The organism is Nostoc sp. UHCC 0302 (assembly GCF_038096175.1).
GTDB lineage: Bacteria > Cyanobacteriota > Cyanobacteriia > Cyanobacteriales > Nostocaceae > UHCC-0302.
Genome location: NZ_CP151099.1, coordinates 5483015 through 5713700, shown reverse-complemented (window position 1 = coordinate 5713700; position 230686 = coordinate 5483015). Strand labels below are relative to the sequence as shown.

Genomic DNA, 230686 nt, shown 5'->3' with positions numbered 1-230686 from the left:
AACACGCCTTTATATGTACGTACTGGCACAAACCAGTCAATATTTGCCAGAAAACATTTCTATGACTTACTGGTTTGTTCAATCTCAAGGCAAACCGCAAAATATTAAATTTAGCTATAGTACTGCTCAGCATCAGCAGACGGGTAAAAAACTTAATCAACTATTAAGCCTGTTAACTTATTGGCTGGAACGTTACCAAAACAACGAGCAATTTCCTCAAGTGGTGGAAAGTAGCCAATTCTGCGAGTATTGTCAGTTTGCCACGCGGTGCGATCGCACACAAATCTTAGAGGAATCTGCGGTTAACTCGTTACCAAATATGGACGACATTCAAGAAGTGTCTCTTTGATTGGATGCACAGGATTATAGTACTAAAACAGAACCCTTGTACCTGTGGACTCTGTTACAAGTTTAAAAAGTAACACAAAGTGCTTTTTTGAGATTTTGAAGTAATCACAACTTCTACAATTTATGAAAAACTTTGATGAAATTGAAGCAACTTATGTACGCGAATTAGGAATTGATGATATTGCTCCCGTTTATCACTTGGGAGAAGAATTATTTACCAGTGATTTATATCCTTATTTATACCGCACCTGGGATGAATGGGAAGTAATTGGACTTTACAATACAGATCCAGAATACTGCCTCGTTGCTGAAACAGACGGGGAACTAGCAGGATTTATTTTAGGAACCATTATTACAAAAGCATCTTGGACTTACGGATATATTTTGTGGCTGGGAGTTAATCCCAAGTTTCAGCGTCGGGGAGTAGCAGATAAGTTAGTGGATAAAGTCGTTGCCCGCATGATTGAAGATGGGGCGAGGTTCATGTTGGCAGATACTGACCCGACGAATGTTCCAGCATTAAAGTTTTTTAATCGCAAAGGGTTTGGTAATGTTCGGCAGCATATTTTCTTGTCCATGAATTTAAGCAAGCATGAATACTATGGCAGACTAATTGATTATGAACATCAAAAAGCAGAAAGAGCTGGTTATAAGCGATCGCGTCCTGCAATTCGCGCCCGCAAAACCGAGGGAGTAGCTAATGAAGTAGTCCTTAATCCCTTAGTCAGTGAACCTCAAACAGATTTAATAAACAATGACGAATGATTAAGGTTGGGCATCGGGTATGGGGCGCTGAGAGTGCTGAGTACTGTTAGCGGTAGCGGGCGTGCTGAGTCCTGAGTACTGACTGCTGAGTCCTGAGTCAAGAGTAAGTTATTTCTCCCCCTGCTCCCCTGCCCCCTGCCTATTAACCCAGCCCCCAATCCCCAGTACCCAATCCCCAATCCCTAATACAATGCAGTGGATTTTGACAGCAACTGAACAACCCCCGGAATGGTTCATCCAAGCAGTGAAACAGCATACACCTATATCAAGTGGAATGTATGCAGCACAATTATTGTGGCAACGGGGAATCAAAGACAATCAACAGTTAGCAGCTTTTATTAACCATAAGGCTTATCAACCAGCCAGCCCCTTTGAATTTGGGCAAGAAATGCATCTGGCAGTAGAAAGGTTGCAACAGGCACGCAAGAATCATGAAAAAATTGCTATCTGGGGAGACTTCGATGCTGATGGTATCACTGCTACCGCTGTACTATGGGATGGTTTGGGAGAGTTTTTTATTCAAAATATAGAATTAATTTATTACATTCCCAATCGACTCACAGAATCTCACGGACTCAACAATCAAGGAATCGAGAACTTAGAAAAACAAGGTTGCAAATTAATTGTTACTTGTGACACAGGCAGCACAAATATTAATGAAATTGCCTATGCCAAACAGCTAGGTATAGATGTGATAGTTACAGACCATCACACTTTACCCGCAGAACGTCCCCCAGTCGCAGCGATTATCAATCCTCGTTACTTGCCAAGCGAACATCAACTGTTTAATCTTTCTGGGGTAGCGGTGGCTTATAAGTTAGTAGAAGCCTTATATCAAACTTTGCCGAATGTACCTCAACATCCATTAGAAGATTTATTAGATTTAGTAGCGGTAGGATTAATTGCCGACTTAGTGCAGCTTAGTGGAGATTGCCGTTATTTAGCACAATTAGGAATTCAACAACTACAAGCAGATTTTCAACAGCCACCAACAGCGCGACGCCGCCCAGGGGTAGGAAGATTATTAGAATTGTGCCAGAAAAGTGGCGATCGCCCCACAGATATTTCCTTCGGCTTAGGGCCGCGCATCAATGCCGTTAGCCGCATCCAAGGTGATGCCAGCTTCTGCGTCGAACTATTAACTAGTCGGGATGCTAAACGTTGTAACGAACTAGCTGAAGTTACAGAACTCGCCAACGCCCGTCGCAAGTCTTTACAGAAAGATGTACAAGCGCAAGTAGCTCAAAAACTTACTCAACTAGACTTATCAACCACCAGCGTCATTGTTTTAGAAGACGCACAATGGCCCGCAGGCGTGTTGGGCTTAGTCGCTGGACAAGTAGCACAAGAAACAGGACGCCCGACGATTTTATTAAGTACAGAGGGATTAGAGACTGGGGAAGACTCTTCCAAATCCTCAATCCCTAATACTTCGGCTGCGCTCAGTACAAGTCCCCAATCCCTAGCACGTGGTTCCGCCCGTTCGGTGAATTCCGTTGATTTATATCAGTTAGTAAAAGAGCAAGCACATTTGTTGCATCGCTTTGGCGGACATCCTTTCGCCGCAGGTTTGAGTTTACCAGTTGAGAACATTCCTTTATTTACAGCAGCGATTAACCAGCAGTTGCGGCAAACTTTAGGCAGTACTAATTTGATGCCAACAGTACAAGCAGATTTAGCAGTTACGGTTGCAGACTTGGGCAAAGAGTTATTTTTAGAACTCAAACTGCTAGAACCTTGCGGAATGGGTAACCCTGTTCCAAAATTGCTAATTCAAAACTGTTGGTTTGAAAATAGTTGGCATCGCAACCAACAAGATTGGCAAGGTAAAAAGGTACAGTACATCAAAACAGAGTTTGATATTCGGGATGATTCCAGTAGAATTGCCTTTCCTGGTATCTGGTGGGGACACTACAAAGATGAATTGCCCATAGGAAGATGTGATTGCATAGCCGAACTGGACTACAACACATTCAAAAAACGCTATGAAATTAGATTAATTGCCGTGCGTCCTGCTGCTAACTCTTGTACAGACGCGATTAATCGCGTCTCTCAGCACTCACCACTGATAGTAGACTGGCGCAACGAGGAATACTCAGAACGGGCTAAACGCCCCGCTACCGCTAACAGTATTCACAATGGCCTAAACGCCCCGCTACCGCTAACAGCACTGATTCTTGAAGAGTGTCCCGCAAATTGGGAAGATTTACGTGCGTGGCTGAAGCGATGTCTAGCTACAAGCCTCTCTGCGTCTACGCTTGACAATCCACAACTAGCGATCGCATGGTCTAAACCCAAACTCCAACCACCCAAACAAATTTGGGTAACTCTTGTCGGAATCGCTAAATATCTCAGTCGCACAAATCAACTAGTTACCCGTGTAGAACTTTTAGAAAAACTTGGGATAAGCGATCAAAGCTTACTTTTGGGAATCAAAGCTTTAAAATACTTAGGATTTACAGTCAAACGACAAGACCGTGATTTGCAAATTAGTTGGGACGCAAATAATAACTTAGAAAACTATGCTGATGCAGCTATTTCTAAATTTTTAGCTGCCATACAAGAAGAACAATTTCAGCGACAATATTTTGCCGAAGTTCCTCTATCTACTATTGTGTCAATGATTAATAGTCAGTAATGAAAATTTGCGGTGTCCATCTCCCTGAATTATTAAAGAAGTCACGGATCTAACGGACTGCTATGTATGATCAAAGTATTAGATGAATGGCAATCAGATCATGCTACAGTACGATCCGCTCGACTGCTTACCCTCCGCCGAGGATTTGCCGGACTCTGACGATACCCCTGTGGATAACGAATTACAAAATTTGATTTCTGGTTTACTCAATGGCATTACAGGTAGTTTCTCAGAAACGGCGCGGAGAATATACCACTAAAAAAGAATTTTATGCACAGTTAGAAGTTTTATATTATGTCGTTTATAACCCCCAGCGGCGGAGAAAACCAACTTTAGAAGTGTATCGCTTAGTAAATGGCAAGTATCAATTACAGCGAGGAAATCCCATTTGGCTACCAGAAATCAGTTTAGGAATTGGTAGCGATCGCGGAACATATCAAGGAATTACACGTGAGTGGCTTTACTGGTATAACGAGCAAGGTAAGCGTTTATTAGCACCAGAAGAACGGGTTCAAATCCTAGCAGAACGTCTCAGAGCGCTTGGTGTAGACCCAGATTCTTTGGTTTAGAATGTGCTTCGGGGTGAATTATGGCGATCGCAATCTCCGACAACCAAGCCACAAGTCTAAAAAACTGCTGAACGAGTATCAAAGACTCGTCAACGGAGTTCAAAGATAGATGAACGAGTATCAAAGGTGGATGAATCTAGTTCAAAGACTTTGGCTTTATACTCCTGATACTACTTGCGGATTTGTTCAGTAATGGCGATCGCTCCCCCAACGATACCAACAAGAGTCGCAACTGTTGCTACTACTCCCTCTCTTTCCGGTGCATCTGAACTAACTTTGTAGTTACCAGATATACCGGGAATAGCCAAAAGCGCCTCTGTTGCAGCGATCGCATCTTCACCCTCAATCGCCAACTTAATTTCTGTCATATTACTAAATCTGCAAGTAACTTCAGGCTTATTTTAAATAATCCTACATAGCGATCGTATTTATTAGTAGTTAGTCATCTCTCCTACTCCCCCACTCCCCCCTGATGTTCGCACTTCAAATCTCGATGCTGCGAAACTGACATATCTACTTCTGCAAGTTTTGTCACACTTGAGCATTGCGGTTGAATAACTTGACTTAAAACCGCCCATAATAAGCTGCGTGTTAAATCTAGTCCAGTTTTGAGCCAAGATTCACGATTCCCAGGAATACCTTGCTCGTGAACAATCTCTGGCTCTACCCAAATGCCATGAGCGCCAAACAGAATCTGTGCCATCCATTTAGCTCTTGGTAAGTGAGTTGGAGAGGTGACTAATTTTACCTTATGCACTCCCCAGCGCTGCAAAATTGGAATTCCATAATAAAAATTACCAAAAGTAGAATTCGCACACCTTTCTAACCAAACGTTGTGCAAATCTGCGGCTTCTTTGTGAAAAATTAGCAACAGACATGATTCAGGGGAACCCTGAGAAATTAAAATTGGGGTTTGTGGGTATTGTTGTGCTTGTTGTGCCATATATATTTCTCGACGAATACTGCCACCAAGCACAAAAAATGCATCCACTGGCTCCGAAGAAGCAGAAACTAAGGTTATAGTAGTAAAAATCAGCCAACTGCCCAGAACAAGACACAATACCCCAGATATTTTTTGTAACAATTGCCACAGGTTACTGAATTTACCCTTAATAAAAATTGCCGATTTAATGGTAAATTTGCATTTCATGACTTAGATAATAAAAGCTTGTTTTGCAACTCTCAGACAGTACCGCAATTAAGCAACCGAAGTGCTATCTTATAAAAGTAATCTAGGCTGCAAAGATGACGCTGATTAAAGTGTCACAAAGTCAGTATAGCCTTCCGGAAAAGGCTAGGAAACTGAGAAATGTTTGTTAACAACTAATGTCGGATTTTCAGCATCATTGCCAAAGGAAAAATGATAAATAACATCTGAGTTTGGGGTATAAAAACTTAAAAATTCCTGGAAAGCCTGATTGCTAAACTGTCAACAATACAATTATTCCAGCTAATATACATGAACCAATCTGCGAAAAGTTACTCGCCGCTCCAAGTAGCCTTGATTGGTGGAGCGATCGCCACTACTGCTGCTATCTCTGTGTTTGGCCCTGCTTGGACTCGCTGTGTTCGCGCCGCCCTAGCTCTGCAAGATAGCCCAAAAGGGATAGTTGACGAAGCCTGGCAACTGGTGAATCGTGAATATGTTGATGGAAAATTTAATCAACAAGATTGGCAAGCAACTAGAGTAAGCCTGTTAAGCAAAGACTATTCTTCTCGTGAAGAGGCTTATACTGCTATCCGCGAAGCTCTACAAAAGTTGGGAGATCCTTACACTCGGTTCATGGATCCCAAACAGTATGAAGCCTTGACTAGCCAAACATCAGGGGAAGTCTCTGGGATTGGCATTCGCATGGAAGTAAACGAGAAAAGTAAGCGGCTCACCGTTGTCGAAGCAATAGAGAATTCTCCAGCGCTGAGAGCTGGGATCAAAGCAGGCGATGAAATTTTGGCAATTGACGGCAAAGCCACTCTCAGAATGAAAGTCGACGACGCCTCTAAGCTGATTCGTGGTAAAGCGGGTACTCCCATAACGTTGCGGTTAGGCCGGACAGGACAAAGCGCTTTTGATCTGAAATTGACAAGGGCAAATATTGAAGTGCCAACAGTACGTTATACCCTCAGACAAGAAGGGAATCGGCGTGTTGGCTACATTCGTTTGCGGGAATTTAGCGCCCACGCCGCAGATCAAATGCAACGAGCCATCCGCGATTTAGACAATAAGAAAGTCGATGCTTATGTGTTGGACTTGCGGGGAAATCCTGGCGGTTTGTTGCAGGCGAGTATTGAAATTGCCCGGATGTGGTACGACAAAGGTGGAATTGTCAAGACAGTAGACCGAGTAGGAGCAAGTGAGGAAACTAAAGCTAATAACACAGCTTTGACAAATCGTCCCTTAGCAGTCCTTGTAGATGGTAATTCAGCTAGCGCTAGCGAGATTCTCACAGGCGCACTCAAGGATAATAAGCGGGCGGTAGTTGTTGGTGGTCAAACTTTTGGTAAAGCTTTAGTGCAATCGGTTCATCAACTTGCAGATGGTTCAGGGTTGGCAGTTACTATTGCTCACTATTACACCCCACTAGGAACAGATATTAACCATAAGGGAATTGCGCCAGATATTAAAGTAGACTTGACAGAACCACAAGAGCGTCAGCTGGCTTCTAATCCAAATTTAGTCGGAACTAAGAGCGATCCCCAATATGCCAGAGCGATCGCAGTTCTATCTAGAAGTAACTTTGCTCAACAAAGAGCAAATAGTACTTACACTTCCCAACCGACGAGCATTCGCGGGGCTAGTGGCTTGAAGTAATTAAATTTACGTCAGTGTATATCAGCGATTTATCAAATATTTGAGCGGTAAAAGCTGCCGCTCAAACTGCTCACTAAGTGCTAAGTTTTCGAACTACAAATTAGTATTCATTTGGGCTTAGGGATTTTGGATTGGGAATACTATTTAGTAATTCCAGATCCAAAGTCTCAGATTTTATGAATGATCAGCCAGTTGATGCAACGACCGCCTACAGCTTCTTGCCACAGGTGTCGGTAGTTGTGCCTATTTATAATGGTGAGATAGATTTACCTGATTTACTCAGTTGTCTATTGTCTCAAACTTATCCGAAAGAGCGGGTAGAGTATTTGCTAGTAGATAATAACAGTAGCGATCGCACTCTCTCCATCTTAAAAGCAGCTGCCGAAAATTCCCTAATTGCAATACATCCGTTGAGCGAAAACCAAATTCAAAGCTCCTACGCTGCGCGTAACACTGGAATTCGCGCTGCAACTGGTGAAATTGTGGTTTTTACTGATGCTGATTGTCGTCCACAACCACAATGGCTAGAAGCATTAATTCAACCTTTTGTCAATGCAGAAGTGGTAATTGTTGCTGGTGAAATTGTGGCACTTCCAGGCAAAACTCTGCTGGAACAACACGCAGACCGTGAAGCAACCCTGTCGCAAAAGCACACTCTTGGCAATTCCTTTCGTCCCTATGGTCAAACCGCTAATTTAGCGATTCGCCGCATCGCCTTAGAAAAAGCTGGTTTATTTCGTCCGTATCTTACCAGTGGCGGCGATGCAGATATTTGCTGGCGGATTTTAGGGGAAAATATTGGGCGTTTAGAATTTGCTCCAGAAGCGATTGTCCAACACCGTCACCGCACTACATTTAAGGAACTTCAAAAACAATGGCGGCGCTATGGATGCTCAAATCGCTATCTAAACGAATTGTATGGTGTCGAGTTGATGCGAGAGATTACAGTTAAAGAATGCGGTTATCGCTTGGCACGTTGGTTATTGAAGGAAGTTCCAAAGGATATTAAGCAGGCGATCGCCGGGGAAGCTACCCTTGTAGATATCTTAAATACTCCCATTGGTTTGTTCAATGTCAGAGCGCGTACCGCTGGACAACGAGAAGCCAAGCTGCCAGAGAATGCCAAAATAATTGAGTGGCTGTAAGGATTTAAGTAGTTAAATAATTCCTTTTCTCCTGATGCGGTGCGTTCCAATTTAGTATCGGGGTTAGCTCGACATAGTAAGTAAAACTGCTCAGAAGTTAGATGAATTAATGGTTCTAGGGTCAGGGTAATAGCTGTCATCTTCCAACTTCTCCCATCTTGACTTTCGCTATATTTTTACACTACACACTAAACATAGTGATATTTTCCCCAACTTTCCTTCTTTATCTGTTGTCCAATGCTTGTCAACTTTCGTTAAATTGGAAAAAGGTAGACTTAAGGAAATTTTAAATGTCAGCACAACTGTTACTGGTAGATGATGAACCGGGATTACGGGAAGCCGTAAAAGACTATTTGCAAGAAAGCGGTTTCACCGTACAAGTCGCCAGTAACGCCCGTGACGGCTGGGATTTGATGCAGCAGAATACACCTGACCTAGTGATTTCCGATGTGATGATGCCCCAGGTGGATGGCTATCAGTTCCTCAAGCAATTGCGAGAAGACCCCCGCTTCCAAGGCTTACCAGTAGTATTTTTAACTGCTAAAGGGATGACAGGCGATCGCATTCAAGGCTATCAAGCCGGTGTTGATGCCTATTTGCCCAAACCCTTCGATCCAGATGAGCTAGTGGCAATAGTTGAAAACTTGCTGGCTCGCCACACTGCTAAACCCGCAACGACCACAGAAGAGTCTGAAACCCCTGATATTGCTGAACTAGCCAATCAGATTGCCCAAATTAAAGCCTTGTTAACTCAAAGAAGTGCGATCGCTCAATCCCCAGCCCCTTTTAAAATTGATTTGACTCCCAGAGAACAAAGTGTTTTAAACTTGGTGGCTGAAGGGTTAATGAACAAAGAAATTGCCCGTCGCTTAGAAACCAGTGTTCGCAATGTAGAAAAGTACGTCAGTCGTTTGTTTAGTAAAACTGGTACTAATAGCCGTACAGAATTAGTTCGCTTTGCTCTAGAACATGGTCTTGCTAAATAGCCAGGCGATAAAGTTGTCTTTTGATTTTGGGTAAGTAGGTAATAGATAATTAGTAACAAGTTGCTAATTATTTATTACCAGTAATAAACAAAACATAAATATTCCAGTAAATCAGGCACTAAGTTAAAGCAAAAAACTAAAAGAAAGGTTATCTATTTTTACTTGACTCTTTTAGGTTTTCATTTGATTCGCGCCTGTTAGGTAGCGCTTCATCTGTAAATACACAGAGTTCTGCTTTTCTCACTATGCTTTTATAGAAACTCGGTAAAATGCACCCGACTGAATTCGCTTACAGATTTTACTAGTAACCTTTGCAACTAAGTTTCCCTGGTTGGAAACCGCTCCTTGGAATTAGTGCTGCTAAATAAACTTTCAAAAAGCAGAAATCATGGGATGTTCCTAATTCCATTTGCTGCGTAGTTCCTTTTTCAGCGGGGGTATGGGAGCCACAGCAAAGCTGCAAACAAGTTACACCGCACACGCTGGAATTCATCAACTTCGACAAAAATAGCTCAAGACATGAGCCATTAATACTTGTCTAAAATATTTAATTTGTCAGATATTTAACAGAATTGGTTACTCGTCAATACTTCTTTAAATCTAAGTAAGCTGTTGTGCCTTTAATTTGCATATACTAATTGCCAAGATTTGTATCACCAAAAAGTCTTACCATTGGGAATTTTGAATTGCTTACCACCCTGGTTTGAACAATTCCTCTAGGAAACCTTAACCCATCCTGCAAGTAAGGTATGACTACATTACAAAGCACCCATGTATATGCCTAGTGCAAAAGTTAAGACTAATCTAGAAACTCTTTTAGCTTTCCTAAAATTAGCTCCAGGATAGTCGTGGGACAAGATTATACAAGCCAACCCACAATGTAAACATATAGGCAAATAGACAAACCCAGCATCAATTCAATATTGAATGCCTAATTCACAATTTGCCAATACTCAAAATTACACTTTAACCTTGTGTATTGTCGGCAGCATTACGCAAGCGCATTAGCTGGCGTCGCATTTGAGGTGAGGCTTTGAACTCAGATACTTCCTGCGCTTTAACAGATGCTTGTAGCGTTTCCAGAAAGTCGTCAGAACCTTCGGTCAAAGCATCGAGTAGCACCTGTAAGAGTTGCTCGCGATCGCCTAGTAGGCTCTTTTCCTCAATCAACCGGAATTTGAGATGTATTTCGCACTCATAAACACCTACTTCAAGATTATTTATCTGGCGTGGTAATGCTTTGGAGTTCATGGTTTTTAGGATTCCTTTACTTGGTGGTCATGAGGGAGAGGAGGTGTTTCTCCAGCAGAAATTCTTTATATTTTTTTTGAATCCAAAGTGTTTGAATTAGAAATTTTTCCTCATCCATCACATTTGTATTCCATTTCACTCTCCTCTGTCTTTTTTCAAGCTAGACTTCCACTGTCTATGTTTTGCTGTTCCCGTGCCAGATGTAGCTCAGGTAAGCCATAACTATTATTCAGTTTTTAAGATTCTATACAATAAAGTTTCTGTAAGAAGTTGTTCGTGCTTTTTAAAGGTTTTTACATCAACTTTATCTTGACGTCAATAACAGTTTGAGTTGTTACTGTATTTTTGGTATTTATACGTAAGTAAAAACCCTGATTTTTTTCCATTTCATTAGAGCTAGAGGTCGGTGTAGGATAACTACGTAAATTTACTTGATGTGCGTTTTTTTCATCAGCAAATTTAGGAGAGGTTTATGAACCAAGTTATGAGAATAAAATTTTTTTCTGGAGGACAACATATACACTGAGAAAATTATTCCAGTTAAGTATCTTATCCTACTGTCTTCTGAGATTAATGGACACAAAATCTTGATAACTAAGCTTTGGTAAGCCGAGAATCATTAGGATTTGTTTGTGATTTTTCCCAAAAAAACAACTCATAATTATGGCAGAAGAATTATTAGGATATTTTGAGTGCTAACAGTAAGCACTGCTTTAACTTCTAGCAGAAGTTAGAACAGCGATCGCAGTAGGCAATATTTTAACTTATGCCCGTTTAATATCCCTTTGATAAATGAGACTCTGCTTAAGGCTGGTGAGATGAGAGCATTTAAGCCCAAGCATACCGTCTACAATGATTTCAGTGTAATTCACCCAAATCTTACACCCTATATTATGGATAACCCGACGCTGCTCAAGTCCACAACCCGACATATCCGCATTTTCGCTGCTGAAATAGACCGGGATGGCGAACTCCTTCCCAGTAATCAGGTCTTAACGCTAGATGTCGATCCAGACAACGAATTTAACTGGAATGAAGATGCACTGCAAAAGATTTATCGGAAGTTTGATGAACTGGTAGAAGCATCTAGTGGCGCTGACTTAACAGACTATAACTTACGTCGTATCGGGTCAGACTTGGAGCATTATCTGCGATCGCTTCTGCAACTAGGCGAAGTCAGCTATAATCTCTCTGCCCGTGTCACCAACTACAGCATGGGAGTCCCGCGAGTAGCTGTTGACGACGATCAATAAAGTTAATAGCGAACAAATGTGAGTTATAACTTTTGTAACTCTTGACCTATAGGGGCATGGTTCGTCCATGTCCCTATTAACTCTTAGATGGTACTTTTCCATCAAACTCACCAGCATCATTAAACTGCTTAAACAGTTTATTTTTAACTATGTCTGTTCTATTTACAAAATGTTGAGCATTTAATCTCATGACAATTTGCAGAGGTTTTCACCGATAAAACAGCTAAACTCTAGTGATAACTGTCCACAAATACTAGCATGAAAATTTCAGATTTTAAATAGTTTGCCGCTAGCAGTTAAATTTTATGAAATTTTTTAAATTATGATTTGCTAATTAGATGATTTAGCGAATACTAGGTTTAGTAAAATTTGGAAAGTCTTGCACTCCCAATTCATGACACCAAGTTTGGTGCGAAATTAGCAGAGGCATTGATGGCTAAACGGATACATAATTACAGATTCATTCATAGCATAGACACAGTTTTTTCCTACAAGCGTAAGAAAAATAGCGAGCAATTGGTTAAGTTAGCAGTCTTAAACGACAATCAATTTATAACAATTAAACTCTAACAATAATAAAGTCCTGCCAATAACCAAGTCTGGAAGAAACCTACTTGATACAAATACATCTACCAAACTTAAAAGCAAAATGCAGATAAACAGATTTTCCTTAGTCAGGAATGGGTAGTATATTTGTGCAAAATCTATGGTTGAAAAGAACTTGACACAAATGGTAGTATTAATAGTACATTTGCGTTTTAGTGATGATCATCGCCAGCAGATCGTTGATTAACAACAAAACTAGCTTAATAGATTGATGTGCTTGCGGCGTACACTACTAACCCTTAATTCATTGGCTGGTAACTCAAAACCCTAGCTTTAGCCGATGCCTAACAAAAAGACGGTTGTCGATGATTGACAGCCAAGTTAATCTCGCGCCTTGTCAATTTGGATAACAGCAAATTACATTAAAAATTTATAATCCATATTTAACATTGTTTAGAGTTCTATTACCGTAATATATTAGCTAACTTAATTCTTAATTAAACTTTCTCAATGCTGTCCTACTTATACACATAAATGGATACTATCATTATCTGCTTGTTGATAATGGGGTAATTCAGTAAAGACAAATAGCATCGATAGACTAGAGTGATGTTTTGGTGACAGGGTTGGAGTTAGTTGCCTTGGCAATGAAGAGTCAAGAGAGCAATAGAAGCTATGATGGGCTGTAAGGTTGACTTAGGAGTGTATTCTTTGGATAAGTAGATAAATAAGTATTAGCACCTGCTGGTATCTGCCAGCTAAAATCATAATCCAAAATTTGGATATGTAAAGTTCAATAAATATGAGCGGTCTAGGTTGCCGCTGCCAATGCTGTTGAAGAAATTGCCAATCGCTGATCGGTGCGAAAACTATGGAAAATGAAGCGGCAACGCTCTACTGCCCAAATGAAAATTGTCAGGCTGCCAACCCCCTGACCCACAAGTTTTGCCAGCGATGCTCTACACCCCTACCCAAAAATTATCTCTGGGCTGTAGTGGAAGGTTCGAGTGTGGGTAGCCCTGGAGAAGTATTAGCCGATCGCTATTTAGTCATCAGTCAATCTGTTGTATTAGATACCAAGCCAGGCTTATTACCCCAAACCCCAGAACTAGATAATGTCCTCTTAGCCAGAGCTTATCTGAAACTAATTCCCTACCGCTTAAACGTGCCGCAGGTATATGGAGTACTGCCCTTACTAGGCGGGCCATCCTATAAAGAAATATTGCTATTAGAAAAACCACCAGTGTTGGCAGATGAAGCAACCCAACAAGTGAATCTGTACAGTGAATTGACTACAGCTTGGGGTAATGCTACCTCAATGCGGCAACTCAATTGGCTATGGCAGTTAGCTCAGCTTTGGCAACCTCTATTGACTGAAGGCGTCGCTTCTAGCTTACTTGACCCTTTTGTCTTACGGGTAGAAGGGCCATTGGTGCGTTTGTTAGAGTTGCGTTTTGATCCAGTAACAGCACCAACATTACCACAATTAGGTGAATTCTGGCAGCAATTGCTGAGCGAGTCGAAACCAGTCATAGCTGAATTTGTCAACCAAATTAGTAATTCTTTGATTCAGGGAGAGATTAACTCATCTGAGCAATTAATCACAGTTTTAGATCGGGGGCTGGCAGAATTAGGGCGATCACAAACACCCACAATTACCATTGGTACTCAAACCGATACTGGCCCCAGCCGCCAACGTAACGAAGATGCCTGCTATCCTCCCAGTGGCACAGTTCTAAGTAAACCACCTCAACCTACAGCCTTAGCGATCGTCTGTGATGGCATTGGGGGACACGAAGGAGGCAATGTCGCATCAAATTTAGCAATTGAAACGATCCAGCAACAGGTACAGCAACTGACGAAAGTTCCCTACGACCACATCGAGCCTTCACTACTGCTTGCTGACCTAGAATCGGCAGTGGCAGTTGCTAATGACAAAATTAGTCAGCGTAATGACGGTGAACATCGCCAAGGACGTCAACGCATGGGAACAACGTTAGTAATGGCGTTGCCTGTAGCTCACGAAATGTATATTACCCATGTTGGCGATAGTCGTGCTTACTGGATTACACGCCAGGGTTGTTATCAAGTTACCCTTGATGATGATGTCGCTTCTCGCGAGGTGCGGCTAGGCTATGCCGTTTACCGCGAGGCTGTGCAGCAGAGTGCTTCTGGTTCCCTAGTGCAGGCCTTGGGAATGAGTCCTAGCACCTCATTACATCCCACCTCCCAACGGTTTATTCTCGACGAAGATGCTGTTTTTCTACTCACATCCGATGGATTGAGTGATTTTGATCGTGTAGAAGAATACTGGGAAACAGAAGTTTTACCGATTCTCACAGGCGAAGTAGATGTAGCAACTGCTGCCAATAGATTAGTAGAAATTGCTAATACTAAGAATGGACATGATAATGTGACGATCGCTTTAGTACATTATCAAGTTCAATACTGGGAACCAGAAATCACCATCAAAGCAGTCATTCCAGACAGTTCTGCAATTAAAACTGCTAATGTAGCGCCCAGAGCCGCAGGTGGGACAGTCTTAGGCAACCCCAATCAAAAAACTCAGGTAATTCCAGAAAACCAGCCAAGCAAAACCCGCCAATTCCCGCTAGGGCTTATAGTCCTGCTCATAGTGGTAGTAGCAGCAGGTTCTGTAGGATTATTGTGGGGAAGGCTATCGCGATCGTTGTCACTCCCGTTTATCACTCGCTCAGCTCCAAATCCAAGCCAACCGCCATCTGAAGCTACAAAATATGCTGATTTAGTACAAGGCTCAGAAATTAGCAGCGATCAAAAAATACCCTTAAGTAAGACTGCACAAATCTCAAAGGAAGCAAACTTAGTTTACGCCCCAGTCGGTGCTATTTTGCAAGTTCTTGAGAAAAAGCCGATTTCACCACAAGATTATTGGCTACGTATGCGGATATGCCCAAGTGGAGAGACAGTAAATCCTACGAACACTCAACCATCATTAAGAACATCATCTAATTCTCAATCCGCTCCCACGGTCAAACAACCTTTGCTCAAGCAGGGGCAAGATGGCTGGATTCAGCTCTCCCAAATTAAATCACTCAATCCAACTATTTCCAAAGCAGGCAATTCCACTCAATGTCCACCACTGGGGAATACATTACCTACTCCTGTTTCGCCGCAACAAATCAACCCAGCGTCACCCCCTCAAAAAAATGAAACCAGTTAAATTGGGAGTGGCACTGAGTCAAATACTCGATAAACTAGTAAAAACCTGAAATAATACAGGTAATAACCAGACTCAGAAACTTACAAGGTAGAAAAAGTAGAAATTTTTCATCTTGGAAAATTGCTATTGGAAATTATTTGTTTTTAGCTTTTAGTTTAATGAATCCATGCCATCCCTGAATCTGGCGATCGCCCGTCTCACAAACACTGGCACTGACAACTTCGCCATTTGGGTGGTCAAAGCTCCCTATCCCAGTGGTTATGTTCTACGTGACTGTGTATGGCCTGATGAACTCACTCAATTCTGGCAAGAATGGCAGCAGATGTTTGCTGGTCATAGCCGTTTAGATATTTTCTCCCCTTCAACATCTGGACGGGCAAACCCATTGCCCATTGATTTTAGTTCCCCTACTTCAGGTCAGACAACAGGCCCTTACAGTAGTCGTCTGATGCAACACTTGGGAATGAATTTATGGCGTTGGGTATTCGACGGCGCAATTCTCGGTAGTTTAGAGCGCAGTCGCGGCATGGCAATGGGTCAGCATACACGTTTACGGCTGCGGTTGGAAATCCGTGACCCGGATCTGATCGCTTTACCTTGGGAAATTATGCAGCGTGAGCCTGGGCAGTCGGCGATGTCACTCTCCCAAGATTTGTTATTTAGTCGCACTAGTCACGAAGTTGACCCCCTGCCGTATTTGCGAACTGATCAAGCTTTAAATATTCTGTTGGTTTTAGGTCATGACGAAAAACTACAACTAGAACAAGAAGCCGCTATTCTACAGGAAACTCTGGCGGATGTCGCTCCTGTGGGTAGTAATTCCCAGAGATATGCACCCTGCATGGTAAAGACGCTTCTGCAACCAACGCCGCAGCAGTTGATTCAAGAGTTAGAAACCAGAGCATATAATGTTTTCTTTTACGCAGGTCATGGTCTGCCTGGCCCAGATGGGGGCTTACTGTTTTTACGACCAGAAATGACCCTGAATGGAATTGAATTAGCCCAAGTATTGACCCGTACAAGTGTAAAATTGGCGGTTTTCAACGCCTGTTGGGGCGCACAACCAGCTGCTATTAACCGCCAAGCTATAACTGCTAGCAGCTTAGCAGAAGTACTCATCCGTCATGGTGTGCCTGCCGTTTTGGGGATGCGCGACGTAATTGCTGACCACGAAAGCCACAGTTTTATTCAAGTCTTCACCGAAGCTTTGCGATCGCGTAAACCAATTGATGAAGCTGTAGCACAGGCTAGACAAGAATTATTAACTCTATATAAATTCAATCAACCAGCTTGGACTTTACCCGTTCTCTATCTACATCCAGATTTTAATGGCGAACTCATTAAAAGTTTTGATGAAGGGATTACCGAACTACCAGATACTGCTATCCCTGATATAACTTCTCCATTTCCCACCGCCTTTTTGCGATCGCTTTCCTCTAGTGGTCAAACTTGGTTTTTGCGTTCTGGAGTCACCCGCATCGGTCGTATGCAAGATAAAGATAACCATATCGTCATTCCAGAACGGTCAATTTCCAAACACCACGCGGAAATCTTATGCCGGAATAATTTCATTGATGCCACCCCGGTACAAGCTTATTACTTACGAGATTCCTCCAGATACGGAACTTGGATTACCAATTCTAATGGTTGGCAACATATCCTCCATGAGGAAGTACCCTTAAAATCAGGAATGCAGTTAAAGTTTGGTAGTGCTAGAGGTGAAGTCTGGGAGTTTATTATTGAAGACTCCTAGTTAAGGTACTGCAAAAATCAGGTTTTAATAATTAATTTCAGCCTTTACAATCTGCACTCAATATAGAGAAAAACAAGTTTAATTTTGCGGAAATCTGATTTTTGCAGTTGTAGCAGTCAGTACTGCCAATTAATTAACCGTGAGGCTACAAATGACTAACAAAATTAATAGCTCAGATACTTTTAACTCTTTGACGTCTCAAGTGGAATTAGAATTATTAGAAGCACTACTCGAACCAGATGATGGTACTTATCCCTGGAATCCAGCTGATGAGGAATCAGAAGCTTATTTTCATGATCTAGAGCAGCAGTTCGGGATGCAGGAATTGCTAGAGGATGAACTGACAACACGATCGCAAGATTTTTACAGCCATCTTGACACGCTTTGGTCTCGTATTTCAAATACTGTATACTACACAGATAATACAGAGCAAGCAATTGTGCTTAATCTTCAAGAAACTTTACACTGTAATTTTGCCAACTGCGTTCCGCAAGTGTGGCTCAATGCTATAGCCCAGAAAGCTGCTGAGATTTTTGCCTCCCGCCAATCAATGGGTGAGCAGCTAGTTGAGTGCGTTCAGAGCGTACTACCAACTTGGGGATCTGACGACCTTTTAGTCTTAGCTCGTCCTTTTGCCTACGCTATGCGAAGTAGTGAAGTGCAAAATGTTACATCTATTCTAAATAATGCTGATAATCGTGAGTGGACAGCTTTATCAGAAGTAGAGCAAGCAAAAGTTAGTTTAGCGATCGCTTACTATGCATTCAATCAACTAAACAATAGCTTTGAGTCTGAAGCGTAAATTCCGTAAGTTCCGTCTAAATATTCCTCTTTTATCCCTTTACTTTGATTCAATACAAGGGGCAACCATATTTGTTTGCCACTGGAGTGACGCTTGTCCAGTCAGTTTTAGAGTCTTATTTTTTATCCTTCAGGCATATACCCTCCAGAGTATTTTAACCATAAGGTTGTTACAAAAATAGCGCCATCTACACTAAGGCATAAAAAGAAATTTGAGTTTAACAAATCAGCAAGAGTAGAGACGCGATTATACTCTTACGAGAAGCCGCGCTCCCTGCGTCTACGCGTCTCTACAAGAGTTAAGAGTTATTATTGTCTCCCTTGTCTCCACTGTTCATTTCGGGCCAAGAAAGCGGGTAGCAAAATTTTGCGATCGCGTCGGTGATAACGCCCGTGCCTTGAGGATTGCGGCCATCAAAAACGCATAAGACAAAACTCCAACAACTACCAATAGCAAGGCGTTAATAGAGCCTGTAGCATTCCATAAAGCATGGAGTGCAGCAGCACTCAGATAGCCAACTGCGAGAATCTGCCAACTTCTACTGGGCTTGAGGACAGCTAAACCAATAAAATATCCCAGATAGCCACTGTAAGCCATATGTCCTGCTACAGAGCCTAAAATGCGAGGAATTAGTAGTTGCAAACCCACCAGTTGACCAGCTGCACCTATACCTACCTGTTGAGTGACATTACGAGTAACTTCTGGCACGTACTGCCCCAGAGTTTCTAGCAAGGTAAAACCCACAGCAGAAGCAGTTCCCAAAAGAATGCCATCCAAAGGTTCCCAAACACCGATGCGTTCTCGCCAAGGTGAAGACAATAATCTTCCGAAGAAAAACGCTCCTAGTACAGGCAAGGCTTTGAGTAATTCCTCCATCAACCCTGCACCAAAAAACATCCGGATAAGCAGCTCTGTGAAGGTGGTAGATTCTTGAGATGAGGGTAAGTTGCCAGGTAAGATGCCGCGAAACACGAAGATAAATAAAGTTAACAGGGGGCTGAGCAAAATCAGCGTTGTACTCAATGCTGTACCTACTAACACCCACCAAGGCTTTTGTTTACCACAGAGTTGGTAAACAAAATAGTAAGCAGCAGAAGCTATGTAAAATGCTACTATCACCTGATTGGCTTGTGGGTGACCTACCGTAGTAAACATCAGCACTACAAATACTACGGTTAGTATTCCCGGTACAAGATAAGCTTTACGAGTTAAATCTTTACCAGTAGAGATAATCGGAAACAGTTGAGTAAAGCTAACTGAATCCGGCTGCTTTAAATGCGTATGGTTTTGGTAGTTTGTTGCTGGCGGCAGTGGTCTAGCTTGATTAGCTGTCATCACCGTAGCTTGAGATATGGTGTCGTACTCAAAAACGAATTGCGGCCCATCAGCGCCTAAAGAAATGCGATCGCCTGGGTGCAATTCTTGACACCCATACAAACGCTGTCCATTTAAATAAGTGCCATTAGCGCTATTCAAATCACAAAGTAACCAGCTGAATGTGCTATCTGGGGATGAAGAGAGGGGACGAACCACTGCATGACGACGAGATACCATTCTGTGCATCATGGCATCCAAGACAACTTGGCAGCTAGGGTCGCGTCCAATTACCATCTCTTTACTGGGGGGCAACGAGTAGCGAGATTCTGACCCTAAAGCTGCCCCATTACCAGACACGAGCCGCAGAAATGCATTTTGTCTTGCGTTTTTGCCTGTCATCGAGTTGAGTGCGTTTCTAAAATTATTCTTAAAATACTTTGGCAGTGGGACTTAACCTTAGTCACACCAACAGCAGCATTGCTAAATACACTATAGCTTCACTTACTGCTAAGAAATTCAAATTCACCAAAGTATTTGATTAGCCTAAGCCGCTGCTAAAACTTATCTTAAAATTTCCATTTTAAAATTGCTTGATAAATGTTAATAAGCGTTTTAGCTTCTAAGAGTTTGTGCTGCCTAAGCCTGAGCTATCAGGTCTATTAATTCAGAATACATACGTTATCTAATTTTGACACGCCACTCAAAAATAATTGCACAGCAATTTATCAACTAATAGTAGTTTTTAGCACATTTACTTACATTTAAAAAATGTAATATTATCGGTTATCTGTTATTAGTTGTTTTCTGCCCTTAACAATTGACTACTGAATAGTGAAGATTACCATACTTATTTCACTTGAGTAATCCAAGTATAAATTAACTTTTGCAAAAAACTAATTGATTGTAGCCAAGTCTGGATGTTCAACCTTAGTTCCTAACACTTTGAGGAATTCTTCCAACCATCGGGGATGAGCAGGCCAAGCGGGTGCTGTTACTAGATTGCCATCAACTATTGCTTCATCTACTGGAATATTGACATAAATCCCACCAGCACTATGGACATCTGGGCTACAAGCAGGATAAGCAGTACATCTTTTCCCTTGCAGTACATCAGCAGCAGCTAATAGCTGCAAACCATGACAGATGGCAGCAATAGGCTTATTCGCTTGAGCAAAGTGTCGAGTAATTTCTAGCACTTGTTGATTAAGACGGATATATTCAGGAGCGCGTCCTCCAGGGACGACTAAAGCATCGTAGTTTTCGGCTTCTACTTCTGCAAATGTGGCATTTAACGTGAAGTTATGACCGGGTTTTTCGCTATAAGTCTGGTCTCCTTCAAAATCGTGAATTGCCGTCCGCACTTTGTCGCCAGCTTTCTTGTTGGGGCAAACTGCATGGACGGTATGCCCCACCATTTGCAACGCCTGAAAGGGAACCATTACCTCATAATCTTCTACGTAGTCCCCGACGAGCATTAAAATTTTCTTTACAGCCATATTTTGGTATCCTGATTTACTACTGAATAGTCAATAGTTTAAAGCTAATAGTAAATAGACCTTTATTAAGTAAATATTAATTTAAACTACATATCTTAAGTATTGTATTGTCCAATTAGTGAATTTCAATATGTTCCAGCACTTTCTGTGCCGTAACGCACAAATTAGAAGCGGTACATTAACAAAGTGCAGCCGAACTTTATTTACTGGTAATTTTACTTAATGTTTTAGTGCCTTACTAGTTAATAAAATTTATTTTTGAAAGACAAAGGCAGAATGGAAAGTTAATTAGAGTAGATTAAATTCTGCTATTGCTCTAGGGAAGTTTTTGTTTTCGTGTCCTGAACGGCTAAGTTTAATTAGGACAAAACGCTGTAATGGAGTTAAATTTGCCCACTGAGAGGGTGTGATGGTTAGACCTATTTCTTGAGCTTTTTCTTGAACACTCGCGGTTACAGTGCTAGAATCCATCCACGCAGGATGAGGCTCTATAGGTAATTGAGTAGGTGGAATGCCTGTACGTTCTAAAATCAAATGCTGGAGATACTTTTGGTAAGATTGAATTTCCGTTTCTGTGGTGCAAGCTAATTCAACTAAAGTTTGACGTTCAGCTTGAGTCATCTGGTTCCAATCAGATAATTTTAGCTTAATACCACAAGTATCTAATTTGTAGCGCACCTGCATAGGGATGCAACGCAAGGAATTAACAAAATCAGCTTCGAATTTAAAGAAATCTGTCATTAAATAAATAATTTTAATTTTGCTTATTCAAAAGTCTTAGGTCTATTTAAAGCAGCTACTTGGAATTACTTAAACGAATTATTAAGTAACTAATTGATAGAGCTAGTATAGCTATTCCTAAACCTATGATATCAATACCTGTTACTTTCCCCAAGTCAAGGATAATAATTTTTCTCGCTACAGCGATTAAAGAAGTTACAATAACTAATTCAACCTGAAAAACGTGTTTACGCAAATAAGCTGTAATATTTTCTAAAATTTCTAAAGCAATTAAAATATTTAAAAATAAACCGAAAATTTTAAATAATATTGTGTTAAACGTACCATAAGGTACTGTAAATAGTTCTTTAAAAATGTAGGTTGCTAAATCTGCGATCGCTACCAAAATTACCACTACCATGAAAACAGATAAAACCTTCGAAACGAGTACTTCTATATTTTCAATGAAGTGCATGAAGTTTTCATCTTTGGTAGCCGCTAACATTTGCCTAAATAACTTCTTCATCTGCGATGCCCCGTTTTTAAATAAAAAGCAAAAATACCAAATAAAAATCCTCTAGATTTATCTATAGGATTAAATAAAGAATTTTTTACCGATGTATTGTAAGTTTTTTGCCAGCTTTTTCTTTTAATAGCTAAAGCTAGTGCAGAAAAAATCCATTTTTACCGGATATTTTGCCTTTTTGTATATGTCAATGTATCAGAAATAATAGGTAATAGTCAAAAGTAAACAGTCAAAAAATATAATAATAATTATTGACTATTGACTATGAACGATTAACTAAATTACTGAGTATGAATTTTGTATTTAGGGATATACTTAGCAGCTTACCATTGTGAGGATTGAAGTTGATAATTTTTGACTTTGACTTCCAGAGAAATTGGTATTAGCTGTACAGCACAGGCTTTTAATTCTGGTTGTAGAGAATCGGGGCAAGATTCGGGATGCGTAAGGGCGTTGGCTTCGGCGTTGTTTGCCCATAGCGCACCCCAATGCATCGGGACAAACACTGTCCCAGGCGCGATCGCTTTTGTCACTTTTGCCGGAAACTTAGCTTTTCCGCGACGCGATCGCACTTCCACCAACTGATGATCTGCAATACCTAACTTAGCAGCATCACGGGGATGAATTTCGATAAACGGTTCGGGATGCATTTGGCGAATTTTATCAATTCGACCAGTGCGTGTCTGAGTATGCCAGTGACCGTAAAGTCGCCCAGTAGTCAACACAAAAGGATAATTGGGATCTGGTGGTTCTGCCAATCCCCGCGAGTAATATGCTCCAAATCGAGCGCGTCCATCAGGAGTATGAAAACGCAAATCTGTGTAAAGTCTTTTGGAGGGAGTAGGGAGTAGGGAATGGGGAGTAGGGGAAGAGGATGTTTCATTGCTACTCCCTACTTCCGATTGCTCACTCCCTATTTTCGGGTAAGGCCATTGAGTCGGGCCTTTTGCTTGTAATTGCTCATGACTAATACCCGTCATATCGCAGGGACGGTTACGAGTCAATTTGACAAACTCAGCATAAACTTCGGCAGAGTTAGCAAAGGCAAATTCTTTTACAAAACCCAACCTACGGCCAACCTCCGCAAAAATTTCCCAATCTGCTTTCGCTTCTCTTGGCGGTTGGCGGAATGCTTGACAAAGAGTTACCCGCCGTTCCGAATTTGTCATTATGCCAGTTTTCTCACCCCACTGGGCAGCTGGTAGCAAAACGTGAGCATAAGCAGTGGTTTCTGTAGGGTAGTAGGCATCTTGGTAAATTGTAAAAGGCGATCGCAACAATGCCTTTTTAGTCCGTTCTAAATCTGGCATACTCACAGCTGGATTAGTAGCAGCAATCCAGAGTAACTCTACAGTGCCATTTTCTAGCCCAGTAATCATATCCCAAGCAGTTAGTCCGGGATTCGGCGAAATCTGTCCTGGCTTCAGTTTCCAAAAATCTTCAACTTCTGCACGGTGCTGAGGATTTTTGACCAACCGATAACCAGGTAACAAATGCGCCAAACCCCCAGCTTCTCGTCCTCCCATCGCGTTCGGCTGACCTGTAAGCGAAAAAGGGCCTGCACCTGGTTTACCAATTTGTCCTGTCATCAAGTGCAGATTAATAATAGTTCTGACTTTAGCTGTACCCTCTGAAGATTGATTTACACCCATTGACCACAGCGACAATACCCGCTGTGATTCACCCCAGTATCGGGCTGCTGTTTCTAAATCTTCGATGCTAATTCCACATTCACGAGCCACAACTTCTGGTGGATAATGCCGAATTACCTCAGCATACTCAGAAAAGTTACTCGTGCAATCGTCGATGAACATCGTATCAATGTAGTTCCAGCGCATCAATAAATGAGCGATGCCATTTAACAAATCAATATCCGTTCCAGGACGAATCGCTAAATGTAAATCAGCTGCTTCTGCGGTCGGTGTGCGACGAGGATCGACCACAATCATTTTGACTTTGCGGTTCTTTTTGTGATATTTCTCTAATCTGTTGAAAACAATTGGATGACATTCAGCTGTATTCGTGCCAATTAAAAATGCACAGTCGGTTAATTCCAAATCTTCGTAACAGCAGGGTGGGCCATCTGAGCCAAAGCTTTGAATGTATCCAGATACAGCGCTAGACATACATAAGCGAGAGTTAGCATCAAAATTATTGCTGCCCAGACAGCCTTTCATCAGTTTCTGAGCTATGTAGTAATCTTCGGTTTGAAACTGGCCAGAACCGTACATACATAAGGCTTCTGGCCCTTGGGTAAAGCGTACTGTTTGAATCCGCTTGGTGATGAGATCAAAAGCCTCGTCCCAACTAACGCGGCGAAACTCCTGATCTAGAGAGTCTCGCACCATTGGGTAATGTAGTCTATTTTTATCTAAAGATTCAGCGATCGTTGCGCCTTTGACACAAACCATTCCCTGGCTAGATGGATGCGCTTTATCTCCCCGCACCCGCCAAGTGGGATTTCCTTGGGTATCTCGATTAGTTGCTTTACCAAGTTGTGCTGGAGGCGTAACTTCCAGTCCACAACCAACACCACAGTAAGGACAAAGGGTTTTAGTAACTTCAGTCATGGTAGTTGCACCGTGTTCACTGATTTTTTAACTGTTGAAAGCTAAGGTTTGTAGAGATGCAATTACAGTGAATTGCTGTAGTTTTCAACTTTGAATATTTAAGTATTGGCATAAGTAAATATTGGAGATGCTCATTCAAAAAAGCTGATAATATGAGTTAAGAAAAAGCTTAACAATTCAGTTTATTTTAAATACAAAAACTAGCTGAAAGTATTTTTACTCATTAAACAATAAGTGAAATTATGAAAATGTTCTTCATGATACTTTTTATCAAAAATAAGCATCTTTATCTATAAAAAATATTTAAGATGGCAATAAAATAAATCTTGTAATCTATGGCTAAATCATAAACTAATATCTTTCAAAATTTTCTAACGTAATCATTGAAAAACCTGATTTATAGCATCAAGCCTACTAGACAACTTAGTAGGCTTGATATTTTCAATTTTTAATCCATTGTTAATCTTATTCTTCCACCAGCAACTTAGATTTTATAGCCGCCGATTCTGCTAATTCACCCTCATATGCGCCAGCAAAAGAACCTTTTGGTTCTTTGAGGAAGAAGGCACACATAAAAGCACAGATGATAGCACCTAAACCCATCGTACTAAATAGTGTGCGTGCATCAGTTAAACTGAAAATTGTCAGATAAACTACGCCACCAAAATTACCGTAAGCTCCAACATTTCCAGCAATTTGTCCAGTGGCTTCCTTTTTAATTAGGGGTACTATACCGTAAGTTGCACCACAGCCAGCTTGAGCAAAGTAGGCTGCAATCATAGTGACTGCGATCGCTAAAGGAATCGGCCAGCTACTATTAATAAAATGTGCTACCAAATAGCTAACACCGATGCCAACACTAATAGCAGTCATTGTCCATTTGCGAGAGCCAAACTTATCAGAAATTAAGCCACCACTAGGACGAGAAATTAAGTTAAGGAAGGGATAGGTAGCGGCAATCATTGCAGCAACCACGTGTTCTAAACTAAAGGTTTTTTCAAAAAAGGCAGGCAGCATCGAAACGACTGCTAACTCGCTGCCAAAATTTGTAACATAGGTGAATTCGAGTAAAGCTATTTGACCAAACTGAAAGCGTTCTGAGGCAGGATAAGTTCTCTTACCAATTAAAAGTTCACGGTTTACCTGCCAAGCTTTGTAAGTTTGGTAAGCAAATAATGCTGCTAATAGCACCCAAACCAGATACATTTGACTGAGAGTTAAAAAGTGAATATTTTTTTGTTCCAAACGCCAAGCTAATAAACCCAGGGCGAAAATTAAACCAAAATTGGAGATAATCATTGCCCAAAAGCTTTTGACACTTGTCACTTCCAAAGAACCATTTTTCTTAGGTTTTTTGTAGGTTTTACCAGTAGGTGTATCTTGGACGCTGTTGTAATAGATAATGCCGTAAATAGCAGCAATGATTCCTGTGAAAGCGATCGCTAAACGCCAGTTAGAAGCACCACCAGCCAAAAAGCTAGTAGAAACTGCAATTATCGGTAAACCAAACTCTGCCCCAAAAGCACCAAAATTTCCCCAACCGCCATAAATACCTTGAGCAATTCCCATCTCCTTGGGAGGGAACCATTCCGACACCATGCGGATACCAACCACAAATCCAGATCCCACAATTCCCATCAGCAAGCGACTGACTACTAGTTGGTTAAAATCTTGCGCCAGCGCCGTAGCTAAACAGGGAACAGCAGCAAAAATCAGCAGCATCGAGTAAGTTATTCTGGGGCCAAAACGATCCAAAAGCATCCCAATGATGATCCGCGCTGGAATCGTCAGAGCAAGGTTACAGATAGCCAAAGTTTTAATTTGTTCAGGCGCTAAGTGTAGCTGCTTGCCAATCGTTGTTGCAAAAGGAGCGAAATTAAACCAGCAGACAAAGGTGAGAAAAAAAGCAAACCAAGTCCTATGTAAGATGTTGTAGCGTCCAGTAAATGAAAATAATCCTTTTAGCATTCAGCCGTTCCTTTTTAAAAAACCGAAAAATTGCATAGAGAAACCTGTGGGCAATAGTGCGATTGCCCGGATTAGGTATTGGGAATTGGGTATTAGGGACTGGGGATTAGGGATTGGGAATTGAGTATGAGATATTAGGAATTACTGATTAGTATTGGGAAAAATCTATTATTATCTCTTTCCCAGTACCCAGTCCCCAGTCCCTAGCCCCCAATCACCATTCAGACTGTTACTGCTTCTCGCAAACGTGCGCCAAATTGTTCAATCAATAGTTCTCGCATGACTGACTGCAAGTCTTCGCATGGTATGCCTTTAGTGACACAAGTCCCTAGATGAGCATCTTTGCCAACTTTGCCACCCATATAGATGTCAACCGCTTCTACGGTTTTGCCATTTTTACGAGTTTTAGTACCCATTAAGCCGATATCTGCAACTTGCGGCTGTCCACAAGAGTTAGGGCAACCTGTCCAGTGAATTCGCACTGGTTGAGTGAGTATTAACTCTGCTTCTAATGCTTTGATCATTGTCAGAGCGCGGTTTTTGGTTTCAATCAGGGCGAAGTTGCAAAATTGTGCGCCTGTGCAAGAAACTAGCGATCGCGTCAATAAACCAGGATTAATTGAAAACCTTTCTAGCAGTGGTTCTGTTAAAAATGTTGCTAATCGCGAGTCAGAAATATTGGGGATCACTATATTTTGCTCAACGGTCAAACGGATTTCGCTACTGCCGTAAACTTCTGCCAGACGGGCGATTTCAAACATATCTTCGGCATACAGCCGACCAACAGGAATGTGCAAGCCTGCGTAGTTTAATCCTGGTTGTTTTTGTTTGTATACCCCGATGTGGTCGCGTTTTTCCCAATCAATTTCATCTTTGGCTGCTGCGGGTAGCAATGATTTACCCAGACGTTTCTCCACTTCCAAGCGAAACTTTTCTAAACCCCATTCATCAATTAGCCACATCAAACGGGATTTTTGCCGATTAGCGCGTGGGCCATTATCCCGAAAGACTTCCAAAACAGCTTTACATACAGCCACCACATCTTCTGGAGACACCCAAGCATTCAGAGGAATCGCCGCTTCACAACGTTTAGCAGAGAAAAAGCCACCCACGAGGATGTTGAAGCCGAATATTGGTGACTGGGGATTAGCGATTGGGGATTGGGAAAATTCTTGCCCAGTACCCAGTCCCCAGTCACCAATCCCTTCTTTAAAGGCTGGAACAAAAGCTAAATCATTGATTTCCGCGTGAACTGAATTGTCTCGTCCACCAGCGATCGCAATATTAAACTTACGTGGTAGGTTGCTAAACTCTGCGTTTCCTTCGCCTTTGTTGGTGAGCATATCTTGAATTTGCTGCACCAACTCACGCGTATCATACAGTTCATCTGCATCCAACCCCGCCACAGGATCACCTGTGATATTGCGGATATTGTCCATCCCTGACTGGACGCTGGTTAATCCAACTGCGTGAAATCTATTAAAAATATCTGGTAAGTCTTCAATTCTGATACCCCGCAGTTGAATATTCTGCCTTGTAGTAATATCAGCGTTGCCGTCATCTCCGTATCGCTGCACTACTGCCGCTAAAACACGCATTTGGCTGCTCGTCAGAATACCATTAGGCAACCGCAGGCGCATCATAAACTTACCTGGAGTAACTGGGCGAAAAAATACACCCACCCACTTTAGTCGATGATCACGGTCTGTTTCGTCCATTGCCTCCCAGCCGAGGGCAGCAAATTTCTCTATCTCACCCTTGACGGCGAGTCCGTCTTTTTCTGCTTTGAATTTCTCAAATTTGTTGAGGCTAGTTGTAGTAGTAGTTACAGTGTCTGTCATAAGCTGACTCTCATTGCAAATTGGTGATGCTGGTGATAACTTGTGGAGGTATATTGCCTAATATCAATCAACCCGTAGTTTCATTAGTTGTGCTGTATCTACGAGAGTTAGTAATAAAAAACTTTTATTCTGTTACGGGTTATTATCTGTACTCAAGAACGTTCAAACGTCAAACCTATGACAGGTAAGAGGCCTGTCCTAAAATCCGTAATTATTTAGGAAGAATTTGTCGTTATTTACATCTTGGGAATTTGTCAAGCAGATTTGGTTACTGTTCATGTAACAATTTCGATACTCTTAAGTTAAGCTCGAATTTCTGTTAAAATCGTATAAATTGTTACGATTTTTTAGTAAGATTGCTCAAAATGCATTAATAATATGCGTTTATTGCATTAAAGCTAATCAATAAGTGGTGTAAAACGCTTACTGACAAGTATTTGAAATGATTACTCTTAGCTAAAACTTAAATATTTTTTCTATGAAACGTCGTGATTTTATTAATTGGGTAGGTTTGGGCTGGATTGCAACTTCTCTACCTGTAGCGATCGCTGCCTGTTCTTCCGAGTCAACTACACCAAAAACTTCAGCATCTGGAGATTGGCAAACGGTTGGTACTTCGGCAGAATTAGATAAGGCTGGTCAATTACTTGCAAAGAATTCACCCGTCGGGCCTGTGTTGGTAGTTGGCACATCTAAAACCGCAATGACTGCTGTTGATCCTACTTGTACTCACAAAGGTTGTACGGTGGTATGGCAAGCACAGACAAAAAAATTCGCCTGTCCCTGTCATCATTCAGAATTTGGGATTGATGGTAAGGTACAAAAAGGCCCAGCCACAGAACCACTAAAAACTTATGCTGCCAAGATTGAAAGGAATTCAGTTGTAGTTAAGCCAGTTTAGTGTAAAAAGGCAGAAGGCAGAAGATTGAGAATTCGAGCAGGGTGTAGTGGATAATAATATCAAGCAGCTTTTGGTGCAAGCGCAGGCGGCGCATGATGCAGCTGATTGGTCATTGCTGATTCAATATCTGCAACAGTTAATTTTGCAGGTTGACTCTAGGCAATCAGATATAGTTAACAATCAAGAATATCTCCTGGAATTAGCACTGGCAACTTTAGAGATGGGAGATTTTCAGCAACGCTGGGAAATTGCTAATGTATTGACTAGTCTGGGAAATATTGCAATCGAACCACTTGTAGAAATATTAGAAGATGAAGAGGCAGAAGAAGAATTGCGGTGGTATGCAGCAAAGACTTTAGGCGAATTTCAGCACCCAGATGTCATAGCGCCTCTAGTAGAATTGTTGAAAACTGGTGAGGATGAAGAACTCAAAGCGATCGCAGCTACAGCATTGGGGCAAATGGGTACTCTGGCAATTCCCGCACTCTCTAAACTTTTAATAGAGGAAGATACAAGGCTTTTAGCAGTGCGATCGCTTTCTTGCATTCGCCAAACAGAAACCATCACAGCTTTGTTGAGTGTAGTACAAGATTCACAAGCCGCAGTCCGCAGTGCTGCAATTGAAGCCCTCAGCAGCTTTCATGACGAACGTGTACCACCAATACTGTTGAATGCATTGGATGATCTAGCCGCTCCAGTCAGACGTGCAGCAGTACTGGGTTTAGGTTTTCGTCCCGACTTATGTGAAACATTCAATTTGGTGACGAAACTGCAATCTAAGCTTTATGACTTTAATCTTGAAGTTTGTTGTGCCGCAGCAACTGCCCTTTCCAGGATGAATTCTCAGGATGCTGCTAAGGAATTATTTCAGGTGTTGATATCACCACAAACACCAATAAAGCTACAGATTGAAACCATCCGCGCTTTGAGTTGGATGGAGACACAATCGAGTTTAAAATATTTACAACAAGCATTTAATCAAAGCCAATCAGAGACAGTTTGGCTGGAAGTTGTGACAGTTTTGGGGCAAATCCAAAAGTCGCAGCAATTAACTACAGATATTTTGCTAGACATACTGCAATCAAAGCATCCAAGCATAGAAATTTCTAGCATCAAAAGTGCGATCGCTTTGTCTTTAGGACAGTTAGGCAATATACAGGCAATTGAACCCTTGATTTTGCTACTAGCAGATGCAAATGCATCAGTGAGACTCCATGCGATCGCTGCATTGAAAAATCTGGACAGGGAAGCCGCTTATCAAAAATTGCAGGAATTAGTAAATGATGGCGCACTCACAGCAGAGTTGCGAAAAGGAGTAGCGATCGCGCTGGCGGAGTGGTAACTTTTTTTTCAAAAGATGAAATAAATTCTCTATCCTCAATAGTAATATGCAAGCTTAACAAAAGAAAACTAACAATTATGTTTTATCCAGTTTCCCCCTTTGTCTTGAAGTAATTCTAGCGAAATAAATAACTCACCGTAATTCAAGTATTTGCTCCGAAAAAGTTTTTTCACAATATCTGGTAAGTCATCCATAGCTATATCATTTGGTTTAAATACCTTGCTATTAATTCGGATATTGATATCTGCTATATTAGCAATATCTTTAAATAATATTGCATTTTGAAGATAATAACCTTGGTCGCATAAAATATACTTTACTTTGTCATAAGTTCTGTAAACTACACCCCGTTTAATAACGTCTACTGTTACATACAGACAATTTTCTAAAGATATAGTTTTGGTATCTTGCCATATCTCTTCAAATCTTTCGTTAATAAATGCACTTACAGCAGAATCTACTGGGAGTTTTAACTGCTTGCTCATTGTCGTCATTCCAGAACGGAAGAAGGTGACAAACAAATTTGGATCACACATATAAATAGCTAGTGATGGACTAGTATTGTATAATTTGACTTTTAATTTGTCTTGTTTTCCTTTTTCTTCCAGCTTTTTAATTATTTTCTGTATCTCTCGAAAATTTATATAAATTCTTTCTGCGATATTATTAAATTCACTAGATACAGCTTGTAATTCTAAACAACGAGCTTCTACTAAATCTTTATTCTCAGGATTAAGCAATAAAATCTCAATCTCACTATCATTAGTTTCAATATACCTTAAAATAGCTTGAGCGAATTTTTCTTTGTAAACACTATCCCTCAATAATTCTGTCCAAACTTCCAGTATTCTGATAGGAACAACAGGATTAGGAGAAAATCTATTTAAAGTTTTTGCTTCCATGATTGTATTAATAAAATCGTATTTATCAAAGCAATCCAATTTCACTCCTTGCTGATCATCTAATTCTTTAAGACGATAAAAAACAATATCAAAAGCTACAAAAGCACATACTGCACCTAACAAATTAAAACCCATATTTTGCCAAACATTAAACCAATCGAAGTCTTTTGTACTTAATAAAGGTGAGAAAATTAACAATATTGACATTATAGAAAGAGCAGAACCAACTTTGACAAATGGAGTACGAAGTAGATTTTTAATTTTTGGTATATTCAAAGAAAGTCTTTGCTTTCTTAATTGTCTCTTTTGATTTTGTAATGTAAGTTTGATTAGATTCATTTCCATTGTAATTCTCCTTTATTTACAAGTGAATTTCTATCTGAAAATTATTCTCATCACTAACCTGCAATGACTTAATTACCTCGAAAACTGAAATTATATATTTCGAGATAAACTAAGTTATTGCAATCATATATTTAGCTCGAATTCCAATAGTAGCAATTTGAAATTCGGGCTTTTTTGATTATTAAGTTACTAAATCAGTACTACGGGAAACTTTCAAAAAGCAACAAACCAAAAAATTCTGAATAGAACACCATCTGTAAAAATGATGTTTGTTCAGTCTCCTCTCAATGCCGACGAAGTTAGCTGACGGGCTAGGACTGAAAGGTGTCCATACTGGAGAAATCACAGCATTAGCCCCACAATAATTTGGTTCCTCCGTTGCGTATTACCCTATGCAACTAAAGACATAAGGCAAAACAGCATTAGGCAGATATGTTTTTGAAGTATTTATAGTTGTTGTATTACATTAATGTAGCAGAGAACATTTATTTTTACAATTATTAAAATATTTATTTTTATAATTATCTTATGTAATTATTTATTTTATATAACTATATAAGTTATATAAGATTTTAGTCACTACTCATAAACCATGAAAAAAAATACGAAAGCAGAGGAGACAGGTAATCAACAGAAAAAAATGGTTAGAAGCTTATCTATTACCCAGAACGCTTGGGATGCTATCAAAGACAAGGCAGCAAGGGAAGGGATATCTGCTTCCGAGTTCCTTGAACGGATTGGACGTGATGCATCGGTACTAGAAACCCCAATTAATTCCCGGCTCAAAGCATTCTTGGAAGCCCCTATTTCTATCTGGTGGTGCTGGTCTGAGGCTACAAGGCGCTACGCATTACAGTTAGGGCTGGTGGAGAGTCACAAGCAAGAAAGCGAACAAGGGCTCAAAGATTACATAGCTGACGAACGGCTCAAGCAACAAAAAGAAATAGTTGGAGATTGTCTTTGGCGGGCCATACTCACGCTTGCCGTTATAAACTATGGTATTCCCGAACTTGGTGTGAATAGCATGACACCTCTTCTGCGTTGGATGAGCTTCAAAATGCTACAACACAAGGCAGAACAAAAAGAAAGTATTTCGTTGCAAACAACTGATGAGCCTACATTTACCATTACAGACAAGCAAATCGAAAATGATTTAGTTGAAATTCAAGCTGCGCTAGACTTATTGCAACAATTTTCACCATCTTATTACGAAGTTGTGGATATGGTGATGAACGGCAGGATGAGTTATGCCCAAATCGCTAAATACAAACGTCTTAATACCCAAAAAAATGTGACAGATGCAGAAGCCCGACGGGAAGCAAAAGAAGCAGTGTATCAGCTTCGAACATACCTCCACAATCAAGTGACAAAGAATGTTAAAAAACAGTCTCTAAAGAATTCTTATCAATCTGAAAAAATTTTAGAAGTAAAAAAGAAAGAGTATTATCAACTATGTTCCTTATCTTTTTTAAAAGATAAAGATAGACAAAAGCTTGAAGAGACATTTCTTCGTCCTGCACTAGAAGATCCAGAACTGGAATTTTGGATCAAAGAAATTGACCATCTTGCAGGACATCACCTAACTGGATTTGAGTCTATTCATCTTGATTCTAAACATAAAGACTTTCATTATCTGTTAAGAGAAGAACTAGAAAAAAAGCTGAAAGATGAGAATACAGAAGAAAAAGATAATCTTCGTAATTTACTAATTCAAATGGACAAAAAATTGATGTTTTGTAAATCGTTTAAGGATATACGGGAGACGGTGGGGCAGTTTGTTACTGATATATCACAAGGAAGCTTGCAAATTGACACTATTCCCTTTCCTAAAAATTTCCTAGAGCGAAAACAATAGGAACTTATCCTTTAAACCATAATTGCAAGTGGATTAATATTCAAGAAGAATGGAGAATTTAAAATTCAGCAATCTTTTAGTGGGGGATGAGCGCGGAAAGTCTGAGCAAAGAGTTCTCTTCATGAGCGATTGTATCAAGCCGTTAGCGAGTCTTCGCCCTTGGCGTGAGACGCCAAAGGCGTAGCTTGCTTCCCCCTAGGGGTACGAGCATCAGGGCAAGCGCAGCGAAAGGTCGCGACTTGGGCGGGTTTCCCGACTTGTGGCAACTGGCATCGGAGCGGCGGCTTCCCAAAGGGTAGCAACTGCCTTCAGAATTCAAACGCAAAATAGGCTTTATACTTGGCTTTAATATCTAATTTGGATACTTCATCAACTAGAAATCTGCTGTATAGAATACTCATACCTTCGGATGATTTGACAGCTTATTCGGCTTTATTATTGTTAAGCCTGCGGCAAAATGTCATGAAATGTAAACAAAGTTATATCTTGAAATTTTTATATTGCTAAAAAAAATAATCAATACTATTGCCAGAGATATTTAGCTAAAAATACGCGGCAAAGATTATAATTGGCGATTAACATTGGAAAAATCAAGCCTAAAAAATTTATATCAAAATCTTTTAGGAAAAAGACCTGTAACAAACTCTACTAAATTGTGAATAGAAAATCGCTAAGTTAATGAAACCCATAAATGTAATTCAGGCTACATAAAAATGCGACTAGAGCAGTTGCAAGCTTTTCTGGCGATCGCCCAAACCGGCAGCTTTCAACAAGCAGCGCGGAAATGTAGTGTCACTCAATCAACCATCAGTCGCCAAATTCAAGCACTAGAAGCAGATTTGGGAATAGAACTGTTTCACAGAACAAATCATGCCAAGCTAACGCTAGGAGGCGAACGCTTGCTACCCCGTGCGCGGAAAATTTGTCAAGAATGGCAGACAGCTACAGAAGAATTAGCAGATTTAATTGCCGGAAAGCAGCCAGAACTTTGCATTGCAGCAATTCATTCGCTGTGCAGTTCTTATCTACCACCAGTGTTGCAAAAATTTTGTCATGATTATCCAGACGTGCAATTGCGAGTGACATCATTAGGTAGCGATCGCGCCTTAAAAGTCCTTAAAGATGGATTGGTGGATCTGGCAATTGTGATGAATAATCGCTTTTTAACGACTGGTAGAGAAATGGTGGTAGAAGTACTTTATGATGAACCGATAGAAGTCCTAACCGCAGCCAATCATCCTCTAGCCCAATATGAATATATCCCTTGGTCGGAGTTAATTCGTTATCCGCAAGTGGTTTTTAAAGATGGCTACGGAATGCAACGTCTGATACAAGATAGATTTGAGCGACTAGAAGCCAAACTTCAGGCAGTTTTAGAGGTAAACACCCTAGATGCCTTCCGGGGAGTGGTGCGCCAAGGAGAACTAATAGCTTTGCTGCCTCACTCAGCATTAATTGAAGCAGGTTGCGACCCTACCCTTGCAGTCCGTCCCCTAGCTAGCAATAATACTATTTTGCCTGAAAGTTCTAGTTTGACACGTCGGGTAGTTATGGTAACAACTCAAGACCGTTTGCAAATTCCTCCTATCAAGCACTTTTGGGAACTAGTACGGGAAAATATACCACTACAATTTGACCAAGAGCGCTCGGCTTCTTAAATGTCATTAGTCATTAGTCATTAGTGATTGCTCAAAAGACAAATGACAAAGCGCAAAGTCTGAGCGCCATCTTACGGCGATCAGAACTTTGTAAGAGAGAACAAAGGACAAAAGACAAATGAGCAACATATTTAGGCAATTCCTGCAAAAGGTAGGGAGTGGAAATCATACAGGCGAGAATTTAACTCGTGCTGACGCCGCCGCCGCTACTAAAATGATGTTGCTAGGTGAAGCAACACCAGCCCAAATTGGAGCATTTTTGATTGCCCACCGGATTAAGCGTCCTACCGGGGAAGAGTTAGCCGGAATGTTGGATGCCTATGATGAACTGGGGCCAAAACTGCAACCAATTGCCTCTGCACGACCTGCGATCGCTCTTGGTATCCCTTATGATGGCAGAACGCGCACTGCACCAATCAGCCACGTAACGGCTTTACTACTCGCTGCCGCAGGACAACCAGTAGTGATGCACGGTGGCGATCGCTTTCCAACTAAGTATGGCTTACCGTTGATAGAAATTTGGCAGGGGTTAGGTGTTGATTGGACTCCCTTACCATTGGCAAAAACCCAGCAGGTATTTGAGCAAACGGGAATCGGTTTTGTTTATACGCCTAAGCATTTTCCCTTAACTAACACTATTTGGGATTACCGTGACCAACTCGGTAAGCGTCCGCCCTTCGCGACAATGGAACTAATTTGGTGTCCTTATGCTGGGGATGTGCAGATGATTGCTGGGTTTGTTCATCCTCCAACAGAAACGATGTTTCAGGTAGCATTAGGGCTGCGGGGAGTAACGAAGTTTGCATTTGTCAAGGGATTAGAAGGTAGTTGCGATTTACCACGCGATCGCACCGCCATCATCGGTTTATCATCAACATCGCAGGAATTAGAAAGATTGCATTTAGTGCCGCGTGAATACGGCTTTACTACCAAAAATGTACCCCTCGGCACTACTGAAGAACTACTTGCCGAAATGCAGTCAGTTTTAGCTGGTAAACCTGGGGAATTGATGCAAACAGCCTTGTGGAATGGCGGGTTTTACCTATGGCGGAGTGGTATTTCTCCAGATATGCGATCGGGTATAGCCAAGGCAGCAGAATTATTAACCAGTGGCGCAGTAGCGGCAAAACTTGAACAACTCAGTCAGACAGTCAATTCTGTATCAACAGTATTTCAGCCAGCCTAATACTTGCCTGGGTAGAGGCATAGCAGCCTGTGGTCAAACAGCACTTTTTAATTCTGATACCAAATTATCTAAGTATGTATTGTTTTAGTATAGGAATCATATTTGATTTTTGAAATTCTCTGCGTAGGCAGGGAGTGGGGATTAGGGAGTAGGGAATCAGGGTTTTCGAGTTGAGGGCGAGTTTTTTCAAAAATCAAATCATAGCCCTATAGCAGGGTAATGCATAGAAAAGCTTTTCTAGCAAGCTTTGTAAAGTAGCTTTTAATTACGAACTTGTACTGAGTTTCGACTACGCTCAACTACCGCGTAGCCGTAAAGCCTGCGGCATAGCTACGCTTAGGGCGCAGCCTCTCGTAGAGAAGTATTACGAATTATTACACTACAGGTAATATTAAACCTTCGCTAGCTAGTAGAGTTTTAGGAAAGACACATTGAACCTCGCTTTGAACTTGGTCAAGAAAATCATCGTGGTCATCTGGGTGGTGGTGAGAAATCACTAGCCGTTGCACCTCAGCACTATCAGCGACATTCACCGCAGTTTGCCAGAGTAAATCAGGCGAGTCGTGGTTGTGAGCTGTTGGCGGGATGTAAGTAGCATTAGCAATCAGCAAATCGACGCCTTTAATTAACTCTAAAATCCTCTCCCGCTCTACTTCATCTGGGCTTGGGTACAAATCCGTGATGTAGGCAAGACTATATTGTTGCCAAGTAACTCGGTAACCGATTGACCGCTGAGTATTATTGATTAATGAAGTTGTAATGATGACATCATCTAGTTTCACTTCCTTGTCTGGAGTCAGATTGTAAAACTGCAATTCCGATTGCATTACCTGTAAAGGATAAGGAAAGTGTGGTTGGAGCATCTGGTCATACAAACATTGTTTGATTGAGGCTCCATTTGAGGCAGCTGTGCCGTAAATGTGGAAAGAATTATCTGCAATAAATGCAGGGGCGAAAAAGGGAAAGCCTTGAATACGGTTTGATTGGCAGTTTGTAAAAAATAAATGGGCTTCTAGTGGCTGTTGCAGTTGCTGCCAAGTTTTACCCAGTATGCGTAAGCCAGTACCACCATCAAAAATCAAGTTTTTCCCAGCCACACGTATTTCTACACAAGGGGTGTTTCCACCATAGCGGCTGGTATTCTTGCTTGGGGTGGCAATCAAACCCCGTACTCCCCAAAATTGGACTTGAAATTCACCTGCTAGGCTACTTTGCAGGTTAGTTGACTTTTCAGTTATGTAGTTCTGGGAACCCGACATCTCAAAGTTTGACATTTTGCTTGAAATTAGACGTTACTGAGCAGGTCATCGTAACGCCGCACTTCTAATAGTCGGTTTTTTTCGTCCACAATGACTACTGTAGGAGAGTAATTTTTTAACTCTTCTGGAGTGAACTGCCCGTAAGTCATTATAATCAAGCGATCGCCAATAATGCCTAGACGTGCCGCAGCACCATTTAACTCAATGATTCCTGAATTAGCTGGAGCCGGGATCGCATAAGTAATAAAGCGTTGCCCATTGGCATTATTGACTACTTGTACCTGCTCATAAGGTAAGATGCCAGCTTTGTCTAACAGGATTTGATCAATGCTGATACTGCCAACGTAGTGAAGATTCGCCCCCGTAAGGGTGCAGTTATGAATTTTTCCTAAAAGGAGAGTGCGCTGCATTTCGGTTAGGGGTAATCGATAGTTAGGAGTTATGAGTTAGAAGTTAAGAATCAAAAATATATAACTTGTAACTTATAACTCCTAACTTTTTTATTATCCCTTAAAAGCTCTAACGGACTTTTCTACTAGAGGTTTTACTTGGTCAACATCTTGCCAACCGAGAATTTCAGTTACCTTTTTTTCCAAATTTTTATAACTACGGAAAAACTCAGCAATTTCATCCAAGCGGTGTGGTGCTATGTCGTTAAGAGATTTTACTTGAGCGTAGCGGGGATCTTTGTCCGGTACAGCAAGGATTTTTTCATCGCGATCGCCACCGTCAATCATCTCCAAGAAGCCAATCGGTCGTGCTGCAATCACGCAGCCTGGAAAGGTTGGCTCGTCGATAATTACCATACCATCTAATGGATCGCCATCTTCAGCCAAAGTATTAGGTACAAAGCCGTAGTCATATGGATACTGTACTGAGGAATAAAGTACCCGGTCTAGAGCAAAAGCTTCTAAGTCTTTGTCGAATTCGTATTTATTTTTGCTCCCGCCTGCAATTTCAATCAGAATGTTAATTACACCTGGTTTAGGTTGGGCAGGAATCCGAGATAAATTCACCATAATTCACCACTAAAGGTTAATCTTAGGAGCATTCAGCTTCGCTCCCCGTGTAGAATTTTAGGACAATATGGTGCATTGGGCATGGCGCAGAAGGCAGAAGGCAGGACGCACTCGGTGGTCGCACCTCGACTGCGCTCGGCGACCACCGAGTGCAGCCGAGGTGAGTCAGGAGTAAACAATTAGTATTTGTCCTCCATGTCTTCCTTGTCTCCCTGATCCCCAGCCCCTAAAATTGGTCAAACAATAGAAAAAGCGCTGCAAAGTTTTTATGCAGCGCTTTTTCCAAGATACTGGTTAAATTTCCCTCATCCTTGATTGCCGTTAGAGGGATTCGTATCTATGTTCAGTTAAATTTACTGAATCTGGTGTTCTACAATACGGATTAAGTTTATTTCATAGAAATAAATCTTAAGACATTAGTCTAAAAATCCGTTTTCTGCTTTTTCAAGCTTTATTTAGTAGTGAAATATTGCTCTTAAGTTTTGTTTAATCTTCACTTTTTTGTATGTTGTAGGTCATAGCTGGTCGGTTATTCTGAACATCTCTTGTAGAATAATGAGCTATGACAAATACGGGTAAGGTTAGAGTTAATAATGCGATCGCAGTTCCCACAATGTCTGCCAAACGATGGGAATATGTGTCGGCAGAATTGGTAGACTGGCTATTTGAATTCATACAAGATTTCAGTTCGTCGTATAACTGATAGGGTTGGTCATTGAGCGAGAGTCTTGATGCTATTTTAGATATTGTTTAACTGTAAGCTGTTTAGCTGTCTACAAGTTAAACCACTTTAGCAAGTGTCAGAATATCCTTTTTATAGATAAACTATTTGAAACTAAATTTCTCGCTATCCAATCATGTTTGGTTTTTTGTATAGTGTAATCAATAGTTTAGGCATACCTTTCGGTAACAGCGTTAGGAAATACCTTTTTCTTCTGTTCGAAGATTAATTAGTCAAACGTATTTGTCTAATACTTCATTATTATAACATCTTGCAAAGCTTTTGCTAGGGTCATTTTGCTGGACTTGCTTATTTGTTATACAGGATACAATTTTGGAATAATACTGTATACAACGTAGTGTTTCTAATTATTCAGTAGTAGTTATACATAAACATACTTGAGACTAGAGAAAAGTCGGTCAATGATAATCTTTACTATGTACTAATGCCTACCGCATAATTACAGATATATTAACAATGCTGTGCAACCTTTATTGAGTATTCTCACTAAACCAATATTTCTTAATTTCAATTGCTATCTGTCTTTAATATCAACATAATTTTGTCAATCTATATATAGATAGATTTAGGCAGAGAAAAATGCTTTGAATGTAATTAATTGGCTGTATTAGACCAATATTGAATCCCAAATACTAAAACTGTATAACTATCAACAGTAGTTTTCAGTAAAACTAAATGCAATATGAAAAATATAATAAAAAATTAACAAATCAAAAAAACCGCCACTGGAGTAGGGCGGTCTGGTTAAGCAATCGGAGGGTATTTACAAATTACTCTGCTAATTTTTAAATTGTTGTAACAGAGTTTGCACTTGTTGCTAATTTGTCATTTGTTGTGGGGCATGGTGGGCATTGATTATTAGTTATTCCCTTATCTCTGTTGTCCCTAGTCCCCAGTCCCTTTGTTAAGGTTTACTATAAGCGCTGATTGGTTCTTTGATAAAACGAGTGTAAAGATGCTTAAAGGTAGACTTAATGACGCGAGGCATACCAAAGTCGATAGGCATCAATTTATCTGGTAGTTGCCAGTCATCTATTTTTAATGAGTCTGGATGTAGGTGCGGAAACTCTATGGCAGCAAGTTCTGGACAAACTCCTAGCCTTTGGGAAGCTGCAACGGTGGGTACTTGTTCGGGTGGGACATTGAGGATTTCCAAGATTGCCCGATCTAAAGCAAATACATTTCCTGCGGCTGCTAAAATACCTAGTTGACGAGGTTCACCGTTACTTGGGCCGTTACCTTCATGACCAATAATGCCATCTAAGATGGTTAAATTTGGGTTGATTGCTTTGGCAGTTTCTACTAACATTTCACCAAATCGGTTCGCGTCTTTCCCAGCTTCCATGTGCCACCAAGCTTTCATTTTGCCAGGGACGCAACCAAAGAGGTTTTTTACTCCTAACGTTATTGTCAGCTGCATATGTGATTTGACTTTGGGTAGGTTAATCACTACATCAGCTTCCATTGCCTCTTTGCTTAGCAGTAGGTGGTTAAAATTTTCGCTGATACTTTGATAACGCTTGCCATGAAAGTCAATAATTGGCAGATTCAGTTCTTCTAAAATCGGTTGATAGCCATTTGCTATTGCTACTCCCTTAGCACTGCCAAAAGCCGGACTATCCCCTAAAAATGGCTTACCACCAGCCTCAATTACCATCTGAGCAACTTCGTGAACCAGTTCGGCGCGGGTGGTACACTCTTTAGTAGGACGCGCTCCTGTAAGCAAATTGGGTTTGAGTAAAACGCGATCGCCTTTTTTTACAAAAGCTGCTATTCCCCCTAAAGGTTCTAGCAATGTGGTTAAAGATTCCCGTAAGGCTTCTCGTTCGTAGGAATTAGCCCGGATGAGGCTGACAGATGGTTTTTGAGTCTGCATGAATATAAATTACGAGTAGTAAAGATAGGGCAATGAATAGGGGATAGGGAACAGTAACTTATTCTCTGTAACCTGTAACCCATACCCTATAACCTATAACCTATCTTCCTACTTTGTTTGTAATTCACTTCTCCCTATTCTGACTTGAGGGGTAAAATCTCACTCATTTGTTCTAAATTTAACACTGTGGCTAGTTCGGCTTCACTCATGAATCCTTGTTCTAAGACAATCTGCCGTAAAGATTTACCAGTTTCTAAAGATTCTTTGGCTACTTCAGCTGCTTTCAGATAACCGATGTGGGTATTCAATGCGGTGACTAAAGCTAAACTCCCTTCAGCGTATGCCAAACAACGTTCCTGGTTGGCAGTAATTCCTTCGATGCAACGTTGGGTGAGTGCAGCGATGGTATTGCCGAGAATTTCAATGCTGTGAATCAAGTTATAAGCAATCAGTGGCATCATCACATTCAGTTCTAATTGTCCTGCTTGTGCTGCTAAAGCAATCGCACTGTCGTAACCCATTACCTGAAAACATACCATCGATGTCATCTCTGCCATCACCGGATTGTACTTGCCTGGCATAATCGAAGAACCCGGTTGTACAGGGGGTAGCTGAATTTCTTTCAAGCCAGTTTTTGGGCCAGAATCCATCAGCCGTAAGTCGTGAGATATTTTGACTAAATCCTGCGCCAAGTTGCGTAAAGCACCAGAAACATTCACAAATGGGGCCATACTCTGCATCGCTGCCATGAGATGAGGTGCAGGTTCTAGGGGAGAATTTAGCAATTCAGAGAGAACTTCAACTACACGGGCGCGATACAGAGGATGAGTATTCAACCCTGTACCAGCAGCACTACCTCCCAAACCTAGCACCATCAAATCTCCAGAGGCAGTGTAAATTCGGTTTTGGTGTTCTGTGAGAATTTGCGCCCAAGCCCGAAAGTTTTCACCCAAACGCACAGGTACAGCATCTTGCATATGGGTTCTGCCGGATTTAACGACATTTTGAAATTCTACAGCTTTATTTTCCAAGGCTGCGATCGCTCCTTCCAAAGCTGGGTGCAGTGTCTTAGACAACGCTAATAAGCCACCAATCCGAATAGCAGTCGGAATCACATCATTGGTAGACTGCCCGTAGTTTACATGGTCATTAGGATTAACGCGCTTGTAATTGCCTTTTTCTTCACCGAGGATTTCTAGGGCGCGATTTGCTAAAACTTCGTTGACGTTCATGTGGTGCGAAGTTCCAGCACCGGCTTGATAGACATCCACTACAAACTGATCTCGCAACTTACCAGCTAGGATTTCATCAGTAGCTTGCACAATTGCCTGACTAATATCTTGGGGTATGCAACTCAGTTCACCATTGACAATTGCTGTAGCTTTTTTGATGAACAAGCAAGCATCTACGTAAGTAGATAAAGGTTTAATGCCGCTAATTGGGAAGTTTTCGATTGCACGTAAGGTTTGAATGCCGTAATAAACGTTACTAGCAATTTGGCGATCGCCCATTGAATCGCGTTCAATGCGGAATTGGGAATCTGGTTGTTCAGTCATAAGATTGTTTGGAGGATCTCAAATAACAGATCATCCCATGCAGGCACACTCACATAAGCTGATCTTGATAGAATCTGCACAATTACAGCAGAATTCAGAAGTCAGAGGTAAACAAGGCTTGATATCTAGCTTTTTAATTCAGATACTGTAATTGATTTATTTGCAAACTGCTGTATTTAATTGCTTATTGGGTTAAACTCTTTTTAATTTTTAATTTTTAATTTTTAATTCCTCATGACGCTGCCAAATTGGATTACTTTTTCTCGCCTATTAGGTGTACCATTTCTACTTTACGGATTGTACAATCCCACACCACAAGCTCGGTGGATATGTTTGACAATTTTTTTAATTGCTGCATTAACTGATTGGTTAGACGGCTATTTAGCACGGAAACTTAATCAAGTTAGCGATTTAGGAAAGTTTCTTGATCCCTTGGTAGATAAATTTTTAGTACTTGCACCATTGATGGTTTTGATTGAGCTAGGGAAAGTTCCAGCTTGGGGAGTGTTTTTAATTTTAGCGCGGGAATTAGCGATCGCTGGTTGGCGAGTGAATCAAACAACGATTACAGGAGCAAATATTTGGGGTAAGCTCAAAACCATCAGTCAAATAGTAGCGATCGCATTTCTAATTGCACCCTTATCACAAGAGTGGCAAATTCTATCTATGATTGCCTTCTGGATTTCTGTCACATTAACGTTAATATCTGGTGCAATTTATCTTTTGCCACAACAAAAGTTACAGCAGATTTCAAGTTGATGAAGTATACAACATAGGTCTCATGGTTACTGAGCGTACTTGTACTGAGCGCAGCCGAAGTAGTCGAAGTAAAGTCAAGTATAAAGCCTGTTTTACTTCTGTTAGGATAGCGTGGCGTAGCCCATTCTGAATTCTGCTGTAACTATCATTCAACCTTCAGATAAAAACTATCCCCAGAAAACAAAAGCTTAATCTGGGAAAGTTAAAGTTTCGTTTTTGAAGATGTTTAGAAGTTGTTTTCTAAACGTCCTAAAAAACTTTCCGCAGTCTTAGAAGAGGAGCCTGCAACAATGAAAAATACAACGCCTTTGGTAGCTATACACCTGACTGTGCCACTATATCCTCCATTTTCTCCATAGACTCCTGTTTCTAGAGTGTAAAAATTCTGAGAAAAACCTGAATTTCTCATTGCTAGTTCAGCTCTGTTTAAACATTGTTGTTGGGTTAGTCTGGTTGGTTGCCAAGAAGTCCATATCAAGCAACTGGCTTGAACTACTGATGGAATGAAAGACATTAATAATATAGGAAGCAGTGTTAAACCTTTTTGGGTTACTGCTTTCTCACCCATTACGTTGAAGAACTTCTTTAATTGAACTTTGTCTATGCTTTGAGTAACTTTAATCATCACAAAAGGTAAACACTTTATAGTCAAGAGGTTATTCGAATCCTAAATAAATTAGAAGTTTACTTATCTGGTTATTATTTTTCGAATGTATTTTATAATATCCATGATAAATTAAGCCTTTAATAAGGCTTTCATAACTTAATAAGATTGCTACATCTATTTTCTGATGATTAACTACGATTAAATTTGTTATGTAAATTATTCTTAATAAATCCTGATTGAGCTTGAAATTGATTATTGTTTATATAAAAATTTTTATAAAAAGTAACGCTCTTCCATCACCATATCAAAGGAAACTAAAAAATCCTGAGATTTCCAGGTGTCTGGAACAGCGTCTTGCTTTCGATTCACCAAAGCAATTAGTGTTGAAAATCGAAACGTTAACATTGCATTTGTCAACCGCGATTTCCAATTGCCAAGTACTTGTTCTAAATTTAATTAGCAGGTGGGTAGTTTTAAACCCAAAATAGTATTAGGTTGCCTGATCAATTCGTTGAACTTCTTGATCAGATAGTTTGACATTGATAGCTTTTGCTGAGTCTTCAATGCTAGAAATCTTGCTAGCACCAGGAATTGGCAAAATAGCAGGCGACTTGGAACGCAGCCACGCTAAGACAATAGCATAGACCGACACGCCTTTTTCTTTAGCTAACTGAGCGATCGCAGAAATATCTTGTAACCCCTGATGGCGACGACTACCGCCAAAAGGACTCCAAGGCAAAAAGGCTAATCCTTCCTTTTCACAATACTTCAACACGCCATCAGTTTCTGGCTGACGTTCCCAAGGGCTGTATTGATTTTGCACCGAAACAATATCTACAACATCCCGCGCCCGCTGAATTTGTTCAACGGAAAAGTTAGAAACTCCCACAAATCGAATCAAGCCTGCTTCTACTGCTTCTTTGGCTGGCGCAAGAGATTCTTCAATAGTGTAATTTGGATCGGGGGCATGGTATTGCCAAATATCGATAGGTTTATTACCACCAAAAGCTTCAAAGCTGACTCGAATTGTTTGGCGCAAATGTTCTGGGTTACCGTTGCGTGTCCAGCTTCCATTAGGACGCATCAAACCACCTTTAGTGGCGACAATTACTTGACTGACATCGCCTTGATAACTAGAAAGTGCTTTGTGAATTAATCGCTCGTTGTGGTGTTTATCTGACTCATCTTTGCAGTAAGAGTCGGCAGTGTCAATAAATGTAATGCCCAAATCTAAGGCGCGATGAATAACTTCTATTGATTGCGATTCCGGAGGGCGATTAGAGAGTGACATCGGCATCCCACCCAAACCGATCGCACTTACTAAAATACCAGTTTTTCCTAGTTCTTTGGTTTCCATATTTGTAGTCGAATTTTTTGCCCCAACCATATACTAGCTACTCAAATATTGTTTAATAATTCATCTATCCCAGGTTTATAACTTAATGTAATTTTGCTACTAATATTTATTCCTTGACTTAGAAGACGCTGCGCTAACGGAGATTATTCCGTTATTTAGACTTGACAATAAATGAATAGGCTAGGAGGGGAATACTCTACTTAGGAGTTAACTATTCCATACAGAACAGAGGCGCTGATGAAAATTGTAGAGGAAACTCGTACCAGATTGGTACTAAAGCATCGACCACTCAGATATTGGTTTATCGGCTGGTGCATTTTTACTGTCTCTTTGAGTTTTTTGATTTACTGCACAGTTGTTGATACTGCTTCAGCCAGTCTAAGTTGCAACCGCTCTTCACCCAATCAAATTAACTGCGAATTGAGGCAGTATAATTTGCTGGGAAGTATGAATAAAGTAAAACTTTTTGATCCACAGGAAGCATACATCCTGACAAAGAGGGGTAGTAAAGGTGGAACAACTTATCAAGTTATAATTGTGACTCCGTTTAAAGACTTTCCCCTGCTATTACATATTAGCTATCAAGAAAATCAAGAACTTGTCTTTAAAATTAATAATTTTATTAATACTGGGCAAACATCCCTATTCGTACAGCAAAATCAGCGTAACTATCTGTTTTTCTTAAACTTATTTATATTAATCGTAATGGCGATCGCTACTTTTTTCGCCACATCACCTGTAACCAGCTGTACTTTATACAAGAGTCTGAATAAGGTATTTATAGAGCGCAAAAGCTTGCGTGGCAACCACATAATAGAGCAGCCATTAGAAACAATTCTAAATTTTGATATCCAAGAAAAACAATTTAAATACTCTAAGCTTTATCGCATTGTAATCGTATTTAAATCTGGCAAAAAGATTCCTCTTAATCCACAATATACTAATGAAAACAGTATTCGATATGTATTTTCTAGAATACACTCATTCTTAAAATCAGTAACCAGTGATTAGTTATCAGTTATCAGCCTCTTCACTGTTCCCTGATTACTATCCACTGATTACTGTTAATCGAATTTAAGCTTTTTTCAACCAGCTGAACATGGCACGTAAATCTTTGCCAACTTCTTCAATTTTGTGTTCAGCTTCTTTACGACGCAAGGCGGTAAATCCAGGTTTACCAGCTTGGTTTTCTAAAACGAATTCTCGTGCAAATTGCCCAGATTGAATTTCGCTGAGAATCTTCTGCATTTCAGCTTTAGTTTCTGCGGTCACTATTCGAGGGCCACGAGTATAATCGCCATATTCTGCGGTGTTGGAAATGCTGTCACGCATTTTAGCTAAACCGCCTTCTACAACCAAGTCAACAATTAGCTTGACTTCGTGGAGACATTCAAAATAAGCCAACTCTGGTTGATAACCAGCTTCTACCAAAGTTTCAAATCCAGCTTTAATTAAGGCACTCAAACCACCGCATAATACGGCTTGTTCGCCAAACAAATCTGTTTCGGTTTCTTCACGGAAAGTAGTTTCGAGAATGCCAGCGCGGCTACCACCAATACCTTTAGCGTATGCCATCGCGCGATCGCGTGCTTGACCACTGGCATCTTGATAAACTGCAAATAGAGCTGGCACGCCTTCCCCATGTTCATAAGTCCGTCGCACTAAATGCCCTGGGCCTTTTGGTGCTACCATCACCACATCGACATTAGCAGGCGGTACAACTTGCCCAAAATGAATATTGAAGCCGTGGGCAAAGGCTAAGACATTTCCTTCTTCGAGATTTGGTTCAATCTCGTTTTTGTAAACTGTTTTTTGCACTTCATCAGGCAACAAAATCATGATGAAGTCAGCAGCATTAGCAGCATCTGCAACATTTTTTACAGTTAATCCAGCTGCTTGAGCTTTTTCTGCTGACTTACTACCCGGATATAGCCCCACAATGACATCCAAGCCACTATCTTTCAAATTCAAGGCGTGAGCATGACCTTGGGAACCATAACCAATAATGGCAATGGTTTTTCCAGCTAAAAGGTCTAAATTGGCATCTTCGTCGTAGTACATCCGGGCCATAGAAGCATCTCCTGTCAGCAAGCATCGTCAATTATTGGCAGACTTATGATTTTACCTCAAATTGGTATTTAGTGAGTGGTCAGAAAGTAGAGACGCGATTCATCGCATCTGTACAAGAGTCAAGAGTAGAGACGCGATTCATCGCGTCTGTAAAGAATTAGTATTTGTCCTCCATGTCTCTCCAGTCTCCAATCCCCAGTCCCCAATCCCCATTAACTGTACTTTCGATTACTTTTATCAATTCTGTAAATGTTCAAATAAACACAGAAACACGGCTGACAAATTAGATACAATTTGTTAAGAATAATTACAACAGTATTAATTCTGCAAAATAATTCTTATGGTAAATTTACTTGACAAAAAGCCACTACATGAAGTTGTTATCATTGGTGGTGGCTTTGGGGGACTTTATGCAGCAAAAACACTCGCTAAAGCAGCAGTAAACATTACTCTTATCGATAAACGCAATTTTCATCTATTTCAACCCCTCTTATACCAAGTCGCGACAGGTGCGCTATCTCCCGCTGATATATCTTCGCCATTACGTTCTGTACTCAGCAAGAGCAAGAATACAAAGGTGTTGCTGGGAGAAGTGAATGATATTGATTCAGCAGCCCAAAAAGTCATTGTCGGTGGTGAAGCAATACATTACGATACGTTGATTGTGGCTACAGGTGCGAAGCATTCCTATTTCGGTAAAGATAACTGGGAAGAATTTGCTCCTGGTTTAAAAACCGTAGAAGACGCTATAGAAATGCGCCGCCGGATATTTACAGCATTTGAAGCCGCAGAAAAAGAAACCGATCCAGTAAAACGCCGTGCTTGGTTAACTTTTGTGATTGTTGGTGGTGGCCCTACAGGTGTAGAATTAGCGGGTGCGATCGCAGAACTCGCAAACCAAACCCTTAAAGAAGATTTCCGCAACATCGACACTTCCGAAGCTCAGATTTTACTATTGGAAGGTTTGGATCGCATTTTGCCACCCTTTGCACCAGAGTTATCACAAGAAGCTGAAGCATCGCTGTCGCGCTTGGGGGTAGTTGTCCAGACAAAAACATTAGTAACCAATATTGAAAATGATATTGTCACCCTTAAACAAGAGGATGGCGTTAAAGAGATTGCCTCAAAAACGGTATTATGGGCAGCAGGTGTAAAAGCTTCAGCAATGGGAAAAGTTTTAGCAGAACGCACAGGTGCTGAATGCGATCGGGCTGGACGAGTTGTAGTTGAACCTGACTTGAGTATTAAGGGACAACCGAATATTTTTGTAATTGGCGATTTAGCAAACTTTTCGCATCAAAATGGTAAACCCTTACCTGGTGTTGCACCTGTGGCGAAGCAGGAAGGAGAATACGTAGCAACACTGGTTCAGCAGCGGCTTAAAGGTAATATTTTGCCACCCTTTTCTTATGTTGATCGGGGTAGTCTAGCAATGATTGGGCAAAATTCTGCCGTTGTAGATTTAGGTTTTATCAAACTGAAAGGTTTCTTCGCATGGCTTTTCTGGCTGGTAATTCACATCTACTTCTTAATTGAGTTTGATAACAAAATCGTAGTAACTATCCAGTGGGCGTGGAACTATTTCACCCGTAATCGCGGTGCAAGATTAATTACAGGTCAAGAGTCACTCACCCAATTAGGAATTGATGATAGTAGTACTTATTACGCATCAGCGAATAATAAACAGCCGATAAAAGTCTAGTTGTACTTAATCAGTGGTCAATTGTTCATTCTTTACCACTGACTAAAGACTGATAAATTTAGCAGCCCAAAAAGTAACTCCACCCCGCTTGGGGTGATACCAAAATTCCCTCCACGCTTATACCTAAAAGACGTAACGCACCTTGTGAGACTGCTTTCGGTGTCCTACGCTCTCGTTTTAGCAAAGCCATACCCAAAGGACTATAGCAATCCTAAATTATTTATGAGTAATAAGAACCCCGATTTCTAAAAGAAACTGGGGTTTTGAGCTTTACTATTTTCACAAATCTGCGGTGGATTGCTATATACGCACTTTACTAAACAGAAGTTTTGCATTTTGTTTAATCCACGTTTTTTAAGGTTTTAGATGGGGTAACTTTATTATGGAGATTAGACAGATTTAATGTAAATCTAATGATTTGCCCCCTCAAGCTTAGCAACTTATTCAGCTTTGGAATTGACTCTTTAAATCCCTTTCCGGTTTTCAGATTCGGATTGCTATAAATATAGAGAAATCCTTCTTACAAAGCTAGGGCATATTATAGCTTTCAGTATTTGTTGATTTCCGTTGATGTGCAGTATTTCCAGAATTACTTAAAAAAGAGCTACTTTATGATTCGGAAAGATAACCAAGAGCAATGCCAAAATATTCTTTACCAGCTACAACGAGATATTAATAATATACTTAAAAAAGTAGAAAATAAAATTCTAGTACCAGAGTTAGATTTAAGAAACGAGTATATTCAGCAAGAACTTGCAAAACAAATTGCCTTGTTACAACGATTAGGGGAATACGTTTCAAGAATTCAGAAAAGCCGACGTAATAATATAGCTGATTGTTTGACTCTAGAATCGAAACTGAATGCGGTAAATTTAGCTGTATGTTTTCTGCTAATGGGAAAGACAGAAAACATAACTTTGGCTAAAAATATAAGATATGATATTGAGTATTTTTTGAATAGAAAAAAGTTTTTAGGTTTTTCAATCAATCTTTTCACGCGGTCTCTTCGAGAATTACCAACACCAACCAAAGTTCTTCTTGGACTTACGTGTGCGTTTCCAATCTATACAGTATCTCTCTTAGGTCTGGGGGTATTTGCAAACATAGCAACAGCTTGTGAGCAAAATCTTGCTCCCTGTCCTTTCCCGATACAAAGCTCTAATTCCGATTCCCCTTCCATTAAAGAAAACACAGCTCAGAAAGTACCTAAACCAGAAAGATGGGCTAATTATAAGCTAATAACTATGGTCGCCTTAGCTGGAGCATTTGGTAGTATAGTTAGCATCTTAATTCGGCTTCAAGACTACAAAGATAGAGACGAATACAGAGGCTCGGTTACGCCTATTATTGTTGGCTTTGCTAAGCCTTTAATTGGTACGGCGTTTGGCGTTTTTGTCTTTGCCGTTATTAACTCAAAAATTATAAGTTTTCCACTTATAGAAAGTTCTTTGAAAGAAAATGACCAAAAGTATTATTTCTTTTTTTCAATGGCATTTATAGTCGGTTTTAGCGAACGGTTGGATAATGATATTGTCGAACGAGTCGGAGGAGGATTTGGTCTGCAAAAAAGTGCAGAAAAAATACGTGAAGAGGTGCATCAATCTACAGAAGATATTCATCAAGCAACTGCTTATGTAAGAAGTACCGCGCCTGAGTTCAGAGAAATGGTACAGGATGCAAGACAAATTTTACCTGAAGTCAAGGAAGTAGTAGAAGATATTAAACATCCCACAACCAATGAGTCAGCGATCGCTCCTAGTGAATCTTCTCAAGAGCATAGCTCACAAACCGAACCAAGCGATCGCAAGCCAGCATAAAAGCCCCAAGTCATCCTTCAGGCAAGGATTCGCTCTTGAGTCTAGATTTGAACTACCCAGCACTCTGCATTTTTTTAGTCAATTTAACCAGTAAATTAGATGTAGGGCGTAAAAAATAAACTGAATGAAAGCGATTGCTTCTAGTCTTGCATCTATCGTCGGCGAAGAAAATGCTGTTTCCCTTTGGGAAAATATCGAACTCAGTCAGCAGAAACTTATCCAACAGGCGATGGCTTCCGCAACACCTCCCAGTTGTATTGTCTATCCCCGTACTCAAGAACAATTAGCGACAGTCATCGCAGAATGTTATCAGAATAACTGGCGTGTTCTCCCTTGCGGTAGTGGTAGTAAACTCACCTGGGGAGGTTTAGCTAAGAGTGTGGATGTCGTAGTTAGTACAGAACGCATCAACCAACTAATTGAACACGCCGTTGGCGATTTGACTGTCACGGTAGAAGCTGGGATGAAGTTCTCCAGCCTCCAGGCAATTTTGGCTAAGTCGCGGCAATTTCTTGCCCTTGACCCCACAACACCAGAGTTAGCAACCATTGGTGGAATTGTCGCCACAGGTGATACAGGTTCCTTGCGGCAACGTTATAACAGTGTGCGCGACCAGTTATTGGGCATTACCTTTGTGCGTGCTGATGGACAAATTGCCAAAGCTGGGGGACGAGTTGTCAAAAATGTTGCCGGATACGACTTGATGAAGTTGTTTACTGGCTCTTACGGCACGTTAGGAGTAATTAGTCAAGTAACTTTCCGTGTTTACCCAGTACAAGAAGCATCGGGGACGGTAGTACTAACTGGTACTGCGGAGGCTATATCCCAAGCTGCTGCTACCTTGCGAGGTTCAGCGTTAACGCCAACTCAGGCAGATTTGCTATCAACTAAATTGGTGTCGAGTTTAGGATTGGGTGAAGGATTGGGATTAATTGGTCGGTTTCAAAGTATTAGTGAAAGTGTTAAAGAACAATCAAACCGTCTTTTGGAAGTAGGACAAAAGTTGGGATTGGATGGGGCAATTTATATAGATGGAGATGAGGCTGATTTATGGCAGCGATTGCAAAAAAGTATGCATTGTCCTGCCACAGAATCTGCAATTAGTTGCAAAATAGGAGTATTACCTACTGCTGCGGTGGAAATTTTAACTCAGGTGGAGTTAGGTTTAATTCACATAGCTAGTGGTTTAGGTTTGTTACAATTAGAGGATAAAAATCAGGTTTTGAAAGTGCGCGATCGCCTTCAAGCTAATAGTGGTTTTTTAACAATTTTAGAAGCATCAGTAAAGGTTAAACAAGAAATAGATGTTTGGGGCTACACTGGCAATGCTTTGCCTTTAATGCGGGGAATTAAAGAGCAGTTTGATAGTAAGAATATTTTAAGTCCTGGTCGGTTTGTGGGTGGGATTTAATTTTAAGAAAACGTAGACGCGAAGCGGCTTGCCGCAGGCTACCGCCAAGGAAGCCAAGGACGCGAAGGAAGAGAGGAAAAGAATTAATTATGCAACTTTCAGAAAATTCTGTTAATAATACGGCTAGTTTAAAGAATTTGAAGGGGTTTGATCCAAATCATCCACCTGATCCGAAGTTGATTGATAGTTGTGTGCATTGTGGGTTTTGTCTCTCGACTTGTCCTAGTTATCGGGTGCTGGGTAAGGAGATGGATTCTCCTAGAGGACGCATCTATTTAATGGATGCAATTAATGAGGGTGAAATTGCGCTGAATACGGCAACTACAGAACATTTTGATTCTTGTTTGGGTTGTCTTGCTTGTGTGACAACTTGTCCTTCTGGTGTGCAGTATGACAAGTTAATTTCTGCAACTCGTCACCAAGTTGAACGTAATTATCCCCGCAGTTTGCCTGATACACTATATCGCAAACTCATATTTTCTCTGTTTCCTTATCCCAACCTTTTACGGGTTTTATTAGTCCCATTATTGGTTTATCAAAAGTTGGGTTTTGCTAAATTCTTTCGCGCCACGGGCTTACTTAATAAAATATCGCCTCGTTTGGCAGCAATGGAATCAATTCTGCCAGAAATTACGCTCAAATCTTTCCAAGATAATTTACCTACAGTTATTCGCGCCCAAGGTGAGAAACGCTACCGTGTTGGGGTGATTTTGGGATGTGTGCAACGGCTGTTTTTCTCACCAGTGAATGAAGCGACGGTGCGAGTTTTAACGGCGAATGGTTGTGAAGTTGTAATTCCCAAATCTCAAGGTTGTTGTGCAGCGCTTCCTGAACACCAAGGGCAAACAGAACAAGCGAAAGCTTTAGCTAGGCAGATGATTGATAGTTTTGCCAATACTAATGTAGATTTCGTGATTATCAATGCTGCTGGTTGTGGTCATACTTTAAAAGAATATGGTCACATCTTAGAAGATGATCCAGAGTATCGAGAAAAAGCTAAGAAATTTGCAGCTAATGTTAAAGATGCTCAAGAGTTTTTGGCAACTATTGGTATAACAGCAAAACTGTCGCCGCTGACTGATAAACCTTTGAATTTAGTTTATCAAGATGCTTGTCATTTATTGCATGGACAAAAGATTAGTGTGCAACCGCGTCAGGTATTGCGGCAAATTCCAGGAGTTAAGTTAAGAGAACCAATAGACGCAGCGTTGTGTTGTGGCAGTGCCGGGGTTTACAATATGCTGCAACCGGAAATAGCTGATGAATTGGGTCAGCAAAAAGTGCAGAATTTGTTGAATACTGGTGCTGAGTTAATTGCTTCTGCTAATCCTGGTTGTACGTTGCAGATTACTAAGCATTTAAAGTTGCAGGGTAAAGAAATTTCGGTAATTCATCCGATGGAGTTGTTGGATTATTCGATTCGCGGCGTGAAGTTGGAATTGTAGACATTACTGAGGTGCGTTACGTGTTTGCTAATGCACCTTAAAATTCTTAGTTATTATCTCTCAAATCCTCATCCAATATTGCTTCTATATCTCGTGCGCCATGAATGACTCGAAGAATTTCTATGCCTAGCTCAGTAACGCGGTAAAAGATAATATATTTTTTAAATCCTTTGATTGCATACTGTCGAATATCTCCCAGAGAAGGATGAGAAAATTGACAATTTTTTCCTATCCCAGGTATCTTTGCCAGTTGTTGGAAGGTTTTTTCTGCTACTGCTAAAAATGCTATGTAGGTTGCTAGTTCTATCAGGTCACGGATGACTTGCGGTCGTTTATTTACCTCAGACATTACTGCTAAATTGACCCTTGATGCTTGGTAATTCTTTCACGTACTGCTTGACGGATGTCTTCCCAATCTTTAGTGGTCATCTCAGTTGCAGTTCCAGAATTTAATCCTTCTAATAACATCGCTTCGAGATGTTCACTGGCTTTGCGCTTTTGATCATCACGCACTAACTCACGAAAATACTCGCTTACGCTACTGTACCCACCTTTAGCCACTTGTTCCTCTATATAAGTTCGCATAGAGTCAGGTAGAGAGATATTTATGCTTTTCATACTACTTTTTAAATTTAACTATAACTATCATGGCAATTTTTGCCATTTTATGCCAAACATTTTTGTTATCTCTTGGTAAAGCCACGAACAGAGTGGGAATCTCATCCGAAATAGGGGTTTTCTCCTCTGTATAATCACTGAAATGGGCAGTGGTATCAGGGCGATTTGTGATGAAACTTGATTTAGTAAAGTTTTTTCAGGCTTGCAACCCCAGCAAAACTTTGGTTGTGAGTAAACCGGAGGATAGGCAATATTATATTGATTTCTCTGAAGTACGTGGCTCCAAAATTATTGAGGAATTAGGGCGAACTATCAGCCGCCTTTCGCCTGAACAGCCCACTTGCCAATTATTTACAGGACATATAGGCTGTGGCAAATCCACTGAATTACTGCGGTTGAAAGCAGAGTTAGAACAGCAGGGATTTCATGTGGTTTATTTCGAGTCTAGCCAAAGCCTGGATATGGCAGATATTGATGTTACAGATATTTTACTTGCGATCGCCCGCGAAGTTAGTCAAAGTCTAGAAGCTATAAAAATTAACCTCAAACCAGGATACTTTCAAACTCTGTTTACAGAAATTGCTGATTTTTTACAAACGCCTGTAGAACTTGGGGGAGAGTTATCTGTCGGTATTGCCAAGATTACCGCGAAAACTAAAGATAGCCCCAAACTGCGCTCTCAGTTGCGGCAATATTTAGAGCCACGCACCAGTGGCATTTTAGAATCGATTAATAAAGAATTGCTCAAACCTGCGATAGAAAAACTCAAGCAGCAAGGTAAAAAAGGACTGGTAGTAATTGTAGATAATCTCGACCGAGTTGATAACTCGTTGAAGCCTTCCGGTTATTACCAACCTGAATATTTATTTGTCGAACGTGGTGAACAGTTAAACCAGCTAAATTGTCATGTCGTCTACACTATTCCCCTAGTGTTGATTTTCTCCAACGCTTTGGGAAGGTTAACAAATCGCTTTGGGGTAGACCCGAAGGTTTTACCTATGGTTCCTGTGCAGCTACAAGATAGTTCTCAATTTTCACAGGGAGTTACACTGCTACAACAGATGGTGATGGCGAGGGCTTTTCCTGGTGTAAGTTGGGAACAAAACCAGTATTTAATTACAGAAGTATTTGATAGCCCTGATACATTAGAGCGACTTTGCTTAGTTAGTGGCGGTCATTTACGGAATTTGCTGATGTTGTTGTTTCGCTGTCTTCAGCAAGAAGACCCACCCCTGTCGCGGGAGTGTATAGATAGAGTGATAAAACAACGCCGCAACGAGCTAACTTTAGCAATTACATCTGATGAATGGGAATTACTGCGTAAGGTGGCGCAAGAGAAAAGCTTGAGAGGTCATGAAAGATACGAACTTTTGCTCCGCAGTATGTTTGTATTTGAATACCGAAATGAGGATGGTTCGTGGTTTGATATCAATCCGATTTTGGCAGAAGCCAAGGAATTTAGGTTATGAATCAATGTAGAAACCTAGCTAGGTCTCTCCTGGTCGGAATTAGCCCGCGCAGGCGGGCTTTGTCTGTGTAGCCGCGACTTCCAGTCGCTTGCTACTTAGAAAACTCCTCTCCAAATCTCTCACCTGCAAGGCTACGGTGTACACACAAGTCGGCAGACCTCTCCCCATACCCCTCTCCGATGCGGAGAGGGGCTTTGAGGATTGGCTCCCCTTCCCTGCTAGGGAAGGGGCTGGGGGTTAGGTCTGGGAGCGCTTTGAGCAAAATAAGTAACGTGTACACTGTAGCCTGCAAGGAGAGAGGTTTATAAAACTCACGTTTGATTAAAGTCGTGATGGGAGCGGCCTTAGTCGCGACGGGAGCAGTTTCAGTCGTGACGTAAACCATTTCAGTAGGGTGTGTTATCGCCGAGAGTACGGCACCATCAATAATTAAAATGCGATCGCTTACGGCATAACACACACCACTTCCATGATGTAATTATACAAACAGCTAATATAAGGAAAATTATCTATGTTATGAGTAATCAGCACGGGCCAGAAAATTTAGCCGCTGACAATGAGCGTTCTTTGCAAACTCTGGTGCGAGCAATTACCCTTTCTCAGGGAGAATTTTCGCTGATTTTGCTGCGCTGTAATTATGCTGCTTTACGTCAGCGCATGGTAGAACGTCTGCACCAACTATCTCCTGTACAGATTCGCGAAATTACATTACCTGCATCAGTCAAAACGCTTTACACAAAAATATCTGAGCAACTGGGGGATGAACAGCCACCTGCATTAATGGTTTTTGGTTTGGAGTCGGTTAAAGATGTTGACACAGTTCTGACTTCGGCTAACCAAGTACGAGAAGAGTTTAGAAAGAACTTTCCTTTTCCGATATTGTTGTGGGTTAATGACCAAGTTCTACAAAAGTTTATTCGCTTAGCGACCGATTTGGAGAATTGGGCAACTATTATTGATTTTGAAAATCTTACTAACGAGTTAGTCAACTTCCTTCAGCTAAAAACTGATCAAATATTTGCTGGCGATGTCACGCCTAATGCACAAACTTGTTGGGAATTACGAACAGCTTTTCAGGATTTGCAAAATCGTGGGCAAGTTTTAGAAGCAGCAATTCAAGCTGGTTTAGAATTTGCGATTGGTTTACATGATTATCTACATGACCAGATAGATTCTGCTTTAGTACATTATCAACAAAGTTTAAATTTTTATCAACAAAGTAATTATTTAGAACGCCAAGGTATCTTACTAGTTAAGATTGCTTTAGCTTATGACCGCCAAGCCAAAAAGAATCAAGTAGAAAATATCAGGTATTGGCAAGCAGCCAGGAATTATCTTGAGCAAGCTATTGATATCTTTGAGCAAGCACAACGTTCAGATTTAGTCGCCAAACACATTACTAAACTGGGTGAAGTACTGCGGCATTTACAAGCATGGACTGATTTGCAAAGCCTTGTTGATAAATCTCTGCCGCTACATCAAACTTATGGTACTCCTTTGCAATTAGCTCAAGATTATGGTTTTTTGGCAGAGGTAACCTTAGATTTATCACGCTGGGATGAAGCCCAACAACTTGCAGGGCAAGCATTGCAAATATTAGCTGATATCCCTAATCTACTACCACATGAATTTGGATTATATCGATTTATTTTAGCTAAGTCGCATCATGGTTCAGGACAAGTTAAAGCAGCAATTGATAATTTAGAAACTGCAAAATCTGAAATTAATCATCAATATGAGCCACAACTATATATATCTATTTTAGAGAAGTTAAGTAAGCTCTACTTTGAGCAAAGTGAATATCGCAGAGCTTTTCAGATTAAGCAAGAACAACTGCAAATTGAACAGCAATATGGTTTACGTGCGTTTATTGGTGCATCTTATCTCAATCCCCAGCGACAGGCAATTAGTCTGACACAGTTGCAGGTAGAAAATCCTGAAACCATTGCTGAAGAAATTGCGGCTTCTGGTCGCGGACAAGATGTGAAGCGGTTGCGTGAAAGAATTAGCGGAACTGAGCATAAATTAATTGTGATTCATGGTCAGTCAGGAGTGGGAAAAAGTTCGATTTTGCAAGGTGGATTAATACCAGCGTTGCAACAGCAACCAATAGGTGAGCGAGATGCTTTACCTATTCTGTTGCGAGTGTATACAGATTGGGTAGCGATGTTGGGTGGGTGTTTGGCTAAGGCTTTTGAGGAAGTCAGAGGTCAGCAATTAGCTATTAATCTTGATTCTTCGGCAGCTATTTTAAGACAATTACAGAACAATGCCGACCGGAATCTGTTAACGATTTTAATATTTGACCAGTTTGAAGAGTTTTTCTTTGTTTATCCAGACCAAAGGCAAAGGCTAGCATTTTATGAGTTTTTACGAGTTTGTCTAGATATTCCCTTTCTCAAAGTGATTCTATCCTTACGGGAAGATTATTTACATTATTTATTAGAGTTAGACCGACTATTTGATTTAAGTGTCATTAATAATAATATTTTAGATAAAAAGATTCGCTATTATTTGGGTAATTTTTCGCCAGCAGATGCCAAGGCTGTTGTAGAGAGTTTAACGGAACGCTCTCACTTTTACCTAGAGCCTGCATTGATTGATGAATTAGTGCAGGATTTAGCAGGTGAAGTAGGGGAGGTACGCCCGATTGAGTTACAAATTGTGGGGACGCAATTACAAACTGATAAAATTACTACTTTAGAAAAGTATCGTCAGTTTGGCAATAAAGAAATACTGGTTGAGCGATTTTTAGAAGAAGTAATTACAGATTGTGGCGCGGAGAATGAACAGGTTGCCCGACTGGTTTTATATTTACTCACAGATGAAAACGGTACTCGTCCCCTGAAGACTCGTGCTGAGTTAGCAGCAGATTTGGCAACAGAAGTTGACAAACTAGATTTGGTTTTAGAGATTTTTGTGGCATCAAGGTTAGTATTGCTGTTACCAGAATCGCCGGCTGACCGTTATCAATTGGTGCATGATTATTTAGTATCTTTTATTCGCCAACAGCAGGGAAGTGAGTTATTAGCAGAATTGGAAAAAGTTAGGGAACAGCAGAAGCTAACAGAAGCGGAACTAAAGCGTGAACAAGAGGCAAGGCAGATATTAGCTGATGCTAAACGCAAAGCTGACCAGCAAATTCAAGAGGGACGCAAGCGATTGGCGGTAAGTTCTGGTTTAGCGGTGTGTCTATTATTATTGGCGGGTGTATCATCTTTATATGCGTGGGGTCAAATTCAAGTTGCTAAAGATGCTGGTAACAAAAAAGAACAGGCAGAAAAGAAATTTACAACGGCTGAAGTCAACTACAATCAAGTAACTCAACGCTTGCAAGCTACGCAAAAACAACAGCTAGAAATCCAGAAGAAAGCGCAAGCATTAGAAGCTAAAAAGAAAGATGCTGAGCAAAAGTTTCAAGCAGCGCAAAAAAATCAGCAAGCTGCACAAATAGAAGCTCAACAAGCTAACCAAAACCTGCAAAATGCTAAAGCACAATTAGTTCAGGTAAATCAACAAGCAGTAAAATTACAAGATAAAAGTAGCAAGGCAGAAGCAAGAATTGAAACAATTAGCCAACAGGTAAAAACTGCTGAAGCTAAATCACAACAAGCAAAAACACAACAACAAGAAGCAGAGGATAAAGCAAAACAGGCTCAAATTATTTTGAGTCAAGCACAAGCAGCTTTGACAAAAGCAGATAGAGATAGACGTGCAGCAGAAACAGCACAAAAAGAAGCACAAAAGGGAACAGAATTAGAACGGGCAGGTGTTAATGCTTTAAGACAGTTTGAGTATGCCGGCGAGTTAGAATCGCTGGCAGCAGTAATGCAGAGTGGGAAAGAGTTGAAAACTTTGGTAAAAGATGGTCGCCCTTTAGAAAAATATCCAGCTATCAGCCCGATTTATGCTTTGGATAGTATTCTCAATAAAATTAAAGAACGTAACCAGTTTCAAGGGCATCAAAACACTGTCAGAAGTGTGAGTTTCAGCCCGGACGGCAAAACCATCGCCACGGCATCAGATGACAACACAGCGCGGTTGTGGAACTTGCAAGGGCAGTTGCTCCAAGAATTCAAAGGGCATCAAAGCACAGTCTATAGTGTGAGTTTCAGCCCGGACGGCAAAACCATCGCCACGGCATCAAATGACAACACAGCGCGGTTGTGGAACTTGCAAGGGCAGTTGCTCCAAGAATTCAAAGGGCATCAAGGCGGTGTCTGGGGTGTGAGTTTCAGCCCAGACGGCAAAACCATCGCCACGGCATCATCTGACAACACAGCGCGGTTGTGGAACTTGCAAGGGCAGTTGCTCCAAGAATTCAAAGGGCATCAAGGCGGTGTCTGGGGTGTGAGTTTCAGCCCAGACGGCAAAACCATCGCCACGGCATCAGATGACAACACAGCGCGGTTGTGGAACTTGCAAGGGCAGTTGCTCCAAGAATTCAAAGGGCATCAAAGCACAGTCTATAGTGTGAGTTTCAGCCCGGACGGCAAAACCATCGCCACGGCATCAGATGACAAGACAGCGCGGTTGTGGAACTTGCAAGGGCAGTTGCTCCAAGAATTCAAAGGGCATCAAAGCACGGTCTTAAGTGTGAGTTTCAGCCGGGACGGCAAAACCATCGCCACGGCATCATCTGACAACACAGCGCGGTTGTGGAACTTGCAAGGGCAGTTGCTCCAAGAATTCAAAGGGCATCAAGGCAGTGTCTTAAGTGTGAGTTTCAGCCGGGACGGCAAAACCATCGCCACGGCATCAAATGACAAGACAGCGCGGTTGTGGAACTTGCAAGGGCAGTTGCTCCAAGAATTCAAAGGGCATCAAAGCACGGTCTTAAGTGTGAGTTTCAGCCGGGACGGCAAAACCATCGCCACGGCATCATCTGACAACACAGCGCGGTTGTGGAACTTGCAAGGGCAGTTGCTCCAAGAATTCAAAGGGCATCAAGGCGGTGTCTGGGGTGTGAGTTTCAGCCCAGACGGCAAAACCATCGCCACGGCATCATCTGACAACACAGCGCGGTTGTGGAACTTGCAAGGGCAGTTGCTCCAAGAATTCAAAGGGCATCAAGGCAGTGTCTATAGTGTGAGTTTCAGCCCGGACGGCAAAACCATCGCCACGGCATCATCTGACAACACAGCGCGGTTGTGGAACTTGCAAGGGCAACTGCTCCAAGAATTCAAAGGGCATCAAGGCTTTGTCTTAAGTGTGAGTTTCAGCCGGGACGGCAAAACCATCGCCACGGCATCAGATGACAACACAGCGCGGTTGTGGAACTTGCAAGGGCAACTGCTCCAAGAATTCAAAGGGTATCAAGGCGGTGTCTTAAGTGTGAGTTTCAGCCCGGACGGCAAAACCATCGCCACGGCATCAGCTGACAACACAGCACGGTTGTGGACGCTCAATGGGCAGTTGCTCCAAGAATTTAAAGGGCATCAGGGCAGTGTTTGGGGTGTGAGTTTCAGCCCGGACGGCAAAACCATTGCCACAGCATCATTAGACAACACAGCGCGGTTGTGGACGCTCAACGGGCAGTTGCTGCAAGAATTCAAAGGGCATCAAGGCGTTATCTATAGTGTGAGTTTCAGCCCGGACGGCAAAACCATCGCCACGGCATCAGCTGACAAGACAGCGCGGTTGTGGCCTGTGGAGAATTTAGACCAATTGTTGGTGCGGGGTTGCAATTGGCTGCATGATTATTTGCAGAATAACCCGAATTTGACCAATCGCGACAAGCATCTCTGCGATGATATCAAGTAAAAGCCAAGCGATTCTCCAGAGGAGACGCTGCGCGATCGCACTCTACTCAAATTCTCTCAGGCGATCGCTTTAAATTAACTGAGGCGATCGCTTGACGTTGGTCACCAATATCGTAATGTTGGTGACCAACATCGTAATGTTGATGACTAATATCGTAATGTTGGTGACCAACATCGTAATGTTGATGACCAATATTGTAATGTTGATGACCAATATTGTAATGTTGATGACCAATATTGTAATGTTGATGACCAATATCGTAATGTTGGTGACCAACAGCTGATTAACCAAGGTTTTACCCCACCCTAACCCTCCCCTTATAAAGGGGAGGGAACTAAATTTCCTGTTTCCCCCCTTTACAAGGGGGGATTAAGGGGGGTAATTCGTGGCTGGCAAAAGGCTGGCGATTCTCCAGAGGAGACACTACGCGATCGCACTCTACTCAAATTATCTCAGGCGATCGCCTGACGAGTTTTTCAGTTTTACTAAAGCGATCGCTTTTCATAGCACGATTATACAAATTTTAGATGTGTACAATAAAATTGATGTGCAAGATAAAGCAATAAATCATGCATCGACGAATCAACATCACTTTGCCAGAAGAGACGATTGAACTAATTGATCAAGTCATTGACAAAAGCGATTCTCCAGAGGAGACGCTAGGCGAACGCAGTCGATTCATTAACGAAGCTGTACAATATTATATTGCCGAGAAAGCTTTAGCAAAACTTAGAGAACAGTTAAAAGAGGGAGCTATCCAACGGGCGGAACGTGATTTGGGGTTGGTTGAAGAGTGGTTTGATCTGGAAGAAGAAGCGTGGCACAAAAACGAAAAGTAAACTACCCTAAACGCGGTGAAGTTTACTTAGTTAACTTCGATCCAACTATCGGTGCAGAAATAAAAAAGACACGTCCAGCTTTAATCTTGCAAAATGATATTTCTAACGAATATAGTCAGATTACTGTTGTAGCTGCTATCACCTCAAAGTTTACAGAACCTTTGTATCCTACCGAAGTGCTGATTAGAGTACCAGAAGGTGGTTTGCAAGTTGATTCAGTTATACTGCTCAATCAAATTCGTTCAATTGACAAACAAAGGCTGATCAAACGCTTAGGAATTCTGCACCAAGAAACAGTAGAACTGGTAGATAGAGCAATTCAAATCAGCCTTGGTCTGGTAAAACTTTGAAACTATAGCACTCTACTCAAATTCTCTCATGCGATCGCCTGACGAGTTTCTCAGTTTTGCTAAAGCGATCGCCAATTTTAATTACACCTCAACAGGCACTTTCACCTTTTGCCGCTGACTAGTTGCAATTAACCATTTACCGCCAGAAGGCGCTAACGTAATACCGCGACGTGTAGGTTTAACAGGATAATTATCAACTAATGCTAAATCCATCTGTGACAACACCGTCGCCAATACCAGTTTCATTTCAAATAAAGCAAACGCCATACCAAGACAGCGACGATTACTACCACCAAAGGGGAAATATTCATATTGAGAATATTGGCGTTCTAAAAAGCGTTCTGGCTTAAACTGTTTTGGTTCTGGATATAAATCAGGACGGTGATGAACTAAATATATACAAGGAGAAAGCACTGTCCCAGGCTCAAATTGATAACCCGTGATTTCTATTGGTGACTTAACTACACGCGGTAAGCCTAACATCGCGATGGGATAAATGCGTAATGTCTCTTGACAAACAGCTGTTAAATAAGGCAAACGAAAAACTTCATTCCAATCAGGATTTTCACCAATATTATCTAACTCTGCTAATAGCTTTTGGCGAACTTCTGGCAGATGGTGAATCCAGTATAAAGCCCATGTTAGCGCTGAAGCTGTAGTTTCGTGACCAGCGACTAACAGAGTCATCAACTCATCACGCAATTCAGGATCAGTCATCGGTTCACCATTTTCATCACGCGCCGACATCATCAATGAGAGAATATCGCTACGGGAAGAATCAGGATTATCTCTGCGTTCTTGAATCTCAGCATAGAGAAGTTGATTAATTTGCTGTATTTGCCGCAAGAATTTTCCCCAAGGACTCCACGCGCCTAAATCTACTTGCAGCGCGGGGAAAAATACCATAACAGAACGCAAGGGAGAACCAGATAAATCGAGGACAGAAGGTAAAAGTTTTTGCAATTGGTTAAAACGTTCTCCTTCATGCAAACCAAACACTGCTTGTAAAATCACTTTTAGGGAGATTTGTTGCATGGAGTCACGAACTGAAAAAGCTTCACCAATTTTCCAATTACTGATAGCTTGAGTGGTAATATTAGCAATAATTTGTCCGTAGGCTTTCATGCGATCGCCATGAAAAGGTGGAGTTAACAATCGCCGTTGGCGTTGGTGAGATGTGCCATCTAGCAATAATAAAGAGTTTTCTCCTAACAGAGGTTGTAAAAGCTGACTTGACCCTCTAGCGTCTATTTGCTCTTGTGGAGCTGTAAAAATTTCTTGTATTCCTTTAGGGTTGCTAATAAACACCAGTGGGCTATTGCCTGTTAGCCATAGTGTAAAACAGTCGCCGTGTTCTTTTGCAGAAGTTTCCATCAGTTGCAATGGGTTAAATACCCACTGAATCAACTGTATAAATTTAGGCATTTGTGGACTTTCTGGCAGTTTCATAACAAATACTTTTATAATCGCTATTTCCACTAACTTATAGCATAGAAAAGAAAGTGAAATATTTTAAGTAAATCTGCCTTTGGGTAATTTAGATACAAAAGTGATCGCAACTACACTTGACTAGCGAAACAAATATATTTTGAATCTAAATTGCTATGGTAGATATTTATATTATTGACCTATTGGTTATTGGTATACTTTTGCTCACAGTCACATTAGGGTCAGGCTGGATTTCTAGATTACCTCTTTCTTTTGCAATTATCTATCTAGTGGTTGGGATTTTATTAGGGCCTTATGGCTTTGGGCTGATTCAATTACGCCGAGATGAAGTATTTAATGCTCATTTGCTGGAGAAAGTCACAGAAATTGTAGTAATTATTTCTGTATTTGGCTGCGGTTTAAAAATTGTTCGTCCTTTAAGGTTAGAAGTCTGGGGAATTACAGCGCGACTCATCGGATTTTTAATGCCAATTTCAATTTTTGCACTCGCTGTTGTAGGTAAATTCTTTTTAGGAATGAATTGGGGTGAGGCGATATTATTAGGAGCAATCCTCGCCCCAACTGATCCAGTATTAGCTTCTGAAGTTCAATTGACAGATACAAAAGATAAAGATGAATTGCGCTTTGGTTTAACTTCTGAAGGTGGGTTAAATGATGCTTTAGCTTTTCCCTTCGTTTATTTTGGTATTTATGCCCTAAAAGATGATAACTGGGGTAATTGGTTTAAAGGTTGGGTTTTAGTTGATTTAATTTGGGCGATCGCTGCTGGGATTGTCATGGGATTTATTGTGGCTAAAGCAATAGTTTGGCTTGATCAGAAAGTTCAAAAACACCGTAAAGCTGATGAGGTGATGGAAGACTTTGTGGCGATCGCTACGATTTTGGTAACTTATTCTTTGACAGAAATTGTTAATGGCTATGGCTTTTTAGCAGTATTTGTTGCTGGGTTAGTGGTACAACGCAGTTACAGAAATCCTGATAAGCCACTGGGACAGTTAGAATTTATAGAGCGAATGGAAAAGCTATTAGAAATCGGCACAATTTTGTTATTGGGGTCGATATTATTAGTCAAGCCAATGCTCAACTATGCTCCTCAATCTCTGTTAGTGATAATTTTATTATTTTTAGTAATCCGACCTCTAGGAGTCTGGATTAGTACAATAGGAAAACGTCCTATATATTCTCACCGCCGTACCTTGAATCCAGGAACACGTTGGTTATTTGGTTGGTTTGGAATCCGCGGTGTTGGCTCTTTATATTATCTTGCCTATGCGTTTGGTAAAGGCTTAGAAGGCGAAACTGCCGAACAAATATCTTGGATAACTTACACTACTATTGTAGTTTCTGTAATTGTACATGGAATTAGTGCAACTCCTTTAATGAAGTGGTATGAGCGCAGCATTGCCAAATACAGCAAATCTCCTTCTCCTGCTACAATTGATGAGTTTGAGTAAATTTTAAGAACATAAAGGAGCCATAATTTAGAATTGAATTAGTTAGGAGTTTAAACTCCAATTCATTCTAAAATATGACTCCTAATACTATCTCAATTAATGATTGCAACACATCCTTGGGTAAAGAGGCGATTCATGGCGTCTCTACAGATGGTTTGTTTGTCGCAGTCTTTTTTCAAATTGGTATAACTTGGGAATTATTTCTTGTCTACTACTTACCTGTTACCTTCTCAACAGCTTTATCTATTAAATTAGGCTCAGAATTTCCTTCAGCCTTTAAATTTCTTTCGTAAGCCTTCTCTATAGTTCCAAGATTTTTAGAATCTTTTACCGCTTGTTCGTAAGCCTCTTGCCGATCTTCTTCTTGAATGCCGACACCCGGATCAAATTCGTTAGCCCGGTTAATTTTTTCTTCTGGAGTTGGTTTATAGTCTGGAGGTATTAGCTTTAGTTCTTCAAGGGTTGTTGCGTAACTTGGCTGCTGAATAAAAATGCCTAAACCTGATACGCTAATGAAAATCATTAAACCCAAAACCAAAATTTTAGAACGTAGTGCTTGCTTTAAATTTGATAAGATTCGTTGCATATAAATCCCCTCTTTAACTTCTGTTTGCAGTCTTAGCAATGTGTAGATAGAGTTAAGTACCTACGCAATCTAAGGTTCAGAGGTATCCTACGTTTTTAAGTGCAACTCTTCTTCTACCAAAGGGTATATTATTGTAATTCGTAATTAATAAGTATTAGATTAAATCTGAATTTAGCAGTTTTTATATAATCATTTTATAAATAAATATGCTTATACCAATTCTATTTAAACATGCACTTGATTCGACCCCCCTGTAGTTCCCCCTTATACCATTTAACTTTAAGAATGATACAAATACTTTGGTAGAGACACGGCATTGCCGTGTCCCTACGAGAAATGTATATCTATCAAGATTTTCGTGAATTGGTATTACCAAGGGGGGACACCGAAGGCGGGGGGTAAATATAATGCAGCTTCACAGATAAACGGTATTAGTGAATTGTAGTTACACTTTAGAGCTAAAGCGCAACTACAAACATTTTTATCGATATCTGTTCAATAATTACTACAGCCAATCCTGCTCAATTTTCATTCCCCGGCTTTGTATTGCTTGAATAAATAAATCTGTTGACAAAGCTTCTTCTACAGGCCAAACACCTGGTTTATTGAGTTTACCTTCTAGCAATAATTGGGCAATAGTACCAGTACCAATGCCAGAAGCGACTGCCGTATTTTCATAGACTACAGTTGAACAATAAATGGCAGTTTTACCATTTTTTATCCCTTCAACTTCAGAACGTACTGCTACTCCAATACCAGTAAAACCATTGGTGACATCTGTCATAAAATGGCTGACATGAGACAAAAATTCAATCATGTAGCGACGTTGCATTAACCACTTAGGAAAAACGTGTGCCGCAATCCAAGTTAAGTGATTGTAAAAATCAGGAATAGAGCCAAACTTGGTAATTACAGTTTTAACTGAGGGGAAAGCGTGGGGTAATGTAAAGGTTTCTGGCATATCAAACCAGTAAACTCCACTACGTCCATAGGGAGATGGGAAGTTAATGATCTCTCTATCAGAATAGGGATTTACTAACTGCCATTTCCCACGTATCCAAGCTTCAAAGGGATGCTGCAATCCTAAAAAAGTTGTCCGCATTACTGTGACACCAGCACCACCAGAACCAGAAACCAAATAACTTAAATGTATCTTTTCTGGTTTATCGAATTGCTCGACACCCTCACGTACCATGCTGTTAGAAATGCCAGGAAAAATGCCAGTGTTAATAATCGCTGTCACCCCAGCAGCAGAAGCTTTTTCATGACAATTGAGAGCCTTACTGGTATAAGAACGGTGATCACTGACATCTACATAGTTAACGCCTTGGGCAATACAAGTTTCGAGAACATTAGTGTCTCGGTAGTGAAATGGCCCAGCACAGTGGATGACTAGATCGGAGTTAGCGATCGCCTTTTCCAACTTATCAACTTCTGCTAAATCCAAAACTAAAAACTGTACTTGCTTTCCCAAAAACGAACTAGCGTCTTTTCCAGTATCTGGAGAACGCCCAGTGATCGTAATCTGTGCTTGCGTGTGGGTGGCTATATCTTGGGCAACACTGCTACCAATTCGCCCCCTTCCTCCAAGAATCAAAACTCGCTCTGTCATTACTCCAGCATCGGCAACACTAACCTTATTTGAGCAGGTTTTTGTTCTGTTTAACATCAGTTACAAGTATGACTTGCCTGAATAGAAAGGAGGAATTTTACAACTGGGTACTGGGTACTGGGTACTGGGGACTGGGGATTGGGAACTCTTAAGAACGGAGACGCAAAAGCCAACGCCGTAAACCAACCTACAAAAAAGCTAAAAATTTAATGCTGTGCATTTAGGAGTGTTTGTTGATTCACAAATAGCTCAACTGCATCATTCCACAGTGATGTAGTTATACCAATTTGAAAAAAGAATGTGACAAATAAACCATCTGTAGAGACGCGATTCATCGCGTCTTCACCCAAGGATGTGTTGCAATCATTAATTGAATTGGTATTACCACAGCTTAAGTTGACACCAGTCCCCAGTCCCCAATCCCTAGTACCCAGTCCCTTTTATTTAAAGACTGATGCCACAGTTGATTTAATCGTACCTCCAGCTTCCTTAATTTTTTGAGCGATCGGTTCCTCGTTATGCAAAAACACCCGCGCACAGTTGCGTCCTGGTAACCCAGAAATTGAACCACCCGGATGAGTTCCTGCACCTGTGAGATACAAATTCTCAATCGGTGTTTTATAATTAGCCAATTCTGGCAAAGGACGGAAACAGAGCATTTGTTCTAAAGTCATGTCGAGGTGATAGTAGTTTCCCTTGTAAGAACCTAAGCGTTCTCCTAATTCAACAGGGCTTTCTACATGACGGGCAATAATTGAATGTTTAACATTGGGCGAATACTGAGCTAATTTATCAATCACCCTGTCTGCTACCTTGTTTTTCAGTTCATCCGTCCAACCCGTACCCTTTAAGCCTGTGCCTTCTGCACCAGCAATTTGATAAGGAGCAAAAAACTCTATCCAAAGTGTATGCTTACCTGCTGGGGCCATTGAAGGGTCGAGTCCGGTAGGCATAACTACGTACATCGACGGATCTTCATCTGGTATTTTGCCTAAAGTAATCTTGCTATGAGCTTGTTCTACATGATTGACAGAATCTGCAATCAAAATAGAACCCATTAAGTAATCATCTTGGTGATTGTGATGTACAAAGCGCAGCGGTTCAGATAAAGCACAATCAATTTTCAAGATGGTTTCATTATTGTTAACGATACGACGGTCTAATCTTTCCCGCAAATTTGCATCGGCACTATCTACATCGCTACCATCCATTAATTGCAGGAATAGCCGTTTGGCATCGATACTTGAGATTACACCTTTATTAGCACGATATTCTTTGCCACCAGCAACCCGCACACCGACAGCTTTACCGTTATCAACTAAAACTTTTTCTACCTTTTGGTGGGTGAGAATAGTGCCACCTTCGCTTTGTACTAGCTTGACTAAAGCATCTGTTAATGCACCAGTACCGCCGCGTGGTCTTGCCATACCAGGATTATGACGCATAATCATCATCATCGCGCCGAAGGACATAGCTTTTTGCGAGGGAGGCGAACTTAGTTCTGCTGATAGTCGGGCGAGGGGTGCTTTGACGAATTCGGAATCAAAATACTCGTTGATATTATCTATCGGGCTGTTGAAGAGAGTACGAAGTAAATCGAGGGTTGTGTCAGCACCACCTAAAATTGAAAACAGGTCTTTTAGATTGTTGAGACCGTAATTGCCAGCAATGTCAACTATTGATTTAGGCGGTGCATTGAAGAAGGGAGTAATTGCTGTAATAAAGCGCTGCCAAAAATCGGCGTATTCAGCATATTTTTGAGCATCACGTTGGCTGTAACGGGCAATTTCTGCACAAGTCTTTTCTATAGATTTATGAGCTAAGAAATACTTGCCATCGGGATGAGGACAAAAAGCAACTGGATCACACTGAAGGTATTCTAAGCCGTATTTATGTAGTTCTAATTCTTGGATGACTGAACCAAAAAAAATAAATAGGTGATTAATCGCGCAGGGATTAAATTTAAACCCAGGCGCTTCTTGGGACATTAATTCTTCAGTTGTACAACCACCACCAGGAAGCGATCGCCCTTCCAATAACAACACACTATACCCAGCTTTCAGTAAGTAGCCAGCACAAACTAAACCATTGTGACCAGCACCAATAATTACAACATCATACGATTCCATAATTGCAACTTCGAGGATTAAAGTATATTCCCCGATATTAGAAAGTGCTTAAGATATCTAAATCTTTCGTGGGTTATATAATTAGGACTGAGGTATTTGTTGAATAAGCTTTTGTCAGTCATCAGTCACTAGGAGGATGCCAACCGCTGATTACCCATCGCTTGCGAGCAACACTGATCACTGGATTATTCATTCGCAGGCGTACAACTGTAGCTCGACCGATAGCAGTTAAACCTTCAACTTTTGTACCATCAGGACTCCAAGCAAAATGGTCAAACCATCTCTGTGCGCGAGGATTGAAAAGTGGTAGAGTTTCTCCTGTTAAGGGATCTACAGATGCGGTTGAGTCACCCTTGAATTCGTTACATGAACGGCAGGCTAAACAAACATTATCAAAAGTAGTATCTCCACCCTTAGAAATCGGCTGAATATGATCATGCGTCAGAGGAATTCCGCTATTTGCTTCAGATGTCAAGCAATAGCAACAACGTGCTTTGTCCCTAACCGCAATTTGATTTCTTAAACTCTCAGAAATGTATGTAGACACGATGAGCTAAGAGGCTGGTACATTATATCCCCGCCAGCGAAGTAATACTGCTGCTTGGGCTTTACGTAGCATGAAAAGGTCAGCCTCATACCGCAATTTCATCAACTCGAAGCGTTCCGCTTCAGTAAGTGTTCCACTAGAGTTACCTTCAAGTAGGATATTGTATCGCTCCATCTCGGCTACTGTTTTTCGATTATGGAGAATTTGCCAGAGAGTATTGTCATCTAGCTTGTCCAATGCGGCAAGGTCAGCTTGAAATTCCTCTGGTACATCATCCCATCCTGGGGGGCTGCCTACTTGTAAAGCATGAATCATCACTTCTTCTAAGGGACGCTGGGTAGCACGCGCTGTGTTAACTAGGCGCTGATAAAGGATTTCAGGAATTTGGAGAGTAACAGTTTCAGCAGGCATATTGATTTTATGGCAATACCAAATGTCTTCAGTTATTAATTTTCTGAATATTTTGCGAGAAGTCTTATTTTGATCATGCCATCTTACTTTAAAAGTCCTCCGTAAAAATGCAAAGACGCAGAGACTTTCTTAGCGCCTTTGCAACGGACACTTTGCTCAACGGGGGGAACCCCCGCAGGCAAGTGTCCTCGTCTTTGCGTGAAACTATTATTCGTTCAATGTGCAACGTCTAATTAATTTTGAACACCGACTCTACAGTTGACTTAATTGAATCCCGTGCATCTTTCAAAGTCTGAGCAATGGGATGCTTTGCTTGTAAAAATACACGCGCACAATTGCGTCCTGGCATTCCAGAAATAGAACCACCTGGATGAGTCCCCGCACCAGTAAGATATAAGTTATCAATGGGGGTTTTGTAGTTAGCTATTTCTGGCAAGGGACGGAAAAACACCATTTGATCCAAGGTCATATCAATGTGGTAGTAATTACCTTTATAAGCACCTAATCTTTCTCCCAGTTCTGCTGGACTTTCTACACGTCGGGCGATGGTTGCATTTTTCACATTTGGTGAATAGGTTGCCAACTTATCAACCACCCTGTCTGCAACTTTATTTTTCAATTCATCTGTCCAACCAGTACCTTTTAAACCTGTGCCTTCTGCACCCGCAATTTGATAGGGGGCAAAAAACTCAATCCATACGGTATGCTTGCCTGGAGGTGCTAATGAGGGGTCTAAGTGACTAGGCATCACCACATACATTGATGGGTCGGAATCGGGAATTTCTCCCAAGGTACATTTACTATGAGCCTGTTCTACGTGAGTAACAGAATCTGCAATCAAAATAGACCCAGTGAGATATTCATCTTTGTGGGCATGGTAAGGAAAGTGCAGGGGTTCGTCTAAAGCCAAATCTATTTTGAGGATGGTTTCGTTATTGTTAACGATACGGCGTTCTAATCTTTCCCATAACTCTGGTTGGGCTGCGTCAATATCGTTTTTATCAGTCATTTGCAAAAATAGGCGCTGGGCATCAATATTAGAAATAACCCCACATTTAGCGCGATATTCTTTGCCACCAGCAACCCGCACACCAACAGCTTTACCATCATCAATCAAAACTTTTTCAACGTGCTGATCTGTGAGAATCACGCCGCCTTTACTTTTGACTAAATTCACCAAAGCTTGCACAAGTGCGCCAGTCCCGCCGCGAGGTCTTGCCATACCTGGGTTGTGGCGCATTGCCATCATGATTGCACCAATGCCGATGGTTTTTTGTGATGGCGGCGCACCAAGTTCTGCTGCTAGTCTGGCTAGGGGCGCTTTCAGAAATTCTGAATCAAACCACTCGTTAAGTAAGTCTTCGGCGCTGGTCAACATATTGCGAATAAAGTCCAGCGTCTTATTAGGCGAGCCGATTACAGAGAATAAATCTTTGAGTTTGGTGATGTCGTAGTTGCCAGCAATATCGATAACTGACTTTGGCGGTGCATTAAAAATTGGAACCATTGCACCGATCGCTCGTTGCCAATAGTCTGTAAATTCTGCATATTTTTTGGCATCGCGATCGCTATAACGGGCAATCTCTGCACAAGTCTTTTCCACCGACTTGTGAGCTAAAAAATATTTTCCATCTGGATGCGGACAGAAAACAACTGGATCACATTGCAGATATTCTAAGCCATATTTTTCTAGTTCTAATTCTTCAACTACTGGCCCTAGATGAATAAATTCATGATCAATAGCGCACAAATTAAACTTAAATCCAGGAGCTTCCTGTGGTAAACATTCTTCTGTTGTTGCTGCACCACCAGGAACAGAACGCTTTTCAAGCAGTAGAACGCTGTAGCCTGCCTTAAGCAAATAAGCAGCACAAACTAGTCCGTTATGTCCTGCACCAATAATTACAACGTCATACTCTTGCATAACTGCTATTTTACATTATACCATCCGTTTAATCTTAAAAAAGATTGTCAGAAATTCCATCACCCGTTAGTTACAAAAATTTAAATTACTCAAGATTGTTTTTTATCATACTAAGGTGATAGTAAAGTGTCTGAAGAGGGTATTTGCTTTAACTTAGCTTCTACCAAAAGTGTCAAACTACCCTTTTCTACCTCTAAATATTTAATACAGAATACAGTATCTTCCCACTCATAATATGGTAAGTTTACCCATTCTTTGACCTTCTGCATAAGTGCCACAATTACTTCTAGTGAAATACCTCCTCCTTGAGTGCAGTTGAAACTCTCCAAGATTATAGGTTGCGAATGAGTGCGTGGGCGAACTCTTGCTGTAAAACCTAACGTACGGATATTTCCAGGTTCGTTTAATAGCACTTTTCCCTTAAATTCCATTTCACCTTTATGAGGTAAAAATACCTGAATTTCTTGTGACTCAAAACTTACAATTTTGCCATCTACTTTCAACTCGAAGTTTTGCGGCTTGCTCCGAACCAAGTCTGAGCTTAAAGCGCGGTTAATATCTGCTTCTGTGAGTACAACACGAGCAACTGCATTTACTGGCTCATTGAGTTCTATTTGACCAAAAAGAGCGCTTAAAGGATTGATGGAAATACTATCTGTTTGCAGTTTAATTTCCTGCACACGGATACCTTCTTGCATCACTAATCCTTGACCAGAAAACGAAACAGCATCCGCCTGTCCCTGGACAATTTTAAACAGATCAGTTCGTACATTTATATCTATTTGTTCTACTTCGTTTAGTTGGTCAGATACTATCTTTTCAGCTCCCTGTGATAAAAATTGCTCTTCCAACCGTGGTTCGTCAGGCATGAATTCTTTATCTCCGAATTGTCTATTACTGTTAACTGTAGATGTTGAATAGGTAAAAGTGTATCTACAAGACGATATATCCAAATTGGAGGAGAGAATAATTACGCAAAAAGCAATTTTTTAGCTTTTTACTTTTGCTTTTTCAGTGACAACCATCTGCACACCACCACGAGGGACAATGGTAATACCACGGCGTACTGGATGCACTGGACGATTATCAGTAAGAGCTAGTTGAAACTGCGATAATATTGTCGCTAACACTAATTTCATTTCATACATAGAAAATGCTGCACCAATGCAGCCGCGATAACCACCACCAAAGGGTAAGTATTCATAAGGTGAAAATTTCTGATTGAGAAATCTTTCTGGTTGAAACTTTTCTGGTTCGGGGTAAGTTTCAGCTCGCCGATGTGCTAAATAAATGCTGGGAACTAAAACTGTTCCTGGTTCAAATTTACTTCCCATAATTTCTACGCTATCTTTTACCATTCGTGGTGTGCAAATCAAAGCAATGGGGTAAATTCGTAGTGTTTCTTGGCAGACAGCAGTGAGATAAGGTAGTTGTGATATTGCTTCAGGAGTATAATCATCCAAAGAGCTTAATTCCTGCATTAATTGATTTTTAACCTCCAGATGAGAGTGAATCAAATAAAATGCCCAAGCTAATACGCCAGATGTGGTTTCGTAACCCAACAGCAACAGTGAAACTAATTGATCACGTAATTCTTCATCTGTCATCTGCTCTCCATTTTCATCATGCGCTGACATCAGTAGGCTGAGAATATCAGTACGTGTAACATCATTTTGTAAACGTCTTTCGTAAATTTCTGCATAGATGAGTTTGTCAATTTGCTCTCGTTTTTTGAGATAGTTTCCCCAAGGACTCCATGTGCCTAAATCTTGTTGTAGCCAGGGAACAAAAAACAAACTAGAATACCAAGGTTTGGTAACGTTTTCTAATAAAGAACTCAGTTTTTCTTGTAATTGTTGATAACGGACACCAGGACTAATCCCAAATACTACCTGTAAGATAATTTGTAAAGTGATATCGGACATCACTTTATGTATAGAATATGAGCTATTTTCTGTCCAGCTTTTTGTACATTCTTCTGTAATTTGACAAATAATTTTACCGTAAGATTTCATGCGATCGCCATGAAAAGCTGGTAGTAATAACTGGCGTTGTCGATAATGCGATCGCGCCTCTTGCAATACAATAGAATTCTCTCCAAATAATGGTTTGAATACATAAGTTGCTTTTTTAAAATCTAACTTATGTGCAGGTACAGCAAAACAATCACTAATTGCTTGAGGATGGCTAAAAAATACTACTGGCGGGGACTTTAATCCTAATACACGAACTGTAAAAGTATCGCCGTATTTAGTAGCGCAATCTTCTAAAAATTTTGTGGGTTGAGCAATTAATTGCAGCGTTTGTAATAAGGATGGTGTGCGGGATTTTTCAACTAATTTCATAACGCAGAGGGATACACAAAGTGCAGAGATATATTGAATTTATCTGCATTATGAAATATACACGGATTCAAAAAAAAGTTGTATCCTGCTACAGAGACTTGACTATTAATACACTATTGATATTTTCTGGAGTAAATATTAGTTCTGTAGGGTGCGTTACGCTGCGCTGATAACGCACCATTTTTATAAAATAATAGACTTGTGGCAAAAATATTTTTTGTTTCACGCAGAGGCGCAGAGAAAGAGTTTAAGATTAGGGATTTAATAAAAAGTATAATCTATGAATATTTAAGTTTTGGCTAATATATATTTCGTTTATTTATATTCACTATCACAAAATACTAATAAACTTTTACAACCAGAAAGATGTAAAATTTTTGTTAAATTAAACGAGCATCTACGGTTTCCTCTCATTATTATAAGGTACTCAGCATGACGGCAATCACCCCAAAGGCATCTTCAGCGCTTCCCAATTTTTCTGAAGGGATTCAATATTTTGGTGAAGCACTACCAGATTTTGAAACTTATGCTGCAAAACCTGCTATTGAATCGGGTAAGGTAGCGATCGCTGATCCTACAGATGATGCTGCTGTGTATCAAACTCTACTGGCTGCTGATGCTCTACGTTACCTGACACTACAAGTAACCGCTAGCAAAGCTTCTGGGCATCCAGGCGGATTCGCCAGCCAAGCGGAAGCTTATGCAGCTTTGGTCATGCTGGGACATAAAAATATTATCACGGAAGTTGGACACCACGCCCCCGGATTTTATAGTGCCATGTTCTTGGATCGTTCTTTGGAGGACATGGGAATTTTTACAGTCCAACAATTGCGCGATCGCTTTCGGGAAAAGCATGGACTTTTAGGACATCTTTCTGGTTACATCCCTGGTATTCTTGCACCTGCGGGGCCTTTGGGGCAAGGACAACACTTTGCTTTATCCGCTGCGCTACTCCACAAAGATAAATTATTCCCGTTTACAGTTGGTGATGGTGGACTGGGTGAGCCTTATATTGTAAGTGCGATCGCTCACTTCCATACTGCTTATCCTGCTGTCACAAACTTCTTACCTGTGTTGGTGTGGAATGGTTACAGCCAAGAACATCACAGCATGGTTTCTCTCAAAACCAATGAACAGATGAAAGCATACTGGCAAGGTAACGGTTTTGATGAAGTCGTGTTGGTGGATGCCAAGGATTTTGATGATCAAAACCAACCAGGGGATTATGTTGATAGTACCGCTTTTTCCTTTGAGCAACGGCTAGCATTTACTAAAGCAGTACTTTCGGGTGTAGATCAAGCAGCGCGATCGGCACTAGGCGGCAAGCTTACCGTCTTCATCATTAAACAACTTAAGGGCGCAGGAGTCCACGCTAGAGGTGCTAAATCTCACAACCTCTATCCTAAAGATACGCTGGATGCTCCTCATATTATTAGTGCATTGCAAGGACGTGCTTTATCACCAGAAGCTTGGCAATTAGTACGGACAAATGCTGAACGCGCTGGCGGTGGCCCCGCAGCGAAAACTGTAGTCACAGAATTTGAATTACCATTACCAGATTTAGGCGAATTACCTTTAGAAGAATATGCAGTTGGTGGTGAACCAAAGGTTTCCACAACCGCGATGGGACGATTGGTGGGAATAGTAGGACAAAAAGATAAAAATTTCCTTGTCACCAACGCCGATGGTAACGAAGCATCAGGAATTGCCAACATCAACCAAGCACTCAAGATTATCCACCCCACACCCGATGATTTATATAACCAAGCACCAAACGGACAAGTTTACGAACCTTTGAGTGAAGATGCTTGTGCAGGTTTAGCTGCTGGTTTATCGCTAATGGGTGCGAGAACTTTGTGGTGTTCCTACGAATCTTTTGCCATCAATGGATTACCAATTTGGCAAACTGTAACGCAAGCAATGGCAGAATTGCGCCGTCAAACTCCCTCGACTACTACTTTATTCACAGCAGGAGCATTAGAGCAAGGGCGTAACGGCTGGACTCACCAACGTCCAGAAATTGAAGCTTACTTTGCTTCGCTGATGCGAAATGGAAATGTTTTCCCATTATTTCCCCCCGATGCTAATAGTATCCAAGTTTGTTATGACTGGGCATTAAAAACTAAGAATAAAGGAATTGTGATTACTGCAAGTAAGTCGCCGTTACCAATTCGCACCACTTTAGAACAAACTCGTCAAGCATTACGTGATGGTGCTGTTGTGTTGCATGAAGTTGCGGGTGACAAGCAAGTTGTATTTGCTGTGATTGGCGATTTAACATTATTACCAGTTTTTGAAGCAGCTACTTTCTTAGAAAATGAAGGTATTGGCGTCAAGATAGTTTCTGTAATCAATCCTCGGCAATTGTATCGTTCGGATGATACTGCGTGGGAAACTTGTTCTGAACCCGAAGGCGGTTTCTTGGATGACGCACAATTTGCCAAATTATTTGATGGTGATGCGCTAATTGCTGTAACAGGTGGTGCTGCGGGGATGCTGGAACCAATTTTGCTGCGGAGTACAGCCAAGCGCGATACTTTTGCTTGGAAGCGTGGGGAAACTACAGCGAGTGCTGGTGAGTTGATGGCGTTTAATGGTTTGACTGCGGAGGCGTTGACAAAAAGAGCGATCGCGTTAGTGCATTAAAGCTACAATTTCCTCTACTTTTATCGCATTTATATGTGTATAAACGCTGAAATATGGCGTTTTTATGCGTATATTTGCGTTTTTTATTTAACAGGATTTTTCCAGCCTTGGAATTAGCAAACAATAGTAATCCAACGATATTTGATGAAAATTGTCGATAACAAAAGTATATTGAGCTTGAGAATAGACTTTTAGCTTCAAAACCTGATTCATGAGTTCTGAAGCTAATTTACGATTTCAAAACTTGATTTAGAAGTTTAAAACTTGATTTACGAGTTCAAAAATTGATTTAGAAGTTCAAAACTTGATTTACGATTTCAAAACTTGATTTATAAGTTGCAAAAGCTGATTTACAAGCCAGAAACTTGATTTACAAGATATAGGACTACTAAAGCGTTGAGGAAAAGAGCGATATATTATAAATAAGCTCTAAGGTAAAATACAATATAGCGATTTTCATTTAAATGAGGTACACAGGTAAGGGCGCATAAGTGTATGCCCCTACGAGTAAATGATTTTTTCTATACCTTATTCATGCGAAAACCGCTATAATATCGACTTCAATAGCTGGAAATGTTTTTTATGGAAAATACCCAATATACATCAGACCAACTTATAAGTAGCCTAACAGTAGAAGATTTAGAAGCTTTAATCGTCAAAATTGTTCAGAAGGTTATTAAACAAGAGAGACAGAAACTAGAACAAGAGAATTTGTTAATAAAACCAACAGATTCAAATCATCCCCCACAAGCTTTTTTAGAAACTTTCGGAACTTGGGAAGACACACGCACTGCTGAAGAAATTATCGATGAAATATATTCAAGTCGTACTGTAAACGATCGCGATTATACCTTGTGAATTATTTACTCGACACTGATACCTGTATATATTGGCTTAATGGTCGCCAGCCAGTTAGGGAAAAACTTTTAACAGTAGGATGGAGTAAGGTAAGTATTTGTGCCATCACTGCTGCTGAATTGTACTATGGTGCATACAATTCTAATCGAGTATCAGAAAACTTAGCTAATGCAGAGCAATTTATTCAGAACTTACCCGTTTTACCTTTAAGCGACCCTGCTCTCAAAAAGTTTGGTGAATTAAAGGCAGAACTTCGTAAAATAGGACAAACAATTGCTGAATTTGATTTACTAATCGCTAGTGTTGCATTAACAAGAAATTACATTTTAGTAACTAACAATACTCGTCACTACAGCCGTATTTCTAATTTACAGTTAGAGAACTGGATTTTACTTTAAAACAATATAATGCTGAAGTTTTGCTAAAAGCGATCGCACCATTGCCTGAGAGTAAATATATGCGATCGCATTGATTATTATTTGTAGTAGATTTTCAGTTGAGTCTTATAGTTAAGCATAGTGCGATCACTCTCTTGGACGTTATATTTATTTTAGGCACTCAACTAGAAAAAATTAATTTATTATGAGATTTCAAGTTATTTTTACCTTTGATTCAGAATATGAAGGCTATATTGCTGAAGTTCCTGAACTTCCAGGCTGTGTGAGTCAAGGCAAAACCCTAGATGAGGCAATTGAAAATATTAAAGATGCCATTACAGGATATCTCCATGTTCAAGCTAAACATGGCCAACCTTATATTATGAAGGAATCGCAAGTTTTTATCGGGGAAGTTGTAGTATAAATGGGACGTTTATCAAATATCTCCGGTAAAGAAGCTGTCAAGATTTTTGAAAAGTTTGGTTATATATTAGATCACCAAACTGGAAGTCACATGATACTTTGGTGTGAATCCAAACCAACTTTATCAATTCCTAATCATCGGGAATTAGCACCTGGATTACTTAGAAGTTTGATTAGACAGGTAGGAATTACAGTTGATGAATTCCTCGAAAACAGATGAACTAACAGAAAAGCATTGAGATGATCTGCATCAGTAATAATCAATGTTGACTAATTATATAATTTCTTGAAATATTCGTAGCTAGTTTACTTTAACCGCGACTTCAGTCGCCCCATTGTCTTAGAGTAAATATATGCGATCGCATTAACTAATTTATCACCCGTGATCGCTCTCTTGGACGTTATGATTATAGCTACAGCTTTACTAAGTGAATGCTCAATTATTTACTCGGAAGATATGCAGCATAATCAGCTAATAAATAATAAAGTAAAAATATTAAATCCTTTTATTTGATTTAATATGTGTTTCTGATATTAAAATCTAGTTTTACTTTATACAAATATTTTAAAAATGATTGCACAAGGAAAAACCCAACGAATTCAAATAAATTTAGATTTATCGCCAGAACTTTATGAGACACTCAACCATCTGGCGCAACAAATGAATGTAGATAATGCTGAGGTATTGCTAAAAGCGATCGCACTCTTAGAAATAGCAGTAGAAGCCAAGCAAAAAGGCAAGCATATCTGGATTGCAGACGAGAACCAAAATATTGAAACTGAAATTGTTGGCATCTAATAGCATGAAAGATAAAAAAGATTTATCGGAAATAATTGCTAAAAAAGGTGACAATCCACTAACCTTATCAATAGCAAACTTACAGCCTAAAGAAGACGTAGAACTTGAGCGAAAGCTGCGAGAACTCAAATTTAAACAAGAACTTAGAAAAGATTGGATTTTATTTATTGTCCGGGATGTAGTAATCTTTCCTGCTGCCATACTTTTCATTGTTGCTGTCAGCGGTTATTCTTTATTCACCCAAATTAATAGGTAACTCATTTAACGACACGTACCACAGTCTTAAATTATTGGTGAAGACTCAGCTTTCTCTGATCCTTCCTCTCTGCGCGAGATTAACCTCAGTAAACTTGCGTAATTGATTCTACAGACGACGAAGCCAACTTACTGAAATAAACTCATTTTTATATCTAGCAAACTTTTTCTAGATATAAAAACTATTTTGATTAGTAAATTTATAAAACAGTAATTTATTTAAATTGCTATAAAAATTTACCTTTCAAAGCAGTTTAAATTCTCCATCCACAAGTTAATGGATTGAAATTTATGAGTATTATCGGGCTTTTAATATTTTCTGTTGCTGTAGCTGCCATTGTTACTGTAATTATCATTAATAGCTACAACGATTTAGTCAAGTATCGCAACCGCTACAAGAATGCTTACTCTCAAATCGATGTTCAATTACAACGTCGTTATGACTTAATTCCTAACTTGGTAGAAACTGCCAAAGGGTACATGAAACACGAGCGCGAAACCCTAGAAGCGGTGATTGCCGCTCGTAACTCTGCAATTAATGCTAGCAGTCGTGCCGTACAAAATCCAGGTAATCCACAAGCGATGCAGCAATTGGGCAATGCAGAAGCAGCGTTGACAGGTGCATTAAGCCGCTTAATTGTACTTTCTGAATCTTACCCAGACTTAAAAGCCGATCGCGCCATGAGTCAAGTAATGGAAGAACTATCTTCTACTGAAAATCGGATTGCTTTTGCTCGTCAAGCTTTCAATGACGCCATAACACTTTACAACACCAAATCCGAATCTTTCCCCAGCAATCTTATAGCCAATAGTTTTAACTTTACTCTTGCAGAATTGCTACCAGAAGCTGCTCCCGAAGTGAAAAATGCCCCGCGCGTGTCTTTTTAGGTGTCTATGAATTTCTTTGAACATCAAGATAAAGCACGCCAAAACACGCAACAGTTAATTGGATTGTTTACCCTATCAATCGCAGTCATGATTCTTGCGATTTATATTGCTGCGTTATTTCTATTCCGCATGGCTCCTCGGATTTGGTGGCATCCAGGATTATTTCTCTACGTAGCTGGAATCACAATAATTGCGATCGCTCTGGCAAGTTTGTATAAAATCCTCTGTCTCCGAGAAGGGGGAAGCGTAATTGCCCAAGAGTTGGGAGGACGACTGCTGCTGCCAGAAACAGCAGATGAACAAGGGCGACAACTATTAAATATTGTTGAGGAAATGGCGATCGCTTCTGGTATTTCCGTGCCAGAAGTCTATCTCCTAGAGTCCGAAACGGGTATTAATGCTTTTGCTGCGGGGTTTACGCCCAACGATGCCGTAATTGGAGTTACCCGTGGAAGTTTGCAACACCTAAACCGCGATGAGTTACAAGGAGTTATCGGGCATGAATTCAGCCACATTCTTAATGGAGATATGCAGCTGAATTTACGTTTGGTAGGACTGCTACACGGTATTTTGTTCATCTACTTAACTGGAGAATTGCTGTTACGTTTTCGCAGCAGTTCCCGCGAAGATAAAGGTTTACCTCTATGGGCATTTGGCTTAGCACTAATGGCAATTGGCGGTATCGGATTACTCTGCGGACGTCTGATTAAAGCCGCAGTTTCTCGTCAACGCGAATTTCTTGCCGATGCTTCAGCAGTACAGTTCACTCGTAACCCTAATGGCATGACTGGAGTATTGCAAAAACTCCAACAAATGGATTCACGCTTGGTTTCGCCAAATGCAGAAGCCGCCAGCCATATGTTCTTTAGCAATGCCCTCAATCCCTCTTTCTGGGAAGATATATTTTCTACCCATCCACCTCTAACAGAACGTATCCGCCGCATTGGGGGTGTGAAGGTTCGCAATGTACCATCTTCTAACCGGAATCAGAGAACTTCTTCTTCCCCAGATTCTTTAGTAATGGGTTTTGCTAGTGCTACAAATGCTACAACACCAGAACAGGTAGTAAACCAAGTGGGAAGCGTTGCACCAGAGCATTTTGCCCATGCTCAAGCACTGTTGTCAAAGCTACCAGAATCTTTACGCTTGGGCGTGCGGGAGCAGCAAAGTGCAATGGCGATCGCTTTTGCGTTAGCCTTAGATACTGAAAATCTCCAAATCCAAGAACGCCAAATTACGTGGTTGCGTGAAGTGCAACCTGCTGAGGTGGTAGAAAAAACTCTAGAATTTAGTAGCGAAATTGCTCAGTTAGACCGTAATATTCGCTTGCCACTTGTAGATTTGACAATACCTACATTCCGTCAAAATTCAGCCAAAGATTGCCAAAGGCTGTACAAATGTCTACAGGGTTTAGTTGTAGCTACCGGAAGTTTATCACTATGGCATTTTGTGTTGCAGCTAATACTGTGGTATCGTCTCCAACCTTGTATAAATCCTACGTCCGTGACAACGGTAGAATTCACCTCCATAGAGCAGATTTGGTCAGATAGCATCCTAGTACTTTCAGCACTTGCACGCGTCGGACACTCTCAACCTGATGCAATTACTTATGCATTTCATTCTGGAGTTTTCAGACTTCCTGGAGCTGGACAACAAGAAAAAGTTGATACACCTGTAAACTGTAATTTGCCTGAAGTTAAAAAAAGCATCGACCGCCTGCGCCTTGCAACTCCCAAGCTTAAACAAGCTATTGTTGATGCCTGCGCTCACACAGTACTTTTAGATAATAAAGTTACTCCATCAGAGGCAGATTTACTAAGAGCGATCGCTATGACATTAGACTGTCCCATACCTCCATTTTTAAATCCTCAACGTGGTATTTCAAAACAAAAATCATCTTCTCTAAAGCAAAGTTAATTTCAACAATTGACAGTTGACAAATGCGGGAGGCTTTAAACCTTAAATTAATTAATTGTCAATTATCAATTGGTAAATAGTGAGACGGAATTATTTCTAACTATATAAACAAAGTCCGCCTCTGCGGACTTTTCAAGTTTAAAGTGTTTAACTTATAGTATTCGAGCATCAGCTTAGATTTTTCTAACTGCAAAACACTCCTCGTCTTGGAAGTAATTGGAGACGGCAACCGACGCTAATGCATTAAAGCCTTAATGTGAGTTCGATGAACCTCTCCCCAACCCGTCTTCGACGCAAAGAGGGGTTTTTAAAATCTGTCAAACTCACGTAAGCCTTAACACGATAAGCACTTTCGTTAACTTTAGAATTATCAGCTAATGTTAGCTAATTAAATTAAATATATGAAGTGTGTTTGTAGGCAACTGTAGAAAATAAAATTAGCCTGTAAAAGTAGATAAGTAAACAGCACCCTAATAGCAATTGTCCATATATTCTAGCGTTCTTCTGAATAGCTTCAAATACCAGTTTATATAGACAATAATTCTGCTTAATCTCCTCTATATTTACAGGCTAATAATTTCGTTTTCGTTCTCGCTACTCTTAAAGTATAACCAGTTATTTTTCTCAAAGAGTATCCTATTCTACCAAAAAACTATCTTTTGCATAGAAATATTAATTTGCTTGAAAATTTTTAGACAAAATACCCACTTGCTTAGCATTACAGAAATTTGATTGCTATATTATACTAAATAACTCTTCTGGCAAGGATTACAAAGCTGTGCGGGATGATTTACAGGGCTTGGAGGTTAGTCAAAAAGAACTGCAAAAGCTGACTAATTTACCTGTTAACGATGAACTTGTTATCATTATAAATCCTCTCCAAATATTGGGGAAAAAGTTGATAAAAAAAATCAAAGGTTCTGAGGGAGCAACTGTAATTTTTATTGGTTTCTCTACAGTGGTTCTTGGCTATTTAATATTTGACATATTAATCAAGCTATTTGCCACATGGATAACAACTCCATCATGGTTGTTGTTAATACTTTCGGGGCTTTGGATTGGTGGATTAATTCAAACAATCTTATATTTAATATGGAAAAAAAGAACTAAAGTTGTCAAAGCTAATATGACAAACTCTCTATTAATTCTCTTAAATGATGTTGATAGATATAATGCTGTTATTAAAGCAATAGATATCAATGATCAAATAGAAGAAGCTGGTAACCCAGAAGTGAGTATCAAGGAAAGAGAGAAAGTAATAGCAGCACTGAAACTGACAAAAACAGATTTAATTCGTGCTTTGAAGACAGAAAGGATTTTGAGAGAAAACAAAAGTTTTATTCTTACGAATACAGAACTGTTTGTCAATAATTTAGCAACTTTAACAGCTATGCAAGTGACTGAACAAGCTACTGAGCATGGAAGGTTACTCAATGAAGCATTAGAAATTGCTTTAGATGTACAGCATGAAATGAGAAGGTTGCAAAGTCAACGTTAAAATTAGTACTCCGAGCAAATCCGTGTGGAAGTAGTTCAGTTGGAGAGAAAATGGCTTATTCACGTTTAATTTCCTTAATCGCTTTTCTATAAGTCTCCCCATGACCACGATCGCCAGACTAACATAAAGAATATTCATGAAACGATCGCTCATCAGCATGGACTGGAAAGAAATTAGAGGTAACTGGGTAGTCATTCCCCGAAATCCTATCGGTATTATTCATTTTTTAGGAGGTGCATTCGTTGCTACAGCACCTCACATCACTTACCGATGGTTAATGGAACAATTGGCAGCTAAAGGATACGTTGTGATTGCCACGCCTTTCGTCAATACATTGGATCATACTGCGATCGCAAAATCAGTACTGTTAAACTTTGACCGTACTCTCGAACGCCTACAAGATACTGGAGCATTACGCAAGCTCTACCTTCCCATCTACGGCGTAGGACACAGTATGGGTTGTAAATTACACCTGCTGATTGGTAGCCTTTTTAGTGTAGAACGCGCAGGCAATATCTTAATATCCTTCAACAACTACGCCGCACGAGAAGCTATCCCCTTAGTAGAACAGTTCAATTCTACTTTTGCGATTGAGTTTACCCCCACACCCTTAGAAACCAACAAGCTTGTACAAGAAAAATACAATATTCGGCGCAATTTATTAATAAAATTTAGCAATGACACCATCGACCAATCGGCAGCTTTAACCAAAATCTTACAAGAACGCTTTCCTGAGATGGTAACAGCACAAACTTTACCAGGAACTCACACTACTCCTTTAGGACAAGACATCAAATGGCAAACAGGAACATCTTTTACCCCTTTTGACGCCCTTGGGCAATGGTTCAAGCAAGAAGCATACCGCGACTTAAACCAACTAAGGCGTACCATCCTCTTGTGGCTGAATCCTCTTTCACCTCCATAATATTTTATGGCTTTCCAAAGGTTATAAAGTCTATTAGTAATTGGAAATAGCTTAGTAGTATCTCTTGGGATATTGATACTACTAATTTATTAGTCATAATTATATTTTTATTTATACAGATAATTATTAATTCTTCCTACACTTAATTTTCTATGTTTCAAATACTAATAATTGATGATGACCATTCAATAAAAATACTCCTGAAAAGGATGTTAGAAAAACAGGGTTACAAAGTAATTGCTGCCAGTAGCGGAGAGGAAGGAATAGAAAAAGCTTTAGATTGCCGTCCGGCATTAATTATTTGTGATTGGATTATGCCAGGTTTAAATGGTTTAGAAGTCTGTCACCGCATCAAGACAGATCCAATATTATCTACTACATTCTTCATTTTGTTAACATCATTGGATTCAGTTGCCGATTGTGTCAAAGGGCTAGATGCTGGTGCAGATGATTTTATTTCCAAACCCATTGAGCAAAATGAATTGCAAGCAAGGGTAAGAGCAGGATTGCGTTTGCATCAACTAAGTCGGGATTTACAAACTCAAAAACTGCTCTTAGAAACAGAGATGGCAGAAGCAGCAGAATATGTGCGATCGCTTCTACCTTTCCCCATGAGTGAACCCTTCAATATAAATTTCCGGTTCATTCCCTCACGCCAACTTGGCGGCGATTGCTTTGATTACTACTGGCTCGATTCTGATTATCTGGCAATTTACTTATTAGATACTGCTGGACACGGGCTTAAAGCTACTCTTCCCTCTGTTTCAGTATTGAATCTCCTTCGTTCTCGTGCGCTTAAAAGTCTCAATTACTATCAACCAAGTGATGTCTTGAAGGCTTTAAATGATACCTTCCAAATGAATTATCAAAATGACAAATACTTTACTATCTGGTACGGTGTTTACAACCGAGTTAAGCGTCAGTTAACTTATGCTAGTGCAGGTCATCCACCAGCAATATTAGTATCTCATACATCTCCAAACATCTCTGAAGTTAAACACTTAAAAACTCCAGGAATGCCAGTTGGGATGTTTCCAGAGGCAAAATATGTAGATGGGTATTGCTATATTGAAAAATTCAGTACTCTTTATATTTTTAGTGATGGTGCTTATGAAATTACTAAATCAGATGGCACTCTTTGGAGTTTAGATGCTTTTATTCAGATGCTCAGTAACTTACAGCATCCTGTTAATTCTCAACTGGATAAGGTACTGAATTATCTAATTGATTTGAACTCCAAAGAGGCTTTTGATGATGATTTATCTATCCTACAGATTAAGTTTGATTAGTTAATTTTTAGAAAATAATACTTGGTTAAATGCTTCTTGATTAGGAAATATTTCAAATACTTTATCCATATTAGTCAATTCAAATAATATCCTGACTTGCTCATTAATTGAGCAGACAACCAGCTTGCTATCTGCTGCCCGCAATGTTTTGAAAGCTAGCACCAAAGCTCCCAAACCCGAACTATCCATAAACGTAACATCTTGAAAATCAACTAACACAACTTTCGCTCCATTCTCAATAACTTGAGTAATATTGTGCCGAAATTCTTGTGAAGTAGTGGCATTTAAATTCCCGCTAAGTTTAATAACTTTGACTTGCTCTCTCATGATATTTTATGCTAAATATGTGAACGCTGTTCTACTCTCGCTAGTATATCCCAATCATGAGAAACAGGGAAAGGTAGTGTAAACCGCCTGTATCATGTCTTTTTAAATGTCTCTTAATTAGGAATTACCAATTACGAATTAGTATTATAGGTAGATTAAAAAACTTTAATAAAAAGCCAAATAATTTAAATTTAGTTACCCCAAGCTCAAATCCATAGATTGAATCTTTTTGAAATATCAAGGTGGCAGTTACCCTTGGCGAAGAGGAATAGTAATTACAAACTCAGCCCCATTTCCAGGCTGAGAAACGCATTCCAAGGTACCTCCATGCTTTTGTGAGATAATTTGGTAGCTAATAGACAACCCCATCCCAGTGCCTTTACCAATAGGCTTGGTACTAAAGAAAGGGTCAAATAGACGCTGTTTCACTTCCTCTAGTATTCCCGCCCCGTTGTCAGCAATGCGAATTACGACTTGATTTGGCTTTAGTAATTGAGTACAAATGTGAATCTGTGGTTTAACTAAAAGTCTAGGGTTTTGGACTGTTGACTCTTCTAAAGCATCGATCGCATTTGTCAAAATATTCATAAATACTTGGTTGAGTTGACCAGCATAACATTCCACTAACGGCAACTCATTATATTCTTTAATCACCTGAATCGCAGGGCGATCAGATGTAGCCCGAATGCGATGTTCTAGAATCATCAGAGCGCTGTCGATTCCCTCATAGATATTTACCTCCTTCATCTCGGCTTCATCCATGCGAGAGAAGTTACGTAGGGATAAAACAATCTCCTGAATCCGCTTTGCTCCTACTTTCATCGAATTGAAGAGTTTGAGCAAGTCCTCAATTAAGAATTCTACCTCTATCTCTGCCGCTAATTCCTGAATTTCAGTTAGGGGCTGGGGATAGTGCTGCTGGTAGAGTTGTAACAGCCTCACTAAGTCTTGAATGTAATCGTTGGCGTGTGCTAGGTTGCCGTAAATGAAACTGACCGGGTTATTAATTTCATGAGCAATACCTGCTACCAGTTGCCCTAAACCTGACATCTTCTCGCTTTGAACTAGTTGCAATTGAGTTCGTTGAAGTTCTTGGAGGGCTGTTTCTAAATCTTCCGCCTGCTGCTTGATTTGAGTTTCTGCCCGTATGCGTTCAGTAATATTAAGTGTAGTTCCCACCAATCGATAGATTTTACCTTCACTATCTTTGAGTGGATTAATTGTAGTTAGCCACCAAGTTTTTTGACCTTCAAAAGTCAAGCACGACTCCTGGGTAATAGGCGTACCTGCTGTTAAGCATTTTATAAATCTCTGGCGTACTGCTGCACCTTCAACTGCACCATGCACATCCTCTGGTTTTTTACCAATGACGTTTATGTTACTTAACTTAGTGGCACGCTCTGTGGATGGATTCCAACCTGTATAGCAAACGTCCCCATCTTCTAGAATATCCACGACAAATATGCAATGTTCTGAGCCATCATAGACACTACGTAAAAATTGCTCTTTCTCTAGAAGCTGCGCTTCTGCCTGCTGTCGTTCTTTAATCTCAGTTTGTAACACCTCATTACTTTGTGCTAGTTGTTTTGTCCGTTCTTCTACTCGTTTTTCCAGTTCTGCATAAGCTTGCTGGAGTGCCTCTTCTATCTGTTTACGAGGAGTTATATCTATTACTAGGCCATCCCAGATAATCGACCCATCTGCTTGTAGTTCTGGGCGGGATACACCTTGTATCCATTTAAATTTTCCGTCAGGCAAAACGATTCGCCCTTGCCACTGCCAAGGTTGTAAGGTTTGGCCAGAAACAGCGATTGAATTGACAAATTCCTCACGTTCATCTGCATGGACAATTGCAATTATCAAGCTGGCATCGGCTTGAATCTCTTCTGGTGTTAACTCGTAAATCTCATAAGAACCAGAATTTACATAGGGAAAAGAGAATGAGCCATCGGGATGTAGCATAAATTGATACAACATTCCTGGCACATTCGCCGATAGCTTCTGAAATTTTGTCTCGCTTTGACGTAGAGCTTTCTCAGTTTGTTGCCGCTCTGTAATGTCTTCGTAAGTACCAAGGATACCGACTACATTGCCCTGAACATCGCGCAACGGTATTTTATTAGTATCTATCCAATGTTGCTTACCATCTGGCTTTTGTAAAGGTTCAATGATATGCAGTTCTGCTGTACCTGATGCCATTACTTGGCGATCGCATTTTCGATACCAATCAGCTTCTCCTTTTTGCCAAGGCAAATCATAGTCATTCAATCCGAGGAGAGTTTCTACTGAATCAATAGATGTATCACGGAGAAAATTTTGATTACAGCCTAGATACACTGAATTACGGTCTTTCCAAAAAATTCCTTGCGGGATGTTGTCTATCACCAGTTGTAATAGTTGTTTTGACTGGCGCAGGTCAGCTTCCACCTGCTTATATTGTGTTACGTCTCGAATACTAGCAATTACAAACTTGTTACCAGCATCATCCTCAAACAAACATTTTTTAGTAGATATAAAGCGCGTCTGTCCCTGATTATTAGTGAAAGATTCTTCATTTTCATTGGCAATGCCTGTCATCAAAACAAGTTCATCTTGTTCCCACATTACATCTGCTTCAGCTTTTGGTAATAAGTCATAATCTAGTTTGCCAATCAACTCTTCTCGACTACGCCTCAAGAAATTACAAAAGGCATCGTTGATCAGCACCCAGCGGTGTTGACGGTCTTTGACCAAAATGGGGTCTTCCGTACCGTTGATGATCTGAAGTAGAAAAGCAACAGAAAAATTTTCCTGTTGCTCTCTAAGTGAACAATTGTTAGTAACTTCCTCTGGTTGATGGAGGATATCGTCCTTTTGCATCCCCGAAATCCTTTTTGTAATGGTTTTAGCCTCCGCTCGCTGGAGGTTAAATACACCACCACTTTCTGAGGTTCTCCGAGGCTATTGTCTCTGCTGTTTTAGTATTCCCACGGTCTGTAAATTCTCAACAGGGATTGATAAAAGTTAGGGCTGGGGATTGGGATTGGGCATTAGTGGACAGTTGACAGTTGACAGTGGGGATTGGGGATTAGGAATTTTTTTCTGCCTGCTCTTCGACTCCCTATTCCCTATTCCCTATTCCCCCTAACAGGACTCACTCTAGCTCTGTAAAGCAGCTTTTCGCTTTGAAGATAGCCAGTGTAACGCACCTTGACTGTTTCCCCAGGTTGCGCGTCTCCATCCATCAATTGGTGCAATTGAGGATCATAAGGTATTTCGGCTCCTACAGGTGCGATCACTTCTACACCCCAAGCCTGTAATAGTTTCTCTAACGGCTTTTGTACCAATGGTACTATTTTGACTGCTGCTAACTCTGGATTCTCTTGTGCTTTCGCTGCTGCTGTCGGCCATTGTAATAACAAAGATTCCAGCAGTTGTAAGCTCGACTGCTGGAATTCTTGCTGCAATACTTCACGCTGTTGTTCTAGTGCTAGTTGCGATCGCTCATACTCTCTTTTTAAATCTACAATTTCTTTCTCAGTGGTGCTAAGTCCTGAGTCCTGAGCCTTGAACCCTGAGTCTTGAGTCTTGAGTGTTGAAAAAGTGGCTACTACTTCATTCAATGGTATTTGTAGCACTAACGACAGCTTGAGCAACACATCCAGCCGCATCTGCTCTAGCTTGCCCTGCCGCAACCGCAAAATTTGACGTTCTGAAACGTCAGCAGCACGACTTAGCGCTCTAAAACTGGAAATACCCACCCGTTGCATTAAATCTTGCAACTTCTGGGTGAAATTAGGATTGGGCATTGGGGATGGGGGATTGGGCATTGAGAGTTAGGAATTAGGAGTCAATAGTTATTCTCCCCTGCTCCCTGCCCCTCGGTCACTGAGCATAGTCGTAAAGCCTGCGGCATAGCTGCGCTTAGGGCGCAGCCTTTCGTAGAGAAGTGCTGCCCCTTTCCTTAGTCTTATTCTTCCAGTAAACTTCTCAACATCCAAGCTGTCTTTTCGTGAACTTGCATCCGCTGAGTCAATAAATCAACGGTGGGTTCGTCATTTACCTCTTCAACTACGGGGAAAATAGACCGCGCAGTTCTGGCTACGGCTTCTTGTCCTTCCACCAGTAAACCGATCATTTCTTTCGCTTTCGGAACTCCTGGGGTTTCTGCAATCGAACTCAGTTTGGCATATTCACTATAGGTTCCTGGTGCAGGATAGCCTAATGCTCTAATCCTCTCGGCAATCAAATCAACGGCTAAGGCTAATTCTGTATACTGTGTTTCAAACATCAGATGCAAAGTTTGGAACATTGGGCCTGTAACGTTCCAATGGAAATTATGAGTTTTCAGATACAGTGTGTACGTGTCAGCCAACAAGCGAGACAGCCCCTCGGCGATTTTAGCTCTACTTGCTTCGTCTATGCCGATATTCACATTTTTAACTGTTCCTAGAGATGACATAATTTTCTCCTAATTAAGTTATATGTAATTGGGTATTGGGCATCATTGATTGTCTGCTATTTTTTGCCATGCCCCAAGTTCTATGCTCCCATGCTCTATGCCCTATGACCCATACACTATGCCAAATGCATCTTTAAAACACTGCGAGGAGCTTTGCGGACTTTGGCTAGAATGGTTTCTTTACCCAAACGCTGACAAGCTTCATAACGATGGCAACCAGAAAAGCCATAATATTGTCCATCTACTTCTAAGACATCTATGGGTTCTTGCTGTCCAATTGCCGCAATCGATTCCATTAAGGCTTCTACTTTATTGGGATCGTTGGCACGGGGCAATGGCCGCTTGATTTGATTTAATGGAATTTCTTGAACTCTCACCATAGGAGTTTTTTCAACTAGTTCTGTTTGTATCTCTATATAAATCATAGTCATTATGACTTCGTATTGCAACTTATTTTAGAGGCAAAACTGGTAATGGTATCATTGGAGCGCTCATGCGACAAAAACACCGCGTTACGAAGCAACTGGAAAATCTGCCCCAGCACACAGAGGGGTACAATCGAATTTCCATGAAATTTTCGTTCTGGCGTTTTTCCTACACTGTACTCACAGCATTTTGTTTATTGGGATTGACTGCTGCATCTGGCCCTGCAAGTAAAACAAAAGATGTAGAACTGAGGATTGGGATTGTGCAGCGATTTGGAGACAAACCCAAAGCAAAGCTGCAACTAGAACCAACAAAAGGCGATCGCTTAAAGCTAAAATTTCAGGCAGGCAACAAGCAGCAAACCTTAGTTACCCAAAATCCCGTCAAACTGGAAACGGTGATGCAAGCCTTACCCCAGCCAGCAGTTGAGGAAGTGGTAGTTTTAGGTACTTATCGCACCTTTGAGAATGCTGAAGACAGCGCCCAAAATTGGCGTTCTCAGGGAATAGAGGTGGAAATAGCCCAGCCAGAACGCTGGCAAGTTTGGGCAAAACGGGATGTTTACAGTACTCCCCTACTGCGGCGCTTACTATTGCAAAGCATACAAAGTTCTGGTAATAAAATTGGAAAAATTGATACTAAAGTATTAAAACAAGTGCCACGAGTTAGTTGGGTAGTGGATGGCAAACGTTACAGCCCAACCAATGTAGAAATTAGCACAGAAAACAACTTAATTCGGGTGGATAAAGACGAAAAACCTGGAAATGCTCGTCTTTACGCTGGACGGCTAACTTTACAGCCGAATGCTTACGGTACATACACTCTAGTGAATGAAGTGCCATTAGAAACTTATTTGCGTGGGGTTGTACCTTATGAAATTGGTACAGATGCGCCAACAGCAGCACTAGAAGCCCAAACAATTCTTGCCCGAACTTATGCCTTGCGGAATTTAGATAGATTTGCCACAGATAACTACCAATTGTGTGCTGATACTCACTGCCAAGTTTATTATGGGCTGAATGGAGCGGCTAGTAAAACAGATAAAGCGATCGCCGCAACCAGGGGTATGGTACTAACTTATGAAAATCAGCTAGCGGATGCCCTTTATTCTTCTACTACAGGTGGCGTCACCGCTTCTTTTAGCGATGTCTGGAATGGAAAAGATCGCCCCTATCTGCGCCCAGTAGTGGATACTGCTAATAATTTTTGGAACTTGTCTAAGCAGAGTTTAGACAATGAAAAGAATTTTAAGCAGTTTATTAGTCTGCAAAAAGGATTTAATGAAAGTACCTGGGATATGTTTCGCTGGCGCAAAGAAACTCCTATAGAGGATATCACCAAGGACTTGCAGAAATTTTTGCAGGTGAAAAACAATCCTTATGCGAAATTTAAAAAAATTCAGGCTATGGCCGTAGTGAAGCGAAGCCAGAGTGGGCGCATTCTGGAACTCGCCGTTAAAACTGATATTGGCACTTTTATTCTACACAAAGATGAAGTTCGCAGTGCTTTTGCTGCTCCCAGAAGTACCCTTTTTTACCTGGAACCTTTGAACAAAGGTAAGCCGGATTTATGGGGATATGCTTTTATTGGTGGTGGCTTAGGACATGGAGTCGGGCTTAGCCAAACTGGCGCTCAAAATTTAGCCAAACTAGGTTGGTCGAGTCCAAAAATTTTGCAATTCTACTATCCCAACACTCAGATAAAAATGCTCAGCGATGAAATTAAGTTCTAAAATCTAACAACTGGAGAAGAAATATTTTCATCCCTTCGTTGTCTAATAAATGAAATGGGCTTTTAGTTAAAAACTCGACAACATCGTTAAACTATCGCTACTACTCAGTCTGTAGTAGCATCAATTGAGCAAACTAAAAAAATGTTAATTAAGCAGGAACACAAAATTTACTGTGTTCCTGCCTTACGTGAAATAAGACGTTTGCCAAATTAGCTTGAAGATGCACACAATTAGGGAATTTTTTCCTAAAATGTGCTGCTTCTATTTTTCTAACATCAGTAACTCTTGCAAGAGATTTATTATTGAGGCGCCTAACTCTTAGTAGAGCTCTTCTTCTTTGTGAGTTTCGATTGTCACGTTAGATGTTGGGTAGGCGACACAGGTCAGCACATATCCAGCTTCTATCTGATCGTCATCCAAGAATGACTGGTCAGACTGATCAACCGTACCTTCTTTAAGTTTACCTGCACAGGTAGAGCAAGCACCAGCGCGGCAAGAGTAAGGTAAGTCAAGACCTGCTTCTTCAGCAGCATCTAAAATATAAACATCATCATCAACGTCAATGGTTTGGTCTAGACCTTCGGCTTCGTTGATTAGTCTCACTTTGAAAGTTGGCATTGAGTAGTCCTCTCTTTTGCAAACGGCAGTATAAGTTATGCTAAAGCAAATAGTACGGCTTTTCTTATAGAAGTAGCCGTCGATTCAAATTTGCTTCAATTCTGATACTACGAGAAAAACTAATGTATGTAACTGGAAATTGACCGCGATTAGTAATGAAATTTAGTTAGTTAATACTGATAAGTTTTAATTATATTTCGAATATGTTAATGAGGCTGCTATTAGAAATAACTATGTTTGGGGGAAAAAACGTGAATTGGTAAATAAATCACGTGAAATACGGGTGGGATTGATAGTATTTATCATTAATTAAGCAGTTGCTAAAAAATAGTAAAAGCTGTATAGAAAAGCATCTATTGCTTGACAAATTAGACAGTAAGCCTGAAAATCCTCCAGTATTAAACTCCACATCAAGAATCCCACACCTTTTAACTGTTCGGTAGTGTCAAAAACGGAACTAGTGAGGATCATGTATAATTCAGAGACGGCTTTGGAAAAAGAAAAAGTGCGTGTGGGTTTAGTTGGTACTGGAAATGCAGCAAAGTTCCGGGCTGAGGCATTGCTAAATGATGAGCGTGCGCGATCGCATTTAGTTGGAATTGTTGGTCATAACGCCGAAAAAACACAAGAGTTTGCCACACAATACCAAACTGAGGCATTCGATTCTTGGCAACAGCTAGTAGAGCGTGAAGATGTGGATTTGATAGTGATATCCACTATTAATCGAGATCATGGTGTGATCGCCCGTGCAGCACTCACTCATGGTAAGCACGTCATTGTAGAGTATCCCCTTTCGTTGGACGTGGTAGAAGCTGAAGAACTCATCGCCTTAGCCAAAGCCAAACAAAAACTACTCCACGTTGAGCATATCGAACTCTTAGGCGGGCTGCATCAAGCTTTGAAGCAGCACATAGCAAAAGTTGGCAATGTGTTTTATGTTCGCTATAGCACAATCAATCCGCTGCATCCCGCACCGCGCAAGTGGACTTATAACCATGAGCTTTTTGGTTTTCCTTTGATTGGTGCGCTATCCCGATTACATCGTCTCACTGATTTGTTTGGTCAAGTATTAACTGTTAACTCTCATCAACGATATTGGGAAACCGAACCAGAATCAGAATACTATCAAACCTGTTTCTGCATTACTCAAGTGAACTTCAGTAGTGGACTTTTAGCACAAGTAATTTATGGCAAAGGTGAAACACTCTGGCAGCCAGAACGCAAATTTGAAGTTCATGGCGAAAAAGGAGGGTTAATTTTTGATGGCGATACCGGATTTTTTATTCAAGACGGAGAAACAACGCCCATAGAAGTTGGAACTCGCCGGGGTTTGTTTGCCAAAGATACGAATATGGTACTAGACCATCTTTTTGATGGCACTCCTTTGTACGTTACTCCAGAAGAGAGCTTGTATACTCTAAAAGTTGCTGATGCCGCTAAAAGAGCTGCACAGACGGGGTTAACGATATTTATGTAAAAATCCTCCAGATGAAATTTCATGAAAACTGAACTAATCACTGTTTTATCGCAACGAGAATTAGACAAAATGCGCCAGGCGGGACGTTTGGCTGCCAAACTTTTACAGCATCTTGAACCACTGGTGAAGCCAGGAGTAAGTACTCTCGAACTCAATGATGAAGCCGAACGTTGGACACAGGCACACGGGGCTAAAAGCGCACCTCTAGGCTACAAAGGTTATCCGAAATCAATTTGCACCAGTGTAAATGAGGTAATTTGTCACGGTATCCCCAATGCCAAGCAGATTCTTAAGGACGGTGACATTATCAACATCGATGTAACGCCGATTGTTGAAGGTTATCACGGCGATACATCCAAGACATTTTTAGTCGGTACTCCTTCTCCAAAGGCGAAAAAGCTAGTGGAGGTGACCGAAAAGTGTCTCTACTTAGGTATTGCTGAAGTCAAACCGGGGGCGCGGATTGGCGACATTGGTGCAGCGATTCAAGAGTATGCTGAAGCACAAGGCTTTTCTGTAGTGCGAGACTTCGTTGGACACGGCATTAGCAATATTTTCCACACTGCGCCTGATATTCCGCATTATGGTACGCGTGGCAAAGGCAAACGGATTAGACCTGGGATGGTGTTTACCATTGAGCCGATGATTAACGAAGGCACTTGGGAAGTGGAAGTTTTGAGTGATGGTTGGACTGCTGTAACTCGCGATCGCAAGCTTTCAGCCCAGTGTGAGCATACCTTAGCCGTCACAGAAGATGGAGTTGAAATCCTCACTTTATCTGATGGTGAGTAATAAACATTAATTAAAATAGGGCATTTTAGGTAAAACTTACAAATTTTCTCCCCTGCCCCCTGCTCCCCTGCCGTTTCAATGTCAATATTATCTTCCCAATAAATTAGGAATGCCCTCACAACCATCGGGAATAGTGCCTCTAGTTTGTTCCCCACCCCAAGCACAGCAGTAGTAACGTACTGACTCTGACATACGTTGCACGTTGGTGAAATCGGCATTTTCTACCACAGCGCCAGTGTGTTCGCCAGTATCATAGTCTGGTGGTTGCGTGCGACTGCGGGGTGATGCCGTTTCTACTATGCCATAGAATAATCTAGCCCCGTTCAGGTCAGCACCGCTGAGATTGGCATCGTATAAAATTGTGCGAGCGAGGTTGGCTTTTACCAAGTCACAACCACTGAGATTACCGCGGACAAGATTAGCTTCGCTAAGATCAGTCCAACGTAAATCAGTACCCGAAAGGTCTGCTGCGGCTAGCATTACACCCAAATCGATGACGCGCACACCTTCTAGGCGGTCTTCTTCATAACCGCCATTACCATTAAAAATAGCTCGACCTAATCGGCGATCGCGTTTTAGGGGTGTTAGTAACTTAGAACGTGAGAGAAAGCGGAGAATTTTCGCTTTGCCTGTTCTATCTACACTACTAAAAATTGCCGCAGTTCGTCCTTCAGCGATCGCTCTTTCTTGAGGCCAATCTTCTAATAATCCTTCTTCATCTAATACCAAATCTGAGACGCCTTGAAAATAAGAATCAATCGTCTGCTGTTGGGTGATAATATTTTGCTGGACTGTCAGCAGATTTTGCTGAATAGTCAAATCTTTGGAAATTACGTATTGTCGCCACGCTACGTAAACAGCGATGATGGCGATGAGAATTTGCCCCAAAGCACCAAACCATTCTGCTAAAGTTCCAGCAGCATCCCATTGTATTGTGCGTCCCCAAAGAAATAAGCGGTAGCCCAGACCAGAAAATTTTATAAAGCCAATTATGGCTACAATTAGTCCTACAAAAGCAACAAACAGTGTTCTATCTTGGGGTGAAAACCATTCTTTGACTACAAATTGCAACCAAGGCAATAGCATCGCTAGAGATAACACTAAAGTTATAAATGTTCCCAAGATGCCGATGATCCAGTTATCTAGGACAAATCCAATAAAAGTTATGGCGATCGCTATTAGAGTAATTAACAATGCCCTTGGTTTAACTGTGAATTGAATTGTACTGACTGGCTTGAAGCTGGAATGGGCTTGTTGTAGGGCAGTTGTATTTTGCGAAGATTGCAAAGACGAAATTGCAGCTAAGGCTTGTTGTGCAGCTAAAGCTTCTGAAGTTAGGTTTTTCTCACCTGTACCACCGTCAAAGTCATCTTGCTGTAAATCGCTTTCGGGGGAGGTTTCTGGGGTTGGTAGATTGGGGGGGTTAGGTTTAATTGTCATGCTTTCTATTTTGCCCCAGCAGATTCAGTTCTACAGCTGTTTTATGTTAACTGCTTACTATGAGAACTGACGCAACTGGCAGACATATCTTTTATAGGGGACAAGAATCAAGGGCCAAAAGTTAAGGGTTTTGGAGTGTTGATGCTGGACAACCTTTAGAAAAAAATATAACACTTGCTTAAGTCCTAACTCTTCTGCACATCAGTTTGTCCAGAATTGCAGGCTTTAAGCTATCGTTTTTAGAGTTTGCACATTTGTAGCTTTGGTAAAAACCGTCAAACTCTCTACCACTCTCCCCTCCTTCGCCAACATGATAAAATTAAATGCCTCACGGCTTAGTATTATGATGTCTTTGGTTTAGTTTGTTTCTGCTTGCTCAAACACATTATTTTTCTGTATTTTTGATGTACAGCCGAAAGTCATTGCTAGAGATTAGAAAATAATCTCTGAGCAAAGTAATTGCTTTATATGTATCTAATATGCTACGATGAGCAGTGCTTTATACTCCAACAAATTTATGCATAATTAGCAAAGTTTGCTGGCTAAATCCCAAAGAATAAATGTTAAAAATTACTGTGTTTAGACACAAATTTAACATTAGAACAGATTCTAGCATTACATTATAAGTTTTGTGGAACATGGTCTTTCTACGCTGCTTCGTTGCATCTAACTTAATTATTTTCTTCGCATTTGGATGTGGTGATGGGGCAAACTCCATAACAGAAAATACCAGACAAGTTGTACAAGAAAGTAATGTAGCCCAGCTTCTCATAGAAGCTAAAGCTAGCCAAAAGGCAGAAGCTTTCTTTCATCAAGGTAATAACTTGTTAGATACACAACGCTATGAAGATGCGATAAAAGCATACGATAAAGCGATCGCAATTAAAGCAGACAGTCCTGAATATTGGATTAATCGGGGTAATGCTTTAACTTCTATGCAACGCTACAACGATGCTGTTGCGTCTTATGATCGAGCGATCGCTATAAATTCTGGTAAAGATGAAGCTTGGTATAACCGTGGCAATTCTTTAACATCTTTGCAACGCTACAAAGATGCCATTGCATCCTACAATAAAGCGCTTGCTCTCAAACCCAATAAGTATGAAGCTTTGATTAATCGAGGTATTGCCCTCACGAAGTTGCAACGCTTCCAAGATGCTATTGCATCTTATGATCAAGCGATCGCTATCAAGCCAGATAAACACGAAGCATATTACAACAAAGCTTGCTCTTATGCTTTACAGAGCAATGTAGAGTTAGCAATTGAGAACTTAAATAAAGCAATCAAGCTTGTTCCTGATAAGTATAAGAAATTAGCAAAAACTGACCCAGATTTTAAGAAAGTACGTAGTGATAAGCAGTTTCAGGAATTACTACAATAAACGCCCATAGATTGATTCATAATTAAATAAATTCGTGTAATAGATTTAATATTTTCTAACTTATCTATGTCTTAAACAAGTTCTGACTAGAGATGAAAAAGTTATTAATTACTGGAGCCACTGGTTTTTTAGGATGGCACATTTGCCAGCTCGCAAAACAAGAATGGGAAATTTATGGGACTTATTTATCCCATTTTTTAGAAATTCCTGGCATTCAAATGTTAAAGGTGGATTTAACAGATTTTCAGGAATTAAAACGCATATTTAATGATGTGAAACCAGCAGCAGTTATTCATACCGCAGCACAATCACAACCAAATTTTTGTCAAACTCATCCAGCAGAATCACACCTGATTAATGTCATCGCATCATGCAATATTGCTGGACTTTGCGCTGATAATTCCATTCCTTGTGTTTTTACCTCCACCGACTTAGTTTTTGATGGCTTAAATGCTCCCTATCAGGAAACAGATTCTGTATCTCCTGTAAATATTTACGGTGAGCAAAAAGTTTTGGCTGAAGCAGGGATGCTAGAGCGATATTCCATGACCGCAGTGTGCCGGATGCCATTAATGTTTGGGGTGGAAACACCCACAGCTAAAAGCTTTATACAACCGTTTATCCAAACTTTAAAAGAGGGCAAAGAACTAAGTTTATTTATAGATGAATTCCGCACGCCAGTCAGTGGAACAACTGCGGCAAAAGGTTTGTTATTAGCCTTAGAAAAAGTTAACGGTATTATTCACTTAGGTGGTAGAGAGCGAATTTCGCGCTATGATTTTGGGCAATTATTAGTTGAGGTATTTCAACTCCCTGCTGTTGGGCTGAAATCTTGCCGACAACAAGATGTAAAAATGGCAGCACCTAGACCATCAGATGTTTCTTTGGATAGTTCCAAGGCATTTGCATTGGGGTATCAACCTCTATCTTTGAGAGAAGAATTACAGCAGTTAGTCAATAATCAATTATTAACTTGAAGATTATATTTGTTGTGTACCTAGCCAGTGGCGGAAGCTTGAATGATAGAGACTGTAATGAGTCTCTCCAGTAATTTGTTGTTGCTGTAAAAACTCAAGCCAATTTTCTAGTACTTCTTCAACATCGTATTCATCTGCATCAATTATTTCTGCGATGCCTGCGGCGGTCTGCGACAACGCATCTACTGATATTGCTTCATGTTGCTGTATTAACACCTTTAGCACAGCTTGGCTAATGTTCTCCCCTTGTTCGGGAGAAATCATCTTTTGCAAATGCTGCTGATAATATGCTACTAAACTTGGCGGGAGTTGATTGTAGTCTAACTGTTGAGCGTAAAAACCTGCTGCGTTAGCGAAGCTTACCGTTCGCGTAGCGTCTCGAAGAGAAGGTATCGCATTTATAATCTGGCTAACATACATAAAATTATTTTCGCTCAAATTGGTGAGGCGATCGCTAAACTCTTGCTCACTAACATTATGTTCACTTAGCCAAGATTTAAGATCCTCCTTAACCTCCCTTAACAACGGTAAAATATTGCCCCCCTTTTTAAGGGGGGTTGGGGGGATCTCTTCATGAGTTAAATAACTTTGAATATAAGCTTGAATATCTTGCCGATTTTCTGCTGGATAGTTTGCTAAATCAAGACTTTGCCACGGCGTTTCAATTAATAAACCAGACTTTTCTCTCAAAAAGGGTCGGCGGGTGAGGAGGAAATAAACTCCATCTGGGAGATAGCGGGGGAGATAAAAGAGATTTGTACCAGAAGGTTGGCTGTTGCGGTCAATGCAATTCAAGCCATCAATGGCAATTATCAGTTTTTGATTGGGTTGTAACTCCTCGCTGATTTCTTGCAACAGCAGAGACAAAAACCAACTCCCCTCTGTAGCGTTATCCGGTATGGTTTGTAGAGACGTTATATGCAACATCTCTACAAGTTGCGTACAAATATTTCTGAGAAACTTGTCAGCACGATTTTTTCCCTCAAGTTCAGCATTGTAATAAATAACTTGAGGATTATCTGTTGCATATTTAGCGAGAATGGCACTTTTCCCGCTACCGGGTGCGCCAATGATAGTGAAATAACCCTGGTTATAACGGTGGAAAAACTCATGAATAGCCGTAAAAACAAATTCACGACCGATAAAGTGTTGATTTTTTTCTTCAATAACTTGCTGAAATTCCGTTGGATGTCCTCTGGAATTGATTGCAGTGGGTGGTTTGGGTGGTGAATTCATAATTATGAGGAATAATTGAAAGATAAGGCAGCAGTGGAGGTAATTATAACTGTGCAGTTACTAAGACGAAAATTCACAGTTGAGCAATATCACAAAATGGTTGATTCGGGGATTCTCAGAGAGGATGACCGGGTGGAATTGATTCGGGGAGAGATTATTGATATGTCGCCTATTGGGACAAAACACGCTGCTTGTGTAAATCGACTTGTTAATTTGTTGGTGCAACTGTTGGGTATACGCGTTATACTTGCTGCTCAAAATCCGGTTGCGTTGAACGATAACTCAGAACCTCAGCCAGATGTGGCATTACTTAAACCCCGTGATGATTTCTACGCTACAGCACACCCCCAACCCCAGGATATTTTTTTATTAATTGAAGTGGCTGATGCGACTGTGATGTATGACCGAGAAGAGAAAATTCCTTTATATGAAGAGAAAATTCCTTTATATGCAGAAGCAAACATAATTGAAGTTTGGTTAGTAGATATTAACGAGGAAATTGTCGAAGTTTATCAACAACCAACACCCGCAAGATATCAGCTTATGCAAAAGTTCGCTAGCGGTCAAACTTTGTCAATTCAAGCTTTCCCTGATGTGAATATTACTGTTAATGAAATCTTTGGCAGATAAAATCATTTCTCCCCTCATTCCTCTATCATGTTTTCAAGACGCAAAAAATGCACCCTACCTGAACTATCCCCTGCCACAATTGTCATGCCGTCTGGCGCAACTGCACAGCAATAGACGGAACTATCCCCTGTGAAAGTGGCAATAACTTTTCTGGTTTCCAGATTCCAGACTTTGAGGGTATTGTCACGAGATGCAGAAATTACCTGTTGCTCATTGGGGATGACGGCTACGGCATTTACCGAGTAACTATGACCATTGAGGGTGAATAGTTCCTTTCCAGTTGCCAGATTCCAGACTTTGATGGTGCTGTCCCATGACGCAGAAATTACCTGTTGCCCATTGGGGGTGACGGCGACGGTATTTACCAAGTTACTATGACCCTTGAGGGTGAATATTTTTCTTCTGGTGATCCGATTCCTAATAAAAGTAAAAAATCCTTTTTTTCCTGTTGCCAGATTCCAGACTTTGAGGGTCTTGTCATCGGAAGCAGAAATCACCTGTTGTCCATTGGGGGTGATGGCGACGGCATTTACCGAGTAACTATGACCCTTGAGGGTGAATAGTTCTTCCCCAGTTGCCAGATTCCAGACTTTGAGGGTCTTGTCACGGGATGCAGAAATCACCTGTTGTCCATTGGGGGTGATGGCGACGGCATTTACCGAGTAACTATGACCCTTGAGGGTGAATAGTTCTTCCCCAGTTGCCAGATTCCAGACTTTGAGGGTCTTGTCATCGGAAGCAGAAATCACCTGTTGTCCATTGGGGGTGACGACGACGGCATTTACCGAGTAACTATGACCATTGAGGGTGAATAGTTCTTCCCCAGTTGCCAGATTCCAGACTTTGAGGGTATTGTCACGGGAAGCAGAAATCACCTGTTGCCCATTGGTGGTGACGGCGATGGCATTTACCGAGTTACTATGACCCTTGGGGGTAAATAGTTCTTCCCCAGTTGCCAGATTCCAGATTTTGATGGTGCTGTCCAATGACGCAGAAATCACCTGTTGTCCATTGAAGGTGACGGCGACGGCATTTACCGAGTCACTATGACCCTTGAGGGTGAATAGTTCTTCCCCAGTTGCCAAATTCCAGATTTTGAGGGTATTGTCACGGGATGCAGAAATTACCTGTTGCCCGTTGGGGGTGACGGCGACGGCATTTACCCAGTGACTATGACCCTTGAGGGTAAATAGTTCTTCCCCAGTTGCCAGATTCCAGACTTTGAGGGTATTGTCACGGGATGCAGAAATTACCTGTTGCCCGTTGGGGGTGACGGCGATGGCTTTTACCGAGTAACTACGACCAATGAGAGGGAATAGCTCCCTCCCAGTTGCCAGATTCCAGACTTTGAGGGTGTTGTCATTGGATGCAGAAATCACCTGTTGTCCATCGGGGGTGACGGCGACGGCATTTACTGAGTCACTATGACCAATAAGGGTGAATAGTTCTTTCCCAGTTGCTAGATTCCAGACTTTGAGGGTGTTGTCATTGGATGCAGAAATCACCTGTTGCCCATTGGGGGTGACGGCGACGGCATTTACCGAGTCACTATGACCAATAAGGGTGAATAGTTTCTTCCCAGTTGCCAGATTCCAGACTTCGAGGTTTTCGTCAGCGGAAGCAGAAATCACCTGTTGCCCATTGGGGGTGACGGCGACGGCATTTACCGAGTCAATATGACCTTTGAGGGTGAATAGTTCCTCCCCAGTTGCCAGATTCCAGACTTTGAGGTTCTCGTCATCGGAAGCAGAAATCACCTGTTGCCCATTGGGGGTGACGGCGACGGCATTTACCGAGTAACTATGACCATTGAAGGTGCGGATTAAACGTCCCCCTGGTGGGGTTAAGCTAGAGGTCAAGGGACACAGCCAAGGGGTAGTTTTCTCTTGCTTTATTTGTGCCAATAATGCCTGAATTTCCTCTGGCATTTTCTGATTTAGTAACCTTCCGTGCAATTGACTCGCTAATTGTTGCTTATCTACTACTAAAATATGCGCTGACAGTCTCAATGCACCTTGAACTAATTTTAGACTTTTGACTTTCTCTGAGTTGTATTCTGGATAATTTAATGTCTCTGCATCATCAATCAAATCATAATCTTCAATTAACGGCTGCACACCAAACTCAGGATGCTTAATCTTTGCCACCAGAAAATCAAAATCAGTCAGAGTTTGGTAATAATTCTGCAACTCTCCCGACTTCACAAAGCTTCGCGCTAAACTACCCAAGTAAGCACGTTGAAAAGCGAAACTTTGTGCCGCGAACTTGTCAGCAAATTCTCCCATCTCACGCCATCTTCCTTACAAGGTAGTTTGCAATGTGTTGATTAACTTCTTGAAATAGCTTTCGTTTGGAATCCAGAACCCGTTTTGCTTTCAAGAAGTCTAAAAAACTAGCGTGATAGATGCTATAGCAGATTTCTCCTTCTAAATCCTGCGGCTTCAAATACTCAACCCACTCATCTAAAACTGATTGCACATCAAATTCATCCTGTTTGGCAATCTCCGATATCATCTCACAGGGAATTGGTGTACCAATCTCCACTAAAATAAACAGAATAAATACCTTTACTTCCTGGGGCTTTTCCTCCATTCCCATGCGCTGCCAATGGACTTGATAATATTCTTGCAGACCATCAGGTAATTCCCTTAAACTCAGGTCATTATATTCACCTTTAGCAATTCCTGGCAAAACATAGCGCAGGTACATGAAATTATTTTCACTCTTAGTTGCTACCTGCTCAACAAAATCGTTATCAGAAATATTGCGGTCTTGAATCCATTGTCTAACTGCATTCTTATAGTCTTGATCAACATTCAAAAAGAACCGAATATATTCCTTAATATCTTCACGACTCAAATCAACATACTGACTTCCCCTTAAATCTAGCTCCTCAACTGGAACATCTGGTGCAGACAAGCGTTTTTTATCTCTGGTATAGGGTCGTCTAGTCAACAGAAAATAGATACGTTCAGGTAGCGCTGTTGGTAAATCTAAAAGATTCCCCCCTGCTTCTTGTTCCACTTCATCCAGCGCATCAACCACAATTACTAAATGTTCATTAGCAGGTAGTTTTTTGCTAACCTGTTCTAATAAATCTGCTAAATTAGCCTTCTGGTCATTCTGCAACTGGTAACGTTTAACTAATTGTTTGCGAATACTTTCCAGAAATAGCTCCGCTCGATTGCGACCATCAGAGCGAATATTAAAATAGCATGGTGATTTATTGTCCCAGACATATTTAGCAGCAATGGTACTCTTCCCCATCCCTGCATCACCCACCACTGTGAAGTAACCACTGCGATTTTTGTCGCAGAATTGTTTAAATGCATCAAAAACAAACTTACGACCGCAAAACGAGCGAATTTTTTCTCTAATTAACGACTTAAATTCCGCTGGATACTCGTCTAAATTCCATTCCGGGAAAGGTTCAAAGTCTTTAGATTTACTTTTTTTGGCAACTTTAATAAATATTTCGCCAAATTCTTCTAACTGCGATCGCAACTCAATCCTCAACAATCGGATATCATATTCTAAATCCTTCCCCTGCAAAAACTTTTCTACTTCTTTGTAGAAACCCAAGGGATTATTTGAAGTATAAGCACTCCAAAAAGCATTTTTAATTTCTCTTTCTCGGAAAAGATTCAGCAGTACTTCTGCCTTATCCACACCATACTCAATTAAAGAGTAAATATAGACACCATCAACATCTTTGGGTGGTTGTACTGGGTCAAAATTGAATTGTTTTAAGGTTCTAACTACAGTTTCATTGCGTTGAGCTTGATTAATAACTAGAGAAGCCGCAGGTTTAGCAATACTTTTAAGTACATTAACTACAGGGTCAAGACTCATTTTCGATATAGGTAGAGATAATTTTTACACCTGTAACTTATCCTAACGACAGGTAACAACATTTAGTCCAGCCACTGCCATCTTAGAGCGATCGCTCTCTTTTCTCTCTTCCTCTGTGTTCTCTGCGCCTCTGCGGTTCAATTTTCACACTCATTTGGCAAAGTACGTAGGCATAGGCCATCGTAGACATAGCTCTCCCATACTTAAAATAAAATGAAATATGGTGCGATCGTCTAGCCGTTTCGAGTTCCAAACCTCGACGTTGACCTTCTGAACCTCAACTTTGACCTTCTGAACCTCGACGTTGACCTTCTGAACCTCGACGTTGACCTTCTGAATCTCGACGTTGACCTTTTGAACCTCGACGTTGACCTTCTGAACCTCGACGTTGACCTTTTGAACCTCGACGTTGACCTTCTGAACCTCGACGTTGACCTTTTAAACCTCAACGTTGACCTTTTGAACTTCAATTATCAATATTTTTTGTCTCACGCAGAGGCGCAGAGACGCAGAGAGAGAGTTTATTGTAAAAAAATCCCCCCAACTTTCTGTACATGAGAGTTGGGGGGAGCAGGTTTTAACTAAACTGTATTGTTTTACGACGAATAAGCATCCATTGGCAGACAAGAACAAACAAAATTTCTGTCCCCAAAAGCTGAGTCAATGCGACCAACAGCTGGCCAGAACTTGTGTTCACGATTCCAAGGCGCAGGATAGGCTGCTTGTTCGCGAGAATAAGGATGCTGCCATTCTCCCGCGATAAGACTTTCGGCGGTGTGGGGTGCATTCTTCAAAACATTATCTTGAGTATCTACCTTACGTGATTCAATTTCAGCGATTTCTTGGCGAATCGAAATCAACGCATCACAAAAACGGTCTAATTCTTCCTTAGATTCGCTTTCTGTAGGTTCCACCATGATTGTACCTGCCACAGGCCAGGAGACAGTCGGCGCATGAAAGCCGTAATCTATCAGACGCTTGGCGATATCATCAATTTCGATGCTGGCGGATTTTTTGAGCGATCGCAAATCTAAAATACACTCATGGGCAACTAAATCATTTTTTCCCTTATACAAAACGGGATAGTAAGATTCAAGCCTCTTAGCAATGTAATTAGCATTGAGAATTGCCACTTTGGTTGCTTCGGTCAAACCATCTGCACCCATCATCACAATGTACATCCAGGAAATCACCAAGATACTAGCACTACCCCAAGGCGCAGCAGCAACAGCACCAATGTGTTGGGGACTGGGGATTAGGGACTGGGGACTGGGAATTGATTCTTCCCAACTCCTTACCATAACGTGTCCAGGTAAGAATGGTAGAAGATGGGAAGCAACGCCGATAGGTCCCATACCAGGGCCACCACCACCATGCGGAATACAGAAAGTTTTGTGCAAGTTCAAATGACAGACATCTGCGCCAATATCCCCGGGACGGCAAATACCTACTTGGGCATTCATATTCGCCCCATCCATGTAAACTTGGCCACCGTGGCTATGCACAACAGCACAAATTTCCTGAATTGCTTCCTCGAAAACACCGTGAGTCGAGGGATATGTCACCATCAAGGCGGCGAGTTCGTTGCTGTGTTTTTCTGCCTTCGCTTTCAGGTCGCTAACGTCAATATTACCGTCTAAATCACAGGCAACCGCCACCACCTTCATCCCACACATTACGGCACTTGCCGGGTTTGTCCCATGTGCCGAAGTCGGAATCAAACAAACATTGCGGTGTGCCTCCCCACGACTTTCATGATATTGATGAATTACTAAAAGTCCTGCATATTCACCTTGAGAACCAGCATTTGGTTGCAGAGAAACTCCAGCAAAACCAGTTATTTCAGCTAACCATGCCTCCAATTGTTGGAACAGAATTTGATAACCGCGTGTTTGCGACAGCGGGGCAAATGGATGAATCTTGCCAAATTCTTCCCACGTTACCGGAATCATCTCAGCTGTTGCATTCAACTTCATCGTGCATGACCCCAAAGGAATCATCGATGTAGTTAGTGATAAGTCTTTAGTTTCTAGCTTGTGCAGATAGCGCAGCAACTCAGTTTCTGAGTGATAGCGGTTAAAGACGGGGTGAGTTAAGTAACTTGTTTGGCGGGCGAGAGGGAAATGGGGAGAGGGAGAAGATAATTCTTCTGGGGTGAAAGGGAGGTCATCTGTAGCGGCAAAAATCTGCCAAAGGTCGATTAAATCTTCTGTTGTAGTAGTTTCATCTAATGAGATACCGACAGCAGTTGTGTCGAAAATCCGCAGATTAATATTCCTAGCTTGACAAGCTTGGAGAATTGCTTGAAGTTTGCTCGTTTCCAACTCTACCCGCAGCGTATCAAAGAAATCTTTAGAATTTATCTTATAACCTAGACGTTCTAAACCTGTTGCTAAGATTACAGTTAAATTATGAATGTTTTCAGCGATCGCCCTGAGTCCAGAAGCACCATGATAGACAGCATACATACTCGCCATCACTGCCAGTAGTACCTGTGCTGTACAAATATTACTAGTCGCTTTTTCACGCCGGATATGCTGTTCGCGAGTCTGTAAGGCGAGACGTAATGCAGGCTTACCTTGAGCATCTTTAGATACACCTACAATTCGTCCTGGAACTTGCCGCTTATACTCTTCTTTGGTAGCAAAGTATGCCGCATGAGGCCCCCCAAACCCCAAGGGAATACCAAAACGCTGGGTGCTACCCACAGCAATATCAGCACCGAATTCACCAGGGGGGGTCAACAAAGTTAAGCTTAAGGGATCTGCTGCTACCGTCACCAATGCACCCTCAGCATGGGCTTTTTCGATAAAAGCGCGGTAGTCGTAAATAGTGCCATCACTTGCAGGATATTGCAGAACTGCCCCAAAAATTGGTTGATCAAAATCAAATGTCTGATGATCACCAATAATGATGTTAATTCCTAAAGGTTTTGCTCGTGTTTGCAACACATCAATGGTTTGGGGATGACAATCACGAGAAACAAAATAGGCATTTGCTTTCTTTTTGCAAACACCATAACTCAGGCTCATCGCCTCTGCTGCGGCTGTAGCTTCATCGAGTAAGGAAGCATTGGCAATTTCCAAACCTGTGAGGTCAATAATCATAGTTTGAAAATTCAGCAGTGCTTCTAATCGCCCTTGAGCAATTTCTGGCTGATAAGGGGTGTAAGCAGTATACCAGCCAGGGTTTTCTAAAATATTACGCCCGATCACAGGCGGGGTAATGCAGTCATAATATCCTGTACCAATGTATGAGCGACAAACCTGATTTTTTGCAGCAATTTTTTTTAATTTTGCCAGGGCTGCGTACTCACTTTGCGCTTCTGGTAGATGTAGCGATTTATTCAGCCGGATTGCCTGTGGCACTGTTTGGTCAATCAGTGCATCTAGACTAGAAAACCCCAACACCTCAAGCATTTGCTGAATTTCATTGGAGTTAGGCCCAATGTGCCTTTGTGCAAAATTATTTAACTTTTGACTCCTTTCGTCCAGTATCGGGCGATCGCTAGATTTAGTAATAGGGGCGGTGGAAAGTACCACAAATTAAACTCCAGACGCAACTATTTCATATTTTGCAACAAATACTCTTAGATTGGGGGCTGGAGATTGGGGATTGGGGATTGGGCATTAGTTATTCTCCCCCATCTTTCCCACTCTCCTACTGCCCCACTCTTTATTCAGTACTCCCTATTCCCCTTCTACCTGGGCGCGATACTCATCCGCAGTCAAGCCATCCTCAATTTCACCAGGGTCATTAACGCGTACTTTCAAGAACCACCCCTCAGCATAGGGATCTTCTTCTGTGATTTGTTCGGGAGATTCAATCAAGACTTCATTGCGTTCTATGACTGTGCCAGTTACTGGTGATTTTAGGTCTTCAACCGCTTTGACTGATTCAATTGAGCCAAAAGTTTCTCCCTTCTCAATAGCATCGCCAATTTCTGGCAATTCCAAAAATACGATATCACCCAGCTGATCTATAGCAAATTCAGTAATGCCAATGGTGGCAATTTCGCCATCAAGTCGCACATATTCATGAGTATCCTGGTATCTAAAATCTTGAGGATATTCAAAAGACATTTCACTTACCCTTCCATATCAAAAAAATTATCGCTCCAACAGTAATGTTGGTCAGATTTGGTAATTAACCATACTGTAGATTGATTAGCTAACAACACATTATTCCTCAAAACCTCGATGCTTATCAGTTAGTAACACGATTTTTTGAGCGATAAAAGGGACGTTTAACCACAATGGCGGGGTAAGCTTTACCGCGAATTTCTACCTCTAGCTGTTGACCAACAGTCGCTAGCTGAGTAGGAACATAGGCTAAAGCAATAGGATAACCAAGTGTAGGCGACAGAGTGCCGCTGGTAATTTCTCCCACGATTTTACCGGCTGATAAAACTTGGTAGCCGTGGCGGGCAATGTTGCGTCCTTGAGTTTGCAAACCTACTAGTCGCCGCTGTACTCCAGCGGCTTTTTGCTGTTCCAAAACTGCCCGACCAATAAAATCACCTTTGGTATCTAGGTGAACTAGCCAACCCAAACCTGCTTCTAAGGGTGTGGTGGTGTCATCTATATCTTGTCCGTAAAGTGCCATTGCTGCTTCTAGCCGGAGGGTGTCTCTTGCACCAAGTCCTGCTGGAATAACACCAGCATTGTAGAGACTTTGCCACAATTCTATCCCCACATCTGGATCTACCATGACCTCAAATCCATCTTCTCCGGTGTAACCTGTACGGGCAATAAAGCCTGATTTACCCAATAAAGTTACTTCTAAATGACCAAATGCTTTGAGTGGTTTTAAGTCTTCTTGCACTAATGGCTGAAGATATTTAATAGCTTTTGGCCCTTGGACAGCGATTAAAACTTTGTTTGGCGAAATGTCTTGGAATTGCACCTCATCTGAATCAATGTGTTGTAATAGCCACGCTTTGTCTTTAGCAGTAGTTGCCGCATTAGCTATGATTAGTACCTGCTGTATACCACTAGTATCTTCACCCTGGTAATAGACAATAATGTCGTCAATAATTCCTGCTTGGGGATTTAACAATACCGTGTATTGCGCTTGACCGAGTTGTAGCCGACTCAAGTCGGAAGGCACTAAACGCTGGAGTTGGGAAATAACGTTTTTACCTTGGAGGGTAAATTTACCCATGTGGGAAATATCGAACATCCCGGCTGTTTTTCTGACAGCATCGTGTTCGCGGCTAATGCCACTAAATTGCACGGGCATTTCCCAACCACCAAAGCTGGTCAGCCGGGCTTTAAGTTCTACACCCAATTGATATAAAGGGGTTCGGGCCAGAGATAGGGCAATTTCTTCTTGATTAGCCACAGATTATTTATGCGATCGCACCTCAACATCTATCTATCCTAAGAGATGGTTTCTCATTTGAGAGTGTGAGGGAGCAAAGGAGCAGGGGACAAGGGGGAATAATTCAAAACTCCTGTCCTCTTCCCCCTAGTAAGGTTTAATAGTTAATGGTGAAGTGTTGAGATTTATTAAGAAGACATTATGAAATATTGGCGACTACTAGCTAGCTTTGTCTTAGCTACAGTACTTTTTTTGTTTCCCTTATCAGCGCAAGCTGCTAGTTCTTCTAGCATCACCCGTTCTGCTGGCGATGAATTTAAGGGCAAGGATTACTCTGGTCAAAGTTTAATTGGTACTGAGTTTACCAATGTCAATTTAGAGAATGCTAACTTTAGCAATGCTGACTTACGTGGTGGTGTGTTTAACGGTACTGTACTGGAGGGAGTAAATCTGCATGGTGTAGATTTTAGTAATGGGATAGCCTATCTGGTGAGGTTTAAGGGCGCTGATTTAAGTGATGCAGTTTTAACAGATGCAATGATGCTGCGTTCTACTTTCGATAATGTCGATATCACAAATGCTGATTTCACAAATGCGGTTTTAGATGGCACGCAAATAAAAAAACTTTGTGCTAAAGCAAGTGGTGTAAATTCTAAAACTGGTGTGGATACTCGCGAGTCTTTAGGATGTAGGTAAGATTTTACTCCCTCTTCGCTTCGCTGATGGAGAGGGGGCTATTAAGAATTTTAAACTACAAGTTTTTATCTTGCTAAAGCGATGGCTGCATTCTGACCACCAAAGCCAAAACTCAAACATAACACTCGCCCAATTTTACTTTTACTGGCTACCTTCACCAAATCCAAATCAAACGCTGGTTGCCTTAATCCTACACAAGGCGGTAAAATTTGATGCTTCAGTGCCATCAGAGAAAAAGCTACACCCAAGGCTCCTGATGCTCCTAAAGTATGACCTGTAGCTCCCTTCGTTGAACTAACTGCAACTCTTTGAGGGAACAAACGCTGGATTACCATGCTCTCCATGCGGTCATTTAACTGCGTAGCTGTACCATGAGCATGAATGTAATCGATATCACGTAGTGTCCGACAACTACGTTCTAGAGATTGTTTTATGGCTGCGATCGCACTTTTACCATCAGGTTCTGGTGAATTAGTATGATAGGCATCGTTTGTCAAGCCAAAACCCAGAATTTCACCATAAATCTTTGCTTGACGCTGCTTTGCCAAATCTGCTGATTCTAAGACAAACACAGCTGCGCCTTCGCCCAATACCAAACCTTCTCTGTGCAAATCAAAGGGATAAGCCCCTGTTTTTGCCAAAGCACCCATTTGCTGAAATCCTACCAAAGATAGGGGTGTAATTGGTGCTTCTACTGCTCCAGCTATCGCCCTTTGACATTGCCCAGATTGCACAAGTAAAGCTGCTTGAGCAAGCGCCCAAATTCCAGTGGCGCAAGCTGCCATTGGAGCTAAAACTATGCCAGATGCGCCGATTTGTCGTGCAGCTGCGATCGCACTCATGTGAGGCAGAGTATCTAGCCACTCCTCTTTAGAGAACTGGCAGAGAGGGGAATTTTTCCACTTTTCTTCCCCTATTCTTTCGTTTTCAATCTCCCGCGCCAGTATTTCCCAAGATGCTTGATGAGAGCGACTTGAACCAATTACTACAGCGCAATCAGCTAAAGGCGTAACCAAACCTGCATCTTGCACAGCAGATGCAACAACCTGGTGAGTCAGGCTTTTTAATCCAACTGGTTGTTGACCAATTAATCCCAAAGGCAGTGGTTCCAGTTCTGGAAATGGTTGATGTAATTTAATTCCAGATTGTCCTGCCAGCAATGTTTGCCAGCTATCCTCTAAACTTCCACCTAAAGCGGAAACTAAACCAATACCAGTAACAACAACCTTCACAAATTTGAGAGTCAAGAGTCAGAAGTACAGACGCGATTATACTCTTACGAGAAGCCGCTCTTCGAGCGTCTACGCGTCTGTACAAGAGTTAGGAGTCATTATTATTCTCCTGCTCCCCGGTTACTGAGCGCAGTCGAAGTATGCTCCCTGCTCCTCGGTCACTGAGCGGCTTGCCTTGAGCGTATCGCTAAAGCGAAGCTTCGCTAACGCCTTGGTCTCGCAGAGAAGCCGAAAGGAGCCGTAAAGCCTGCGGCATAGCTGCGCCCTAAGCGCAGCCTCTCGTAGAGAAGTGCTGCCCCTCTGCCCCTTCACCTCCTTGCTGCTACTGACCTGGGGTTTTCAGATTTTCCGCGCCTTGGGTAACCTTAGCGGAATCAATGCGATCGCCTTGTTGAATTTTGTTCACGACATCGAAGCCTTGAGTCACGTTACCAAACACGGCGTAGCTACCATCTAGAAATGGCAAATCCGCTAGGGCAAAGTAAAATTGCGAGGAAGCTGAGTCTGGTTGTTGCGATCGCGCCATTGCCACTGCACCCAGCTTGTGAGCCAACTCAACGGGTCGAGCAGTAGCATCAAATGGTTTATTGTACTCAGGTGTAGCTGCACCTTTTGGTTTAATTTCTAGAGGTATATAACGCTCTCTCCCGGTTTTGGGATCAGTATAACTACCCGTTCCTAATCTAGCCACCGGGAATTTTGGGTCTTTGCTTTGAGGATCGCCGCCTTGAACCACAAAAGGTTGAGGGTCACGCACAACGCGATGAAAAGCTAAACCATCGTAAACACCTTTTTGCACTAAATCTACAAAGTTGCCAGCAGTAATTGGCGCATTAGTACCGTCTACTTCGACAGTAATTGGTGAGCCTTTAACTGTGATCACCACAGTAGCTTTGCCTTCGAGCCGTGGTAAATCGGTCATTCCTGGTACACTCTCGTTAGTAGTTTCTGATACAGATGTTGCTTCAGTAGTCTGATTCGTACTTGTCTCGCTTGCTGGAGAAGTAGCTACCGAGGTTGGAGAAGAAGTAGAAGCGACTTGCCCAGTTGAACATCCTCCCAACATCAAAGTACTGATCATCAAAAAAGCAATCAAAAATTGTGAAAATTTTAACCGCATTGCCAGTCACTGATTCAACCAGAGTATCTTATCTTTTCAAGGGCTATTAAGGATTAGAGATTAGGTACTAAGAAAGAATTTTCATCCCCAATCCCCAATCCCTAAAGACCTTCCAGCGGTACTCCCAAAAAACGGGCTAATTCCGCACCTTGTACTTCCAATTCTGTTAAAGATAATGGTTGTCCGACCCGTGTTAAAGGTATGTCTCGCCGACCTTTAATGCGTAGGTAGAGTGCGCGAAGAGGATTGAGACCTTCTTTGATATTTATTCGTACAGCCTGCACGTCTTGTATGCGGCTATTAATCTCAATACGGCGGTTTTTGCCAGGAAATCCCCATCGAAAGATTTTAATTGTGCCAGTTTCCTGATTAAACTCGTTATAACCGCCGCCGACGTCCCATAAAATTACTAGCCAGAGGTATAGGGCTAAAAGCAAGCCAGCAGTCCCATATAACCCCATAACCAATCCTTGGGGGACAAATACTAGTTGAGTTGGATCGGTAACTATGAGTAAATTAACTTTTAGGTAACTGGATATCCCAGCCAGCAAAAAGCCTGTAGCTCCCAAGGTAACGATAGTTGCCCACCAGTAGTTACTGAACCGACGAGAACCGAGAACATTTTGATGCAGGAGGCGATCGCCTTTGTTAATCGTTGTTGATACCGTCATTGAACTACCTTCGCCCGTGAGATACTCCCTCTAAAAGTCTGCCATTGCAGCGGGATATCTTGCAAGTTTAGAGCTTGTACCGTTGCGCGAAATTAAAAATTAAATAAAAATTCTCAAATTCCTGTTTTATTTACCTTTTCAGCCCTAGAAATGGTTTCCCCAGTGTCGTCTACCTGCCCTAAAGTGTCAAGATTTCTGAGAAAAGTTGTGTCAGATTGTAAAATTTCTGATATTCATAGTATTTAATAGGTTCGTGTGAAATACCCGATTGGCTTCAGTGGATCGGGCAAAAACTCGGATAAATGTGATAAGTTAAGAATCATTAAGTTACCAAAAGCTAGATTACTAGCTAATGGTACGGGTAACGGCGTAACCCTGAGAAATGCCAACTTAACTAAGTGGTAAGTTCTCAGAATCTCAAATGCTTTAAGGCGAATGAGATTGTCAAAAAAACCTTAATTCCTCGCGGCAGCAGCTTAAAGTCGAGCCACTGCCTTATGGGAGAGCCTCCCGTTAAGTAATTGGCGTGGGAAACCCGCTGATAGCGCTGCCTAAAAAGCGTTGCAATTTTAGTAAAAAGAGGATTTTAGTTCGATGACCATCGCAGTAGGACGCGCCCCCAGTAGAGGGTGGTTTGACGTACTAGACGACTGGTTGAAGCGCGATCGCTTCGTATTCGTAGGTTGGTCAGGGATATTATTATTTCCCTGCGCTTACCTAGCATTAGGCGGTTGGCTGACCGGGACAACATTTGTCACATCGTGGTACACCCACGGATTAGCCTCATCTTACCTAGAAGGCTGTAACTTCCTGACAGTGGCAGTATCAACACCAGCAGACAGCATGGGACACTCCTTGCTGCTGTTGTGGGGGCCAGAAGCCCAAGGTGACCTGACACGCTGGTTCCAACTAGGTGGATTGTGGCCATTCGTAGCCCTGCACGGAGCCTTTGCTTTAATTGGCTTCATGTTAAGGCAATTTGAAATAGCACGGCTAGTAGGAATTCGTCCCTACAACGCGCTAGCATTCTCAGCCCCAATTGCGGTATTCGTCAGCGTCTTCTTGATGTACCCCTTGGGACAATCGTCTTGGTTCTTTGCACCCAGCTTTGGAGTAGCAGCAATCTTCCGATTCTTGCTGTTCCTGCAAGGGTTCCACAACTGGACACTCAACCCATTCCACATGATGGGAGTAGCAGGGGTACTAGGTGGAGCGCTATTGTGCGCGATTCATGGTGCGACAGTTGAAAACACCCTATTTGAAGACGGCGAAGGTGCAAACACCTTCCGGGCATTCAACCCCACCCAATCAGAAGAAACCTACTCAATGGTGACAGCAAACCGATTCTGGTCACAGATATTCGGGATTGCTTTCTCCAACAAGCGCTGGTTGCACTTCTTCATGTTGTTTGTGCCAGTCACAGGCTTGTGGATGAGTGCTGTGGGTATCGTTGGTCTGGCACTCAACCTGCGGGCTTACGACTTCGTTTCTCAAGAATTGCGGGCGGCAGAAGACCCGGAATTTGAAACTTTCTATACCAAAAACATTTTGTTGAACGAGGGTATCCGCGCTTGGATGGCTCCTCAAGATCAGCCTCACGAACAATTTATATTCCCTGAGGAGGTATTGCCTCGTGGTAACGCTCTCTAATAGACCTTCAGTCTTAGGTGGCGGACGCGACCAAGAATCATCCGGATTTGCCTGGTGGTCTGGTAACGCGCGTTTGATCAACCTATCTGGTAAACTACTGGGCGCTCACGTAGCCCATTCTGGCTTAATTGTATTCTGGGCTGGAGCGATGACTTTGTTTGAAGTCGCTCACTTCATCCCCGAAAAGCCCATGTACGAGCAAGGCTTAATCCTGCTACCTCACCTCGCCACTTTAGGATGGGGTGTTGGTGCTGGTGGTGAAGTCATCGACACCTTCCCCTACTTTGTTGTTGGTGTACTCCACTTGATTTCCTCAGCTGTACTAGGTTTTGGCGGTATCTATCATGCCGTCCGTGGCCCAGAAACCCTAGAAGAATACTCTTCCTTCTTTGGTTACGACTGGAAAGACAAGAACAAGATGACCAACATCATCGGCTTCCACCTGATCATCCTGGGATGCGGTGCGCTGCTGTTGGTACTGAAGGCAATGTTTTTCGGTGGTATCTACGATACTTGGGCGCCCGGTGGTGGTGATGTTCGCGTCATTACTAACCCAACACTCAACCCAGCAGTCATCTTCGGTTATCTGATCAAGTCTCCCTTCGGTGGTGAAGGCTGGATTGTTAGCGTCGATAACTTAGAAGATGTGATCGGCGGTCATATCTGGGTTGCCTTTGTATGTATCGCTGGCGGTATTTACCACATTCTTACCAAGCCTTTTGCTTGGGCGCGTCGTGCGTTCATTTGGTCTGGTGAAGCTTACCTCTCCTACAGCTTGGGTGCGCTCTCTTTGATGGGCCTCATCGCTTCCTGTATGGTTTGGTACAACAACACTGTTTACCCCAGCGAATTCTTTGGCCCTACTGGCCCTGAAGCTTCTCAGGCTCAAGCTCTGACCTTCTTAATCCGTGACCAACGCTTAGGTGCTAACGTCGGTTCTGCACAAGGCCCCACAGGTTTAGGTAAGTACCTGATGCGCTCTCCTACTGGTGAAATCATCTTCGGTGGTGAAACCATGCGCTTCTGGGATTTCCGTGGCCCTTGGTTAGAACCTCTCCGCGGCCCCAACGGTCTTGATCTGGAGAAAATCAAGAATGATATTCAGCCTTGGCAAGCTCGTCGCGCTGCTGAATACATGACTCACGCTCCTCTGGGTTCTTTGAACTCTGTAGGTGGTGTGGCTACCGAAATCAACTCTTTCAACTACGTGTCTCCTCGCGCTTGGTTGGCGTGTTCTCACTTCGTATTAGGTTTCTTCTTCCTAATCGGTCACCTATGGCACGCTGGTCGCGCTCGTGCAGCAGCTGGTGGTTTCGAAAGAGGTATTAACCGTGAAACTGAGCCAGTGTTGTTCATGAACGACCTAGACTAAGTTGCAAACTTTCTTTCATCACTGACAATTAATTAATTTAGAGGCTCTTGCGTAAAAGCAAGAGCTTTTTTTAGCGCATAGTATTTAAATAAAAAGCGCATAGTATTTAAATAAAAATAGCAATCTGTTGATTAATCTTAAAAAGAGTGTGTGCCTGGGTAATTGCTTGTAATAGTTATGACAAAATTGATTTATATAAAGCAAATACAAAAGCAATAATTAACCTTTTATTGTCACTCTAGGAAAATAATAATCGAAGCTAGATTCTGAAACTTTGTTTTTAATTTCTTAACTGTTTCGGTCTTTCGCAAGGGTTAGTTTTTTGATTAATTGAGCCTTTAATTCCTGAAAGTAATTAGCAGCATCTTCCAAGCCTGAAGCTTTAGCGTAACGAATCAAAGGTTCTATTAGCCAAGCTTCTGTAGGAGTCATTTCGGGCTCTAGAGTACCGAGACGCAACTTCATATCTAGCCATTGCAAACTAGAGGGAATGTGAGAAGCGTGTTGTCTACAAGTTTCGATAACTTGAGCGAAAATTACCTCAAAATCTTCTTGCAAATCATAAACCTTCACCATCTGCCCCACCCGAAATACTTGATAGACTAATTCACGCATTTGTGGTTCATGAGAAGATTCCAGGATGTTGCCGACTGTTAAAGCTTTAAAATTGCCTGCTGAATTAATCGCCCAGATTTGCCCCAGCAAATTACTCAGGAGATTTACCAACGCCTTATCAAATTCCAGACGAGTAGCGGAACTGGAAGGCGCTTCTTCAAAACAGCCTCCTCTAGCAGCCAAAATTTGGCAACAGCGCTCTCTAGTACCAACATCTCCACCGGCAATCTGAGTTCGTCCTTTTGCTCCAGGGCGATAGATGGTTTCGGAACCGCTGCCTTCGCGCAGTCCAGTTTGAATTGTGACGCCGCGCAGAAATCGAGAGACTATTTGCGGCATTATGGAAGGCCAAAGGTCTGGTAAACGTCCAAAAAGTGTGGCTTCTTCGATTTTTTCAATAAAGATTTGGCGGAAGCGCTGAAAATATATGCCATTAGAACAGAAGACAAACAATGGCAATGATTCGGCTGGCTGCAAGAGCTTCTCGTGCTTTTCTACCAGTACTAATAATTCTGCAATGGTGGTGATGACGCCTAAAAGTTGGTCAGGGTTAGGACAAATAAGAACTACTTCTGGTAAAAAACCAGACTGATAGCAAGTGAGCAAGTCTGGTTTAAGTATTGTATCTGTAGGGATTGACTCAATTTTATCCGGGGTGGCGATCGCTATTTTCCCACTTTTCTTTAAGGAGGAAGCACTATTCGACCCGCGTCTTTCTAAAAAATAGACTTGATTATCTAACTGCGTGAGTTGCCTTGTTAAGTGATAGAAAAAACCAACCCCTAACGCTCCAGGTGATAAGATTCCGATGCTGCCTGAGATTAAGGAACTCATGCCTCAATTTTCCGCCAGTTCAGCAAGCACTTGACAAGCCTTACTCAAATCAGAAACTTTGACCATCAGGCGCATATTTTCGCCAGCACGGATAGTGCTTCCATAGATATATTCAATGTTAATTTTGGCAGCCGCTAGAGCATGGCTCAAGAGAGCTAATTGTCCAGGATTATCTGTCAATTCAATAGCTAAAACATCCGCCTCAATTACGTAAAATCCCTGTTTCACTAAAAGGGTTTTGCAGTTGGCAGCATCACTAGCGACTAAGCGAATAACGCCCTGGTCTATGTTATCCAGCAGGGAAATTGCTTCAATATTAATTCGCTCTTTGGCAATCGTAGTGCTGACGGCAGCTAAACGACCAGGATAGTTTTCCAGCGCTATTGTTAGTTGACGTTGGATTGTAAAGTGCATATGTAAAAGAGGGCTTTGACCTGTGGTCGTGCTTAATTATCTCACTTTGCTGTTATCTCAGCTGGGGTTAATGTCGCGATCGCACTCTATTTGTGAAACGAACCGCAGAGGCGCAGAGAGCGCAGAGGTAAGAAAAAAGACATACTGCACTATCTTAAGGTAATTAGTAAATCGCGCAGGAAGTAAAAGCGATCGCCTTTACCTTCCCATAATATGAAGTTAAGGGCAAATCAATAGGTAAGGTTAATAGCATGACTGAATCAACCGCTAAACAACCTGCACGTCGAGGCAGAATTTTTCCTGAACGCACTTTATCACCGGAAGAACTTGCTAGGCGCAAAGCTGAAGATGAAGTTTTTGATCAGCGTTGTCAGGCAATATTTGAGCGCGTGCGTCCCAATTTAATTAAGAAACACTATGGCTGGTATATTGCTGTAGAGCCAGATAGTGGTGATTACTTTATTGATGTGGATAAGGAAGTCGCTAGTCAGAAAGCACGTCAGGAGCACCCCAATTCTATACACTTTATGTTTTGCTTAAATGAGACCGGAACTACTGGCACAATATGATTCAGGGCATCTTTGGAAATAGGGGGCAGCTATTTTTTGAAATTGAATTTATTACTGATGATGGATTAAATCTGCCTGTGGATGCCATGTTGGATACTGGTTTCACAGGCTTTATGGCAATTAACAAGCAAGATTTAGATGGTCTTAATTGGCTGTTTATACGTAAGGAACGTTTGCGAACTGCACAGGGAGAAGCTAGATTTAATATCTATTTAGGTAAGGTGCTGCTGGATGGACAGGAGTATGAGATTCCTGTTTATGCAGGGGATGAAATAACTGAGGTATTGCTAGGTTCAGAATGGCTGAAGATTCTGCCGTTGGTGGTGAATTATCAGCTTGGAATTTTGACGCTAGGATGAAGGTAATGCCTAGCAGCAAAGCTGATGCTAACGCACTCTATTTATAAAAAAAACCGCAGAGGCACAGAAAGCGCAGAGGTAAGAAAAAAGACATACTGCACTATCTTGGGATAATTAGTAAATCGCGCAGGAAGTAAAAGCGATCGCTCTTGTTATCTCGTCCTAAGTAGCCTGTTAATGGTGAGGAAAGTTCTATCAATAAATCGTGAACTGTTTCATCATTTAACTTAGGGCTATGAGTGGCATTGTAATGTGCGCGAATTTCTGTAGATGTGCAAACTTTTTGCGTAACTTGTGAAGTTTCGTTATCTGGTTCACAAACTTCTTTGACTGCTTGGACAATCTGCGATCGCAAGTTAATTTCTTTTTCAGTTTTATCTATATATTCATCAATCTTGTATTCAATTTGTCCAGGTTCTAAATATTTCTGTAACTCAACTAAATTTATAGCGCCTGGATATTTGGCTTTTAGTTCAACTAGCTTTTGTAATGTCATAGCATTAATAATACTTACTTTCCATTTTTGTGCGGCTTTTAGTATATCCGTAGATGGTTTACCAGGGCCAATTACTAACTTTGCTGAATCAAGAAATTGATTAGCACCTAAATGCATTCCACCTAGCTTAACTAATTCCTCAACTGTACCGCTAGGAATCAGCCTACCTGCTTTACACTCGCAAACAATAGGGTAAGGTTTTGAACAAAATAAATCTAAGCCTCCAGCGCCACCTTTATAAGCATTTTCAACCTTGAACCCTAAGAACTCCAGACTTTGACGTGCGATGTTTTCAAAATCTGTACCAGCTTGGTAGTTACTTTTTTTCTCCTCTAGCTCGATGCTGCGATCGCCTAATTTTGCAATATCATTTATCCAAGCTAAATTTGGATTTGGTTGCTTAATGAGCTTGTCACTACTCCAACCCAAAAATACTTTGATATCGTTGTCTAATTCTTTCACTGCTGGTTGGCTAATGGTTAGGGATGCGATCGCGCTCTGCAATTCTTCTAATTCAGGATGCAGTGGCGGCTCTAATTTTTCTAGTTGGCGTCTGCGTTGGCCGAAGATGCGATCGCTCAAAACAGGATTTGCTTCAGAAACCGTTAGAGAATTAGGTAAACTAACAAATTTTCCTAGCTTTTCCTGAATGTTCGGATTGACTGATATTTCTTGTAACTGAGGTAACTGGTAAACACGCAAGTAAGCCAGAAAAATATACTGTTGTTGCTGTAATATCTCCTTTAATACTTTTGGTGTCCATATTGTTAATTTAGACAAAATATCTAATGGCTTAGTTTCGTCTAAAATTTGGCAGAGTTCACATTTAGCCCAAGCTTTAATTGAAACTGAAGATTCAGCAGGATAAAGTGCAAATCTCTGCCCAGGACGAATAAACATTCTGGGTAAAGCTGTAATTTTTCGTCCCTGTATTAAAGCTTCAATATCTAGGGTAGGTAGACATAGGGCAGTGTTAATCAAAATTAGATTACTCATAAACCAAGTTTAATGAGTAAATTATCAAGTTTAAAGTCTACATCTTCACTTTCTTTTATATGTAGTACTGGCTGGATTTCCGAAACATTATCTTCATCAACTAATCCATTAGGAATCTGCCCAGATGGATCGCTCAAAATCTCACGTATTAAATAATTTTCAGTTACCAGCTTCTCCCGACTCATAAACTGAGTGATTTCTTCTTCACTGATTTCATAATCTGCACAGGCTTTTTTAATAAATAAGATAGCTAACAGAGGTTTAATATCTTCAATAGTAAGCTTGACAAATTCTCCTCCTAACTCTTTAGAAAGTAGTTCATCTAAATGTTCTTTACCTCTAGTGTTAGATTTCACGTCTTTAGCACGAACTAAGCAACCACGAGTCATGTCAAAAGTTTTATAATCTATTAATCTTTTTAAGGCAGCACTCACAAATCTATTGCTAGATTCCTGTATAACTGATACTACTATTTTCACAATTCTTTCATCTTCTTTACCAATAATTCTAAAATTAAGGTAGCCTTTATCTACATTTTTTACTATAAGTTCTTCAACATCTTCAATTTTGACTCTTTCTATACTTTCACCCTTAATACTTGATAAAGCAAATTTTATAGCGTCTGCTATGATATTACTATTTTCAAAATAATTGTCTATTGTATTATCAAGTGCTGCAAGTTCTTTTTTAAAAGCTATTTCAACTTTATGTAGTGGATCTACTTTCTGCGGTGGTTTACCGGGTAAATTCCAGTTAGTTGAACACCACTGTAAAACTCTTCTAACTATTGGCTTCTCTTTACCAAGTTCTCTCAATTCGTCTTCATTAAAAGGATATACAGGATTAGGTGGAGTTAGATTTTTTGTATTATAAAAATCTTTTAGCCAATAAGAGACAAGAGTTACTACATCATCACTGTTAAGATGTCTTAAGTCAAACTTCTTTTCACCAATTCTATCAATAACTGATTCTGCTTGTGGCACAACCTTAACTTGGTGTGTCCAAGTCTCATCAAACATCGCTAAAATTAGGACTCCGCGTTTAATTTTGCTATATATATCTTTTGCAAAGAGAGCAATAACCTGCGATCTTGTAAAACCTTGCTCATTACAATTGAGGCTTTCTAACTCATCAAAGCAGGTAACTACTGTTCTATAATCACCAATTAAGTCTAAAATTTGGCATACAGTTTGAAATGCTTCAGCTTCTTTATCATCTTGGTGAGTGTTTGGTAATCCCATAGCATCAGCTTGTGATTGTGCTAAGTCTCTGCCAGCAAGCCAGTTAATTGCAAATGCAATTTTATCTGAAGAAAGTGTCCATAAAATAGCTTGTATCAAATAAGGATTTTCAATATTTGGCTTGAGTTTAAGTATTTTGGCAGTTAAAGCATCGACTATTTTAGGATTTTGAGCTAAAACTCCAGGAAATCTCTTGATCAAATGTTGAGGTGTGTAGTTTGTTTTATATGCTTCATTTACTAAAATAGTTGCCAATTCTTGCCATTGCATTACACCTTGATTACCAATCTGTTTTAAGCTATTTGCTAAAGTTGTTAGAAATTTAGAATGGATTTTGCTTAAGTCACCATAGTCAACCTCACTCATGTAGACGAAAAAACTATAATCTTTACTCTGAAGAGAGTGACGAATCCTACTGATCAAGTGACTTTTACCCAAGCCCTTCTCTGCTTTGATTGTTATTCCAATAACTGAGCGATTTCCTGCACGAATTTGCTCTATCGCCTGAAAAATACCATTTGAAGCATGAGCGTTTATAGAAGGAACATCAGGGAAACTTTGGTTCCAGATATCATGATTTCTGACCACTAATGATCTGTCAAATGGGTTATGGCTTGTAATAGCCTTGTCGAGGTCTGAATATGAAGAAAGAGAATTATTCATGGTTGTGCATCCGCTGAAATGATGAGTAACAAAGTAAAGTTGGAAAAACTGACTAAAGTGATTTAGGAATTGAGGCGTTTAGCATAGCAGCGTAATCCACTAACTTTAGTAGTAATGGAATCTTCAATCTTGTCTGGCGCACTATCTTCTATGCTTCCACCTTGAAGTTGTAGAATGTCATTCTCCTGAATTTCTAACAGCCATGTGTTGAAATCTTCACGAGTAACCCGATCGCCTATTTCTCTCCTAATCCTGTAAATTGGCACTAGATCATCTAAGTTGTAGTTTTGGTTCAGCTTGTCGTAGACTTCCAACGCCACTGACTTAAACTCGTCGTAAGAAGCAATTCCTTTGGAAAGCTCTGCTAACGCATTCTTCCCATTAACTGGTACATCTGCACCAGCTACCGCAACATCTATCTGACTAATCCACTTCACCAGCGCATTCGCCGCCCAAGTTCCGACAATTGTTCCTTCAAATTTAAAATCAGAACTTTTCAAACCCTCACCCAATACCTCTAAACCCTTGGGAGATGTCAGAGAGTATCCTTTTTTAGAGATTGCGATCGCTCCCTGGTTCTGTAATTCCTCGAATATGCTTTGATAATCTGCTACTTTCTTATTTTTGGATACAATTCGTTTGGTGAGTTGACCTTTCAGCACTTCTTGCTGCGCTCCTCCCAAATCCCACAAAGCTAAAAGCAAACGAGTTCCAGTTAGGGCTGCGTTTTTTGTTGCCATATTTAAATGTATTCTTTGACAAAAGCCATCATAGTAACTGTATCTTTTTAAAATATTTACACTAGAAAAATAACCGAGAAATTGCTGAACATTTCCGTGTTTTAGCTGGGTTGATTCATCAAAATAAAAGCTGCTGCAATTCAGTAACGCTTAATGTAAAAAAGTAGAATATTGTATTCTTATCTGTGCAATCCTAGAAGATTCCCTGAATATTGCTCATTCAAAAGGGGACTTGGAAAGATAAAGCCTATTTATTATTTAATTGCAAAAATACCCAGCGATCGCTCATATTTCTACTCGCTGCTTACGTATAAGTGCCTAAAACTGTTATTTTCTTAGTTAAAAAAATTCATTGAAGAGTATTATTTACTTACTTAAGAAGATATTTCTTTAGGATGAATCCTATTTATCTCAAAGGCAGGATGGAATGTTTGAAAGATTGAATCACCATAACAGAAGACAGTATCTGTGCTGTTGTAGATGAGCGGCAAACGTTTTTTCAATCCTTGGAGAAATAACAATAATTCCAACTCTATTTCTGCAACAGCAGGGTTTTTAGCAAACACAAGCTGACAACGAAATATGATGAAGACATTATCCGGAGAGCGTAAAATAGTTTCACGTCTGCTAGCAGTTGTGCTTTCAGCATTGCTAACAGTACCCTTGCTGAGTAGCTGTGGAGGAGGTTCTAAAACTGCTTCGCCACCACCACCTGTTGACGACACCGTTGGCAGAAATGTGAGTAATAATGTCCCAGCAAACAGACCCGAAGCCAAGAAGGGATTGGGTACGGGACAAAAAGTAGCTATTCTGGCGGGAGCCGCAGCGCTTTACTACCTTTATAACAAGCATCAGAATGCTAAAGAAGATGGAGCGCAAGGTAAGTACTATCTTTCCAAGAATGGACGTGTATACTACCGCGATGCTGAACATCGCGCTCACTGGGTAACTCCACCCTCAGAAGGAATTCGCGTACCAGAATCTGAGGCACGAAGATATCAGGAATTTCAGGGCTATAACGGGCGTTCCACAGGCCGCGATTTGAGTGGTATAAGTTCAAGCGCAGCTCCAGCACTTTAGATAAGCTAAGCGTGTGTAATGCAAAGCGATTCCCTTGAGGATAACGCCGATCGCGCACGTGGAATACACGAAACTTAAATAAGGAGACAGTTCATGGTAGAGAACTTTTTGCGAAAGGCGAAGGATTTGCTTCTAGGGTCGAACAATAATCAAGCTGATCGAGACGCTGAATACCGCGATCGCGATGTTCGTCCAGCCAGTGAAGACCCTTATGGTGATCCCGCAGATCAAGGGAATTTTGGTGATGTTCGTCCAGCCAGCGAAGATCCTTATGGTGACCCCGCAGATCAAGTAGGTCAAGGCTATTACGGTGACGTTCGTCCAGCCAGTGAAGACCCCTATGGTGATCCCGCAGATCAAGTAGATCAAGGGTACTTCGGCGATGTTCGTCCCGCTAGCGAAGACCCCTACGGCGACCCAGCAGATCAAGATTATCGCCGTTAACGCGCAACTAAAAATCCCAATATGTAGGGGGGGACAGCTAGCTGTCCCCCCCTATTACTATGTCAAGCTTATAGATGCTAAAATTTCCTGCGCCCGGTCTATATTTTTACGCACAGATTGCGCCGAAGTCCGTAAAGCTGCCTTTTCATCATCGGTGAGATTCAACTCCAATACACTCTCAATTCCACCGCATCCCAAGCGACAGGGAACGCCAATTACAATATCTTCTAATTCGTATTCACCTTGAAGATAAGCCGCTACAGGTAACAACCGCGACTGATTCAGCAAAATCGATTCCACCATCACACTAGTAGCAGAAGCGGGTGCAAAAAAAGCACCACCTGTCTGCATTAATTCGACAATTTCCGCCCCCCCATTCCGGGTTCTTTCTACCAAGCGTTCAATTGTGGCTGCATTCAGCAATTCTGTGATTGGGATGCCGTTAACAGTGGCATAACGAGACAAGGGAACCATTAAATCGCCGTGGCTACCCAATACCATTGCTTTAACATCAGCAGGCAAAACTCCTAATTCCAGGGCGATGAAAGTTTCAAAGCGGGCTGAGTCTAACACGCCAGCCATACCCATAATGCGATCGCGTGGTAAACCAGTTGCTTGCCAAGCTAAATAAGTCATCACATCCAAAGGATTGGTGACAATAATAAAAATTGCATTGGGAGAGTAAGCGATCGCTTTTTTTGCTGCTTCTACCACAATCTTGGCATTGGTTTTCAGCAAATCATCCCGACTCATACCTGGTTTACGGGGAATTCCTGCCGTAATCACCACGATTTGCGAACCAGATGTATCAGCATAGTTATTTGTGCCAATAATCTGGCGATTATGTAGTTCAATTCCCCTAGCTTCAATTAAATCTAGTGCCAGTCCTTGAGGCATTCCCTCAACGATATCTAGCAAAACTACATCAGCGAGATTTTTCTCGGCAATACGTTGGGTTAAAGTACTGCCTACCCTACCTGCACCAATGATGGTGATACGAGGTAAGTTACATAGAATTGGGGAAGAAAAAGAAGACATAATCTTAGAGTGCGTTAGCGTCAGCTTTGCCGCTAGGCATCGCTATCAAACCTCTCATATCTTGCACCAGGCGACTGAAGTTGCGGCTACACAGGCAAAACCCGCCTACGCGGGTTCCAAACCCTTGGTTTTCCGTCAGTCCGCGTTCGCGTAGCGTTCCGCAGGAAAGGCGGACTTTGTTTGTATAGCCACGAATTCCATTCGTTGGGGTTAGATGCAAGATATGAGACCTGCAAAAGTAGGTTTTGTTTTTGTAGCCTCAAACTTTAGTCTGATGGCAATCATTGAAAATTAATATTCTTGAAACCTGCAAAAGCAGGTTTTGTTTTTCTAACCTTAGACTTCAATCTGAAGGCGTTTTATTATTTAAATTCTTCGAGTTGATCTAGACGTAACCAAATATTTGGTGTTGGCACTTTCCCGAACTTAACAAAGGCATAATCACCTTTAACATCAACAACTTCGCCCTTAGAGTCGAACAAATAAGAAGGAAAACGAGGATCACTAGCTTGTGCTTCCACACTGTTTTCTAGTTTCTCGCGGACAACGCGAACCAAATCACCTCTTTTGACAGCCATAAGTCCCCTCACAAATTTGTAACTTGTTTTATACAGGATCTTAGCTTGCACCAAGCGTCAAAAGCGCAAATTCATTCCGAGTATATTGATTAAGCGTGTAGAAACAATAGAATAAACTCGAAACCCAGATTAAATCTGAACGCCTTGTAATTACGAATTACGAATTACGAATTACGAATTACGAATTACGAATTACGAATTACGAATTAACGTTGGCACTGTGGGCAAAAATGACTGGAACGCCCAGCTAACCTAGTTCGCTGTATCAAACCACTGCAAACTCGACAAGGTTCTCCGGCGCGGTTATAAACCCAGGCTACACCACCATAGTTGCCGTTGATACCTTTAACGTTAAGGAAATTACTAAAAGTCGTTCCACCAGCCTCAATGCTGGCTGCTAATACTTCAATGATAGCTGTTCGCAAAGACTTAATGTGCTCTAACTGCAAATCTGTACACAGCGTTTCGGGTAACACCCCACTCTTAAATAGTGCTTCATCGGCATAGATGTTACCTAATCCTGCGACAACAGACTGATCAAGTAGCGCAGTTTTAATCGGACGGCGACGATTTTGCAGTTTGAGAGCTAGATACTCGACAGTAAATTCGGGTGAAAATGGATCTACTGCCAGTTTTGCTAAACCAGTAATGATACTTTCTACAGCAACACCAGGCGGAACCCACCACATTTGACCAAAAGTGCGCTGATCAACAAAGCGCAATTCCTGCTGTTCGCCAAAGAATAATCTGACTCGCGTGTGCTTGTGTAATGGTTCATCTTGATGCAGCCATAATAGTTGACCAGTCATTCGTAGATGAACTCCTAGCCAAGTGGAGGAGGGGGAGAGTGGGGGAGTGGGGGAGGGTGCGAGTTCGGCTAAGAGATATTTGCCACGACGATGCCAAGTGGTAATACTACTCCCTTTAATTTTGGCAACAAACTCACCGACAGAAAACGGGTAGGCGATGGTGCGTTCAAGCAACACATCTCCACCCGTAATTTTTTGGTCAAGGGTCAATTGATTCAGACCCCGCCGGACTGTTTCAACTTCAGGCAATTCAGGCATTAAAGCTGATTAAGTAAGCAATTGGATATTTTTGGGAAATATAAAAGAGATGAGGAAGTATAAAAAATGAAGGGGCTGAAAATTTCATCCTCCATACTTTGTACTCGACACTTTCTTTTATCATCCCATCAAACAATCCCCAAGAGGTTTTGCTACTTACTTTTTCACCTTCGCCTTTGGTGCTTCAACTTCTACTATTTCATCTTCGGCAAAGTTATTGGTATTGATCCCAGAGTAATTTACCTTATCAAACCGGACAATTACTGGGTATTTGATGCCGCTTTGGTCAATAGAGGCCACGGTTCCTACATCCTGAAACCAGTAGGATTCTGGGCGGAGAATACGTACTTTAGAACCACGTTGAGCCATGATTATCTTCCCTTTTAGTTATCAATCGCCAATATATAGGGCTAATTGATTTCACTCTACAACCTGAAGGTCTCCGCTAGAGTCATTGTTAAGTTATTTGTCAGATGACCATTGGGAGTGCTGAGTCCTGAGTCAAGAGTAAGTTATTTCTCCCCCTGCTCCCCTGCTTCCCTGCCCCACTCTCCCGATCTAAACCTAAAATAGTATTAGACCCATCTTGACAAAGGCCACGCAATCGCATACCTTCGTTCGCAAATAGTAATTTTGCGTAACCTCATGCTTTGCTCAATACAAACACGCTCCCCTCGTTACCTCTACCAATCCGCAGATTGTCATCTATATAAGTGATGTCCAACCAGCCTTGTTGTGTATCACTGTTGATGGGAAAATCAACTGCCGGAAATTTTTTGCCACTTTCAATTTGTTGGATAAAAGTTGCCGGAGAATTGTATTCTATTAAACGTTGTAATCCGATAATTGAGCGCTCAAATTTCACTTGGACACGACGACCTGAAACTGGCTCAAATTTGGCAGCAACGCTAACTAAACCTTCTAAATAAGGTAAGCCATATATTTCAGCTATATTGTAAACGCTCTTTGTCTCTACCTGAATACACTGATAAATTTGACCAAGTTTACAGAAAGGTATGCGATCTAGGTTTAAGAGAGCCTTGCTGGTGGTGTATAGTAGTCGCCAATTGCCATTAAGCAAATTGCTCGCTTCCACTGGACGTGGTGTAGGATTAAGGTCTTCCAAATTGGCGATCGCAGCTAAGATAGCTTGTTTTTGTAGGTCAGTTGCCAATAAACCGCGATTTGTACCAGCGATCACATCTATAAGGGCCGCTTTTCCAATCATCGCTTTTCACCTCTAAAATTATTCATTGAACTATCAGCATGAACAAGATAATAATGTCTACTGTATAGAGCCGTACAAATCGCTAAAAACCCACCTCCGTTTGGCATACGGTTATTAAATAAAAAATTTCTATCCTATTACGGATTTCTCAACCAACCAGTTGAATGAATAACTAAATTAGTCCGTATCAAGTGATAGACTCTAATTGTCAAGTTACCTAACCCTTTTTCTGTCTTCCTTCGTGGCTATGTTGAATTCTCCTTTACGTGAAGAACCCCGCAACCAGCGAGCTGTCGTAATTCCATTAAAGCAAGAGTCCTCCCTGCTAGACTGGCTGCAATACAATGGTCGTCTCATAGCGCGTGACGTTCACGAGCCGGATTTTCCAGATGACGAAGAAGAAATAGATTCGCTAATGGGTGTAGAAGACGGTATTGGCGATTACGATCTTGATGATGATGACGATATAGCAATAGCTGAAGATTAACTGTTTTAATCACGGAACTTGGTAATATCTCTAGTTCCTAATATTTAATTTTGTAAGTGTGGAGTGAAGGGAAACTATCTGTGGACGCTAAATTATCTCCTGAACAAGGATTAAACATTTCTGGAATTGGGCTAGCCTCTTTGTTAGCTTTGGGGCTGAGTGCTACAGCGCTGACTTTTGATTGGATGGCGAATAGAACGCCCTGGCAAGCTATGTCACTAACCCTACCACTATTATTGTGTGCATTGGGTTCAGGTTTCATAGGTCATCTGGTCATACCTGTACTGCAAGCACTCAAAACGGGGCAAATCATTCGCGAAGATGGCCCCCAAGCCCATTTGAAAAAGGCAGGTACGCCAACAATGGGTGGTATATTTTTTATACCCGTTGCTGTAATAGCTGCCTGCCTATTATCTAACTTTGCCAAAGAGGTGCTTGCTGTTTCGGCATTAACCCTCAGCTACGGCTTCATTGGCTGGATAGATGATTGGCAAATTCTCCGCCGGAAGTCAAATAAAGGTATATCCCCCCGCATGAAATTGGCTTTACAAGTCGGCTTTGCTGCGGTGTTTTGTATATGGTTGATGTTTAATCAGCCTACTAATATTACAAATATTGCTTTACCTTGGGTGAGTTTTTCTTTACCTTTAGGTTTGTTATTCTGGCCTTTAGCTGGCTTTGTCCTAGTGGCAGAGAGTAATGCAACTAATTTAACTGATGGTATTGATGGTTTAGCAGGTGGAACAGTAGCGATCGCTTTACTAGCATTAGCCGTAATTATCGCACCTACTTCACCTGGATTGATGGTATTTTGTGCCGCTTTAAGTGGTAGTTGCTTAGGTTTCTTAGCTCATAACCGCAACCCAGCACGCGTTTTTATGGGAGATACAGGTTCCCTAGCACTAGGTGGAGCTTTAGGTGCGGTAGCACTTTTGACTAACAGTTTAGCAGCACTGTTCATTCTTAGCGGTATCTTCTTTGTAGAAACACTTTCTGTAATGGCGCAGGTAAGTTATTACAAAGCCACTAAAGGCCCCGATGGGAAAGGCAAGCGCCTCTTCAAAATGGCTCCTTTACACCATCACCTAGAACTTACAGGCTGGTCAGAATTGCAAGTCGTTGGGACGTTTTATATAATTGCTACTCTTTTGGCTACCATTTGTTTAGCGATCGCTCCATTTTAAATCAATTTTTTGAAAAAATAGTCTAAGACCAAATACCAACCTCCGCATCAACACGGGGGTTTTTTTATTGGAACTCAGCGTACTAATTCGTAATTCGTAATTCGTAATTCGTAATTCGTAATTCGTAATTAAGGCATACTCAAAAAGTTTTGATATAAGCTCTTGATATTACTTTACCTAGTCCCCAGTCCCCAATCCCCAGTCCCCAATACCCTATTTACGAATCTGACTTACCAAATGAACTAGTTCGGGTAAAATCAGTTTTTCCATCGCCAGTCGTACAGCATTACTTGAACCTGGAAGCGAGAAGATTAGTTTATTTTGATAAACACCAGCAACTGCGCGAGAAGCGATCGCACGCGAACCAATTTCTTGATAACTTAAAAAGCGAAACAACTCTCCAAATCCTGGCAAAGTTTTCTCTAGTAACTTCTCAATCGCATCGTAAGTGGTATCTCTCGGTGCAATACCTGTGCCACCGTTGAAAATCACAGCGTCTAAATTCAAGTTTTGACCCAGCTGTTCTATTTGCCCTTGAATCTGTGTTGGTTCATCTTTGATAATTGTGTAGGCTCCTACAGCATGATGGGCAGCAAGCAGTAATTGCTGAATCAGCTGTCCACTCTTATCTGTTTCGGGGGTACGCGTATCACTGACGGTAACGACAGCACAAGTTATCGTAATTTCAATCGAGTCTGGGTGAGGTTGTGACGTCATATTTAGGTAATAGGTAATGAGTAGTGAAGCAATTATCCATTACCCATTACCAATTCTGATTAAGATTTGCTGAATCCCAAATCGTTTTCTTCAGCATACCGTTCCATGAAGCGTATAAAACGCTCCCATTCTTCTTTTGATTTCATCAGGTAAAGTGCTTGTATTTTTTCCGGTCTGCCGTTGACAAATATAGCTTTAACTTCGCGGGTAATGATTTCGCCTTCTTCATCAATTAGGTACATCCCGGTGATGTCATCAGTTTTATCTTGATCTAAAGCCCTGGGATTTTCAAAAATAAATGTTGCCGTGCCATCGTTGCCATCTTTTGAGCGCGTCAAACGCACCTCTGGAACTACTTCTTCGTCGATCCCTCTAGAAAACTGGATTTTCGCCATGATGAAAGAATTTAAACTTTTGTGATGGTTAATTTAATATTCTCTCATTATTTAGAACTCCACTATCTAAGAAGTAATGATATTCTTCGTTTTACGTATATATATTTAAATTGCTTCTCGCTCAAGTAATAAAGTTACAGGCCCATCATTTTCAATAGTGACTTGCATCATTGCACCAAATTTACCAGTTTCTATCACTAACCCGCTAGTTTGTAACTTAGTTACAAAACGGTCATATAAATCTTCTGCTAATTGAGGCGTAGCTGAACGGTCAAAAGAGGGGCGGCGACCTTTACGGCAGTCCCCGTAAAGCGTAAACTGACTGACTACTAATAATTCACCGCCGATTTCTTGCACGGATTTTTGCCATCTGTCGCCCCCTTCTTCACCAGGAAATAGGCGCAATTCCAAACATTTACGTACCATCCAGTCGAGTTCAATATCAGTATCGGTATCAGCAATGCCTACAAGCAAGTTTAGCCCCCGCCCAATTTTACCGACAACTTCACCATTCACGATGACTTGAGATGATTTGACTCGCTGGATGATAACGCGCATACTTTTGTCAGTGAGGAGTTAAGAGTTATGAATTATAATTTATAACTCTTAACTCTTAACTTTTATTTTCCAAACCCTTTTCCGCGAGAGGTGGAAGGGAGACAAATGCAATTTTCTAGCTGAGTCATTAAAGCCTCACGATCCAAATTTTGACCAATTAGTACTAATTGGTTTTTTGGTTGACCTTGCCACTCATCATCATCTAAGGTGAAGCGTTTGCCACATAAGTGGAAAATATGACGCTTCGGACTTTCATCAAACCACATAATCCCCTTTGCCCGGAAGATATTTGAGCTTAGCTGGTTATCTAAGAAATACTGAAACTTCCTAATGGAAAGAGGCTTATCACTTTGAAAAGATATTGAAGTAAAGCCATCATTTTCTAAATGGTCGGAATGATGATGGTGTTCATGGTCATGATCGTGATGGTCATGATTGTGATGGTCATGGTCATGATGGTCGTGTCCACACGTTGAGTGATCATGGTCATGATCATGGTCGTGATGGTCGTGGTCATCTTCGGCAGTATCAAAATACTTATTAGACTCAAATAAACCAACACTGAGAATTAAGGGAAGTGGCACTTGCGATCGCGTGGTGCGAAGAATTCTCGCTCCTTCCTTAACTTCGTTAATTTTTCCTTCTAACTCATTTAAAGTAGCTTCATCCACCAAATCTGTCTTATTCAGCAGAATTACATCACCATAGGCAATCTGATTGTGTGCTGCTTCAGAGTTGAATAAATCGAGGCTATAATTTGCCGCATCTACTACAGTGATAATCGAATCTAAACGAGTCAAATCTCGCAATTCAGTACCTAGAAATGTCAGAGCTACTGGTAATGGATCTGCTAATCCAGTTGTTTCTACTACTAGATAATCTAGATTCTCTTGGCGTTCTAAAACTTTGTAAACGGCATCTACCAAATCAGTATTAATGGTGCAACAAATACAACCATTACTTAGCTCCACCATGTTCTCGCCTGTGGAGACAATTAACTCGTTATCGATGCCAATTTCACCAAACTCATTAACGAGAACAGCGGTTTTCAAACCCTGTTGGTTAGTGAGAATATGATTAAGTAAAGTTGTCTTGCCGCTACCGAGGAAGCCTGTAATAATTGTGACTGGCATCCCTTGTTTGGGCGCATCCATTGCTTGAGATTCGGGAGTGACTGCTGATTGCATGGTGCTGTTATTAAAAATCAAAAATAGAATGTAGCGCAGATAGTCCAGAAAACATTAGCACCGTTACGTGGAATTCAAAATTCCAAAATCTTTCATTTTTGGGCTGTTGACATTTTGTCCAACAGTATGTTGATTTTTGCCGTAACGTACTAGCATAGGGATGCTGGACTGTCATCCCAGTGCTTTACCCTATTATTGCGTATCTATCTATTTAGCATGACATCTGTTAAGCTGTTCCACGTTTAACCTGCATATAGTCAGCAGTCAAAATGCTTGCCAATACGGGGTTTTTCATTTTGAATTTTGAATGAGTGAATTTTGAATTGCTTATGACCCTAACCCTTTACAATACCCTCACCCGTCGTCTGGAACCGTTTGAAACAGTCGAACCAGGCAAGGTTAAGATGTATTACTGCGGCGTGACGGTGTATGACTACTGTCATTTGGGTCATGCTAGAGCTTGCATTGTATGGGACGTAGTGCGTCGATATCTTCAGTTTATCGGCTATGAAGTCCGTTACGTCCAGAATTTTACTGATATTGATGACAAGATTCTCAAACGAGCCTGTCTTGAACACTCATCAATGGAGGCTGTAGCCGATCGCTTCATCAAAGCATATTTTGAGGATATGGCGCGGCTGAATATCAAAGAAGCCGATGAATATCCGCGTGCGACGCATACGATGAATGGCATTCAGCGGCTAATTCATGAGTTGGAAAATAAAGGCTTTGCCTACCCCTCACAGGGAGATGTATATTATGCAATCAAGCAGTTTAGTGAGTACGGTAAGCTTTCTGGACGCAAACTAGAAGATTTGCAAGCTGGCGCAAGTGGACGAGTTGATACAGAAGATGCAGAGTATCAAAGAAAAAGAGACAAAGATGATTTTGCTTTGTGGAAAGCAGCAAAACCAGGAGAACCTGCCTGGGATTCTCCGTGGGGAAAAGGTCGTCCAGGGTGGCATATAGAATGCTCCGCAATGGTACGCGATCGCTTGGGTGATACAATTGACATTCATGCAGGCGGAGAAGACTTAGTTTTTCCCCACCATGAAAACGAAATTGCCCAATCTGAGGCTGTGACAGGGAAACCTCTAGCTCGTTACTGGATGCATAACGGCATGGTCAAGGTGGATGGGGAAAAAATGTCCAAATCTTTGGGCAACTTTACTACTATTCGCGACTTACTGGATCGAGGAGTTGACCCAATGGCGGTGCGGTTATTGGTACTGCAAGCGCAATATCGTACACCAATTGATTTTACCAATGAAGCGATCGCAGATAAAACAAACGCTTGGCATACTCTAAAAGAAGGTTTACTCTTCGGCTATCAACATGGTAAACAGCTAGGCTGGGAACTGGGCACTGGGGAACTCGGGGCCCCCTCTGGGGATAAGGGGCAATGGGGATTAGGGACTGGGGAAATTTCAGTACCCAATGCCTATATTGAACGTTTCCAAGAAGCTGTGAATGAAAACTTTAATTTTCCTGGTGGGTTAACAGTGCTGTTTGAATTAGCCAAACAACTGGAACGTGAGGGAAATATTCTTGTGCATCAAGGAAAAACTGAGACACCAGTAGATGAGTTAAAAATACAGTGGCAAACACTCGTGACTTTAGCTGGAGTATTGGGCTTAGAAGCAAAAATAGAAGCCCAAACTCCTGTAAATGATGGTTTGAGCGATGCGGAAATTGAAGATTTAATTCAACAACGACAAGCAGCGAGAAAAGCCAGGAATTTTGCTGAAGGCGATCGCATTCGTAACGAACTGCAAGCACAAGGTATTACCCTGATTGATAATCCAAATGGCACTCGTTGGCATCGGAATTAGAGGGGACTAGGGACTAGGAATTGAATTATTCTCAATGCCCCATTCCCCATTCCCCATTCCCTATTCCCTATTCTCCTAAATTATGTTTTCTGAACTTAAAAAAGCGATCGCTAATTTCGATATTCCTGCTAATTGGATTGGCATTAGAGCCGTAAAGGAAACTTCCACTACCCGTTTTGTGCGTGATAGCGTACCCCAGGTAAACGGCAAATCCTTTACTGTAGGAGCCATGCTGGAAGTTTTGGTAGATGGTTCTCTGGGTTATGCAGCCACTAACTCATTAGAACTATCATCTCTGCAAGCCGCAGTTCAAATAGCGTATAAACAAGCACTAGCAGCTAGCCAATGGTGGATACATCCCTTCCAAGAGAGTGAGCGCCCCAAAGTAGTTGGTGAATATAGCTCGCAATTCCTAAAGCCATTCGATGCTCTAAGCCCAGGAGAAATCAACGATTTATTGATTCGCATTTGCCAAAAGCTGAAAGTTGACGACAAGATTGTGCAAACCACAGCCAGCGTCAGTACTACAGACAGAGAAACTTGGTTTGTCAGCAGCAACGACTCCCAGGTGTATCAAAAAATTCTATCTATAGCTACTCATTATGGAGTGACTGCTCAAGATGGCACAAATGTACAGCAGCGCAGCAATAACGGCGGACACGCAAACTGTTATCAAGGTGGACTAGAACTTTTAAACCCAGATGACTTATGGTGTGGAGTGCAGCAAGTTGGCGAACAAGTATTAGAACTGCTGACAGCAGAGGAATGCCCAACCACACGCACCAATTTAGTTTTAGCTCCAGACCAAATGATGCTACAAATCCATGAAAGTGTTGGGCATCCCCTAGAAATTGACCGAATTTTGGGAGATGAGCGCAACTACGCTGGGGGTAGCTTTGTCAGCAAAAGTGATTTTGGCAAACTAGTGTATGGTTCGCCGCTGATGAATATTACCTTTGACCCCACTGTATCTGGTGAATTTGCCAGCTATGGCTTTGATGATACAGGTGCAGCGGCAACACGAGAATATTTAATCAAAGAAGGTGTACTCCAGCGGGGTCTAGGCAGTTTAGAAAGTCAAGCAAGAGCAGGTGTACAGGGGGTTGCTTGTGCGCGTGCTTGTTCATGGAATCGCCCAGCGATTGATCGCATGGCAAACTTGAATTTAGAGCCTGGAAATGCCACTTTTGATCAAATCATTGCCGGAATAGAACACGGTGTTTACATGGAATCTAATCGCTCTTGGTCAATTGACGATCGCCGCTATAAATTCCAATTTGGTTGCGAGTATGCCAAATTAATTGAAAACGGTAAAATCACTAAAACTCTCCGCAATCCCAACTATCGCGCCACAACACCAGAGTTTTGGCACAGCTTAATCCAAATAGGAGATGCTTCCAGTTGGCAAATGTACGGCACACCTTACTGTGGTAAAGGAGAACCAAATCAGGCCATTTCCGTAGGACATGGTTCACCCGTTTGTCAATTTGCTAACGTTGAAGTTTTTGGCGGCGGAAGTTGAAAAAGTACAAAGTTAGGGGTTAATAATTAGAAGTTTTTAATTCAATAATTCTTCAACTCATAACTCCTCATTCATAACTTCTCACTCTCAGTATTCACTATTTATTCCTATTAATATTCATGCAAATTGAGGAATTATCTGCTTTAGAAGTTAGCTTTAACCAACTGATTGATACTCTGCTAGTTAAAAAAGCAGAAAGTGAACAATTCACCGTGCGTCTAAGCAGCGAACGGAGCCAATTTACTCGTTTCAATAACGCTAAAGTACGACAAACCGGTTATGTTGCTGATGGTTTGATTGAACTAACTTTGATGGCAAATCAGCGCAGTAGTTTCCGGCAATTTTCCTGGACTGGAAATTGGGATGCAGATTGGCAGTTAGCCTATAATTCTTTGCAAGAAATGCGTTATGAACTTACTCTATTACCTATCGATTCATATCTAGTTTTACCATCAGGAAATAAGACCAGTAGGGAAGTAAATTATGGAAATTTATTACCCGCAGAAGCAGTAGTTTCAAGTGTGCTAGAACTAGTCTCTGAATTAGATTTTACAGGAATATACGCTGGAGGCGTAGTAGTAAAAGCTTATGGTGATTCCAACGGTCAAAAACACTGGTTTGCTACTGATTCTTTTACCTTAGATTATTCCCTATTTTCTACCTCTGAACAAGCTGTTAAAGGTACTTTTGCTGGAAGTGATTGGGATGGCTCTGCTTATACAGCTAAAATTAGTGAAGCAAAAAAGCAACTAGAACTGCTTTCTCGTCCAGCTAAAGAATTGTCACGCGGAAATTATAGAACTTATTTCGCACCTGCTGCTGTTGCAGATTTATTAGTGATGCTTTCTTGGGGAGGTGTAAGCGAAGCTGATATTCAACAAGGAAACAGTGCTTTAGCTGCTTTAGCGCGTCAAGAAAAACAACTTTCGACCGTATTTAGTTTAAAAGAAAACTTTCAACAGGGTTTAGTGCCGCGATTTAATGAATTAGGAGAAATGGCTGCACCAGAGATAATTGTAATAGAAAAAGGATATTTGGTAACTTCTTTAGTTAATTCTCGTACGGCTAAAGAATATAACAAAGTTGCCAATGGTGCTAATGCTTCAGAGACTTTACGTGCGCCAGAAGTGTGTCCAGGAAACTTAGTATTTGAGCAAATTCTGCCGAGTTTAGATACAGGATTATATGTATCGAATTTGCATTATTTAAACTGGAGCGATCGCCAAACTGGTAGAATCACAGGCATGACCCGCTATGCTTGTTTTTGGGTAGAAAACGGAGAAATTATCGCTCCCATTGAAAACCTACGTTTTGATGAAAGTCTCTATCGCTTCTGGGGAGAAAATCTAGTTGATTTAACTACTTTTCAGGAATTTATTCCCGAAGTCGGTACATATGATGGTCGTCAACTTGGAGGAAGTCTAGTTCCTGGTATGTTAGTGAACGATTTCACCTATACTTTGTAGTCCAGTAGGAAACTGCGTCAATCAATAGGTGTAAGCAAGGGTGATGGCAGAATTTCGGCTGTACTGCTTGTTAAATAAAGGTTTGGGAGCAAAATTTGAAAAAGTAGGTTGACGCAAACTGCGTAACCATTGCTATCAAGGAGTTTCCAACAAAATATCACTACCTCCCTTGACGACACCCAGGCTTAGAATGCTAATATATCTCCACATTGACACTACTGAACCTTGAAAACCAAATATCATCAACTTTTCAACATTGGGCTGTTGAAACAATATAAAATCCCTATTAGGGATTGAAACTAACAAACCTGACCCACCAAATATAGATGCTGCTGTTGAAACAATATAAAATCCCTATTAGGGATTGAAACGGTCACTCCTAGAACTCTTAACACATACTCTGTGGTTGAAACAATATAAAATCCCTATTAGGGATTGAAACAGAGACGAGGCTAACGCGATCGCCTAATGCAAAAGTTGAAACAATATAAAATCCCTATTAGGGATTGAAACTCTGACCCCGAAGCGGTTCAATACGAACCGCCAGAAGGTTGAAACAATATAAAATCCCTATTAGGGATTGAAACTAGAATTGTTTGTGCCTCATAAGCCGCGATCGCTTGCGTTGAAACAATATAAAATCCCTATTAGGGATTGAAACGGACACATAGCCGTATGCAAGAAATATTCAAGCTGTACAAAGTTGAAACAATATAAAATCCCTATTAGGGATTGAAACTAAGTTTCTTGCAATCAGAAACAGAAAAGATCGAGTTGAAACAATATAAAATCCCTATTAGGGATTGAAACTGCTGCTTCCCGTGCTTTATCTCCAGCTTGAATTGCGTTGAAACAATATAAAATCCCTATTAGGGATTGAAACCAATTAAGAAAAGGCTTTTGTCTTTCCAGTTACGTTGAAACAATATAAAATCCCTATTAGGGATTGAAACGCAACGATATTAAAAAGTTCAACTATTCTCCCTGCGTTGAAACAATATAAAATCCCTATTAGGGATTGAAACTTAATTCTTCAGCCAGCGCATCTAGTTTAGGCAGGTCATAAGTTGAAACAATATAAAATCCCTATTAGGGATTGAAACTTATGATAGAGGGAGATGAGTACGATCGCAATAGTGTTGAAACAATATAAAATCCCTATTAGGGATTGAAACCGTGTAACTCTGCACCTTCTGGAAACTCATAAGTTGAAACAATATAAAATCCCTATTAGGGATTGAAACTTGACTTTTAATACTGGCTAACAGCTTGTAATAGGTTGAAACAATATAAAATCCCTATTAGGGATTGAAACGAATAAATACGAGGGACTTCCCTATATTTACGAGGGTTGAAACAATATAAAATCCCTATTAGGGATTGAAACGCAAAACCTTTAGATCCCACTAATTCAAAACCTGAGTTGAAACAATATAAAATCCCTATTAGGGATTGAAACCACGGATAGCCGCAGTATTACCCTGACCATAAAGAGTTGAAACAATATAAAATCCCTATTAGGGATTGAAACGAATAAGTCCATTCCGAGGAGGGGTGAAATATCCCAAGTTGAAACAATATAAAATCCCTATTAGGGATTGAAACGAGCAACCGACAATTCCAGCGCGAGCGCACGCCAGCCGGAGGTTGAAACAATATAAAATCCCTATTAGGGATTGAAACGTTTTCAAGAAACTTGAACCCAAAATCAATGAAGTTGAAACAATATAAAATCCCTATTATGGTGAAACCTCATTGATAATTTTGCGTTCTTCTTTGCGCCTTTGCGTGAGACAAAAAAAGATGTAGTTAATTTACCTTAAAATAGCTGTAAACCCGTCATCAATAGTTTGGCTTAAAGTATAAAAACGTAAAAGTATTCATAAAAATTATTAGGTTTAGCCAACAACTAAACCCAAAGGATAATTCTGCCCCATCTTCCCTTAAATCCTCTATCTTTTCTTGCCAGGAGGTGAAGTACGCTGCGTGAGGTTATCTATTTGCAGTTGTTGCCGCCCGTTAGTAATAATTCGTAAAATATCTTTGAGATCCTGTTCGATATTTTGCAGTACGCTATCAGCGTATTCATCAGCACCATCTTCAATTTCTTGAGCTTGTGCGATCGCAGTTTGTCGCATTTGTTCTAACTCTTGCTGGCAGGCTTGCCGCTTTCGGTCAATTTCTGCAAGGGTTTCTTGCATTATTGCCTCGCATTCTTGTTGTACTTGTCGCCGCAGTTGTTCAGCTTCTTGCTCTGCTTGTTTAATAATCTCGCTTTCAGCTAAAATTTGCGCTCTTTTTGCTTGCGCTGCTTCAACAACTTGCTGTCCATACAATTCTGCTTCCAGCAGAATTTCTTCCCTTTGTTCCAAAGTAGCTGCTGCTTCCTGAAAAACCGATGGTAAAGAAAGTCGGATGAAATCGAGCTGATCAAGTAGCTCTTCTTCATCTATCAGCGTGCGTCCTGTTAGCGGAATCCGTAGGCTAGAGAGAACCATTTCCTCTAGGCGGTTTAGTTCCAACTGAATATCTACGCTTCCTGTTCCCGCAGCATCTCCATTGGAGATTCCGTTGGGATACTCTTGCGGGGCATTGCTTCCGTTGTGATTGGATTCAGCATTGGAGAGTTTTGGTTGTAGCATTGATATATATCCAGGGCAATGTGTGGGGGAACGAGATGATCGACAGAGCCACCAAACCTTGCAATCTCTTTTACCACACTACTACTTAAAAAACTATACTCATTTGAGGTTGCTAGAAAAACTGTCTCTATTTGAGTAGAAAGAGTTTTATTCGTGTGAGCCATCTGTAACTCTATTTCAAAGTCTGACACCGCCCGTAAACCCCGTAGCAAAACTTGTGCTTGTCGCATTTGAGCATAGTTTACGGTAAGACCATCAAAGGTGTCTACTTCTACATTAGCTAGATGCCGGGTAGAAAAACTAATTTGTTCTAGCCGTTGTTGCACGCTAAACAGTGGCATTTTGTTGGGGTTCCGCAGTACGGCAACAATTACACGCTCAAACAGCCTACTGCCGCGCTGAATGATGTCAAGGTGTCCCAAGGTGATGGGGTCGAAGCTACCAGGATAAATAGCAATCACAATTTTAGATAAATCAAAATTGTTTAAGTGATTATATTGAAACTATTTTGTGTAACTTACTCAAATCTACCATCTCGTGTTCTGAGTAAGAGGGCTAAACAATTTAAAATTCTAAATTCAGATTTGAAAATGTTCGCCTTGGTCTGGTGGAGAAGAAATACAATCATGACAAGCATCCAGTCAATAGCAGGATGCATTCTTATTTGCACGACAGTTTGATGTCAATTGTTGTGATGGCACAAGTTATGCTCAAGTAAGCGTTAAGAACTACTAGACTCCTAAAAGTGGATACTAACCCTCTACTAGTCTGTCAAGTTCAAATTGACGAGTTGGGTGTAAGACGGGGATATGGTAAATTTTCATTCTCCACGTCGATTCTTCCCTATCCATCAAAGTTAATTACCTGAGTACTACTTACATCTCTACAAGATTGTGGAGGATTCAAGGAAACCTCAGTAGTTGACATATAAAAAACCCTGTATTTAGCAAAGTACAGGGGTAGTTCATGAATTATTCTAGGTAATCTTGCATGGCACTGGATTTTTCCACTTTGCCCTTGGCATTTCAATTTACTTCTCCAGGCCCGATTCTGCTGAAAATTGGGCCGTTAACTATCCGCTGGTATGGCTTGTTGATTGCCACAGCAGTGCTAATTGGTGTCATCCTTTCCCAGAACTTGGCAAAGCGCCGTAATGTTAATCCGGAGTTGCTAAGCGATTTGTTCTTTTGGTTGTTAATTGGGGCAATTCCTGGCGCTCGACTTTATTACGTTTTGTTTCGCTGGTCAGAATATGCTCCAAATCCAGAAAAAATTATTGCTATTTGGGAAGGAGGTATTGCCATTCATGGAGCAATTCTCGGTGGCGTTACGGCAGCGTTAATCTTTGCCAAACTCAAAAAGGTTTCTTTTTGGCAACTGGCAGATTTGGTGGCTCCTTCGCTAATTTTAGGGCAGGCGATCGGACGTTGGGGTAATTTCTTCAACTCAGAAGCTTTTGGCGGCCCCACCAACTTGCCTTGGAAGTTGTATATTCCACTGGATCATCGTCCCCCAGAATACGCTAATTTCGACTATTTCCATCCCACCTTCCTCTACGAGTCTCTTTGGGATTTAGGAGTATTTGCGTTGTTGATAACTTTGTTTTTTCGGTCTTTGTCTGGCAAGCCACGCCTCAAGGTAGGCACACTGTTTCTAATTTACTGGGTAGCCTACAGCTTAGGACGTCTATGGATCGAAGGCTTTCGGACTGATAGCTTGATGCTAGGGCCGTTACGAATGGCACAAGTAGTGAGTTCTTTAGGAATTACCCTAGGATTAGCCGGATTAGCTTGGCTTTATTTAATCAAACGCCCTTTGCCTGATGTATCTCCGTCTAAGGGTGATGGAGTATGAGGGACTGGGGGTAGAGACGCGATTATACTCTTACGAGAAGCCGCACTCCCTGCGTCTACGCGTCTGTGCAGAGAGTGGGAAAAAGAAGCAATGCCCAATGCCCAAAAATAAAAAATGCCCCAGAGTGTTCTCTAGGGCTTAACCAGGGTGCATCTACCACTACTCTCTTCCAAGAAAAGATGGTGAATCCGGAAAGATACCGAAGAAAATGCCAAATAAATTTTTTGAGGAATCGCTGTGTGTTCTGTTCAACGTGAATATACGGCTAACATGAGTTATACAAAAACACTATCTGCTATAGAACCTGCTGTGTACATTGTAGGTGCTGGCCCTGGAGATCCAGATTTATTAACGGTCAAGGCACAAAAACTCTTGGCTGTTGCTGATGTGATTTTATTCGCTGATTCTTTAGTACCCGAACAGATTTTAGAGCTTTGCCGAAAAGATGCAGAGATAATTAGGACTGCAAATCAGACTTTAGAAGAGATTTTGCCAATCATGATCGAAAGAGTGCGATCGCAACATAAATCTGTCGTTCGTCTTCATTCTGGCGATCCTAGTCTCTACAGCGCCATTCATGAGCAAATGCACCTTTTGGCAGAGGCACAAATTCCTTTTGAAGTCATTCCAGGTATTAGCGCTTTTCAAGCAGCAGCAGCCAAACTCAAAATAGAATTAACTGTCCCCGGTTTAGTCCAAACGATTATCTTGACACGCATCAGCGGGCGAACAGAAGTCCCTGCCACTGAAGAATTAGCTACTCTCGCGGCGCATCAGGCTAGTCTCTGCCTGTATCTGAGTGCGCGTCATGTCGAAAATGCCCAAGCTAAACTACTAGAATATTACTCAGCCGAAACTCAGGTAGCGATTTGTTTTCGGCTAGGGTGGCCCGATGAAAAAATTAGGGTTGTTCCCCTCAAGCAAATGGCAGATTGTACTCATCAAGAAAAGCTGATTCGTACCACACTTTATGTAATTAGTCCAGCACTCTTGCCAGCAACAGCGCGATCGCGTTTATATCATCCTGAACATAGTCATTTATTTCGTTCGTCTCACCATTGAAGGAAGCAGGGGGGCAAGGGGGCAGGGAGGAATTTAACAATCTTAACCGTGTGGATAAAATTCAAAATTCTAAATGAGATAATCTAAAATTCAAAATTTACAATCGGAATTCGTAACTATGCCATTAATTAAAGTCCAAACTTCTGTATCTGCTCCTCAAAAAACTGAAGTTGAGTCAATGCTTTTAAGCTTATCTGCTAAGTTAGCCAAACATCTGGGTAAACCTGAATCCTATGTAATGACAGCTTTTGAACAAGAAATTCCGATGACTTTTGCAGGAACTACTGACCCAGTTTGTTACATAGAAATTAAGAGCGTCGGTACGATGAAACCAGCTCAAACCGAGGCTATGAGTCAGGACTTTTGCCAACAGATTAATCAAACGCTGGGCGTACCTAAAAATCGGATTTACATAGAGTTTGCAGATTCCAAGGGCGCAATGTGGGGCTGGAACGGCTCAACTTTTGGTTAATTCAGGAGCCAAATCGCTTCATTTACTAGCGGACAAAGTTAAATCAGAGGAGCAAAAAAGGGGAAGACGGCAGAGAAGAAATAACTCTTAACTGTTGACTATTGGCTATTGAGTTTAAACTCTTAACTCCTTGTTCATCTAAATTACAGCGATTTTGATATGGATAGAATACACAAAGCTAACCTACTAGCCTCTTTCCCCAACCTGGTTATATTGCACGCAATCAAGAACCGATATAAATCCTCTAGTGAGGAAGAATCTTAATTTGAGAAGTTGGCAGGATGTAATGAAATAAAATACGCGATATTTATAGGACACACTTATGTACGGTTTAATAAACAAAGCAATTCAAGATATGGTGTGCGCTCGCTTTGATAAAGAAACTTGGCAAACGATTAAACAGAAAGCTGAAATACAAATAGATGATTTCTTGAGAATGGAACCCTATCCTGATGATTTAACTCACAAACTAGTGAAGGCGGCAAGTGAAGTTGTTGGTTTGTCTAGCTCAGAAATTATGCAAGCTTTTGGCGAATACTGGATACAGTATACTGGCAAAGCGGGCTATGGCCCAATGTTAGACATGGGGGGCGATACGCTACCTGAATTTTTGGAAAATTTGGATGATCTTCATACTCGTCTGAGCATAAATTTTCCACAATATCATCCCCCTTCCTTTGAGTGTACTGAATCGGAAGAAAATACCCTGGAATTGCACTACCATTCTAGCCGTCAAGGACTGGCTGCAATGGTTGTTGGCTTGGTAAATGGTTTAGGCACAAGGTTTAACACAGAAGTTAACGTAACCCAAACTCAAAATCGAGAAGAGGGAGCCGCTCATGATGTTTTCTTGATTGAGTATAAAGCTATTTGACTAAGTAATGAACTCTCCTCAATTGAGTCTACCACCACATTTGTTCGCCAAAGCTTTTCCATTTCATATTGTATTTAATCGTGAGCAGAAAATCATACAGGTTGGGGAGGTTTTACAACGTATCCACCCAGAACCTTTAGTCAACAGCTTCATTGATCAGCAATTCCAGATTCTGCGTCCCAAGATTCAGATTAATTTTATTGCGATCGCCAAACGAATTAACTCTTTATTTTTGTTTGAATCCCTGCACAATGGCATGATTCTCAAAGGGCAAATGATGTATGTCCAGGAGCAGGATATTATGTTTTTCCTTTGCTCTATTTGGGTAAATAATACAGAAACTTTAGCCAACTGTGGTCTGAAGCTGAAAGACTTTGCAATTCACGACCAAACTGTTGACTTGATTTTTTTGCTCCAAGCTAAAAACACTGCTTTAGAGGATATCCAGAAATTAACAGATGAACTAACTAAGCGACAGACAGAGTTAAAGAACGCGTTACAAGTTCAAGAACATCTGGCTCAGACTGCCAAAACACAAGCGCAACAGTTAGAAAATACTCTTTATGAGTTGCAACAGACCCAATCTCAACTGATTCAAACTGAAAAAATGTCTAGTCTTGGTCAATTAGTTGCTGGTATTGCTCACGAAATTAATAACCCAGTGAATTTTATCTATGGCAACATTAAATATCTTAAAGAATACACTCAAGATTTACTGACTTTAATTCATCTCTACCAAGAATTTTATCCTCAGCCTCACCCGCAAATTGAAGCGCTTTCTAATAAGAATGATGTCAAATTTATTATAGATGATCTGACAAAAATTTTATCTTCAATAGAAGTTGGAGCCAATCGAATATACGAAATTGTACTAAATTTACGTAATTTTTCACGACTTGATGAAGCTGGAATGAAACCTGTTGATATTCATCAAGGTATTGATAGCACATTATTAATTTTACAACATAGCCTTAAGGAAAAATCTGATTATCAGCCAATTGAAATTATTAAAGAATATAGTGATTTGCCTCCTGTGGAATGTTATGCAGGACAAATAAATCAGGTATTTATGAATATTTTAAGTAATGCAATTGATGCTATACGCCAGCAGGAAAAGGAGCAAGCAAAACAAGGAATTATCAAACAATCTAAATGCATTACCATCCGCACGCAAGTGAAAAATCAACGGCACGTGATGATCAGCATTAAAGATAATGGTTTAGGAATGACGGAGGAAGTTAAGGCTAAATTATTTGACCCCTTTTTTACAACTAAACCTGTAGGACAAGGCACAGGTTTAGGATTATCTATCAGCTACCAAATAGTAGTAAAAAAGCATGGTGGGCGAATCCAGTGTATATCTGCGCCTGGGCAGGGGGCAGAGTTTATTATTGAGATTCCCCTTAGACAGATGCAATCGTTAGAAACTTGAATATCAGAAGCATTAGCTAACGAACACAGTGCTAAATTTTATCTAAATAGAATTCAGGAGTCAGGATTCAGAATTGAAGCTTCGGCTACGCTCAGCTTCAACACTTCGACTGCGCTCAGTGTTGAATTCTGTGCGACACAACGATTGGCGATAGTTGAGGGGACTTGTGCTGAGTGCAGCCGAAACTCAGAGCATCGCTGGTGAATGAATAAGTGGGAGATTTTAACCCGCCACTTATTCATTCTGACTCCTAGATTCTTCTTAAATTGACTTGTGGTAGATAAAAATTGCCAAAAATACTTAGCTGATGCTTATTACATTTGGCAAGAGAACAGATTTCTGGATTGACATTCCCATTAGTTAGACCTACAGAGTTAAGACCAAATTGATTTAGCAGGTGTACGATAGAGATCCAGCATCATTTTATGATTCGTTATGTCTGCTACACCTCTTGCATCTCAGGTTGACTCACTCAACGCCAAAAAATCAGAATTAACTCCCTCTTTACTAGGCGCTTCGGTTGCCGAGTTAACTACTTGGGTACAGCAGTATGGACAGCCTGCTTATAGAGGAAAGCAGCTGCATGATTGGATCTATGACAAAGGGGTGCGATCGCTATCTGATATTTCTGTCTTTCCCAAGAGTTGGCGTGCAGAAGTTGCAGAAATTCCGGTAGGGCGCTCAACTTTACACTACCGTTCTGTTGCCCGCGATCACACTGTCAAATATCTACTGCAACTTGCAGACGGGCAAATTATAGAAACTGTTGGTATCCCCAGTTTTGGAGTCAAGGGAGAAAGTTCTAAATCCCGTTTGACAGTTTGCGTCTCTACTCAGGTAGGTTGCCCAATGGCGTGTGATTTCTGCGCTACTGGTAAAGGAGGCTACAAGCGTAACTTAGCACGACATGAAATTGTCGATCAGGTGTTGACTGTCCAAGAAGATTTTCAGCAACGAGTTAGCAATGTCGTGTTTATGGGACTAGGTGAACCGTTGTTGAATACTGAAAATGTACTAGCAGCCTTGAAATCCTTAAATCAAGATGTTGGTATTGGACAACGATCGCTCACTGTCTCAACTGTTGGCATTCGCGATCGCATCCGTGAATTAGCGCAACACCATCTGCAAATCACTCTTGCTGTTAGTCTCCATGCCCCCAATCAAGCACTAAGAGAACAACTCATCCCCAGCGCCCGCGCTTACCCAATAGAAGATTTACTAGCTGAATGCCGGGAATATGTAGAAATTACTGGACGTCGCGTTACTTTTGAATACGTTCTGCTTGCTGGTGTGAACGATTTCCCAGAACACGCATTAGAATTGGCAAAACGCCTCCGAGGGTTTCAAACTCATGTGAATTTGATTCCTTATAACCCAATTCAAGAAGTAGATTACAAACGCCCCAACCGCGATCGTATTGAAGCTTTTGACAAAATTCTTAAGGAACAACAAATTGCTGTTAGCATCCGCTACTCTCGTGGTTTAGAAGCCGATGCTGCTTGTGGACAACTTAGAGCAAGTAATAGTTAAACTTCTTTCACTTAGTTAACTTAATAAACCGCTCCAAAAATCGTTGTTTTACAAGGATATAAGCCAGTATACAGAATATTATGTCTTTAGATTTCTGTCTTTGAAACTTGGGATAAATGACTTTTGTAATAGTTTTAATAAATACTTAATTATAAATAAACCAAAATGTTGTTTATCACTTTCTGGTGATCGCACATTTTATGCTGCGTCTTGTCAAAAAATTATTAAAACCTTTAACTTAACTCAAAACAATTGAGGAAATAACTCTATGTTGAATTACTCCTTGATGGTAAAAGCATCGGCACTATTTATTATTCTTGCACAAGCTTTGCTGATGAATTCTCCTGCCCATGCACAAATAATTCAGACAAATCCCCAGCAGCCACAATCACTTGAAGAAAGAATGAGACTACAACAACAACAGCAAAATCTGCAAAGACAACAGCAACTTCAGGAATCGTGGCTGCGGTTAAACTTTCAACAACCACGACTACAAGTACAAATGAGGCAACAACAGCAACAATTTAATCGACAACAACAAGAACTCATACGCCAGCAACAATTTAATCTACAACAGCAACAAACAAGACTACAACAGGAACAATTTAGACAACAGCAACAACTGAGAATACAACAGCAACAACTCAGACAGCAGCAATTTAATCAGCAACAGCAACAACTCAGACAACAGCAGCAATTTAATCAGCAACAGCAACAATTGAGAAGACAAAATAACTTGTAGAGTGTTCATAATTCCCTATGAGGAGCGATACTACTACAGGTTTTGATTCTCTACTTTTCGCTTATGTATACCAATTTGTAATTAGTAAACCCAGATTAAATCTGGGTTTCAGAGTTTAAATCTTTTGCCGGATTTTAAAGAATTTGTATTAGATTAGTATGGCAGTACGTTGTACTATCTTTCCTCATCCAAATGAGAATCGCTGTATTATAGCGCTCCTAAATTATTTCTAAAGACAAGATTCCCAACTTCTCTAAGAGGTTGGGAATCTTAACTTTTCAATTTTTACAAATCAAATAGGATTACTATACAGATTTTTAAATCACTCTATTAAACATTAGAGAAAGATTACCCAATTTTTAATTGCTAGCTGTGTGCATAAATACCGGGTGCATAAGCCTCAATGACCCTACCTGTGAGAGTGCAACTGATCATTAAGTAATCACAACTTGGGCATTGAGTCCGAGTTAATTGTCTATCAGAAATATAATAACGTTCAGCTTGGCAGCCGCAATTTGGGCAGTAAATTTTTTGTACTGTCTGCATTTTATAACCCCTGGTAGTAACTATTTTTTATTTGAAAAACCCAACTCAAACCAGAAAAAATTCTGGGTCGACTCAACTTAACAAACAGCTTTGATATTAGCTGATTATCTTAAACAAAATTTTAGCTTTCAAATTTTCTCGAATTCTTTACATATTATCCTGATAGTTATGTTAGTTTACCATCCTACTTGAGATATAAAAATTGATTTTTTAAACTAATGCTGCTTAGAGACTAAGTGATCCCCACTATTAATCCCTTGAGATAGCTTTATTTAGGCTCTTTTCAATTAAAAAAGGCGTTTTTATATTGAAAAGTTAAACCTTGGCAAAAACTGTATCTTTAGTAACCAAATTTTGCTCTTAATATTTAATTCATATTTACCCACGGTTTATATCAAAGCGACTCTCAAGTTCATGAAAGACACCCAAATTCCAGTAGTCATAAGCCAATATGCTTCAATTAAAACTTACTCCTCAATCATTAGCGAATAGTAAGAACCCCTACTTATTTAATAAGTTAGGGTTCTGAGACCTGTTGTAGTTATCCTGACTCTTCAAACTTTTCATGTCTAGCGCTCAGCTGCTTCACTTGGTGGCGCTTGTTGGAAGAGTTCTTGTAGAGTGGTTGTTCTCCAAAGCAAACTCAAGCGGGATGAAAATAATCGTAAATTTCTTGAGCTAAACGTGGCCCAATTCCCGAAACTTCAGCTAGTTGTGCAGGTGTTGCTTGCCGAATGTAGTCAACTGAGCGAAAATGCCCCAAGAGCTGCTTTTGTCGATGGTGTCCTAATCCAGGAATTTCATCTAAACGCGATCGCTTCAACTTGTCACTGCGTTGCTGGCGATGGAAACTCACCGCAAACCTATGTGCTTCATCTCGCAACCGTCTCAACAATTGCACCCCTGGTTGTTCTGCATCAGTTGTTAGAGGTTTAGACTCTCCCGGTAAAAAAATCTCTTCTCGCTGCTTTGCCAAACTCACAACTCGCAAGTCTTCTAATAAGTTCATCTCCTGCAAAACAGCCACAACTGATGATAACTGACCTTTACCACCATCAATCATGATTAAGTCAGGCCAGTCAGGATTATCTAAGCGTTGCATTTGCAAATCTGTTCCCGCCTCACTAGCGCCATACTTGCGAAACCGACGTTGAATGACTTCAGCAAGACTGGCAAAATCATCTGAGTGTCCTGCTGTCACAGTCGGATTTTTAATTTTATAGTGGCGATAGTATTGTTTAGCGGGTAAGCCATCAACAAACACGACTTGAGAAGCTACAGCATTTGAGCCTTGAATATGGGAAATATCGTAACCTTCGATGCGGTGAGGTAAGTCGGGTAAATCGAGAATAGTAGCTAAATCTTGCATTGCTTGTTGGTTGCGATCGCCCAATTTTTGCATTCTTTGCAATTCATACTGAGCATTTCGCTCTACCATCTCAATTAATTCTGCCTTGGTTTGTCGCTGAGGAGCCAAAATTGTGACTTTTCTTCCCTTACGCCCAGTCAAGACATCCGCCAATATTTCCGTATCTGGTAACTCATGTTGTACCAAAATCTCTGCTGGTATTTCTACTGAGTCAGCAGTTTGATAATGTTCTTCTAAAGCTCGTTGTAAAATCGCTCCTGGTTCTGCGTGAGTGTCCGCGACAAATGCCAAGCGTCCTACTAATTGCCCAGCCCGAATCTGGAATAATTGAATGCAAGCGTGTTGTTCATCAGCTGCCAGGGCGATCGCATCCCGCGACACTGTATCATCTGGTAAGGAAACTTTTTGCTCAGCATTCAGCGATTTTAACCCAGCAATTTGGTCACGAATCCGCGCTGCTGACTCAAAGTTCAGCGCCTCTGCGGATTTTTGCATTTGTTCTGTCAAAATATCAATCAGTTCCTGAGTCCGACCTTGGAATACCATCGCCACCTTCTGCACAGTTTTGCGATATTCTTCCGGTGAAATCAGCTGTTGACATACACCAGGACAACGCCCCAAATCATAATTCAAGCAGGGACGGTCTTTGAATAGCGGTTGAGGTCGTTGTCGCAGCGCAAATATCCGCTTACTAATTCGTAAAATTTCTCGTAACAGGCCAGCATCAGTATAAGGGCCGTAAAATTTATCCTTTTCTTTCCCTAATTGGCGTTTGCGGGTGATGAAAATCCGAGGATAGTCTTCTGACCAGGTAATGCAGACATAGGGATATTTTTTATCATCCTTGAGCAGTACGTTAAAGTAGGGCTGGTGTTGCTTAATTAAGTTTGCTTCTAGTGCTAAGGCTTCTGCTTCTGTATCGGTGACGATGAATTCAATTTCTGTCACCTGCTTTGCCATTGTCGCTATGCGTTCACTTTTGTTGTAGCCATCCCGGAAATAGGAACGAACACGCGATCGCAATTTGCGTGACTTACCGATATAGATAATGCGATCGTTCGTGTCCCGCATAAAATAGACCCCCGGTTCCGGCGGAATTTCAGCTAGACGGCTTTCCAGTCTTTCTGGATCTTTAAGCAGTGGAAGTGTTTCAGAGGATATTGTCACAACCAGACTTAGGTAATCTTTCTCTATTTTAAGAAAAATTATTTTTTTATGCCGATTTCGCAAAGCATTGATCAAGTAAATATTAAGAACAGACGGTGTTGCACATCAATTTTCTACTTAATCCTCTGGTATTATAAAATGTGCTTAGTTCGAATTAGCACATTTATACATTTTTGATATCACTAATTTACACTTCCGTCTTTTTAAGTTCTTTAAACTCTCACTTAATAAAAGCAAATCACTAGCTTTGAAATCAGATATAAGCTTAATATTTTATCTCACTGTTTACATGAGAATTTCATAATAGTTATTTAACTACAAAAACTTATTTTTTATTTAAAAATTATTGAAACAAACTAAGTATCTTAATACAATTTTTGCTTTAATATTTAGCTAAAGTCATAGTTAATATATTTATTATGAAATATTTTTTTATTCGTTTTGTAACAAAGGCTAGATGGTATTTTTAATCAGGTTTTTAATGTTAAGCAAATTAACGGATTGAGAAAAATAAATTTATAATTATGATAGGAATTGTAACTTTTAGACTTATTTAACGTGAGTTCGATAGCTCATGTAGTAAGCGCCTAATTAGCTTAATAAAGAAACTTCTCCCTGGTTTTACTATTCAAAACCGTCCCTCTCCGAGTCGGAGAGGGACAGACTTGAACTTTAGTTCAAGGCAGGGAGAGGTTTGTCGAACTCACGTTTATTTAATATCACAATCTAGCAATGAATTTACAAGAATTTGAATCCCAGTACAGAGAAACTATGGATCAAACACTTAACGAACTGCAAGCAGCAGCTTTGTTATTAGCACAAGTACAAATGAAAATTTCAGAAGTTGGGAATTATGTGCAATATATTAGTGAGACTGTAGAGGAGTTTATTGTAGAGGAAAAAGCACAATAAACAATATGCTAACAAAGGAACTGATAATTTATATGATCTAGCGATAAGTAAACTCTTGTTCAATTCGAATAATTAGTTTCTGGAGATTTATAGGTTTAACAAAATAGTGACGTGCACCCAAACCCATAGCTCTTTCTTGATCTGCTTTAAAAGCAAAGCCTGAAACTACAATGATTGGTATCTTAGAAATATCTGGTCTTTGCTGAATTTGTTCTAATAGTGAATAACCGTCAATATCTGGTAATTTTAAGTCTAATAACATTAACTCCGGCTGAAATGTCTCTACAGTTGCAAAAAAACTAGAACCTTTTGACAAGCTTTGTACATCGTATCCGTAGTAACTGAGATAATCGCTCAACAACATCCTATTGACATCATTATCTTCAATGAGTAAAACTCGTCTCACTTCATGTTGTTGTAAGTGTTGATTGATAGTAAATAAATTTGCTGTCATTGCTACCTATCATCTAAGTCAAGATTAAACATTCAGGATACTAAATAGAAAATTACAGCGAATCTCAAGTTGGTGAAGTACACAGATGAAGTCTCAAACCCTGGCATAAAGCCTGTTTTACTTCAGAATTCTGCTATAAATGTTTGTGCAAATAAACCGGAAAAAGAAGAAAGCAGGGTAGCAACTGGCGTTAAGTGGGGTGGTTCCACGCCACTTCCTTTCTCCTATCGGAGACCAAGGCTAACAATTTGGGTATTGTCACAAAGGCGGAGTAGCTCCCCATGTGAAACTGCTGTGCATGGTTTCCCGGCTGAAGAAGCCACTGTGTTGCTTTGGTTATCAGAATTCAAGCAAGCGGTGTATGAATGGCATTTAAGCAACCTAACCCAACTCTAAAAAACTTTGCTTTTGTTGGGTTTAACTCGGTTCAACTACAATTATTTTTCTATATGTATTAAGATTTCCGTGAATTGGTATAACCTAAAAGACAAGTAATTTTATAGTAGCAAGAATGTATTTATGAAAAAAGGGAGCTATTAACTCCCTTTGTTATTGTGGCATTGAATCCGCAGTCTTAAGTAGATGCTTTTTTTAATTTCCGTTGCGTAACAAAGACACCAGCCACACCTATCAAACCAAGTACGACTGAAGGTTCTGGTACTGCTGTGGGAAGTACACCTTTGATGCTGACTTCATAGTTACCGCTATGCGATATACCATCGCTAAGTTCAGTTAAACCTGACTTGGTAGCTTTAAAGCTGAATAGGTAGTCAGTTACGCCGTTATAGGTGTATTTGACAATTTCACTTGCTTGTAATGGATTTAGTGGATTAGGCTGAAGCCCTAACAATGATGCTGCATTGTAGTGACCTGCTAACCCAATACTGATTAAACCAGTACTATCATTTTGGTTTACGTATGAAACATTAGGGTCACTGAAGCGTTGAAAGCCGCCTTGGTTGACAAAGCTAGCAAATAAACCTTGACCTATGCTTGTTCCAACAGAACTACCGAAACCGTTGAAAGTTAAAGCCTGATTAAACCAATACTGACCAAAAGTTGTTCCTTGGTAAGAACTAGTCCAGTCGGACGCGGTTAAGCTGCTAAGAGTAATATCTTTGCCACCAATTTGCCCTTGTAAAGTGGTGTTCTTGCTGAAATTAAAGCCTGCTTTTTCACTACTAGCAGCTAATTCTACATTTCCAGTAGGGTTGACAGCGCTGCCATCTAGGACTTTTTGGACATTTATCTGGGAATTGGGTACGGCAAAAGTATTTGTACCGTTAGAATCATAGACTAAATAATCACTGGCTGCGGTTCCACCAATAGTAGCGCCTGTGAGCGTGCCAGCTTGTGCTGGTATAGTGGCGATCGCGCTCACACCAATAGCCATTGAGGCACCAATTACAAGTTTCTGAAAAGTTATTTTCATTTTTTTCAAGTCTCTATCAGTTTGGGAGCTAGGTTTATAAATACTGCCGCTTCTAAGGTTTGGCTGCCTTGACTACGGGCTTTTTGCAATACGACTGCTTGAAGGTGCAGCCTGCATTGTTAGCCATGTTTGGTAGCTAAGCGTACAAACCCAGTTTAGGAGACAGAGAGACTTGATTGGGTAAAGTTACTTGAGATTGTCAATGAAAATATGACGAATATTTTTGCATTTTTAAGCGTGTAATTACATAGTCAAGTAAATAAGGTAGTTGCCAAAACACATTAACTCTGACACGTATAATTACGTAACAAGCAAGTTTTGTAAAAGCTGTAGTGAATTGAGGGTTGAAATCGAACTGCTGTGGTGACGCAGAGGTTAGGTTGATAGCAAGATAAGGCAGAAACAACGGTTAATGCTAATGCTGTCTATTCTGGACTTCCGAGCATTAATGCACTGATTGTCGTAAAAAATTTTTGGCTTTTACTTTAGGAAGATATTCAATTTAGAAACTGGGCAATTCTCTCTACAGCAGTTTCTAACAAAGGTGGTTCATGCACCAAAGCAAAACGGACGTATCCTTCTCCAGATTTCCCAAAGCCAGCACCTGGGGAAGCAGCTACACCAGTCTGTTTCACTAGTTGGGTACAAAATTCTACAGATTTTTGACTCCAAGGAGAAGGCAGCTTTGCCCAGATGTACATTGTGGCCTTGGGGGTTGAAACATCCCAACCAATGCGATGCAAAGCAGTAGTGAAGGTATCGCGGCGTTGGCGGAAGGTAGCGACAGCAGATTGTACCCCAGCTTGAGGCCCAGTCAAGGCCGCGATCGCACCATTCAAAATTCCCCGATACTGATTAAAATCTACAGCTGCTTTTACCTGACGCAAGGCGTTAATTAACTGGGCATTACCGATGGCGTAGCCGATGCGGAAACCGCCCATATTATAAGACTTAGAAAGGGTGAAAAATTCAATTGAGACGCTTTTATCTGGGTCAGCTTGCAGAACTGAAGGGACTAGGGACTGGGTATTGGGTACTGGGTACTGAGAAGAATTTATTGCCCAGTCCCCACTCTCCTCAAATACTAAATCTACGTAGGGGAAATCGTGAACCAAGACGAGATTGTGTTGCTGACAGAAGCACACAGCTTCTTGGAAAAAAGATAAAGGAGCGATCGCTGCTGTGGGATTGTGAGGATAGCTTAATACCATCATCCGCGACTGAGCTAGGACGGGGGCAGGAATATCGGCAAAGACAGGTAAAAAGCCGTTTTCTGCTCGTAGTGGCATTGGGTAAATTTGACCACTGGCTAAGTATACTCCTCCAGCATGGGAGGGGTAGCCTGGATCAAGTAACAGGGCAAAATCTCCAGGATTGAGCAATGCTAGCGGTAAATGAGCTGTGCCTTCTTGAGAACCAATTAAAGGCAGCACCTCAGTTTGAGGATCGACTTTGATACCAAATTTTTGTTTGTACCAGTCGGCTGCGGCTTGACGAAATCCTTGGGTTCCGTGAAACAGCAAGTAACCGTGGGTACTGTGATCATGAAGAGACTGAGCGATCGCCTCAATGACGTGTGGCTCGGCTGGTAAATCAGAAGACCCCAGCGACAGATCAATTAACTGCCGTCCATTTGCCAGAGCCACTGCTTTGGCTCTGTCCATATCAGCAAATACATTCGATTGCAGGGATTCTAAACGCTTTGCAAATTGCATTTTAGTCAAGGGTCAAGGGTCAGTCAGTAGAGACGCGATTATACTCTTACGAGAAGCCGCACTCCCTGCGTCTACGCGTCTGTACAAGAGTCAAGAGTCAAGAGTCAATATAATATTTAAACTTTGGCTATTGACTTAGGACTTGTGACTCTGGATTTTTGATTAATTACTATCTAAGTGTTCATCTAAAAGGCTGAGTAATTTTTCTTTACTAATGACTCCTTCAGTAGATATCAAAAGTTTCTCGCCTTGAATTAGCCTCAGAGCTGGTACGCCTTCTACTTGGTACTGTTTAACAGTAAGTGGGTTAGGGTCGATTTCCATTTTAACCACTTTGAGGCGATCGCTATATTTCGCAACAGCTGAATTAATCACTGGCGGCATCAATTGACAAGGCCCGCACCAAGAAGCCCAAAAGTAAACTAATACAGGCTGCTCGGCTTTCAACACTTCGGTTTCAAACTCAGCATCAGTTATGGTGATTACAGCCTTACTCATTGCAGTCTCCCTTTGGTGGTGTCGATCAAAGTTGGCACACAAAATACTCTATCCCAAAGTAGTCAAGAGTCCAAAGTCCAAAGTCTAAATATTGACTCTTGAACGCCACTCCACATTGAAAAACCCCTTCTCGTAGAGAAGGCGCTAGCCTCTCCCTTTGGGAGAAGACCCTTCGGGTGACGCTCCTGCGTCGCTAACGCTGCGCTAACACCAGTCACCTGCGGAGGGAAACCCTCCCGCAGCACTGGTTCACCGCAGTGGCTCCTTTTGACTCTTGGCCTTTGATGTGAAATCCCACAACCAAAAGGCGTGGGACTAACTCAAATAAGTTTTCTGCCAAAATTACATTTGATCCAATTGCTTGCGTAGTGAATCCAATTCGGCATCAACCACTTCATTTGATTTAGCAGGGGTGGTTTGTTGCTGCGGGGGCAGTTGGGGTTGATTTGGGGGACTTGCAGGGGCGAGAGATGCTTTTAAAGCAGCCAATTCATCATCAACATCACTACTAGATTCCAACCGTGCAAATTGACTTTCTAAATCTGCACCTGCTAACTCTCCTGCTGACTGGGCGCGGGCTTCTTGCATCAAGACTTTTTCTTCCATTCGCTCAAAGGCAGCCATAGCACTACTAGTATTCATCCCACTCACCATGCCTTGGAGTTGCTCTTGGGCTTTAGCAGTGGTGATCCGAGCTTTGAGCATTTCTTTCTTGGTTTTGGCTTCAGAAATCTTGCTTTCCAGCTGGATTAAGCTGCGCTTGAGGGTTTCAACTTGAGTGCTTTGCTGATCTAGGCTAGCTTTGAGTGCAGTACTGGTTTCAGTGTAAGTCTTTTTGCGCTCTAGAGCTTGTCGTGCTAGGTTTTCATCACCTTTTTGCAGTGCCAGTTGAGCATTGCGTTGCCACTTATTGATTTCATTTTGGGCATCATTGTACTGTTTCTCGCTGCGTTTTTGGGCTGCGATCGCCTGGGCAACTCCCTGACGCAGCTGTACCAAGTCTTCCTGCATTTCCAGGATGGCTTGTTCTAGCATTTTTTCGGGATCTTCTGCCTTATTAACCAGGTCGTTGAGATTAGCACTAACTACTCGCCTAATGCGATCAAATAATCCCATAACTTTGTTTTTCCTTCTGTGGTTTACGCGCTTTGTTAGACAGTTAGCTTTTTTTACTTAATTAATAGCTACTTATTTCAATGTAATCTTTTCGGTTTAGATCGGAACCTCCCAACGACTCTTATTTCTAAAGATATGTCCAAACTGCGGTAAGTAACAGAACATCAAGATTCTTGAGTTTTAGGTAATTGCTGTTGACTCGGCAGCACCGGACTCTGGTTGCCCTCAGTCAGGCGGCTGTCATGCTGTTTTTCTGCCTCATTTAAAACCTCCACCTTCATTGCTGCCAATTCGGCATCAACATTATTAGTAGATTCTAGGGAGGCAAATTGTGTTTCCAACTTGTCGCTATCAAGTTGAGCAATCGCTTCTGATTTAGCTTCTATCTGTGAAACTTTTTCTTCCATCCGCTCAAAGGCACTTAGACTGCTGCTGGCAGAAACTCCACCAAGCATTTCCTGGAGGCGATAAGAAGCTTCAGCAGAACGGGCGCGGGCAATGTACATATCTTTTTTGGTTTTCGCTTCCGCAATTTTTAACTCTAGCGTCCGCATATCCTTTTTTAGCCTAGCTACTATCTCGTTTTGCTGCTCTATCTGAGTAGATAGGGCTGTAGTAGTTTCTTTGTAAGCTTGGCGCTTAGTCAAAGCTTCTCTTGCTAAAACTTCGTTCTCTTGTTGCAGTGCTAGTTGGGCGCGGCGATACCATTCTTCTGATTGAGACTGAGCAGCCGCAGCTTGTCGTTCAGTACGTTTTTGGGTAGCGATCGCTTGTGCTACCCCTTGCCGCAGTTGCACCAAATTCTGCTGCATCTCCATCACTGTTTGTTCCAGAATCTTTTCTGGATCTTCTGCACTGCTCATCAAACTGTTGAGATTAGCGCGAATCACCCGCATGATACGCTTCATCGATTCCATGTCGGTTCTCCATTCACGAAACTCAGTGCTGAGTAGTGCTGAGTCACCAAAGTTGAGAGCGCAGTAAGCCCCCACTCCAACTTCTTGCTAAGTTTTGATTGCTGAATGCTAAGTTATGAGTACTCAGTGCTGAATGCAGCCATGAGCCTTGACTTGACTCAGCACTCATGGCTCACAACTCAGGACTGTTATCTCATGGTATCGTAGATTTTTACAACTTATGGCTCCTCAACCCTTGCTTTAATTCCCTTTGACTCTAGCAGTCGCAACTGTCTTTCTAATTGTTCTGGAGTTTTTACAGCACCTAGATAAATATATTTTTTGTCAGGTGATAAATAGGCATCGGGAATTATTTTTCGTGCTGAAGCTAAAGCGCGCTTGCCTTGATTGTCTGTAACTACATGATAAAACCCATCTGCTCCTGGTTTGATTTCTGCAATCGGCTGTGCTGGGGTTTCATTTGGCTGAGGCGAAGTTGTTGCCGTTGAGGTTGGAGGCAAATTTAAGGGAGGCAAGGGTTGTCCTGGTACTACTGGTGTAATAGCTGTAGGATCTGTCGGGTTTGGAGCTGTAATCGGGTTGGGCAATACTGCTTGAGGATTTCTGAGATTTTGGTTAGGGATTGGATTAGCTGCTGTTATGGGAGTTGGTTGGGCTTTGGGCTTTAAGCCAACTACATCATTAGGATCTCTTACTTCAGGAAATTCTTTAGCGGCTAGATTGGGATACTTGGGTATAGACGTGATCTGTGGCTGGGATTGAGGTTCGGTATTAGTTTCAACTTGCTGAGTATTTTCTGTTTTAAGAGACGAATCGCTGTTAAATAACTTGCTAAGATTCAACTGTGGCAAAGTTTTAGGATTAAACACCACGTAGCCCAAGGTCAGACTCGCTAATAACAGTAGCAACATAGAGCCGATACCCAAAGGTGATAGTAGACTATCGCCAGAATTGCTTGGCTTCTTCGTTTCTAGTTGTTCTTCTGTCAGACTTCGCAGTAGTGCTTCACTAGATTCTAAATAGTCATCTGGCTGCTTGGGGGCGCTATCCGGCTGTAAGAGATTTTGGCTCTTTGTAGCCTTAATGGCTGCTGGGACGATACTGCCTGAGTTGGGAGAGGGCGGGGGTGGTGGAATCTGTGTTTTCACAGGCTCGGTAATGGAGGACAGTTTGAGTTTATCCAGTTCCTCAGTCTTGGTTATCGCTAGTGCTGGGTTTGGCTGAGAATTCACGGTTAGAGATACAGATGACGCGCTTTTGGCTGTAGTTGGATCTGGGCTTGCCTGAGAATTCACGGTTAAATATGCTGATGATGTGTCATTTTTAACTGTAGCTGGTATTGAATTTCGTTGAGAATTTACAGGTATAGATGCAAGTGGTGGATTGGTTTTGATTACCGCTACTGCTGGCTGAGTTTTGGCCGATGTCGTAGAAATGAGGGGTAATTGCTGAGATTTACCGCTGATGTAACTTCCCACAGGGGGTTGCTTCGGTATCCTGAAACCAGTTCGCGCGCGTCGGTATCGAGCTAATTCTTGATCTAGCTGCACCTCTAAGCTCGCTAGTGCTGACGCTAGTGCTGGCTTCAGCCCAGGTGTTTTAGGCGATTGAGTACTGGAATCGTTCAGGGGGTTTTGAGTCATTGCCTCTGTGCCGCAAACGTAGACTGCTGGATTAACTTTAGATACTTTTGTGCCAATACTAGCGAAAATTATCTAATAGATAGAGACTCATGAACTATCATTTACAACAAAGTAAATGATAGCCTCGAAGCTGAAGCTCAGCAAAAAGTCAGTACTCAGCACCTTAAAGATGTCGTTAAAATCAGTTAATGGTATTTTAAGCATTTTACAAAAGCAGGCTAAATGGCAGGAGCAACCATTTCAACGCCTGCTCAAATGTTGGGCTGAAGTGGTTGATCCAGTGGTTGCCTCACATACTCGACCATTATCAATTCAACGCGATGTTTTGTGGGTAGCAACTTCTAGTGCTGCTTGGGCGCAAAACCTGACTTTTGGGCGCTCGTCGTTGCTTTTAAAGCTAAATCAAAAGCTGCCAACACCTTTAGTTGATATTCGTTTTTCTACTGCTGGTTGGCAGGATTCATCTAGGGAGAGAAAACAGCAACAAACAGTTTTGCCGCAAGAGCATCCGAGTTACCTTGGTGATGAGATTAGTCACCGCCCTGATGCTACACCCACTATTCAGGATGCGAATGCTGCGTTTGGACATTGGGCAAGGACAATGCAAGCGCGATCGCATGGTTTACCACTTTGTCCTCAGTGCCAAAGCCCTACTCCACCTGGGGAACTTGATCGCTGGGATGTCTGTGCTTTTTGTACTGCTAAACGATTATCAAAATAATTGTTAGATTTTTGCCTTCATAAATTACATCTTTACGGAGGATTTGGAACAATAGGCTGAATTGAACGGTCAAATCCTCATGCCGTTGTGAAATATGCTCAATAGAATTGAAATTTTTGCAATAAAAGTAAAGATATTTTTGTCTAATTCACAATCTAGCCTAATTTTGACAATCTTTTGATGTTCGTGGTTTTGCAAACATTAACAAATATGGAAGTCATAGCTTTTGAGTGGAGAGCGCAAAGAGGTGGTAGAGAACTAACTCTTCGTTTTTGCTAGATATAATTAATTCAGCAGAAGGTACTAATGCTTATTCCTAGAGAGTTAGCTTGCTTTCACTCCAAGGATCTCAACAAACAAGACAGTACTTTATATAAATTCTGTCCAAATTAACGGAAAAAACAGTTTAGCAATTATTCCTTGAACAGAATTTATACTGAAGTAACTTGCCGCAGTGGTAGAAAAGAGTTCTAATTCTTGAGACACATCCTAATTTTTTGTTAAAATGCTCAACTAATGCTAGGTAAAGCAGACAAATTACGCTCTAAGTCCTGCCCTAAGCTACCCTTAAGGAAGAAGCTAAACGGTTGCCAGAATAGAAACTTTTACTTTTAACATTGATCCCTAATAAGTTTTAGCCAAGATTCGTACTGTTACACTCTAGAGAATATTTAAAAATATAACAACAATATAAAAATATTCTAAAATTTATTTTTTCGTCGGGATCGCTAGAACCTATGTCAAATAACAGCTTTTTGCCTCTAATCAGTCTTTATATATAGAAGGAAAATATAAGGGTGAAAATCAGCCAAAAACGGCACTAAAGATGAACCCAAATGAAACCCATTAAATTTTTAGCATCTGCCTGTCGATATTGCCGTCATTACCAGCCAGAGGGTCGCCGTGGTGGAACTTGTCAGCAGTTGGGAGCGCCAGTGCAAGCAACTTGGAAAGCTTGCTCTTTAGCGCTCCCACCTTTTGCGCCTTCTTGGGAGACTTTGGAAGATTCTTGGACTTTGCCAGATGCAACACCAGTTTTAGCTTCTTCTCATTCTCTAAGTTCAGATTTAGACAATACTGCTATTACTCCTGTAGAGGAAACAACCATCTGCGCCTCTGAAGAGATAAAAACTAAGGCAGTGCTTATTTAATGATCCATTATTACTGGAAGAGTTTTATAGTCTGCTAAAAATAATATTTGCTTTTAAGATTTCTCGTGCTGTAAACGTTTCATCTTCAAAAATCGCACCCCGTTAAAAGGGTGCGATTTTTGCAATTCTAAGGTAACCAAGGGAAGGCGCGAAAATTCGGTGGACGCTTCTCAAGAAATGCTTGTTTTCCTTCAGATCCTTCCTCTGTCATGTAATAGAGTAGGGTGGCATTTCCAGCTAGTTCTTGTAAACCGGCTTGTCCGTCACAATCAGCATTGAATGCGGCTTTGAGACACCGAATCGCAATCGGACTTTTGTCTAAAATCTCTTGCGCCCATTGAATACCTTCAACTTCTAGTTTATCTACTGGAACAACACAATTAACTAAACCCATATCCAAGGCTTGTTGTGCATCATATTGACGGCAGAGAAACCAAATTTCTCGCGCCTTTTTTTGTCCGACAACGCGAGCAAGATAACTCGCGCCAAAACCGCCGTCGAAACTGCCAACTTTCGGCCCAGTCTGTCCGAAAATGGCATTATCAGCAGCGATTGTTAGGTCACAAATCAAATGCAGAACATGACCACCACCAATAGCATATCCAGCTACTAAAGCAATTACCACTTTCGGCATGGAACGAATCAGCCGCTGTAAGTCCAGCACATTTAAGCGGGGGATACCAGCATCGTCCACATAACCAGCTTGTCCCCGCACACTTTGATCGCCACCAGCACAAAAGGCATATTTGCCATCAGTATGCGGGCCAGCACCCGTAAATAGTACGACGCCAATACTAGTATCTTCACGGGCGTCACAAAAAGCATCACATAGTTCAAATACTGTCTGGGGACGGAAAGCATTGCGCTTATGGGGGCGGTTGATTGTAATTTTAGCAATGCCGTCAGTTTTGTGATACAGGATGTCTTCGTAGGTTTTGGCGGTTTGCCAGTTGATTTGCATTGCTCAGGTACAGGATTTGAGAACCTGAGAATTTTATCGTAAGTTCTTTGTCAGTTGTCAGTTTTTTCACTTTTCGATTGACTACGGAGTACGCAGTATCATAAATTACGCTGTTTTTAGCGATCGCCCTTTTGGGAAAACCTTTCGATTCACCCAACTGTAGAGTTAATGAATAGTTTTAATCTCTAGTGAGCTTAAATCATTCGTGAAAAGTTAGATCCCCGACTTCTTTGAGAAGTCGGGGATCTAGATAGCGAATTGTTACAAATCAAATAGGCTTACTATATATTTAAGCATTGAAGATAAGCAAACTATTATTAACTATTAATTGAGTAAACAATAAAAAATTTGCGAATAGATATAAAAATCTATTCGCACGTCTCTACGAAAGCCAAAATGTACCTATTGATGTATTTTCCTTATCCAAAGGTTTATGCAGCATCACTTGATGACATAAAAATTCAAATTAACACTATCAAATTGATAGTTAATCTTGAAAAATCTATAGTAAGAATCTTGTTATCATAGAAACCAAAGGGGCTATGATATGTAGATGATGTATTATTTACACCATCCTGAATGGTAGTTAACTGAAGATTGGGATAATCACCCAATAAATTTTTAAAAATACTTCCCAATATAGCATCATTTTGTACTGAATTTAGGTCATACAAAAATGTCTTCGTATCACTAGGATGTAAGTCAGAAATTACTATTTTAGTCATTGTCTTAATTTCTAGGTCAGGTTATAAACAGCTGTGCAACTTTAGTAAGGCGTAATTGCCAATAAATAAGCTAACAAAGTTGTGGAGAACGCCTCCAATAATTAAAGCGATCGCACTATCGGCATAGTACTTTCTGGTTTGGTTTATTTAATGAGCAAGCGCTGCCAAGAGAATTCCAACACCATTTTTTACAAGTTGGTAAACCTCTGCAAACCAGTGGATACTCATGAGAGGCTGATAAAACTGTAAAGGTTGTCTGTAGGTAGTTACTACGATGTTTTACACATATTTAGCTTTTGAGTTAATACGTCTAAATTCTTAAAAGCTACCCTATTTTCAGAAAAGTTTACGTACTAGTCTTTTATCCAATCTGCTTTGTTGCTTCTCTGTAGGGATGTTAGAAACTCTACCTGTGACTCATTGCAACACAACCTCATTAATTCTCAGTAATTAAGCATAGACCCAATTGCGAATTGACCTTGAAAAGTCTATACTAGAAAACCTGTTATCGTGAACATTGTATGCACCTTCAATTGTATCTGATACGGTGTTTATGCCGCCATCATTAATAGTGAATATATAAATATAAGGAAAGCCACCCAATATAGTCTTCGCTTGTACTGTATCCAGAACATTCTGAATTTTACCCACATCAATAAGGTGTAAGTCGGAAATTACTATTTCAGCCATAGTTTTATTCTTTAAATTAGCGGTTGATTTGACTTTTATATTCTAGATGATCAATCTAGTTTTCAACTAAATTAAATTTAAATTTTTCATTTTAAAACTAGTTATTCACAGAAAAATTAGGACATAATTAAATTATTATTGTCTTTCAAATAAAGAATTAGAAAACTATTATTTGTATCAGGTATTGCGTAAAATTGTATAAAGCAAGTAAAAAAGGAAACTACAATTCTTGTCTAGATCCAATAGGATACTGAGTATGGGATTAAACAATTTTTTGAGGAGTCAAAATATTAATGGACAGAGAAATTATCTATAAAGGCTTTTACTTTTAGCAGAAGTTTTTGTGCGATCGCTTATTTAACTCCACCATATACTGCAAACTTTGCCAAATTTTCTTGTCGCCATTTGGCATCTTTTTTGCGATTGGTCTGCAACTCCAAAACCCTAATCCCTTTGTTTGGCAATGGATTTAATCTTTGCTTTAACTGCTCCCAAGAAGTCATCACTTCATGTTCTACACCGTAAGTAGCGCACAACTGGGCGAAATCAATATCCTGTGGAGTACCAAAAAATTCTTCAAAGAGTGGGTCAAACTTGGCAATGGGTAACATTTCAAAAATCCCACCGCCATTATTGTTAATTAACACTATTGTCAGATGCCCAACAAATTTGTTACGGATTAAAAAACCATTGGTGTCGTGCAACAGCGCTAAATCTCCAGTTAACATCACACTACTTTGATGGCGATGGGCAATTCCCAAAGCAGTGGATAATGTACCATCAATGCCATTTGCACCACGGTTAAAATACGATCGCACACCTGAATTATTCGATTGCCAGAAAAATTCCACATCCCGCACAGGCATACTATTGGCAATAAATAATGGAGTCAAAGGCGGTAGTAACTGAGACAGCAACCAAGCGGCTTTCCCTTCAAATAACTCCTCCATTGTCTCCAATGTGTGGTTAACAGCTGCCCTAACTTGCTTTTCTGCTGCACACCACAGTTGTAGATAGTCAGAAGAGCAGAGGAAAGAAGAATCAGTTTCTCCCCCACTCCCCAATTCTTCTATACCAATCCGCAGGTGAGTTGTCTTACCGTGAAGGGGGTCAAGGTTTTGGTCACTGGGGTCAATTACCCAACGTCGCGGTTGAGTTGCATCTATCCAGGTACGCAGTTCTTTACTTGTAGGCATTTCACCCACCTGAATTACCATTTTGGGCGCTAGCTGCTTTGCTAATTGATGATTTCGCAAAATCAGGTCATAGGTGGAAATTAAATAAGGGTTGAGGTCAGCATAATTTCTTACAGGGGAGAGTCCCTCAGCTAGTACTGGCCATTTGAGATTTTGGGAAAGTTGAGCGATCGCTTTTACATATTCTTGTGGCTGCTGCGGTTGGGCAACGCCAGCGATGATAATGCCGCGATCGCATTGCTGCCATTCTTCAGGGACAGGAAATCGGGAATTGGAAATCGAGAATTGGGTGGTACTTGTTATTCCAGCAAAAAACTCTTCTGGCTGAAACTGTGACTGCAATAATTGTAGAGGCGTTTCATGAAACGTCTTTGCATCAGGAACAGGCGCAAGAGGATCGCGAAAGGGAATATTCAGATGGACTGGCCCCCTTGTGGGAGTTTGCGATCGCTCCCACCCATGAATTATTGTTTGCCGTAGATAAGCTAGCATTCCCATTTCTGAGGAAGGTAAAGCTAACTCTGCTTGCCAGTTTGGGTAAGTACCATATAATTTCCACTGGTCTATAGTTTGCCCAGAGTGACAATTTCGTAATTCTTGTGGTCTATCGCCTGTTAACACCAAAAGTGGTACGCGACTTTCTTTGGCTTCAATTAAGGCTGGGTAAAAATTCGCCCCTGCTGTGCCAGAGGTGCAAACAAGTACCACAGGAAGTCCAGTGGCTTTTGCTTGTCCCAAGGCAAAAAAGGCGGCAGAACGTTCATCGAGAACAGAAATTGCTTCAATCTCAGGTGCTTGCTGGGCAAAGGCGACGGCTAAGGGTGTAGAACGTGAACCAGGACAAATAACGGCACAAGTCAATCCCAGGCGCTTTAACGTCTCCGTTAAAATATAAGCCCAAAGTTGATTAACATTTTTAAAGGCAATTACCATCAAATCCAATAGAGCTATAAGACAATCTTAAAATCCAAAATGCAAAATTCGCTTTCAAACTCTTATGGACTTTATTCATGTTACGGGAATTCGCTGCTATGGCTATACTGGGTATCTGCCTGAAGAAAAGGTACTTGGACAATGGTTTGAGGTCGATGTGAAGTTGTGGCTCGATATCTCTACTGCTGCCAAGACTGACGCAATTGAAGACACTCTAGATTATCGCAGTGTCATTAGCTTGGTGCAACATTTGGTAAAGACATCCAAGTTTGTGTTGGTGGAACGGTTAGTCAGCACGATCGCAGATTCTATTCTCCAAGAAAGCGATCGCATCACACAAGTCCAAGTCACTTTGAGCAAACCCGCTGCACCCATTCCAGACTTTGGCGGCAAAATTAGCATTGAAGTGACTAGAACTAAGTCTGATCTTTGAAGACACTAGTACAGCACGGTGTAAATAAACCATCCATTGAGAATGCCTGAAACCTTTGTGAAAACGTAATTACGAATTACGTTAGTGCAGCGGGGCGGAGCATCGTTACGAATTCCGCGTAGCGGTACTAGTACACAACGGTGCAAATAAAGATACCATTCAAAATTGCTGAAAAGTTTCCCTTCGAAGCTTTTTAATTCTGCCTAACAGTACTAGTATTCTGTAAAGTTTGATTTGATAGGTTTGTAGTACGCACTTTAGCGTTGAAGCGCCTACTACAGACAGCGTATATTTATCGATTTTTATTTAACAGACTACTAGTACTTTTCCTCCAAAACCTACCTATAAACAAGTGGGGGGGAAAGGAAATTTACCTACAGACTGGAAGTATCGGATAAATAAGATTTTTTCTGTGATTGCTTATCTTCCAAATCCATAGGAAATACATTAACTTACTATTTTCTCCCCACCAAACGCTCGTTCTCAAAAAGCTATAAAAATCAACTTATCTGCTGATGTATGTTTAAGTTGCACATTTTCCAAATATGGAATTTCTAACTGACTATTAACCATGAGCCATAAATAGTTTCTAATTAACTGGTTATAAATAAACATATTTATCACATCCTAGCTAGGTCATAGTTTAAAACTTAAGATAAAATGGTTTTTCATCATTAACCATATGATTTATATTAGCGTTTATTTATACTTGTTCACTTATGTTATGCACTCTTTATACTAAATAACTAGTTTTCTTATACCATCAAAATAGTATTATATTTATTCTGTAAAAGGCAGCTACATATACATAGACGTGGGTGGTAGGATATCGCTATATGTCCCTACTAAGCATTCCATTTGTATTTCAATTTAGGATAATTAGCATCAGTTATTCTTTATTACAATTACAAGCCGCATTGTTTTTTTTAAGTAGTGAATTAAAATTTATACCTAAAAATACTCTAACTGTCACTAATTTTAGCCAATGCCAGCAGCACTTACTCTTAAATTTATATGCAAATACTTATTTTATTAATGTAATTTAATTAACTCATTGTCAGAGGCTTGATATTGAATCAATTTACGTGATTATTGAACTAGTAATGAAAAGAATTATTTCATCTGCCCAGAAACTTAGCTTTACTTTATAAGTAACTTATATGGTAATTAGTAACTTGATAGTAACCGTCTATAATTATCAAATATGCTTTAACAAACGAAGAGGATACAGTCAGCAAATAACATAACAAGTTAATAACTACTCAGTATTTTAGTTAAGCAAGAGGATATCTAGTTAGAGATTGATTATGATAATATTATTGACTTTCAGACTGAATAGTCACTGATAACAGTATCTGAACCTTAGCAAACAGGCAATTTTAATATGCTGGCACGCAAAATCCTAGTTGTTGAGGATGAGAAAATCCAAGCCTCAAATATTAGAAAAAGCTTACAGAGGCTAGGTTATTCTGTTCCAGAAATCACGAATTCAGGCGAAGAAGCAATAAAAAAGGTAGCAGAAACTAGTCCACATTTAGTATTGATTGATATATGTTTAGCTGGTGAAATTGATGGTGAACAAGTAGCAGATATTATCCGCAACCATTTCCGTGTGCCTGTTTTATATCTAACAGAACATTCCGAATATACATATTTACATAAACACCGTCTCAGTGAGCCTTTTAGCTACATTACCAAACCATTTATTGAAAGAGACTTATACATTGCTGTTGAAATGGCTCTGTACAAACACCAACTCGAAAAGAAATTACAAGAAGAGAAACAGAAGTTGGCAGCAATTATCAACAGTATGGGTTGTGCAGTAATTGCTACATACACAAATGGTTGTATTCAAATGATGAATCCGGTAGCAGAAAAGCTTACAGGTTGGAAGCAAGATGAAGCGTTTGGCAAAGATTTAGTCGAAGTTGTTAGCTTGGTTGATAAAAATGTGGAAGAAGCGATCAAAAATTTAGCTAGATCCGTAATGGAAGGGGGTGAGGCTTTAAATCTACAGGAAAACTGTATGCTGATTGCTAAAGATGGCACAAAAATCCCTATAGAAGATCATGTTGCCCCTATCAAGGACAATAATGGTAATATTACTGGCACAGTTTTAGTTTTTCAAGAAATATCCAAACGCAAGCAGACAGAGGCGCAACTGCTCCGCAATGCTTTTTATGATGGGCTGACGGAATTACCAAATCGCGTTTTATTTCTGGATCGTTTGAGGCAAGCATTTGAACGTAGCAAACGTAGAAGCGATTATTATTTTGCAGTTTTGTTTGTAGACTTAGATGGCTTTAAGCAAATTAACGATCGCTTCGGTCATATAATAGGCGATGATTTTTTAATAGAGGTTGCCAGACGCTTAGAGTCATGTTTACGTAGTGGCGATACTGTAGCACGATTTGGTGGCGACGAGTTTACGGTTCTTTTAGAAGATATTAAAGATGTTAACGATCCTACCAACGTTGCTAAACGTATTCAAGATGCTTTAAAAATACCACTAAACCTCAAAGGACATCTGATATTTACTACAGCCAGCATTGGTATTGCATTAAGTTGTAGTCGCTATGAAGACCCAGCAGCCCTGATTCGAGATGCTGATATCGCTATGTATCGAGCCAAGCAACAGGGAAAAGCTAGATACACTATATTTTAGTTAATGAGTATTTTATTCTTTTGATAGCCTAATCTCATGGATGTGGCAAAGGCACAGGTTGCTACAGAGAGTAGGGAGTAGCATAGTTCAATTAATTAAAATAATCATAATTTTATTTAATTGCATACATAACAAACTTTTATGGAAAAAACAGAAAAACAGAAAATGCTTGCAGGGGAGTTATATCTTGCAGAAGACCCTGAATTGACTGCCGAAAGTCAGCAGGCCAGCCGTCTTTTAAGAAGATACAATTCTACAACTGTTGAACAGCAAGAGCAGCGGCAGCAAATTTTACAAGAATTATTCGGAAAAATAGGGCAGAAAATAATAATTGTCCCACCCTTTCACTGTGACTATGGCAGCAATATTTATGCTGGCAATGGGTTATATATGAACTATGGCTGCGTGATTTTAGACTGCAATAAAGTTGAGATTGGCGAAAATGTCTTGTGCGCCCCTTACGTACAGATTTACACTGCCTATCATCCTCTAGAGCCAGAAATTCGACTTTCCGGTAGAGAATTAGCTGCTCCAATAAAAATTGGTAATAATGTCTGGATTGGTGGCGGTGCTATTATTTGTCCAGGAGTGACAATTGGAGATGGCACGACTATTGGTGCTGGCAGTGTAGTAGTCAAAGATATACCTGAAAACGTCGTTGCAGCTGGCAATCCCTGCCGTATTATTCGGCATTTATCCTAAAATTAAATCAGCTTTTAACTAGGTCGGCATAATTACAGGAAAGAACTTTTTTCTCCTGATTTGAAAGTGCTGAGTTTTGAGTCACAGGTAGTTATCCTGTATCCCCTTATGCTTTGTTGATATTTAGTAGTGTAGGAAGTTCATAGAGACTATCCCCTGCCTTCTTGTTAGAACTTGTATCCTCTAGCAAGCCAATATTCCCAATCTGCCAGTGCTTCTTGGGTTTCATCATCAGCATCAATTGCTTTTATATCAGATAGTTTTGCAGAAAACACATCTTCATCCTTGCCATTCGGATAAACCACTTCCACAAACATATCTTTTAAGCATTCATCATCTGGAGCCATTCCCAGTACTTCAACATCTTTCTCCTCAGCAGCTGATTTTCGTCCCTTTTTCGTCCACTTCGCCATAAAGGGGAAATTCAAAGTATCGTCGAGGTAGTAATACCAACCCATCGCCCGTTCTTCTTTATCATCATCAGCATCGACGATTATCTCTGTTTTTATACGATGCTCTCGGTTTTCATCAGGTTCAATACTAGGCATAGGACAAAAACTTGCGTATAAACGACTCTGATATGGTATATCTTTTCGGCAGCCGCCTGTCAATTTTTAATCTGCTTGCTCATCCAAGCACAAAATGAGTAAATCATCGGTATTTGACCAATTTTGAAGCTTTCTGCTAGAAAATGGGAAATTTATGTTATTTGGGGAAGATTGGTAAAAATCGGCAAGACTCCACACTAGATATACAAACCCTCTAGTAACTGATAAATCTGCAATGCAGGTACATTGTGATGGAAAATTCGCGTTCATTATCTTGATTTCCTAGAGTTTTAACTTAATTATGGGCAATTCGACGCCACTTACAACCTTGTCTTAAGCTAGAAAACCTAGAGGTAAATTAAACAAATTTATTTTTTAACTATAAACTATATAAGATACAACCTAACCTGATTAATGCTGTTTATTTTATCAGATCAATTAACTTGATATTTGTAACTACTAAATCAACTTTTCAGATTAACTTTGTCTTTACTTGATATAAACTTTAAAATAGAAAACTCTGTTTTTTAAAGAAAAATGCTCAGTGGAAATAGCCAAAATTTTACATTGAATTTGCCTTTCTTTATATGACCTTTATACAAGTATGATAATCTATTAAAATTATCTATAAAATATTAAAAACTTTGAGGCTAATATATACGCTTTTTAGCCGCAAAATAAACGTTTGCATGATTTTATATACTCAGTAATCCTGTATTTACAAGCTTTTTAAAGTTTTCTTAAATTAGCAATAACCATTTAGTTACCTAAGCAAAACTCAAGTTGATTTTGAAAAAAATATTTAAATAAAAAGCATTACAAATACATTGATTAACATATAATACTAAAAATTTAGATTAATTATAAGTTTTATAATTTAGCTAAATCTAAATACAATCTTTAAACAAAATGACTTTTGAAAATATATATAATAAGTCACTAAAGACAAGGAGGATCTATGCGTTTTTCTCAGTTTTCCGCAATTATTGGATATACGACAGCAGCTTTTTTATCAATTGCACCCATAAGGGTAGAAGCTGCAACTATTTATCAGGTAAAGTCTGGAGTCACCAGCATTGACCGTGACCACAAGCAGATTCTTAAAGGTATTGGGTTAAATATTACAGGCACTAATGATACAGTCACGCCAGTTCCCAGCGATTATTTGGTAGGCTTCAACATCACTTCAGGCTCCAATTTCACATTCAGCGACGAGGGTGGTTTTACCCCGCTCTCAGGTACAGTTGAGCATACTGGTACTGTTACCTTTAATGACCAAATTACTGTTGGTAACTTTTCAATTGGAATTGAGCCAGGACGTACTGTGTCAGGTGCTAGCGGGCTTGTCTTAAGAGACACAGTTTCTTTAAATACAATTTTGTTTGATTTGAGTGCGCCAGAATCTACAGCACTTGACAGCAAAAATTTAACTCTAACCCTCGCTAATGTTCAATTACTGATTTCTCCAGAGTTTGCTGGTGTACTTGGCAAACCTAACTTAGCAGGTTTGTTTGCTGGAAATGCACAAATAACTGCTAAAGTTGCTGTTGTACCTGAACCTGACAGTGTATTAGCAACTTTGGCAGCAGGTGCGGCTGTATTGGCAGTTAGATTTTACACTAGAAAAGTTAAATGCACTTGATATCCCCAAGCATGGCTAAATGCTTGCTAACGGGCGCAAGTGTGTTGGCAGCAATCATCCCACTGGCGGCGACTGCTGGTAAACCAATACCGGGAAATGTGGAGTCTCCACAACATAGCAGTCCAGGTAAGGGTGTACTAGGGCCAGGAAACATACCAACTCCTGCCGGAATCGCTGGGCCATAAGAACCTCGGTGACGACGCAGAAAATGCTCGTGCGTTAGGGGTGTGCCAACAAGTGTAACTTCGCAACGAGAGCGAATATCTGGAATAATCCGCTCTAAAGCTTGCCACATTACTTCTGTACGCGATCGCTTTTGTTCAGCATACTCTTGGCTTTTTCTGTCCATTCCCTGCCAGAGAGTATAGGGTTCATTACCAGGCGTATATATGTGCATCACATACTTGCCTGGTGGCGCTAAGGACGAATCGAGAATTGAAGGAATTGAAATCAGCACAAGATTCTGAGGTGCTGTCACGCCCATTTCCCAGTTATTTACAACAATATAATGACACGCCAAGTTTGAAGGTAACCCTTGGGCATCAACGCCTAAATGCAGATGCATAAAGCTATCGCATTCGGGTGTCGCCTGCCGTTTCGTACGAAATTGTTTTGGTACAGCCTTTTCTGGCAGTAGTTTTAGCGTATCCCAAACTGATGCATTAGAAACAACTGCTCGACGCGATCGCATTTCTTTACCATCACGTAAACGCACACCCACCGCGCGGTTATCTTCTACAAGTACTTGCTCCACATGAGCATTTAATATCAACTGCCCACCGTGTCGTTGTAGTCCTTGTACAAGGGCGTCAACTAAAGCACCACTACCACCAACAGGGTAATCAAGCACCACTCCTGGCCGATACCAATCGGCAAACATAAAAGCTACTTCTGCGGCACTCGTGCCATCTGCTGGCAGTCCAGAAAGCAGAAAGCACAACATATCCAGCCAGTTGCGTGTAAATGGGTCTTTAACAACACCATCCATAATCCGGCTAAAAGGCCCCGTCAGCTTGCTGATATTTAACGCGTGTCTTGCCATAGAAGGGGCAAATCGGCTGACAGTTCTAGCTGCACCTAAATCAAAACGCAATGCTGCTGACGGTATGGCAGTTGCTGCACGAGCTAATGGTTCCATCACGCGCTGAAGTTGTTGCCACTCGCTCACAGCATCATCACCGCCGAATTTCATCAGTACTTCATAAAATTGCTCAGCACCAACCGAGGTATCAAAATTACCTTCTGGTAGACAGCAGCCCCAAGTATTGTATGTGGCGCATGGTAGCTCAGAGCCGATGGCGTCTAGTACTTGCCGCAAGGGGTTGGCAGAGGGACTATAGGAAAGTCCAGAGTAAAGAGATGGCCCAGAGTCAAATTTGAAACCATTGCGCTCAAAAGCATGGGCAGCACCACCAGGAATAGAGTGGCTTTCGCAAACTATGACATCAAAGCCATAGCGTGCCAATAGTGCAGCACAGCTTAAACCACCAATACCGCTACCAATGACAATTACATCTGTCTTTTGCATATTTCTTATGTCTGCAAGGATGGTTTAAAGCCAGGCTTTCCACTAACATACAAAATATTTAGTCATGTCTAGCGTAAATATAAAAATATAGTGTTTACTCAATAGGAAAATGTTCTAATACTAAATTTTTTAGAGATTTATAATTTTCTAAATTTAAGCTCAACACAAATTAATATCATGAGTATTGTTGTTTTTGGCAGCATTAATATGGACTTGGTAGCCACAACATCTCGGTTACCAGTTGCAGGAGAAACACTGACAGGAGAGGAGTTTTTTCAAATACCGGGAGGTAAAGGAGCAAATCAAGCCGTAGCACTGGCACGTTTGGGAATTCCAACTCAGATGGTAGGGCGTGTAGGTACAGACAGTTTTGCGTCAGAATTACTATACAATTTGCACAACTCTGGTGTAGAGACTGAAAATGTTTCTATCGATGAAACTGTCAGTTCTGGAGTGGCGATGATCGCTGTCGATGACAGAGGTGAAAATCAAATTATTGTCATTCCTGGTGCAAATGGGCAAGTCAATCAAGAGGATGTAGAACAATTGTCTGACTTGTTACCAGAAGCTACAGCATTACTTTTACAACTGGAAATCCCTATTGCTGCTGTGGTTGCAGCAGCCCAAGCAGCACAAAAAGCAGGAGTAAAAGTGATTTTTGACCCAGCACCTGCACAGCCTAATTTACCTAATGAACTTTACTCATTGGTAGATATTATTACACCGAATGAAGTTGAGACCGGGCAGTTAGTAGGTTTTACTGTGGATGGAGAAGAGACTGCGGCAAAAGCTGCTGCGGTTTTATTGCAGCGGGGTGTAAAGTGTGTGATTGTCAAACTAGGTGCTAAAGGTGTTTTTTGTGCCACTGCTGAAGAAAAGTTTTTTGTACCTGCGTTCCCTGTTGATGCCATTGACACTGTTGCCGCTGGTGATGCTTTCAATGGCGGTTTAGCAGCGGCACTTTTTGAAGGACTTTCTTTACATCAGGCAGTTGTTTGGGGTGCGGCAGCGGGTGCTTTAACAGCAACAAAATCAGGCGCACAAACTTCTTTACCAGATAGGTTTACCTTTGATGAATTTCTCAAGGAAAGGGAGTAGGGGTAGAGACGCGATTATACTCTTACGAGAAGCCGCTCTTCGAGCGTCTACGCGTCTGTGCAGGGAGTGACAAAGATGAGGGAGCAAGCAAAACACAGAGAAAGAAGAACTATTGATTCTTGCCCAATGCCCAATGCCCCATGCCCAATAACTACTTACCAATATCCTCATTCCAGAGTTCAGGATTGGTTTCAATAAACTCACTCATCATTTGTTCGCATTCGTCAAGATTTAAATCTATTACTTCTACACCGTGGGATACCATAAAGTTTTTAGCACCAGGAAAGGTTCTGGATTCTCCAACGATGACTTTTTTAATGCCAAATTGCACAACTGCCCCAGCGCACAAGTAACACGGCATTAAGGTTGAATAGATTGTTGTACCTCTGTAACTGCCGATTCTACCTGCATTACGGAGACAATCAATTTCAGCGTGGGTAATAGGATCACCGTCTTGCACACGTTTATTGTGTCCTCTGCCGAGAATTTTACCATCCTTGATGAGAACCGAACCGATGGGAATTCCACCTTCTTGTCTGCCTTGTTTTGCTTCTTGAATAGCAGTTTCCATAAACTCGTCCATATTAATTCTCCTTTTATGTCAAAACAACTCGTATTAATGGATCACGATGGTGGTGTAGATGATTATCTAGCAACTATGCTGCTGTTAACAATGGATCATATTGAACTCCTCGGTGTCGTCGTTACTCCGGCTGATTGCTACATCCAACCGGCTGTTAGTGCCACACGAAAAATTATTGATTTGATGGGATTTTCTCATATCCAGGTTGCAGAAAGCACGGTACGTGGTGTCAACCCATTCCCCAGTCTCTATAGGCGCGATTCGTTTATCATTGACCATCTTCCCATTCTCAATCAAAGCGAAACCATTAACACGCCTCTGCTTGCAGAAACTGGTCAAGATTTTATGGTCAAGGTATTGCGCGAAGCATCTGAACCAGTGACGCTGATGGTAACTGGGCCTTTGACAACGGTTGCAGTAGCGCTGGAAAAAGCACCCGACATTGAAGCGAAGATTCACAAGATTGTTTGGATGGGAGGTGCATTAAATGTCTTTGGCAATGTGGAAAAAAATCTCGAACCAGGACAAGATGGTTCTGCTGAGTGGAATGTTTATTGGGATGCAGTTTCAGCGGCGCGGGTGTGGCAAACACAAATTGAAATTATTATGTGTCCTTTGGATTTGACTAATAATGTCCCTGTCACATCAGAATTAGTGCAAAAGATGGGGCGACAACGCCACTATCCTATTTCTGATTTAGCTGGACAATGTTATGCACTAGTCATTCCCCAAGATTATTATTTCTGGGATGTGCTGGCAACTGCTTATCTGGGACACCCGGAATTCTATCGATTACGCGAATGGGAAACAGAAATCATCACCACAGGACTTAGCCAGGGGCGTACTAAAGTAGTTGCAGGTGGTCGTAAAATTTCTGCAATGGATAAAGTAGATAAAGATGCTTTTTACGATTACATCTTGCAGCAATGGGCAAGGTAAACAGTTCAGAATTCAAAATTAAACTTTAAGGTTCACTGTATTGAAACTCGCTTTTGGACGTCATCCATAAACAAAATTTTGGATTTGCAAGACCGGACTGCTTCACCAAGCTGCCAATAACGCCTTCACCTCCGGTCTCGTAGAGAAGAATTCATAGAGTGTGCTTAGGTAAGTCCTATGAATCTGAAACTTAGTCTTCTGATGATGAATAGTTGCACCATCTATCCCAAGGTGATAACTCATCTGTGACGAAAATAGATTTGTAGAGCTTAGCTAGAAAAGGTAACTTGTAAGAGGTTCTTGAATAAAACTCAATTTGATGAAGAAAAGCGTCAAAAGTCCTTATCTGGATAGTTTGTGTATCTTTATTAAACTGTGCTTTATAAGCTTGCTTCCTCAAATCTTTTTTGAGTTCACATTCTCGCCCAATGATAATGACTCCTAAAGGAGAAGTAAAAGATTTAAGCCCTAGTGTTTCTCGAATAAATCCTTGATGTTCAGTGCAGTAGCGAATGTAATCTCTTAACTGACTAATACCACTTGCTAACGGAGCAGTTTCAACAACTCGACCATTTTTATCATCTTTGTAAAGGTGGTGTTTTGGCGACTTAAAATCTACAACCCACCACGTTATTCCATCTGAGTTTTCACCAGCAAAGAGGTAATCTGGAATCTTTCCTGCTCCATTCGCAAAACCTCGTGGTTTTATCTCAGGTTGGGGAATGATCCAAGTATCATGATGACCAGTACGAAAAAAGCTAGAAGTAAATGATAGTAGAGAAAGCCTACGTCTTAGAAAAGAATCAATTTCAGTTTCACCAGCATCTTTGCGGATTAGAGAAATTAATCGTCCAAAGTCATCTCCATTAAAGTTGTGAGTATCAATTCTATATTTTTTTGGAGGATAGTCTGCTTCCTCAGCATTAGCAAAGCGCATAGTTACAATTCAAAAGTATATTTTTCTGGTAATTCTAGCGCAGATTTTTTGTATAAATATATCCTTAATAATTTTGGCTCTCCCAGATTAGATATGATAAATTAGTAGCAGAAATACCAATTGAGTAAAATTCTTCTTCTAAAATTATCAAAGTTAGTTAAACCATAAGCTCTTCTTTTAATCAGCTTAATCTTTTGATTAATTCCTTCAACAACTCCTTGAGTAGTTCGGCTATCAAAATAAGCGAGAATCTCATCTATCCATCTACTTATTGTTCGACAACTTTTCGGGAAGTATTTATAAGCTGTTTCTGTCCATTCTAGGAATTTATATAAGGCTTCATCACTGGTTATTTGACTGTCAAATATATCTCTAAGTCCTTCTTTGATTCGATACATTCTTCCTAGCTCAGGGGCAACTTTCTCCACTGATTCTATCTTCGCATTTTCCGCGGAGTTAAGGTTTTCTTTTTTCTTTAATAAAGGGTATTTACTATGAGTCAACCCCGCTAATGTACTTTCTCTCTCTTTCTTATTTTTAATTTTTTCTGCTGCTCTTTTTGCTTTCTTTCTCTTTTGATCTAACTCCTCGTTTATTTGTTTCATGACATGGAATCTATCGGCTACTATTTGAGCATTTGGCATCATTTCTTGGATTAAACTTTTATATGGTATCCATAAATCTATGCTAACTTCTTCTATTTGGGTTAAAATCTCTAAACCTAGACTAGATAAGTATTCTGCTATTACTGCTTTATTTCTTTTCTCCAATAATGCTATTGGTTTTCTTGTTTCTAAGTCCACCAGAACTGCCGCATAATTTTTTCCTCCTTTTAACTGGGTGATTTCATCTATCCCCAACTTTTTTAACTTCTTAGGTTTTTCTGTGAGTAAATCAACTTCCAGTTCTTTTAATACTGTTTCCACCTCAGAGGTTGTCATTCTATTTCTGATGGCTGCACTCTTTACATTAGTTTCTAATACTTCCTTAATTACTTTCATCGCCAGTCTTTTTGTATAAGTTCTTCTGGCTTTGATAAAATCTAACTCTTCACTGAATACTTTCTGACATTTTTGACATTTCAACTGACGACGATTTACTTTTAACAATACTTGATAATCGCTTAGGGGTATATCTCTGACTCTATACCAATGATTTTGATGGATTTTATCGGAGGTATTTCCACAGTGAGGGCATTTAGCAACTTTCAGCTTATTTTCAATTTCTATTACTATTTCATCATCTGTAAGAAAATGGTAATTAATAACCTTGACATCTTCAAGATTAATAACTTTAGTAATGAAATGAAGTAAGGGATTAGATGGCATATTTATTAAAACCCTTGTTTTAATATCAATATTTTTGAATTTTTATATTATTTAATTAGTCTAGAATTCTATTTATAGCTTGGGTTTGCTCTATTAAACAATCTAAATTATCTAAGATTTATTTAACTATTTATATTATTTTACCATAGTTACTCTGGGAGAGCCAAAATTTTTAATAAGTCTATTAAATGTAACTCACTGTTATTTATCGCCAGTTCTCCTACACTAACCTGACTCTTAATTCAAACAGAATACAGAATTGTTATAAAAAACGTAAATAATCTATATACCTCGATTATTAATAACTGATAAAACTTAAACCTAATAATAGAGCCGCAACAGTTCCTGCAACACAAATTTCACCTTGAGTTACTTTATCTACAACAGACTCAATCGGAATTAATATAACTTCAATCTCTTCTGTAACATCTAAGTTTTGCTTGCTAGTTTTTATAACATTTTCTGCTAAAAATAAATGTATTTGATTAGTATCTTTGCTAGGCTTATCATATAGGGTTGTAATTTTTGTCAATTCTTGAGCAGTATAACCAGTCTCTTCTTGTAGTTCTCTAATAGCTGCTGTTTCTGCACTCTCTTTTGCTGGCTCGAAACTACCTGCTGGCAGTTCTATGAAAAACTCACCAACGGCGTGTCTGTATTGCCGGACAAAAACAATCTCTTTACTGGTTGTTATAGGTAAAACTAGAGCAACATCTGGTTTAATACTGACAAAATAGTCATCTATAATTTTACCGTTAGGTAATTCTATTTCATCCCGCCTTACTTTACACCAACGATGATCCAAGACCATTTTTGAGTTCAAAGTCTTCCATTTTTTTAGGCTGTTCATAGACTATGTAATAAATAAAATTATGTATAAAAAATTGAAGAGTTAACTAGTGAATGTAAAAAAGTATAACAGATGCATCAAATAGTCTAAACTTTGAATTTACACTGGCTTTTGCTATAGCATAATATGCAGCTTAAATATGCTAATTAATGTAAAATTATTTACAGTCAATAAGAGATTCCCGTTGACAATTAGTCGGGGAACAACGGCACAGACAACTAATGTATGGTTGAAGATTTCGCAAGATGGTATCGAAGGCTGGGGTGAAGCCTCACCGTTTAGCATAGGCGATCGCCGCCAGTCAACAGACACCATTAAAGATGCCTTACAGCAAGTCGCACCGATATTGGAAGCATTCAGCCCCTTACAGCGGCAGCAAGTTGAGCAAGTGTTAACAAAAGCGCAGGTTCCTTCTGCTGTCAAAGCAGCCTTAGATATGGCTATGCACGACTGGTTAGGCAAACGCGTAGGGTTACCTCTATGGCAAATCTGGGGATGCGATCGCAATGCCATAGTACCAACTTCGGTCACAATTGGGATTAATTCACCAGCAGCGGCTAGGGCTAGGGCGCGAGATTGGCTACAATTTACTGATGTCCGTCTTTTTAAAATCAAGTTAGGAAACCCAGACGGCATAGATGCAGATAAACAAATGCTCTTAGCAGTCCGAGAAGAAGCACCCGAAACAGAATTTTTCGTTGATGCCAACGGGGGTTGGAATTTAGAAGATGCGATCGCAATGTGCAAGTGGCTAGCTGATTTAGGTATAAAGTATGTAGAACAGCCATTACCACGAGGGCAAGAAAAGAGTTTAGTACAACTCAAAGAACACTCTAGCCTGCCCATTTTTGTCGATGAAAGTTGTTTCACCAGCGCCGATATTCCCTATTTGGCGAACTACGCGGATGGCATCAATATCAAACTCATGAAATCTGGGGGTTTAAGCGAGGCAATGCGGATGGTACATACAGCGCGAGCCTATGGGTTGCAAGTGATGTTCGGCTGTTATTCCGACAGTTCCTTGTCTAATACAGCAGCAGCACATCTAGCTCCACTGGCTGATTATTTAGATTTAGACAGTCACCTAAACTTAATTGATGACCCTTTTACAGGTGCATTAGTGCAAGAGGGGAAAATTTTACCAAACGATTTACCTGGCTTGGGGGTACAACACAGTGCGTCTGCCGCTTAATCAACGAGTAGCTATTCTACTGCATGAAGGAGTTATCGGGTCTAATGGCAAAACAGGGCTAGCAATTTTACGCTACAGTGAAGCCCCGATAGTTGCAGTAATTGATCGCGAGACTGCTGGTAAATCCCTGCCGCAATTAACAGGTATCAAGCGTGACGTGCCAATTGTGGCATCTGTAGCCGCAGCGCTGGAGTATCAACCCGAAGTTTTAGTTATTGGCATCGCTCCAGGAGGTGGTGCTTTACCAAGTGATTTCTGGGATGAAATCAAAGATGCGCTTAAAGCTGGAATGTCGCTGGTAAATGGTTTGCACACCCCATTGGCAAACATTCCAGAGTTAAAAGAACTGCTTAAACCAGCGCAATTAATTTGGGATGTGCGGAAAGAGCCACCTAATTTAAATGTTGCTAATGCGATCGCCAGCACCCTCCCCTGTCGGCGAGTATTGACGGTGGGAACCGACATGGCGATCGGAAAAATGTCAACCAGCCTAGAACTGCACAGGGCGTCACAACTACGAGGTTTGCGTTCTAAATTTCTCGCTACAGGTCAAACTGGTGTGATGTTAGAAGGCGATGGTGTGGCATTGGATGCCGTGCGGGTAGACTTTGCAGCTGGTGCTGTAGAACAGATAGTTATGCGCTATGGCAAAAATTACGATATCTTGCATATTGAAGGACAAGGTTCACTGTTGCATCCTGGTTCAACAGCAACCTTACCCTTAATTCGTGGTTCGCAACCAACCCAACTAGTGTTGGTACATCGGGTAGGACAAACCCATAACCGCAACAATCCCCACGTACCTATTCCGCCTTTACCAGAAGTGATTAAGCTTTATGAAACTGTCGCTAGTGCTGGTGGCGCTTTTGGATTTGCGCCTGTGGTGGGTATAGCTTTGAACACGGCTCATTTAGATGAGTCTGCGGCAAGGAATGCGATCGCTCAAACAATAACGGAAACTGGGCTACCTTGCACTGATGTAGTACGCTTTGATGCTGATGTGTTATTGGATGCAGTTATGAAGTGACTGTTCTACTAACTCAAAAAGCAGGCGATCGCTTAACTTAAGCATTTCTTCCTTCTCTTTGCGTCCTTAGCGTCCTTCTCCCAAAGGGAGACGCTAACGCGTAGCTTGCTTCTCCGTAGGAGTATGTGGTTCGTTAAAAAAATTGACTTTGAAAAAGAGTTTTAGTCTTAACCCAAGCGTATTGAGCTATAAACAAAATTGCCAAGCTGCGATCGCTCTATGCGTATATAGGTAATTGCTCATAACATTGAAAAAACCAGCCTATTGCATAAGTAAATCTCAGCATGAAACGAACCTGGAAGCCTCTACTGCTAGCCTGTAACTGGCTATTGCTATCAGTTGGGACATCAATTTTGATTATCCTAACGCAACCGATAGCACCCGTTCCAGCACAAACACCGCCTGCATCTACCACTGTTGAAACTGTCAATTTACCCAGTGCAGCAACGTCAGAATCAACTAAAGTACAAAAGTTAAGAGATGCGCTGCGACGCTCATCAACGCCAGAAGCCACGGAACCAAAAAAGCCAGCTTCGGTAGAGGAACCTGCGCCTAGTCCCGAAGAAATCGCTCGTCAGCAAAAACTCCTTGAAGCAGACAAGTTGTATCTAGCAGGAAAAATTCCAGAGGCGGAAAAACTGTATCGGGAGGTGAAAGAACCTTTTGCGAAAACAACTATACCTGAAGAGCGCAAAGCAGCAATTAATGACCCCGCACAGTTATCACCTGGGGGTAAAGTTTACTGGCGGGAATCAGAGGCGGGGATAGCAACTAAACTGCAAACAAGAACTTTAGTCCCACTAGAACTATTAGTTAAACAGTATCCAGAATTTATCCCTGGTCATATACGTTATGCTGAAGTCCTCAAGCAATACGATCGCCCTAAAGAAGCATTAGATGTATTAGAACGGGCATCTTCGTTTTATCCCGCTCAACCAGAACTGATCAAAGCTAAAATTACAGCACTTGTTGAACAAAAAAAATGGATGGAAGCGTCTTTGGCAGCGCGGCAATTTGCCATTTTCAACCCGACAAATCCCCAAGCACCTGAGTTTACAAAACTAGCCGAGGAAAATCTCAAACGCTACAAATCCCATACACGTGCAGAAATTAGAGGCAACGTCATCACTAATATTATTACTGGTGCATTAGGTTATGCCGTTAGTGGCAGTCTTCTTGGCCCTTTTTCTGCTCTTGACTCCACAGTTTTACTGCTACAAGGTGAAGAATCTGTGGGTGATTCAGTCACAAAGCAGGCGAAAAAACAGTTGGGCTTAATTATAGATGAACCTGTTTTGGCATATGTTAATGAAATCGGGCAGAAATTGGCAAAAGTCGGCGGACGTAACGAGTTTAAATATGAGTTCTTTGTAATCCCAGAAGAAAGTCTCAACGCCTTTGCCCTACCTGGAGGTAAAATCTTTATTAATGGGGGTGCGATCGCTAAAACCAATTCTGAAGCAGAATTAGCTGGATTAATCGGTCATGAACTATCTCATGTAATTTTATCCCATGCTTTTCAATTAATTACCCAAGGCAATTTTATCTCTAACGTTACTCAGTATCTCCCTCTGGGCGGAACCATTGGCCAACTCTTTGCACTAAGTTACAGCCGCGACATGGAACGTCAGGCAGATATTCTTGGTACACGCCTGATTGCAGCTACAGGCTATGCAGCTGATGGTTTGCGTAACTTGATGGTGACACTAGAGAAACAACAGAAAAATTCTCCACCAAGCTGGTTGTCTTCGCATCCTGGCGGTAAAGAACGAGTTAGTGATATAGAAAATCTAATTTCTCGTAATGGCTACAACCGCTATGCTTATGAAGGAGTTGGACGTCATGCAGAAATTAAAGCACGAGTCAAACAGCTACTCAAAAATAAAAAAGAACAAGCGCAAAAAAAACAGCGTTCTTGATGAATCAAAAAACAGAAATATTCGTCACTTAAACTATCAATTCCCTACTTGTTTATTTCTACTGGAGGATGATTTATGTCATCACACCTGCTTAAGTTTATTTCGTTGAGCGGTCTTGGCTTAGCCCTATGTCTAGGAAATTCCGTCGCTCTTGCCCAATATGACCCTTCTGGCTCTACTAACGATAACGATGGTGTAGTAGTACCAACAATACCATCAGGTGGTACATCAACACCATCAGGCACATCAATACCAATAGACAGATCAACTACTACACCTCGTTCACCCAGCGTTAACAGTGCAAATCGGTTTAGCTGTCAGTATTACAACGGTCAGTACACCGTTATGTATCAGCCACAAAGTCAACCAGGTCAATACTTTCCTTGGGCGGCTCCTGCGGCTTTGGGTGGTGGTTGGAATCCACAAAGACGCTGTGAAGCCATTGCCAGTCGCTTGGAACTTTATCGCCCAGATGGCTTACAAGAACTCCAGACAGCAACAGAAAATAACGAGAACACAGTCTGCGTTACAACTGAAGCTAACTCTTCATGCCGGATTGTACTAACAGTACCCCGTGACAAAGACCCTTACGTTGTACGTAATAGCGTTTTTCAAAACTTGACAACTGCTGATAGCGGACAGCAGACCGCAGCTGTCAACACCTATACTAGTAGTGGACAGGGAGGAGCAAACGACCTATACAACTTAGGTCGCACACTTTTAGGCAATAGTAATAATCCGGTTAGCTCATCTAGAAGTGGGATAAATCTTAAACCTTTCCTCGATCCCAAAGATGGCGGTAATGCTACTAAGCTGCGGAATGGAGTGGCAATTCGTGGTCAATCTAAACCTACCTCCACTCGTCAAGTTCCCATTCGCTTAAATCCTGGTAGCTTCCGTTAATTTTAGTTAATTTTTGATCTGGTAAAACACTGTTGATAACAAATAGGATTTAGACATGAACTCGTCCCTTTACGGGCGAAATCAGTATCAAACATTTTTACTTCTTAAAACTCCACCCCTGTCTTGCAAAGTTCTGCCTGGAAGAATCTTCCGCTCAGACTTTGCCCTTTATGGGTGGAGTTTTCTAAATTCCTTTTTATTATCTTTGTCTAACACCAATATTGAAGCTAATACTAACTCTTTCTTCATCAGTCAAATTAAGCTCTACACCATGCATCAGCCAACTCGGAAATATAATCATATTCCTTCAGTAGGTTTGTAAGTTATGCTTGGTATTGTCCAAGGGGTCAATTCTGAATATTTTGGTAATAACCGATGGGCGCTGACTCTCCGATCATGAAAAAATAGTCCTCCAGAATCTTTAGCTGCTTTAACATAGTAAACACCACTTAATAATGAATTGGGGTGGTCATGAACTGAGTTGAAGGCAAATTTGCCATTAATCATTGCCCAACAATTATTAATATCTATCTCAGGATTGGTTAGGAGTGGGTCAAGGGTTGCTTGGATCAGCGGTGGGTGCAACTTTTTGGTACACCTGATTCACAGCCTGCTTGCGTTACGCAAGCAGGCTGTGAATCAGTACGAAAGGGAGTTTCCAGTCAAATCATCCTGTTATGTTACTGGAGTTTTGTCAGTCAAACAGTTGGTATAATTATTTTTATATAATATGTAAATACTTAAGTAATGCTCAAGTTGACACGCACAATCACATCGTTAAAATCTCTGTCACCCCCATAGGCTAAATCCTCAAAGCCAAAGGTGTTATTCCCTAATAAACGAATATGATCTGTTTGGTCAGAGTTAGCACCCAAGAATGGAAAATATACTGCTGGATCACCTTTGGTGTCTTCATCGAGAAATATATCGGGTGTATTATAAATAATAATAAATGGTGCAAAGATAGAACCAGGCTCAAAAGTACCTACATAAGTTGCAGTGCGTTGGTTTTTCACTGTTAGATCAATACCCGCAACACGTCCGCGAATCGCAGCTTCAAGATAACCAGGTTGTCCGACTAGAATATCTGGTTTACCATCAGCGTTAGTGTCAATCCCACCACTCTCATCAACTACCTGATAAAATCCCACATAGTTATTGTATCTAGCTTCTCTATTGACCTTAAACTCAGCTTTTACTGGTTGTGTAACATTCCGTAAATCAATCAATTCTCCTTGTTGCTGTCCTTGCACAGATGCGCCCAGAGGTAACTCTTCATCTGTGGCTTGAATGTTCGCAACCAAATCCTGGAAGTCAGCACTACTATCTTTCCAAGCTAGGGAGAAGCCATTATTACCTAAGTTTTGTATCTTAACATTGGTTGGGTCAGCAATCAGTACGTCTGTAAAAGCCGCTTTCCCAGCCAGAATAGAATCAGTGGTGCTGTTGCGTACTAAGTAAAATCTAAGATGATCACCTGAAGTATATTCCAGTAGGCTGCTTAAGTCGCCATTAAATCCATTGGGGAGATTGGCAAGCGAGGAGAAAATGACTTTGGCACGTTTTAAGGCAGCTTCCGCGTAACCAGCAGCACCAGGAGCAATACCTTGAATGTTGCCTTCTTCATCATCTACAGTAAATACTCCCAGTTCATATAACTGTTGAGAACTATGCCCTGTCAGTTCAACTTTAAGTCTTGCTTTATCACCCTTGCTTATGATGGTGAAGATATCTTGATCTTGATCATTAAGCAGTTGAGTATTATCAGAGATACTAAACACTGACACCGCAGATTCACCAAATCCGGCTGCATAAAGAGATTTACCGTCAGGGCTGACTGTGAGAGAGACGACGCTACTAAGCCCATCAACACCGTCTGTGTCATCTTTGACAACTTGTACGAAACTGAGCTTACCTGTAGTCTTATTCCGCCGAAACACAGCTACCGCTGAGTCACTACCTCCGGAAGTATAAAGAAAGTTGCCGTTAGGGCTGACGGTGACAAAGTTGGCAAAACCAAGCCCATCAACACCGTCTGTGTCATCTTTAATAACTTGTAGGAAACTAAGCCTGCCTGTAGCGGTATTCCGTCGAAATACCGCTATTGCCGACTCATTGCCTCCGGAAGCATAAAGGAAGTTGCCGTCAGGACTGATGGTAATGGAGTTTGCACCATCAAGCCCATCAACACCGTCTGTGTCATCTATTTGAATTTCTACGAAACTGAGTTTGCCTGTAGTCGTATCTCGCCCAAACACCGATACCGCCGAATCATCAGAGCCAGCAGTATAAAGGAATTTACCATCAGGGCTGATGGTGACAGAGTTTACACCACCCAGCCCATCAACAGCATCAAGCTCACTCTTTTTAACTTCTACAAAACTGAGTTTTCCTGTGGTTATATCCCGCCTAAATACTGCTACTGCTGACTCACCAGCTCCAGTAGCATAGAGGAATTTACCATCAGGGCTGATGCTGACAGAGTTGGCTCCACCAAGCCCATCAATACCGTCTTTGTCATCTTCTTTAAATTCTATAAAACTGAGTTTGCCTGTGGTCGAATCTCGCCGAAATGCTACCACCGCCGAGTCACCAACGCCAGTGGCATAGAGGAAATTGCCGTCAGGGCTAATGGTGAGAGAGTAAGCACCAAGCAGCCCATCTACACCATCTGTCTCATCTTCTTGAAATTCTACGAAACTGAGTTTACCTGTAATCGTATCCCGCCCAAATACTGCCACCGCTGAGTCACCAAGCGAGGCAGTATAGAGAAATTTCCCGTCGGGACTGAGGGTGGCGTAGTTGGGAAAACTCAGCCCTTCGACACCATCGAAATCCTGTTTTTTAACTTCTACAAAATTTAGAATATTTTCTGTCATAACATTTGCTATCCCCGATTAAAAGAGTGACGATTTTTACGTCCAAAGGAGCCTTTAACTAGTAAATTTTACGGTAATTTCATAAATTGCCTGGGAATTATTGTTTAAATATAAAAATCAGTACTAATTTGGATATAAATACAACAAAGTATTGTATGTTTACACTTAATCAAGTTTCCCCATGCCACCAAGCGAATTAATATTGAGTTTTCCCAATTATTTATAAAAAACCCACTTCGCTTACGAAATGAGGATGTGGGATTTTGGATAGTAATTATTTAATTTTCATATTACACAGTAGAGATACTCAAATTTACACGCACGGATTACATCATTACAATCTTTGTCACCGCTACAACCCCAGTAGAGATGTTGCATTGCAACGTCTCTACTGGGGATAATAAAACAACCTCATCCTGCTCAAAGGATGAGGTTGTTAGGTTCTACTCAGGAATTACTTGATTTTGAGATTACTTTGTTAAGCAATACTCAAATCAACTTGCACAATAAAATCGTTATAGTCTTTGTCACCGCCTTTTACTAAATCCTCAAAGCCAAAGGTGTTATTCCCTAACAAGTTAATGTGATCTACTTTATCTGGGTTAGCGCCCAAGAATGGGAAGTAAACCGCCGGATTGTTATTAGGATTGTTATCAAGAATTGCCTCTGGTCTACCATTGATAATAATTAATGGTGCAAAGATGGAACCAGGCTCAAAAGAGCTGGTGTAAGTTGCTGTACCCTGGTTATTCACGGTCAACTCAACTCCTGGAACACGCTCATGCACGGCGGCTTGAGCATAACCAGCTTGCCCTACGAGAATATCTGCTTTATCATCACCGTTAGTATCAATACCACCATTCTCATCAGCCACTCGATAGAAGCTGATGTAATTGTTGTAACCACCGTCTCTATTAACGACGAATTTAGCATTTACTTGTTGTGTAACATCCCGTAAATCTAAGAGTTCTCCTTGTGGTAAACCTTGCAAACTAAGACCTAGAGGAAGAGCTTTATTTGTTGGTTGAACTTTGACAACCAAATCCTTGAAGTCAGCAGCGTTGTTAGTAGAACCATCTTCCCAAGCTAAAGAGAAGCCATTATTATCTAAGTTTTTCGCTTGGAAATTTGTGGCATTAGAAAATAGTATGTCTGAGGTTGGAGTGACTCCGGCTTTTACAGCATCAGTTGTACTATTTCTGACTAAATAAAATCTCAGTTGCTCACCATTTGTAAATTGCAGCAGGCGTGTAACATCAGTATCAAAGCCATTGGGAGCATTGGCTAAGCCAGAGAAAATTACCTTTGCTCTATCTAAAGCCGCTTTGGCATATTCTGGAGAATCTGGGGCAATCCCATTAATGTTTCCAGCGTCATCATCAACTGTAAAGACTCCTAGTTCATCTACAAAATTAGAAGTGTACCCCGTGAGGCTAAGTTGGAGTGTTTGTTTGACACCAACACCAAAAATATTGAAGATATTGTCATCATTCTTGGTCAAATTTGGAGTAGCCAAGTTTAGCGGTTTTTCTAGTTCCAAAGTGATGATTTCATTATTGTCAATTCCCCTCACTCGTCCCTCTGAAAAAGGATAATTATTATCGTTGGCAACCAAAATAGTTTTAGCATCCAGTACCAACACATCTTCAATGGTTTGAAAGGGAAAGATAAACTTAGTGCTGCCATCTTTATTCAAGTCATTGGGGTCTTGAATATTCAGTAAATCAGCGATTTCTTCTTTGACAACAAAGCCGTTGGCATCTTTTTTGGATAAGTCAACTTTGAATATCTTCTTGAACTTGGCAGTATCACCTTGACCATTGTCTCGCTCAATTACGAGATATTCATTTTCGTTAACAGCAGTAAAATCGCCAATGGAGTTATTGGGGTCTTCTAGATGATAGAAGCCTTGTAGACCTTGAAACTGCTCAGATGCTACATCAAATTTGTAGATTCGCAGCGAACCAGCAGGGTCACCAGTAACAGTACCTTCTAATAAAGGATACAGGGTTTTCTTGTCAGGACTAATTGCTAGTCCTTCAAATCCTTTGGAACTACCAAGGTTGGAGACAGCTGGCTCACCGACAAATTGATCACGCACGAGGTCGCCTGTACCGGGGAAGTCTGTGAAGTAGCCATCAACGCCTAAATTGATGAACTGTTCAAATTCCTTTTTCAGGTCACCGTTGTAATCTGATGCTAAGAAAAAGTCTTCGCTGCGGAAAGTGTAGGGATGTACTAATAAGCCTGTATCATGGGCATCTTTCACCAAGGTGGTCGGAGTACCTAAAACTCTATCAGCGTCGCTGATTGTGCCGTCTTCATTCAGGTCATCCGGTGTACCATCATTATTGCGATCTACTGTCTCTGCGGGAACAATCAAGCGTTTGTCGGGGCCAATTCCTGTGGCATAAGTGGCAATACTAGCCAGTTCTGTCGGTTTGGTGAGGTCGCTGTAAGTACGAAAGTCACCACTGACAACAAAATCATAGGGTTGGCTGGTTGCGCCACCAAATAGCTGAACTAGTGGCAGATCAATTCCTGCTTTCGGCAATATTTCTTGTTTCAGTTCCTTGAGATTACTGACCTCGAAGGATTGGATGAATACCCGTTTTGGATCTGTGAACTGTTTGTCAACTAGTGTATCAACCAACTTCTGACCCAAGTTGATGCCCAGATTTTCAAAGTAAGTAGGATGCTTGGTTTCAGGATAAATGCCAATTTTACGACCTGTTTCCGCCTCTACTTGTTTCACCAAATCGATGATTTCATTTAGGGTAGGAATTTTCAATCCATCATCGTCGTATTCCGTTCCGCGTAAGGCGGGTAGACGTTCAACGGCATTGAGAGTTTTGAGTTCTGCTAAGGTAAAGTCTTCAGTAAACCAACCTGTAACAGGGTTACCATCAATAATTTTGGTAGTTTTGCGGTCTGCAAATTCTGGATGTTTGGCAACATCAGTGGTTCCAGAAATGTCGTTTTCGTGACGCGCTACCAAATAGCCATCTTTAGTAGCAACCAAATCTGGTTCAATGAAATCAGCTCCATCTGCGATCGCTAATTTATATGATTCTAAGGTGTGTTCTGGACGCGAACCACTGGCGCCCCGATGACCGATGACTATTGGCGCATTACCATCTAAGGTTTGAAACTCAGTCTTTTTAAGTACATCGGGGTTTTGCGGCGACCTCACAAACTGTCCAGTTAATTGGTCGCGCACTAAGTCGCCTGTTCCCGGAAAATCGGTGAAGTAACCATCAACACCTAGATTTATATATTGCTTGAACTCCGCTTCTAAATTACTTTCGTAGTCTGATGCTAGATACTGGTCTTCGTTACGGAAGGTATAGGGGTGTACTAATAAACCTGCTTCATGAGCATCTTTGACTAGGGAAGTTGGTTCTGTGAGAACCTTATCAGCATCATTGATGACACCATCACTATTTAAGTCATCTGGTTTCCCATCACCATTTGCATCGACTGTCTTCACCGAGACAATCATCCGCTTCCAGGGGCCAATACCATCAGCATAGGTGGCAATTTCTTGTAAACCTTGGGGTGTCCTTAAGTCTGCATAAGTCCGAGAATCACCCTTAGCGACTAAATCGTAAGGCTGAGTTTCAATCAGCGAACCATCGTCTTTGACATCATAAGCATCCAACAACTGAATCAGAGGGATATCAGTTTTCTGATTTAGTTCTTTGAGGTTGCTGGTTTCAAAAGACTGGATAAACACTCGATTCGGGTCAGTAAACCCAGTTTTTTCCAAAGTGGCTAACAGGGGTTCTTCCAGCGACAGACCAATGGAGTCAAAGTAAGTTGGATGCTTCGTTTCTGGATAAATGCCGATTTTCCGACCTGTATCCTTTGTCTTGGAAAGTTGCTCCTCTTGGGGAGACCCCAAGACCGCACTTTCCGCTTCTACCTGTTTAACTAAATCGATGATTTCTTCAAAGGTAGGAATTTCATACAAACCGTTAAACGCCTGGGGACGCTGAGGAAAGCCTTTCGGCATAATCGCTTTTAGCGTCTTGATTTCCTCTAAGGTAAAGTCTTCAGTAAAAAAGCCTGTTTGCTCAACTCCGTCGATGATTTTGGTCTTTTTACGGTCAGCAAACTCTGGATGATCTGCTACATCAGTGGTATCTATTATATTCGGCTCGTGACGCGCAATAAGTACACCATCTTTGGTAGAAACTAAATCAGGTTCAATGAAGTCAGCGCCGCGTTCAATTGCCCGCTTGTAAGATCCTATTGTGTGTTCTGGCAGTTCACCGCTAGCACCCCGGTGTCCAATCACAATTGGCGCTTCGCCTGTCAAAGTGTTGAGACTGGTGATATTGGGTGTGGCAACGGGGGTATCTAGGAGTTTGCCTGTAGCATCGAAGTGCAGGATATAGGGGCCAAACTCATCGCCAATCCAGAATGTACCATCTGCGGCAACTGCTAAAGATTCAACATCAAAATCTGCACCAGTTAAGAGGCGAGTACTACTATTTTCATTAATAATCTGGAAAGGAGCTTTTTTGTCAGGGTCAGACAATTGGATAAAGTCCAACACCTTGACGCTTCCATCACCTTGAGCTTCTGCACCTCGGAAACTGGGGTCAAGGTGATAAATCCGCAAAAGAAAATCAGCGCTATTGCTCTTTTGACCAAAACCGTTGTCAGAAAGGAACCAGAAGGAATTATCATCAGCAATTTGAACACCACTAAACCCTTGAATCGGCTGTTTTGCAAATGGAACTTTCCGCCCGTTAGTATCACCTGCGATCGCGCTACCCGATGGAGGGCCTTCAGCAAAGGTATCAGCAGGGAGGGAAGCGAAACCTTTGAGTGTTACCTTGGGGGCAGTTTCAACTATGGCGTTGGGATTGCGAGGATCGTAACTGGTGGTGTCAATCTTCAGCGGAGTTGGTAAGGCATTGGCAATATTTTCCCAAGGCACTAACTTAAAGTTAGATTTGATATTTTCACCATCGACGATTTTCGCAGGTTCGTTATCACCATCTTGAGTAACAAATAAACCATAAGGGAAATTCGACCCCAATGGGACGTTAACTACATCAGCACCATCTGACTGCTGCACACTGTCAATTGAGCCATTGTTACCTACAGCAAAGTTACCCAGATATTCGTTGTTACCTTCGCGGGTGTAAGCAACAAACGTATTATCACCTTGGCTGGATGCTAGCAGGTAGCCTGTACCGTTTGCACCATAGTAGATAGTCAATCCTTCGACATCTTCGGTGAGGTGAGTACCACCTAGAGCTTTAACGCGGTCAACTAATTTACCAGTATTGCTACCATCTGGTTCTGCTTGGAACTTCCAAATACCGACATCTTCCTGTCCAATGTAGAGGAAGCCTGTTTCTTGGTCTACTACCATCCCTTCAGTTTGGGGTTCGCGTCCTTCAGTTGTGGGAATAGTGAACTCCCGCACCCGTTCAGCACCTATTTTGCCGTTACCTTTATCTATCAGTTTGAACTGGGCGACATCTCCGGTTTCTCGGCGGTTGACAAAGGCGTAGTAATCATTCGTGATCGGGCTACGGTACAAGGCAACGCCGTAAGCACTGCGAGATGATGTAGAATATGGCTCACTAAAAGGTGGTGCTTGGAAGAGAGTGCCAATACTGCTATCGGTAATTTCTTCTAAGTATTTACCATCGGCTTTAGCATTAGGGTTAATTTTGAAGATTGCTAGTTTATCATTTTGGCGATCGCTAGCTACGGCAATATCTACAGATTGACCACCCAATTTAAACCCATACTGCAAGTCGATGTTGTTATAATGAATGCCACCCGGATTAATTTCCTGCACCAAATTTCCAGACAAATCATAAACCCGCAGTCCGGCATTTTTCACCACTGTTAGCACTAAGCTATCAGCAGAATTGCTTGCATTCACATAAATAGCAGGGTCATCAGCATCAGCCCGCTGATCTCTTGGTAGTGAGTCATCATTAAACAAGTCTGGACGGGTTTCTACTGTAAGAATTGCGGTATTCACGATATCTGCATCCAAAGTAAGAATTTGGGTAAATTGGCTTTGATTGAAGTTGTTGTCACTTACCAGCACAATCGACTGACGACCATCTGCAAGTTTCGGGCCGAAAGTGATGCCTTCGATGTTATCTGTGCCGTTGGGCAAATTTAGGTCATTTAAATTCAATACCAAACGCTTTTGAGCAGGTGTAATTGCTGCTAATTGTTCAGCACTCAGATTATTGAGAGAGTCGTAGAAACTAATGTCTGTTGCACCTTGTAGCGTGATTTCATAGATTTTGATCGTATTGCCCACACCTTCTGCAAAAGAACGTTCCAAAGCCAGTAAAGTGCCACGGTTGTCAAGTGCTAGTAAATCCACCAAACCGTTGTCACTAAAGCCTGTGTTTGGGTTCGGTGTTACAGATGCATCTGTTGTGTATAAATATTCCTTCTCTGGTTGTCCAGTCTGCAAATTATACTGGAGAATACGAGAACGGCTACCATCGGTGGTAGAAGCTTTAGCCCCATCTTGGAATAGAGCGTTTTCTGTAGCAGTGAACAGGGTTTTCTGATCGGGTGTGATGGTAAGGCTTTCAAAGGCTAAGTTGTTGCGGACACCTGATATTTGGGTATCAGCGCTATCTACAACACCGTTATTATTAGTATCTTCAACTATCGGTAGGAATTTAGTGGGGACAGTTAAGGTTCGCACCTCTTGTCCTGTAGCCAGAGAAAACTCTTTAACAAAGGGCTTGGTAACCTGACCTGCACTTGGATTCACTTCACCCTCAGAGGAAATGAACACAGTCCCATTGTTGGTTAAAACAATATCCTCCGGGTCAAGGCTGTTAGTTGCAAAGAACTTACCATCGCTATCCTTTAGAGGTGTAACGTTGGTAAAATTAACCTCAGAGTCGGCAGTAAAAGTGTAGAAACGAGCCAGACCGTTACTGTCAGAACGAGCATCTGAGATAACATAGTAGCGGTTATTCGCAGCATCGTAGCTAACACCAGACAATCCACCCACAGGAGTTTGTACACCATTTACTGTTCCCGCTGCACCAGCAGGAATAAAGCCAGTCGGGAAGGCTGCCTGTCCTAAAAATCCGACATTAGGAATGGTTTTACCAGCTTCTGTTTTCCCCACCTGCACATCTGCGTAAACTAGACGATGGTCAGAACTAGGAAAGGGAAAAGTACCAACTAAAGGAAAGGTCGGGTCAGTATTGAGCGGCCAAAATACTGCTGAGTTGTTAATATTCAAGTCAGTAGAAGGTAAAACATAGTCTGTCCGCAAATTTCCGGGAGCCGTATCAGCAAAGTCTGCGGTATCAAAATAAGAATTACCTTTTTGACTGTCATTTGCACCACCCTGCAAAGCTGCCTGTTGCAGAGCGCCGCCACTAGTGGGGATAAAATTAGTATTGATACCAGGGTTCTGCAACAGTTGCCGAACAGCATTGTCATAACTGTCACCATCTAAGGGGTCTGCATTCTGGTCACCGACAATTACAAAACTTGACCCAGTAGCAATCCCGCCTTTTTTACCTGCATCATCATAAATATAATTTCCTTTACCAGGAGTAATGTAGTCGGCCCAAAAGCGAATTTCGTCGTGGTTGCGCTTACCGTTGCGGTCTTCATCGCCATCAAACGTCGGAGGTGTGGGGTGACTGGCGAGGATATGAATTGTCTCCCCGTTCACCTCAATGGGTACATCCCAGTGACTTTTAGAGGAGAGGCGTAGAGCGTTTTGTTCTGCTGTTGAGTACCAAGGAGTTGCGGAATCAGGCGTGGTAATGCTAGGTAGCAAAGACTCCGGCATATCCTTCCAGAGAAAATTTTGAAATGTCCGCACATTAGCAGTATCAATGGGATGCTTGGACAACAGCAACATTCCATATTGTCCAGGGAAATTCCCAAAACCAAAGGCATCATCGCCGTATCCTGGTACGCCTGGGGTTGTAACTACTTTGCCGTCGTTGTTTAAATCAAACCCGGAAGCAACACCTGTATTGGAAGGAGCAATATAAACGTAAGGGTAATCAACAGGAGTTGCACCATTTTGGCTAGCGCCAAGATAATTTTGTTGAAATAGTTGGACTGGTTTAAGAGGATTTTCCTGATCGTAATCGAACTCATTAATTAGTAATACATCTGGGTTAGTGCGCTGAATAATTTCTGCAACAGCTTTCGCCTGCTGATTATCAGGAGTAGACAAATCGGTTACTAACTGACCTTCAGCATTGCGGTTTAAGGAAGCATTGAACTGAGAAAAGCGAATTGAGCTTGTAGTTACCATAGATTACTGCTGTATATCTAGAGTGGTGAGAATTTCCAGATTAAATTTATTTACAAACAGCCTTTTATACCCTTTGCGTCTCTGCGTGAGGAAAGGAGAAGATTTTTTCACGCAGAGTCGCAGAGAGTTATTAAAGTGCTAGTGATCTAAAACACGAAGTTATAGATGCTATTTGTCGCCTCTGGGGTAATGTTTTCTAACTCTAAGAAAGGTTGGAAAGCTGCCGAGCTAAGTAAACCATCCCTGTCAATTTGGAGGGTTGTACTTTTAGCTGTATGTCCTTGTATTAAACGCACATAGCCATCTGCGATCGCATCGCTGCCGTTATAACCCCCAGTCACTAAGCTATCGAGTAACTTAGTCAGAACAATTTTGTCGCTACCTACTTGAAAATCTGTGATCCAATGACCCGCTTCTTGGATGCTGTTATAAACAAATTGGTCTTTCCCATCACCACCTGTGAGGGTTTTTTCCCCAACTCCACCCACAATCACGTCGTTGCCTTTAGAACCTTTGACAATTTTCCGACCAGCAGGAGGGATGATAGTTTTGTCGATGCTGTACAAGTCAAGCCCCACCAATACCGGGTCGTGGTCAGAGGAACGGAAGGGGTCAGGATTATATAAGCTATCCTGCTGTCCTGCTGACTTGAAGTTGGTATTGTAATCAAGGACAGTTGGTTCATCGGCATTGATGTGCCACTTGGCAGCACCAGTAACTTGTGCTGATAAACTGCCATTAGCTAGGGCATGGTCAAGAGAACCCAACTGTCCGTCAAAGACATAAGAGTAAGTATTTTGGGAAAGTTGATTGTTATAGCCTGCTTTTGCCAAGACCGTGAGCGGATCTTCCTTGGCGTAAGCATTTAGATCACCAACAATCAAGTAATCTGGGTCATTATTACCTGTGGGATTTGTCGCTAACCAAGTTGCTAAATCTTGAGCAGCACGAGTCCGTGTTCCATTAAATTGACCTTGACCATCGCCGATATCAGCATCACCAGCGCCTTGTGTACCCGAACCTTTGGACTTGAAATGGTTGACAACTAACGTAAAGTTTTCACCACTTGAGTTTTGTTGGAAAGTCTGTGCTAAGGGTTTGCGTCCAGTTGCATCAAACGCACCTTGGCCGTATCCATCAGGTGTTGTAGCTGCTGCACCGACTGGGGTAACTTTGCCAGGTTTGTAGATGATTCCGACTGCAATTTGGTCAGTTCCAAGGCTAGTTTCGGGATTGATAAAGGTATAAGTGCCAGTACCAGCAACTCCATTCAATCCGTTGACGAGATCCTGAATCGCACTATTCGCTCCGTAGCCATCATTCTCCAGTTCAATCAATCCCAAAGCATCAGCCCCTGACCCGATAATCGCTTGGATAATCTTGTCGCGCTGACGGTTAAACTCGGTGAGATTCTCGGCTCCTCTGGGTGTTGGGAAACCACCACCTGTACCATCACCATTAAAGTAATTGAGAATGTTAAAGCTAGCAACTTTGAGTGTGCCACCGACATTTGGCGGTGTATTCGGGCGAGGATTAGCGGGTGTAAAGTCTTCCCCTGTGGATGTTTGAACGCGATATCCTTCAAAACGCTGGTCTAAAACGCCGCTGATACTGGCAACTGTATCACCACCGCGCAGTGTGTTACTGGCACTCAGAGGTTTACCGCCACGAGCATGAATGATTGGGTCAGGGTTTTGAGTATTGTTACCGTCATCTAAGATAATCCGCCGTTTAGCAATCTCATCTAAATAGGCGGAGTATCTGCTAACACTTGGCGCGTTGAATTGGGTGTACTGGTCAAGCCTGCCATCAGTACCAGGTTGGTTGCTAGCACCAGTTGCCGAAAGGACGACTTGCCCAAAACGACCAAGTTGGAACTGCTCGGTTACAGTCAGGTCACCACTGGCTGCACTAACGTTAACCAGCATCCCTTCATAACGTTCTAAGTCTGTGACGCCAGTAACAGGTAATTGGATGTTGGTAACTGTAGGTAAATTGCTAGCGCCCAGGTTGACAACACTTGTCAAACTCGAAAGTTGCGTGAGACTACTAGTAATTCCACTGCTGCTACTAGTAAATTCGCCAACTTTCCCACTGACTTGAACTTTATCGCCAACGCTACCAGAAAATAGCCCTGATGGGTCGAAAACAAAGATAGCTTCTGAGGTTTTGGAGTCGGTATCAGCATCAGCATCTTCTTCCTGGACGTAGAAGCCGTTCAGTTTGGAGGAGCCAGTGAAAGCAGCAACAACAATACCCTCAATTGTGCGGGTTCCACCAAAAGCAGAGTTAAATGTGGCAGCACTGCCTTGAATGTCGTGAATTTTAGTGAGCGTAGCTTCAACATCAAGGTTAGTATTGGCTGCACCAGGTGTTGGCGTCAGCGCTTGGTAGCTACTAGTGTTACGTCTACCGCCTGCACCATTAGGAACTCGTTGCAGTGAGTCGTTCGCACTGCCATTTGCTCCATTATTTTCGTCTACTTGTGGCTCTGATGGATTGAGCAGAGCAAGCAAACTACTGTCATCAGCGTCGTTTGTGTCATAAGCGATCGCATCAATCAGATTAGTTGTGGTAACAGGTGTATTATTTGGGAAGTCGCTGGCATTAGCTGTGTAGAGCGCTACTGCATCAACTCCATTTTGCAGGGTATTTCCAGGGAAGAGTAAGTCTACACCCGGTACACCTATGTTACCAAGTACAAAGTAACCATTAGCATCACTATTATATCCATCTAGGTCAAAGGCGGCATAAGATTGGTCGTTACTGCCGTTGTAAAAAACAACCACTAGTCCGCTGAGGTCGGTATTGCCTACACCGCCATCATAAAGCTCGACAAACTCCGCTGTGTCAGTGCCAGGAGTATCCGAGTCAATTTCGTTAATCGCAATATTCTCTGGTGTCAAAGCCATAAATAGCGTCTCCTTGATACTCTGGAAATCAAGTTATCCCCAGCAGAAAGGGTGAAGTTTTTGTCAATAAATTAGCTGCAACTCCAAATATTGCTACATTGGTATTAGTCCGCAGCCTTCTGAGTCTGAGAACTAATCCCGGCAACATAAATTCCCGCTTCTGAGCCTGAAGCGTGGGTAATTTGGAGTATAAATTTCATTTTCTTGCAAGTAAAACAACCTCAACTGCAAAAACGCAGCTAGGCAGATGGTATAGCTTTAGCTGAAAGCAATCTCCCAAGGGAAGCTGGCAAAGCTAGTTGCAATACCAGTATTAAAAACTTAGGTATGTACTAGACACATACCTTATTCCTAATTAATCCGTATTTAGTACCCTTAAGTTATCTCAGCAATATTAAGAAACCGCTAGCAAAAGGTTAAAACAACAGATATTTGGGAGCGCGTTGCGCTCACTTTTGCTCAGATGCAGCTTTAACAGGCAATTTAGCTCAAACTGATCCATTTTTGCCAGACAATGATCTGGTGGTGTATTTCCCATTCTTGGGCGCTAATTCTAACCATGACTTTTCACGGCATATTGAAAAGGTCATTTAAAGCTTTCCTCAAACCCTACTTCTGCCATAGGTTTATTATCAATAGCTATAAACTAATGATAATAAACCTATGGCAGAAGTAATGTTGTTTCGTCGCTTGTGGGCTTTTCGTGAAAAGTCATATCTGTTTCTACTTCAGGTCTGTGTACAGATAAACACTCTGCTGTACACAGACCTGAAATAAATATTACTTTGGAATATGTAAGGGAAAAAGTGTGCTAAGTAGGAAAAGTAGGAGATTTTATATAAAAGATTGAATAGTTAATTCGTATGATTTAACTTAATGTACAGCAAGTTGATTCATTAACTTGAACTCAACAGTTGATTTAATTAAGCGCTGAGATCATTAAGTTGCTCAGCTTGACATAGTGTATCTGGATTGAGGCGATAGCCGTACTCCTTCCCTACGGGACGCTATCGCGAACGGAGAAGCAAGCTACGCGCTAGCGTCTCCATTGGCGTAGCCTCTCCCTTTGGGAGAAGGAGAAGAGTTAAGCTTTGCTGATCGTATGATTCATCCTTTGATTCAGCAACGCCCAAAATTTGGTGATGCTTTTTATCCCTCACTGAACTTTTTTAATGCCTTATTTCTTTCAATACGGATATGATAAATTTATCCATGCATATTCCAGTAATATATCAGCATATCAATAGTATCACTCTACAGAAGTATCTTTCAGGATTTTTCACTCTCTGCAATGATCATATTTAATAAGTATTATCCTCATGATTGTTGTGTTTTAAATTTATCAGTAAATGAGATAAAAACTGTAGTAAAAGTAGTTTTATTAACTGTACATCAACATGTTATAAAACTTATTAAAAAATTCATCAAATCTTTAAGGATACCTAACTAGAAATAATTTACACTTAATACATTGAGTATAAAAACTTTCATTAAAGTGTAAATAGCAAAGATAAAAGTATTTAAACACAAGTACCTCTTTGCTGAAGTTCCCTATCGAAAATGACTCACTAGTTAACCTAACTAACCTAAAGGGGTGTAAAGACCTCTTAGTCCTTATTAATGGCGGCTTTTATATCCTTTGATATGTATCTTCTGGAGATGAAAGAGACGTTGTTGACAATGGGTTAACTCCTTCTTTCTCAGAAGAGTGTCTAGCGACAAGCCAACGCCCTAACTTTTGGCAGAATGTCCTGCTTTGGAGTGAGGGAACGGCTAGTTTGCGAAAACACCTCCGGCAAATACTGAGCGCGTCTATGCTCTGTTCAACTTTGAGAAACACTCTACTATAGTGGGTCGTTTCTATTTGATTGAGCAACGATTTTCATTGTCGATAGACATATAAATAAGTAGTGATTTTGGAGATTTGTAGATAATTTCACAACCTGATACATCAGACTTTTAGCGAATTTCTCATGCTGTCAACCTCATAATTCAGTTAGTTTCACGAAGTTTCTGTCACTAGAAAAGATGATTTGGAAAGGCACTTGAAGCATTCTACAAAATCAGTTTTTGGATGTTGAAAAACTAAAGATTCTGACCATTACGCGGGTGAGCTCGTCAAAATCGGAATTTTCTAAAGCGAATTGCACTCAATACTAAACAAACATTTAGAGCCTTTGATCATTTTCAATGACCAAAGCCCTTTTTTATGTTGATTAATAGAAAATATCCCAATTGCCGATTTAACTTGCGGAATAGGTGATTTTTACAGTGTTTACTTCCATATGAAACATTCTAGGTTTGAAAAGCATCATCTTATAAGGATTATGAAGTGATGATTCGACGTTTCAGATACCTCATCGTATTTTGCTGCACGCTTTTTTTATTACTGTTTCTAAATCAGATAAATAGCTATACGAGCGCTCAGACAATTATTGGGTCAAATGCTCTCAAAGCAGTCAATGCGATCGCTTACATTTCGGACAATCTGTTAGCCAACGCTACTCAAGATGGGCGGATCGCGCTGGTTGACCCAGCGACTGGTAGATTGATTCGAACCATATCAGGACACTCAGGTAAGCCGATTGCAGGACTTGTATTCTCAAATAACAAGCTTAATAGTGTTGGTAGAGACACTACATTGCAACAGTGGGACTCTTCAACAGGCAAGCAACTCAATGTCTTGCGGGGACACGAGCATCCAATCAGAGCAGTAGCAGCCAGTCCCGACGGCAAGTACTTAGCAACTGTGGGCGAGGACACGAAAGTATATTTATGGGATGCAGTAACTAACAAACTTAGCAATATTTTCACGGATGGCAAAAGTTTCGGCAATAGCGTCGCCTTCAGCCCCGACAACAAATTTTTAGCTACCGGAGACGAGAATGGTTGGATCAACCTCTACGATGTGGCAAGTGGCAGACTGCTCAGAACCTTACTTGGTCATAGCAGTGGAGTTACTGGGCTTGCCTGGAGTCCCAACGGAGTAGGTACTCTGGCTAGTGTCAGCAAAGACGCCACAGCCAGAATCTGGGATACAGTCAAATTTGAACAGAGGTCAGTTCTGAGCGACGCCACCAAGCCGCTCAGAACGGTTGCCTTCAGTCGTGATGGTACAACCCTGATCGCTGGGGGTGATGACAAAAAGATTTTTCAATGGGACTTGGCAAGCAGCAAACTGCGCTTAACGCTGAACGTAACAGATGCTGTCACTGCGATCGCTGTTAGCCCAAATGGAGCCACCATTACTAGCGCTAACGCAAGTGGTGATGTTAGTCAGTCGGACGCAAAAAGTGGAGTACTGAAGCAAACTATCCAATTAACCACTAGTTTATTAAGCCCAGTCTTAGACCCAGTCACTGACCTATTAAAGTCTAACTCAGATGGCAGCAAGGCCCTAAAACCTGCTAGCTCAGTTAAACAAACTACTAGTTCCAGTAGAGAAACACTGATTGCCGCCATCCCACCAGCACCAGGTGGCCCAATCTTGGTTATAACTTCTGCTTCCAAACCCTTCAACAAATACTACGCAGAGATTTTGCGGACTGAAGGATTTAACTCCTTCAACGAAAGTGATATCTCATCAGTTACAGCAGCGACACTTGCCAACTACGATGTTGTCATCCTTGGTGAGACGACCCTAACCTCTGCTCAGGTAACAATGTTCACCAATTGGGTGACAGGTGGTGGCAATCTGATCGCCATGCGCCCTGATACGCAGCTCGCTAGTTTGTTGGGGTTAACCAATGCAGCATCGACACTTGCTAATGCCTATTTACTCGTAGACACCTCGACAGATGTCGGCGATGGCATTGTAGACCAAACAATCCAATTCCACGGAACTGCTGACCGCTACACACTGAGCGGTGCTTCTAGCATTGCTTCACTGTACACAAATGCTACGACTGCAACTGTTAATCCAGCCGTAACAATACGCAGTGTTGGTAGTAGTGGTGGTCAGGCTGCTGCATTTACCTACGACTTAGCGCGTTCAATCGTCTATACACGCCAAGGTAATCCTGCTTGGGCTGGGCAGGAACGTGATAGTTACACGCCAATCCGCTCTGACGACCAGTTCTTCGGCAATGCCAGTGGCGATGTCCAAGCGGATTGGGTAAATCTCAATAAAGTGGCTATCCCTCAGGCAGATGAGCAACAGCGCCTACTGGCCAACTTGATTATCAAGATGAACCTTGATAAGAAACCACTACCGCGCTTCTGGTACTTCCCCCACGGTAAAAAAGCGGTTGTACTCATGACCGGCGACGACCATGCTAATGGAGGAACCGGGCCTCGGTTTGACCAATTTAGAGCCGCAAGTCCAACTGGGTGTTCAGTCGATGATTGGGAATGCATTCGAGGTACATCATATATCTATCCTAACTCGCCCCTAACTAATGCTCAGGCAGCAAGTTACACTGCTGATGGCTTTGAAGTGTCATTGCATGTAAATACCAACTGTGGGGATTTTACGGCCACTACCCTAGAAAATTTCTACACAGCTCAGCTAAGTACATTTAACACCAAGTACTCTAGCATCCCTGCACCAATTACCGAACGACATCACTGCCTTGTTTGGAGTGACTGGTTCAGTACTCCACAAGTTGAGCTGAATCACGGAATCCGACTCGATACAACTTACTACTATTGGCCGCCCGATTGGATTACTAACCGCGCAGGATTCTTCACTGGTTCAGGGATGCCGATGCGCTTAGTCAACCAAGACGGAACAATGATAGACGTCTATCATGCGGCTACCCAAATGACTGATGAATCAGGACAAACATATCCTTCAACAGTCAATACCTTGCTTGATTCGGCAGTTGGAGCACAGGGATATTATGGTGTTTTCAACGTCAATGCCCACACTGATGTTGCTAACTCGGATGCTGCCAATGCGGTGGTCGCCTCCGCACAAGCCCATAATGTGCCAGTTATCGCTGCCAATCAACTATTAAAATGGCTTGATGGTCGTAACAATTCATCTTTCGGCTCGCTCACATGGACTAGTAACACCCTAAGCTTTACTATCACCAAAGGTTCAAATACAAACGGTTTGCAGGCGATGCTACCAACTCGCTCTGGAAGCTTAGTTTTGAGCAGTATCACCCTTAATGGTAATCCTGTTACTTACACTGCACAGGGAATTAAAGGCATTGAGTACGCCTTCTTCTCAGTTAATGCAGGTTCTTACGTTGCTACATATACAGCAGATACAACGCCACCGACGGTTACTTCAACAACTCCCACTAATGGAGCCACAGGCGTTGATACTGTAACAAATGTCACAGCAACGTTTAGCGAGGCCATGAACCCAGCAACAATTAACAGCAGCAGCTTTGAATTACGAAGCCCAGCGAGTACGTTGATTGCTGCCACTGTGACCTATGATGAGGCAACCCGCAAGGCAACACTAACACCGAGCAGCCCGTTAGCAACTTCGACAACTTATACTGCCACCATTAAAGGTGGGGTAACTGACCCACGGGTAAAAGATCAAGCAGGCAACGCTTTAGCCTCGAACTTTACTTGGTCATTCACGACTACCAGTGCAGCAACCCCTCAGAGCATCTGGAATAGTTCGGCAATGCCAACAAACCCATCAACTTCTGATACTAATGCAGTCGAGTTGGGAGTCAAGTTCCGCTCAGATATTGCCGGCTCAATTACTGGCATTCGATTTTACAAGGGAAGTGGAAACACAGGCACTCACATCGGCAACTTGTGGAGCAGCACTGGTACACAGCTAGCAACGGCAACTTTTAGCAGCGAAACTGCTTCTGGCTGGCAGCAAGTCAACTTTACAACTCCAGTGGCAATTACTGCTAACACAGTTTATGTTGCTTCTTACCATACTGATGTTGGAAGATACGCTGCTGATAATAATTTCTTCGCCAGTTCTGGAGTTGATAACCCACCACTACACGCTCTGCGTGATGGAGAAAGTGGGAGCAATGGCCTCTACAAATATGGTGCTAGTAGCTTCCCAAATAGCAGCTACCAATCGAGTAATTACTGGGTTGATGTAGTCTTTACAAGCAGCACTGTCACTGACACGACTCCACCGACGGTAAGTTCCAGGACTCCCGCCAGCGGTGCTACAGGGGTAAGCACAGGGACAAGTGTCACGGCTACCTTCAGCGAGGCAATGGACTCGGCAACGATTAATACCAACACAGTTGAGTTGCGTAACCCAAGCAGTACCCTGGTATCAGCCACTGTCAGCTACGCTGCCAACACAGCCACCTTAACACCGAGCAGCGCACTGGCAGCTTCAACAACTTATACTGCCACTGTCAAAGGTGGAGGTATTGATCCTAGAGTGAAAGACCAGGCGGGTAACGCCTTAGCAGCGAATTCCACTTGGTCATTTACCACAGGAGCAGCCCCGTCCTGTCCATGCAGTATTTGGAATAGCACAACTACTCCTACCGTGTTGGCAGATGCCGATAACAGTGCGATTGAATTGGGCGTCAAGTTCAAATCAGATGTCGCAGGTTCGATTACTGCCATTCGATTCTACAAAAGTACAACTAATACTGGCACTCACGTCGGTACTCTTTGGAGTAGCAGTGGAACCCAGCTAGCAACGGCAACTTTCACTGGCGAAACTGCCTCAGGTTGGCAGCAGGTCAACTTTACGACTCCAGTCGCGATTACCGCTAACACTACTTATGTAGCTTCCTACCATACTGATGTTGGACGCTACTCCGTAGATCAGGGATACTTTGCTTCCGCTAGAGATAATGCACCACTGCACGCTCTTAGCAACGGGTCGAGTGGTGGCAATGGTGTCTACAAGTATGGTGCTAGGAGCTTTCCTAACTCCAGCTATAATTCGAGCAACTACTGGGTTGATGTTGTATTTGCTCTCAGCTAAAGCATTGATTCAGTAATCAAAAATCGAACTTTCCAACTTCTTTCTTTACCTCTTCCTCACTCTCTCTTTTGAGAAGAGGAAGAGGAAGCCAAAAAAACTTTTGTTACTTGGAAAGGATAGCAGTAGCAATACTCTTCTCCCTCCTTTTACGAAGGAGAAGAGTTCACAAAATATGGAGAATAGGTTATTCAAGAATTCGTTGAGGTTTTAATCTGAAAATCTTAGTCTGACAGTAGATATAAACCAGACTTATTAACCCCAAATTTTAATACTAAACCAAGGTTATAGAAATGCAGCACCCTACTGTTATCTATCACCTACTACTTATTATCCAAAGGAGGCTAAATGAACAGGCCCATTCGACTGATGATCCTGATGATGCTAACGATGCTTATGGTGTTAGGACTGAACTTAGGGTCTCAACTACCAATGCAGAGGGTGCTTGCAGCCGATCCCTCCTGCACGTCACCAGCCAACTCGATAGTTGCCGAGAACTGTCAACCTGGCAATCCCTCTAGTGAATGGGATATCAGCGGTATAGGTGACTCAAGTATCCAGGGCTTTGCCACTGATATTAGCGTTAATCGGGGAAGCACCATTTCCTTCAAAATAAAAACTGACGCCACTAGCTACCGTCTCGATATTTACCGCATGGGATACTACGGTGGCAATGGTGCCCGTAAGATCACAACTATTCTGCCTTCAGCAACTCTGCCGCAGAACCAACCGGGCTGCTTAAGTGATAGCACAACTGGACTGAACGATTGCGGTAACTGGAAAGTGTCTGCATCGTGGGCTGTCCCCTCCAGCGCCACCTCAGGAATATACTTCGCGAAAGTTGTGCGCTCAAACGGAGGTGCAAGCCATATCGTCTTCATCGTTCGAGACGATGCTAGCACCTCCGATATCCTCTTCCAGACCTCTGATACCACTTGGCAAGCATACAATGATTATGGTGGTAACAGCTTATACAAAGGCTCACCTGCCGGTCGGGCATATAAAGTTAGCTACAACCGTCCGTTCAACACTCGTATAGTTGACAGCGGCGAAGATTGGCTCTTCAACGCCGAATACCCTATGGTTCGCTGGCTAGAAGCTAATGGTTACAACATCAGCTATTTTACTGGCGTAGATAGCGATCGCCGTGGTAACTTGATTCGCAACCATAAGGTCTTTCTATCTGTCGGTCATGATGAGTACTGGTCGAATGGGCAACGCCAGAACGTTGAAGCCGCCAGAAATGCGGGTGTCGATTTAGCCTTCTTTAGCGGTAACGAAGTCTTTTGGAAAACCCGTTGGGAAAATAGTATTGATACGTCGGTGACGCCCTATCGCACCTTAGTTACATACAAAGAGACGACAGCCAATGCAGTCATTGATCCGCAAGACCCACCCACATGGACAGGCACTTGGCGCGACCCGCGCTTTAGCCCACCGGCTGACGGTGGTCGTCCTGAAAACGCTCTAACTGGAACAATATTCAAAGTCAACGGAGGGACTAGGGCTATTCAAGTACCTGCGGCCGATGGCAAGATGCGCTTTTGGCGCAATAGTAATGTTGCTAGTCTTGCGGCAGGCAGTATTGCCACACTGACCGATGGAACCTTAGGTTACGAGTGGGATGAAGACTCTGATAACGGGTTCCGACCGCCTGGCTTGATTCGTTTGTCCACGACTACGGCCACTGGTGTCGAGATTCTACAAGACTATGGGTCTACTTATGCTTCAGGTACAGCAACACACCACCTGACATTATACAAACATAGTAGTGGAGCGCTGGTTTTTGGCTCTGGAACGATACAGTGGCCTTGGGGTTTAGATGGAAATCACGACCGAGCTAGTACAACGCCAAATCCAGCTATGCAGCAGGCAACCGTTAACTTGTTCGCTGACATGGGCGTACAGCCAGCCACGTTGCAAGCTGGTTTGACATCTGCTACTGCCTCAACTGATACGACTACCCCTAGTTCTACAATTACCTCACCTACTGCTGGTGCGACTATAACCAGTGGTAGTACTGTCACAATTAGCGGTACAGCAAGCGATACAGGTGGCGGTGTTGTGGGCGGTGTCGAGGTATCAGTAGACGGCGGCACAACTTGGCATCCAGCGAATGGTCGTGCTAGTTGGAGCTATAGTTGGACACCGACAACATCGGGGTCAGTCACCATCAAGAGTCGCGCGATCGATGATAGCGGTAATATTGAGAATCCTGGTGCAAGTGTTACAGTCACAGTAGGGGCGCGTACCTGTCCGTGCAGTATCTGGGATAACACAGCAACTCCTGCCGTGTTAGCAGATTCTGATACTGGGGCGATCGAGGTTGGTGTTAAGTTCCGCTCAGATAATGATGGCTACATCACTGGTATCCGTTTTTATAAAGCTAGCACTAATACAGGGACTCATGTCGGCAGCTTATGGAGCAGCAGTGGTACACAACTAGCCACAGCAACTTTCACTAGTGAAACTGGCTCAGGTTGGCAACAGGTTACCTTTGGTAGCCCAGTAGCAATTACCGCCAGCACTACCTATGTGGCGTCTTATCACACCAATGTTGGACACTACTCTGTAGATGAGGGATACTTTGCTTCTGCTAGGGATAATCCACCGCTACATGCCCTCAGCAACGGATCAAGTGGGGGGAATGGCGTTTATAAATATAGCTCGAATTCTGCGTTTCCTACCTCTAGCTTTAATTCGAGCAACTACTGGGTTGATGTCATATTTACAACTACCGCTGCGGCCGATACAACGCCGCCAACGGTGACATCAGTATCTCCCACTAGTGGTGCTACAGGAGTCAGTACTGGGACAAGTGTCACAGCTACTTTCAGCGAAGCCATGAACTCAAGCACAATTAGTAGCAGTACATTTGAGTTACGTAACTCAAGCAGTACGTTAGTCTCAGCAACTGTCAGCTATAACGCTACTAGCCGCACGGTAACCCTCACACCAAGTAGCGCACTAACAGCTTCGGCAACTTATACCGCCACCGTTAAAGGTGGGACAACTGGGGTGAAAGACTCGGCGGGTAATGCCTTAGCAGCAAATTTCACTTGGTCATTTACTACTGCTGCGGCTGACACAACGCCGCCAACGGTGACATCAGTATCTCCCACCAGTGGTGCTACAGGAGTCAGTACTGGGACAAGTGTCACAGCTACTTTCAGCGAAGCCATGAACTCAAGCACAATTAGTAGCAGTACATTTGAGTTGCGTAACTCAAGCAGTACGTTAGTCTCAGGGACTGTCAGCTATAACGCTACTAGCCGTACGGTAACCCTCACACCAAGCAGCCCACTAACAGCTTCGGCAACTTATACCGCCACCGTTAAAGGTGGGACGACTGGGGTAAAAGATTCGGCGGGTAACGCCTTAGCAGCAAATTTCACTTGGTCATTTACCACAGGGACAGGAGCATCTAGTATCTGGAACAGCACAGCTACTCCTACCGTGTTGGCAGATCCCGACAACAGCGCGATTGAATTGGGCGTCAAGTTCAAATCAGATGTCGCAGGTTCGATTACTGGAATTCGATTCTACAAGAGTACAACCAATACTGGTACTCATGTCGGTACTCTCTGGAGTAGCAGTGGAACCCAGCTAGCAACGGCAACTTTCACTGGCGAGACTGCCTCAGGTTGGCAGCAGGTCAACTTTACTACTCCAGTTGCGATTACTGCTAACACTACTTATGTAGCCTCCTATCATACTGATGTTGGACACTACTCCGTAGATGAGGGGTACTTTGCTTCCGCTAGAGATAATGCACCACTGCACGCTCTCAGCAACGGGTCGAGTGGTGGCAATGGTGTCTACAAGTATGGTGCTAGGAGCTTTCCTAACTCCAGCTATAATTCGAGCAACTACTGGGTTGATGTCGTATTTGCTCCGTAGCTAAAGCTTTAATTCAGTAATCACTGATTAAAAAGCCTCAAAGCCCTGGTTATCAAGGTTTTGAGGCTTTCCTATTTCCAGCGATCGCCCAAAAAAAGTTCATGATTAACAAATAATTTTCATTGACTTTACTCGACTATTCCCGTGAAGTATTCGCAGCAAGCTGTCAGATTTATCCATTAAAGCAGTGTATTTACTGAAGACAATTATGGGCTTTTCTTCATAGATTTAATAGTTGACTCCTCCACTAAGTACACGTCCAAAAGTCATGTATGGTGGGTAGGGCATTGGTAATGTTTGACAAGGAAAGTGTAAATGCTTTTTAGTGGCTTACTACCGCTCCGACTTTTCAAGACAGGCATCGCTCTTTTTCCCAGTCAGTAAGACATATCAACAGCTTCTCAAAACCTCTGTAAAAATTTATTTTAAAAAAGTTATTTTTATTACATTATTTTCGTCAGCGTTTACTTAAGTACATAGTTGTGATATTTTTATTTTGAACAAAAAACTTTAAACGCGCTCGACCAAAGTTTTATAAATAGACCTTGACATTGTAGTCTTTCATAAATATCTATCTAATGAGCAACCCACATACAGAAAACCAATTTGTATAAAACTATGTAACATTAACCAATAGATAATTAACTCTTGAGCCGTTTACATTACTCTGACTGAGATAATTCATCACGGTGGCAATCCTGATAACAAGTTATATGAATGCAGGTCTGCAATTAGACGAACTCGCCTTTTGGGCTTATAAGCGTCTAGACGCACTGAATGCCACAGAAGTTTTGCCGCTGCTGGCAGAAAGTCAAATACGGCCATTGTTAGTAAAAGAAATGCTAATCGACCAAGCAAAAGTACAGATTCAGTGTGTACCGCAAGCAGAGAAACTTGCCCATAAAGAATTACCCCAAAGATATCAAGTCACTGTTGAATCTGTACCTCAGATGTGCGTGCAACAACATCGGATAAATTACCAGCAGTTTGATGCGATCGCTATTTATCAATCAAACGCCGAAGAATTCCCACAAACTACTGACAAAGGTAAACTAGATTTGGCATTTTTCTTACAGAAATACCAGTTATATCTCGTTGTCTATTCCTTAACCAGCACTACGGATATTAGAAAGTTAGGAGTTAGTAGTTAGTAGTTTTCATTCTTCATCCCTAACTCGTAACTTCACTCCTTCCTACTCACTTTTAACTCCTGACTTTTTTGATATGACTTATATTAAGAACGCCTTTCCCGAATTTCTTACCACTATAGAGGGGTTTGATAAATTACCAGATGAGGCGATCGCCAATCTATCACAACAACTACAAGCTTGGCGCTATCGTATTGGTCAAAAAATTATCTCTAAAGAAGCACTCCCCGAACGAGTAACAATTATTTATGAAGGACAAGTGCGCTTGTTGGGATACGACCCCCACAAGCAAATGCCAACCACCTTAAAATTACTGCAACCAGGGGCTATTATTGGCGAGATTAGTTTGTTGCGCGAGGTTGCTTGTGAGTTAGCGATCGCTTCTACGGAAGTAGTATGTTTAACCTTGAGTGCAGCGGAATATTTCAACCTTCTCGCTTCATACCCAGCCTTCGCCAATGTTCGCAAAAACCAGAGTTATTTGGCGGAAGTTTTCGATATTCTCAGCTCGCAATTAGAACAGCAAGCTAATGCCGCTTTTAATCTCAAAGAGCTATCCGAAGAAGCTATACATGGGGCAAAAATACATTATCTTTCTCCAGGTAAAACACCATTCAATCAACTAGATAAAGAGAACATTTGGTTTGTTAGTGGTGGTACAGTCACAAATTTCTTCCCTGGTTCCCGCTTAAAGCTGAGTGACGTCGGAGAGACTATCAAAGTTACGGGGAATAGTCCAGCACGTTTGATTGGTCTTCGTCCGTCAGATTTACTATTGCTAGATAGTCAAGAGTTAGAACCGGAAATAACTGAGACGCCACAACATCTCGCAGATGAATTAGAAATTCCCTACGCACCAGAAGAAATTGCTAACTCAAATTCTTCTCCATCTAAGAGTTCCCAAAAACACAAAAAATACCCGTTTTTCTCTGGTAAAGGAGAATTAAATACAGCTTTTGCCTGTTTCCAAATGCTCACGAAGCACTTAGAAATGCCATTTCGTCGGGAGGTGGTTCGCCGTATTTTATCAGAGCAACTTAAACGCCAAGGGAGCATATCATTTCAAGCTACTGCTTACTTAGCAGAGTTAATCGGACTCAAGGCGCAACTAGTAGATTTACCCGTCGCCGCAGTAGCGCGTATTCCTACACCAGCGCTGATTCGCTATGGTGATAACTTTGCTGTTTTATATGCAGCGGATACCAGTACAATTGTTGTGGGTGTGCCATCCCAAGGAATTATCCGCTGCAAACCCGCGCAATTTGTTAAGCAATTAGATGCTGATGAAACAAATTTGCCACCGCAAGTCAGGGTATTGCTGATTTCTTCCACCAAAGAAACACCTCAAGAGCGGTTTGGTTTGCGGTGGTTTCTTCCATATTTATCACGTCACCGCCGGGTGTTGATAGAAGTCTTTATTGCGTCTTTTTTCGTACAGTTAGCAGCGCTAGCCAATCCGCTGGTTATTCAGTTAATTATCGACAAAGTTATTGCTCAAAATAGCATTAGTACCCTGCATATTTTGGGAGTACTGCTATTGGTTGTAGGTCTATTTGAAGCAGTTCTGACCACATTGCGGACTTACTTGTTTGTCGATACAACTAACCGTATCGATATGGGTTTAGGGTCACAAATTATTGACCACTTGCTGCGGCTCCCACTACGTTATTTTGAACGCCGACCTGTAGGTGAACTTTCTACTCGGATTAACGAATTAGAAAATATTCGTCAGTTTTTGACTGGTACTGCTTTAACGGTAGGTTTAGATGCAGTATTTTCAGTAGTTTATATAGGTGTGATGCTGATTTACAGTTGGCAACTCACCTTAGTAGGCTTAGGGACAATTCCAGTATTTGTGGTCATCACTTTAATTGCCTCTCCTACTGTTAGTAGACAGTTACGCGCGAAAGCTGAACGTAACGCCGAAACTCAATCTTATTTAGTTGAGGTAATGTCAGGAATTCAAACAGTAAAAGCGCAAAACATCGAATTGCGATCGCGCTTTTCCTGGCAAGAGCGTTATGCTCGTTTCGTGGCAGCTGGTTTTAAAACAGTTGTGACTTCTACCCTTGCCAATTCTACGAGCAACTTTCTCAACAAACTCAGTAGCTTGTTAGTTTTATGGGTGGGAGCTTATTTGGTGCTGCAAGGACAATTAACTCTGGGTGAATTAATTGCCTTTAGGATTATATCGGGTTACGTTACTAGCCCAATATTGCGTTTAGCTCAACTCTGGCAAAGCTTCCAAGAAACTGCTTTATCTTTAGAGCGCTTAAGCGATATTGTCGATACACCGCAAGAAGCAGAAACAGACCGCTATAACATTCCCTTACCAGAGATTGTAGGGGCAGTGAAATATGATAATGTCTCCTTCCGGTTCGCGCCGAGTGGCCCTTTGCAACTTTCTAATGTCAATCTCGAAATTGCGCCAGGAAAGTTTATCGGCATCGTCGGACAAAGTGGATCTGGTAAAAGTACGATGATGAAATTACTGCTCAGGCTTTATGAAACAGAGTCTGGCAGGATTTTGATTGATGGTTATGATATTTCCAAAGTGGAACTTTATTCGCTACGCCGACAAGTAGGTGTAGTTCCCCAAGACTCGTTGTTATTTGATGGCACAGTGCAGGAAAATATTGCCCTAACAAATCCCGACGCCACAACTGAGGAAATTATTGAAGCGGCTAGAGTTGCAGCTGCTCACGAATTTATTATGAACTTGCCCAATGGTTACAATACGCGGGTAGGAGAACGGGGTGCAGCACTTTCGGGTGGACAGCGACAAAGAATTGCGATCGCTCGTTCTGTTTTACAACGACCAAAGCTATTAGTTTTAGACGAAGCAACGAGTGCTTTAGATTATCCCACAGAGCGACAAGTCTGTCTGAATTTAGCCAAAGCATTTCAGGGAGATACAGTATTTTTTATCACCCACCGTTTGAATACCGTAAGTAATGCAGATATCATTGTCGTAATGGATGGTGGCAGAGTTATAGAACAAGGAAGCCATCAAGAATTAATGGCTACCAAAGGCCATTATTACTACCTATATCAACAACAAGAAATGAATCTGTAAGTAAGAATACAGGAGCGGAGCCGGAGACGCTCCGCCGAGGCGTCAGAATACAGGAGCCAGAATGGTTAAAAAATCAGGAGGTTATTTTACTAATCAAAACAATAATGATCCTTAACCCTGAGAAATTCTGACTTCTTTGATAACTCAAACAACCTACTGCCTCCTTAGAAATTCTTACATTTGTAATTAGTCATTAGTAATAACCAATTACTTATTTTCCATCCAACACATCTAAAATCTAAAATCGCTATGACTCTACTAAATGGTAATCAACGTAACGGCAATCCTAAAAACGGAAAGCATCAAAACGTAGTTAAGCCAGATTCACGAGTACTCACAGATCAAAGTAAGACTACTAAAGAACCTTTAATTAACTCAAACTATCCAAGTTTTGAGCAGTCAGTTGTTTTACGCCAATCGCCTATCTGGTCACGTACAATCATGCTCACCCTGTTGGGGTTAGCCTGTTTCGGAATTGGTTGGGCTTGTGTTGCCAAAATTGAGCAAGTAGTACCAGCTACAGGCCAATTAAAACCTCAAGGCACAGTTAAAGACGTTCAGGCTCCTGTAAATGGAGTGGTACAAGAGCTGTATGTGAAAGATGGACAAGCGGTCAGAGCAGGAGATGTGTTACTAACTTTTAATTCTATCGCCCCCGTTGCTGAATTAAATTCCTTAAACAAAATTCGCAATGCATTAATTCAAGAAAACCAAATTTATCGCCAACTGATGAATGCAAGCGGCACTACAGGAACTGAATTGCTATTTTTGCGCGGTAAATTGCCCCAAGAAGCTGCTTTTCTACTAAAAAGCCGAGCAGCATTAGTTGCAGAAAACGATTTGTTGCGGACTCAATTAAAAAATTCTGGTCAAGATTCAAGACTAGGAATTGATGAACAACAACGTTTACAAGTTGCTAAAAGAGAATTAGACTCTCGCTCGGCCGCAGCTCGGTTAGAAGTAGAAAAAACCAAGAAACAACTTGCTCAAAATCTAGTAAAACTAAATGATAGTAAAGCTAGTTTAGCTATCCAACAGCAGATTTTAGATAAACTTAAAACCCTAGCTTTAGAAGGTGGGGTTTCTCAGCTTCAGTATCTCAATCAACGACAAGAAGTACAAAACCGCGCGGCAGAAGTAGCGCAATTAGTTGAAGAACAGCAACGTCTGGAGTTTGATATTCAGAAAGGATGGCAGGAGTTAAATAATACAGTGGCTGTTTCTGATCAAAACGTTTTGGATAAGATAGGTGAAAACAAAAAACGTATTGCCGAAATCGATAGCCAATTCATGAAGGTTCTGCTGGAGAATGAACAGCGTTTGGCGGATGTGACTAGCAAAATTTCTCAAGCACAGTTAAATGTTAAATATCAAGAACTTCGTGCTCCTGTAGCAGGAACTATTTTCGATTTGCAAGCAAAAAATCCTGGATTTGTGGCAAATACTACTCAAAAGCTGCTGCAAATTGTACCAACTGAAAACTATATTGCTGAAGTTTTCATTACTAACAAAGATATTGGTTTTGTACGAGAAGGAATGAATGTAGATGTCAGAATTGACTCTTTTCCTTACAGCGAGTTTGGGGATATTAAGGGAAAAGTAATGAGTATAGGTTCAGACGCATTACCGCCAGATCAAATACATCAATTCTACAGATTTCCGGCAAAAATTCAATTGGATAAACAATCTCTAGCAATTAAAGGCAAAAATGTCTCCTTACAATCAGGGATGTCAATTACTGCCAATATTAAAGTGCGCGAAGAACGGACAGTGATAAGTCTATTTACTGAGTTATTTACCAAGCAAGTTGATAGTCTTAAAGAGGTGCGTTAATAAAATTGGAGCTTTTCTCAGAACTTTCCAAGATAGATTTGGGATTTTAGATTAAAAAGCAGTGATAAATTATTTATTGGTAATGGTTTATATTAAAAGAACATCAACCATTACAAATTTCCTATTTTCCATTTTCAATCTCTAATCCAAAATGGTTTACCCGCAACGTATTGAACCTGATCCCGGACAAGAATCAGTTTGGGATTACCCCCGTCCTCCTCGTCTTGAAGATACAAGTAAACATATTCAAATCATCTTTAATGGAGTAATAATTGCAGACACCCACAGCGCCAAGCGTGTTTTAGAAACCAGCCATCCACCTTCTTATTACCTTCCTCCAGCCGACATCAAACTGGAATATCTGCTGCTGACACCGCAATCTAGCTTTTGCGAATGGAAAGGGCTTGCTGGTTACTACACAATCAGAGTTGGTGATAAAGAAGTCCAGAATGCTGCTTGGTTTTATCCTAATCCCACTCCAGCCTTTGCATCTATGAAAGACTATGTGGCTTTTTATGCTCATCTTATGGATGCTTGTTACGTGGATGGGGAAAAGGTGCAACCACAACCAGGCAATTTCTACGGCGGTTGGGTTACTAATGATATTGTTGGGCCGTTCAAAGGTGGTGCTGGCACTTGGGGATGGTGAAGCGCAAAGCTAGTTATAAAAGAAATTTTTCATACAGGTTTAACATGGCAGTCCAACTCAAATTGGTTGAACATGATAATCATGCTGCCTTATTTACTCATCAAACGATGTAAGTTTATTCTTAAATACCGCTGTCAGAAGAATGTTTAATCATATTAATAATTAACCTGAGTTCGGGTTAAACAGATGAAGGAAAAAGCCACTCAAGTTGAAGGCTAGGTTTCTTAGGCTGATGACAATAAGCGATTAAAGCGCACAGAACATTAACGCAAAAATTGACTGGGCTGCGATGACGAGAGTGTTCAATCTGAGAAATGTTTTTGAGTTGGTCGTTAATAGTCTCAATGATGGAGCGTTTACGGGACAAAAGCAAGTCAAGAAGACGCATCAACTTATTTTTCATGTTGCGACGAGGTTTGGCAAAAAATTCAATTCCGAAGTCTTGTAAAAGTTGCGCAGCGAGTTTTTGGGAGACATAGCCTCTATCAGCAAAGATTTTTCCAAACAGATTGCTGAGTAAATCAGGTACTGGTTGACGGTCATCAACGTTACCAGGGGTGATAGTCACATTTAAGAGTTGACCAAACTCATTAACCACCAGATGCAGTTTGAAACCAAAAAACCAATCGACAGAAGTCTTCCCACGCTCGGCTAAACCTTGAAACACCCTATGGCGTGAAATCCGACGATTATGGCAGACTTTCAAACTAGTTGAATCGATAAAACCGATACCCGTACATTTGCCAAAACAATGCTTGAGATACACGCACAAAGGTATCAACGTCGATGGTATCCATTCAATAAATCGTTGATAACTTGGTAATCCCGGAAACGCCGAATGCCAATGCTGTTTCACCTGAGCTAAATAAAAATGCTTGAAATTGCGGTAGTGATTTTGATGGAACGCAATGACAATTGTCATGATTTCGCTTAAACATAGGCTTTTTGCGCGAATGCGTTTGATTCCTTCATGCTTTAATAGCTGTTTGTGCCATTGCGCTTCAAATGCTTGACAGAAATCATCTACGTGGCAAAACAAAACATCTAAACTAAACATAGGGCAGGTTGCTGGATTTTCGTTATTTTCAGCTTACTACCTGTCCTTTTCCTTATCCCGAACTCAGGTTATAGCAATTGCCAGGCATATGAAATACACCCCACCCGCGCTGTCGCGCACCCTCCCCTTACCAAGGGGAGGGTTGGGGAGGGGTTATTTTGTACCTCACTGGAGTTGGAAACGCTATAACCCTCTTCTGTCACTTTCCGAGTATTCTTAATAAAAGGATTAAAATAAAGAACTCTGGAAGGTAAGCAGGGCAATGGATGTAGAATTACAAATCCTGAAACATTTGGCAAGAGACGCCCACCCAACAGTTGCGCTCGTAGATGAATATTGTGCAGAGTACAAAGACCTATTTCAAGAAGTAAGAAATTATGAATGTTTCAAATATTTGCACTTAGGCATAATATCAACGATAAAAAGAAAATCATTACCAGAAATAGCAAAAGTTGTAAGTATAAATTCAGCGCAGTCGTTACACCATTTTCTAGCAAATTCAGATTGGTCAGTAAATAAATTAAAAAGCCGAAGATTAAATAAACTAAAGAAAGCATTAAATGGAAATGCAATTACAGTAGTAATAGATGAAACAGGAGATAGGAAAAAAGGTAAAAAGACTGATTATGTAGCTAGACAATATTTAGGAAGTGTGGGAAAAATAGATAATGGAATAGTTTCAGTCAATGCTTATGGAGTTTATACTAATATAATTTTTCCATTAATTGTCAAAGTATTTAAACCAAAAGGAACATTAAAGGAGTCAGATAAATATAAAACTAAAATAGAGTTAGCATCAGAGATAATTACAGAATTAATGGAATCAGGGTTCAATATTGAACTAGTTCTAGCTGATAGTTTATATGGTGAGCCAGCGCGTTGGGCGGGTTCCCCGACTTGAAGCGACTGGCGAACCCGTAAGGGTGAAAGTAGCCAATTTATTAGAAAAATTGCTGAATATAACTTAGGTTATGTAGTGTCAATTTCGTTGTAATCATGGAGTCTGGCTACCAGCAGGACAAAGCGTTAGGGCAAATAAGTGGTGTAAATTTGAGAGAACATTTAGCAACCAAAAATCAGAGACAAGATATATTAGGGAAATAATTTATGGTAAAAAAAGAGCCATAACTTACTGGGAAATAACTACTGATCCAGAAACCATGCTGGAAAATTCTACCTCCTTCGTGATGACGAATCTGCAAGGTAATCTCAAGAAAATTTTAGGTGACTTATATGGATTAAGAACCTGGGTAGAATATGGGTTTCGACAGTGTAAACAGGAACTAGGCTGGACAGATTACCGTTTTACAAATTTCCAACATATTGAGAGGTGATGAGCCAGCGCGGTCTTGGGGGTTCCCCCCATGAGCGACTGGCGAACCCGAAGGGTGGGAGATTATTTTTTGTGTTTATACGATGATTAGTTTAAATTCTCCAGTCTTCTTAGGCTTAAATCAATCTCGTAAACTTGAGATTGAGGCACAAGAAAATAGTGATGTTGATTTTTCTAATCATCCGCAATGGAACCATGAATATGGATGGAAGAACACTTTAAATAATCTGCGTCTCATTATCCAACCACTTTTACTATTTTGGTTGATTTATCCCTGGTTAAGTATTTTCCCTAATTCACATTTATTCCTGGGATTCAATCATTTAATTGCTACCATGAATCAATTTAAACCCTGTTATGCTTCTGGATGATTTAGCTCCTAAACTACTTGCTTTTATCGGAAAGTGACAGAAGAGGGATAAGTATTTATTGTGCCTGATTTATAGCGGCTGCTCTCTGTTTAATTTATCTCACAAAAGAATCGGAGTTCGTAAGTAAAATCAAGCAGCTTGAGAATGCTAGAAATGCTGGAATTATTATCCGTGAAGAATTTGATTGTAAAAAGCTAGCGTTGCTTGTCTAAAATACAGGATTTAGGTATATTGTATTGTGATCGCCTAACTTATCAATTAGGCGATCGCCAATAGTTCATTAACCTCCAGTCGTTGATTTGAGGTTGTACTGACTTGCTCTAGCTTGAAACATTAAGTACGTGCCTCCCAGCCCTTCCACAATTGTCCGTGTATTAGCAACCATCATTTTTTGATAAGTATCTCCCTCGCTTCCCGGTTCACCAATTCCATCAACATATAATTCTCTTTCAGAAACTTTCACATTTGCATCTCTAGCTACAGATTCAATCAAATTGGGGTTTATTGTCGTCTCTGCAAAAATTGTCGATACCTTAGCCCGTTTAATACTTGTAAACAAATTTTTCACTCTTGTAGCTGTTGGTTTTTCCTCAGCGTTAAGACCTTCCAAAGCCCCTACTAAGGGAATATTGTATGCTTTAGCGTAATAACTCAGCCCATTATGGGTTGTCACTAATTTACGTTGGTTGGCGGGAATAGTTGCAATTGTTGACTTTATCCAACCATCTAGTTGGGTTAGTTCATTTGTGATATTTTTTGTATTACTACTATAAATTTCTGCATTGTTAGGTTCTAATTTTACTAAGTTGCGGTTAATTACCTCCACGATCTTGATGGTATTCTTGGTATTATGCCAAATATGAGGATCGCTGATTATCTTCCCGCCTTCCCGAAATTTTATTTGCTTAGGTACTGCAACTTGACTCACAGCTATTTTTGGTGCAGAGTTTTTAGTTGCTTTAATTAGTTTGATTAACCTGGGTTCGAAATTGTAGCCACTATAAAGAATAAGATTAGCTTGCTCAATTGCTTTCCGATCTTCCGGTTTTGGTTGATAAACGTGGGGATTTTTACTAGGGGAAATCAAGCAGGTAAGGTTGATTGTATTCCCAGCCACCTGTTTGGTTAAGTCACACAGTATGCTGGTAGTTGCTACCACACGGGGGAGATTTTCATTGTTGCTGCTAGTCTGAGTGAATGAGGTGCTTGCAGCTTGATTTGCACAACCAACAAATCCGACCGTCAAGGCAATAAGGGCGGTTCTTAAGGAATTATTTGATGGTACTTTTTTTGACATCATCCACTCCTGCTGATTGTATAAAAAAGATAATCATTATCAATAATTAATCAGTGAAATGCCAGAGGCTAAGAGTTTGGTAGCCAACTACCAAGTCTGTGCCATGCAAAATCTTAGCTTCACTTTACAGACTGGACAACTGGAGAAGCAGTGTTGAGGTTAACGCTTCCGTTAAGTAGTGTAGTGCAGTTGTTTCACCGCCTGCTGAAGCAGTAATTACCGATTATCTTGTTAAAGCCTGGAATGTTGTGATGATAGGGCGTATTGCTCATAAAGTTTCTACTGCAAGCCGATGGTGAAGCTTACGCAATTATAGCGGCGGTTTAGCTAGGTGTATATATGCATGAGTCTATATCCCGCTAAATTTGGCAATTTTCGGTGAATATAGTCCTGTGTTTCTGGCGCGATCGTTTTAAACGCGCATCAGCACAAAAAGCTTATTTATGCGAAATCCGCTTTCATAACCGCTATTTTCCCTAACGGCTGGGAGGTTGAATAAACTCAGTGAAACTGAAGTGATGATTAAAAGATAATTATTATGAAATTTTACTTATCAAAAATACTTTTTTTATTTCAGAAACCGCAGAGAATGCACAAAGTAAAATTCATAATAAAAGCACAGCAATGCTGTGCCTTTAAATAATTCATAAGAGCTAACTTTATCAAAAATCGACAGATGGTAGCTTACCTTGTAGCATCTGGAATTTAGCCTGAACGCAATTACCGCAATTACAACCAAGTTGATCAACAATTGGATTAGATGCGGGAGTTTGACTCAAAGTTGGCGCTGCTAATTCAGGAATTGTTTGTGTAGATGCTACCCTAACCATTTGTGTAACATACACTGATTTCTGACTGGACGCGTGTGCAGGATTCACTATCAGCAGTATAGATGCGAGAAATATAGGACAGGCAAGCAAAATCAGTTTGACTATGTTCATAATTTACACTATAGATACTAGTATTGATACAGCATAGCCAATTTAGGGGCTAGCTTCAACTGAAGATTACTAAGTATTGCTTAACTATGTCCGAATCCTTGACTACGCAATACCTTTGAGTAAATGAGTAATTCGCCTTTTTCGCCACCTGCGGCCAGTAGCTTGCCTTCGGGATGCCAAGCTAGGCTGGAAAATCCTGCTGAAACATCTGTGATCACTTGGGATACTTGCTTGGCGTTGTTCCACAAACACAACCAGCCATCAGCTGCGGCGGAAGCGAGAAGGAAGCTTTTAGGTGCAAAGGCGATCGCACAAATGACATCTACATGATTAGTTAATACTCGCGCTTCCCAACCCAAAGAATCATCTTCTAGCTTTTCCCAAACCACAATACCCTCAACGCTAGAGGATGCCAGTATTGGTATACCCAATTGAGTAGTAGCTTCTGACCATGCGAGTTGACGAATTTTACCAGGGAAGCCACTCATTACCCAAGGATCGGGGTTGTTCCATTCCAAAACGGTGACACTGCGATCCATATTCCCAGAAGCCAGGAATTTACCATCAGGCGACCAAGCCATAGCTACGCTGACAGTAGACATCTCCAAGACGTATGGTTCTTCATCCCAGTTGTGATTTTGCCAAATCTTGACTCCCTTATAACCACCAATGGCTAGGTATTGACCATCTCTGCGCCAATCTATACCTAAGACTGATGAGTTGTCGAAATTTAGGGTGACGGCAACTTCGTGGCTGTCTGCATCCCAGACTTGGACGTAACGCCCCAAACTAAAAGCCAGTTGATTGCTCGCATGACTCCAAGCTAGCTTGTCAACCCATGCAGGGGCATTTTCTAAAGTGGCGATTAATTGATTGTCTCGCCAAATTTTTACCTGTCCATCCTGTCCGCCAACAGCTAAAAACTTGCCATCTGAAGAAAAAGCAACGCAGTCTACTGATTTACCGCTACCAGTTTGCAAAGTCGTGATTTCGCCATCATTCCACAAAACGACTTCTCCAGCAGCGGAAGTTGCTGCTAAAGTTTTACCTTGTGGTGACCAAGCGATCGCTGTTACATAATCTGAAAGTGTCCCGGAATAGTGTTGTTCAAATTCTTTAGTTGTGCTGGTTGTGGAGTTCATATTTTTGCATAGGGTATAGGGCATAGGGCATAGGGCATGGAAAATAGGGATTAGAATTCTTCCCTACTCCCCATTCCCCGTTTCCCAGTCCCTAATTTAAACAAGACAAGCGCGGAAATCTTGTTTAAGTTGGACTTCGTTAAGATTACGACCGATGAAGACTAGTTCGTTTTTAGGGGTTTCAGTTGGTTTCCAGGGGCGATCGGGTCTGCCGTCAAATATCATATGTACGCCTTGGAAGACAAATCGATTCTCTTCGCCAGCGATATTTAAAATGCCTTTCATTCGAAAAATATCCGGGCCTTGGGTACGTAGTAATTCCGAAAGCCAAGCGTTTAATTTTTCTCCATCAACTGCGCCTGCTTCTACTAAAGCCACAGAAAAAACGCTTTCGTCGTGTTCGTGAGCATCTTCGCCTAAGAAATCTGGATCAATTTCTAATGCACGATCTAAATCAAAGGCTTTTACACCTAATAAAGCATCCATTCCTAGTTCAGAATTTTGGGTACGGTAGATTTTTGCGATCGCATTCATCGACCGAATCCGCTTTTCTAATTCATCTAATTCTTCTGGCGCTACTAAATCAGTTTTATTAAGTAAAATTACATCCGCAAAGGCAATTTGCTCTTGTGCTTCGTCTGCATCCCAGTGCTGCCAAATGTGCTTGGCATCTACAACAGTGACTACCGCATCTAAAGACAGTTGGCTTTGCAAATCTTCATCTACAAAAAACGTCTGAATCACTGGTGCAGGATCTGCTAACCCAGTTGTTTCAATTACTAAATGGTCAAACTTATCGCGCCGCTTCATTAAGTTGCCAATGATGCGAATTAAATCACCGCGCACTGTACAGCAGATACAGCCGTTATTCATCTCAAATATTTCTTCATCTGCATCGATAATCAATTGATTATCAATGCCCACTTCCCCAAATTCGTTAACAATCACAGCAACTTTTTTGCCGTGTTCGTAGGTGAGGATGTGATTGAGTAAGGTCGTTTTACCTGCTCCCAAATAGCCAGTCAGAACAGTAACGGGAACTGAATTTGTGATTACGTCAGCCACCATACTCTAAAGCCTCTTGTCTCACCATATAGATAATCATTATCACCCATGATAAGTCTTTTTATATTTTTGTGCGAACTTGCTGTTGATTAAGGTTTTAGGCAAATTAATACATAGCTTAGATAGAAGACACTTTGTTTTTGTGCAACTCTAATAAGTAATAAATATTCACTTGCTCAAGTTCCCTGACAGGAATTTTAGCCTAATCTTAGTCCAAGGCACATTCTTACTTGGTGTCTTCGTGCCTCTGTGGTTAATAAATTTATCCTTGTCACCACCAAGGCACTAAGACACTTAGAAAACTAAAACCTAACAGGGATAAGTGTAGTCTAATGAACTGAAAGACTGCTGCAATTTCATGGGGATAACAAAAAATCCTGAACTGCTTCTAAAACAACTGCTGGGTATTCCTCGTGTAGTCCCAAGGAACCGGGAATCACTGCGCTTCTTACTCCTGGTAATGCTGCCAAAGCGTCCATTTCTTCTCTTGATTTTGACGGACTTGATTCTCCAATGACTACCATGAGTGGTACGGTTAAAGACTGCACAAGTGCCAGAAAATCCGATTGCTCATGTACAGCATCAAGATTGCCTGTAACAAAAGCAGCAGAAGCAAATCGCGCTCCTGGTTGTTGAGTTGTTTGCCACTTCTTTTCTATAAAACTGGGTGTGAGTCTAGCCGCATCCGTAAACACGTGACGGCGGTACATAAAACTTAAGAATGATGGTGTTGTGTTGAGTTTATAGAGAGCTTGACCAACTAGAGGCGATCGCACCAATTCTCTTACCGTACCAGCTATCTTTTGACTTGCCCCCATTGTCGGCAAAGGCCCGCGCCAAGTAGGAGCCAATAACAGAATCCGTGAGAATACAGCAGGCTCTCTTATAGCCAATTGCAACGCATAACTAGCAGCATGACCAGCTGCAATTACTGTAATGGCAGTATTAAACACAGATTTAACGAAATCTGCCAAAAATTGGTGATATAGAGCTGGTTTATAATCTAAATTCGGTCGGGAAGATTCGCCAAAACCAGGCCAGTCTACCGCTACAACTTGAAAATGAGGAGCTAGTAACCTGGCAAGTTCGCCCATTTCTGTGCGTGTGGAAACGGTACTAAAAGCTGGTAAGAGTAATAGCGGTGAACCTTTACCTAGGGTTTCATAAACAACGCGTAGTTGCTGATTTTCCCAGTTCCAGAGATATTCTTGAACTACTCCACCAAATCCAATAGCATCAGGAGTTGATAATAAATTGGTAGACATCAGAGTAAATTTTGGTAGTTATTAAAAGTTAAAGTTAAGAGACGCGACGCCAGTCGCTACAACGGGGAACCCCTTCGGGTGACGCTCCTGCGTCGCTCTAAGCGTTCGCCTTCGGTCTCGTAGAGAAGCTATGCCGTTGGCGCAGCCTCTCTAAGAGTTGGCTTTACGCTGCGCTAACACAGTCGCCTGCTGCGGGAAAGCCTCCCGCAGCGCTAATTCACCGCAACGCGCTGGCTCATTAATCGCTTCTGTACAGGAGTTAGGAGTTAAAAATTTAATTTATAACTCATAACTAATAACTCATAACTCTGTTTAATTAGGCAGTTCTAATTTACATTCCAACGCTTTTTTTTGCATGGTTTTGAAAATGTTGTAAAATCCATTAGCGCGAGAAGGTGTCAAGCTAACATTTAAACCAGTTTCTTGAATAAAATCTGGAGTAAGTTGCACAATTTCAGTTGGCGTTAGTCCATTTAATCCTTCAACCAAAAGCGCTAGTAATCCTTTGGTCAGTTGGGAATCAGAATCGCCCTGAAAATTAACTTTACCCTCATTTAGGGCTGCTGTGACATAAACTTGAGAAACGCACCCAGGAACTTTATTTTCAGGCACCTTATCAGCTTCTGGAAACTCGTTGAGCTTCTGAGCATACCAGATTAGCTGTTCGTAGCGTCGCTTAGGGTCGGAAGCGCGTTGAAAGCGCTGGACAATTTTAGCGAGAGCAGGTGGCAAAGAATCTAGAATTGAGGACATAACAGAAGCTGCAATTAATCGGTATCACCTTAAGTTTGACACTCCCGCGGCGATAAAATCTCAGCGTTAGCTTGATTTTATAAAAAGCCGTGGAATTATTGCTTTGCGGGGATTTTAATTAATTTACCCGAAGCCGCACATCTTGAATGTATGCCCTACGGCTGCAAGTCCCCTAAAGACCAGAGTGGCTATCAGTCGTAAAACCACAATTTGAACAAACATCAGTACGTTGTGATAACTCTTTTTTGCCTATCTCAGCTCCACAGTGAGGGCAAATCTGACTTGTTGTATAGTATCAGCATAGACTTTACGCAGTCACGTAAGCTTCTAGTAGGCTGGAAATTTCTGTAATAACCGATGCAAAGACTTTTGTTATCAAAAGCAGATGTACTATAGCGCTTTTTAAATAACTGAAGTCCAGAGTTTTTCAGCGTTGATTAGTATGCTTAATTACAGAAAAATCAGATATCAGCCTCAGTCGTTTAGCTGTACTACTCTTTATTTTAGCACCTCGCCTTTTTTAAGGAACTTTCCTAGACTATAAGGCAATGCAAGTCTCGGAGCTAAGTTATCGGTGGTGCAAATTATTTTATCCTAAGCGTGTTGGACTGTAAGGGCGATCGCAAGCATTATTCAATACATTCCTAGTGACATTGCTCAAGGAGCCACAATCAGAGACTGTTTATATTAAGTAGTTAGAATAACTGTTAAATATTGATGCAAAATCAGGAATTTTCTTGAATATGCTTCGGAAAGTTTCAGATTATATTTCCAACCATTAATAAATTTCAGGAGCAAATCAGGTGTTTACTTCGACCTTACTGGCTGCTGCGACCACACCCCTGGAATGGAGTCCTACTGTTGGGCTGATTATAATTCTTGCCAATCTTGCTGCTATTGCATTTGGCAAATCCACAATTAAGTATCCCAATGCAGAACCAGCTCTACCCTCGCCTAATTTATTTGGTGGTTTTGGTTTACCTGCATTACTAGCAACTACCGCCTTCGGTCATATCTTAGGTGTCGGCATAGTTTTGGGGTTACATAATCTGGGGAGAATTTAGATTGTTACCCAAGTTAACCCTTATTTGATGATTTTTTTGTCTCCAGCTTTGAGCCAGAGAATTATTTCTCTGGCTCTTTTTTATTGAATACTGAGTTGTAACGTTTTGAATATAATCGCACAAAGAAAAGCTTTAAGCTATGCAGGATAAGCGCTACAGTCTTTACTGCCATTGAGTAGTAATAGAGTGAGTTAGGTGATTCAATCGCTGTGCCTTGCAGATGCAGCGTCATAGATGGGGCGATAAGTTTGCGAACGCATCTAGATTCCTAGTACAGCCTCTAGCCTCTTGTTATCGCCAGCTACAACCCAATCAATCCTGGTTCCCTTTGACTTAAGTATTTTCAGGGTTTTTATAAAATAACGGTGTTAAATTTTACTCAAATTTTATCAAGAGTAAACCCTTAAAAGCTAAGAACTTTATACGAACTTGAGTAAGCTATTGACACGGTAACATAACAACTCATCCTTACTGGGGCAAAATCAATGCATACTAAAAGAACTCTTCTTTACACAGCAGGCATTACTCTCAGCCTGATGTCACTAGCTGGACAAAAAGCAAATACCTAAGCAAAGAAATTTGTATTTGCTTGTTTACAATCTGCTGCATAAGTTTGATGTGTTCAGCAGACACTAGTTATACTACTCCATCGTTATGCTTGTGCTACTCGCGATTATTTAAATAACTTTATTCTCCAATTATTCGCCGCAAGTTCAAAGCAACGTCAGCGAATTTATCGTATTTTCCTAAAAGTTATTGTTCATAAGACTGTAAGCGTAGATGCTCTTAGCTGCTTGTCGTCAGACATCGCCCTACTAGAAGTGAAGCACAAGTCTGCAAACATCGCCCGAAAGCTTACCCCTTAATGACAAAACCCCGGTACGAATTACGTAAGGAATTACAAACAGCTTAAACCACAAGTGTTTGGGCTTTTCTTATGTTTGAATTATTTTTTGTAATACTCACACTCACAAGAGGCTCTTGTTAATGATTAG

Annotated in this window: 186 protein-coding genes, 4 pseudogenes, 1 CRISPR repeat array and 1 riboswitch (2 of these 192 cut by a window edge); of the genes and pseudogenes, 88 read left to right on the top strand and 102 right to left on the bottom strand. The window is 41.3% G+C overall.

Annotated features, from left to right (window positions below; all coding sequences use genetic code 11):
* The 4 genes and pseudogenes from WKK05_RS24770 to WKK05_RS24755 form a co-directional block, all read left to right on the top strand.
* Nucleotides 1–349 carry the 3' end of a PD-(D/E)XK nuclease family protein gene (locus WKK05_RS24770; RefSeq protein WP_341525703.1) on the top strand. The gene continues 452 nt to the left of window position 1, outside the view, so the window shows 349 of its 801 coding nt (coding positions 453–801); the start codon falls outside the window, past its left edge; its stop codon occupies nt 347–349.
* A gap of 122 nt (nt 350–471) precedes the next feature.
* Complete coding sequence (locus WKK05_RS24765; protein ID WP_341525702.1) at nt 472–1113, top strand: GNAT family N-acetyltransferase; 642 nt, start codon at nt 472–474, stop codon at nt 1111–1113.
* Nucleotides 1114–1303: 190 nt separating this feature from the next.
* On the top strand, nt 1304–3751 hold the full coding sequence (locus WKK05_RS24760) for a DHH family phosphoesterase (RefSeq protein ID WP_341525701.1): 2448 nt from the start codon (nt 1304–1306) through the stop codon (nt 3749–3751).
* A 100-nt stretch (nt 3752–3851) separates the two neighbouring features.
* Nucleotides 3852–4320, top strand: a pseudogene (locus WKK05_RS24755) (Uma2 family endonuclease).
* A 170-nt stretch (nt 4321–4490) separates the two neighbouring features.
* Here the strand turns inward: WKK05_RS24755 and WKK05_RS24750 are convergent.
* Nucleotides 4491–4688, bottom strand: a complete 198-nt coding sequence (locus tag WKK05_RS24750) for a hypothetical protein (RefSeq protein ID WP_341525700.1) — start codon at nt 4686–4688, stop codon at nt 4491–4493.
* A gap of 83 nt (nt 4689–4771) precedes the next feature.
* Nucleotides 4772–5470 (bottom strand): YdcF family protein, encoded by a 699-nt coding sequence (locus tag WKK05_RS24745; protein ID WP_341525699.1) that lies wholly within the window; start codon nt 5468–5470, stop codon nt 4772–4774.
* A gap of 309 nt (nt 5471–5779) precedes the next feature.
* Here WKK05_RS24745 and ctpB point away from each other — a divergent pair, with 309 nt between their 5' ends.
* Nucleotides 5780–7129: a carboxyl-terminal processing protease CtpB gene (gene ctpB / locus WKK05_RS24740; RefSeq protein WP_341525698.1), complete on the top strand. Its 1350-nt coding sequence runs from the start codon at nt 5780–5782 to the stop codon at nt 7127–7129.
* Nucleotides 7130–7305: 176 nt separating this feature from the next.
* On the top strand, nt 7306–8274 hold the full coding sequence (locus tag WKK05_RS24735; protein ID WP_341525697.1) for a glycosyltransferase: 969 nt from the start codon (nt 7306–7308) through the stop codon (nt 8272–8274).
* A gap of 26 nt (nt 8275–8300) precedes the next feature.
* Here the strand turns inward: WKK05_RS24735 and WKK05_RS24730 are convergent.
* Nucleotides 8301–8414, bottom strand: a pseudogene (locus WKK05_RS24730) (Uma2 family endonuclease); the annotation flags it as partial.
* Nucleotides 8415–8564: 150 nt separating this feature from the next.
* Between WKK05_RS24730 and WKK05_RS24725 the strand changes: the two are divergent.
* Entirely contained in the window at nt 8565–9260 is a 696-nt protein-coding gene (locus WKK05_RS24725) for a response regulator transcription factor (RefSeq protein ID WP_341525696.1), read from the top strand.
* Between the two features lie 966 nt (nt 9261–10226).
* On the opposite strand, the gene WKK05_RS24720 is transcribed toward WKK05_RS24725, so the two are convergent.
* Nucleotides 10227–10511 carry an Npun_R1517 family heterocyst differentiation transcriptional regulator gene (locus WKK05_RS24720; protein WP_341525695.1) on the bottom strand — a complete coding sequence of 95 codons (285 nt, stop codon included), beginning with the start codon at nt 10509–10511 and terminating at the stop codon, nt 10227–10229.
* Nucleotides 10512–11404: 893 nt separating this feature from the next.
* Between WKK05_RS24720 and WKK05_RS24715 the strand changes: the two genes are divergently transcribed.
* The 4 genes from WKK05_RS24715 (at nt 11405) to WKK05_RS24700 (ending at nt 18067) form a co-directional block, all read left to right on the top strand.
* Nucleotides 11405–11764 (top strand): NAD(P)H-quinone oxidoreductase subunit M, encoded by a 360-nt coding sequence (locus WKK05_RS24715; RefSeq protein ID WP_341531185.1) that lies wholly within the window; start codon nt 11405–11407, stop codon nt 11762–11764.
* A 1417-nt stretch (nt 11765–13181) separates the two neighbouring features.
* Nucleotides 13182–15512, top strand: coding sequence for a protein phosphatase 2C domain-containing protein (locus WKK05_RS24710; protein ID WP_341525694.1), 2331 nt, complete (start codon nt 13182–13184; stop codon nt 15510–15512).
* Between the two features lie 166 nt (nt 15513–15678).
* The gene (locus tag WKK05_RS24705) at nt 15679–17265 is read left to right on the top strand and encodes a CHAT domain-containing protein (RefSeq protein ID WP_341525693.1); all 1587 of its coding nucleotides are present in this window, start codon (nt 15679–15681) and stop codon (nt 17263–17265) included.
* Between the two features lie 151 nt (nt 17266–17416).
* A complete protein-coding gene (locus tag WKK05_RS24700) occupies nt 17417–18067 on the top strand; it encodes a hypothetical protein (RefSeq protein WP_341525692.1) in 651 nt (216 codons plus the stop codon).
* Nucleotides 18068–18400: 333 nt separating this feature from the next.
* On the opposite strand, the gene WKK05_RS24695 is transcribed toward WKK05_RS24700, so the two are convergent.
* The 7 genes from WKK05_RS24695 to WKK05_RS24665 form a co-directional block, all read right to left on the bottom strand.
* Entirely contained in the window at nt 18401–19783 is a 1383-nt protein-coding gene (locus WKK05_RS24695; protein ID WP_341525691.1) for a PrsW family glutamic-type intramembrane protease, read from the bottom strand.
* A 494-nt stretch (nt 19784–20277) separates the two neighbouring features.
* On the bottom strand, nt 20278–20880 hold the full coding sequence (locus WKK05_RS24690) for a DJ-1/PfpI family protein (protein WP_341525690.1): 603 nt from the start codon (nt 20878–20880) through the stop codon (nt 20278–20280).
* 288 nt (nt 20881–21168) lie between these two features.
* A complete protein-coding gene (locus WKK05_RS24685) occupies nt 21169–21621 on the bottom strand; it encodes a nitrate reductase associated protein (protein ID WP_341525689.1) in 453 nt (150 codons plus the stop codon).
* Nucleotides 21622–21676: 55 nt separating this feature from the next.
* Nucleotides 21677–22126, bottom strand: a complete 450-nt coding sequence (locus WKK05_RS24680; RefSeq protein ID WP_341525688.1) for a phosphate-starvation-inducible PsiE family protein — start codon at nt 22124–22126, stop codon at nt 21677–21679.
* 323 nt (nt 22127–22449) lie between these two features.
* Nucleotides 22450–24696: a nitrate reductase gene (locus WKK05_RS24675; protein ID WP_341525687.1), complete on the bottom strand. Its 2247-nt coding sequence runs from the start codon at nt 24694–24696 to the stop codon at nt 22450–22452.
* Between the two features lie 465 nt (nt 24697–25161).
* Complete coding sequence (locus tag WKK05_RS24670) at nt 25162–26664, bottom strand: NarK family nitrate/nitrite MFS transporter (RefSeq protein ID WP_341525686.1); 1503 nt, start codon at nt 26662–26664, stop codon at nt 25162–25164.
* Nucleotides 26665–26885: 221 nt separating this feature from the next.
* The gene (locus WKK05_RS24665) at nt 26886–28505 is read right to left on the bottom strand and encodes a ferredoxin--nitrite reductase (RefSeq protein WP_341525685.1); all 1620 of its coding nucleotides are present in this window, start codon (nt 28503–28505) and stop codon (nt 26886–26888) included.
* A gap of 478 nt (nt 28506–28983) precedes the next feature.
* Here WKK05_RS24665 and WKK05_RS24660 point away from each other — a divergent pair, with 478 nt between their 5' ends.
* Complete coding sequence (locus WKK05_RS24660; protein WP_341525684.1) at nt 28984–29406, top strand: ubiquinol-cytochrome c reductase iron-sulfur subunit; 423 nt, start codon at nt 28984–28986, stop codon at nt 29404–29406.
* A gap of 46 nt (nt 29407–29452) precedes the next feature.
* Nucleotides 29453–30748 carry a HEAT repeat domain-containing protein gene (locus WKK05_RS24655; RefSeq protein ID WP_341525683.1) on the top strand — a complete coding sequence of 432 codons (1296 nt, stop codon included), beginning with the start codon at nt 29453–29455 and terminating at the stop codon, nt 30746–30748.
* A gap of 68 nt (nt 30749–30816) precedes the next feature.
* Here the strand turns inward: WKK05_RS24655 and WKK05_RS24650 are convergent, their stop codons facing one another.
* Complete coding sequence (locus WKK05_RS24650) at nt 30817–31995, bottom strand: hypothetical protein (RefSeq protein ID WP_341525682.1); 1179 nt, start codon at nt 31993–31995, stop codon at nt 30817–30819.
* Nucleotides 31996–32268: 273 nt separating this feature from the next.
* Nucleotides 32269–32434, bottom strand: a riboswitch (cyclic di-AMP (ydaO/yuaA leader).
* Nucleotides 32435–32587: 153 nt separating this feature from the next.
* Between WKK05_RS24650 and WKK05_RS24645 the strand changes: the two genes are divergently transcribed.
* The 3 genes from WKK05_RS24645 to WKK05_RS24635 all read left to right on the top strand — a co-directional run bounded on the left by WKK05_RS24645 (nt 32588) and on the right by WKK05_RS24635 (nt 36694).
* Entirely contained in the window at nt 32588–33850 is a 1263-nt protein-coding gene (locus WKK05_RS24645) for a hypothetical protein (protein WP_341525681.1), read from the top strand.
* A 713-nt stretch (nt 33851–34563) separates the two neighbouring features.
* Nucleotides 34564–35508, top strand: coding sequence for a LysR family transcriptional regulator (locus WKK05_RS24640; RefSeq protein ID WP_341525680.1), 945 nt, complete (start codon nt 34564–34566; stop codon nt 35506–35508).
* A gap of 118 nt (nt 35509–35626) precedes the next feature.
* On the top strand, nt 35627–36694 hold the full coding sequence (locus WKK05_RS24635; protein ID WP_341525679.1) for an anthranilate phosphoribosyltransferase family protein: 1068 nt from the start codon (nt 35627–35629) through the stop codon (nt 36692–36694).
* Between the two features lie 374 nt (nt 36695–37068).
* Here WKK05_RS24635 and WKK05_RS24630 read toward each other — a convergent pair whose 3' ends face one another.
* The 6 genes from WKK05_RS24630 to WKK05_RS24605 all read right to left on the bottom strand — a co-directional run bounded on the left by WKK05_RS24630 (nt 37069) and on the right by WKK05_RS24605 (nt 43146).
* Complete coding sequence (locus tag WKK05_RS24630) at nt 37069–37968, bottom strand: MBL fold metallo-hydrolase (RefSeq protein ID WP_341525678.1); 900 nt, start codon at nt 37966–37968, stop codon at nt 37069–37071.
* An 11-nt stretch (nt 37969–37979) separates the two neighbouring features.
* The gene (panD, locus tag WKK05_RS24625; protein ID WP_341525677.1) at nt 37980–38363 is read right to left on the bottom strand and encodes an aspartate 1-decarboxylase; all 384 of its coding nucleotides are present in this window, start codon (nt 38361–38363) and stop codon (nt 37980–37982) included.
* 93 nt (nt 38364–38456) lie between these two features.
* Entirely contained in the window at nt 38457–38969 is a 513-nt protein-coding gene (locus tag WKK05_RS24620; RefSeq protein ID WP_341531184.1) for an inorganic diphosphatase, read from the bottom strand.
* Nucleotides 38970–39458: 489 nt separating this feature from the next.
* A complete protein-coding gene (locus tag WKK05_RS24615) occupies nt 39459–39647 on the bottom strand; it encodes a hypothetical protein (RefSeq protein ID WP_341525676.1) in 189 nt (62 codons plus the stop codon).
* Between the two features lie 971 nt (nt 39648–40618).
* A complete protein-coding gene (locus tag WKK05_RS24610; RefSeq protein WP_341525675.1) occupies nt 40619–41590 on the bottom strand; it encodes a DUF362 domain-containing protein in 972 nt (323 codons plus the stop codon).
* Nucleotides 41591–41724: 134 nt separating this feature from the next.
* On the bottom strand, nt 41725–43146 hold the full coding sequence (locus WKK05_RS24605) for an aspartate ammonia-lyase (protein ID WP_341525674.1): 1422 nt from the start codon (nt 43144–43146) through the stop codon (nt 41725–41727).
* A 234-nt stretch (nt 43147–43380) separates the two neighbouring features.
* Here WKK05_RS24605 and pgsA point away from each other — a divergent pair, with 234 nt between their 5' ends.
* Nucleotides 43381–43905 carry a CDP-diacylglycerol--glycerol-3-phosphate 3-phosphatidyltransferase gene (pgsA, locus tag WKK05_RS24600; RefSeq protein ID WP_341525673.1) on the top strand — a complete coding sequence of 175 codons (525 nt, stop codon included), beginning with the start codon at nt 43381–43383 and terminating at the stop codon, nt 43903–43905.
* Between the two features lie 226 nt (nt 43906–44131).
* Here the strand turns inward: pgsA and WKK05_RS24595 are convergent, their stop codons facing one another.
* The 3 genes from WKK05_RS24595 to WKK05_RS24585 form a co-directional block, all read right to left on the bottom strand.
* The gene (locus tag WKK05_RS24595) at nt 44132–44530 is read right to left on the bottom strand and encodes a hypothetical protein (protein WP_341525672.1); all 399 of its coding nucleotides are present in this window, start codon (nt 44528–44530) and stop codon (nt 44132–44134) included.
* A 255-nt stretch (nt 44531–44785) separates the two neighbouring features.
* Nucleotides 44786–44917 carry a hypothetical protein gene (locus tag WKK05_RS24590; protein ID WP_341525671.1) on the bottom strand — a complete coding sequence of 44 codons (132 nt, stop codon included), beginning with the start codon at nt 44915–44917 and terminating at the stop codon, nt 44786–44788.
* An 85-nt stretch (nt 44918–45002) separates the two neighbouring features.
* On the bottom strand, nt 45003–45869 hold the full coding sequence (locus WKK05_RS24585; RefSeq protein WP_341525670.1) for an aldo/keto reductase: 867 nt from the start codon (nt 45867–45869) through the stop codon (nt 45003–45005).
* A 237-nt stretch (nt 45870–46106) separates the two neighbouring features.
* Here WKK05_RS24585 and WKK05_RS24580 point away from each other — a divergent pair, with 237 nt between their 5' ends.
* A complete protein-coding gene (locus tag WKK05_RS24580; RefSeq protein ID WP_341525669.1) occupies nt 46107–46880 on the top strand; it encodes a hypothetical protein in 774 nt (257 codons plus the stop codon).
* 63 nt (nt 46881–46943) lie between these two features.
* Here WKK05_RS24580 and ilvC read toward each other — a convergent pair whose 3' ends face one another.
* A complete protein-coding gene (gene ilvC, locus WKK05_RS24575; protein WP_341525668.1) occupies nt 46944–47939 on the bottom strand; it encodes a ketol-acid reductoisomerase in 996 nt (331 codons plus the stop codon).
* A gap of 340 nt (nt 47940–48279) precedes the next feature.
* Between ilvC and WKK05_RS24570 the strand changes: the two genes are divergently transcribed.
* The 4 genes from WKK05_RS24570 to WKK05_RS24555 all read left to right on the top strand — a co-directional run bounded on the left by WKK05_RS24570 (nt 48280) and on the right by WKK05_RS24555 (nt 54314).
* The gene (locus WKK05_RS24570) at nt 48280–49641 is read left to right on the top strand and encodes an NAD(P)/FAD-dependent oxidoreductase (RefSeq protein ID WP_341525667.1); all 1362 of its coding nucleotides are present in this window, start codon (nt 48280–48282) and stop codon (nt 49639–49641) included.
* Nucleotides 49642–50252: 611 nt separating this feature from the next.
* Nucleotides 50253–51458: a hypothetical protein gene (locus WKK05_RS24565; RefSeq protein WP_341525666.1), complete on the top strand. Its 1206-nt coding sequence runs from the start codon at nt 50253–50255 to the stop codon at nt 51456–51458.
* Between the two features lie 124 nt (nt 51459–51582).
* The gene (locus WKK05_RS24560; RefSeq protein ID WP_341525665.1) at nt 51583–52869 is read left to right on the top strand and encodes an FAD-binding oxidoreductase; all 1287 of its coding nucleotides are present in this window, start codon (nt 51583–51585) and stop codon (nt 52867–52869) included.
* An 89-nt stretch (nt 52870–52958) separates the two neighbouring features.
* Nucleotides 52959–54314 (top strand): (Fe-S)-binding protein, encoded by a 1356-nt coding sequence (locus WKK05_RS24555; protein WP_341525664.1) that lies wholly within the window; start codon nt 52959–52961, stop codon nt 54312–54314.
* Between the two features lie 46 nt (nt 54315–54360).
* On the opposite strand, the gene WKK05_RS24550 is transcribed toward WKK05_RS24555, so the two are convergent.
* Together WKK05_RS24550 and WKK05_RS24545 are read right to left on the bottom strand one after the other, a co-directional pair.
* Nucleotides 54361–54663, bottom strand: a complete 303-nt coding sequence (locus WKK05_RS24550; protein ID WP_341525663.1) for a type II toxin-antitoxin system RelE/ParE family toxin — start codon at nt 54661–54663, stop codon at nt 54361–54363.
* A 5-nt stretch (nt 54664–54668) separates the two neighbouring features.
* Nucleotides 54669–54932, bottom strand: a complete 264-nt coding sequence (locus WKK05_RS24545; RefSeq protein ID WP_341525662.1) for a type II toxin-antitoxin system ParD family antitoxin — start codon at nt 54930–54932, stop codon at nt 54669–54671.
* Between the two features lie 170 nt (nt 54933–55102).
* Between WKK05_RS24545 and WKK05_RS24540 the strand changes: the two genes are divergently transcribed.
* Nucleotides 55103–56401 carry a P-loop NTPase fold protein gene (locus WKK05_RS24540; RefSeq protein ID WP_341525661.1) on the top strand — a complete coding sequence of 433 codons (1299 nt, stop codon included), beginning with the start codon at nt 55103–55105 and terminating at the stop codon, nt 56399–56401.
* A 91-nt stretch (nt 56402–56492) separates the two neighbouring features.
* On the opposite strand, the gene WKK05_RS24535 is transcribed toward WKK05_RS24540, so the two are convergent.
* On the bottom strand, nt 56493–56861 hold the full coding sequence (locus WKK05_RS24535; RefSeq protein WP_341525660.1) for a hypothetical protein: 369 nt from the start codon (nt 56859–56861) through the stop codon (nt 56493–56495).
* Nucleotides 56862–56917: 56 nt separating this feature from the next.
* Between WKK05_RS24535 and WKK05_RS24530 the strand changes: the two genes are divergently transcribed.
* Entirely contained in the window at nt 56918–62164 is a 5247-nt protein-coding gene (locus WKK05_RS24530) for a hypothetical protein (RefSeq protein ID WP_341525659.1), read from the top strand.
* Between the two features lie 69 nt (nt 62165–62233).
* On the opposite strand, the gene WKK05_RS24525 is transcribed toward WKK05_RS24530, so the two are convergent.
* Complete coding sequence (locus WKK05_RS24525; protein ID WP_341525658.1) at nt 62234–62455, bottom strand: hypothetical protein; 222 nt, start codon at nt 62453–62455, stop codon at nt 62234–62236.
* A gap of 94 nt (nt 62456–62549) precedes the next feature.
* On the opposite strand from WKK05_RS24525, the gene WKK05_RS24520 reads away from it, so the two are divergent.
* The 3 genes from WKK05_RS24520 to WKK05_RS24510 are packed head-to-tail and all read left to right on the top strand — an operon-like array spanning nt 62550 to nt 63353.
* Nucleotides 62550–62777, top strand: coding sequence for a hypothetical protein (locus WKK05_RS24520; protein WP_341525657.1), 228 nt, complete (start codon nt 62550–62552; stop codon nt 62775–62777).
* Complete coding sequence (locus WKK05_RS24515) at nt 62734–63003, top strand: hypothetical protein (RefSeq protein ID WP_341525656.1); 270 nt, start codon at nt 62734–62736, stop codon at nt 63001–63003. The genes WKK05_RS24520 and WKK05_RS24515 overlap by 44 nt, the downstream gene beginning before the upstream one ends.
* Nucleotides 62982–63353, top strand: a complete 372-nt coding sequence (locus WKK05_RS24510) for a type II toxin-antitoxin system PemK/MazF family toxin (protein ID WP_341525655.1) — start codon at nt 62982–62984, stop codon at nt 63351–63353. Before WKK05_RS24515 ends, WKK05_RS24510 begins: the two co-directional genes overlap by 22 nt.
* 81 nt (nt 63354–63434) lie before the next feature.
* Here WKK05_RS24510 and WKK05_RS24505 read toward each other — a convergent pair whose 3' ends face one another.
* A complete protein-coding gene (locus WKK05_RS24505; protein WP_341525654.1) occupies nt 63435–64802 on the bottom strand; it encodes a cytochrome P450 in 1368 nt (455 codons plus the stop codon).
* A gap of 155 nt (nt 64803–64957) precedes the next feature.
* Between WKK05_RS24505 and WKK05_RS24500 the strand changes: the two genes are divergently transcribed.
* Nucleotides 64958–66256 carry a sodium:proton antiporter gene (locus tag WKK05_RS24500; RefSeq protein WP_341525653.1) on the top strand — a complete coding sequence of 433 codons (1299 nt, stop codon included), beginning with the start codon at nt 64958–64960 and terminating at the stop codon, nt 66254–66256.
* A 211-nt stretch (nt 66257–66467) separates the two neighbouring features.
* Here WKK05_RS24500 and WKK05_RS24495 read toward each other — a convergent pair whose 3' ends face one another.
* From WKK05_RS24495 to WKK05_RS24455, 9 genes are all read right to left on the bottom strand, one after another.
* Nucleotides 66468–66842, bottom strand: a complete 375-nt coding sequence (locus WKK05_RS24495) for a hypothetical protein (RefSeq protein ID WP_341525652.1) — start codon at nt 66840–66842, stop codon at nt 66468–66470.
* Nucleotides 66843–67347: 505 nt separating this feature from the next.
* The gene (locus WKK05_RS24490; RefSeq protein ID WP_341531183.1) at nt 67348–68454 is read right to left on the bottom strand and encodes a saccharopine dehydrogenase NADP-binding domain-containing protein; all 1107 of its coding nucleotides are present in this window, start codon (nt 68452–68454) and stop codon (nt 67348–67350) included.
* A gap of 206 nt (nt 68455–68660) precedes the next feature.
* Entirely contained in the window at nt 68661–68789 is a 129-nt protein-coding gene (locus WKK05_RS24485) for a hypothetical protein (protein ID WP_341525651.1), read from the bottom strand.
* 105 nt (nt 68790–68894) lie between these two features.
* Nucleotides 68895–70583, bottom strand: a complete 1689-nt coding sequence (crtO, locus tag WKK05_RS24480; RefSeq protein WP_341525650.1) for a beta-carotene ketolase CrtO — start codon at nt 70581–70583, stop codon at nt 68895–68897.
* Between the two features lie 121 nt (nt 70584–70704).
* The gene (locus WKK05_RS24475; protein WP_341525649.1) at nt 70705–71130 is read right to left on the bottom strand and encodes an HNH endonuclease; all 426 of its coding nucleotides are present in this window, start codon (nt 71128–71130) and stop codon (nt 70705–70707) included.
* Between the two features lie 6 nt (nt 71131–71136).
* The gene (locus tag WKK05_RS24470; RefSeq protein ID WP_341525648.1) at nt 71137–71541 is read right to left on the bottom strand and encodes a hypothetical protein; all 405 of its coding nucleotides are present in this window, start codon (nt 71539–71541) and stop codon (nt 71137–71139) included.
* Nucleotides 71542–71770: 229 nt separating this feature from the next.
* Nucleotides 71771–73465: a beta-carotene ketolase CrtO gene (gene crtO / locus WKK05_RS24465; RefSeq protein WP_341525647.1), complete on the bottom strand. Its 1695-nt coding sequence runs from the start codon at nt 73463–73465 to the stop codon at nt 71771–71773.
* 110 nt (nt 73466–73575) lie between these two features.
* Complete coding sequence (locus WKK05_RS24460; RefSeq protein ID WP_341525646.1) at nt 73576–74334, bottom strand: DUF2993 domain-containing protein; 759 nt, start codon at nt 74332–74334, stop codon at nt 73576–73578.
* Between the two features lie 120 nt (nt 74335–74454).
* The gene (locus WKK05_RS24455; protein WP_341525645.1) at nt 74455–75810 is read right to left on the bottom strand and encodes a cytochrome P450; all 1356 of its coding nucleotides are present in this window, start codon (nt 75808–75810) and stop codon (nt 74455–74457) included.
* Nucleotides 75811–76242: 432 nt separating this feature from the next.
* Here WKK05_RS24455 and WKK05_RS24450 point away from each other — a divergent pair, with 432 nt between their 5' ends.
* The 12 genes from WKK05_RS24450 (at nt 76243) to WKK05_RS24395 (ending at nt 87685) form a co-directional block, all read left to right on the top strand.
* Entirely contained in the window at nt 76243–78456 is a 2214-nt protein-coding gene (locus WKK05_RS24450) for a phosphoketolase (protein WP_341525644.1), read from the top strand.
* 582 nt (nt 78457–79038) lie between these two features.
* Nucleotides 79039–79314: a hypothetical protein gene (locus tag WKK05_RS24445; protein ID WP_341525643.1), complete on the top strand. Its 276-nt coding sequence runs from the start codon at nt 79039–79041 to the stop codon at nt 79312–79314.
* Nucleotides 79311–79712 (top strand): type II toxin-antitoxin system VapC family toxin, encoded by a 402-nt coding sequence (locus WKK05_RS24440; protein ID WP_341525642.1) that lies wholly within the window; start codon nt 79311–79313, stop codon nt 79710–79712. Before WKK05_RS24445 ends, WKK05_RS24440 begins: the two co-directional genes overlap by 4 nt.
* 184 nt (nt 79713–79896) lie before the next feature.
* Nucleotides 79897–80115 carry a type II toxin-antitoxin system HicB family antitoxin gene (locus tag WKK05_RS24435; RefSeq protein WP_341525641.1) on the top strand — a complete coding sequence of 73 codons (219 nt, stop codon included), beginning with the start codon at nt 79897–79899 and terminating at the stop codon, nt 80113–80115.
* Nucleotides 80116–80334, top strand: a complete 219-nt coding sequence (locus WKK05_RS24430; RefSeq protein ID WP_341525640.1) for a type II toxin-antitoxin system HicA family toxin — start codon at nt 80116–80118, stop codon at nt 80332–80334.
* Nucleotides 80335–80685: 351 nt separating this feature from the next.
* Nucleotides 80686–80913 (top strand): DNA-binding protein, encoded by a 228-nt coding sequence (locus WKK05_RS24425; RefSeq protein ID WP_341525639.1) that lies wholly within the window; start codon nt 80686–80688, stop codon nt 80911–80913.
* Between the two features lie 4 nt (nt 80914–80917).
* Nucleotides 80918–81169, top strand: a complete 252-nt coding sequence (locus WKK05_RS24420; protein WP_341525638.1) for a hypothetical protein — start codon at nt 80918–80920, stop codon at nt 81167–81169.
* A 290-nt stretch (nt 81170–81459) separates the two neighbouring features.
* Entirely contained in the window at nt 81460–82056 is a 597-nt protein-coding gene (locus WKK05_RS24415; protein WP_341525637.1) for a LemA family protein, read from the top strand.
* Nucleotides 82057–82062: 6 nt separating this feature from the next.
* Nucleotides 82063–83973 (top strand): M48 family metallopeptidase, encoded by a 1911-nt coding sequence (locus WKK05_RS24410; protein ID WP_341525636.1) that lies wholly within the window; start codon nt 82063–82065, stop codon nt 83971–83973.
* A gap of 778 nt (nt 83974–84751) precedes the next feature.
* Nucleotides 84752–85471: a hypothetical protein gene (locus WKK05_RS24405; RefSeq protein WP_341525635.1), complete on the top strand. Its 720-nt coding sequence runs from the start codon at nt 84752–84754 to the stop codon at nt 85469–85471.
* A 157-nt stretch (nt 85472–85628) separates the two neighbouring features.
* Entirely contained in the window at nt 85629–86396 is a 768-nt protein-coding gene (locus WKK05_RS24400; protein WP_341531182.1) for a DUF1350 family protein, read from the top strand.
* A 152-nt stretch (nt 86397–86548) separates the two neighbouring features.
* Complete coding sequence (locus tag WKK05_RS24395) at nt 86549–87685, top strand: SpoIIE family protein phosphatase (protein WP_341525634.1); 1137 nt, start codon at nt 86549–86551, stop codon at nt 87683–87685.
* On the opposite strand, the gene WKK05_RS24390 is transcribed toward WKK05_RS24395, so the two are convergent.
* From WKK05_RS24390 to WKK05_RS24370, 5 genes are all read right to left on the bottom strand, one after another.
* Nucleotides 87686–88012 (bottom strand): STAS domain-containing protein, encoded by a 327-nt coding sequence (locus WKK05_RS24390; RefSeq protein ID WP_341525633.1) that lies wholly within the window; start codon nt 88010–88012, stop codon nt 87686–87688.
* A gap of 249 nt (nt 88013–88261) precedes the next feature.
* On the bottom strand, nt 88262–90871 hold the full coding sequence (locus WKK05_RS24385; protein WP_341525632.1) for a PAS domain-containing protein: 2610 nt from the start codon (nt 90869–90871) through the stop codon (nt 88262–88264).
* A gap of 248 nt (nt 90872–91119) precedes the next feature.
* A complete protein-coding gene (grpE, locus tag WKK05_RS24380) occupies nt 91120–91800 on the bottom strand; it encodes a nucleotide exchange factor GrpE (protein WP_341525631.1) in 681 nt (226 codons plus the stop codon).
* A 161-nt stretch (nt 91801–91961) separates the two neighbouring features.
* Nucleotides 91962–92453, bottom strand: a complete 492-nt coding sequence (locus WKK05_RS24375; protein ID WP_341525630.1) for a Dps family protein — start codon at nt 92451–92453, stop codon at nt 91962–91964.
* Between the two features lie 116 nt (nt 92454–92569).
* Nucleotides 92570–92833: a sulfiredoxin gene (locus tag WKK05_RS24370; RefSeq protein WP_341531181.1), complete on the bottom strand. Its 264-nt coding sequence runs from the start codon at nt 92831–92833 to the stop codon at nt 92570–92572.
* Between the two features lie 113 nt (nt 92834–92946).
* On the opposite strand from WKK05_RS24370, the gene WKK05_RS24365 reads away from it, so the two are divergent.
* Complete coding sequence (locus WKK05_RS24365) at nt 92947–94611, top strand: SpoIID/LytB domain-containing protein (protein WP_341525629.1); 1665 nt, start codon at nt 92947–92949, stop codon at nt 94609–94611.
* Between the two features lie 318 nt (nt 94612–94929).
* Here WKK05_RS24365 and WKK05_RS24360 read toward each other — a convergent pair whose 3' ends face one another.
* Nucleotides 94930–95229 (bottom strand): ferredoxin, encoded by a 300-nt coding sequence (locus WKK05_RS24360; RefSeq protein ID WP_341525628.1) that lies wholly within the window; start codon nt 95227–95229, stop codon nt 94930–94932.
* A 469-nt stretch (nt 95230–95698) separates the two neighbouring features.
* Between WKK05_RS24360 and WKK05_RS24355 the strand changes: the two genes are divergently transcribed.
* Both WKK05_RS24355 and map read left to right on the top strand, forming a co-directional pair.
* Nucleotides 95699–96706, top strand: a complete 1008-nt coding sequence (locus WKK05_RS24355; protein ID WP_341525627.1) for a Gfo/Idh/MocA family oxidoreductase — start codon at nt 95699–95701, stop codon at nt 96704–96706.
* A gap of 21 nt (nt 96707–96727) precedes the next feature.
* A complete protein-coding gene (gene map / locus WKK05_RS24350) occupies nt 96728–97498 on the top strand; it encodes a type I methionyl aminopeptidase (RefSeq protein WP_341525626.1) in 771 nt (256 codons plus the stop codon).
* Between the two features lie 87 nt (nt 97499–97585).
* Here the strand turns inward: map and WKK05_RS24345 are convergent, their stop codons facing one another.
* Nucleotides 97586–98938: a pentapeptide repeat-containing protein gene (locus WKK05_RS24345; RefSeq protein ID WP_341525625.1), complete on the bottom strand. Its 1353-nt coding sequence runs from the start codon at nt 98936–98938 to the stop codon at nt 97586–97588.
* Between the two features lie 638 nt (nt 98939–99576).
* Here WKK05_RS24345 and WKK05_RS24340 point away from each other — a divergent pair.
* Nucleotides 99577–100320 (top strand): tetratricopeptide repeat protein, encoded by a 744-nt coding sequence (locus WKK05_RS24340; RefSeq protein WP_341525624.1) that lies wholly within the window; start codon nt 99577–99579, stop codon nt 100318–100320.
* 92 nt (nt 100321–100412) lie between these two features.
* Nucleotides 100413–101297 (top strand): NAD(P)-dependent oxidoreductase, encoded by an 885-nt coding sequence (locus WKK05_RS24335; protein ID WP_341525623.1) that lies wholly within the window; start codon nt 100413–100415, stop codon nt 101295–101297.
* 3 nt (nt 101298–101300) lie between these two features.
* On the opposite strand, the gene WKK05_RS24330 is transcribed toward WKK05_RS24335, so the two are convergent.
* The gene (locus WKK05_RS24330; RefSeq protein ID WP_341525622.1) at nt 101301–102533 is read right to left on the bottom strand and encodes an ATP-binding protein; all 1233 of its coding nucleotides are present in this window, start codon (nt 102531–102533) and stop codon (nt 101301–101303) included.
* Between the two features lie 45 nt (nt 102534–102578).
* On the opposite strand from WKK05_RS24330, the gene WKK05_RS24325 reads away from it, so the two are divergent.
* On the top strand, nt 102579–103163 hold the full coding sequence (locus WKK05_RS24325; protein ID WP_341531180.1) for a Uma2 family endonuclease: 585 nt from the start codon (nt 102579–102581) through the stop codon (nt 103161–103163).
* A gap of 14 nt (nt 103164–103177) precedes the next feature.
* Here the strand turns inward: WKK05_RS24325 and WKK05_RS24320 are convergent, their stop codons facing one another.
* The 5 genes from WKK05_RS24320 to gcvT form a co-directional block, all read right to left on the bottom strand.
* On the bottom strand, nt 103178–105448 hold the full coding sequence (locus WKK05_RS24320; protein WP_341525621.1) for a WD40 repeat domain-containing protein: 2271 nt from the start codon (nt 105446–105448) through the stop codon (nt 103178–103180).
* 1 nt (nt 105449) lies between these two features.
* Nucleotides 105450–107015, bottom strand: a complete 1566-nt coding sequence (locus WKK05_RS24315) for an NACHT domain protein (RefSeq protein WP_341525620.1) — start codon at nt 107013–107015, stop codon at nt 105450–105452.
* Nucleotides 107016–107611: 596 nt separating this feature from the next.
* A complete protein-coding gene (gene gcvP / locus WKK05_RS24310; RefSeq protein WP_341525619.1) occupies nt 107612–110557 on the bottom strand; it encodes an aminomethyl-transferring glycine dehydrogenase in 2946 nt (981 codons plus the stop codon).
* A gap of 147 nt (nt 110558–110704) precedes the next feature.
* Nucleotides 110705–111097 carry a glycine cleavage system protein GcvH gene (gene gcvH, locus WKK05_RS24305; RefSeq protein ID WP_341525618.1) on the bottom strand — a complete coding sequence of 131 codons (393 nt, stop codon included), beginning with the start codon at nt 111095–111097 and terminating at the stop codon, nt 110705–110707.
* A 124-nt stretch (nt 111098–111221) separates the two neighbouring features.
* Nucleotides 111222–112358: a glycine cleavage system aminomethyltransferase GcvT gene (gene gcvT, locus WKK05_RS24300; protein WP_341525617.1), complete on the bottom strand. Its 1137-nt coding sequence runs from the start codon at nt 112356–112358 to the stop codon at nt 111222–111224.
* Between the two features lie 180 nt (nt 112359–112538).
* Here gcvT and WKK05_RS24295 point away from each other — a divergent pair, with 180 nt between their 5' ends.
* Nucleotides 112539–113033 (top strand): pentapeptide repeat-containing protein, encoded by a 495-nt coding sequence (locus tag WKK05_RS24295; RefSeq protein ID WP_341525616.1) that lies wholly within the window; start codon nt 112539–112541, stop codon nt 113031–113033.
* Between the two features lie 65 nt (nt 113034–113098).
* Here the strand turns inward: WKK05_RS24295 and WKK05_RS24290 are convergent, their stop codons facing one another.
* The 3 genes from WKK05_RS24290 to WKK05_RS24280 all read right to left on the bottom strand — a co-directional run bounded on the left by WKK05_RS24290 (nt 113099) and on the right by WKK05_RS24280 (nt 116056).
* Entirely contained in the window at nt 113099–114265 is a 1167-nt protein-coding gene (locus WKK05_RS24290) for a beta-ketoacyl-ACP synthase (RefSeq protein ID WP_341531179.1), read from the bottom strand.
* 322 nt (nt 114266–114587) lie between these two features.
* Nucleotides 114588–115385 (bottom strand): peptidylprolyl isomerase, encoded by a 798-nt coding sequence (locus WKK05_RS24285; protein ID WP_341525615.1) that lies wholly within the window; start codon nt 115383–115385, stop codon nt 114588–114590.
* A gap of 101 nt (nt 115386–115486) precedes the next feature.
* Nucleotides 115487–116056 (bottom strand): photosystem I assembly protein Ycf4, encoded by a 570-nt coding sequence (locus WKK05_RS24280; protein WP_341525614.1) that lies wholly within the window; start codon nt 116054–116056, stop codon nt 115487–115489.
* A gap of 594 nt (nt 116057–116650) precedes the next feature.
* On the opposite strand from WKK05_RS24280, the gene psbD reads away from it, so the two are divergent.
* Both psbD and psbC read left to right on the top strand, forming a co-directional pair.
* A complete protein-coding gene (psbD, locus tag WKK05_RS24275) occupies nt 116651–117706 on the top strand; it encodes a photosystem II D2 protein (photosystem q(a) protein) (protein WP_341525613.1) in 1056 nt (351 codons plus the stop codon).
* Nucleotides 117690–119078 carry a photosystem II reaction center protein CP43 gene (psbC, locus tag WKK05_RS24270; RefSeq protein WP_341525612.1) on the top strand — a complete coding sequence of 463 codons (1389 nt, stop codon included), beginning with the start codon at nt 117690–117692 and terminating at the stop codon, nt 119076–119078. Before psbD ends, psbC begins: the two co-directional genes overlap by 17 nt.
* A gap of 288 nt (nt 119079–119366) precedes the next feature.
* Here the strand turns inward: psbC and WKK05_RS24265 are convergent, their stop codons facing one another.
* Both WKK05_RS24265 and WKK05_RS24260 read right to left on the bottom strand, forming a co-directional pair.
* Nucleotides 119367–120527 carry a hypothetical protein gene (locus WKK05_RS24265; protein ID WP_341525611.1) on the bottom strand — a complete coding sequence of 387 codons (1161 nt, stop codon included), beginning with the start codon at nt 120525–120527 and terminating at the stop codon, nt 119367–119369.
* A gap of 3 nt (nt 120528–120530) precedes the next feature.
* Complete coding sequence (locus WKK05_RS24260) at nt 120531–120941, bottom strand: amino acid-binding protein (RefSeq protein WP_341525610.1); 411 nt, start codon at nt 120939–120941, stop codon at nt 120531–120533.
* A gap of 251 nt (nt 120942–121192) precedes the next feature.
* On the opposite strand from WKK05_RS24260, the gene WKK05_RS24255 reads away from it, so the two are divergent.
* Both WKK05_RS24255 and WKK05_RS24250 read left to right on the top strand, forming a co-directional pair.
* Complete coding sequence (locus WKK05_RS24255; protein ID WP_341525609.1) at nt 121193–121510, top strand: hypothetical protein; 318 nt, start codon at nt 121193–121195, stop codon at nt 121508–121510.
* On the top strand, nt 121507–121869 hold the full coding sequence (locus tag WKK05_RS24250; protein WP_341525608.1) for an aspartyl protease: 363 nt from the start codon (nt 121507–121509) through the stop codon (nt 121867–121869). The genes WKK05_RS24255 and WKK05_RS24250 overlap by 4 nt, the downstream gene beginning before the upstream one ends.
* 100 nt (nt 121870–121969) lie before the next feature.
* On the opposite strand, the gene WKK05_RS24245 is transcribed toward WKK05_RS24250, so the two are convergent.
* The 4 genes from WKK05_RS24245 to WKK05_RS24230 form a co-directional block, all read right to left on the bottom strand.
* Complete coding sequence (locus tag WKK05_RS24245; RefSeq protein ID WP_341525606.1) at nt 121970–123361, bottom strand: DUF1802 family protein; 1392 nt, start codon at nt 123359–123361, stop codon at nt 121970–121972.
* Nucleotides 123358–125265 carry a P-loop NTPase fold protein gene (locus WKK05_RS24240; RefSeq protein WP_341525605.1) on the bottom strand — a complete coding sequence of 636 codons (1908 nt, stop codon included), beginning with the start codon at nt 125263–125265 and terminating at the stop codon, nt 123358–123360. The genes WKK05_RS24245 and WKK05_RS24240 overlap by 4 nt, the downstream gene beginning before the upstream one ends.
* Before the next feature lie 62 nt (nt 125266–125327).
* Complete coding sequence (locus tag WKK05_RS24235; RefSeq protein WP_341525604.1) at nt 125328–126005, bottom strand: hypothetical protein; 678 nt, start codon at nt 126003–126005, stop codon at nt 125328–125330.
* Nucleotides 126006–126379: 374 nt separating this feature from the next.
* Nucleotides 126380–126571: a hypothetical protein gene (locus WKK05_RS24230; protein WP_341525603.1), complete on the bottom strand. Its 192-nt coding sequence runs from the start codon at nt 126569–126571 to the stop codon at nt 126380–126382.
* Nucleotides 126572–126590: 19 nt separating this feature from the next.
* Between WKK05_RS24230 and WKK05_RS24225 the strand changes: the two genes are divergently transcribed.
* Together WKK05_RS24225 and WKK05_RS24220 are read left to right on the top strand one after the other, a co-directional pair.
* A complete protein-coding gene (locus WKK05_RS24225) occupies nt 126591–127085 on the top strand; it encodes a hypothetical protein (protein ID WP_341531178.1) in 495 nt (164 codons plus the stop codon).
* A gap of 93 nt (nt 127086–127178) precedes the next feature.
* Complete coding sequence (locus tag WKK05_RS24220; RefSeq protein WP_341525602.1) at nt 127179–127529, top strand: translation initiation factor; 351 nt, start codon at nt 127179–127181, stop codon at nt 127527–127529.
* Nucleotides 127530–127586: 57 nt separating this feature from the next.
* Here WKK05_RS24220 and mdh read toward each other — a convergent pair whose 3' ends face one another.
* The 6 genes from mdh to WKK05_RS24190 all read right to left on the bottom strand — a co-directional run bounded on the left by mdh (nt 127587) and on the right by WKK05_RS24190 (nt 131440).
* On the bottom strand, nt 127587–128567 hold the full coding sequence (mdh, locus tag WKK05_RS24215; RefSeq protein ID WP_341525601.1) for a malate dehydrogenase: 981 nt from the start codon (nt 128565–128567) through the stop codon (nt 127587–127589).
* Nucleotides 128568–128571: 4 nt separating this feature from the next.
* Nucleotides 128572–128787: a hypothetical protein gene (locus WKK05_RS24210; protein ID WP_341525600.1), complete on the bottom strand. Its 216-nt coding sequence runs from the start codon at nt 128785–128787 to the stop codon at nt 128572–128574.
* Nucleotides 128788–128929: 142 nt separating this feature from the next.
* Nucleotides 128930–129145, bottom strand: coding sequence for an NAD(P)H-quinone oxidoreductase subunit O (locus WKK05_RS24205; RefSeq protein WP_341525599.1), 216 nt, complete (start codon nt 129143–129145; stop codon nt 128930–128932).
* Between the two features lie 206 nt (nt 129146–129351).
* Nucleotides 129352–130212 carry a DNA-formamidopyrimidine glycosylase gene (locus WKK05_RS24200; RefSeq protein WP_341525598.1) on the bottom strand — a complete coding sequence of 287 codons (861 nt, stop codon included), beginning with the start codon at nt 130210–130212 and terminating at the stop codon, nt 129352–129354.
* A gap of 156 nt (nt 130213–130368) precedes the next feature.
* Nucleotides 130369–130581 carry a photosystem I reaction center subunit IV gene (locus WKK05_RS24195; RefSeq protein ID WP_341525597.1) on the bottom strand — a complete coding sequence of 71 codons (213 nt, stop codon included), beginning with the start codon at nt 130579–130581 and terminating at the stop codon, nt 130369–130371.
* Nucleotides 130582–130855: 274 nt separating this feature from the next.
* Entirely contained in the window at nt 130856–131440 is a 585-nt protein-coding gene (locus WKK05_RS24190) for a PAP/fibrillin family protein (protein ID WP_341525596.1), read from the bottom strand.
* A gap of 247 nt (nt 131441–131687) precedes the next feature.
* Here WKK05_RS24190 and WKK05_RS24185 point away from each other — a divergent pair, with 247 nt between their 5' ends.
* A complete protein-coding gene (locus WKK05_RS24185; protein WP_341525594.1) occupies nt 131688–131927 on the top strand; it encodes a DUF3134 domain-containing protein in 240 nt (79 codons plus the stop codon).
* Between the two features lie 80 nt (nt 131928–132007).
* Entirely contained in the window at nt 132008–133111 is a 1104-nt protein-coding gene (gene mraY, locus WKK05_RS24180; RefSeq protein ID WP_341525593.1) for a phospho-N-acetylmuramoyl-pentapeptide-transferase, read from the top strand.
* A 213-nt stretch (nt 133112–133324) separates the two neighbouring features.
* Here the strand turns inward: mraY and WKK05_RS24175 are convergent, their stop codons facing one another.
* The 4 genes from WKK05_RS24175 to WKK05_RS24160 all read right to left on the bottom strand — a co-directional run bounded on the left by WKK05_RS24175 (nt 133325) and on the right by WKK05_RS24160 (nt 135968).
* A complete protein-coding gene (locus WKK05_RS24175) occupies nt 133325–133828 on the bottom strand; it encodes a MogA/MoaB family molybdenum cofactor biosynthesis protein (RefSeq protein WP_341525592.1) in 504 nt (167 codons plus the stop codon).
* Between the two features lie 59 nt (nt 133829–133887).
* Complete coding sequence (gene psb28, locus WKK05_RS24170) at nt 133888–134223, bottom strand: photosystem II reaction center protein Psb28 (RefSeq protein ID WP_341525591.1); 336 nt, start codon at nt 134221–134223, stop codon at nt 133888–133890.
* A gap of 105 nt (nt 134224–134328) precedes the next feature.
* The gene (dtd, locus tag WKK05_RS24165) at nt 134329–134781 is read right to left on the bottom strand and encodes a D-aminoacyl-tRNA deacylase (RefSeq protein ID WP_341525590.1); all 453 of its coding nucleotides are present in this window, start codon (nt 134779–134781) and stop codon (nt 134329–134331) included.
* 62 nt (nt 134782–134843) lie between these two features.
* Complete coding sequence (locus WKK05_RS24160) at nt 134844–135968, bottom strand: GTP-binding protein (protein ID WP_341525589.1); 1125 nt, start codon at nt 135966–135968, stop codon at nt 134844–134846.
* 329 nt (nt 135969–136297) lie between these two features.
* On the opposite strand from WKK05_RS24160, the gene cysS reads away from it, so the two are divergent.
* From cysS to WKK05_RS24145, 3 genes are all read left to right on the top strand, one after another.
* The gene (cysS, locus tag WKK05_RS24155) at nt 136298–137800 is read left to right on the top strand and encodes a cysteine--tRNA ligase (RefSeq protein ID WP_341525588.1); all 1503 of its coding nucleotides are present in this window, start codon (nt 136298–136300) and stop codon (nt 137798–137800) included.
* Nucleotides 137801–137882: 82 nt separating this feature from the next.
* Nucleotides 137883–139322, top strand: a complete 1440-nt coding sequence (locus WKK05_RS24150; protein ID WP_341525587.1) for a TldD/PmbA family protein — start codon at nt 137883–137885, stop codon at nt 139320–139322.
* Between the two features lie 119 nt (nt 139323–139441).
* On the top strand, nt 139442–140788 hold the full coding sequence (locus WKK05_RS24145; protein WP_341525586.1) for a TldD/PmbA family protein: 1347 nt from the start codon (nt 139442–139444) through the stop codon (nt 140786–140788).
* A gap of 263 nt (nt 140789–141051) precedes the next feature.
* A CRISPR array of direct repeats spans nt 141052–142541; the repeat unit is 37 nt; unit sequence GTTGAAACAATATAAAATCCCTATTAGGGATTGAAAC.
* Nucleotides 142542–142740: 199 nt separating this feature from the next.
* On the opposite strand, the gene WKK05_RS24140 is transcribed toward WKK05_RS24145, so the two are convergent.
* Both WKK05_RS24140 and coaD read right to left on the bottom strand, forming a co-directional pair.
* Entirely contained in the window at nt 142741–143430 is a 690-nt protein-coding gene (locus tag WKK05_RS24140; RefSeq protein ID WP_341525585.1) for a DivIVA domain-containing protein, read from the bottom strand.
* Nucleotides 143319–143891, bottom strand: coding sequence for a pantetheine-phosphate adenylyltransferase (gene coaD, locus WKK05_RS24135; protein ID WP_341525584.1), 573 nt, complete (start codon nt 143889–143891; stop codon nt 143319–143321). Before coaD ends, WKK05_RS24140 begins: the two co-directional genes overlap by 112 nt.
* 529 nt (nt 143892–144420) lie before the next feature.
* Between coaD and lgt the strand changes: the two genes are divergently transcribed.
* The 5 genes from lgt (at nt 144421) to WKK05_RS24110 (ending at nt 149124) form a co-directional block, all read left to right on the top strand.
* Nucleotides 144421–145284 (top strand): prolipoprotein diacylglyceryl transferase, encoded by an 864-nt coding sequence (gene lgt / locus WKK05_RS24130; protein WP_341525583.1) that lies wholly within the window; start codon nt 144421–144423, stop codon nt 145282–145284.
* 270 nt (nt 145285–145554) lie between these two features.
* Nucleotides 145555–146346: a precorrin-4 C(11)-methyltransferase gene (cobM, locus tag WKK05_RS24125; RefSeq protein WP_341531177.1), complete on the top strand. Its 792-nt coding sequence runs from the start codon at nt 145555–145557 to the stop codon at nt 146344–146346.
* 118 nt (nt 146347–146464) lie between these two features.
* The gene (locus WKK05_RS24120; RefSeq protein WP_341525582.1) at nt 146465–146818 is read left to right on the top strand and encodes a phenylpyruvate tautomerase MIF-related protein; all 354 of its coding nucleotides are present in this window, start codon (nt 146465–146467) and stop codon (nt 146816–146818) included.
* Nucleotides 146819–147140: 322 nt separating this feature from the next.
* The gene (locus WKK05_RS24115) at nt 147141–147692 is read left to right on the top strand and encodes a heme NO-binding domain-containing protein (protein ID WP_341525581.1); all 552 of its coding nucleotides are present in this window, start codon (nt 147141–147143) and stop codon (nt 147690–147692) included.
* 7 nt (nt 147693–147699) lie between these two features.
* Complete coding sequence (locus WKK05_RS24110; protein WP_341525580.1) at nt 147700–149124, top strand: ATP-binding protein; 1425 nt, start codon at nt 147700–147702, stop codon at nt 149122–149124.
* A gap of 53 nt (nt 149125–149177) precedes the next feature.
* Here the strand turns inward: WKK05_RS24110 and WKK05_RS24105 are convergent, their stop codons facing one another.
* Nucleotides 149178–149366, bottom strand: a complete 189-nt coding sequence (locus WKK05_RS24105; RefSeq protein WP_341525579.1) for a hypothetical protein — start codon at nt 149364–149366, stop codon at nt 149178–149180.
* 193 nt (nt 149367–149559) lie between these two features.
* Between WKK05_RS24105 and rlmN the strand changes: the two genes are divergently transcribed.
* The gene (rlmN, locus tag WKK05_RS24100) at nt 149560–150654 is read left to right on the top strand and encodes a 23S rRNA (adenine(2503)-C(2))-methyltransferase RlmN (protein ID WP_341525578.1); all 1095 of its coding nucleotides are present in this window, start codon (nt 149560–149562) and stop codon (nt 150652–150654) included.
* A gap of 268 nt (nt 150655–150922) precedes the next feature.
* Nucleotides 150923–151396, top strand: coding sequence for a hypothetical protein (locus WKK05_RS24095; protein WP_341525577.1), 474 nt, complete (start codon nt 150923–150925; stop codon nt 151394–151396).
* Between the two features lie 366 nt (nt 151397–151762).
* Here WKK05_RS24095 and WKK05_RS24090 read toward each other — a convergent pair whose 3' ends face one another.
* Together WKK05_RS24090 and uvrC are read right to left on the bottom strand one after the other, a co-directional pair.
* Nucleotides 151763–151942 (bottom strand): replication restart DNA helicase PriA, encoded by a 180-nt coding sequence (locus WKK05_RS24090; RefSeq protein WP_341525576.1) that lies wholly within the window; start codon nt 151940–151942, stop codon nt 151763–151765.
* A 643-nt stretch (nt 151943–152585) separates the two neighbouring features.
* The gene (gene uvrC / locus WKK05_RS24085; protein ID WP_341525575.1) at nt 152586–154478 is read right to left on the bottom strand and encodes an excinuclease ABC subunit UvrC; all 1893 of its coding nucleotides are present in this window, start codon (nt 154476–154478) and stop codon (nt 152586–152588) included.
* Between the two features lie 732 nt (nt 154479–155210).
* On the opposite strand from uvrC, the gene WKK05_RS24080 reads away from it, so the two are divergent.
* Nucleotides 155211–155390 carry a hypothetical protein gene (locus WKK05_RS24080; RefSeq protein WP_341525574.1) on the top strand — a complete coding sequence of 60 codons (180 nt, stop codon included), beginning with the start codon at nt 155211–155213 and terminating at the stop codon, nt 155388–155390.
* A 37-nt stretch (nt 155391–155427) separates the two neighbouring features.
* Here the strand turns inward: WKK05_RS24080 and WKK05_RS24075 are convergent, their stop codons facing one another.
* The gene (locus WKK05_RS24075) at nt 155428–155844 is read right to left on the bottom strand and encodes a response regulator (protein ID WP_341525573.1); all 417 of its coding nucleotides are present in this window, start codon (nt 155842–155844) and stop codon (nt 155428–155430) included.
* Nucleotides 155845–155913: 69 nt separating this feature from the next.
* Here WKK05_RS24075 and WKK05_RS24070 point away from each other — a divergent pair, with 69 nt between their 5' ends.
* Entirely contained in the window at nt 155914–156240 is a 327-nt protein-coding gene (locus WKK05_RS24070) for a hypothetical protein (protein ID WP_341525572.1), read from the top strand.
* 178 nt (nt 156241–156418) lie between these two features.
* Here the strand turns inward: WKK05_RS24070 and WKK05_RS24065 are convergent, their stop codons facing one another.
* From WKK05_RS24065 to WKK05_RS24040, 6 genes are all read right to left on the bottom strand, one after another.
* Nucleotides 156419–157276, bottom strand: a complete 858-nt coding sequence (locus tag WKK05_RS24065) for an NF038130 family PEP-CTERM protein (protein ID WP_341525571.1) — start codon at nt 157274–157276, stop codon at nt 156419–156421.
* 497 nt (nt 157277–157773) lie between these two features.
* Entirely contained in the window at nt 157774–158991 is a 1218-nt protein-coding gene (locus tag WKK05_RS24060; RefSeq protein ID WP_341531176.1) for an LL-diaminopimelate aminotransferase, read from the bottom strand.
* A 162-nt stretch (nt 158992–159153) separates the two neighbouring features.
* Nucleotides 159154–159489 carry a thioredoxin family protein gene (locus WKK05_RS24055; RefSeq protein ID WP_341525570.1) on the bottom strand — a complete coding sequence of 112 codons (336 nt, stop codon included), beginning with the start codon at nt 159487–159489 and terminating at the stop codon, nt 159154–159156.
* A gap of 342 nt (nt 159490–159831) precedes the next feature.
* A complete protein-coding gene (locus tag WKK05_RS24050; protein WP_341525569.1) occupies nt 159832–160605 on the bottom strand; it encodes a PspA/IM30 family protein in 774 nt (257 codons plus the stop codon).
* Between the two features lie 164 nt (nt 160606–160769).
* The gene (locus WKK05_RS24045; RefSeq protein WP_341531175.1) at nt 160770–161522 is read right to left on the bottom strand and encodes a PspA/IM30 family protein; all 753 of its coding nucleotides are present in this window, start codon (nt 161520–161522) and stop codon (nt 160770–160772) included.
* 218 nt (nt 161523–161740) lie between these two features.
* Entirely contained in the window at nt 161741–163165 is a 1425-nt protein-coding gene (locus WKK05_RS24040) for a hypothetical protein (protein WP_341525568.1), read from the bottom strand.
* A gap of 169 nt (nt 163166–163334) precedes the next feature.
* Here WKK05_RS24040 and WKK05_RS24035 point away from each other — a divergent pair, with 169 nt between their 5' ends.
* Nucleotides 163335–163886, top strand: a complete 552-nt coding sequence (locus tag WKK05_RS24035; RefSeq protein WP_341525567.1) for a DciA family protein — start codon at nt 163335–163337, stop codon at nt 163884–163886.
* An 836-nt stretch (nt 163887–164722) separates the two neighbouring features.
* On the top strand, nt 164723–165037 hold the full coding sequence (locus tag WKK05_RS24030; RefSeq protein ID WP_341525566.1) for a hypothetical protein: 315 nt from the start codon (nt 164723–164725) through the stop codon (nt 165035–165037).
* 127 nt (nt 165038–165164) lie between these two features.
* On the opposite strand, the gene menB is transcribed toward WKK05_RS24030, so the two are convergent.
* The 3 genes from menB to menD all read right to left on the bottom strand — a co-directional run bounded on the left by menB (nt 165165) and on the right by menD (nt 169542).
* Nucleotides 165165–165998, bottom strand: coding sequence for a 1,4-dihydroxy-2-naphthoyl-CoA synthase (menB, locus tag WKK05_RS24025; RefSeq protein ID WP_341525565.1), 834 nt, complete (start codon nt 165996–165998; stop codon nt 165165–165167).
* Between the two features lie 1175 nt (nt 165999–167173).
* Nucleotides 167174–167413: a hypothetical protein gene (locus WKK05_RS24020; RefSeq protein ID WP_341525564.1), complete on the bottom strand. Its 240-nt coding sequence runs from the start codon at nt 167411–167413 to the stop codon at nt 167174–167176.
* Between the two features lie 353 nt (nt 167414–167766).
* Nucleotides 167767–169542: a 2-succinyl-5-enolpyruvyl-6-hydroxy-3-cyclohexene-1-carboxylic-acid synthase gene (gene menD / locus WKK05_RS24015; RefSeq protein ID WP_341525563.1), complete on the bottom strand. Its 1776-nt coding sequence runs from the start codon at nt 169540–169542 to the stop codon at nt 167767–167769.
* A 64-nt stretch (nt 169543–169606) separates the two neighbouring features.
* Between menD and folB the strand changes: the two genes are divergently transcribed.
* The 3 genes from folB to WKK05_RS24000 all read left to right on the top strand — a co-directional run bounded on the left by folB (nt 169607) and on the right by WKK05_RS24000 (nt 173342).
* The gene (folB, locus tag WKK05_RS24010) at nt 169607–169975 is read left to right on the top strand and encodes a dihydroneopterin aldolase (RefSeq protein ID WP_341525562.1); all 369 of its coding nucleotides are present in this window, start codon (nt 169607–169609) and stop codon (nt 169973–169975) included.
* 1384 nt (nt 169976–171359) lie between these two features.
* Nucleotides 171360–172640 (top strand): diguanylate cyclase, encoded by a 1281-nt coding sequence (locus WKK05_RS24005; protein ID WP_341525561.1) that lies wholly within the window; start codon nt 171360–171362, stop codon nt 172638–172640.
* 141 nt (nt 172641–172781) lie between these two features.
* Nucleotides 172782–173342: a sugar O-acetyltransferase gene (locus WKK05_RS24000; protein WP_341525560.1), complete on the top strand. Its 561-nt coding sequence runs from the start codon at nt 172782–172784 to the stop codon at nt 173340–173342.
* A gap of 167 nt (nt 173343–173509) precedes the next feature.
* Here WKK05_RS24000 and WKK05_RS23995 read toward each other — a convergent pair whose 3' ends face one another.
* Nucleotides 173510–173890: a calcium-binding protein gene (locus tag WKK05_RS23995; RefSeq protein ID WP_341525559.1), complete on the bottom strand. Its 381-nt coding sequence runs from the start codon at nt 173888–173890 to the stop codon at nt 173510–173512.
* Nucleotides 173891–173956: 66 nt separating this feature from the next.
* Nucleotides 173957–174160, bottom strand: coding sequence for a hypothetical protein (locus tag WKK05_RS23990; protein WP_341525558.1), 204 nt, complete (start codon nt 174158–174160; stop codon nt 173957–173959).
* 688 nt (nt 174161–174848) lie between these two features.
* On the opposite strand from WKK05_RS23990, the gene WKK05_RS23985 reads away from it, so the two are divergent.
* Entirely contained in the window at nt 174849–175532 is a 684-nt protein-coding gene (locus tag WKK05_RS23985) for a hypothetical protein (RefSeq protein WP_341525557.1), read from the top strand.
* Here the strand turns inward: WKK05_RS23985 and WKK05_RS23980 are convergent.
* Entirely contained in the window at nt 175519–177081 is a 1563-nt protein-coding gene (locus tag WKK05_RS23980) for an NAD(P)/FAD-dependent oxidoreductase (RefSeq protein WP_341531174.1), read from the bottom strand. The genes WKK05_RS23985 and WKK05_RS23980 overlap by 14 nt on opposite strands.
* 156 nt (nt 177082–177237) lie before the next feature.
* On the opposite strand from WKK05_RS23980, the gene rbsK reads away from it, so the two are divergent.
* Nucleotides 177238–178158 (top strand): ribokinase, encoded by a 921-nt coding sequence (gene rbsK / locus WKK05_RS23975; RefSeq protein WP_341525556.1) that lies wholly within the window; start codon nt 177238–177240, stop codon nt 178156–178158.
* 151 nt (nt 178159–178309) lie between these two features.
* On the opposite strand, the gene WKK05_RS23970 is transcribed toward rbsK, so the two are convergent.
* Complete coding sequence (locus tag WKK05_RS23970) at nt 178310–178741, bottom strand: nucleoside deaminase (protein ID WP_341525555.1); 432 nt, start codon at nt 178739–178741, stop codon at nt 178310–178312.
* Between the two features lie 15 nt (nt 178742–178756).
* Between WKK05_RS23970 and WKK05_RS23965 the strand changes: the two genes are divergently transcribed.
* A complete protein-coding gene (locus tag WKK05_RS23965; RefSeq protein ID WP_341525554.1) occupies nt 178757–179680 on the top strand; it encodes a nucleoside hydrolase in 924 nt (307 codons plus the stop codon).
* A gap of 190 nt (nt 179681–179870) precedes the next feature.
* Here WKK05_RS23965 and WKK05_RS23960 read toward each other — a convergent pair whose 3' ends face one another.
* The 3 genes from WKK05_RS23960 to WKK05_RS23950 all read right to left on the bottom strand — a co-directional run bounded on the left by WKK05_RS23960 (nt 179871) and on the right by WKK05_RS23950 (nt 182795).
* On the bottom strand, nt 179871–180617 hold the full coding sequence (locus tag WKK05_RS23960) for a Shedu anti-phage system protein SduA domain-containing protein (RefSeq protein ID WP_341525553.1): 747 nt from the start codon (nt 180615–180617) through the stop codon (nt 179871–179873).
* 101 nt (nt 180618–180718) lie between these two features.
* Nucleotides 180719–181945 carry an ISL3 family transposase gene (locus WKK05_RS23955; protein WP_341525552.1) on the bottom strand — a complete coding sequence of 409 codons (1227 nt, stop codon included), beginning with the start codon at nt 181943–181945 and terminating at the stop codon, nt 180719–180721.
* Nucleotides 181946–182243: 298 nt separating this feature from the next.
* Nucleotides 182244–182795, bottom strand: a complete 552-nt coding sequence (locus WKK05_RS23950; protein ID WP_341525551.1) for an NUDIX hydrolase — start codon at nt 182793–182795, stop codon at nt 182244–182246.
* Between the two features lie 139 nt (nt 182796–182934).
* On the opposite strand from WKK05_RS23950, the gene WKK05_RS23945 reads away from it, so the two are divergent.
* The 4 genes from WKK05_RS23945 (at nt 182935) to WKK05_RS23930 (ending at nt 187836) form a co-directional block, all read left to right on the top strand.
* A complete protein-coding gene (locus tag WKK05_RS23945; RefSeq protein ID WP_341525550.1) occupies nt 182935–183987 on the top strand; it encodes a dipeptide epimerase in 1053 nt (350 codons plus the stop codon).
* On the top strand, nt 183971–185014 hold the full coding sequence (locus WKK05_RS23940) for a DUF1611 domain-containing protein (RefSeq protein ID WP_341525549.1): 1044 nt from the start codon (nt 183971–183973) through the stop codon (nt 185012–185014). The genes WKK05_RS23945 and WKK05_RS23940 overlap by 17 nt, the downstream gene beginning before the upstream one ends.
* A 284-nt stretch (nt 185015–185298) precedes the next feature.
* Nucleotides 185299–186933, top strand: a complete 1635-nt coding sequence (locus WKK05_RS23935; RefSeq protein WP_341525548.1) for a M48 family metalloprotease — start codon at nt 185299–185301, stop codon at nt 186931–186933.
* A gap of 75 nt (nt 186934–187008) precedes the next feature.
* Entirely contained in the window at nt 187009–187836 is an 828-nt protein-coding gene (locus tag WKK05_RS23930) for a COP23 domain-containing protein (RefSeq protein WP_341525547.1), read from the top strand.
* Between the two features lie 199 nt (nt 187837–188035).
* On the opposite strand, the pseudogene WKK05_RS23925 reads toward WKK05_RS23930, so the two are convergent.
* From WKK05_RS23925 to WKK05_RS23910, 4 genes and pseudogenes are all read right to left on the bottom strand, one after another.
* Nucleotides 188036–188343: pseudogene (locus tag WKK05_RS23925) on the bottom strand (TIGR02466 family protein).
* A gap of 233 nt (nt 188344–188576) precedes the next feature.
* A complete protein-coding gene (locus WKK05_RS23920) occupies nt 188577–190715 on the bottom strand; it encodes a beta-propeller fold lactonase family protein (RefSeq protein ID WP_341525546.1) in 2139 nt (712 codons plus the stop codon).
* 478 nt (nt 190716–191193) lie between these two features.
* Nucleotides 191194–199008 carry a phytase gene (locus WKK05_RS23915; protein ID WP_341525545.1) on the bottom strand — a complete coding sequence of 2605 codons (7815 nt, stop codon included), beginning with the start codon at nt 199006–199008 and terminating at the stop codon, nt 191194–191196.
* A gap of 146 nt (nt 199009–199154) precedes the next feature.
* A complete protein-coding gene (locus WKK05_RS23910) occupies nt 199155–201920 on the bottom strand; it encodes an ExeM/NucH family extracellular endonuclease (protein WP_341525544.1) in 2766 nt (921 codons plus the stop codon).
* 2335 nt (nt 201921–204255) lie between these two features.
* On the opposite strand from WKK05_RS23910, the gene WKK05_RS23905 reads away from it, so the two are divergent.
* From WKK05_RS23905 to WKK05_RS23880, 6 genes are all read left to right on the top strand, one after another.
* The gene (locus tag WKK05_RS23905) at nt 204256–208800 is read left to right on the top strand and encodes a DUF4082 domain-containing protein (RefSeq protein WP_341525543.1); all 4545 of its coding nucleotides are present in this window, start codon (nt 204256–204258) and stop codon (nt 208798–208800) included.
* Nucleotides 208801–209145: 345 nt separating this feature from the next.
* Entirely contained in the window at nt 209146–212697 is a 3552-nt protein-coding gene (locus WKK05_RS23900) for a DUF4082 domain-containing protein (protein WP_341525542.1), read from the top strand.
* Nucleotides 212698–213410: 713 nt separating this feature from the next.
* Nucleotides 213411–213848 carry a hypothetical protein gene (locus tag WKK05_RS23895; protein ID WP_341525541.1) on the top strand — a complete coding sequence of 146 codons (438 nt, stop codon included), beginning with the start codon at nt 213411–213413 and terminating at the stop codon, nt 213846–213848.
* 73 nt (nt 213849–213921) lie between these two features.
* Nucleotides 213922–216921 (top strand): peptidase domain-containing ABC transporter, encoded by a 3000-nt coding sequence (locus tag WKK05_RS23890; protein ID WP_341525540.1) that lies wholly within the window; start codon nt 213922–213924, stop codon nt 216919–216921.
* A gap of 249 nt (nt 216922–217170) precedes the next feature.
* Nucleotides 217171–218754, top strand: a complete 1584-nt coding sequence (locus WKK05_RS23885) for an HlyD family efflux transporter periplasmic adaptor subunit (protein ID WP_341525539.1) — start codon at nt 217171–217173, stop codon at nt 218752–218754.
* 151 nt (nt 218755–218905) lie between these two features.
* Nucleotides 218906–219403, top strand: a complete 498-nt coding sequence (locus WKK05_RS23880; protein WP_341525538.1) for a DUF427 domain-containing protein — start codon at nt 218906–218908, stop codon at nt 219401–219403.
* 178 nt (nt 219404–219581) lie between these two features.
* On the opposite strand, the gene WKK05_RS23875 is transcribed toward WKK05_RS23880, so the two are convergent.
* Entirely contained in the window at nt 219582–220460 is an 879-nt protein-coding gene (locus WKK05_RS23875; protein ID WP_341525537.1) for an IS982 family transposase, read from the bottom strand.
* Nucleotides 220461–220722: 262 nt separating this feature from the next.
* Between WKK05_RS23875 and WKK05_RS23870 the strand changes: the two are divergent.
* Nucleotides 220723–222164 (top strand): annotated as a pseudogene (locus WKK05_RS23870) (transposase).
* 280 nt (nt 222165–222444) lie between these two features.
* Here WKK05_RS23870 and WKK05_RS23865 read toward each other — a convergent pair.
* The 7 genes from WKK05_RS23865 to WKK05_RS23835 form a co-directional block, all read right to left on the bottom strand.
* The gene (locus tag WKK05_RS23865) at nt 222445–223461 is read right to left on the bottom strand and encodes a zinc ABC transporter substrate-binding protein (protein WP_341531173.1); all 1017 of its coding nucleotides are present in this window, start codon (nt 223459–223461) and stop codon (nt 222445–222447) included.
* Between the two features lie 662 nt (nt 223462–224123).
* Nucleotides 224124–224402 (bottom strand): hypothetical protein, encoded by a 279-nt coding sequence (locus WKK05_RS23860; protein WP_341525536.1) that lies wholly within the window; start codon nt 224400–224402, stop codon nt 224124–224126.
* An 80-nt stretch (nt 224403–224482) separates the two neighbouring features.
* Nucleotides 224483–225544 carry a hypothetical protein gene (locus WKK05_RS23855; RefSeq protein WP_341525535.1) on the bottom strand — a complete coding sequence of 354 codons (1062 nt, stop codon included), beginning with the start codon at nt 225542–225544 and terminating at the stop codon, nt 224483–224485.
* A 96-nt stretch (nt 225545–225640) separates the two neighbouring features.
* Nucleotides 225641–226612: a GTP-binding protein gene (locus WKK05_RS23850; RefSeq protein ID WP_341525534.1), complete on the bottom strand. Its 972-nt coding sequence runs from the start codon at nt 226610–226612 to the stop codon at nt 225641–225643.
* A 353-nt stretch (nt 226613–226965) separates the two neighbouring features.
* The gene (locus tag WKK05_RS23845; RefSeq protein WP_341525533.1) at nt 226966–227874 is read right to left on the bottom strand and encodes an alpha/beta hydrolase; all 909 of its coding nucleotides are present in this window, start codon (nt 227872–227874) and stop codon (nt 226966–226968) included.
* 312 nt (nt 227875–228186) lie between these two features.
* The gene (locus WKK05_RS23840) at nt 228187–228627 is read right to left on the bottom strand and encodes a SufE family protein (RefSeq protein WP_341525532.1); all 441 of its coding nucleotides are present in this window, start codon (nt 228625–228627) and stop codon (nt 228187–228189) included.
* Nucleotides 228628–228799: 172 nt separating this feature from the next.
* A complete protein-coding gene (locus WKK05_RS23835; protein WP_341531172.1) occupies nt 228800–228880 on the bottom strand; it encodes a hypothetical protein in 81 nt (26 codons plus the stop codon).
* 550 nt (nt 228881–229430) lie between these two features.
* Between WKK05_RS23835 and psaK the strand changes: the two genes are divergently transcribed.
* Both psaK and WKK05_RS23825 read left to right on the top strand, forming a co-directional pair.
* Entirely contained in the window at nt 229431–229691 is a 261-nt protein-coding gene (gene psaK / locus WKK05_RS23830; protein WP_341525531.1) for a photosystem I reaction center subunit PsaK, read from the top strand.
* Nucleotides 229692–230678: 987 nt separating this feature from the next.
* Nucleotides 230679–230686, top strand: the beginning of a protein-coding gene (locus WKK05_RS23825; RefSeq protein ID WP_341525530.1) for a glycosyltransferase family 2 protein. It continues 850 nt past the right edge of the window; only the first 8 of its 858 coding nucleotides appear in the window; its start codon is at nt 230679–230681; its stop codon lies off the right edge, out of view.

Coding starts and splice junctions, on each gene's coding strand:
- WKK05_RS23845 (WP_341525533.1), bottom strand. CDS start 227,874: ATGTCTACCAATTTATTATCAACTCCTGATGCTATTGGATTTGGTGGA.
- WKK05_RS24500 (WP_341525653.1), top strand. CDS start 64,958: ATGGTAGATATTTATATTATTGACCTATTGGTTATTGGTATACTTTTG.
- panD (WP_341525677.1), bottom strand. CDS start 38,363: ATGCAGCGCACTCTCCTTTTAGGAAAAATTCATAACTGCACCCTTACG.
- WKK05_RS24495 (WP_341525652.1), bottom strand. CDS start 66,842: ATGCAACGAATCTTATCAAATTTAAAGCAAGCACTACGTTCTAAAATT.
- WKK05_RS24035 (WP_341525567.1), top strand. CDS start 163,335: ATGTCGTTAAAATCAGTTAATGGTATTTTAAGCATTTTACAAAAGCAG.
- WKK05_RS24370 (WP_341531181.1), bottom strand. CDS start 92,833: ATGGTGAGAGTTCAAGAAATTCCATTAAATCAAATCAAGCGGCCATTG.
- WKK05_RS24360 (WP_341525628.1), bottom strand. CDS start 95,229: ATGCCAACTTTCAAAGTGAGACTAATCAACGAAGCCGAAGGTCTAGAC.
- WKK05_RS24615 (WP_341525676.1), bottom strand. CDS start 39,647: ATGAATTCAAATAGCCAGTCTACCAATTCTGCCGACACATATTCCCAT.
- WKK05_RS24005 (WP_341525561.1), top strand. CDS start 171,360: ATGCTGGCACGCAAAATCCTAGTTGTTGAGGATGAGAAAATCCAAGCC.
- WKK05_RS24145 (WP_341525586.1), top strand. CDS start 139,442: ATGCAAATTGAGGAATTATCTGCTTTAGAAGTTAGCTTTAACCAACTG.
- WKK05_RS23910 (WP_341525544.1), bottom strand. CDS start 201,920: ATGGCTTTGACACCAGAGAATATTGCGATTAACGAAATTGACTCGGAT.
- WKK05_RS24720 (WP_341525695.1), bottom strand. CDS start 10,511: ATGAACTCCAAAGCATTACCACGCCAGATAAATAATCTTGAAGTAGGT.
- menB (WP_341525565.1), bottom strand. CDS start 165,998: ATGCAAATCAACTGGCAAACCGCCAAAACCTACGAAGACATCCTGTAT.
- WKK05_RS24635 (WP_341525679.1), top strand. CDS start 35,627: ATGAGCAACATATTTAGGCAATTCCTGCAAAAGGTAGGGAGTGGAAAT.
- WKK05_RS23935 (WP_341525548.1), top strand. CDS start 185,299: ATGAAACGAACCTGGAAGCCTCTACTGCTAGCCTGTAACTGGCTATTG.
- WKK05_RS24680 (WP_341525688.1), bottom strand. CDS start 22,126: ATGAAGAAGTTATTTAGGCAAATGTTAGCGGCTACCAAAGATGAAAAC.
- WKK05_RS24160 (WP_341525589.1), bottom strand. CDS start 135,968: ATGCAATCAGCAGTCACTCCCGAATCTCAAGCAATGGATGCGCCCAAA.
- cysS (WP_341525588.1), top strand. CDS start 136,298: ATGACCCTAACCCTTTACAATACCCTCACCCGTCGTCTGGAACCGTTT.
- WKK05_RS24455 (WP_341525645.1), bottom strand. CDS start 75,810: ATGAAATTAGTTGAAAAATCCCGCACACCATCCTTATTACAAACGCTG.
- rlmN (WP_341525578.1), top strand. CDS start 149,560: ATGTCTGCTACACCTCTTGCATCTCAGGTTGACTCACTCAACGCCAAA.
- WKK05_RS23955 (WP_341525552.1), bottom strand. CDS start 181,945: ATGCCATCTAATCCCTTACTTCATTTCATTACTAAAGTTATTAATCTT.
- WKK05_RS24750 (WP_341525700.1), bottom strand. CDS start 4,688: ATGACAGAAATTAAGTTGGCGATTGAGGGTGAAGATGCGATCGCTGCA.
- WKK05_RS24760 (WP_341525701.1), top strand. CDS start 1,304: ATGCAGTGGATTTTGACAGCAACTGAACAACCCCCGGAATGGTTCATC.
- WKK05_RS23905 (WP_341525543.1), top strand. CDS start 204,256: ATGATTCGACGTTTCAGATACCTCATCGTATTTTGCTGCACGCTTTTT.
- WKK05_RS24585 (WP_341525670.1), bottom strand. CDS start 45,869: ATGGAAACCAAAGAACTAGGAAAAACTGGTATTTTAGTAAGTGCGATC.
- WKK05_RS24410 (WP_341525636.1), top strand. CDS start 82,063: ATGAATTTCTTTGAACATCAAGATAAAGCACGCCAAAACACGCAACAG.
- WKK05_RS23965 (WP_341525554.1), top strand. CDS start 178,757: ATGTCAAAACAACTCGTATTAATGGATCACGATGGTGGTGTAGATGAT.
- WKK05_RS24330 (WP_341525622.1), bottom strand. CDS start 102,533: ATGAATTCACCACCCAAACCACCCACTGCAATCAATTCCAGAGGACAT.
- crtO (WP_341525647.1), bottom strand. CDS start 73,465: ATGCAAGAGTATGACGTTGTAATTATTGGTGCAGGACATAACGGACTA.
- WKK05_RS23920 (WP_341525546.1), bottom strand. CDS start 190,715: ATGACAGAAAATATTCTAAATTTTGTAGAAGTTAAAAAACAGGATTTC.
- WKK05_RS24110 (WP_341525580.1), top strand. CDS start 147,700: ATGAACTCTCCTCAATTGAGTCTACCACCACATTTGTTCGCCAAAGCT.
- WKK05_RS24235 (WP_341525604.1), bottom strand. CDS start 126,005: ATGGCAACAAAAAACGCAGCCCTAACTGGAACTCGTTTGCTTTTAGCT.
- WKK05_RS24060 (WP_341531176.1), bottom strand. CDS start 158,991: ATGCAATTTGCAAAGCGTTTAGAATCCCTGCAATCGAATGTATTTGCT.
- WKK05_RS24640 (WP_341525680.1), top strand. CDS start 34,564: ATGCGACTAGAGCAGTTGCAAGCTTTTCTGGCGATCGCCCAAACCGGC.
- WKK05_RS23840 (WP_341525532.1), bottom strand. CDS start 228,627: ATGTCCTCAATTCTAGATTCTTTGCCACCTGCTCTCGCTAAAATTGTC.
- WKK05_RS24425 (WP_341525639.1), top strand. CDS start 80,686: ATGATTGCACAAGGAAAAACCCAACGAATTCAAATAAATTTAGATTTA.
- WKK05_RS23890 (WP_341525540.1), top strand. CDS start 213,922: ATGACTTATATTAAGAACGCCTTTCCCGAATTTCTTACCACTATAGAG.
- WKK05_RS23915 (WP_341525545.1), bottom strand. CDS start 199,008: ATGGTAACTACAAGCTCAATTCGCTTTTCTCAGTTCAATGCTTCCTTA.
- WKK05_RS24595 (WP_341525672.1), bottom strand. CDS start 44,530: ATGATTAAAGTTACTCAAAGCATAGACAAAGTTCAATTAAAGAAGTTC.
- WKK05_RS23950 (WP_341525551.1), bottom strand. CDS start 182,795: ATGAACAGCCTAAAAAAATGGAAGACTTTGAACTCAAAAATGGTCTTG.
- WKK05_RS23860 (WP_341525536.1), bottom strand. CDS start 224,402: ATGAACATAGTCAAACTGATTTTGCTTGCCTGTCCTATATTTCTCGCA.
- WKK05_RS24565 (WP_341525666.1), top strand. CDS start 50,253: ATGATTCGGAAAGATAACCAAGAGCAATGCCAAAATATTCTTTACCAG.
- WKK05_RS24670 (WP_341525686.1), bottom strand. CDS start 26,664: ATGCTAAAAGGATTATTTTCATTTACTGGACGCTACAACATCTTACAT.
- WKK05_RS23970 (WP_341525555.1), bottom strand. CDS start 178,741: ATGGACGAGTTTATGGAAACTGCTATTCAAGAAGCAAAACAAGGCAGA.
- WKK05_RS23855 (WP_341525535.1), bottom strand. CDS start 225,544: ATGAACTCCACAACCAGCACAACTAAAGAATTTGAACAACACTATTCC.
- WKK05_RS24365 (WP_341525629.1), top strand. CDS start 92,947: ATGCGACAAAAACACCGCGTTACGAAGCAACTGGAAAATCTGCCCCAG.
- WKK05_RS24550 (WP_341525663.1), bottom strand. CDS start 54,663: ATGTCTGAGGTAAATAAACGACCGCAAGTCATCCGTGACCTGATAGAA.
- WKK05_RS24700 (WP_341525692.1), top strand. CDS start 17,417: ATGACTAACAAAATTAATAGCTCAGATACTTTTAACTCTTTGACGTCT.
- WKK05_RS24020 (WP_341525564.1), bottom strand. CDS start 167,413: ATGGCTGAAATAGTAATTTCCGACTTACACCTTATTGATGTGGGTAAA.
- WKK05_RS24095 (WP_341525577.1), top strand. CDS start 150,923: ATGTTGAATTACTCCTTGATGGTAAAAGCATCGGCACTATTTATTATT.
- WKK05_RS24580 (WP_341525669.1), top strand. CDS start 46,107: ATGAAAATTGTAGAGGAAACTCGTACCAGATTGGTACTAAAGCATCGA.
- WKK05_RS24650 (WP_341525682.1), bottom strand. CDS start 31,995: ATGGAAATGAATCTAATCAAACTTACATTACAAAATCAAAAGAGACAA.
- WKK05_RS24400 (WP_341531182.1), top strand. CDS start 85,629: ATGGACTGGAAAGAAATTAGAGGTAACTGGGTAGTCATTCCCCGAAAT.
- WKK05_RS24150 (WP_341525587.1), top strand. CDS start 137,883: ATGTTTTCTGAACTTAAAAAAGCGATCGCTAATTTCGATATTCCTGCT.
- WKK05_RS24120 (WP_341525582.1), top strand. CDS start 146,465: ATGCCATTAATTAAAGTCCAAACTTCTGTATCTGCTCCTCAAAAAACT.
- WKK05_RS23960 (WP_341525553.1), bottom strand. CDS start 180,617: ATGCGCTTTGCTAATGCTGAGGAAGCAGACTATCCTCCAAAAAAATAT.
- grpE (WP_341525631.1), bottom strand. CDS start 91,800: ATGCCCAATCCTAATTTCACCCAGAAGTTGCAAGATTTAATGCAACGG.
- mdh (WP_341525601.1), bottom strand. CDS start 128,567: ATGTCTTCTTTTTCTTCCCCAATTCTATGTAACTTACCTCGTATCACC.
- WKK05_RS24545 (WP_341525662.1), bottom strand. CDS start 54,932: ATGAAAAGCATAAATATCTCTCTACCTGACTCTATGCGAACTTATATA.
- folB (WP_341525562.1), top strand. CDS start 169,607: ATGGACTTTATTCATGTTACGGGAATTCGCTGCTATGGCTATACTGGG.
- WKK05_RS23930 (WP_341525547.1), top strand. CDS start 187,009: ATGTCATCACACCTGCTTAAGTTTATTTCGTTGAGCGGTCTTGGCTTA.
- WKK05_RS24415 (WP_341525637.1), top strand. CDS start 81,460: ATGAGTATTATCGGGCTTTTAATATTTTCTGTTGCTGTAGCTGCCATT.
- WKK05_RS24175 (WP_341525592.1), bottom strand. CDS start 133,828: ATGACGTCACAACCTCACCCAGACTCGATTGAAATTACGATAACTTGT.
- WKK05_RS23990 (WP_341525558.1), bottom strand. CDS start 174,160: ATGAACGCGAATTTTCCATCACAATGTACCTGCATTGCAGATTTATCA.
- WKK05_RS23995 (WP_341525559.1), bottom strand. CDS start 173,890: ATGCCTAGTATTGAACCTGATGAAAACCGAGAGCATCGTATAAAAACA.
- ilvC (WP_341525668.1), bottom strand. CDS start 47,939: ATGGCCCGGATGTACTACGACGAAGATGCCAATTTAGACCTTTTAGCT.
- WKK05_RS24715 (WP_341531185.1), top strand. CDS start 11,405: ATGGATAACCCGACGCTGCTCAAGTCCACAACCCGACATATCCGCATT.
- WKK05_RS24725 (WP_341525696.1), top strand. CDS start 8,565: ATGTCAGCACAACTGTTACTGGTAGATGATGAACCGGGATTACGGGAA.
- WKK05_RS24490 (WP_341531183.1), bottom strand. CDS start 68,454: ATGACAGAGCGAGTTTTGATTCTTGGAGGAAGGGGGCGAATTGGTAGC.
- psbD (WP_341525613.1), top strand. CDS start 116,651: ATGACCATCGCAGTAGGACGCGCCCCCAGTAGAGGGTGGTTTGACGTA.
- WKK05_RS24590 (WP_341525671.1), bottom strand. CDS start 44,917: ATGTTAACGTTTCGATTTTCAACACTAATTGCTTTGGTGAATCGAAAG.
- WKK05_RS24115 (WP_341525581.1), top strand. CDS start 147,141: ATGTACGGTTTAATAAACAAAGCAATTCAAGATATGGTGTGCGCTCGC.
- WKK05_RS23865 (WP_341531173.1), bottom strand. CDS start 223,461: ATGTCAAAAAAAGTACCATCAAATAATTCCTTAAGAACCGCCCTTATT.
- WKK05_RS24295 (WP_341525616.1), top strand. CDS start 112,539: ATGAAATATTGGCGACTACTAGCTAGCTTTGTCTTAGCTACAGTACTT.
- WKK05_RS23850 (WP_341525534.1), bottom strand. CDS start 226,612: ATGGTGGCTGACGTAATCACAAATTCAGTTCCCGTTACTGTTCTGACT.
- WKK05_RS24540 (WP_341525661.1), top strand. CDS start 55,103: ATGAAACTTGATTTAGTAAAGTTTTTTCAGGCTTGCAACCCCAGCAAA.
- WKK05_RS24555 (WP_341525664.1), top strand. CDS start 52,959: ATGCAACTTTCAGAAAATTCTGTTAATAATACGGCTAGTTTAAAGAAT.
- WKK05_RS24335 (WP_341525623.1), top strand. CDS start 100,413: ATGAAAAAGTTATTAATTACTGGAGCCACTGGTTTTTTAGGATGGCAC.
- ctpB (WP_341525698.1), top strand. CDS start 5,780: ATGAACCAATCTGCGAAAAGTTACTCGCCGCTCCAAGTAGCCTTGATT.
- WKK05_RS24195 (WP_341525597.1), bottom strand. CDS start 130,581: ATGGCTCAACGTGGTTCTAAAGTACGTATTCTCCGCCCAGAATCCTAC.
- WKK05_RS24345 (WP_341525625.1), bottom strand. CDS start 98,938: ATGACAATTAAACCTAACCCCCCCAATCTACCAACCCCAGAAACCTCC.
- WKK05_RS24645 (WP_341525681.1), top strand. CDS start 32,588: ATGAAAAAAAATACGAAAGCAGAGGAGACAGGTAATCAACAGAAAAAA.
- lgt (WP_341525583.1), top strand. CDS start 144,421: ATGGCACTGGATTTTTCCACTTTGCCCTTGGCATTTCAATTTACTTCT.
- WKK05_RS24260 (WP_341525610.1), bottom strand. CDS start 120,941: ATGCACTTTACAATCCAACGTCAACTAACAATAGCGCTGGAAAACTAT.
- WKK05_RS24250 (WP_341525608.1), top strand. CDS start 121,507: ATGATTCAGGGCATCTTTGGAAATAGGGGGCAGCTATTTTTTGAAATT.
- WKK05_RS24690 (WP_341525690.1), bottom strand. CDS start 20,880: ATGGCTGTAAAGAAAATTTTAATGCTCGTCGGGGACTACGTAGAAGAT.
- WKK05_RS23875 (WP_341525537.1), bottom strand. CDS start 220,460: ATGTTTAGTTTAGATGTTTTGTTTTGCCACGTAGATGATTTCTGTCAA.
- WKK05_RS24045 (WP_341531175.1), bottom strand. CDS start 161,522: ATGGAATCGATGAAGCGTATCATGCGGGTGATTCGCGCTAATCTCAAC.
- WKK05_RS24255 (WP_341525609.1), top strand. CDS start 121,193: ATGACTGAATCAACCGCTAAACAACCTGCACGTCGAGGCAGAATTTTT.
- WKK05_RS24675 (WP_341525687.1), bottom strand. CDS start 24,696: ATGACTGAAGTTACTAAAACCCTTTGTCCTTACTGTGGTGTTGGTTGT.
- WKK05_RS24105 (WP_341525579.1), bottom strand. CDS start 149,366: ATGAATAAGTGGCGGGTTAAAATCTCCCACTTATTCATTCACCAGCGA.
- menD (WP_341525563.1), bottom strand. CDS start 169,542: ATGGTAATTGCCTTTAAAAATGTTAATCAACTTTGGGCTTATATTTTA.
- WKK05_RS24660 (WP_341525684.1), top strand. CDS start 28,984: ATGAAACGTCGTGATTTTATTAATTGGGTAGGTTTGGGCTGGATTGCA.
- WKK05_RS24090 (WP_341525576.1), bottom strand. CDS start 151,942: ATGCAGACAGTACAAAAAATTTACTGCCCAAATTGCGGCTGCCAAGCT.
- WKK05_RS24530 (WP_341525659.1), top strand. CDS start 56,918: ATGAGTAATCAGCACGGGCCAGAAAATTTAGCCGCTGACAATGAGCGT.
- WKK05_RS24225 (WP_341531178.1), top strand. CDS start 126,591: ATGAAGACATTATCCGGAGAGCGTAAAATAGTTTCACGTCTGCTAGCA.
- WKK05_RS24460 (WP_341525646.1), bottom strand. CDS start 74,334: ATGCCTGACGAACCACGGTTGGAAGAGCAATTTTTATCACAGGGAGCT.
- WKK05_RS24450 (WP_341525644.1), top strand. CDS start 76,243: ATGACGGCAATCACCCCAAAGGCATCTTCAGCGCTTCCCAATTTTTCT.
- WKK05_RS24695 (WP_341525691.1), bottom strand. CDS start 19,783: ATGACAGGCAAAAACGCAAGACAAAATGCATTTCTGCGGCTCGTGTCT.
- map (WP_341525626.1), top strand. CDS start 96,728: ATGAAAACTGAACTAATCACTGTTTTATCGCAACGAGAATTAGACAAA.
- WKK05_RS24470 (WP_341525648.1), bottom strand. CDS start 71,541: ATGCCTGCTGAAACTGTTACTCTCCAAATTCCTGAAATCCTTTATCAG.
- WKK05_RS24705 (WP_341525693.1), top strand. CDS start 15,679: ATGCCATCCCTGAATCTGGCGATCGCCCGTCTCACAAACACTGGCACT.
- WKK05_RS24240 (WP_341525605.1), bottom strand. CDS start 125,265: ATGAATAATTCTCTTTCTTCATATTCAGACCTCGACAAGGCTATTACA.
- WKK05_RS24315 (WP_341525620.1), bottom strand. CDS start 107,015: ATGAGTCTTGACCCTGTAGTTAATGTACTTAAAAGTATTGCTAAACCT.
- WKK05_RS24710 (WP_341525694.1), top strand. CDS start 13,182: ATGGAAAATGAAGCGGCAACGCTCTACTGCCCAAATGAAAATTGTCAG.
- WKK05_RS24560 (WP_341525665.1), top strand. CDS start 51,583: ATGAAAGCGATTGCTTCTAGTCTTGCATCTATCGTCGGCGAAGAAAAT.
- WKK05_RS23885 (WP_341525539.1), top strand. CDS start 217,171: ATGACTCTACTAAATGGTAATCAACGTAACGGCAATCCTAAAAACGGA.
- WKK05_RS24605 (WP_341525674.1), bottom strand. CDS start 43,146: ATGACTGAACAACCAGATTCCCAATTCCGCATTGAACGCGATTCAATG.
- WKK05_RS24245 (WP_341525606.1), bottom strand. CDS start 123,361: ATGAGTAATCTAATTTTGATTAACACTGCCCTATGTCTACCTACCCTA.
- WKK05_RS24185 (WP_341525594.1), top strand. CDS start 131,688: ATGTTGAATTCTCCTTTACGTGAAGAACCCCGCAACCAGCGAGCTGTC.
- WKK05_RS24485 (WP_341525651.1), bottom strand. CDS start 68,789: ATGAATCGCGTCTCTACAGATGGTTTATTTGTCACATTCTTTTTTCAA.
- WKK05_RS24420 (WP_341525638.1), top strand. CDS start 80,918: ATGAAAGATAAAAAAGATTTATCGGAAATAATTGCTAAAAAAGGTGAC.
- WKK05_RS24630 (WP_341525678.1), bottom strand. CDS start 37,968: ATGTCAAACTTTGAGATGTCGGGTTCCCAGAACTACATAACTGAAAAG.
- WKK05_RS24665 (WP_341525685.1), bottom strand. CDS start 28,505: ATGACAGACACTGTAACTACTACTACAACTAGCCTCAACAAATTTGAG.
- WKK05_RS24385 (WP_341525632.1), bottom strand. CDS start 90,871: ATGCAAAAGGACGATATCCTCCATCAACCAGAGGAAGTTACTAACAAT.
- WKK05_RS24505 (WP_341525654.1), bottom strand. CDS start 64,802: ATGAAACTGCCAGAAAGTCCACAAATGCCTAAATTTATACAGTTGATT.
- WKK05_RS24075 (WP_341525573.1), bottom strand. CDS start 155,844: ATGACAGCAAATTTATTTACTATCAATCAACACTTACAACAACATGAA.
- WKK05_RS24205 (WP_341525599.1), bottom strand. CDS start 129,145: ATGGCTGTCAAAAGAGGTGATTTGGTTCGCGTTGTCCGCGAGAAACTA.
- WKK05_RS24050 (WP_341525569.1), bottom strand. CDS start 160,605: ATGGGATTATTTGATCGCATTAGGCGAGTAGTTAGTGCTAATCTCAAC.
- dtd (WP_341525590.1), bottom strand. CDS start 134,781: ATGCGCGTTATCATCCAGCGAGTCAAATCATCTCAAGTCATCGTGAAT.
- WKK05_RS24190 (WP_341525596.1), bottom strand. CDS start 131,440: ATGATTGGAAAAGCGGCCCTTATAGATGTGATCGCTGGTACAAATCGC.
- WKK05_RS24375 (WP_341525630.1), bottom strand. CDS start 92,453: ATGTCATCTCTAGGAACAGTTAAAAATGTGAATATCGGCATAGACGAA.
- WKK05_RS24340 (WP_341525624.1), top strand. CDS start 99,577: ATGGTCTTTCTACGCTGCTTCGTTGCATCTAACTTAATTATTTTCTTC.
- WKK05_RS24570 (WP_341525667.1), top strand. CDS start 48,280: ATGGTAAATTTACTTGACAAAAAGCCACTACATGAAGTTGTTATCATT.
- WKK05_RS24320 (WP_341525621.1), bottom strand. CDS start 105,448: ATGGGAGAATTTGCTGACAAGTTCGCGGCACAAAGTTTCGCTTTTCAA.
- WKK05_RS24140 (WP_341525585.1), bottom strand. CDS start 143,430: ATGCTACAACCAAAACTCTCCAATGCTGAATCCAATCACAACGGAAGC.
- WKK05_RS24430 (WP_341525640.1), top strand. CDS start 80,116: ATGGGACGTTTATCAAATATCTCCGGTAAAGAAGCTGTCAAGATTTTT.
- psb28 (WP_341525591.1), bottom strand. CDS start 134,223: ATGGCGAAAATCCAGTTTTCTAGAGGGATCGACGAAGAAGTAGTTCCA.
- pgsA (WP_341525673.1), top strand. CDS start 43,381: ATGACGCTGCCAAATTGGATTACTTTTTCTCGCCTATTAGGTGTACCA.
- WKK05_RS23985 (WP_341525557.1), top strand. CDS start 174,849: ATGCGTTTTTCTCAGTTTTCCGCAATTATTGGATATACGACAGCAGCT.
- WKK05_RS24065 (WP_341525571.1), bottom strand. CDS start 157,276: ATGAAAATAACTTTTCAGAAACTTGTAATTGGTGCCTCAATGGCTATT.
- WKK05_RS24055 (WP_341525570.1), bottom strand. CDS start 159,489: ATGAGTAAGGCTGTAATCACCATAACTGATGCTGAGTTTGAAACCGAA.
- WKK05_RS24285 (WP_341525615.1), bottom strand. CDS start 115,385: ATGCGGTTAAAATTTTCACAATTTTTGATTGCTTTTTTGATGATCAGT.
- WKK05_RS24745 (WP_341525699.1), bottom strand. CDS start 5,470: ATGAAATGCAAATTTACCATTAAATCGGCAATTTTTATTAAGGGTAAA.
- WKK05_RS24080 (WP_341525574.1), top strand. CDS start 155,211: ATGAATTTACAAGAATTTGAATCCCAGTACAGAGAAACTATGGATCAA.
- cobM (WP_341531177.1), top strand. CDS start 145,555: ATGAGTTATACAAAAACACTATCTGCTATAGAACCTGCTGTGTACATT.
- rbsK (WP_341525556.1), top strand. CDS start 177,238: ATGAGTATTGTTGTTTTTGGCAGCATTAATATGGACTTGGTAGCCACA.
- WKK05_RS24355 (WP_341525627.1), top strand. CDS start 95,699: ATGTATAATTCAGAGACGGCTTTGGAAAAAGAAAAAGTGCGTGTGGGT.
- WKK05_RS24395 (WP_341525634.1), top strand. CDS start 86,549: ATGTTTCAAATACTAATAATTGATGATGACCATTCAATAAAAATACTC.
- WKK05_RS24280 (WP_341525614.1), bottom strand. CDS start 116,056: ATGACGGTATCAACAACGATTAACAAAGGCGATCGCCTCCTGCATCAA.
- WKK05_RS24000 (WP_341525560.1), top strand. CDS start 172,782: ATGGAAAAAACAGAAAAACAGAAAATGCTTGCAGGGGAGTTATATCTT.
- WKK05_RS23895 (WP_341525541.1), top strand. CDS start 213,411: ATGAATGCAGGTCTGCAATTAGACGAACTCGCCTTTTGGGCTTATAAG.
- WKK05_RS24265 (WP_341525611.1), bottom strand. CDS start 120,527: ATGAGTTCCTTAATCTCAGGCAGCATCGGAATCTTATCACCTGGAGCG.
- WKK05_RS23900 (WP_341525542.1), top strand. CDS start 209,146: ATGAACAGGCCCATTCGACTGATGATCCTGATGATGCTAACGATGCTT.
- WKK05_RS24200 (WP_341525598.1), bottom strand. CDS start 130,212: ATGCCTGAATTGCCTGAAGTTGAAACAGTCCGGCGGGGTCTGAATCAA.
- crtO (WP_341525650.1), bottom strand. CDS start 70,583: ATGGAATCGTATGATGTTGTAATTATTGGTGCTGGTCACAATGGTTTA.
- WKK05_RS24610 (WP_341525675.1), bottom strand. CDS start 41,590: ATGCAGACTCAAAAACCATCTGTCAGCCTCATCCGGGCTAATTCCTAC.
- WKK05_RS23945 (WP_341525550.1), top strand. CDS start 182,935: ATGCTAATTAATGTAAAATTATTTACAGTCAATAAGAGATTCCCGTTG.
- WKK05_RS24735 (WP_341525697.1), top strand. CDS start 7,306: ATGAATGATCAGCCAGTTGATGCAACGACCGCCTACAGCTTCTTGCCA.
- gcvH (WP_341525618.1), bottom strand. CDS start 111,097: ATGTCTTTTGAATATCCTCAAGATTTTAGATACCAGGATACTCATGAA.
- WKK05_RS24685 (WP_341525689.1), bottom strand. CDS start 21,621: ATGACAGATTTCTTTAAATTCGAAGCTGATTTTGTTAATTCCTTGCGT.
- WKK05_RS24435 (WP_341525641.1), top strand. CDS start 79,897: ATGAGATTTCAAGTTATTTTTACCTTTGATTCAGAATATGAAGGCTAT.
- WKK05_RS24040 (WP_341525568.1), bottom strand. CDS start 163,165: ATGACTCAAAACCCCCTGAACGATTCCAGTACTCAATCGCCTAAAACA.
- WKK05_RS24390 (WP_341525633.1), bottom strand. CDS start 88,012: ATGAGAGAGCAAGTCAAAGTTATTAAACTTAGCGGGAATTTAAATGCC.
- WKK05_RS23880 (WP_341525538.1), top strand. CDS start 218,906: ATGGTTTACCCGCAACGTATTGAACCTGATCCCGGACAAGAATCAGTT.
- WKK05_RS24030 (WP_341525566.1), top strand. CDS start 164,723: ATGAAACCCATTAAATTTTTAGCATCTGCCTGTCGATATTGCCGTCAT.
- WKK05_RS24220 (WP_341525602.1), top strand. CDS start 127,179: ATGGTAGAGAACTTTTTGCGAAAGGCGAAGGATTTGCTTCTAGGGTCG.
- WKK05_RS24765 (WP_341525702.1), top strand. CDS start 472: ATGAAAAACTTTGATGAAATTGAAGCAACTTATGTACGCGAATTAGGA.
- WKK05_RS24515 (WP_341525656.1), top strand. CDS start 62,734: ATGCATCGACGAATCAACATCACTTTGCCAGAAGAGACGATTGAACTA.
- WKK05_RS24445 (WP_341525643.1), top strand. CDS start 79,039: ATGGAAAATACCCAATATACATCAGACCAACTTATAAGTAGCCTAACA.